The sequence below is a fragment of the Lactimicrobium massiliense genome (genome assembly GCF_900343155.1).
Classification (GTDB): domain Bacteria; phylum Bacillota_I; class Bacilli_A; order Erysipelotrichales; family Erysipelotrichaceae; genus Bulleidia; species Bulleidia massiliensis.
Map to the genome: position 1 here is coordinate 172,882 of NZ_OUNG01000003.1, position 230,686 is coordinate 403,567.

Annotated in this window: 213 protein-coding genes, 2 tRNA genes, 1 pseudogene and 1 riboswitch (2 of these 217 running past the window's edge); of the genes and pseudogenes, 54 read left to right on the forward strand and 162 right to left on the reverse strand. The window is 46.0% G+C overall.

The window, feature by feature from the left end; genetic code table 11:
- Positions 1-452: the 3' portion of an IS1595 family transposase gene (locus tag DHU66_RS06615; protein ID WP_108773885.1), read on the forward strand. Its footprint begins 601 nt before the window's first position; 452 of the gene's 1,053 nt are visible here — the last part of the coding sequence; its start codon lies off the left edge, out of view; the stop codon is at positions 450-452.
- Here the strand turns inward: DHU66_RS06615 and DHU66_RS06620 are convergent.
- From DHU66_RS06620 to DHU66_RS06690, 16 genes are all read right to left on the reverse strand, one after another.
- Positions 447-3,191, reverse strand: a complete 2,745-nt coding sequence (locus tag DHU66_RS06620; RefSeq protein ID WP_108775089.1) for a TOTE conflict system archaeo-eukaryotic primase domain-containing protein — start codon at positions 3,189-3,191, stop codon at positions 447-449. The two genes, DHU66_RS06615 and DHU66_RS06620, sit on opposite strands and share 6 nt — an antisense overlap.
- A gap of 53 nt (positions 3,192-3,244) precedes the next feature.
- Complete coding sequence (locus DHU66_RS06625; RefSeq protein WP_108775090.1) at positions 3,245-3,766, reverse strand: hypothetical protein; 522 nt, start codon at positions 3,764-3,766, stop codon at positions 3,245-3,247.
- Positions 3,767-4,930 (reverse strand): AAA family ATPase, encoded by a 1,164-nt coding sequence (locus DHU66_RS06630; protein ID WP_108775091.1) that lies wholly within the window; start codon positions 4,928-4,930, stop codon positions 3,767-3,769.
- A 172-nt stretch (positions 4,931-5,102) separates the two neighbouring features.
- Positions 5,103-7,130, reverse strand: coding sequence for a glycoside hydrolase family 31 protein (locus DHU66_RS06635; RefSeq protein WP_108775092.1), 2,028 nt, complete (start codon positions 7,128-7,130; stop codon positions 5,103-5,105).
- Positions 7,131-7,179: 49 nt separating this feature from the next.
- On the reverse strand, positions 7,180-9,435 hold the full coding sequence (locus DHU66_RS06640) for a DEAD/DEAH box helicase (RefSeq protein WP_108775093.1): 2,256 nt from the start codon (positions 9,433-9,435) through the stop codon (positions 7,180-7,182).
- Between the two features lie 37 nt (positions 9,436-9,472).
- Positions 9,473-10,804 carry an ATP-binding protein gene (locus tag DHU66_RS06645; RefSeq protein WP_108775094.1) on the reverse strand — a complete coding sequence of 444 codons (1,332 nt, stop codon included), beginning with the start codon at positions 10,802-10,804 and terminating at the stop codon, positions 9,473-9,475.
- A complete protein-coding gene (locus tag DHU66_RS06650; protein ID WP_108775095.1) occupies positions 10,801-12,645 on the reverse strand; it encodes a TerB N-terminal domain-containing protein in 1,845 nt (614 codons plus the stop codon). Before DHU66_RS06650 ends, DHU66_RS06645 begins: the two co-directional genes overlap by 4 nt.
- A gap of 100 nt (positions 12,646-12,745) precedes the next feature.
- Entirely contained in the window at positions 12,746-12,919 is a 174-nt protein-coding gene (locus tag DHU66_RS12185; RefSeq protein WP_167836299.1) for a hypothetical protein, read from the reverse strand.
- 122 nt (positions 12,920-13,041) lie between these two features.
- Positions 13,042-13,620: a DNA-3-methyladenine glycosylase I gene (locus DHU66_RS06655; protein ID WP_108775096.1), complete on the reverse strand. Its 579-nt coding sequence runs from the start codon at positions 13,618-13,620 to the stop codon at positions 13,042-13,044.
- Between the two features lie 26 nt (positions 13,621-13,646).
- Positions 13,647-14,189, reverse strand: a complete 543-nt coding sequence (locus DHU66_RS06660; RefSeq protein WP_108775097.1) for a methylated-DNA--[protein]-cysteine S-methyltransferase — start codon at positions 14,187-14,189, stop codon at positions 13,647-13,649.
- An 86-nt stretch (positions 14,190-14,275) separates the two neighbouring features.
- Positions 14,276-15,718, reverse strand: a complete 1,443-nt coding sequence (purB, locus tag DHU66_RS06665; protein WP_108775098.1) for an adenylosuccinate lyase — start codon at positions 15,716-15,718, stop codon at positions 14,276-14,278.
- A gap of 80 nt (positions 15,719-15,798) precedes the next feature.
- Positions 15,799-16,563, reverse strand: coding sequence for an arginase family protein (locus DHU66_RS06670; protein ID WP_108775099.1), 765 nt, complete (start codon positions 16,561-16,563; stop codon positions 15,799-15,801).
- Between the two features lie 231 nt (positions 16,564-16,794).
- Entirely contained in the window at positions 16,795-17,136 is a 342-nt protein-coding gene (locus tag DHU66_RS06675) for a VOC family protein (protein WP_108775100.1), read from the reverse strand.
- Between the two features lie 46 nt (positions 17,137-17,182).
- Positions 17,183-18,910: a [FeFe] hydrogenase, group A gene (locus tag DHU66_RS06680; RefSeq protein WP_108775101.1), complete on the reverse strand. Its 1,728-nt coding sequence runs from the start codon at positions 18,908-18,910 to the stop codon at positions 17,183-17,185.
- Positions 18,911-19,456: 546 nt separating this feature from the next.
- Entirely contained in the window at positions 19,457-19,870 is a 414-nt protein-coding gene (locus DHU66_RS06685; protein ID WP_108775102.1) for a TAXI family TRAP transporter solute-binding subunit, read from the reverse strand.
- A 188-nt stretch (positions 19,871-20,058) separates the two neighbouring features.
- Positions 20,059-20,607 (reverse strand): TMEM175 family protein, encoded by a 549-nt coding sequence (locus DHU66_RS06690; RefSeq protein ID WP_108775103.1) that lies wholly within the window; start codon positions 20,605-20,607, stop codon positions 20,059-20,061.
- Between the two features lie 129 nt (positions 20,608-20,736).
- Between DHU66_RS06690 and DHU66_RS06695 the strand changes: the two genes are divergently transcribed.
- Complete coding sequence (locus DHU66_RS06695) at positions 20,737-21,033, forward strand: hypothetical protein (protein WP_108775104.1); 297 nt, start codon at positions 20,737-20,739, stop codon at positions 21,031-21,033.
- Between the two features lie 367 nt (positions 21,034-21,400).
- Here DHU66_RS06695 and DHU66_RS12330 read toward each other — a convergent pair whose 3' ends face one another.
- A complete protein-coding gene (locus DHU66_RS12330) occupies positions 21,401-22,159 on the reverse strand; it encodes a type II toxin-antitoxin system Phd/YefM family antitoxin (RefSeq protein WP_209451762.1) in 759 nt (252 codons plus the stop codon).
- A gap of 511 nt (positions 22,160-22,670) precedes the next feature.
- Here DHU66_RS12330 and DHU66_RS06705 point away from each other — a divergent pair.
- Positions 22,671-23,942 (forward strand): ATP-binding protein, encoded by a 1,272-nt coding sequence (locus DHU66_RS06705; RefSeq protein ID WP_108775105.1) that lies wholly within the window; start codon positions 22,671-22,673, stop codon positions 23,940-23,942.
- 551 nt (positions 23,943-24,493) lie between these two features.
- Here DHU66_RS06705 and DHU66_RS06715 read toward each other — a convergent pair.
- The 3 genes from DHU66_RS06715 to DHU66_RS06725 form a co-directional block, all read right to left on the reverse strand.
- Positions 24,494-25,687: an RNA-guided endonuclease TnpB family protein gene (locus DHU66_RS06715; protein WP_167836300.1), complete on the reverse strand. Its 1,194-nt coding sequence runs from the start codon at positions 25,685-25,687 to the stop codon at positions 24,494-24,496.
- A 19-nt stretch (positions 25,688-25,706) separates the two neighbouring features.
- A complete protein-coding gene (gene tnpA / locus DHU66_RS06720) occupies positions 25,707-26,123 on the reverse strand; it encodes an IS200/IS605 family transposase (protein WP_108775108.1) in 417 nt (138 codons plus the stop codon).
- 70 nt (positions 26,124-26,193) lie between these two features.
- Positions 26,194-26,574: a hypothetical protein gene (locus DHU66_RS06725; protein ID WP_135358319.1), complete on the reverse strand. Its 381-nt coding sequence runs from the start codon at positions 26,572-26,574 to the stop codon at positions 26,194-26,196.
- Between the two features lie 204 nt (positions 26,575-26,778).
- Here DHU66_RS06725 and DHU66_RS12190 point away from each other — a divergent pair, with 204 nt between their 5' ends.
- Entirely contained in the window at positions 26,779-27,006 is a 228-nt protein-coding gene (locus DHU66_RS12190; RefSeq protein WP_167836301.1) for a hypothetical protein, read from the forward strand.
- Between the two features lie 764 nt (positions 27,007-27,770).
- Positions 27,771-29,078 (forward strand): group II intron reverse transcriptase/maturase, encoded by a 1,308-nt coding sequence (gene ltrA, locus DHU66_RS06735; RefSeq protein WP_108774013.1) that lies wholly within the window; start codon positions 27,771-27,773, stop codon positions 29,076-29,078.
- Positions 29,079-29,576: 498 nt separating this feature from the next.
- Here the strand turns inward: ltrA and relB are convergent, their stop codons facing one another.
- Positions 29,577-29,798 (reverse strand): type II toxin-antitoxin system RelB family antitoxin, encoded by a 222-nt coding sequence (relB, locus tag DHU66_RS06745; RefSeq protein ID WP_108775110.1) that lies wholly within the window; start codon positions 29,796-29,798, stop codon positions 29,577-29,579.
- 405 nt (positions 29,799-30,203) lie between these two features.
- On the opposite strand from relB, the gene DHU66_RS06760 reads away from it, so the two are divergent.
- Positions 30,204-30,497 carry a hypothetical protein gene (locus tag DHU66_RS06760; RefSeq protein WP_007886029.1) on the forward strand — a complete coding sequence of 98 codons (294 nt, stop codon included), beginning with the start codon at positions 30,204-30,206 and terminating at the stop codon, positions 30,495-30,497.
- Positions 30,498-30,872: 375 nt separating this feature from the next.
- Entirely contained in the window at positions 30,873-32,093 is a 1,221-nt protein-coding gene (locus tag DHU66_RS06765; RefSeq protein ID WP_002575857.1) for an MFS transporter, read from the forward strand.
- Positions 32,094-32,173: 80 nt separating this feature from the next.
- Here the strand turns inward: DHU66_RS06765 and DHU66_RS06770 are convergent, their stop codons facing one another.
- The 23 genes and pseudogenes from DHU66_RS06770 to DHU66_RS06875 all read right to left on the reverse strand — a co-directional run bounded on the left by DHU66_RS06770 (position 32,174) and on the right by DHU66_RS06875 (position 57,945).
- Complete coding sequence (locus DHU66_RS06770; protein WP_108775111.1) at positions 32,174-32,974, reverse strand: helix-turn-helix domain-containing protein; 801 nt, start codon at positions 32,972-32,974, stop codon at positions 32,174-32,176.
- Positions 32,975-33,318: 344 nt separating this feature from the next.
- Positions 33,319-33,543 (reverse strand): annotated as a pseudogene (locus DHU66_RS12655) (hypothetical protein); the annotation flags it as partial.
- 172 nt (positions 33,544-33,715) lie between these two features.
- Positions 33,716-33,841 carry a hypothetical protein gene (locus DHU66_RS12545; RefSeq protein ID WP_280952627.1) on the reverse strand — a complete coding sequence of 42 codons (126 nt, stop codon included), beginning with the start codon at positions 33,839-33,841 and terminating at the stop codon, positions 33,716-33,718.
- 93 nt (positions 33,842-33,934) lie between these two features.
- On the reverse strand, positions 33,935-34,354 hold the full coding sequence (locus DHU66_RS06780) for a helix-turn-helix domain-containing protein (protein ID WP_108775113.1): 420 nt from the start codon (positions 34,352-34,354) through the stop codon (positions 33,935-33,937).
- 164 nt (positions 34,355-34,518) lie between these two features.
- Positions 34,519-35,622 carry an AAA family ATPase gene (locus tag DHU66_RS06785; protein ID WP_108775114.1) on the reverse strand — a complete coding sequence of 368 codons (1,104 nt, stop codon included), beginning with the start codon at positions 35,620-35,622 and terminating at the stop codon, positions 34,519-34,521.
- Positions 35,588-36,400 carry a DUF6414 family protein gene (locus DHU66_RS06790; RefSeq protein ID WP_209451763.1) on the reverse strand — a complete coding sequence of 271 codons (813 nt, stop codon included), beginning with the start codon at positions 36,398-36,400 and terminating at the stop codon, positions 35,588-35,590. Before DHU66_RS06790 ends, DHU66_RS06785 begins: the two co-directional genes overlap by 35 nt.
- Positions 36,401-37,465 carry a BREX system Lon protease-like protein BrxL gene (locus tag DHU66_RS06795; RefSeq protein ID WP_245309433.1) on the reverse strand — a complete coding sequence of 355 codons (1,065 nt, stop codon included), beginning with the start codon at positions 37,463-37,465 and terminating at the stop codon, positions 36,401-36,403.
- 130 nt (positions 37,466-37,595) lie between these two features.
- Positions 37,596-37,751, reverse strand: coding sequence for a protein RepA (locus DHU66_RS06800; RefSeq protein ID WP_002328822.1), 156 nt, complete (start codon positions 37,749-37,751; stop codon positions 37,596-37,598).
- Between the two features lie 433 nt (positions 37,752-38,184).
- Positions 38,185-39,777: an IS66 family transposase gene (gene tnpC, locus DHU66_RS06805; protein ID WP_135358320.1), complete on the reverse strand. Its 1,593-nt coding sequence runs from the start codon at positions 39,775-39,777 to the stop codon at positions 38,185-38,187.
- Positions 39,778-40,017: 240 nt separating this feature from the next.
- The gene (tnpB, locus tag DHU66_RS06810; RefSeq protein ID WP_108774905.1) at positions 40,018-40,371 is read right to left on the reverse strand and encodes an IS66 family insertion sequence element accessory protein TnpB; all 354 of its coding nucleotides are present in this window, start codon (positions 40,369-40,371) and stop codon (positions 40,018-40,020) included.
- The gene (gene tnpA, locus DHU66_RS06815) at positions 40,364-40,723 is read right to left on the reverse strand and encodes an IS66 family insertion sequence element accessory protein TnpA (protein WP_108774904.1); all 360 of its coding nucleotides are present in this window, start codon (positions 40,721-40,723) and stop codon (positions 40,364-40,366) included. Before tnpA (DHU66_RS06815) ends, tnpB begins: the two co-directional genes overlap by 8 nt.
- Before the next feature lie 291 nt (positions 40,724-41,014).
- On the reverse strand, positions 41,015-42,226 hold the full coding sequence (mobV, locus tag DHU66_RS06820; RefSeq protein ID WP_108775116.1) for a MobV family relaxase: 1,212 nt from the start codon (positions 42,224-42,226) through the stop codon (positions 41,015-41,017).
- A gap of 252 nt (positions 42,227-42,478) precedes the next feature.
- Positions 42,479-44,098, reverse strand: a complete 1,620-nt coding sequence (brxL, locus tag DHU66_RS06825; protein ID WP_108775117.1) for a BREX system Lon protease-like protein BrxL — start codon at positions 44,096-44,098, stop codon at positions 42,479-42,481.
- A 26-nt stretch (positions 44,099-44,124) separates the two neighbouring features.
- Complete coding sequence (pglZ, locus tag DHU66_RS06830; protein WP_108775118.1) at positions 44,125-46,647, reverse strand: BREX-1 system phosphatase PglZ type A; 2,523 nt, start codon at positions 46,645-46,647, stop codon at positions 44,125-44,127.
- A gap of 21 nt (positions 46,648-46,668) precedes the next feature.
- Positions 46,669-47,253: a hypothetical protein gene (locus tag DHU66_RS06835; RefSeq protein ID WP_135358321.1), complete on the reverse strand. Its 585-nt coding sequence runs from the start codon at positions 47,251-47,253 to the stop codon at positions 46,669-46,671.
- A gap of 11 nt (positions 47,254-47,264) precedes the next feature.
- On the reverse strand, positions 47,265-50,879 hold the full coding sequence (gene pglX, locus DHU66_RS06840; protein ID WP_108775120.1) for a BREX-1 system adenine-specific DNA-methyltransferase PglX: 3,615 nt from the start codon (positions 50,877-50,879) through the stop codon (positions 47,265-47,267).
- Between the two features lie 24 nt (positions 50,880-50,903).
- The gene (gene brxC, locus DHU66_RS06845) at positions 50,904-54,518 is read right to left on the reverse strand and encodes a BREX system P-loop protein BrxC (protein ID WP_108775121.1); all 3,615 of its coding nucleotides are present in this window, start codon (positions 54,516-54,518) and stop codon (positions 50,904-50,906) included.
- A gap of 14 nt (positions 54,519-54,532) precedes the next feature.
- Positions 54,533-55,162: a DUF1788 domain-containing protein gene (locus DHU66_RS06850; RefSeq protein ID WP_108775122.1), complete on the reverse strand. Its 630-nt coding sequence runs from the start codon at positions 55,160-55,162 to the stop codon at positions 54,533-54,535.
- Position 55,163: 1 nt separating this feature from the next.
- A complete protein-coding gene (locus tag DHU66_RS06855) occupies positions 55,164-55,766 on the reverse strand; it encodes a DUF1819 family protein (protein WP_108775123.1) in 603 nt (200 codons plus the stop codon).
- Between the two features lie 12 nt (positions 55,767-55,778).
- Positions 55,779-55,994 (reverse strand): helix-turn-helix domain-containing protein, encoded by a 216-nt coding sequence (locus DHU66_RS06860; protein ID WP_108775124.1) that lies wholly within the window; start codon positions 55,992-55,994, stop codon positions 55,779-55,781.
- Positions 55,995-56,312: 318 nt separating this feature from the next.
- On the reverse strand, positions 56,313-56,645 hold the full coding sequence (locus DHU66_RS06865) for a plasmid mobilization protein (protein ID WP_108775125.1): 333 nt from the start codon (positions 56,643-56,645) through the stop codon (positions 56,313-56,315).
- A 2-nt stretch (positions 56,646-56,647) separates the two neighbouring features.
- Positions 56,648-57,727, reverse strand: coding sequence for a site-specific integrase (locus DHU66_RS06870; RefSeq protein WP_108775126.1), 1,080 nt, complete (start codon positions 57,725-57,727; stop codon positions 56,648-56,650).
- 2 nt (positions 57,728-57,729) lie between these two features.
- A complete protein-coding gene (locus DHU66_RS06875; RefSeq protein ID WP_245309434.1) occupies positions 57,730-57,945 on the reverse strand; it encodes a DNA-binding protein in 216 nt (71 codons plus the stop codon).
- 142 nt (positions 57,946-58,087) lie between these two features.
- Between DHU66_RS06875 and DHU66_RS06880 the strand changes: the two genes are divergently transcribed.
- Together DHU66_RS06880 and DHU66_RS06885 are read left to right on the forward strand one after the other, a co-directional pair.
- The gene (locus DHU66_RS06880) at positions 58,088-58,318 is read left to right on the forward strand and encodes a helix-turn-helix domain-containing protein (protein WP_167836302.1); all 231 of its coding nucleotides are present in this window, start codon (positions 58,088-58,090) and stop codon (positions 58,316-58,318) included.
- A gap of 21 nt (positions 58,319-58,339) precedes the next feature.
- Positions 58,340-59,281, forward strand: a complete 942-nt coding sequence (locus tag DHU66_RS06885) for a hypothetical protein (protein WP_108775128.1) — start codon at positions 58,340-58,342, stop codon at positions 59,279-59,281.
- Here DHU66_RS06885 and DHU66_RS06890 read toward each other — a convergent pair.
- Together DHU66_RS06890 and DHU66_RS06895 are read right to left on the reverse strand one after the other, a co-directional pair.
- Positions 59,251-60,663: a hypothetical protein gene (locus DHU66_RS06890; RefSeq protein WP_135358322.1), complete on the reverse strand. Its 1,413-nt coding sequence runs from the start codon at positions 60,661-60,663 to the stop codon at positions 59,251-59,253. The genes DHU66_RS06885 and DHU66_RS06890 overlap by 31 nt on opposite strands.
- Positions 60,664-60,677: 14 nt before the next feature.
- Positions 60,678-61,310 carry a hypothetical protein gene (locus tag DHU66_RS06895; protein WP_135358323.1) on the reverse strand — a complete coding sequence of 211 codons (633 nt, stop codon included), beginning with the start codon at positions 61,308-61,310 and terminating at the stop codon, positions 60,678-60,680.
- 221 nt (positions 61,311-61,531) lie between these two features.
- Between DHU66_RS06895 and DHU66_RS06900 the strand changes: the two genes are divergently transcribed.
- On the forward strand, positions 61,532-63,025 hold the full coding sequence (locus DHU66_RS06900) for an ISL3 family transposase (RefSeq protein WP_245309389.1): 1,494 nt from the start codon (positions 61,532-61,534) through the stop codon (positions 63,023-63,025).
- 16 nt (positions 63,026-63,041) lie between these two features.
- Here the strand turns inward: DHU66_RS06900 and DHU66_RS06905 are convergent, their stop codons facing one another.
- The 5 genes from DHU66_RS06905 to DHU66_RS06925 form a co-directional block, all read right to left on the reverse strand.
- On the reverse strand, positions 63,042-65,153 hold the full coding sequence (locus DHU66_RS06905) for a hypothetical protein (protein ID WP_135358324.1): 2,112 nt from the start codon (positions 65,151-65,153) through the stop codon (positions 63,042-63,044).
- 201 nt (positions 65,154-65,354) lie between these two features.
- Positions 65,355-66,893 carry a glutamine-hydrolyzing GMP synthase gene (gene guaA / locus DHU66_RS06910; protein ID WP_108775132.1) on the reverse strand — a complete coding sequence of 513 codons (1,539 nt, stop codon included), beginning with the start codon at positions 66,891-66,893 and terminating at the stop codon, positions 65,355-65,357.
- A gap of 18 nt (positions 66,894-66,911) precedes the next feature.
- Complete coding sequence (locus tag DHU66_RS06915) at positions 66,912-68,528, reverse strand: CTP synthase (protein WP_425349072.1); 1,617 nt, start codon at positions 68,526-68,528, stop codon at positions 66,912-66,914.
- Positions 68,529-68,669: 141 nt separating this feature from the next.
- Positions 68,670-69,524, reverse strand: a complete 855-nt coding sequence (locus DHU66_RS06920) for an undecaprenyl-diphosphate phosphatase (RefSeq protein ID WP_108775133.1) — start codon at positions 69,522-69,524, stop codon at positions 68,670-68,672.
- A gap of 80 nt (positions 69,525-69,604) precedes the next feature.
- Complete coding sequence (locus DHU66_RS06925) at positions 69,605-70,558, reverse strand: 4-alpha-glucanotransferase (RefSeq protein ID WP_108775134.1); 954 nt, start codon at positions 70,556-70,558, stop codon at positions 69,605-69,607.
- Positions 70,559-70,629: 71 nt separating this feature from the next.
- On the opposite strand from DHU66_RS06925, the gene DHU66_RS06930 reads away from it, so the two are divergent.
- Entirely contained in the window at positions 70,630-71,103 is a 474-nt protein-coding gene (locus DHU66_RS06930) for a peptidylprolyl isomerase (RefSeq protein WP_108775135.1), read from the forward strand.
- A gap of 70 nt (positions 71,104-71,173) precedes the next feature.
- Here DHU66_RS06930 and DHU66_RS06935 read toward each other — a convergent pair whose 3' ends face one another.
- Positions 71,174-72,562, reverse strand: coding sequence for a 6-phospho-beta-glucosidase (locus DHU66_RS06935; protein ID WP_108775136.1), 1,389 nt, complete (start codon positions 72,560-72,562; stop codon positions 71,174-71,176).
- 133 nt (positions 72,563-72,695) lie between these two features.
- Here DHU66_RS06935 and DHU66_RS06940 point away from each other — a divergent pair, with 133 nt between their 5' ends.
- Together DHU66_RS06940 and DHU66_RS06945 are read left to right on the forward strand one after the other, a co-directional pair.
- Positions 72,696-73,514, forward strand: coding sequence for a MurR/RpiR family transcriptional regulator (locus DHU66_RS06940; protein WP_135358325.1), 819 nt, complete (start codon positions 72,696-72,698; stop codon positions 73,512-73,514).
- A 21-nt stretch (positions 73,515-73,535) separates the two neighbouring features.
- A complete protein-coding gene (locus DHU66_RS06945) occupies positions 73,536-74,714 on the forward strand; it encodes a D-alanyl-D-alanine carboxypeptidase family protein (RefSeq protein WP_108775138.1) in 1,179 nt (392 codons plus the stop codon).
- Here the strand turns inward: DHU66_RS06945 and DHU66_RS06950 are convergent.
- A complete protein-coding gene (locus DHU66_RS06950; protein ID WP_108775139.1) occupies positions 74,689-75,450 on the reverse strand; it encodes an SDR family NAD(P)-dependent oxidoreductase in 762 nt (253 codons plus the stop codon). The genes DHU66_RS06945 and DHU66_RS06950 overlap by 26 nt on opposite strands.
- A gap of 291 nt (positions 75,451-75,741) precedes the next feature.
- Between DHU66_RS06950 and DHU66_RS06960 the strand changes: the two genes are divergently transcribed.
- Both DHU66_RS06960 and DHU66_RS06965 read left to right on the forward strand, forming a co-directional pair.
- Entirely contained in the window at positions 75,742-76,728 is a 987-nt protein-coding gene (locus DHU66_RS06960; protein ID WP_108775141.1) for an LD-carboxypeptidase, read from the forward strand.
- A 28-nt stretch (positions 76,729-76,756) separates the two neighbouring features.
- Positions 76,757-76,832 (forward strand) — tRNA-Ala (locus DHU66_RS06965).
- Positions 76,833-77,017: 185 nt separating this feature from the next.
- Here DHU66_RS06965 and DHU66_RS06970 read toward each other — a convergent pair.
- The 12 genes from DHU66_RS06970 to DHU66_RS07025 form a co-directional block, all read right to left on the reverse strand.
- Complete coding sequence (locus DHU66_RS06970; protein ID WP_108775142.1) at positions 77,018-77,395, reverse strand: hypothetical protein; 378 nt, start codon at positions 77,393-77,395, stop codon at positions 77,018-77,020.
- Complete coding sequence (locus DHU66_RS12660; protein ID WP_135358326.1) at positions 77,392-77,862, reverse strand: recombinase zinc ribbon domain-containing protein; 471 nt, start codon at positions 77,860-77,862, stop codon at positions 77,392-77,394. The genes DHU66_RS06970 and DHU66_RS12660 overlap by 4 nt, the downstream gene beginning before the upstream one ends.
- Positions 77,760-78,563, reverse strand: coding sequence for a recombinase family protein (locus DHU66_RS06980; protein ID WP_167836303.1), 804 nt, complete (start codon positions 78,561-78,563; stop codon positions 77,760-77,762). Before DHU66_RS06980 ends, DHU66_RS12660 begins: the two co-directional genes overlap by 103 nt.
- A 344-nt stretch (positions 78,564-78,907) precedes the next feature.
- Entirely contained in the window at positions 78,908-79,600 is a 693-nt protein-coding gene (locus tag DHU66_RS06985) for a nuclease-related domain-containing protein (protein WP_108775145.1), read from the reverse strand.
- 415 nt (positions 79,601-80,015) lie between these two features.
- The gene (locus DHU66_RS06990) at positions 80,016-80,315 is read right to left on the reverse strand and encodes a hypothetical protein (protein WP_108775146.1); all 300 of its coding nucleotides are present in this window, start codon (positions 80,313-80,315) and stop codon (positions 80,016-80,018) included.
- A 244-nt stretch (positions 80,316-80,559) separates the two neighbouring features.
- The gene (locus DHU66_RS06995) at positions 80,560-81,771 is read right to left on the reverse strand and encodes a MalY/PatB family protein (protein ID WP_108775147.1); all 1,212 of its coding nucleotides are present in this window, start codon (positions 81,769-81,771) and stop codon (positions 80,560-80,562) included.
- 111 nt (positions 81,772-81,882) lie between these two features.
- Positions 81,883-82,815: a lactonase family protein gene (locus DHU66_RS07000; protein ID WP_108775148.1), complete on the reverse strand. Its 933-nt coding sequence runs from the start codon at positions 82,813-82,815 to the stop codon at positions 81,883-81,885.
- A 16-nt stretch (positions 82,816-82,831) separates the two neighbouring features.
- Entirely contained in the window at positions 82,832-83,530 is a 699-nt protein-coding gene (locus tag DHU66_RS07005; RefSeq protein ID WP_108775149.1) for a CBS domain-containing protein, read from the reverse strand.
- On the reverse strand, positions 83,517-84,371 hold the full coding sequence (locus tag DHU66_RS07010) for a haloacid dehalogenase-like hydrolase (RefSeq protein ID WP_245309436.1): 855 nt from the start codon (positions 84,369-84,371) through the stop codon (positions 83,517-83,519). Before DHU66_RS07010 ends, DHU66_RS07005 begins: the two co-directional genes overlap by 14 nt.
- 72 nt (positions 84,372-84,443) lie before the next feature.
- Positions 84,444-85,805: a Sapep family Mn(2+)-dependent dipeptidase gene (locus DHU66_RS07015; protein ID WP_108775151.1), complete on the reverse strand. Its 1,362-nt coding sequence runs from the start codon at positions 85,803-85,805 to the stop codon at positions 84,444-84,446.
- 45 nt (positions 85,806-85,850) lie between these two features.
- Entirely contained in the window at positions 85,851-86,606 is a 756-nt protein-coding gene (locus DHU66_RS07020) for an exodeoxyribonuclease III (protein WP_209451782.1), read from the reverse strand.
- On the reverse strand, positions 86,603-88,405 hold the full coding sequence (locus DHU66_RS07025) for an aminopeptidase P family protein (protein WP_245309438.1): 1,803 nt from the start codon (positions 88,403-88,405) through the stop codon (positions 86,603-86,605). The genes DHU66_RS07020 and DHU66_RS07025 overlap by 4 nt, the downstream gene beginning before the upstream one ends.
- Positions 88,406-88,517: 112 nt before the next feature.
- Between DHU66_RS07025 and DHU66_RS07030 the strand changes: the two genes are divergently transcribed.
- Both DHU66_RS07030 and DHU66_RS07035 read left to right on the forward strand, forming a co-directional pair.
- Complete coding sequence (locus tag DHU66_RS07030; protein ID WP_167836304.1) at positions 88,518-90,575, forward strand: P-type ATPase actuator domain-containing protein; 2,058 nt, start codon at positions 88,518-88,520, stop codon at positions 90,573-90,575.
- 504 nt (positions 90,576-91,079) lie between these two features.
- Positions 91,080-91,910: an NAD(+) diphosphatase gene (locus tag DHU66_RS07035; RefSeq protein WP_108775153.1), complete on the forward strand. Its 831-nt coding sequence runs from the start codon at positions 91,080-91,082 to the stop codon at positions 91,908-91,910.
- Here DHU66_RS07035 and tnpA (DHU66_RS07040) read toward each other — a convergent pair.
- Positions 91,896-92,372: an IS200/IS605 family transposase gene (gene tnpA, locus DHU66_RS07040; protein WP_108775154.1), complete on the reverse strand. Its 477-nt coding sequence runs from the start codon at positions 92,370-92,372 to the stop codon at positions 91,896-91,898. The genes DHU66_RS07035 and tnpA (DHU66_RS07040) overlap by 15 nt on opposite strands.
- Before the next feature lie 127 nt (positions 92,373-92,499).
- On the opposite strand from tnpA (DHU66_RS07040), the gene DHU66_RS07045 reads away from it, so the two are divergent.
- Together DHU66_RS07045 and DHU66_RS07050 are read left to right on the forward strand one after the other, a co-directional pair.
- Positions 92,500-94,152, forward strand: coding sequence for a hypothetical protein (locus DHU66_RS07045; protein WP_108775155.1), 1,653 nt, complete (start codon positions 92,500-92,502; stop codon positions 94,150-94,152).
- Between the two features lie 274 nt (positions 94,153-94,426).
- Positions 94,427-95,737 carry an alpha-amylase family glycosyl hydrolase gene (locus DHU66_RS07050; protein WP_108775314.1) on the forward strand — a complete coding sequence of 437 codons (1,311 nt, stop codon included), beginning with the start codon at positions 94,427-94,429 and terminating at the stop codon, positions 95,735-95,737.
- A 9-nt stretch (positions 95,738-95,746) separates the two neighbouring features.
- Here the strand turns inward: DHU66_RS07050 and DHU66_RS07055 are convergent, their stop codons facing one another.
- The 16 genes from DHU66_RS07055 to DHU66_RS07125 form a co-directional block, all read right to left on the reverse strand.
- Positions 95,747-96,625 (reverse strand): RluA family pseudouridine synthase, encoded by an 879-nt coding sequence (locus DHU66_RS07055; protein WP_167836305.1) that lies wholly within the window; start codon positions 96,623-96,625, stop codon positions 95,747-95,749.
- A 1-nt stretch (position 96,626) separates the two neighbouring features.
- A protein-coding gene (gene prfB / locus DHU66_RS07060) for a peptide chain release factor 2 (RefSeq protein WP_108775157.1) occupies positions 96,627-97,734 on the reverse strand; the annotation gives its coding sequence in 2 pieces (ribosomal slippage) (positions 96,627-97,667 and positions 97,669-97,734; 1,107 coding nt in all).
- Complete coding sequence (gene secA, locus DHU66_RS07065) at positions 97,734-100,103, reverse strand: preprotein translocase subunit SecA (RefSeq protein ID WP_108775158.1); 2,370 nt, start codon at positions 100,101-100,103, stop codon at positions 97,734-97,736. The genes prfB and secA overlap by 1 nt, the downstream gene beginning before the upstream one ends.
- A 69-nt stretch (positions 100,104-100,172) precedes the next feature.
- Positions 100,173-100,805 carry a ComF family protein gene (locus DHU66_RS07070; protein ID WP_108775159.1) on the reverse strand — a complete coding sequence of 211 codons (633 nt, stop codon included), beginning with the start codon at positions 100,803-100,805 and terminating at the stop codon, positions 100,173-100,175.
- Positions 100,783-101,934: a helicase-related protein gene (locus tag DHU66_RS07075; protein WP_108775160.1), complete on the reverse strand. Its 1,152-nt coding sequence runs from the start codon at positions 101,932-101,934 to the stop codon at positions 100,783-100,785. Before DHU66_RS07075 ends, DHU66_RS07070 begins: the two co-directional genes overlap by 23 nt.
- Positions 101,935-102,014: 80 nt before the next feature.
- Entirely contained in the window at positions 102,015-102,161 is a 147-nt protein-coding gene (locus DHU66_RS12205; RefSeq protein WP_167836306.1) for a hypothetical protein, read from the reverse strand.
- On the reverse strand, positions 102,158-102,799 hold the full coding sequence (gene ispD, locus DHU66_RS07080; RefSeq protein WP_108775161.1) for a 2-C-methyl-D-erythritol 4-phosphate cytidylyltransferase: 642 nt from the start codon (positions 102,797-102,799) through the stop codon (positions 102,158-102,160). The genes DHU66_RS12205 and ispD overlap by 4 nt, the downstream gene beginning before the upstream one ends.
- A 64-nt stretch (positions 102,800-102,863) precedes the next feature.
- Entirely contained in the window at positions 102,864-103,148 is a 285-nt protein-coding gene (locus DHU66_RS07085) for a hypothetical protein (RefSeq protein WP_108775162.1), read from the reverse strand.
- A gap of 3 nt (positions 103,149-103,151) precedes the next feature.
- Positions 103,152-104,159, reverse strand: a complete 1,008-nt coding sequence (locus DHU66_RS07090; protein WP_108775163.1) for an ABC transporter ATP-binding protein — start codon at positions 104,157-104,159, stop codon at positions 103,152-103,154.
- Positions 104,156-105,148 carry an ABC transporter ATP-binding protein gene (locus tag DHU66_RS07095; protein ID WP_108775164.1) on the reverse strand — a complete coding sequence of 331 codons (993 nt, stop codon included), beginning with the start codon at positions 105,146-105,148 and terminating at the stop codon, positions 104,156-104,158. Before DHU66_RS07095 ends, DHU66_RS07090 begins: the two co-directional genes overlap by 4 nt.
- A gap of 15 nt (positions 105,149-105,163) precedes the next feature.
- The gene (gene opp4C / locus DHU66_RS07100; RefSeq protein ID WP_108775165.1) at positions 105,164-106,066 is read right to left on the reverse strand and encodes an oligopeptide ABC transporter permease; all 903 of its coding nucleotides are present in this window, start codon (positions 106,064-106,066) and stop codon (positions 105,164-105,166) included.
- 10 nt (positions 106,067-106,076) lie between these two features.
- On the reverse strand, positions 106,077-106,931 hold the full coding sequence (locus DHU66_RS07105) for an ABC transporter permease (RefSeq protein ID WP_209451764.1): 855 nt from the start codon (positions 106,929-106,931) through the stop codon (positions 106,077-106,079).
- Positions 106,932-107,205: 274 nt separating this feature from the next.
- Positions 107,206-108,855: an ABC transporter substrate-binding protein gene (locus tag DHU66_RS07110; protein ID WP_167836307.1), complete on the reverse strand. Its 1,650-nt coding sequence runs from the start codon at positions 108,853-108,855 to the stop codon at positions 107,206-107,208.
- 296 nt (positions 108,856-109,151) lie between these two features.
- Positions 109,152-110,564, reverse strand: a complete 1,413-nt coding sequence (locus DHU66_RS07115; RefSeq protein ID WP_108775168.1) for a glycoside hydrolase family 1 protein — start codon at positions 110,562-110,564, stop codon at positions 109,152-109,154.
- 12 nt (positions 110,565-110,576) lie between these two features.
- Complete coding sequence (locus DHU66_RS07120) at positions 110,577-111,236, reverse strand: HAD-IA family hydrolase (protein WP_167836308.1); 660 nt, start codon at positions 111,234-111,236, stop codon at positions 110,577-110,579.
- A complete protein-coding gene (locus tag DHU66_RS07125; protein WP_108775170.1) occupies positions 111,229-112,392 on the reverse strand; it encodes an alanyl-tRNA editing protein in 1,164 nt (387 codons plus the stop codon). The genes DHU66_RS07120 and DHU66_RS07125 overlap by 8 nt, the downstream gene beginning before the upstream one ends.
- A 45-nt stretch (positions 112,393-112,437) precedes the next feature.
- On the opposite strand from DHU66_RS07125, the gene DHU66_RS07130 reads away from it, so the two are divergent.
- Positions 112,438-112,746, forward strand: coding sequence for a holo-ACP synthase (locus DHU66_RS07130; protein ID WP_108775171.1), 309 nt, complete (start codon positions 112,438-112,440; stop codon positions 112,744-112,746).
- On the opposite strand, the gene DHU66_RS07135 is transcribed toward DHU66_RS07130, so the two are convergent.
- The 5 genes from DHU66_RS07135 to DHU66_RS07155 form a co-directional block, all read right to left on the reverse strand.
- Positions 112,736-113,845 carry a GGDEF domain-containing protein gene (locus DHU66_RS07135; RefSeq protein ID WP_108775172.1) on the reverse strand — a complete coding sequence of 370 codons (1,110 nt, stop codon included), beginning with the start codon at positions 113,843-113,845 and terminating at the stop codon, positions 112,736-112,738. The genes DHU66_RS07130 and DHU66_RS07135 overlap by 11 nt on opposite strands.
- A 50-nt stretch (positions 113,846-113,895) precedes the next feature.
- Positions 113,896-113,972: riboswitch (cyclic di-GMP riboswitch) on the reverse strand.
- 89 nt (positions 113,973-114,061) lie between these two features.
- The gene (locus DHU66_RS07140; protein ID WP_108775173.1) at positions 114,062-114,472 is read right to left on the reverse strand and encodes a peptide deformylase; all 411 of its coding nucleotides are present in this window, start codon (positions 114,470-114,472) and stop codon (positions 114,062-114,064) included.
- Positions 114,473-114,538: 66 nt separating this feature from the next.
- A complete protein-coding gene (locus tag DHU66_RS07145; RefSeq protein ID WP_108775174.1) occupies positions 114,539-115,255 on the reverse strand; it encodes an acyl-ACP thioesterase domain-containing protein in 717 nt (238 codons plus the stop codon).
- Complete coding sequence (locus DHU66_RS07150; RefSeq protein WP_108775175.1) at positions 115,248-115,502, reverse strand: acyl carrier protein; 255 nt, start codon at positions 115,500-115,502, stop codon at positions 115,248-115,250. The genes DHU66_RS07145 and DHU66_RS07150 overlap by 8 nt, the downstream gene beginning before the upstream one ends.
- A complete protein-coding gene (locus DHU66_RS07155; protein ID WP_167836309.1) occupies positions 115,502-116,794 on the reverse strand; it encodes a class I adenylate-forming enzyme family protein in 1,293 nt (430 codons plus the stop codon). The genes DHU66_RS07150 and DHU66_RS07155 overlap by 1 nt, the downstream gene beginning before the upstream one ends.
- Before the next feature lie 136 nt (positions 116,795-116,930).
- On the opposite strand from DHU66_RS07155, the gene DHU66_RS07160 reads away from it, so the two are divergent.
- A complete protein-coding gene (locus tag DHU66_RS07160) occupies positions 116,931-118,286 on the forward strand; it encodes an FAD-dependent oxidoreductase (protein WP_108775177.1) in 1,356 nt (451 codons plus the stop codon).
- Between the two features lies 1 nt (position 118,287).
- Here the strand turns inward: DHU66_RS07160 and DHU66_RS07165 are convergent, their stop codons facing one another.
- From DHU66_RS07165 to DHU66_RS07175, 3 genes are all read right to left on the reverse strand, one after another.
- On the reverse strand, positions 118,288-118,941 hold the full coding sequence (locus DHU66_RS07165; protein WP_135358327.1) for a phosphatase PAP2 family protein: 654 nt from the start codon (positions 118,939-118,941) through the stop codon (positions 118,288-118,290).
- Positions 118,942-119,158: 217 nt separating this feature from the next.
- The gene (locus DHU66_RS07170) at positions 119,159-120,778 is read right to left on the reverse strand and encodes a transposase (RefSeq protein WP_167836310.1); all 1,620 of its coding nucleotides are present in this window, start codon (positions 120,776-120,778) and stop codon (positions 119,159-119,161) included.
- 172 nt (positions 120,779-120,950) lie between these two features.
- On the reverse strand, positions 120,951-121,961 hold the full coding sequence (locus tag DHU66_RS07175; protein WP_108775180.1) for a sigma-70 family RNA polymerase sigma factor: 1,011 nt from the start codon (positions 121,959-121,961) through the stop codon (positions 120,951-120,953).
- Between the two features lie 231 nt (positions 121,962-122,192).
- Here DHU66_RS07175 and DHU66_RS07180 point away from each other — a divergent pair.
- The 3 genes from DHU66_RS07180 to DHU66_RS07190 all read left to right on the forward strand — a co-directional run bounded on the left by DHU66_RS07180 (position 122,193) and on the right by DHU66_RS07190 (position 123,720).
- Positions 122,193-122,266 (forward strand) — tRNA-Pro (locus tag DHU66_RS07180).
- 76 nt (positions 122,267-122,342) lie between these two features.
- Entirely contained in the window at positions 122,343-122,837 is a 495-nt protein-coding gene (locus tag DHU66_RS07185; protein ID WP_108775181.1) for a VanZ family protein, read from the forward strand.
- A 22-nt stretch (positions 122,838-122,859) separates the two neighbouring features.
- On the forward strand, positions 122,860-123,720 hold the full coding sequence (locus tag DHU66_RS07190; RefSeq protein ID WP_108775182.1) for a PPK2 family polyphosphate kinase: 861 nt from the start codon (positions 122,860-122,862) through the stop codon (positions 123,718-123,720).
- Between the two features lie 31 nt (positions 123,721-123,751).
- Here DHU66_RS07190 and DHU66_RS07195 read toward each other — a convergent pair whose 3' ends face one another.
- The 4 genes from DHU66_RS07195 to DHU66_RS07210 are packed head-to-tail and all read right to left on the reverse strand — an operon-like array spanning position 123,752 to position 127,185.
- Entirely contained in the window at positions 123,752-124,060 is a 309-nt protein-coding gene (locus tag DHU66_RS07195; protein ID WP_108775183.1) for a PTS lactose/cellobiose transporter subunit IIA, read from the reverse strand.
- On the reverse strand, positions 124,041-125,519 hold the full coding sequence (locus tag DHU66_RS07200; RefSeq protein ID WP_108775184.1) for a glycoside hydrolase family 1 protein: 1,479 nt from the start codon (positions 125,517-125,519) through the stop codon (positions 124,041-124,043). Before DHU66_RS07200 ends, DHU66_RS07195 begins: the two co-directional genes overlap by 20 nt.
- Entirely contained in the window at positions 125,519-126,850 is a 1,332-nt protein-coding gene (locus DHU66_RS07205; protein ID WP_245309440.1) for a PTS sugar transporter subunit IIC, read from the reverse strand. The genes DHU66_RS07200 and DHU66_RS07205 overlap by 1 nt, the downstream gene beginning before the upstream one ends.
- Positions 126,847-127,185, reverse strand: coding sequence for a PTS sugar transporter subunit IIB (locus DHU66_RS07210; RefSeq protein ID WP_108775186.1), 339 nt, complete (start codon positions 127,183-127,185; stop codon positions 126,847-126,849). The genes DHU66_RS07205 and DHU66_RS07210 overlap by 4 nt, the downstream gene beginning before the upstream one ends.
- A gap of 228 nt (positions 127,186-127,413) precedes the next feature.
- Between DHU66_RS07210 and DHU66_RS07215 the strand changes: the two genes are divergently transcribed.
- The 3 genes from DHU66_RS07215 (at position 127,414) to DHU66_RS07225 (ending at position 129,119) form a co-directional block, all read left to right on the forward strand.
- Complete coding sequence (locus tag DHU66_RS07215; RefSeq protein ID WP_167836311.1) at positions 127,414-127,689, forward strand: DUF3284 domain-containing protein; 276 nt, start codon at positions 127,414-127,416, stop codon at positions 127,687-127,689.
- A 69-nt stretch (positions 127,690-127,758) separates the two neighbouring features.
- A complete protein-coding gene (locus DHU66_RS07220; RefSeq protein ID WP_108773885.1) occupies positions 127,759-128,811 on the forward strand; it encodes an IS1595 family transposase in 1,053 nt (350 codons plus the stop codon).
- A gap of 83 nt (positions 128,812-128,894) precedes the next feature.
- Entirely contained in the window at positions 128,895-129,119 is a 225-nt protein-coding gene (locus tag DHU66_RS07225) for a hypothetical protein (RefSeq protein WP_108775188.1), read from the forward strand.
- Positions 129,120-129,126: 7 nt separating this feature from the next.
- Here the strand turns inward: DHU66_RS07225 and DHU66_RS07230 are convergent, their stop codons facing one another.
- Genes DHU66_RS07230 through DHU66_RS07245 form a run of 4 tightly spaced genes read right to left on the reverse strand, consistent with a single transcriptional unit; the run spans position 129,127 to position 135,860 of the window.
- Positions 129,127-131,577 carry a PRD domain-containing protein gene (locus DHU66_RS07230; RefSeq protein WP_108775189.1) on the reverse strand — a complete coding sequence of 817 codons (2,451 nt, stop codon included), beginning with the start codon at positions 131,575-131,577 and terminating at the stop codon, positions 129,127-129,129.
- Positions 131,578-131,627: 50 nt separating this feature from the next.
- Positions 131,628-133,286, reverse strand: a complete 1,659-nt coding sequence (locus DHU66_RS07235) for a nucleoside kinase (protein ID WP_108775190.1) — start codon at positions 133,284-133,286, stop codon at positions 131,628-131,630.
- Positions 133,287-133,291: 5 nt separating this feature from the next.
- The gene (ppk1, locus tag DHU66_RS07240; RefSeq protein ID WP_108775191.1) at positions 133,292-135,424 is read right to left on the reverse strand and encodes a polyphosphate kinase 1; all 2,133 of its coding nucleotides are present in this window, start codon (positions 135,422-135,424) and stop codon (positions 133,292-133,294) included.
- 4 nt (positions 135,425-135,428) lie between these two features.
- A complete protein-coding gene (locus DHU66_RS07245; protein WP_108775192.1) occupies positions 135,429-135,860 on the reverse strand; it encodes a GNAT family N-acetyltransferase in 432 nt (143 codons plus the stop codon).
- Between the two features lie 94 nt (positions 135,861-135,954).
- Here DHU66_RS07245 and DHU66_RS07250 point away from each other — a divergent pair, with 94 nt between their 5' ends.
- Together DHU66_RS07250 and DHU66_RS07255 are read left to right on the forward strand one after the other, a co-directional pair.
- On the forward strand, positions 135,955-136,806 hold the full coding sequence (locus tag DHU66_RS07250; RefSeq protein WP_108775193.1) for a pyridoxamine kinase: 852 nt from the start codon (positions 135,955-135,957) through the stop codon (positions 136,804-136,806).
- Positions 136,799-137,209, forward strand: coding sequence for a hypothetical protein (locus DHU66_RS07255; RefSeq protein WP_108775194.1), 411 nt, complete (start codon positions 136,799-136,801; stop codon positions 137,207-137,209). The genes DHU66_RS07250 and DHU66_RS07255 overlap by 8 nt, the downstream gene beginning before the upstream one ends.
- Positions 137,210-137,248: 39 nt before the next feature.
- On the opposite strand, the gene DHU66_RS07260 is transcribed toward DHU66_RS07255, so the two are convergent.
- The 3 genes from DHU66_RS07260 to DHU66_RS07270 form a co-directional block, all read right to left on the reverse strand.
- Complete coding sequence (locus tag DHU66_RS07260) at positions 137,249-137,386, reverse strand: hypothetical protein (RefSeq protein ID WP_209451766.1); 138 nt, start codon at positions 137,384-137,386, stop codon at positions 137,249-137,251.
- A gap of 424 nt (positions 137,387-137,810) precedes the next feature.
- Positions 137,811-138,068 carry a Txe/YoeB family addiction module toxin gene (locus DHU66_RS07265; protein WP_108775195.1) on the reverse strand — a complete coding sequence of 86 codons (258 nt, stop codon included), beginning with the start codon at positions 138,066-138,068 and terminating at the stop codon, positions 137,811-137,813.
- Positions 138,068-138,337: a type II toxin-antitoxin system RelB/DinJ family antitoxin gene (locus DHU66_RS07270; RefSeq protein WP_108775196.1), complete on the reverse strand. Its 270-nt coding sequence runs from the start codon at positions 138,335-138,337 to the stop codon at positions 138,068-138,070. Before DHU66_RS07270 ends, DHU66_RS07265 begins: the two co-directional genes overlap by 1 nt.
- Before the next feature lie 792 nt (positions 138,338-139,129).
- On the opposite strand from DHU66_RS07270, the gene DHU66_RS07285 reads away from it, so the two are divergent.
- Positions 139,130-139,618 carry a hypothetical protein gene (locus DHU66_RS07285; protein WP_108775197.1) on the forward strand — a complete coding sequence of 163 codons (489 nt, stop codon included), beginning with the start codon at positions 139,130-139,132 and terminating at the stop codon, positions 139,616-139,618.
- Between the two features lie 59 nt (positions 139,619-139,677).
- Here DHU66_RS07285 and ilvD read toward each other — a convergent pair whose 3' ends face one another.
- Positions 139,678-141,435, reverse strand: a complete 1,758-nt coding sequence (gene ilvD / locus DHU66_RS07290) for a dihydroxy-acid dehydratase (protein WP_245309442.1) — start codon at positions 141,433-141,435, stop codon at positions 139,678-139,680.
- A 6-nt stretch (positions 141,436-141,441) separates the two neighbouring features.
- The gene (locus DHU66_RS07295) at positions 141,442-141,807 is read right to left on the reverse strand and encodes an FCD domain-containing protein (protein ID WP_108775198.1); all 366 of its coding nucleotides are present in this window, start codon (positions 141,805-141,807) and stop codon (positions 141,442-141,444) included.
- A 279-nt stretch (positions 141,808-142,086) separates the two neighbouring features.
- On the opposite strand from DHU66_RS07295, the gene tnpA (DHU66_RS07305) reads away from it, so the two are divergent.
- From tnpA (DHU66_RS07305) to DHU66_RS07315, 3 genes are all read left to right on the forward strand, one after another.
- Positions 142,087-142,533 carry an IS200/IS605 family transposase gene (gene tnpA, locus DHU66_RS07305; RefSeq protein WP_108775200.1) on the forward strand — a complete coding sequence of 149 codons (447 nt, stop codon included), beginning with the start codon at positions 142,087-142,089 and terminating at the stop codon, positions 142,531-142,533.
- On the forward strand, positions 142,520-143,686 hold the full coding sequence (locus tag DHU66_RS07310) for an RNA-guided endonuclease TnpB family protein (protein WP_167836312.1): 1,167 nt from the start codon (positions 142,520-142,522) through the stop codon (positions 143,684-143,686). Before tnpA (DHU66_RS07305) ends, DHU66_RS07310 begins: the two co-directional genes overlap by 14 nt.
- Positions 143,687-143,842: 156 nt before the next feature.
- A complete protein-coding gene (locus tag DHU66_RS07315; RefSeq protein ID WP_108775202.1) occupies positions 143,843-145,168 on the forward strand; it encodes an MATE family efflux transporter in 1,326 nt (441 codons plus the stop codon).
- A 42-nt stretch (positions 145,169-145,210) separates the two neighbouring features.
- Here DHU66_RS07315 and DHU66_RS07320 read toward each other — a convergent pair whose 3' ends face one another.
- Positions 145,211-145,636 carry an RrF2 family transcriptional regulator gene (locus DHU66_RS07320; RefSeq protein ID WP_108775203.1) on the reverse strand — a complete coding sequence of 142 codons (426 nt, stop codon included), beginning with the start codon at positions 145,634-145,636 and terminating at the stop codon, positions 145,211-145,213.
- A 74-nt stretch (positions 145,637-145,710) separates the two neighbouring features.
- Positions 145,711-148,251 (reverse strand): S1 RNA-binding domain-containing protein, encoded by a 2,541-nt coding sequence (locus tag DHU66_RS07325; protein ID WP_108775204.1) that lies wholly within the window; start codon positions 148,249-148,251, stop codon positions 145,711-145,713.
- A gap of 131 nt (positions 148,252-148,382) precedes the next feature.
- Here DHU66_RS07325 and DHU66_RS07330 point away from each other — a divergent pair, with 131 nt between their 5' ends.
- The 4 genes from DHU66_RS07330 (at position 148,383) to DHU66_RS07345 (ending at position 151,986) form a co-directional block, all read left to right on the forward strand.
- Entirely contained in the window at positions 148,383-149,384 is a 1,002-nt protein-coding gene (locus DHU66_RS07330) for an aldo/keto reductase (protein WP_167836313.1), read from the forward strand.
- Between the two features lie 61 nt (positions 149,385-149,445).
- A complete protein-coding gene (locus DHU66_RS07335) occupies positions 149,446-150,372 on the forward strand; it encodes an SPFH domain-containing protein (protein ID WP_108775206.1) in 927 nt (308 codons plus the stop codon).
- Between the two features lie 3 nt (positions 150,373-150,375).
- The gene (locus tag DHU66_RS07340; protein WP_108775207.1) at positions 150,376-150,669 is read left to right on the forward strand and encodes a hypothetical protein; all 294 of its coding nucleotides are present in this window, start codon (positions 150,376-150,378) and stop codon (positions 150,667-150,669) included.
- 54 nt (positions 150,670-150,723) lie between these two features.
- A complete protein-coding gene (locus tag DHU66_RS07345; RefSeq protein WP_108775208.1) occupies positions 150,724-151,986 on the forward strand; it encodes a hypothetical protein in 1,263 nt (420 codons plus the stop codon).
- Between the two features lie 63 nt (positions 151,987-152,049).
- Here the strand turns inward: DHU66_RS07345 and DHU66_RS07350 are convergent, their stop codons facing one another.
- From DHU66_RS07350 to DHU66_RS07380, 7 genes are all read right to left on the reverse strand, one after another.
- Positions 152,050-152,715: a CBS and ACT domain-containing protein gene (locus tag DHU66_RS07350; RefSeq protein ID WP_108775209.1), complete on the reverse strand. Its 666-nt coding sequence runs from the start codon at positions 152,713-152,715 to the stop codon at positions 152,050-152,052.
- A gap of 5 nt (positions 152,716-152,720) precedes the next feature.
- Complete coding sequence (locus DHU66_RS07355) at positions 152,721-153,425, reverse strand: ABC transporter ATP-binding protein (RefSeq protein ID WP_108775210.1); 705 nt, start codon at positions 153,423-153,425, stop codon at positions 152,721-152,723.
- Positions 153,426-153,434: 9 nt separating this feature from the next.
- Positions 153,435-154,208, reverse strand: coding sequence for an ABC transporter ATP-binding protein (locus DHU66_RS07360; protein WP_108775211.1), 774 nt, complete (start codon positions 154,206-154,208; stop codon positions 153,435-153,437).
- The gene (locus tag DHU66_RS07365) at positions 154,201-155,265 is read right to left on the reverse strand and encodes a branched-chain amino acid ABC transporter permease (RefSeq protein ID WP_209451767.1); all 1,065 of its coding nucleotides are present in this window, start codon (positions 155,263-155,265) and stop codon (positions 154,201-154,203) included. Before DHU66_RS07365 ends, DHU66_RS07360 begins: the two co-directional genes overlap by 8 nt.
- Positions 155,266-155,275: 10 nt before the next feature.
- Complete coding sequence (locus DHU66_RS07370) at positions 155,276-156,151, reverse strand: branched-chain amino acid ABC transporter permease (protein ID WP_209451768.1); 876 nt, start codon at positions 156,149-156,151, stop codon at positions 155,276-155,278.
- 96 nt (positions 156,152-156,247) lie between these two features.
- Complete coding sequence (locus DHU66_RS07375; RefSeq protein WP_245309444.1) at positions 156,248-157,450, reverse strand: ABC transporter substrate-binding protein; 1,203 nt, start codon at positions 157,448-157,450, stop codon at positions 156,248-156,250.
- A 149-nt stretch (positions 157,451-157,599) separates the two neighbouring features.
- Positions 157,600-158,463, reverse strand: a complete 864-nt coding sequence (locus tag DHU66_RS07380) for an AraC family transcriptional regulator (RefSeq protein WP_108775212.1) — start codon at positions 158,461-158,463, stop codon at positions 157,600-157,602.
- A 109-nt stretch (positions 158,464-158,572) separates the two neighbouring features.
- On the opposite strand from DHU66_RS07380, the gene DHU66_RS07385 reads away from it, so the two are divergent.
- From DHU66_RS07385 to ahpC, 3 genes are read left to right on the forward strand one after another with little or no spacing between them, the layout of a single operon-like run.
- The gene (locus DHU66_RS07385) at positions 158,573-159,355 is read left to right on the forward strand and encodes a ferritin-like domain-containing protein (protein ID WP_108775213.1); all 783 of its coding nucleotides are present in this window, start codon (positions 158,573-158,575) and stop codon (positions 159,353-159,355) included.
- 15 nt (positions 159,356-159,370) lie between these two features.
- Positions 159,371-159,796, forward strand: coding sequence for a Dps family protein (locus DHU66_RS07390; RefSeq protein ID WP_167836314.1), 426 nt, complete (start codon positions 159,371-159,373; stop codon positions 159,794-159,796).
- A gap of 27 nt (positions 159,797-159,823) precedes the next feature.
- Positions 159,824-160,387 (forward strand): alkyl hydroperoxide reductase subunit C, encoded by a 564-nt coding sequence (ahpC, locus tag DHU66_RS07395; RefSeq protein ID WP_108775215.1) that lies wholly within the window; start codon positions 159,824-159,826, stop codon positions 160,385-160,387.
- Positions 160,388-160,569: 182 nt separating this feature from the next.
- On the opposite strand, the gene tnpA (DHU66_RS07400) is transcribed toward ahpC, so the two are convergent.
- On the reverse strand, positions 160,570-160,989 hold the full coding sequence (gene tnpA, locus DHU66_RS07400) for an IS200/IS605 family transposase (protein WP_108775216.1): 420 nt from the start codon (positions 160,987-160,989) through the stop codon (positions 160,570-160,572).
- A 99-nt stretch (positions 160,990-161,088) separates the two neighbouring features.
- Here tnpA (DHU66_RS07400) and DHU66_RS07405 point away from each other — a divergent pair, with 99 nt between their 5' ends.
- Positions 161,089-162,471 carry an RNA-guided endonuclease InsQ/TnpB family protein gene (locus DHU66_RS07405; protein WP_108775217.1) on the forward strand — a complete coding sequence of 461 codons (1,383 nt, stop codon included), beginning with the start codon at positions 161,089-161,091 and terminating at the stop codon, positions 162,469-162,471.
- Positions 162,472-162,604: 133 nt separating this feature from the next.
- Here DHU66_RS07405 and DHU66_RS07410 read toward each other — a convergent pair whose 3' ends face one another.
- The 6 genes from DHU66_RS07410 to DHU66_RS07435 all read right to left on the reverse strand — a co-directional run bounded on the left by DHU66_RS07410 (position 162,605) and on the right by DHU66_RS07435 (position 170,225).
- On the reverse strand, positions 162,605-164,095 hold the full coding sequence (locus tag DHU66_RS07410; RefSeq protein ID WP_108775218.1) for a glycoside hydrolase family 1 protein: 1,491 nt from the start codon (positions 164,093-164,095) through the stop codon (positions 162,605-162,607).
- A gap of 19 nt (positions 164,096-164,114) precedes the next feature.
- Positions 164,115-165,398, reverse strand: coding sequence for an FtsX-like permease family protein (locus tag DHU66_RS07415; protein ID WP_108775219.1), 1,284 nt, complete (start codon positions 165,396-165,398; stop codon positions 164,115-164,117).
- A complete protein-coding gene (locus tag DHU66_RS07420; protein ID WP_108775220.1) occupies positions 165,395-166,162 on the reverse strand; it encodes an ABC transporter ATP-binding protein in 768 nt (255 codons plus the stop codon). The genes DHU66_RS07415 and DHU66_RS07420 overlap by 4 nt, the downstream gene beginning before the upstream one ends.
- Positions 166,163-166,252: 90 nt before the next feature.
- Positions 166,253-166,582 carry an HU family DNA-binding protein gene (locus tag DHU66_RS07425; RefSeq protein WP_483423491.1) on the reverse strand — a complete coding sequence of 110 codons (330 nt, stop codon included), beginning with the start codon at positions 166,580-166,582 and terminating at the stop codon, positions 166,253-166,255.
- A 105-nt stretch (positions 166,583-166,687) separates the two neighbouring features.
- On the reverse strand, positions 166,688-169,081 hold the full coding sequence (locus DHU66_RS07430) for a ribonucleoside triphosphate reductase (RefSeq protein ID WP_108775222.1): 2,394 nt from the start codon (positions 169,079-169,081) through the stop codon (positions 166,688-166,690).
- Positions 169,065-170,225, reverse strand: coding sequence for an anaerobic ribonucleoside-triphosphate reductase activating protein (locus tag DHU66_RS07435; RefSeq protein ID WP_108775223.1), 1,161 nt, complete (start codon positions 170,223-170,225; stop codon positions 169,065-169,067). The genes DHU66_RS07430 and DHU66_RS07435 overlap by 17 nt, the downstream gene beginning before the upstream one ends.
- Before the next feature lie 126 nt (positions 170,226-170,351).
- Between DHU66_RS07435 and DHU66_RS07440 the strand changes: the two genes are divergently transcribed.
- Positions 170,352-170,879 (forward strand): restriction endonuclease, encoded by a 528-nt coding sequence (locus DHU66_RS07440; protein WP_167836316.1) that lies wholly within the window; start codon positions 170,352-170,354, stop codon positions 170,877-170,879.
- A gap of 3 nt (positions 170,880-170,882) precedes the next feature.
- On the opposite strand, the gene DHU66_RS07445 is transcribed toward DHU66_RS07440, so the two are convergent.
- The 13 genes from DHU66_RS07445 to DHU66_RS07505 all read right to left on the reverse strand — a co-directional run bounded on the left by DHU66_RS07445 (position 170,883) and on the right by DHU66_RS07505 (position 183,883).
- Complete coding sequence (locus DHU66_RS07445; RefSeq protein WP_108775225.1) at positions 170,883-172,235, reverse strand: sodium-dependent transporter; 1,353 nt, start codon at positions 172,233-172,235, stop codon at positions 170,883-170,885.
- Positions 172,232-173,215 carry a tRNA dihydrouridine synthase DusB gene (gene dusB, locus DHU66_RS07450; RefSeq protein WP_108775226.1) on the reverse strand — a complete coding sequence of 328 codons (984 nt, stop codon included), beginning with the start codon at positions 173,213-173,215 and terminating at the stop codon, positions 172,232-172,234. Before dusB ends, DHU66_RS07445 begins: the two co-directional genes overlap by 4 nt.
- Complete coding sequence (gene hslO, locus DHU66_RS07455; protein ID WP_245309445.1) at positions 173,188-174,087, reverse strand: Hsp33 family molecular chaperone HslO; 900 nt, start codon at positions 174,085-174,087, stop codon at positions 173,188-173,190. Before hslO ends, dusB begins: the two co-directional genes overlap by 28 nt.
- Positions 174,084-175,814, reverse strand: coding sequence for a glycoside hydrolase family 2 protein (locus tag DHU66_RS07460; protein ID WP_167836317.1), 1,731 nt, complete (start codon positions 175,812-175,814; stop codon positions 174,084-174,086). Before DHU66_RS07460 ends, hslO begins: the two co-directional genes overlap by 4 nt.
- A 5-nt stretch (positions 175,815-175,819) precedes the next feature.
- The gene (locus DHU66_RS07465) at positions 175,820-176,194 is read right to left on the reverse strand and encodes a hypothetical protein (RefSeq protein WP_135358328.1); all 375 of its coding nucleotides are present in this window, start codon (positions 176,192-176,194) and stop codon (positions 175,820-175,822) included.
- Between the two features lie 255 nt (positions 176,195-176,449).
- The gene (gene ftsH, locus DHU66_RS07470; RefSeq protein WP_108775229.1) at positions 176,450-178,330 is read right to left on the reverse strand and encodes an ATP-dependent zinc metalloprotease FtsH; all 1,881 of its coding nucleotides are present in this window, start codon (positions 178,328-178,330) and stop codon (positions 176,450-176,452) included.
- A 2-nt stretch (positions 178,331-178,332) separates the two neighbouring features.
- Positions 178,333-178,890: a hypoxanthine phosphoribosyltransferase gene (gene hpt, locus DHU66_RS07475; protein WP_108775230.1), complete on the reverse strand. Its 558-nt coding sequence runs from the start codon at positions 178,888-178,890 to the stop codon at positions 178,333-178,335.
- A 149-nt stretch (positions 178,891-179,039) separates the two neighbouring features.
- On the reverse strand, positions 179,040-180,269 hold the full coding sequence (tilS, locus tag DHU66_RS07480) for a tRNA lysidine(34) synthetase TilS (RefSeq protein WP_108775231.1): 1,230 nt from the start codon (positions 180,267-180,269) through the stop codon (positions 179,040-179,042).
- Positions 180,236-180,796, reverse strand: a complete 561-nt coding sequence (locus DHU66_RS07485) for a hypothetical protein (RefSeq protein ID WP_108775232.1) — start codon at positions 180,794-180,796, stop codon at positions 180,236-180,238. Before DHU66_RS07485 ends, tilS begins: the two co-directional genes overlap by 34 nt.
- Positions 180,797-180,847: 51 nt before the next feature.
- Complete coding sequence (locus DHU66_RS07490) at positions 180,848-181,045, reverse strand: DUF1146 domain-containing protein (protein WP_108775233.1); 198 nt, start codon at positions 181,043-181,045, stop codon at positions 180,848-180,850.
- Positions 181,045-181,665, reverse strand: a complete 621-nt coding sequence (gene upp, locus DHU66_RS07495; protein WP_108775234.1) for a uracil phosphoribosyltransferase — start codon at positions 181,663-181,665, stop codon at positions 181,045-181,047. Before upp ends, DHU66_RS07490 begins: the two co-directional genes overlap by 1 nt.
- 81 nt (positions 181,666-181,746) lie before the next feature.
- Positions 181,747-182,499 carry an alpha/beta hydrolase gene (locus tag DHU66_RS07500; protein WP_108775235.1) on the reverse strand — a complete coding sequence of 251 codons (753 nt, stop codon included), beginning with the start codon at positions 182,497-182,499 and terminating at the stop codon, positions 181,747-181,749.
- The gene (locus DHU66_RS07505; RefSeq protein WP_108775236.1) at positions 182,489-183,883 is read right to left on the reverse strand and encodes a WG repeat-containing protein; all 1,395 of its coding nucleotides are present in this window, start codon (positions 183,881-183,883) and stop codon (positions 182,489-182,491) included. Before DHU66_RS07505 ends, DHU66_RS07500 begins: the two co-directional genes overlap by 11 nt.
- Before the next feature lie 59 nt (positions 183,884-183,942).
- Here DHU66_RS07505 and DHU66_RS07510 point away from each other — a divergent pair, with 59 nt between their 5' ends.
- The gene (locus DHU66_RS07510) at positions 183,943-185,064 is read left to right on the forward strand and encodes a glycosyltransferase (protein ID WP_135358329.1); all 1,122 of its coding nucleotides are present in this window, start codon (positions 183,943-183,945) and stop codon (positions 185,062-185,064) included.
- 13 nt (positions 185,065-185,077) lie between these two features.
- On the opposite strand, the gene DHU66_RS07515 is transcribed toward DHU66_RS07510, so the two are convergent.
- From DHU66_RS07515 to tnpA (DHU66_RS07530), 4 genes are all read right to left on the reverse strand, one after another.
- Entirely contained in the window at positions 185,078-186,676 is a 1,599-nt protein-coding gene (locus DHU66_RS07515) for an LTA synthase family protein (protein WP_108775238.1), read from the reverse strand.
- 68 nt (positions 186,677-186,744) lie between these two features.
- Complete coding sequence (locus DHU66_RS07520) at positions 186,745-187,398, reverse strand: YczE/YyaS/YitT family protein (RefSeq protein ID WP_108775239.1); 654 nt, start codon at positions 187,396-187,398, stop codon at positions 186,745-186,747.
- On the reverse strand, positions 187,395-187,820 hold the full coding sequence (locus DHU66_RS07525) for a MarR family winged helix-turn-helix transcriptional regulator (RefSeq protein ID WP_167836318.1): 426 nt from the start codon (positions 187,818-187,820) through the stop codon (positions 187,395-187,397). The genes DHU66_RS07520 and DHU66_RS07525 overlap by 4 nt, the downstream gene beginning before the upstream one ends.
- 121 nt (positions 187,821-187,941) lie before the next feature.
- Entirely contained in the window at positions 187,942-188,424 is a 483-nt protein-coding gene (gene tnpA / locus DHU66_RS07530) for an IS200/IS605 family transposase (protein ID WP_108775241.1), read from the reverse strand.
- 77 nt (positions 188,425-188,501) lie between these two features.
- On the opposite strand from tnpA (DHU66_RS07530), the gene DHU66_RS07535 reads away from it, so the two are divergent.
- Positions 188,502-189,797, forward strand: coding sequence for an RNA-guided endonuclease InsQ/TnpB family protein (locus tag DHU66_RS07535; protein WP_167836319.1), 1,296 nt, complete (start codon positions 188,502-188,504; stop codon positions 189,795-189,797).
- A gap of 168 nt (positions 189,798-189,965) precedes the next feature.
- Here DHU66_RS07535 and DHU66_RS07540 read toward each other — a convergent pair whose 3' ends face one another.
- From DHU66_RS07540 to DHU66_RS07565, 6 genes are all read right to left on the reverse strand, one after another.
- On the reverse strand, positions 189,966-190,700 hold the full coding sequence (locus tag DHU66_RS07540) for an L-threonylcarbamoyladenylate synthase (RefSeq protein WP_108775243.1): 735 nt from the start codon (positions 190,698-190,700) through the stop codon (positions 189,966-189,968).
- Positions 190,669-191,334, reverse strand: a complete 666-nt coding sequence (locus tag DHU66_RS07545) for an acyltransferase (RefSeq protein WP_108775244.1) — start codon at positions 191,332-191,334, stop codon at positions 190,669-190,671. The genes DHU66_RS07540 and DHU66_RS07545 overlap by 32 nt, the downstream gene beginning before the upstream one ends.
- Positions 191,335-191,386: 52 nt before the next feature.
- A complete protein-coding gene (gene srtB / locus DHU66_RS07550; protein WP_108775245.1) occupies positions 191,387-192,175 on the reverse strand; it encodes a class B sortase in 789 nt (262 codons plus the stop codon).
- A 45-nt stretch (positions 192,176-192,220) separates the two neighbouring features.
- Positions 192,221-193,864, reverse strand: coding sequence for an LCP family protein (locus DHU66_RS07555; protein ID WP_108775246.1), 1,644 nt, complete (start codon positions 193,862-193,864; stop codon positions 192,221-192,223).
- Between the two features lie 23 nt (positions 193,865-193,887).
- Positions 193,888-195,825 carry an LCP family protein gene (locus DHU66_RS07560; RefSeq protein ID WP_108775247.1) on the reverse strand — a complete coding sequence of 646 codons (1,938 nt, stop codon included), beginning with the start codon at positions 195,823-195,825 and terminating at the stop codon, positions 193,888-193,890.
- Between the two features lie 85 nt (positions 195,826-195,910).
- Complete coding sequence (locus DHU66_RS07565) at positions 195,911-197,338, reverse strand: exopolysaccharide biosynthesis polyprenyl glycosylphosphotransferase (RefSeq protein ID WP_209451769.1); 1,428 nt, start codon at positions 197,336-197,338, stop codon at positions 195,911-195,913.
- A gap of 192 nt (positions 197,339-197,530) precedes the next feature.
- Here DHU66_RS07565 and DHU66_RS07570 point away from each other — a divergent pair, with 192 nt between their 5' ends.
- Positions 197,531-198,475: a diacylglycerol/lipid kinase family protein gene (locus DHU66_RS07570; protein WP_108775248.1), complete on the forward strand. Its 945-nt coding sequence runs from the start codon at positions 197,531-197,533 to the stop codon at positions 198,473-198,475.
- 19 nt (positions 198,476-198,494) lie between these two features.
- The gene (locus DHU66_RS07575) at positions 198,495-198,938 is read left to right on the forward strand and encodes an SH3 domain-containing protein (protein WP_135358330.1); all 444 of its coding nucleotides are present in this window, start codon (positions 198,495-198,497) and stop codon (positions 198,936-198,938) included.
- 50 nt (positions 198,939-198,988) lie between these two features.
- Here DHU66_RS07575 and DHU66_RS07580 read toward each other — a convergent pair whose 3' ends face one another.
- Both DHU66_RS07580 and DHU66_RS07585 read right to left on the reverse strand, forming a co-directional pair.
- Complete coding sequence (locus tag DHU66_RS07580; RefSeq protein WP_108775250.1) at positions 198,989-200,521, reverse strand: MBOAT family O-acyltransferase; 1,533 nt, start codon at positions 200,519-200,521, stop codon at positions 198,989-198,991.
- Entirely contained in the window at positions 200,518-201,468 is a 951-nt protein-coding gene (locus DHU66_RS07585) for a hypothetical protein (protein ID WP_135358331.1), read from the reverse strand. Before DHU66_RS07585 ends, DHU66_RS07580 begins: the two co-directional genes overlap by 4 nt.
- A gap of 83 nt (positions 201,469-201,551) precedes the next feature.
- Here DHU66_RS07585 and DHU66_RS07590 point away from each other — a divergent pair, with 83 nt between their 5' ends.
- Both DHU66_RS07590 and DHU66_RS07595 read left to right on the forward strand, forming a co-directional pair.
- Complete coding sequence (locus DHU66_RS07590) at positions 201,552-202,298, forward strand: glycosyltransferase (RefSeq protein WP_108775252.1); 747 nt, start codon at positions 201,552-201,554, stop codon at positions 202,296-202,298.
- Positions 202,279-203,247: a glycosyltransferase family 2 protein gene (locus DHU66_RS07595; protein ID WP_167836320.1), complete on the forward strand. Its 969-nt coding sequence runs from the start codon at positions 202,279-202,281 to the stop codon at positions 203,245-203,247. Before DHU66_RS07590 ends, DHU66_RS07595 begins: the two co-directional genes overlap by 20 nt.
- Position 203,248: 1 nt before the next feature.
- Here the strand turns inward: DHU66_RS07595 and DHU66_RS07600 are convergent, their stop codons facing one another.
- From DHU66_RS07600 to DHU66_RS07660, 13 genes are all read right to left on the reverse strand, one after another.
- A complete protein-coding gene (locus DHU66_RS07600) occupies positions 203,249-204,463 on the reverse strand; it encodes a glycosyltransferase family 4 protein (protein WP_108775254.1) in 1,215 nt (404 codons plus the stop codon).
- A gap of 167 nt (positions 204,464-204,630) precedes the next feature.
- On the reverse strand, positions 204,631-205,884 hold the full coding sequence (locus tag DHU66_RS07605; RefSeq protein ID WP_108775255.1) for a lipopolysaccharide biosynthesis protein: 1,254 nt from the start codon (positions 205,882-205,884) through the stop codon (positions 204,631-204,633).
- 39 nt (positions 205,885-205,923) lie between these two features.
- Positions 205,924-206,751, reverse strand: coding sequence for a glycosyltransferase family 2 protein (locus tag DHU66_RS07610; protein ID WP_108775256.1), 828 nt, complete (start codon positions 206,749-206,751; stop codon positions 205,924-205,926).
- Positions 206,741-207,091: a DUF2304 domain-containing protein gene (locus DHU66_RS07615; RefSeq protein WP_108775257.1), complete on the reverse strand. Its 351-nt coding sequence runs from the start codon at positions 207,089-207,091 to the stop codon at positions 206,741-206,743. The genes DHU66_RS07610 and DHU66_RS07615 overlap by 11 nt, the downstream gene beginning before the upstream one ends.
- Positions 207,092-207,108: 17 nt before the next feature.
- Positions 207,109-207,816 carry a glycosyltransferase family 2 protein gene (locus DHU66_RS07620; RefSeq protein WP_108775258.1) on the reverse strand — a complete coding sequence of 236 codons (708 nt, stop codon included), beginning with the start codon at positions 207,814-207,816 and terminating at the stop codon, positions 207,109-207,111.
- A gap of 127 nt (positions 207,817-207,943) precedes the next feature.
- A complete protein-coding gene (locus tag DHU66_RS07625) occupies positions 207,944-209,680 on the reverse strand; it encodes a DUF2142 domain-containing protein (RefSeq protein WP_167836321.1) in 1,737 nt (578 codons plus the stop codon).
- Positions 209,681-209,706: 26 nt separating this feature from the next.
- Complete coding sequence (locus DHU66_RS07630; RefSeq protein ID WP_108775260.1) at positions 209,707-212,133, reverse strand: glycosyltransferase family 2 protein; 2,427 nt, start codon at positions 212,131-212,133, stop codon at positions 209,707-209,709.
- 13 nt (positions 212,134-212,146) lie between these two features.
- Entirely contained in the window at positions 212,147-214,591 is a 2,445-nt protein-coding gene (locus DHU66_RS07635) for a glycosyltransferase family 2 protein (RefSeq protein WP_108775261.1), read from the reverse strand.
- 11 nt (positions 214,592-214,602) lie between these two features.
- Positions 214,603-215,382: an ABC transporter permease gene (locus tag DHU66_RS07640; RefSeq protein WP_108775262.1), complete on the reverse strand. Its 780-nt coding sequence runs from the start codon at positions 215,380-215,382 to the stop codon at positions 214,603-214,605.
- Positions 215,379-216,545, reverse strand: coding sequence for an ABC transporter ATP-binding protein (locus tag DHU66_RS07645; protein WP_108775263.1), 1,167 nt, complete (start codon positions 216,543-216,545; stop codon positions 215,379-215,381). The genes DHU66_RS07640 and DHU66_RS07645 overlap by 4 nt, the downstream gene beginning before the upstream one ends.
- Before the next feature lie 204 nt (positions 216,546-216,749).
- Positions 216,750-217,901, reverse strand: a complete 1,152-nt coding sequence (locus tag DHU66_RS07650; protein WP_108775264.1) for an acyltransferase family protein — start codon at positions 217,899-217,901, stop codon at positions 216,750-216,752.
- An 815-nt stretch (positions 217,902-218,716) separates the two neighbouring features.
- Positions 218,717-220,933 (reverse strand): C39 family peptidase, encoded by a 2,217-nt coding sequence (locus DHU66_RS07655; protein WP_108775265.1) that lies wholly within the window; start codon positions 220,931-220,933, stop codon positions 218,717-218,719.
- 145 nt (positions 220,934-221,078) lie between these two features.
- Positions 221,079-223,322 carry an NlpC/P60 family protein gene (locus tag DHU66_RS07660; protein ID WP_108775266.1) on the reverse strand — a complete coding sequence of 748 codons (2,244 nt, stop codon included), beginning with the start codon at positions 223,320-223,322 and terminating at the stop codon, positions 221,079-221,081.
- Between the two features lie 497 nt (positions 223,323-223,819).
- On the opposite strand from DHU66_RS07660, the gene DHU66_RS07665 reads away from it, so the two are divergent.
- On the forward strand, positions 223,820-225,124 hold the full coding sequence (locus tag DHU66_RS07665) for an IS4 family transposase (protein WP_108775267.1): 1,305 nt from the start codon (positions 223,820-223,822) through the stop codon (positions 225,122-225,124).
- Between the two features lie 318 nt (positions 225,125-225,442).
- Here the strand turns inward: DHU66_RS07665 and DHU66_RS12335 are convergent, their stop codons facing one another.
- The 5 genes from DHU66_RS12335 to DHU66_RS12355 all read right to left on the reverse strand — a co-directional run bounded on the left by DHU66_RS12335 (position 225,443) and on the right by DHU66_RS12355 (position 226,708).
- Positions 225,443-225,631 (reverse strand): hypothetical protein, encoded by a 189-nt coding sequence (locus tag DHU66_RS12335; protein ID WP_209451771.1) that lies wholly within the window; start codon positions 225,629-225,631, stop codon positions 225,443-225,445.
- Between the two features lie 45 nt (positions 225,632-225,676).
- Positions 225,677-225,922, reverse strand: a complete 246-nt coding sequence (locus DHU66_RS12340) for a transposase (RefSeq protein ID WP_209451772.1) — start codon at positions 225,920-225,922, stop codon at positions 225,677-225,679.
- A 110-nt stretch (positions 225,923-226,032) separates the two neighbouring features.
- On the reverse strand, positions 226,033-226,209 hold the full coding sequence (locus tag DHU66_RS12345; protein ID WP_209451773.1) for a hypothetical protein: 177 nt from the start codon (positions 226,207-226,209) through the stop codon (positions 226,033-226,035).
- Positions 226,203-226,403: a hypothetical protein gene (locus tag DHU66_RS12350; protein WP_209451774.1), complete on the reverse strand. Its 201-nt coding sequence runs from the start codon at positions 226,401-226,403 to the stop codon at positions 226,203-226,205. The genes DHU66_RS12345 and DHU66_RS12350 overlap by 7 nt, the downstream gene beginning before the upstream one ends.
- Positions 226,404-226,522: 119 nt before the next feature.
- Positions 226,523-226,708, reverse strand: coding sequence for a hypothetical protein (locus tag DHU66_RS12355; RefSeq protein WP_209451775.1), 186 nt, complete (start codon positions 226,706-226,708; stop codon positions 226,523-226,525).
- Between the two features lie 45 nt (positions 226,709-226,753).
- Here DHU66_RS12355 and DHU66_RS07675 point away from each other — a divergent pair, with 45 nt between their 5' ends.
- From DHU66_RS07675 to DHU66_RS07695, 5 genes are all read left to right on the forward strand, one after another.
- Positions 226,754-227,296 carry a peroxiredoxin-like family protein gene (locus tag DHU66_RS07675; RefSeq protein ID WP_108775268.1) on the forward strand — a complete coding sequence of 181 codons (543 nt, stop codon included), beginning with the start codon at positions 226,754-226,756 and terminating at the stop codon, positions 227,294-227,296.
- A 193-nt stretch (positions 227,297-227,489) separates the two neighbouring features.
- A complete protein-coding gene (locus DHU66_RS07680; protein WP_108775269.1) occupies positions 227,490-229,439 on the forward strand; it encodes a BglG family transcription antiterminator in 1,950 nt (649 codons plus the stop codon).
- Position 229,440: 1 nt separating this feature from the next.
- Entirely contained in the window at positions 229,441-229,893 is a 453-nt protein-coding gene (locus DHU66_RS07685) for a PTS sugar transporter subunit IIA (protein ID WP_108775270.1), read from the forward strand.
- Between the two features lie 2 nt (positions 229,894-229,895).
- Positions 229,896-230,189, forward strand: coding sequence for a PTS sugar transporter subunit IIB (locus tag DHU66_RS07690; RefSeq protein WP_108775271.1), 294 nt, complete (start codon positions 229,896-229,898; stop codon positions 230,187-230,189).
- A 24-nt stretch (positions 230,190-230,213) separates the two neighbouring features.
- A protein-coding gene (locus DHU66_RS07695; protein WP_108775272.1) for a PTS ascorbate transporter subunit IIC crosses the window boundary here: on the forward strand, positions 230,214-230,686 show its 5' portion. It continues 805 nt past the right edge of the window; only the first 473 of its 1,278 coding nucleotides appear in the window; the start codon lies at positions 230,214-230,216; its stop codon lies beyond the right edge, outside the window.

A 230,686-nucleotide genomic window follows, 5' to 3' on the forward strand; every position in this document is an offset into this window, starting at 1 on the left:
AGCATGACAATATTCTCTTTAAAATTGGAGGATTAGGCAGAGAGAGTGCAGAAATTCTGAATCAATACAGCTCTCACTTCGCAGCGCATTCAACAATTATCAGTGATGACAGCCATAGCATTCAAACTTTCGTGGGCGATAATCACTTCAACAGTGACATTATTCCATCTAACGGTTATTTAACACCAAAGGGCAATACAGTATCTGAAGTAAACGAGCTTCACTCTGAGCTAAAAAACATGATCAGGCAGAAACATGGTATCAGCACAAGACATCTCCAGGGTTATTTGAATTGGATCGTCATGAAGAAATATTTAAAGTACAGGCTGGACATGCGCAAATGGAAATCAGAAGCATACATGGAAACAATGTTTGAACAGATTCCATTTACCTGTGCGGAGATCCCAAAGCTTAAAATGCCAATTAACCTCTATGAGGCATATAGCTCATGATATTTTGGTGTTTACAGCCTCATCAACTAAATCTTTGAAAATAGCGTTCCAAGTAAGAATGATTATAGAAACACCATTTTCTTGAAGCGGCTTCAGAGTTTGAATCAATTTGCTGATTTTTCGTGAAGAAAGTTCTGGACTGCTGATCACGATTTCCTTATTAGCATTTATTAGATCCTGAAAATATGTTTCTTGGTAAGAATCCATATCAAAGATAAAGCCATGATTTGTCTTTCCGAGCTTACTATCATTTTGATAAATATGGTATCCAATATGCTTATAAGCACGCAAGCGTTTTCCGTACATGCGGTCAAATACCGGGATATGACTGTCAATATAATCATAAACCATTACATTCTGCTTCCCAGGACAGTCCCTGTTTAGACGTCCAGCATATTGTTCAACTACAGATTTTCCTGCTACTGGTGTTGCCATTATCAGAGTATCCAATCTTGGGCAGTCAAAGCCTTCTCCTACTAATTTACCTGTAGCTATCAGTAGCATTGTATCATCTGCAGGAACTTCATTAATATTCTGGTAGGCATAGCGTTTCTCTTTAGCTGGCATATCACCAAGCAGAAGAAAAGTATGATCAGCATATCCGTTCAACTGTTGATATAGAAAATGGGCATGTTCTTTATATTTCGTCAAAATTGCCGGGCTTCTATTTTCATCAATACATTTTTTTGTGTCTGAAACGATCTGATTGTTTCTATTTTTTGAATCTCTGATAATCTCGTATGCCTCATTGATCTTTGGATTGCCGATTCTCAGACTTACAGTACGCGTAAATCTTGGAATAACAATATGATCTATCCCTTGCTCTGCAGCTCTCTCTTTTGCAGAAAATATGAAACGTATTGGACCGATTAACATATAGTTTATTTTCGTCAAGCCATCTTCCCGAACCGGAGTGGCTGACGCACCATAAACATATTTTGCCGCAGATTCTCTAAGAATTCTTTGAATTGTTTCTGAAGCAGCATGATGGCATTCATCTACAATAATCATTCCATAATCCTGAAGCCGAGAAAATGTTTGTTTCTTCCTGAAAACAGACCCTGCCATTGCTATATCAATAATTCCGTTTGTAGTATCTTTCTGCCCTTGCAGAATTCCAACTACGCTTTTTCTTTTACGCAATCTTCCACTCTTTGTTTTATACTCCGGGATTTCTTCATCGACTGTTAAAAATCTGTTGATTGCCTTTTCCCATTGCATGATTAACGAAGACGACTCCAAAATGATTAATGTACTTACTCTTTTTTCAGCCATCAGATCACAGCATACTACCGTTTTTCCAAAAGCCGTAGCTGCGCTGAGAATTCCATTATCAAAAGACAGCATCTCGTTTGCAGCATGTTTTTGATTATCCTTCAAAGTGCCATTGAACTTTACATGTATCGGCTTTCCAATTCTTCTTTGATCGTCAATATGATAAGGTATCTTGAATTCTTTTAATTGATCAAGCAATGCATCCATCAACCCTCTTGGAATTGCAATATATCCATTTACATCTTCACCAAGATATATGTATCGCGACTGTCCGAAATTTGAAAGGTTCATAGCTTGGTTTTTATAGAAAACGGGATTACTGAATGCAGACAGTTTTCTGATTTGATTTTGAATTCTTGGCTCAAGATTCACAGAATCAACATAGATCAAATTGCTCAAAGTAATCTGCATTGTTCCATGAACATCTTCGCGATACCATCGATCATAATGAATCCACGGCCTATCCCTTTTTGCAGTAGAAAGTAATCCCGTCTGATCAATATTGAGAACTGAATCAGCTGTCCACTGTTGAATAAGACGATTTATCTGTTCAACAGATAGTTTTGGCTTGCTGAAAAGAATTGCCATTTGATCAGGATATGCATTCCAGTTTTCATCCACGAATGCACTATTTCCTCTTTTCAGAGCTTCCGGCTGTAAAGGCAGGGCAATCAGATTTCCCAGTCCTCCATGATGCAGATGATTTTGTGTTGGCATCATACGGTCATAATAAGAAAAAGACTTCAGATTAACAGATTCTGCTCCTTTCTTTAATAACGAATCGCCAAAATTTCTTGCCAATGAAGCTGGGACAGGCTTTTCAAAGAACACCCAAATATGAGCACCTTTTCCAGATCTTGATCGTTCTACTAAAGGGTCGATGTTATTAATTGTGCAAATGCGCCGCATTGCATCAACTTCCTGTTTCCACTCATCATCATGATTAGCAAAGTCAGTTTGAGCAGAGCCATTGGAATGATTATCAAAGTCAAAAACAAGGAAACGGCAAGTATCATTTGCATACATGGGATAAATTCCAACTGTCATTTTTCCTAGTAAATGCTTCATTATTACATCTGAATTTACCGGTTTCCAAGAACACATATAACAATTCAGACAGACATATCCTGATCGCTTATCATTCTCACGATTTTCCTTCTTTAGACATCCATCTCTCCAGAAATTATTACATTGCGGATAATATCCCACTTTAGCAGTCTTGCTGACAACACGAAGACTATACACATCCATTCTGCCCCAGAAATAGGAAAAGAAATGATTTGCAATATCTGCATTGACGCGAATAGGCAAAATTCGCATACCTTGATTAGGGTCAATAACCCTAGCTTGCTTTTCTTCCGGGATAATATTGTGATCTAGCAATTCCTTCTTCAATGCGGCATTTTCCGACTTCAGAAAGGCAATTTCCTGCAAAAGCTCTTCTATTCTTTTCTCTATATCCATATTATCCTCTCTCGTGCTGATCAGATAACGAATAGCAATATCAATCTGACATTTTATTTCAGCAAATCTGCCAAAGTAATTTCGCCGTTTTGAACGTTTGAAACACGGGCATATTCCTTAATTGCATCCACGAGCTTGTGAGTATCTGAAAAATAATCTTCTACAAATTCTCGTGTCTTCACATTTTTATGCATTTTCAAATTCTGTTTGCAGAATACGCTCGGTTTCAAGCCAGATTTCTTGTACTCTGTATACTGATCCTCGCTGAAAATTATCAGCATCTCAATTTCAGGTGCAGTGACAACATTGATCACCTCCACTTTTGATTGATATGCTCTGCTTAGTCTGAACCTTTCATTTCTGGAATCAAGAATACGAAGAACTGTGATTTTCTGCTGAAATCCCCGCCTCAGATATCGTCTTTCAAATGAGTCTGCCTCTCTTATTCTCAACGGTTTTTCTTCGAGAAGATCATTACGTTGAAATTTGAGTAAATCCGCATCAAGCAAAAGATTCATGATCGTTTCTTCTGTACTTCCTTCACAAAGACAGGCGATATATCGGTGGAATTTCATTCAAGCCTCCTTTTTAACAGCAGCCTGAATTTTCTTCTTCAGTTCCAGATAAGATTCATACATTGGTACCGTTCCTTCCAGATAGCCGCTCTGATATGCTTCACTCTTCTTTATGTCGTTTCGATGGAGAATGTCAGAAAGATTTTCAACGGTTATTCCGTTTTGATTACGTGTGATGTATATACTGTCATTTCTATCAAATTCATCCAGAAGCTCCGGATAATGTGTCGAAAAGATCAGACTTGCACCATGTGGATTTATCTCCGGGTCCATAAAAAAGCGAACCAATGTTGCAACAATCTCATGGTTAAAGTGATCTTCAATCTCATCAACCAAAACATAGCCGCCATATTGAAGTACAGAAATTACATTATTAAATGTTCTGATTCCCTTGATCGTACCAGATGATAAATATCTATTCAGGTCTTCAATATCATTCAAAAGAATCTCTTCTTTTTCTTTGAAATGAAGATGTACCCGATCCCCACCTTCAACATGTTCAATCCTGATAGATTCTATGCTTGGATCCAGATAATGAATAATCTCATCTGATACATTATCAATAGCCCCTAATTCATTGACATCTGTCATTTGTAATAGGCTTGTCATGAAAATATGATCATGATATTTCCTGTTCATTGATATCACAATACTGACATCATCTGACAGAAATTCTTCATTATCTTTCCTGTTGATCACATTTCTGCATCCTGAAAAATCTGCAATATCCTTTTTTCTTTTGACACTTTTGGCCGGTTTAACGTATAACTGTTCGTCCACAATACAATATTGTCTCTGGGATTTCAAAAAAGAATCATCCGGAGAAATGACAGTATTTAACAGACAAATCTGTTCTTGATTATTGATAAACACAATTTTGAAATCAGATTTTTCTGTTCCGTCAAGAATTGTTCTTGATTCCACATGATTCAGAGAATCGTTATTTAGTATATGCAGCACAAAATCTATCACACGCAATACCGTCGTTTTTCCAGATGCGTTAATGCCAATGATTCCAATTGCGTTATTCAAGTATACATTTGGAAGAATCTGGTAAAGATTGGATAAGGCATCTTTCTGTACTCTTTGCGATGCATAAAAGCGAAGATGAAGATCTTCTTTAAACAGTGGAAGCCCCGATGCTTGAATAGAAATCAATTTCATATATGCACGTCCTTTATATTTAAAACACATGTTCTTGTGGATACATGTATTATTACATGCTAATTTTGCAAAAATCAATAATTAAAACGTATATTACGTTTTTAATATAATTTTACAAAAAAGCAGTATGCACTCTGCATACTGCGCAATTAAAGTTTTAAATCCTTAATGCTTACAGCTTCTCGAATACTGGCAGATAGTCAATCGGTGCATCCACAACGGCATACTGTCCGCCATCGAAGATCGTTCCTGTTCTCTGTTCTTTCCACTTTGCATTCTGTGGCAGATAGACAGACCTGCTGTACTGATTCAGATGCAGAATCGGTGACACAAGGAGTTTGTCTCCAAGCATATACTGATCCTGCAGATTCCAGCATTGCGGATCATCCGGAAATTCATAGAACATAGCCCGCATCAGCGGCGAACCATTTTCTGATGCCTCTTTAAACAAGGAAGAAAGATAATCATGCATACCAACGCGGATATCGTAATACTTCTTCATGATCTTGAAAACGTCTTCGCCATAGCTCCACATCTCATTTGACTGGCCGGTATGCAGATATCCGCCGCCATAGTCACGTTCATCCAGAGCCGGGATATTATACGGACCGCGGTCTCCATGCAGGCGGAATACCGGTGTATATACCGCAAATTCATACCAGCGCACAAGCAGCTGGCAGAAATCGGGATCATTGACATCATCGCTCATGAAGCCGCCGATATCTGTGTTCCACCATGGAATGCCAGCCAGTCCCATGTTCAGCCCTGCCTGCACCTGATCATACAGGGATTCAAAGGTGCTTGGCACATCACCTGACCACAGGACATTGCTGTACTTCTGGCTGCCTGCCCAGCCGGAACGCAGCAGATTGGCGAATGGCTTTCTGCTTAGTTTCTTCATGTTGTCATCGAATGTACGACTGTACATCTGCGGATAGAGGTTGCTGCAGGAAAGCGCCGGTCCTTTGCAATAGCGGTAATGATCAAAGTCATACACACCATAGTCCGGTTCAGAATTGTCCAGCCAGAAGGCATCAATGCCAAGATCATAGTAATTCTGCTTGCATACATTCCAGACATATTCTCGTGTTCTGGGATTGAAGGCGTCAATCTCCACACAATCACCCTGATAGTCATATGTCTGCAGGGCGCCTCTTTCTGTACGGATCAAGAGACCCTTTTCCAGCATATCCTGGAAGTGGATGCTGCGGCGGTCAACCGACGGCCATACCGACACGACAACTTTGATGCCATAGGAATGCAGTTCATCCACCATAGCTTTCGGATCCGGCCAGTATTTAGGATCAAACTGCCAGTCACCCTGCATTGTCCAATGGAAAAAGTCAATGACAATCAGGTCAATCTTAATGTGTTCCCTGACATAGCGTCTTGCCACATCCAGGACTTCCTGCTGGGTACGGTAACGCAGCTTGCACTGCCACAGGCCCATTTCATCTTCCGGGAACTGCGGTGCTCTGCCGGTAACAGCCGTATACTGCTGCAGAATCTGCTTCGGTGTATCACCCGCCGTGATCCAGTAGTCCATCTGTTTTGTTGAACGTGCTGTCCATACTGTCTCATTCTTACCGAAAGTGACATCGCCGACGGCAGGATTGTTCCACAGCATGCCATAGCCAAGACTTGAGACAAGGAATGGCACACTTACCTGTGAATTGCGCTGAGCAAGTTCCAGCGTGCAGCCCTTGAGGTCCATATACTTCTGCTGGTACTGGCCCATGCCAAAGATCTTCTCACCATCATTGCTTTCAAAGCGCACGGTCAGCTGATATTCACTGCCGCCAATGACGCCCTTCCACTCTCTGCTGATGAACTTCAGGCAGCGGCTTTCTTTACTCAGCGTGCCATCATAATTACGGAAATACTCCCGCAGAATCATCTTGTCATCACGATAGAATGTAATAACACCGGCAAAGTTGACCACTGCCTTGAGATGGCCGTTGGTAATGGACGCAATGGGCACAGTATCCCATGAGCCATTCCCCACCCAGTGCTTTTCTTCGGTAATTTCGACATCCGCACGAGAGATTTTAATCGGCTCACTCAGCGCCCAGTTTTCATCATACATTTCAGGATCCATCACTGCCCGGACCCGCAGGGAATTCTCTCCCCAGGCTTCAATACGCAGTGTTTCACCATTATGCCTTGCAATCAATGTATTGTTTTTCTTGAGAAACTGCATGACATATTCCTCCTGATGCCATTGTACCGCGGCCGTTACTGTCTCTCACTTACCGCTTTTTTGTACTTTCCTCATGCGGAATCCACGACAGCACCCGCTGTTTCATACCCGCAATATCCAGCACGCCATATGCAAACCCTTTGCGCACAAGCTCATCCGGCACATAGGCATCATACTTTTCAAAGACAGGCACTTCCTTAGGATACAGAAGTTCCATCGGGTCAAATGCTTTCCGGGCTTCCTCATATGTAATTTGAAAGAATTCTTCCGCATCCACCTGCATCGTAAATTCCAGATAATACGGTCTGGCCGGACTCATGCCTTTCAAGCCAAGCCGCTTGCCGCAGCGGATCTTCAGGAAACGTTCCAATGCCAGAAAGGCATATGTCCCAAGCCACGGGAACAATACCCACATATTGCCGCCAAGAGATATCAGCGGATGGTCTTTCATACCTGCCTTTGCAAACGTCTGCCTGGCTGTCATCAGCCTGGCACAGGCATGCGGCATCAGATACGGATACAGCTTGTCTTCATTCAAAACACCATACATTCTTTCCAGAATGCGGGTATGAATATCACCCGGCACATCACCAAAGTAGGCAGGCACCGTACCTTTGACAAGCGTGCAGTACACTTCACGGCGCTTGTGATCCACCTCATCCACTGCCCAGACACGTCCGGCAATGGCAATCTTGTCACCCACTGGCGGCGGTTTGACAATTGTACCAAGCTCCTGGGAACCGGCATGCACGGTATATTCCACATTCTCCTGGAAGACCGCAAAGAACTTGTAGTTATTGACGTTTTTCTCACCATGAATGCCGACAATCAGGCCGCCGTTCTCTGTTTTGGATATCTGGTCTTTCTTGATCAGATGGCGCAGCAGGACACGGTAATCATCTGTTGAGATACGATGAAAAGCTGTCAAAGGAAGCACGCGGGAGGCCAGCTCACCAGGTGTCATTTCACCCAGGGATGCCAGGGTGCTCATGGTCTGATGATACAGCAGCGAAAAGGGAAGCCTCTCGGTTCTGGGCGGTTCCACAAAACGTTCTTCCAGATACAGTTGCACAAGGGCAATGCCCTGCAGCAGATACCACGGAATCTGCTCTGGCAGAAGTGATCTTGCCTCAGGATGATCTTCACGCATGACAAACCACATCTCAGCAGGCTGTCCCCTTCTGCCGGTTCTGCCCATTCTCTGCAGAAAACCGGACACTGTAAACGGTGCATCAATCTGAAAGGCTCTTTCCAGTTTGCCAATATCAATGCCCAGTTCCAGGGTTGCCGTAGCACATACACTCTTCAGCGATTCATCATCCTTCATCTCTTCTTCGGCACTTTCCCGATAGGAAGATGACAGATTGCCATGATGGATCAGAAAGCGGTCTGGTTCATGATTGACCTCACAATACTGCCGCAGGGTCTGACAGACCAGTTCACACTCTTCCCTGGAATTGGTGAAGATCAGACACTTCTTGCCTTTGGTATGTTCAAAGATGTAGGCACAGCCAGGATCGGCGGCCTCCGGTGCTTTGTCGGTTGGCTCCTCATTGACTGGGGCAGGCATGGTGATCTCTTCGCCTGCATCGGCCTGGGGATCACTGTTGAAGAAGTGCTCCATGGACAGCCGCCACACTTCTTTACCGCCGTCAAAATGCGGAATGATGGTATCCCTGCCGCTGCCGGCAGACAGAAAGCGGGCAGCCTCCTCAGGCTGGCCGATCGTAGCAGAAAGCCCGATTCTTCTAGGGGAACAGCCGGCGGTTTTGCACAGACGCTCAATCAGACAGAACGTCTGCATGCCCCGGTCACCGCGCAGCAGAGAATGAATCTCATCAATGACAATAAAACGCAGATCAAAGAACAGGCTGGGAATCTCCATGTGCTTTCTCATCAGCAAAGCTTCCAGGGATTCCGGCGTAATCTGCAGAACACCGCGCGGCTTCTTCAGCAGTTTCCGCTTTTCAGACTGGGAGGCATCCCCATGCCACTTGGTGATGGGAATATCCGTGTCCTGGCAGAGATCTTTTAAACGCAGATACTGATCATTGATCAGTGCTTTTAACGGTGCAATATAGAGGATGCCAACAGAGCGGGAAGGATTTTCCTGCAGCAGTGTAAGCATGGGAAAGAAGGCAGCTTCGGTCTTGCCGGATGCCGTGGATGCACAAAGCAGTACATTCTTGTCCGTATTGAAGATGGCATCACCGGCCGCATTCTGCACTGCTCTGAGATTCTGCCAGCCATAACGGTAAATATAATCCTGGATAAACGGTGCATAGCGGCTGAATACATCTGACATGGCGCCACCTCCTTTCTGCTGCATCCATCATTGATTGCTATATTGTAAACTCGGCGTACTTCTCATCTGTCTGATCACTGACGGCATCGGATTTCGTATACGTAAACTGATCTGACTGCATCAGTTCCTGCAGATTCATATCCGGATTCTGATACAACAGATCCAGCAGTTCAATGAAGTCACGGATCACCTCACGCGGTGTGATATTCTGATCTGCACCAATACGGGCATATTCCATCTGGATAAAGGATGCCAGATCCTGATCGACAAGCTTTCTCGTATAACCATAGAGATCCGCATGCATATCGGCCAGTTTCTCACACAGCACAAGCATTTCATCTGCAGTCAAAGGATCCAGACGAATCACCGGTGCCAGAAGATCCCGTGCACCAGGGCGGGAGAACTTACCCTCAGCAAGACGGGAGCGCAGTGCTTCATAGCTGTAAATACCGCGGTGTCTGTCCTCCAGCGCCTGCGGCGTCGCACCCATCAGGATGCCAAGATACTTTGCCTTTCCCTGTAAGGCATCGTTGTACATCATCAACATTTTCTCATAGTTGTACTGCCGGGTAATGGCATTGGGAATCTTGGCAATATTCACAAGTTCATCAATCATGATCATCATGCCCGTATAGCCAGCCAGACGGAAAAACATGGCAAACAGCTTGAGATAGTCATACCAGTTATCATCTGAAATGATGATATTGACGCCAAGATCATTCTTCGCCTCAGTCTTTGTGGCATATTCTCCACGGAACCACTTGACAACCTTTGCCTTGGCTTCATCGTCCCCGTCAAGATAGGCATGGTAGTACATACTTAACAGATGGGCGAATTCAAAGCCATGGACAAGCTCACTGACGGAAGATGTCACGGCATAGATTTCCTGATCGACAAGCTTGCCTAAAGCAGGATCACCTGCAGACAGGCCGCTCTTTGCCATAGCTGAAGACTGCACCTGAGAAATCCAGCGGTCCAGCACCAGTGTCAATGCACCGCCTTCCGGTTTTGTCTTAGTGGAAAGATTGCCAATCAGCTCGCGGTATGTTGCCAGTCCCTGTCCTTTGGTACCCATCAATCTGCGTTCCGGAGAGAGATCTGCATCCACGACAATGAAGCCTTTGTCCATGACATAGTTGCGGATTGTCTGCATCAGAAAACTCTTGCCGGCACCATATTTACCGACAATAAAGCGGAAGGAAGCTCCACCCTCGGAAATCAGATCCACATCATGCAGCAATGCCGCAATCTCATTCTTTCTGCCAACCGCAATATAGGGAAGCCCGATACGTGGCACAACGCCGCCCTTCAGGGAATTCAGCACCGTCTGGGCAATTCTTCTTGGCACCTTTCTTCTGATCTCACTCATCTGTCACACTCCCCTTTCAGAATCGAAACAATATCATCCCTGTAATCTTCCTGCAAAGCAAGCTTACCGTCAATGCAGGAAACAGCCGCATCCCCAATCTGCTCAAACAGCGCTTCATTGATCTCATCCGCAATCACTTCCGGCATGCCATGCATGGACGCAATCAGATTTTCCACTGGTTTTCCAGCCACCAGCAAAGACAGGATCTTTACCTGCTGTGCATTCAACAGCGGATTTTCCAATTCTGTTTCTGTATCAGATTGTTCTAATTCTATTTCTTTCTTTTCCTGTGTCTCCTGGATCACTGAAGCTGTATCATCCATTCTTTCCTCATCTGTCATCAGGCTTTCCTGCGTAATCAAAGCATCTTTGCGGATCTCATCCAGAGAATCAAAGTTGATCGCAACCGCAGCCCGCTGTACCTTGATTTTCTCCTGCTGGTCCTGGGCAATCACCGCCTCGATATATAGCGCTGCCCAGTCACTTTCCTTTCTTTCCTTCAAAGGAGCCGAAAGATGCAGATAGGATCGAATTTCCCGGTCACAGGCACGCACAAAGCTGGCAAGCAGTTTCCGCTTAAATGATGCCGGCATATATTTTTCCCTGACCCAATTGCCGTTCTGACAGATCAGGCTTTCATACGCATCAAGCGGATAAACCACATCTTCCTTGCTGTCATTGCGGCGATCATAGATGGCACCAGTCATCGGAAACCAGCTGACCCGCTGTTTCTGACCAAAAACAGTTTCCATCAGATTTTTGCCATCTTCACCACGATACATCTTTAAGGCAATCTTCCACATCCTGGCAAGAAGGGCATGTGCTTCTTGCCGTCTGCCCTGATACACAGCCGCATCAAACCCGCGATAGTGCGCATCATACAGCAGTACAGCGGCAATCTGTTCCTCATTGTAATCATCCGGATTCTGCAGAATCGTAAATGCCTGTCCCTGCTGGATCCGGGCAGGATCCAAACAGCTCTGCACAGTTGAAAGCGGCATCCGCTTCACAGCCGCAAAACCCAGCAGCCACTGACTGACAAGCTGTTTCATCCTGGCTTCGCCATAGACATTGACAACGTTTTCCTGGAATGCCTGCAGACAGACAATACTGTCTTCAGGTGAAGAAGTACCGATCTGATTGAGCAGCTCATACACATACAGATAGGCAAAGACGGCATTTGTCTTCCGGTATTCACCTTTGCGTACCTGTGTGCGCCAGGTGAAATACCCCCGCAGCTGCGCTGGTGTCAGATCATGATAAGTCGGATTATATATTTTGATTTCACCATCCCATGGCACATCATCCTCATAGTCTGCCATCATTTTCCCCTGCCTGAGGAAACTGCGGCATTTCCAGGAAAAAGAGCCATCTCCATACTGATAGCTCTGCATCATGGCAAGAATTCTTGCCGGCACTTTTTCATAAGAAACGCCATTGGCAAAAGGAATGACAGATGCCTGATATTCCTTTTGAACGGGATGTTCGTCCAGCACAATCGTATAGCCACGTGTTTTCAGAGATTTCATTGCCTGATCAAACAGTGAGAAAACATATCCGGCATCCGTATCTGCGTCAAAGCGGATACCTGTCCATCCATCCTGTTTCATACGATAGGGAGGTCCCGCATAGGAAACATGCTGACCAGTCAGGAATGATACTGGACAGCGGATATCCCCATACTCCAGGACTTCACCGGTTTCCCGGTCTGTTTCACGCAGCAAAAGACTGACACACTTGCGTTCCCGGGGATCCACCAGAAGAAACGTGGATTTTCCAACGGAATAACAGAGACAATGATATTTCTTCTTGGCATATGCTGTCAGATCCTTTATTTCCATGTCTTAAACCTCACTTCACGATGATAGAAAATCCGGCAGGTAAAATGGCACTGCCGGACAAAAATGCACACGGAAGTGTACCAGATCTCTGGCCGTTATCTCACCCTTTCTGCATGGGTTCCCCGTTTTCTGGCCTCTTTTTACAATCTGTCAAACGCAAAATATCACACAGCACCTCATCCAGATCATCGCCTGTCCAGACATCATGATGGACAAGATACTTCACAAGGCATTCTCTTGCCTTTGCTGTTGACAGAAATTCTGCAATCTCCATCGTATAGTGTCTGGAAAAACCCCTCCAGCATCTTCATTATCAGCCTGTGACGCACCCTTTGTTCTTTGATCTGCTTTTTTCCTGCTTTATTCTGCCTTTCATTTCTTGTATCCCGGAAATCATCACTCTGGCCTGGAAATATCTGAAGAATGATGAAGATAGCATCCTTCTTCATGAGAGAAAATCATGCCAACTGCCTGCAGATAGGCATAAATGATGGTTGTGCCCACAAACTTCATGCCTCGTTTTTTCAGGTCCTTTGCGATGGCATCTGACAGGGCAGAATCTGTACGTCCGGTTTCACAGATCACCCTGTAGTCTGTCCACTTCCAGAGATAGCAGTCAAAGCTCCCGTATTCCCGCTGGATCTGGCTGAAGATCCTGGCATTGACAACAGCAGCACTGATCTTGCGGCGATTGCGGATGATGCCGGCATCCTGCTGCAGCAAAGCAATCTTTTCCGGCCCGTAATCGCAAATTTTATCCAGATCAAAATCATCAAAAGCCTTCCGGAAGGCTTCCCGCCTGTTCAATATGCACTCCCAGGAAAGACCGGCCTGAAAGCACTCCAGTATCAGCATCTCCAGCAGTCTGTGATCGTCATGAACCGGAACACCCCACTCTTCATCATGATAGCGGATGTACAGCTCATTATGCGGATTTGCCCAGTGACATCTCTGTTTGCCATCTGCCCATTCCATGATTCATCCTTTCCGGTATTTTCTTTTCATTGCTGCAATGTCTGCCTGTCTGATGCATGAAAAGCCGGAAGATCCACTCCTTCCAGCTGCAGCAGTGCGATCTTGCGTTCTGTGCCGCCGGCATAGCCCCCTAGACTGCCATCTTTGCAGACAACACGGTGGCAGGGAATGATAATCGAAAGAGGATTATGGCCGACAGCACCACCGATGGCCTGGCTGCTCATACTGCTTATGCCCATCTCTTCTGCCACTTTTTTTCCCAGTTCACCATATGTGACAACCTGGCCATAGGGAATCCTGCTTAGAAGCTTCCAGACTGTATGGCGAAACGGGGTTCCGATGGGAGCCAGAGGAAGTTCAAAAATATCCGGCCGCTGTCCCTGGAAATAACGATCCAGCCAGTCCACTGCCATTTTGAACACAGGCAGATCATCCTTTTCTTCCCATTGTGAACCAATGGCGCCGCCAAAGTATTTCTGTCCTTCAAACCAGGCACCAGACAGATTTCTGCCATCACTGGCAAGCGTAACAATACCAAGTTGTGATACATAATCCGCTGAATAATACACAGTATCTCCTTCTGCCTTCAGGCAACTAGGAGAAAAGCGGACAGCATATCCAGATGCCGTCCGACTTTTCTTTTCTCATAATTTACTCAGACATTGATCTCGGCCACTTCGCCAAGCAGATCCCTGTTCGCATCCAGCATCGGCTGAATCACTGTATCCAGATACTTCTCCACCTGGTGCGGCGCACAGCCGACATACAGCTTCGGATCCAGCTTTGACTGCAGTTCTTCCAGCGTGACATGGAACATCGGATCATTGGCAATCAGTTCCAGCAGATTGTTGTCCAGACCGTCTTCCTTGACACGGCGGCCTGCCTGCATGGACAGCTCACGAATGCGCTCATGGAGCTCCTGACGATTGCCGCCATACTTCTCCACCTCATCCATCATGATATTCTCGGTTGCCATAAATGGCAGCTCATCTTTCAGATGACGCTCAATCATCTTCGGATACACCTTCATGCCATCGGTCACATTCAGGCAGAGATCCAGCACACCATCAATGGCAAGGAAGCCTTCCGGAACAGACAGACGCTTGTTGGCAGAATCGTCCAATGTACGCTCAAACCACTGCACACCGCTTGTAATGGCAGGATTCAAAGCATCCACCATGACATAGCGGGACAAAGAGCAGATCCGCTCAGAACGCATCGGATTGCGCTTGTAAGCCATGGCAGAAGAACCAATCTGTGTCTTTTCAAACGGCTCCTCCACTTCCTTCATATGCTGCAGAAGACGGATATCCGTTGCCATCTTCATGGCCGAGGCCGCAATGCCAGCCAGCACATTGGCAACCTGCGTATCCACTTTGCGGGAATAGGTCTGCCCACTGACCGGAACGCACGCCTCAAAGCCCATCTTTTTTGCAATCATCGGATCCAGAGCATCCACCTTTTCAAGATCTCCCTGGAACAGTTCCAGGAAAGATGCCTGGGTGCCGGTTGTTCCCTTGGAACCAAGCAGCTTGAGATTCTTCAGTTCATGCTCAACTTCTTCCAGATCCAGCATGAATTCATTGATCCAAAGTGTCGCCCGCTTGCCAACTGTTGTTGGCTGGGCGGGCTGATAATGCGTAAAAGCAAGCGTAGGCTGGTCTTTCTGCTCACGGGCAAACTTTGCCAGAGCTGCAATCACATTGATCAGCTTCCTGCGCACCAGTGTCAGTGCTTCCTTCATCAGAATAATATCAGTATTGTCGCCGACATAGCAGCTTGTGGCACCAAGATGAATGATGCCCTTTGCCTTAGGGCACTGTACGCCATAGGCATACACATGACTCATTACATCATGGCGGACAACCTTCTCTCTTGCCCTTGCCACATCATAGTTGATGTCATCCTGATGTGACTTCATCTCTGCGATCATGTCATCCGTGATGCGGTCAATGCCAAGTTCCTTCTCCGTCTGGGCAAGTGCAATCCAGAGTCTTCTCCATGTACGGAATTTGTGGTCCTCAGAGAAGATGAACTGCATTTCCTTGCTTGCATAGCGCTCTGAGAGCGGACTGATATAGCGGTCTGTATTTGTCATGTATCCCTCCTGCATGAAATCGCTGTGATACTGCCTGATGTATTACTAAAACCGAGGCAAGTATAGCATAAAGAAAGAACTTAGAGATATGACGACAGGAAATGATAGAGGATCTCATCTGTATGTTCATCGATTTTCAGATCCTCTGCAAGTTCTCCTGCCGGCTCCTGCAGAGAACATTCACCGCAGATATCAACGCCAATGACACGATGATGATGGAATGTTTCTTTTACAATCCGGCCAAGCATCGCAAGATTCATGCTTCCCTGGTCCCAGTTGGTTCTTGCACAGGAGCGGTCCAGCACATCTTTATCAATCGAGATATACGCAGGAAGATCATTCCGGATCAAGCCAAAAGCCTGTCCGGCCTCCTCGCTCTCCAGTTTCTGCATACTGATGCACAGTACTTTCTTTTTCATTTCCTCTGGCAGATGTGTAATCTGAGCAGAAGACGGTCCAATCAGCACAAGCTGCTTCAGCATGGATCTTCGCCGCAGCATCTCCCCTGCCCAGCTGCCGCAGCTGACAAGATCATGAATCATCGGCCGCTGCATATCTGTATGATGATCAAACAAAAACAGTACATACGGCGTTTTGATCCGTTCTGTAATAATACCCGTTACATAGTGGTAATTCCCATTGTCCAGGAAATGAATGCCATGAATTCCATAAGGGCGGATTCTTTCACGAATCTTTTCAGCAGCCTGCGGGGTCACATAGAGATCCGTCCCCTGAATATCACTGCAGTCAATGCGGTGAAGACGAAGAACCTTCTTTTCAATATCATCTGGATACACATGCGAAAAATCCAAAATATAGTTTTCTCTTTTCTCTGTTTTCTGCATACGGTTAGAGGATACCGCAGTCTGCAGGATCTGCCAGTGCAAACACTATTTGAGAATGCGGTCAGCTCTGGCCGGAAAAAGCCACCAGCCTGTTTTTCTCCATCTGTTCTCTCCACCTTATGCACGAAGCATCCTTCCAACATGGGAATGTCTGCCCTTTGTGCCATTCACTAGATCAAAAGCGGATAACTGCGATCATTCGCATCGTTATCCTTCTTTCAAATCATCCTTTCAGCGCTGTACGACGCAGAACGGATTTCCATCCGGATCATTCAGCACCATATAGTCTGCGCCGTCCTCATAGTTCCATTTCTTTCTCGTCGCTCCAAGAGAAAGCAGACGTTCCACTTCTTCCTTCTGATGATCGGTAAACAGATCCATATGATGTCTCTGTGCCTTATCCGACGTAATCAGTTTCAAAGACAGCTGAATGCCATTGCCAGACTTAGGTATCAGAACTGCCCAATCAACTTCGGCTGGATATTTCAGGTGATAATCCAAAGCCGCAGACCAGAAAGCCACTGCCCGATTGATATCTTTGACACCCCATACAATTGATCCGATTTCAAGCATGCATGCCTCCTGCAGATTTCAATCACCTTGTGAAACAGAAGAATCATCAGTCAATTGGGTCAAAATACGAGCTGTCCTTATGACATACCGGGCATTCTGCCGGTGGATTCACATCTTCACAGACATAGCCGCACACCCTGCACTTCCACGTTCTGATCAGGTCAAAGTATGAGCTGTCCTTGTGGCATACTGGACATTCTGCCGGCGGGTTTTCTCCTTCATAGATGTATCCGCAGATGCGGCATTTCCATTTCCGTGTCTTACTGCCAGGTTCTGTGATTTCTTCATAATCGCTGGCTGTTTCTGTCTCTTTGCTTGCATCTCCAATATAGGCCGCAATCCCTGATTTCGCTTCTTTTCCATTTGTTTCAAACGTCTGCAGTGTCTGATACTTTCCAGCATCTTCACCAAGCAGTGAACTCCTGTCGATATAAGATGTATGCAGCATCTTTTCTGCCAGTGGTGACAGCGGCTTGCCATAGAATTCTGCATAGAGCTGTTTCAGTTCAGGATTTTCATGACTCTTGCGGATCTTCATTGATGCATCTCTTTGATAAAGGCTTGCAATGCGGTTTTCCAGCATCTTTTCACGCTCATCTATGGAAGCCTTGGGCTGACCGCCGCCGCCAATACAGCCGCCCGGGCAGGTCATTACTTCCACAAAGTCATACTGTTTTCCGGTTTCTTTTGCCATCGCCAGAAACCTGCGGACATTGGATGTGCCATAGATGACAGCCAGATTCAGATGAAGATCGCCAACTTGTAACGATGCTTCGCGGATTTCCTGCATGCCGCGCACTGGTTCCAGCGTATACAGCTGATCTGGTGCAGGTTTGTGCGTTACATATTCATATGCTGTACGGACTGCAGCCTCCATCACACCACCTGTATTGCCAAAGATCACTCCGGCCCCGGATGCCTCACCCATCAGCTTGTCAAACTTTGCATCTTCCAGCGAACCAAAATCAATATGGTTCTCTTTAGCCCAGTCAGCAAGTTCTCTTGTTGTAATGACGTGGTCCATGTCGCGCAGATCGGGCATATCAAGATATTTTGCGGACGCATTCATTTCCTCACGGCGGATTTCAAACTTCTTGGCTGTACATGGAGTCAAAGCAACATTGACAATACGTCCTGGATCAAGGCCCATCTTCTTTGCAAAATATGTTTTAACCGTCGGACCCTGCATACCGATCGGGCTCTTGGCGGATGAAATATTCGGCAGCAGTTCCGGATAATAAATCTCGGCAAACTTCACCCAGGCAGGACAGCAGGATGTAAACTGTGGTAAAGGTCCAGTATGTTTTGTCAGACGTTCCACCAGTTCGCTGGCTTCTTCAACAATCGTCATATCTGCAGCAAAGTTGGTATCCAGCACATAGTCAGCACCCATTTTCCGCAGCAGAGCAACCATCTTACCTTCAACAAAGCTTCCTCTTGGCATGCCAAAAGCTTCACCTAAGGAAACACGCACAGAAGGAGATGTACTGACAATCACGATCTTTTCAGGATCCGCAGCAGCCGCAAGCACCGCATCCATTTCCGGTGTTTCTGTAATGGAGCCAACCGGGCATACATTGGCACACTGCCCGCAATGAATGCACACAGCTGTATCATTGGTTTTAGCAAGATCATAATAGCCAAGTACACTTACATAATCACGGCAGATATCCCTGCACTGACCGCATTTGATACACAGATTCTCAATTCTGCGGATGGAAGGGTTGTCACCCTCAATCGGTACACGAATCGCTTCTGAAAGATGTTTACTCATGATCTGTCTCCTTTTGAACGATATTCATTCCGACGCATATACTGGATTCTCTTGTCTGTTAGCCAAAAATGTACTGCAGTTCAATTGCTGATGTCAGTACTATTCAAACATCATTATCATTGAATCATCGGCCGCAATTGTCAATACGTTTTATGATCACGAAGAAAACTCTGTTGCTCTTTCACGCAATGTCTGAAAGATTATCAATCATGTCACATGGCCAGTCAGAATGAAGCATGCTCACAATCTTACATGCAAAGAAAAGAGATCCGTTAATAGCGGATCTCCGAGATCACTTCCTGAATCTCCTCAAGGCTCAGCGGTGTTGTTGAACCATGATCTTCCTGATCCTGATTATCGTCCACCATGATCTCTCCTCCCATATAGTGTTTAATTCACCCAACAGATCACATGATAGTACGAAAGGCGCAAAATCCAATTCTTGCATTTTACATATGAACTGTTCCTGCTATTTGCATGTAATTAATAAAGCACAGAGTATCAATGATTTCGCAAAAGTGAAAATAAAATGATACAAATATCAATTTACTTTTTTATCAGCGCGTTGCCTAATGAGCCGCCCATTGAAGAGCCGGCATGAAATGGAATCATAATACCTTCAGATGCTGATTTTAAAGTGATATCGCTGCGTAATCCAGGCTGTTCCTCAAAAGAATCGATATTTGCGAATAAGGCTTTGCACATTTGATAGACTGCCGCATCAGACACCTCCTGCGAGACAAGCAGCACTGCCTTTACACCAAGCGTCTGCACTTCCGGTATTCCTTCATAAGTACCCGCAGGCACTGTCATCTGTACATAGCCATCAAAAGTATTGCAGATCCGGTCCATTTCGTCCTGTGACAAAGACAGTAGACGGATATTTGCTGCACTGCCACCTGTTTCCTTTACCTGAAGCTCATATCCCTGCTTTTCCTCATGCAGTGCCTCACTCAGCATCGTCCCAAATGCATATAATACAGACCGTCAGAATCTGCCGTTCCAAAGCGGATTGTCTGCTTTGTCATGCATCCAGTGAGCGAGGAAGCAACAAGTACTGGTACAACCTTTCGTTTCATGTTCATTTCTACCCATCTGCTCTGCGCTGCGTTTCGTTTCACGATGAATATATTAGAAATAATAGATTTTTATGCTTTGCCTTTTTCCGGGAAAATCCACCAGCAGGATACAAGAGCGACGACAATATATGCCGCAATCGGGAAATATCCGCCAAACAATGCTGCCAGCGAATAGGTGATGATACTGATAATGTTTCGGGGACTTAATCGAAACTGCTTTGCGGTTCCGTTTTCACATGCAATAAGATACACCATCAGATGAAACAGAAGACAGGCAAAAAGCATATCTGTGAAATACAGACACACAGGCGCAAATGAAGTGGGATGATTGTCAATCCACGCCGTTGTAAACGGAATAAATGACATCACAAACAACCATGCAATATTGCACCACAGGATCGGATAATTGACCCGTTTTGCCTGATTGATGAGAATCTGGTGGTTTACCCAGTAAATGGCGACAAAGAAGAAACTGAGCATATAGGCAAGCAAGACAGGCCAAAGGGCCAGAAAGTCGCCCCAGCTATCACTGACAGGCTGTTTCAGTTCCAATACCATGATGGTGATGATGATCGCCAGAACACCATCACTGAATGCTTCTAATCGATTCTTTTCCATAGCGTTCTGAGATTATTACTGATTTTTACATTTTGCAACCAGATTAAGATCATTTGTGCTTTCTCTATCGCGATTACTGCAATATTCTCAAGCAGCTTTTTACCAAGCAGCAGCGATGATCAGAATCAGATGGGAATCACCAAACAGGGATACGCCTTTTTGAGAAAACTCTTTGTCGAATGTGCACAATCCTTCTCCCGGGCATCATCCGGCAAAAGTGAAGTACTGAAGAAGCGGCAGGAAGGCAACGCTCCCGAAGTCATTGCATATGCGGACAGAGCGAATGAACGCCTCCGGAAGAGATACATGCATCTTGTGCTGCACAATCGAAAGAGCCATAACAAAGCAACAGTAGCCATAGCACGTAAGCTGGCATGCTTTATATGGGGAATGATGACAGGCAATATTCATACTGTTCTTGCGTAAGATGATTTTATCGATTGCAAGGTATCAGCCAGGACTTACGGTGAATAATGCAGAAGAAATCAGTGAATGACAGAAACATAGAAACAGGAGGGATATGAATTAGACTGAAGGCATCTCCATGATGATCCACGATTTCAGACAGCAGAGCTGGCGGCGAAACCATTGGCCTGTGGGGTGGGAGAGCATTTGTCCCTGATACACGAATAACAGAATGGCTAAATACCGCGAACTGTTGAAAATCCGAGACTCTTTCCTCATACCTTCAACAGCAAAGGAAAAAATTGAATCAATCCGAAACTGGCACTTGCCATCGGCTTTTACATAACAGCTTCCTTTTCATATACAAACTGAAATTTCATCAAACGCTTTAAAGATTTCTGTCCGAATATGCAATACGACCTTCTTCAAAACCTAATTCCTTTACCCACGAATCATAATTGTCATTACAGTATCTGTTAAAGTCTTCAACAGATTTTAAATGATCAATAACTTTAGCAGCATCATCCAATTTTCCAATACTCTGAAGACATTCAATAAGCTGATTATTTGGCAAAGTTTCCACATCCCATTCATCATATCCGTTTGTACTGATGTGCAAATCAAAATGATTACTTCCATCAAAACCTGTAATTCTCTGTCCTCTGAAACGTTTTACAATTCGTAATTCAATTTTTTCAATATCCTTATATGGAATAGTAACAAGGCGATCCCGATAGTCTTTGGTTTTCATTTTGTAATAATTGCTTATCACAAGTTCATCTTCTTTGAAATCCAATAAACGCGGGAACGGATAATCACCAAAATTATCACTTTTTTCGATAAAACTTCCATTAACCGCAACAGCCGCAACAATCTTTTTCATAACTTTTTCCTCTTTTTTCAGTCTCACATCAGACAATGCTTCTCGAGCCGATCTGGTTTTTCCGCCTTTAATCTCATTTTCGGATATCTCCAGCTCACGGTAGAGCTGCTCCTTCTGATGCATCTCCTCGAAGACCTCCATACTCATCAGCACCATATCGCCATATCCATTCTTTGTTACAAAAATAGGATCAGAACTCTTATGGCACATTTCGGAAACTTTTGCCGTATCTTTTAAATCTTTAATAGGAATGATCCGCGGCATGTAACCACCTCTTTTTTCTCCCTAACTATGTCTTATTTATACCATAATTATGGGTCTCCGCAGCGCTATCTGCAACACTTCTTAACTACAAATTGACATAAAGTAAAAGGCATCAGACGTAAAAGCCGCTGCCATGTCACCCCTGATTCTTTATCAATTCAGAAAAAATGTTTCAAAATAAACTTTTCCCTTCTGATGTTTATTAAGCATGGGTGCAATAGTCACCATTGTTAGGGCCGGGCGGAATGGGCCATTTTGCGCCGGGAGAAAACGACCAATTTCAGCCGAAAGAGAAGGGCCAATGCGCCAAGCCCATTCATTTCAAATGTCTAATTCTGTAAATTGTTAATCAATTTGCTTCGATCGCAATAGTGTTATATTTGATTACTATCTTATGCCACTTACGTCCCAAGTGCGTAATTTCATGTTGAGCAGCAGGGCTCAACGGGTTATACTTTAATTACGATCTTAAGACGATTACGGACTAAGTGCGCAATATCAGGAGGCGTCAATGATACAACGTGATCTTTATCTTCACCAACTTGTTTCCTATATGTGGGATGGCCAGATCAAAGTTATTACCGGAATCCGGCGGTGCGGAAAGTCCGTTCTTTTATTCGACCTGTTTCGTGACTATCTGCTGTCACAGGGGACGAGCGCCGAGAACATCATTACAATCGAACTTGATAAACGCAAAGATGTAAAATACCGCAGCCCGATTGCTCTCAGCAACATGGTCGAGGCAAAGATACAAAACAGCGCACAACAGTACTATCTCTTTATAGATGAAATTCAACTGTCTGTTTCCGTTCCAGATCCGGATCTGCCCGGCGAAAAGGTAACAATCTATGATATGCTGAATGAACTGCGGGGATACAAAAATCTTGATGTGTATGTCACAGGAAGCAATTCCCGGATGCTGTCAAGCGACATTGTAACAGAATTTCGCGGCCGTTCTTCTCAGATTCATGTATATCCTCTTTCTTTCCGGGAATTCTTTGCCGCTGCAGGAGGAGATAAAAGAGATGCATTTGACCGCTATATGCTTTATGGCGGGATGCCATACCTTCTGAATCTGAAGGAAGACCGACAGCGAAAAGACTATTTAGCACAGCTTTTTAATGAGGTATATATCAAGGATATCATTGAGCGTGAGGGAATTGAACGCCCTGATGTACTTTCTGATATCCTGGACTTTCTTGCTTCATCTGTCGGTTCTCTGACAAACCCTACCAATATTGCAAACACACTGAACAGTACAAAAAGAGCGAATATCAGCCCTAAAACTGTTTCAAGTTACCTGGAATACCTGAAGAATGCCTTTCTGATCAGCGAAGCAAAGCGCTGGGATATCAAGGGAAAACGATATTTTCAGTATCCAAACAAATATTATTACACAGATATCGGGCTCCGTAATGCGCGAGTTAATTTCCGGCAATTTGATCCGGGTCATATCATGGAAAACATCCTGTACAATGAACTGATTATACAGGGATATTCTGTTGATGTTGGTGTCGTCCTCGACAGGCGAAAAGATCAGAAGGTGCAAAAGGAAATTGATTTTGTTGTCAATCAAGGAGACAAAAAGGTATATATCCAATCCGCCTATGAAATGTCTCATACAGAAAAGACAACCAGTGAACTGGACTCTCTGCGACTGACGAATGATTTCTTTGAGAAAATCGTTATGCGTCGGGATATTCCGGCGTCATTTACGGATGAAAACGGCATTCGTCATATCAATGTACTGGATTTCCTGCTTGGCAAAGAAACAATCTTCTGATTCATAAGATAATCGGCACCACATGGTAGGATGAATCTTCTGGATGAGGTCGCGAGCATAGCAGCGGATCTGGATAGATTCAGTGATGCGAGGAGAAATTTATTATGGCAGTAAGAAAAGCAGATAAAATGGCAGACCAATTTCTTGGCCTGCCAAAGGTTCTACACCGCTTTTATCTCAAAGGTCTCCGGAGACTTCGTAGCTTCCTTTACAAATCCTTCCCAGTTCAATAGGAAGTCTTGATAGATAAGGAATGAATCGGGGAGAGCGAGAACCCATTTATTCTCAAATTTATAGTATGAGACATCGGTTAGCGCCACATGGAAGATATTGTCTGTGAACTACTCGGCTACAAGTAACTGAGCTTCAAAGTGGCACAGGCCACTTTTCTTTTTTCCTGTGTTTCCAGACTGTCAGGAATGTGTACGTATCTCACAGTTGCCCATGAGGCGCGATGCATTCTGCTGTAGGTATTCTGTATGGTCTTGCATTCTCCATACAGTGGTTTCAGGCTATCCCCGCCGTCCCAGCGGTTGTTGATGCTCATATTTTCAACAGGTGCAGTAGATCCGCACTGCTTCGTCTCTGATATTCAGTGCTGCGTTTTCATCACGGTCATGATGATGTCCGCAGTCAGGGCATGTCCACTCACGTACAGACAAATCTTTGGTGAGTTTGTGCAATGTCCCGCATGCATGGCACATCTGGCTGCTGGGAAAGAACTTCCCAACTTTGATGACGCGCTTTCCAGCCCTATGTGCTTTATAAGCAAGCATGCTGGTAAACATGCCCCATCCCTTGTCACCGACAGACTTTCCGAAGTGCAAAGACTGTGACATTGCCCTCATATTCAGATCCTCTATTCCGATCATGTCGTAGGTATCCACTAACTGTCGTGACAGCTTGTGTAAGGCATCGCTGCGCTGATGCTTGGCTTTCGCACTCAGCTTTGCGATTTTTACCCGCTGCTTACGATAGTTGGAAGATCCTTTCTCCATATGAGACAGTTTTCTCTGCTCTCTGGCAATTCTGTTCTGCATAGCATGATATGGTTTGCCATAATCGATATGCTTACCGTTGGAATCGACACAAAAGTTATGCATAGACATATCCAGCCCGATTGCATTGTCCGGATCGATGTCATGGCATATCTCTTCATGCGGCACTTCGTACAGGAGTGAAAAATAGTATTTGCCATCAGGCTCATGGGTGACAGTAACAGACTTCAGTACGCCGTGTGCTGGCACCGTACGATGTGCTCTGACCATGATTTCTCCATCAATCTTAGGGAGTTTGAGGAAGCCTGCTTTTCTTTTGCCCATCCGAAAACGCAGATTGGCTGCGCCTTTGGAGGCAATATTTGTTGTGTATGAATCATAATGATCAGCTTTTCTTTTATACTTCGGATAGGCAGATTTGCCATGGAAGAAGTTGCCGAACGCTCTATTAAGGTGCAGCTGCACGTTTGCAAGCGCAAGCGAATCAACCTCCTTCAGCCATTGACAGCATGACAGATGTTTGTACCATGCGGGCGTCAGATTTAATGACTCACCTGTGTGCTTATAACATGCAGACCGATCATACAGCATGCGATTATACAGCCATCTGCAGGCGCCAAGCGTCTGGTTTAACGTCTCCATTTGAGCAGATGTCGGCATGCCGCAAAAGCGCAATGCAATGCGATCAACATTTGCAGAAACACACTGCCCAGGTCTTCTTTTCTTTGCATTTGTGCTATTCGACATACCTGCCGCTCCTTTCCAGTTAGCGTTGAACATTCTGCTGATGAGCGATATAGCGTTTTACATTTTCTTCGCTTGTAGATCCTATCGTTTCAATGAAATAAGAGCCATTCCACAACTGTCCTCTCCATAATTGGTTTCTGAGCTCTGGATACAATTTGAACAGGCGCAGGCCTGATGTTCCTTTCAGGTGCTTGACAATAAATGTAATTGACAGCTTTGGAGGGGCGGTCACAAAGCAATGTACATGGTCTGCTTCATCAACCTCGCACTGGTCAAGTGAGAAGCCATTCTCCGCGGCCACATCGTGTAAGATCTGCTGCAGTGACTTCTCAATATCAGGTGTCAGCACTTTACGCCTGTATTTGACGCACCAGACAATGTGATAGTGGATGTTGTATACGCAGGTACGCGCATGTACATATCTGTCATCTTTCATACATATAGTATAGTATATATCATCCGAATATATGTATTATTATCAAGCAAATATGTATTGTACACATAGTTTAAAAAGGCCGATTCATCTCCCCTACAAGTAAGGGAGAATTCTCGGCATACTTCTTAAAACGAGCGACTTCAAGGTCCTGAATCTCCCCTTGCGATAATTTCTTCTCATTGATATTTTCATCGAAATTCTCATAAATGAAAACAGTGATGTGGGAATACAGCTCAAATCCGATATCATCCTCATCTGGAGTTGGTTCTCCTTCATTGGGATACTGCTTGGGATCGTGATCGTAAGAGAACAGTACCTTTCCCATGGATAGAACCTGAACCGTGTCAACAGGGACCTTCCTGAAGAGCCCTACCTTACGGATCTCTGGTACCACATTCAGTGTGCATTCGAATCCATATTTTTCACAGAAAAATGGATTAAATGTGTTCATAGTATCTAGCATATGTCCGTTAATATTCATATTTATTATCGTGCGCTTACCTTTTTCAAACTTATCCTCCCATTACACGCAGTATAATACTATCCGGTCTTTGACACCCGGTAAAAACAGCGAGTCCCGGAAGTACCAAAAAATCAATACTTCCGGGACTTTTCTTCTGATTTTGTCGTTTACATAACACAAGCACTTGAGGAGATGAAGAAAGAGCTCGGTGACAGGTTTTCTTTGGACAGAGTGAATCTGGCTGAGCTTTCGAGAAGGACACACATTTCTCGTTCGAAACTGCGCAGTGCACGCAAGCACGAATTCGTGATTATGCCGAATGGCAATAAGGGACGGAAGAAAGAAAAGACCGTTCTTACCGGCTATACAGCAATCATTGATACTCATCTTTCTGGAGGTATCACCAACTCAATTCTTTGATCTCATAGACCGACGCTATGGGAAAGAAGGTCCACACACCATTATCTTTACCAGCAATAAGCAGCCGAATGAATGGCATGATAAATTTTATACGCTGATGATGCTTAACTTTTGCGAAATTGTAAGTCCTGAAGCCTCTTACTGTATGTATGATTCAAAAAAAGGTAGTGGATGCACAAAACCGCTACCTTTTCCATAGTGTGTCGGGCATGGCACACATCTAGCCTGCAATAGAGGCAGGCCGCGGGTATTTGTCGCCAAGCGAAGTGAACTACCAGCCGAGGGTGAATAACCCAGAGCGAAAGCAGTAGCTAGCATATTTCTGAGCTTACGTACAGAAACCTGATTGAGGCCATAAGGCGGATAAGGCTGCTATGCAAGCTGAAGTCCAAAAGACAAACGTAAAGCCGACCGGTAAATCAGGAAGCTATGGAAATTACAGATGTGTGTCTTACCCCGAGAGATCCTGCGGACAGATGAACCTAAACACAGGGAAACCGAGACGCTTTTAAACAGCTATCGTTATCATCTGGTCGGATAAAGGTCTATCGCAGGAAGTCAGCTGAGGTCATAGTAGTGATGAAGCTTCTGTAACGGAAGTGGAGCGAAGGACCTAATGTTTGTATAGTGTGCCCCACTATACGCAATGTTCGGATAGTCCGAAAGGGAGGATAAGCCTACAGCAGAGGATCGTAACCTCTGACGGCAAAGGGCCCCGGGATGATTCTGAATAATCTACAGATAGAAAGGAATGGCACAGCGGTATGGAATTAATTGAAGTGATTCTGAGTGACGAAAACTTGGAAGAAGCGATCAGAAGGGTTAAGAGAAACCGTGGCGCGGCCGGCGTGGACGGCATGAAAACCAGTGAGCTGGATGAGTATTTCTCTAAACATAAAGAAATAATCAAACAGCAGATCCGGAACATGCAGTACAGACCGAAACCAGTCCGCAGGGTCTATATACCCAAGCCCAATGGCAAGCAAAGGCCATTAGGTATTCCGTCAGTCGCAGACCGGGTGGTACAGCAGGCAGCAGCCCAGGTACTCAGCGGCATCTACGACAGCACATTCAGTGACCATAGTTATGGATTCAGGCCAAACAGAAGCGCACATGATGCGATGAAGGATGTCCTGAATAATCTGAACAGCGGATACGACTGGGTGATTGATCTCGACATCGAAAAGTATTTCGATACGGTGAATCATGACAAATTAATCTCCATTTTGAGAGAAAAGGTAAACGACAAGAGAACGTTACACCTGATCCGGTCCTTTCTGAAGGCTGGCGTCATGGTGAACGGACTCGTATCACCAACTGAACTAGGCGTTCCGCAAGGCGGACCCCTCAGTCCGATACTTAGCCTTATTTATCTCGATAAATTTGACAAAGAACTGGAGAGCAGAGGACTGCATTTTGTGCGGTACGCAGATGACTGCGACATCTTCGTGAAGAGCGAAATGGCGGCAGACAGAGTGATGAAGTCGGTAGCCTCATGGCTGGAACGAAAGCTGTTTCTGAAGGTCAGTCCAACCAAGACAAAGGTGGTCAGGCCAACACACAGCGAGTTCCTAGGCTTTACGTACTGGAAGGCAAAAGACGGATGGCACTGCAAACCGAGTGATGACAGAAAGAAACGGCTGATGGCGAAAACCAAGGCTGTCCTGCAACGCAAGGAAGCAATATCCAGACCTCTGGCCGTCACATTCACAAAACTGAATCAGATCGTCAGAGGATGGATCAATTATTTCATCATCGGAGATATGAAGGCTTTCCTCGATGAATATGGACAGTGGATGCGGCACAAAGTCAGAGTCATCATCATCAAGCAATGGAAGAAACCGAAGCGTATAGACACAAATCTCCAAAGGCTTAACGCTATGTTCCATTGTAATTTCACCGATGAAGATACATACAAGGTAGCCAACTCACGCCTAGGATGGTATCGGAGGAGTGGAATGGATGTGGTAAATTACGCTCTCAGCCCGAAAGTACTGGCCCTGCCAAGTAGGAAAACAGGTCGACCAGGACTGGTCAACCCGTTGGAATACTACCTCAATAATCGTAAGTAAATACAAACGTAGCGCCGTATACGGAAAACCGTACGTACGGTGCAACGGGAGGGTCGAGCCGCTAACGCGGCTCACTCTACCCTATTATTGCACAAATTGTATATATTTCTATTCCAGCTCGATAGTCCCACCAATTATTACTGGTTTTCCAATGTAATTCGAATCAATTTTTCCCAGTTTTTATCGATATTCTTCATACTTTTTATGGATTCAAAACTCTTTTGGGTCAACTTTGGGTCACGGCCAAAAAGTCATATCGCTATTGATTCTTCACGTAAAAATCACAAGCAGACTATCGTTAATCAGACAGATCAAACGACAATCACCGATCTGGCATAACCATTGCCCACGCCTGTTGTTGGCCAATTCTTTTACATGAATCCTTGGTTCATCACAAATCAGAAGATTCTTGGTAATTCAGGACTGAATCATCATCTGTGTATACTGTCAAATTTTCGAAAGTCATTTTTAAACCGAACAGTTGTTTTAGCTGATAACTCATAGATCCAACTCTTTCCAAAACTCCTCAATCGGTCTGGACTTCGTACCACTGTCCTGATATTCTTTGTAGGCTTTATTGGCAACAGAAACATCATATTCATCTTCAATTTTTTCAAACAGAGCACGCTTAAAGGCATCTTCAAGTGACATCGAGTGAAGTTTGGCATAGCTTTCGGCAAGAGCTTTTTCTTCTGCGGTAAGTCTGATAGAAAATGACATAGTGTTATTTCTCCTGTATATTAGGTCAGTTTACAAGGAACTACACGCAGACCGTGAAACGGGCTGCTGACAACAAACGGCGCTATGCTCCCGGCTGGGTGCATAGCACCTGTTTGTTGCGGGGGTTTCCAAAGGGGGCAGCGCCCCATTTGGCACACGACTTTGCGGAGCAAAGTGTAGTGTGTTATACGCTCTGTCGGCGTTGCCCTGAAAATACCGTTGCCGCCGGGGAGGGCAAGGGCATTTGACGCGGCAGGAAAGCAGGGCTTTGTTTGGGGCTGGTAAGCCGGAAACAAAGGGCTGATTTCAGCAGCAGACAGGGCGTATTATGAAAGCCCCCGTCCCTCGTCCTCCGCCCCCGGCCTATGGGACAAAAAGTCCCAAAGCTCTGGACACCGTGACCAGATGTGTGGCCACACTCCGGGAAAAGTAGCAGGACGGCAGGAAACCGTCAAGGCTGAAATGAATGGGCTGACGCCCGGCCTTGACCGTTCCCCGCCGCCCCGCTGGATGGGTGGACAAGGTGGCCAATCCCTAAAAGTGTTTGGCCGCACTCGTTCATTTTGGGGCCTTTCTTCTCCCAAAATTGAAATGGGCGGGAAAGCCCTAAAATGGCTTTCCCGCCTTGATTACCCATTAGCAAAGACGGGCGAGACTGTCAACGGCGGCGCTGAAAGCGCCGTTCATCTTGACCGTTGACTGGCTCGCCTGGCTTTGCTACTGCCCGTAAGAGATGGAAAAACAAGATGGAAAACAAGGTTAAAAATGGTTGACAAGTCTATCGGATGTGTGTTATACTGTGCGACAGTTTGAGATTGGAAGGAGGCTTACGTGTGTTAATTTGTGTACGCTAATAAGCAATAAAAAGTAGAAGTACCTTTCCACATGATGGTGGGCTTTTTTTGCGTGCGTATGCAAAGGAACACGTAGGTTTGACACGAGCAGTCTTTGAACTGTATCGTGGTGTTTTTTCGTGCTTTGTTGTTATGCAGGCGTCTGCCCTCTCTGTGGGACAACGCCTGCTTTTTATTGCAGAAACAAAGGAACAATGCAATAAAAAAGGAGGTTCGCATTATGACCCAAAACAACAATTCATGGAGAAAAACTTATTTTACACTTCTTGCCGGACAAGCAATATCCTTTATTAGCAGCGGTATTTTGCAAATGGCCATTATCTTTTATTTGGTTGCGAAAACTAATTCTGCAATCATATTGACGGCGGCAACACTGATTGGATTTTTGCCGCAAGCCTGTTTAGGCCCGTTTGCAGGTGCTTTTGTTGACCGGCACAGCCGTAAAAGCGTAATGATTGGTGCGGATTTGATAATTGCCGCCGCTGGCGGTATTCTGGCGCTGGTGGCGTTTTACATGGAATTGCCCGTATGGTCTATTATGGTTGTCCTGTTAATCCGAAGTGCGGGAACTGCTTTTCATTCTCCAGCATTCAGCGCAGCAACACCTATGATTGTGCCAAAAGAGGAACTTACAAAATGCGCTGGTTACACGCAGACCATGCAAGCAGTAAGTGCGATTATCAGTCCAGCTGCCGCAGCGTTTTTATATGCTGTTTGGCCTCTTAATGCAATTATATTGTTAGATATTGTGGGTGCAATCCTTGCCTGTGTGACTGTTGCGATTTCGTCCATACCAACGCCTGAACTATGTCCAGAAACGAAAAGACAACAGTTTTTACAGGATATGAAAGAGGGGTATGTGGTATTAAAGCAAAACAGGGGCCTCTTTGCTCTGCTCTGGATTGGTGTAATTTATATGTTCTTTTATATGCCAATCAGTACGCTTTTTCCTCTCATCTGTATGTCATACTTCAAAGGAACACCGGCCCATGCCTCTGCCGCTGAAATTGCTTTTGCGGTTGGTATGCTGCTTGGCGGAGTCATTCTGAGCATTTGGGGCGGTTTTAAGAAACGGCGGTACACCATCGGTCTTTCCGTTCTCCTGATGGGCGTTAGCAATATGCTCTCCGGGCTTTTGCCGCCAGACGCATTTCTTGTCTTTGTTGTGTGCTGTACTGTTATGGGAATTTCCGCTCCATTTTACGGTGTGCAAGATGCGATTTTTCAAGAAACGGTCAAACCAGAATATCTGGGGAGAGTTTTTTCTCTACTGACAAGCGCCGCTTCCCTCGCCATGCCGTTTGGCCTTGTCATTTCCGGGCCTCTGGCGGAGCGGCTGGGAGTTGAGAAATGGTTTGTCATTTGCGGAATTGGCATTATCATCGTTGCGCTTGCCGTATTTTTACTACCCGGTTTGAGAGAGATTGACAATACGCAATAATCAACTGCACCTTTTTCTATTACTAAACAAAATGCCTGGATGGTGGTTCTGAAAAACCAGAACCGCCGTTCAGGCATTTTTTATCTTCGTCCTCTCTGCGGTTTTGGATTCTTCAGCAAGTCGGATTTTTCCGCAATCTTTTTCAGCCACTTCCGTTCTTCTACTGACAGCTTCCTAAAATTCAGCTTGAGCCGTTTGCAGATAAACGCCAAGTACGCTTGTTCCGTGTCGCTGTCCTGGCTGACGATTTCACCAGCAGTTTCCAGCATTTCTTTTAGCGGGTTATCCTCTGGGACGCTGAAAAAATCGTCCTTGTGTGTTTCCCGCAGAGCAAGGGCAATCCCGTTTATGTCCCGTTGTATCACATAGCGGCAAAACTCGTCCTCATCAATATGGGCGGTGATAAGCTGTCTTAACTGCGTATCACTCATGCCAGGATTATGCTTTTTTATAACAGTTGCGCTCATCGTGTCCACTATGGCGTTTGCACCCTGCGCCTGTTTCAGTGCCGTTCCGTTCACATAGATTTCAAGGTCAGCCATCAGCCGGGGGAAATCCGGGTGCGCCGCCAGCTCACACAGCAGGGTATTGTCTATCCTCCCGCTTTTCAGCAGGTCAATCATTTCATCACTCAAACGCAGGTCTGCAAAATCGGCGTTTGGGTGATTTTTCATTTCAGACAGCCCCAGCAGATAATCAGCGGTCACACCGTAAAACTTCGCCAGCCGGATAAGGGCATAGTGGCTGATGTCCTTGAAGTCTTCCGTTTCGTAACTGCCCAGCGCAGACTTGGAAAGCCCGGTCTGCTCCGCAAGCTGCCCCAGCGTCAAGCCACGCTCCACACGTAGGTCTTTTAATCGCTCTTGTATGGATAAAGACATATTCACCCTCCTTGCTAGCTCAACGAAAGAGAAGCCGTTATGCTATGTACTATGCTCAAATATCATGCTTTTCAATTTTTTTCGTCGTGGTCAGTCCCACAAAAAGCACGGATTTCCGTGTTTTCCATCACGTCCACATCTTTTGTGGGGTCAAAATGGGGTCAGGAGTATGTCTTGTCAATAACGAGTTTTTTCTCATTATTGGTTTGAGCGTCAGAAGTCCTTTCTCCGACCGACACATTTGTTTTTATTTATGATTTTTCCTTCAGCATGTGAATATTGATTGGTATTCACATACTTCAACCGGATATCTCACAGAAGTGATATTAAACCGGCTGTTTTTCTCATACTAACACAGGTATTTCATCAACCGGGCATCTCCGCCGCAGTGTTGACATGACTCCTTCCACTGCATTCCTCTTCTTCGTCAGCACCCTGTATTCTTCGGTACCAAGTTTTTTTATGTATGCAGCACGCTGTACCATTTTGCCTGATATCATGAGCACTGCCTTTGTCTTCAGCAGTTTTACAATGCAGTGATCTTTGCTTTTGCAGTTCTCACATGTGTGCTTATCGTAGCCATTCCTTTCTTCACCTCAGATACTGGCTGCACTTGAAGCCTTTTTCGATCAGCTCCCTTCTGACCTCATCGTATTCTTCATCCTGGAGATGTTCCCTCCCTGTCTTGCATAAAGAACGGATCGTCGCTTCATTGCCGGTCTTTTCAGCTGCAAGGATGGTTCAGTAATAAGCCTCTGCATTTCCTGGTTCATGAACAAGGCTGCCGGAACCATAGTGCAGCACTTCGTGATATTCGTTTTCCTCATACAGCAGTCCAAGAAGATCGTTCGTGATGTCGATGTACATCTGACTGTAATGGACTGTAGGCAGATGTAGCCAGATGTCACTGCCGGCATCGCCTGACTCGAATACGCGTCCTCTGTACAGAGAGTATGCCTGCTACAGAAGCTCAATCCTTGCTTCTTTATCACCGGTCTTCTTCGATTTCTGAAAGATTCTCTCCATCTCCCCGGCGTCTGTCACAATGTGTACGTCATCGGTAAACTTCAGTGTGCCGTTCCGCATATCCAGCGATTCCATGTAAGGCGCGGGCGCTTCCCGTACCATATTCGCATGCTTGATCGAACTCTTATCACGATACGCCAGCCATTCCCCATAGATCAGGAAATCCATAGATGCTCCGGTAATGTCGCAGAATTTCTTTATCAGCGGAAGCGATGGCGATGCCTTCCCATTTTCCAGTCGGCTCAGATATTTCGAATCGCATCCGATATCAGACACGAGCTTCTCCTGTGAATATCCTTTATCTGTCCTGATCTCATGAAGCGGCTGCCGACTGCTGAAGAATCCAACTGACAATCAATCTGCAACAGTTCCACCTCCTTCTCCTTGTTCTACCTTGATTATAGAAAGGTGGATTTGGCGGTGGAACTTGCTGGAAGGTTACGTCCCTGAAATGGTGAACTACATGATCACTTTTATGCCCTATGACTTTGACATTTATAATTATCTCAGATATGTTTTCATTCACTATTGCAGATATGTCGGATGCCTAACAGAGAAAAAGTTTCTTTGACAATGCGCTGAATTGCACGTGCGTTCGACAATGAAGCGCATTTCTTTATCAGATTTTCCTTGGTTTGGTCTGACAAAACGATAGCTTTGAAATCTTTCTCACACTCACGAATTGCTATTTCCGCAATTTTCTTTTTTGCTTCCGTCGTTAATTCATCAAATTCAATTATCGCATCAAATCTATTATAAATTGGAGCACCTAACTTCTCTTCAATTTCACGACGATTAGAATAATTCGATGTGCAGATAATTATCGCATTATTGACATCTGCTTCATAATTCGGATCCGCATATACCCCATCGTCAAACAACTGATAAAAAGCACTATGGAAAATAGGGTTCGCTTTATCGAATTCGTCTAATAAGATAACATTTGATTCTCGCGCCATGAGATCCTGGGCGAAACTTTTTTCGTTATATTTTCCACCAAACAGATAATTTGCAAACTCTCCTCCCTGAAACATTGAAAACTGTTTGCGCAACAAATTACCATTTAAAATTTCCGCTAAATATCTTGCTGTTTCTGTTTTTCCCACTCCTGAAGGCCCATACAGCAATATGACAACGGGCTTTTTCTGTTTCTTATTGATGGCAGGAAACAGTGCTTTCAAAAGTTCCATTTTTACCGATTCTTGCCCTATTATTGTTAAATCGAAAGTCCTATAAATATTTCTGATTATATCTTCTGAAAGTATGGGATACTGATAAATTTGCTCGTTTATACATCCATCAAACGTGCGGAATAATTGCTCCTTAATAGCTTTTGGGGGATTTTGTATAAACATCTCAGTACACGCAAATTGAGCAAGGAAATTATTGAAGTTTGTTATAATATGCTCATTCACGCTACAATATTCATCAGCCGAAACAACAAATGTTTTCACTCTTGGTTTCTTATGGTTGCTGTTGTCCTTACGTGATGGATCTCTCAATTCAAATGTTCTATTTTCTTTATCAAGACGTAAAGCTAGTGTTGTCAAATTTGTATACGTTTTGGGGAGAAGTTTCTTATATTCGCTATTTGGTCCCCAAAAAATCGTTATCTTTTTCATTTGTCAAAACTCCCGCTAATACTATGTCATAGACCTGTAATAGTGTTTGCTTTTTTTCGACATTTCTTCCATCAACTATTTCTTCTGCAGTCACCTGTTCGGATTCTTGCTTAAATAGAAACTCTTTATCAATAGACAATTCGTCTTGAAAGCACTCACCTACTGAAACTCCCCAAAAAGTAAGCTTCATCTTTGTTAAATCAGCAAGGTTATATTGATTTCTGAAAGCATGGATATTAAATCGCAATACAGACTTAGGTGGAACCTCATCTCTCAAGAGCATCAAATAATATCCCCGTTCATCCAACACAGCGTGGTTAAGCCGATCCACATCAATAGGCAATTGATCTTTAGGAACAATTGTAAGATATGAACTTATCATTTTATACATTGTCGCCGAGCCATCTGGAGCATAAACTGAATCAGGTCCCAATTTTACAATGTCGTCATCCTTGTATGCTAATTGAATGTAATCCGTAAGTAATATATTTTTTATGGAAGTAGCTAATAATTTTTCGGCTTCTGCGCTAGCCTTTACAGATGCTTGTCCCTCCGCATCTGCATTAAAAATCCGAAAAAAGCTAAATCCTGCTTTTACTTCTCCACCAGCACCCGCAACTTTTTCAGTATCATCACTCTTCTTTCTTTCACTGCTCCAGTCTGTTCTTCCACCGTAGGCAATATCCAGATAGTCCTGTGCTGTTGATTCATCGAAATATATTACTTTTATAAATCTGGGCATATCGCTATTACTGCCTGATTTATCAATCTTAGCCACTTATTCCACCCCCAATGCTTTATATACCGCGTCTTCCGCACTGCTATAGAAAAAAATGTTAAAACTTCCCATCAGTTCCGGCGGTACGGTTCCGAGGTCTGCTGCGGACAGGATTGGCAACAATACCTTCTTTGCACCGGAATCCAGGCATACCTGTAAAGCATCCGCAAGGTTATCTACCTTTCCCAGTGTCCCACTGATGGTAATCTCACCAAGTACAGCCAATGAGCTGAGTGTTGGTTTCTGTAAGGCAATGGAACAGATGGCAATCAGAGTAGGTAATGCCAGTTTCTGTGTCATTCCAAGTCCCTGAAGATCCTGATAATTGATGATGTAATCCTTACCTGTCGTACTGATACTTCCGCTGATACGACTTCCGTTAGCTTTCAAATAATTGAATGCTGTATCTGCAGCTTCTCTGCAGTTCTTATCGGAGCCAAGTCCGGTACGTTCAAACTTACCGGATCCCGGTAACATCTGTGATTCCAGGCGGAACACCCCAATCATACCGTTCTTGCCTCTGGAAATCGTATAAATCTGGCCTGGATTACAGATTCCTTCCGGGATCAGTTTGCCGCCGCCCTGTTCAGGAACGGAGACATACTTTTCCTCAAAGGTCTCGTTATCAATGTATGAGAAGTTGACGTCATAGAACTCCATGCCACCCAGCTTCTTCAGCTGTTCCTTTACACGGCGGCGCATTTCCAGAGATACCTTCAGAATCTCTTCGATATCTTCCTTCGTATAGTTTCCATCCGGATACAGCAGCTTTACATAGCCATCGACCATTTTGCGGACTGCGATCGTATCACGTTGATTCAGGTTCCGGCCAAGTCGGAAATACTTATCCAGGGAATCACCGTACTGCTCCTTCCGCATCTCCCGCATGACTTCGGACAGATAATCGGAGATGAATCCATAGTCATTGGTGAAATGTTCCGGTCGGAACTTCGGTACTTCCCAACCCGGGTTATAGCAATGAATACGGTCCAGGAATGCTGTATCTGTTCCCATCTCCGGTGGGAACGGATCAAACAGGCAATGTCCAATCTGTTCTATTTTCATTTTCCATATTTTTCTACACCTTCCTAGTTACTCTACTAGGAAAACAAGGGAAAATTTGATAAACTTGAGTTGCGAAATCAAAGAAAACCAAATCTTGCGAGCCCTTGCTATCTTCCTAGCAGGGCTTTTTTTATTTAAAAATAGTCCCCTTATCATCAGCTTGATTAATTAAAAATGTAACCAAACCTGATTTAGTCATTCCATATTTTTGTGCCATTTTTTCTAGTTTGTCATTCGATTCAACAGGTAAAGATAAAGTCACTTTTTTCTTCTCAACTTCAACCACAAAATACACCTCAATTCTCTTCAAAATCTCTTTTACACTGTAATTATATTATACATACGACAGGAATACAAGATTTTACAAAAAACTTTTTTTCACCTCGAAATAGGTGCTTAAAACGTTCATATAAAGGTATTTACAAGACATTTAATCTTTTTATCTATTTGGACAATGGACAATGGACACATGGGGGGTGTCGTAGTGCCCCCATGAGTTGGTCGATTTTTTCAAAATCTCCCCCCAGTTTGCTTCCCAATTCCTAAAAACTAATAAAACCGCGGGCGTTGCCCACACCCACAAACGCAATGCGTTTGATCATGCCTCTGAAAAGTAGCTAAACATTCACACCTGTTGGCTTTCCGGTAAGCGCTCGATAATCCGTACCTATGATAAAAACCATTTCCAGGTACACTTAACGGTGTCAATGGGAATGGTTTTACATACCAAGCTTTTGATGGACTTCTTCTGACCATGGCAGAAGTCTATCAGGTATTGTTGTACAGCCTTCATTGATGATCTTTGGAAGTTCTTCAAGCAGGTAGGTGAAGTATGGATACAGTTTTAATCCATTTGCTTTTGCTGTTTCGACGATGGAATAGATGCCTGCACTGGCTTCTGCTCCTCTTGGTGTGTCGATCAGAACCCAGTTCTTCCTTCCTACTGTGAATGGGCGGATTGCGATTTCTGCCGCATTGTTGTCCAGAGGCACTTGTGCATCCTCCAGAAATATCCGAAGATATTTCTCCTGATTCAGTGCATATTGAAGGCTCTTTCCTGTTTCTGATGACTTATCCGTGCTTTCTGCTGCTGATTTGTCCTTTACCCACGCGAAAAACTCATCTACCAGAGGTTTGATCTTTTCCTGTCTCTTCTGCAGGTGCTCTTCTGGTGGAAGATCCTGGATCAGATGTTCTTCATGGTAGATTCTTTGAATTCTCCGTACCGCCTCTGTGGCAATTGGATTGTTATACTTCCTGCCATTTGCCTTCACGATTGTTGAAAATTTTCGTTTCAAATGTACCCAGCATCCTGCCACTTTGAACTTTGCCGGATCCTCTTTCTCCAGCTTGTGGTAGGCTCCGTATCCATCTGTCACCAGAGTACCTTTAAAATCCTTCAGGTAATTCTTTGGATTCTCATGTCCTCTGGTTGGACAGTACTGATAGAGAATCACTTTATGCCCAGGAATCTTTGCATTGGTCCGGTAGACCCACATGTAGGATTTGGAACCTGCTTCCCGGCCATCCCGGATTACTTCGAATGGTGTTTCATCGGCGTGAAGAATTCTCTGTTTTGTCATTTCCTGCTTCAGGGCTTCACACACATATCTCAGATATTGATCGTAGGCGCGGATGACCCAGTTTGCCATCACTGCTCTGCTGATATGAATGTCATTCTGCGCATAGGCAGCTTCCAGTCTGTACAGAGGAATGGCATTCACGTATTTTGCAGTTATGATGGAAGAAACCAGAGATGGGGTGGCAATACTTTTTGGAAACATTTCTGCCGGCTTAGGTGCTCTGACAATTGTCTGATTGTCATCTTTGGCATAGACAGCGATATGATAGGTGACTGCTTCAAAAGAAGCTGGTCTGTGTTCCAGCTTATAGATCAGTTCTTCAGACAGTCTTTTCCACTTTCCTTTGCCGTACTGCTTGTTAAGTTCGTCTTCCGTAAGCTCAAGATATTCATCTCTGTGATTGGTAATCTTCTGCCAGTCTTCCTGCTTTTTACCTTTAGCCTTTTTCTTCTTTGGTGCAGCTTCATCCAGTACAGGATCAGCTGCCTTTTCATCAGAAATCTCTTCTGCCTCATTCAGGCCGAGATCAAACTGCAGCTGCTGAACAAATTGGGATGACTCTGTCTTTCTTCCAAATGATCTCTGATTCATCAGGCGGATTTGCTCGGTAAGTTCATCAATGTGACGTGTCAGGGTTTCAATAGTTTCCTGCTGATTCATAATCAGCTTTACCAGAATGGAAACTGGCATGGCTTCAAGTTCTTCCTGACTCATCTTCGGTGTGCTCATGCCATAGGTATACACGAATAAAATGCACGTTTCAACCAGCCGAAATTGTGGAAAACTTCCGCAATGTTCAGTGGTTATGAAGACGTGCGCCTGCCTTTTTATCACGTATTATCAGGCAGTTTTCGAGCCGCTGTAAAGCAGCACAGGCAGTAGCTGAATACAAACAGTCCTGCCTGAAAGCGAGCCTTAAATGGCTTCTAATCAGGCCGTTCTCCAGAAAAACTGTGGAAAAGAAAATTTTTATCCTGTGTACTTAGGATGAGAAGGATGAATGGATGATTCGATAGCGAATCCGGTCATCAGGTTGTGATACTGCTCTGGTGTCATCGCTTTCAGCTCGCTGCTTGATCTTGGCCACTGAAACCTGCCATTCGCCAGGCGTTTGTACAAAAGCAGAAAGCCGTCTCCATCCCAGAGCAGGCCCTTCAGCCGGTCGGTTCTCCTTCCACAGAAGAGAAAGAGTGTTCCTTCGTCATATGGATCCAGCTTGAATACTTCCTGGATCGTGCAGGCCAGTCCATCAACTCCATATCTCAGATCCGTATAGCCGCAGGCAATATAGATCTTCTTAAACGAATTCCCGTCTTTAAACATTGGACAGCGCCCTCATGATCCGGACAAGCATAGCATCCGATATGTCTTCATTCAGGTTAACCGTCATGCCATCTTTTTCAATCTGGGCGACAGAATGCGGCTTTACCGGAACCGAGCATTTCAGCTCAGCTATATCCAGAGCAGGTCTGTTCGCTTGAACAGGTTTGTTTACTTCAGAAAGAAGAAGATCTGTGCCTACCTGCATTCTGAGCTTCTGCTGCCATCGGTAGAAAGCTTTTTCACTGATATTGTGCTGGGCAAGCCACACCTTCTTCTTCATTCCGCTTTCGTTGCATTCCTTGATAACGCCAGCCCAATACTGTGCCCGCATAGCATGGGTAACCCGCTCCATAAAGACATCACTCTCCTTTGTCGAGTCCCGAAAATCCCTGGACTTTACGGACTCATCTTGTCAGAGTGTCTCTCTTTTTAACAGGTACGAATTATCGAGCGCTTACGCTTTCCGTCGTCTATGCAAAAGCTAAATGACAACAAAAAAAGCTGCAAGGGTAAATGCACTCACTACGTTCGCCCTTGCTGCTTTTTCTATTGCCATTTTTAACGCTTATGCCGACGAAAAGACCAAACAGGTATAAATATACTCGAATTGATTTAAAACGCCTTAAAACGCAAATATGAGCTTCTAACGACTTAATTCATCTCTATCTCGTGTTCGAGTTTCATTTCTATGAATTTTTTCAAACTCTCCACCTTTTACAAACTCTTTAATTTCGCTCACAAGGTTATTCATGAGCTTTTTAGCTTGTCCAACAGTTGCACCAAGGGTATTTTCCATAAACTGATTAAAACCTCTGTAAATGCCCTTAATTTCGTTTTTAAGCGATTTATTCTCTTTCTCCAACGAATCAATTTTCTCTAGATTATTATTATATCTATCTGCTAAATCGTTGAAATCACGCACTACTTCCTTGTATTTTTCTTTTACATAGTCAATCCGCTTAGGTAAATCAGTTTCCGCATATTTCTTTAGTTTCTCATTCGATTTATATAAATCTTCATAGCCTTGTATTAAGGCATTTAATTTATCTTCAGGGATAATCACATTTCCTGTTTTTCGTTCTTCATTTTTCGTAAATTCATGTCGCAACTTACCAATACCAATGGTTTCGCCACTTGGTACTTTGACCGTTTTCGTTTCGTCTTTTAAATCTAAACTTTCTTTCTTGATTGTTGGTGTTTTATCGTTCGATAACGCTAAAACTTCTGACTTCCGCTGTTCCAGCGTGGTAGTCAGCTCTTTTAATTCATCCTTTGCCTTTTTATATTCAGGCACTGTTAAATTTTTACGCTCTGACCCTTTTTCGCCACGTTCAAGCTCAAAACCACGCTCATTTAAATACTTTGGCAATTCGTCTTGTACCGCTTGTAAGGCTTGACGATTAAAAACAGTCTTTGCTGATAGCTTGTGTTCGTCATTAAACGGCACAATTCCTAAGTGCATATGCGGTGTCGTTTCGTCTAAGTGAACTTGAGCATAGCGGATATTCTCATCACCAAATTTTTCTGAAAAATATGATTTAGCAACTTCAAAATAATCTTTAATTTCTTTACTATCTTTATCTTTAAAAAATTGGTTGTCAGAAGTTATGATCCATTCGTTTATTAATACAGCATCTTTTCTGACAGCACGACTACTTGATTTGTTGTCGTTAATAAATTGCTCAATATCTCGTTTATAATTTTCTGTCCGATTGACCAAATCATAATTTAAATGTGACCGTTCAACATCAATATCTTTGTTGGAATGATTGTCTGTATTTCTCTGATTATGATTACCTACCCCAACTAAATTTCCTGATTTTACCTTCTGCATTCTCGCCACTACAAATGACATATAAACACTCCTAACTTCGGGACAGCTTCCATGTAAAGTATAATCTACTATACTTTACTTCGTAAAGGTGGGCTCGCCGAGGGGTCTTGCAGACGGCTTATTCGGCTCTTTTGAGCCGAGTATCAGCGCACCCTTATGGTGCAATTAGCTGATACAAAAAACAAAGAGTTGGCTCATGTAATCCAACTCTTAAAACACAAAAAAATAACCCCCTTGGCTTTTCAGCAGGGGGCATATTTTTTATTTAATTCCTCACTCTTTATAAACTTGGTTTTCTTTTTGCCAATTCGATTTTATGTACTCTTTTATAAAAAGAGTATTCCTCTCTGTTAGCAATTCGAACCAACCAGCAGGAGCTCGGTCAGACATACAATAATCAGCAAAATCTTTTAAATGCATAATATTGTTATCCGAAATAAAACCAAGCATTTCTTTTAACGCTTGTCTTTTATCACCAGTAGATAACGCTAAACAACTTTCAAGGTCAAATCCACCAAACACTTGTATTTCTGTATTATCGTATTGATACTTTTCAGGATTATCCATATGCGTTAAATATCTAACAGCACCAGTTAAACCACTTATTCTTTCAGGAATCGGTGCCCTTAAAGCTCTTGCCATTTCGTCCATTTGTTCAAATGATTTATTGCCCTTGTAATTAAAAACTATATGATAATGCGGCTTTTTCTTTGTTCCGTCTGCATTAACATCTTTATCATGTAATGGACTAATTGCCACAGGTTCAGTTGAAATAATCTCTTTCCAATTCTCTGGCAAACTTTCAGGATAAACAACAATCCACCAGTTACGACCTCGCTTATAAGGCTGTTTAGTTTTTGGATTTAAATTCTTTCTAGTCTTTAGCAGAACCTCTACGGACTGATTGATGTTTCCGACAAAGACCATGGAGGCAGATGCTGCCTTCTCTTCTTTGCCGCGGGCAAAAGATCCGGACGCCATATAGTCCTTCATAATCTGGATGCCGTCATTGTCCTTGAACTTGATACCAGCGACCTCATCAAAGGCAACAACGTCCCACAGGCCAACCAGTCCCATGGATTTTCTGCCCATGTTATAAAACAGGTTGGCGACGGTTGTCTGACCTCCGGAAACAAGGATACTGTTCGGCGAAATCTCCTTGTAAATATGGGATTTACCGGTGCTACGCGGACCGAGCTCACAGAGATTGAAATTGTTGACGACAAACGGCAGCATTCTGGTAATCAGAAGCCACTTCTGCCGGTAGTTCAGCGCATCCGGTTCCATACCGGTAGAACGGAGAAGCACGTCCATCCATTCTTCTTTGGTGAACGCTTTCCTGCCTTCACGGTATTCATCCATATCCACATGCGGCATCTGGATCGGTGTCAGCTTGCGGATAGAGATGGGAGATCCCTTTTTGTCTTCTTCATTGAAGTCATAATCCAGCTGGACGATGCACCAGATTCCTCCGATCAGCAGACGGTCATATTTCTCCGGATATTCATCTGCGATTGGAACAGCCTTCAGTCCCAGATTGGAGAATTCTGCTTCGTACTGGTTCGTCTTGATATTCAGCCGGACCGTAATCATATCGATAACGGTATGCGATCCGTTATGGCGCAACAAAGACAGAATCTTCTGTGCTTCATCCGGACGGACATAGTTATCCGCCAGGATCTTCTTCACATTCTCCACACCCTGCTGGATGATCTCCTCATCGTCCGAGCTGCAGTACTGTCCGAGAAGGAACTCCAGGACATAGACCGGAACATTCGCACCTTCCTTGATCTTCTTCGTCAAGTCCTTACGGACAATCTTCCCGTCATAGTTCTGCCGGAGCTTGATACGCAGTTCCTGCCGGAGATCATTTTTCTCATCAAATTCATCCATACCTGTATCCTCCTCAAGATCACCGATCAGAGTCCGAAGCCGAAATCATCGGCAAACGCAAGATCCATGATGACCTGGTGGCGGAATGCTTCCATACCGCTCACTGTATCGATCGCAACGAGATAGTACTGTGCGTTGCGGTCATATTTCTGATTCTTGAATGTAAATTTCACACGGAATACGCGTTTCGAAGAATCCGTATCCCGTTTATCGGCAGCGATCATTGCCTCATTGGAAATCGTTTGCCCTTTGTCATCGATGAAGCAGACCCTATAGGTTACTGCCTTCACCACGTCACTGACCGGTTCCGTCTGGATGAAGTCCAATGTCGTAATCAGGTTCGTGATCTTATGTACCAAGCTCACCAGCATAATCCGTGCAGAACTGGTCTCTGCCTTGCCTTTTTCCATCTTCACTTCAACTACAGGCACCAGCATCTCTTGCGGAGAAGATCCGCCATGAACATAGTTCTGTCCACCGCTTCCCTGTACCTTGAACACACTGCTTCCGACCGGGAAGGAGACGATCTTGTCATCATCATTGCCGAGAATATAGCCCAGTGACAGACTGCAGACGCCGTCTGCCTGTACCGGCTGATGGGATACGACATATCTTCTCTTCACAATCGGATTGCCGCTCATACCGCCGATCTTGTCGCTTTCCTGTACCTTGTTCCGCTTATAGATAAATCCATGATCCGAGGTCACGATAAAATGATACGTATTTGCCGTGCTGCTGATCTTGCGGATCAGGCTGTAAATCTCATCTACAGCCTCTTCGCAGGCAACAAACACCTCATCTTCCGTATGTTCTCCGCGGGTATCGATCTGATCATGATAAACATAGACCACTCTCTTACCGGTAAAGATCTTGCGCAGTCCGGTCTGGTTCAGATTTTTAATGCTGTCAAACTGCACACAGCAGCTCTCCGGCTGCCGGGACTGTAGTACTTTTTCCCGGGATGCGAGATCGATGCAATAATTACCGTCAACCAGCTCCTGCCCGTCATCTGTCAGCTCCAGCTTCTGATGCGGCAGTAATGCAGCCATGCCGAGTCTGGTATAAGACGGCACGGTACTCAGCATCGGCTTAATCGAAACCGTGCTCTTCGGATCATCCGATAATCTGGCAAAGATTTCCTGCCCCACCTCATACCGCATGGCATCCGAAATAATGACAACCACGCGGTCATTCTGGCTGCCGACATTATTCAGATAGAAATTCCGCTGCAGAGGGATCACGCGCTGCGCGTCGGTTTCCATCATGCCGGCATTCCACTTCGGAAGCAGTTTTCCGAGAAAGTCGTTGGTATAGATGTTCTCTACCAACACACGGAGATCCTCGAAAGAAGAGCTGCTCTCCAGCTGATCCAGGTGGTAATAGAAGAATCGGTAGTTCTGATCAATCTTGTATCCATCCTTTTGATACTGGGTAATGATGCTCTTGAAACCATCTGCCGTCTGGAAATGAGCAGACTGCACGACAGGATACGCACATGCCAGCATCTCCCAGGCATGGAGATAATGAGATCCAAAATGCATCTTCTTCCGCTTCTCACAGACAGTCGGAATATCCAGATCTCCGAGCTTCGCTCCGATATCTTCATTCTGCAGGCGGTCTCTCACCCACTTCAGCAGGATTTCATCGATGACCGCAAAACTGTCGCAGCTGACCAGCGCTTCCGGCGCATAACTCTTCAGTGTTTCCGATACATGCAGACAATTCGCCACATAGCCGGATAGTTCGTCATATCTCTTACGGTACAGGACACTGTATATCAGGCTGTCCAGGAAGGCAATATCGTTGCCAGGCTTGGATGAAATGAATGGTTTCCAGGCTTCCGGAAGTGTATCCGTGATATACCGCTCTGCATAGGTCACGAAGATCGTAACTACCAGTTTCTGCAACGTCGGTTCCGGATCTGAATAGCCGTATTCCTGCCCGATCAATGTCCAGAAATCTGAGATCAGATCATACTTCTGAAATTCGTTCAGGTATTTGCTCTCACCGAGATCATCTTCCGTCAGCAGAACACGCAGCACTTCATCCAGAGAGCAAGTTCTGGTCCGGCAGATAGCGCTCATCATGCCGATCAGGAAGTTCTCCCGTGTATAATGCTCGATCTCCAGATCATAGAAACGCTTCGTACGGTCCTTATTCGCGAAAAAGGCGATATGCTTCTCAACGTTAGGCTTCAGTTCTTCGCTTATATGGAGATCCACCATGAGAAGGGACGCACGGTCCGCATAGAAACGCTTGGAATAGAGCAGAATATCCTCCAGATGATTCTGCTTCACATCCGGCTTCGGAAACGGCGCATAGATCAGGTAATTGGTCTCTGTATCCTTCCGTTCCAGGAAATACTTGATCTCAAACTGATGATTCTCCTGCAGCTTCAGGATCTTCGCGTTCTCCAGTTCCATGGAATCGATATCTTCCAGAAACTCCGCGCGGTCGTCATACCAGAAGACCAGCTTCCGACGGCCGGTGATAGTGGCAAATTCTTCATATAACCGATCAGTAATTTGTTTTAAATTTAGCTCTGCCATATATTATCCCCTAGGAGGCATCTACTTCAGCAATGTCCAATCATCATCAGCATCTTGAGTAACTTCCGTATTGAAAATAGCTCTTGCATTAAAAACCTTTGCTTTATCCCTCTCATCAAAGTACCTAATCTTAAGGTTATCAAAATGCTTATCCGATAATTCTGTTACCTGAGCTGTATTAAGCACATAAAGACATTTGAACGTGCTTATACTTCTTGGTGGAATGACAAAAGAGTAACTTCTAGCCTCTGTGCCAAAATATTCTTTCTCTACAGAAATTACCTTTCCACCACTTGTACGGTTATGTTCTGTATAGTTAATCTGTGTCATTTTTTTCAAGAAGTGATTGCCATCATATAACAAAATACTAATATCTCTGATTACTCGAGTAGTATTGCTTACATTTTGAATTTGATATAACACCGGGACAGAGAAATATTTACCCTGGTTGCCTTTCATCATTCCCCATCCTGTTTGTTCACTGGAAGTATTGATGATTTTAAAATAAATTTTGAGCTTGCCTACTTTATCAAGCCATCTTCCGACAATGACAGTCAATATGCTTGATAAAAATCCAATAATAGCCCCAATAATCGTATTCAACATATTGTTGCTCATTACTCTTTTTTCATAATATTCTTCGAGTCCGCAAGAACTTCATAGAACTTGCCGTCACTGCCGGTTTGTACCTTGCGATAGTTCACCTTCACACCGTCATCCAGATCGATCGCGATCCGATCCAGTGCCAGATGAGAAATCTTCTCATCATAGTCCTTGCATTCCTTCAGCTGTTTCTGCAGCTTTTCTTTTCGCTTGGAAGCAACCGAGACGTCATGCGCAGACTTGCTGTGATCCATCATGTCCTGCATGCGGTCGATCTCACTCATATAGATCTGCTCCATACGATGCAGGTACTTCACACGGACTACACCGGTCGTATCTTCGTTGTATCGATGCATGTAGATGAGCGCCTTGAATCCATTCTGTTTACCGGAATCATAGAGCCAGTAGATCGGACGCTTTCCGGATCCGGTCACAGAATAAGTCTGACAGTGATCCTTGAAGAAGTCAGTAAGGAAATAATTCCGGATGATCTCCCGGCTGGTATTGCCCTTATTGCCAAGTGCCTTGGCGATGAAGTCCAGATTCTCCTCCAGTGTATCCTCTCCGTATACCTTCTTCAGCCACTGGATCAGCAGACCTACAATATCGTCATCAAAGTAATCCTCATCGGTGATCGGAATCACGTTATCGACATCCGGTATGAACGTGGAATACTTGCTGGCATCCCAATCACCTCCCGCATAAGCAAGACCATCAACATCTAAGGAATAACGTCCAAGCAGGCAGCCGACAGTATAAGAGAGCAATGCTTTAACATCTCTTTGCTTGTCAGCGACAGTCAATGAGATATCGTTTCTAGAAATGTTGGGAGTCAATGAGTCTTGTAAACCATAGGCACTTATGTAATAGGAATTGATTTTTTCTTCTAGTGATTTCTGTTTATCAATACGCTTATCGCATAATGCCTTCCATTGGTCCCATGCATCCTGAACAGATAAAACATGATTAGCAGTCCACCAACCAGTTCTAAAATTCCACGATATTTCACTGGAATCATAATCTGCTTTACTAATTTCTATACACTCTTTTGCTTCATCCCCCATGGAGAGCTTTTCTAACCAAATAGGAAACTTCTGCATCGATCCTGCTGTATAGTGAATCGTAGGCGATAAAATATCCATTAAATATTGGCCAATACGGCTATTTGCCAACGCCAGCAATTCATATCCATATTTTTCAGAGAAGAAGGTTGGTGCGCACGTATCAAAAATACATCCTTTCGGCCAATATCTAACGCTCATGCGTCCAGAGGAGACGTCTGACCAGGAAAATCCACTTTGAAAATAAAAATTTGTATTACGAGCGTATGAACCATGGTAGTCTTTTATTGATTTCCCAGAAGCAGTCCAATTCACAATAAAATATTGATTTCCGAACCACTTTCTGTAATCACCGCCTTTGTTATATGGAATCCATTCAACTTCTTTTCCATCAAGCGAATTAAAAGTGATTTTGTCATAGGGAACTTCAAACCATAGCTTCAAAAATCTTTCATTATCGCCAGTTTGTAAGCCTACTTTTACATCTGCTAGCTTTTCCAAAGGAACTGCAGATGCAAAAGCCTTAAACATGTTTTGGTTCGTCCAATAGGCCAAAGGATATCCTGGAAGCAAGCTGAAATTCTCCTGGTTTTCAATGTATTGCCCTTTCCGTAACAGAAAAGCTTTTTTTCTGTCTTCATTTGACAAAACATCCCCTTGTTTTTCAAACAATCTAAAATAATACGCTCGATAATTATCAATTTTATGATTTGCCAATACAAAAGTAGTCGTACCGAAATCCGACCCAAAAATCCCTCTTCCTGGGTGAATCAAATTAACAATGGTTTCCTGACTTAAAAGCTTTGCCCTGAAATTTTGATAACTTGTGATAAACATCCATACAGGGATATTTATCATTGAGATAAGACCTTTCTCTAAACACATGAAACTAGACAAGCTCATAAATACAGTACTCATATCCGATTTAACGTCTGGATAATTCGTTTTAATATAATTTGACAATGTAGCATTCATATTATTTGCCCCCATATAGGGCGGATTTGTTACTACAGTCAAATATTTATCTTGCATAGTTTTGCAAATACACAAAGTGCTTTGGATTTCACTTATGGTTTCTTGCAACCCTAAAGTTTCCAAGGAAATCTGTTTTTCAGTTTCCGTCGCATGAACATACTTCGTCAACGCATCAAAGTCATATCCTTCCACCTTGATGATCGATCCATAAATCTTTGCATCTCTGAACCGATCCAACAGGCACACTAACTCCTTCTGATTTTTCTTTCTGGTCTGCTCATCCTGAAGATTGCCCAGGAATTTCAGATGTTCCCTGTTGATGTCATTGCTCTCCTCAATGGCATAGACATGCGGCTCGATGCCTCTGGTCAGGATCCGGCGGTCATACTGTCTGCCTTTCATCATGACGGCAAAGTATGCCAGCTGGAAGGCACGCTCATCGATATCGAGTCCATAGAGATTGTTCTTCAGGATGGACTGTGCAGCGTCTCTCTCGGAGTATCCGACAGAGGTATAGATCTGCATGAGGACATCAAATCCGTAAACCAAGATATGGCCAGAACCCATAGAAGGATCCATGAGCGTCAGATCTTCCGGACGGAGCTTCTTGTACTCTTCCCGTTCTTCCTGCAGTTTGGCTTCTACTTCCGGTTTCTGCTTTGCTTCATCGATGTAATAAATCCAGTTCTTCTTCAGTTCATCGTTCGGATGTCCGTTCAGCCAGACTCTGCCTAGAGAGTTTTCTACCATGTAGCGGACGATCCAGTCCGGCGTGAAGAGCTGTGTGGCAGAGGGAATCCGTTCCTTTGTGATCTTCTTGTTCTTCTTCAGAAACGCAAAGGTCTCGTCCTTCAGTTCGGCATTGTAATACTGATACAGCCAGCCGATGATCTCCACCTGACCGGTCGGTCTGCCATCTTCGCCGATATTGTTGATATCGAAATCCTGCTCCTCGATGTCGTGAACAAGGTGATAGACTACTCCCTCTTTGTCCGTGACAGAAACATTGAGCAAAAGCTCTGTATAATCTGCCGTCTTTTCAAACAATCTTGGCAGATACTGATTCAGGGAATTGCATTCCTTAATAAATAGCATCTGGAAGAGTTCATCGACCGAATTGTCATTTTTCAGCTGAATGATCTGCTGCTTTTCTTTCTCTGTGAATTCAAGCTCTGTATCGAACGGTGTGGTCACCATGTCCGGCTCCAGCTTGGAACCGTTCTCGGAAGACAGCACACGGATATGATCCGGCATGTAGTCATTGACTTCCATGAACCGGATGGCGATCAGGCGGTTGAACCATGTATAAGCGACTTCTTCCACGACACTGTTAAAAGCGGTCTGATAGTCAGATCCTTTCGCACGGTCACTGATCAGCCTGGCAAGATGTGCTCTCTGGCGCACAGCATCCCCGGAGATCACATACGGCTCTTTTGTGCCGATGTCGTATGCTTCTTCCCCCAGCATAGACTGCGGAAGAGCGGACTTGATCCCCTGATCCGTGATTCCCATCAGACTTGCTTTATAGGTGATATCCGCAATGAGCTTCTTTCTGGCCCATGTTGCGAAGTTTTTGATCGATGTCTTATTCATAGCCTACCGTCCTTATCATGGTGATCAGAACTCGATGTTCACAATCGTATCTTCTTCCAGCTGCTTCTTGAGACGTACCCTGAGTGTTTCCACAAAGTCGTCGACGTCAGCCTCTGTTTCCACTCTCTGGGAAGCTGACATAGTGATCTGCTTGATCGTCACATTCTTGGTTCTCTTTTGATGTACCGGTGTCACCGGAGTCACAGGAGTATCGTCGCCATTCTCCTTCGCTCTTCTCCGTTCCTCTTCGATCCGCTTTCTTTCCAGTTCCTGATCGATCCTATCCATCTCATTGAGCAGACGCATCTTCTGGGCTTCCGCCTTATCCGCGAAGCCTCTGAGAGAAGATACATTGTTGCACTTCTTAGCTCCTTCCCGGAGATCTGCGAAGAACCGGCGGTACTGCGCTTCCTTTTCCGCTTGATAAGGCTTTGCGGAAAGGACTTCGATGACACGCTTCTCTGCCTCATCGATAGCCGCTACGACCGGTGCCTCCTGAGCATCCAGGATCTGGTTATAGAGATTCATGAAGGTTTCCAGCAGTTCCGGAAGCTTCGGAATGTTGTTGTACGGTTCCTGTTGTCTTAGGATATCTTCGATGGCATGGACATTTTCCTCCAGTTCCTCATTGGCGATATAGGTCTTGCTGTCTTCATAGATATTCATGAGGCGGATCGCACGGTCAAAGATCTGCTTCTGCTCGCCTTTGAAGAAGCTGCGGATCGGCTCGTAGTAATCCGCGAAATCCAGGAAATCATCCTGATAGCGCTGGATATTCTTATAGAATTCTGTAGTAGAATCCGCCTCGCAGATCATGGTCAGCAGGCGCTTGCCATCACTGATGGTCTTCTTGCCCGGATACTTTGCATAGTCATACTGCACCAGCAGACGATCCAGATCATTTGCCATGTTCTGCGCATTGCGAACAAAGGCATGCATCATCTGATCTTCATCATCGAAATCCGTGGAGACATGGAAAAGCTCTTTCATGACATCCCGACAGATCTTCTTCTCCCGGTCGGAGATCCGGGTCCTCTGCTCCATCATGAGCTTTTCCTGGTACTGCTTCTTTGTGATATAGGAGATGATCTCGTCCTTACTCTTATTGATCAGGCTGACCTGGGCACCATTCATGTAGAAAGTGAGATCTCCCCTGCGGAACAGCTTGGCGATCAGCCAGTCCACATCATCTTCGACAAAGCCATACGGAGCCTTCATGAAGTAGTCCTTGACAGTCTTCATGGACGTCTTCATATGCATCTGTGTCTGCCGCTGGATATACTGCAGTGCATCATCCAGAGCATGCACATTTGCCTCTCCCTGATCGCCCAGCTTCAGATTCATCTGATTGCTGGAATCAAAGAGCCTGCGGATATCAGATTCACTGAATGCGGCATCAATATAGGAAAGCTTGTGGTATACGGTGTCTACCAGGCGGCCGACTGCCTCATTGATCCGGCTGGCAACATCTTTTGCCTTGATATTGGCCTTATCGCCATTGACATAGATGGCAGCTTCCTTCAGTGCCTCTGTCAGATATAATTTGGCGTTTGAAGCACGGTCCCGCATCTCCAGACGCTTGGCATCCTTGATGGACTCGTACTTGGTCAGTGCAGAAGTTGTATTCCTGCGGAGGAACTTCTCGATCTTAAGATAGGTCTGAATCTCGTCCATGAAGCTGCGGTCGTTCGGAAGGACGACCAGCACTTCCTTTCCCTGACCGGACATCATACGGAGCGTGATCTCATCCTCGATATCTGCCGCCGGCGTGATGATATGCACACCGATATCATTGTTCTGATTAGCCTTGTACGGACGGTCATCGACAGTCTGATTGAAGCGGAACGCATAACGGCCGTTGAACTTCGGATACTGGTAGCGGTTATCACGAAGGATCTCCTCAAAGATCATTTCCGAGATCTTGTTGATGACCTCAGCGTTATCAACCTGCTCCTCTTCGATCTCGCGGTTGATCTCCTGCTCTTCATCGGTCAGGAAGACATAGACATCGCCGTTCTTCTGCACGAGCATCTGGCGCTGCAGTACGGTCAGTGCATCCTGCACGCGTTCCTTCAGCGTGATACGATCCTCATCGATGCTGGTCATCATGAGGGTTGTGATGTTATCGATATTTGCCTGGATGTCCTCAACATATTTGATCAGGAACAGTGTCTTCAGCACATCGATAGCAAAAACATTGCTGTCCTTTCCTTCCGGATTGATCTTGCCATTGTCATAGGCTTTGATGATGACGCTCCGGTGACTGTGGTCCAGGAAGTTCTCCATCGGCGCATAGAAGGCATAAAACGGCATCAGGGTTCCTTCCGGCATACTGCCCCAAGCAGCTGCGGATTCCTTGAACATAGCCAGCATGGAACGTTCGCCTTCCGACAGATGCTTGCCGGATGCTCCATGCGTACGGATGGCAGTCAGCACGGATGCCAGCAGGTTGAACTGATACGGAATAAACGGATAAACATCCGCAAAATCCTGTGCGGAAGAATACAGTTTCCGCTCAACGGATCCAGAGAACACGATCCGGTTTTCGATGATGGTCTGCTTCTGTCCATAGAGAAGGCGCAGCATCTGTGCGGCTGTATCCTTCTTCTCCAGAATTCTCTTCTTGATGACCGCATCAACGTTCGCAGAAGATAGGGAAAGTCTTGTATCGAAGCGACCTTGAATCTTGGAGAAATCATTGCCGATGACCTTTACGACAGAGTCAATATCCTGCTGGGAAGTCACGATGATCCATGCCTTGCCCATGCATTCTCTGCCGAGGTCTTCTTCCAGTGTCTGCAGATTCAGCATCAGCGCACGGTTGTCACCGATGTACTGGCCGACTTCATCCACGGCAAAGACAACATGATGGTTATTGCCCTTGCTGTCGATATACTTCTTTACCCGTTTTGCAAAATCTTCAATGCTGACCCGATACGTTCCGGATGCCTTCTCGCACCAATTTCTTGCAGCGTCTTCACTCATGAAGCCCATGTCAGAGAGGACATCAACGATATCGTCCTGAATGAAGTCAAAGTCGTTCCGGGAACTCTCCCAGGTATCACCGGTAGCATCTTCAAATTTCTGTTTGAATTCTTCGTATCTTCCTTTATCGGAGAGCTGTTTTTCCAGATCCGCCAGATACGGGATGGACCCGCAGAATCCCTGCATCTCATTGAAGACCTTCAGGAAAACATTGACGATGGCGTCTTTGTTTTCCTTGCCGTTCGATTCGCTCTTGGAATCGATATTGAACAGCACGACGTCCGTCGGCGTCTGCGCCGCCAGCTGCATATCTGCCAGCACGGCAGCATCCGAAATCTTGTTGTCTTCAATGAAGTAATCGATTGCATACTTGCCGGCGATCTCCTTATTTTCCAGAAGGTAGGAAAGGATCTTCAGCAAGTGTGATTTACCGGATCCGAAGAAGCCGGAAATCCAGACACCGGTCTTTGTGGTATTTCCGATGATTCCCTGTTTATAAGCGGAGAAGAAGTCCGCGAAATGCTTCTGCAGTTCCCTGGTAACGACATACTCCTCGAGTTCCTGCTTCACATTGGCATTTTCATCCTGACCTACGATAATGACACCCTGAAGATCACGGTCAATATTCTTCAGAAACATATCTCTGATCTGCATATTCTTCTTCCTCTCTATCTTGCAATCCGGAATGCCCGGTAATAGTTGTCTTCCTTGCGTTCATCGAATACGACGAGTTCCTGCTCCGTATAGGTTCCAGGATAGAACAGAACCATCGGTGTGGAAGCGAATTCCTTCGGCATGTTATAGAAGACCTTGTTAAAGACCTCCGGTGCCTCCAGAAGCGGATAGCATTTACCGATACCGGTGATGAAAACCACGGCATTTTCCGGCGTATGATCCACGATATACTGCACCAGGTAGTTGTCCTTATCGGTAATGCGAAGTGTACGCTGTACGGCCTTTACAACGCGCTCCAGTCCATTCCGCTCTTCCATTTTTTCTGTCTTCTCGATGAAGTTCTTGGATTCCAGATAGTCAATGATGATGTCATAGAGATCGAAGACGATCAGTTCAAATCCTTCGGTCCCTTTTTCATTCCGCTTTTTCATCTGGCTGATCCGGTTGCGGACCTTCAGTTCTTCTTCCGGTTCGTAATCGAAGACCCAGTAATTGACTTCATTTGCCTTGCCATCCGCCCGGCGGAAAGTCGGCCGATGAATCTTCTCGTCCATCTCATCAAGACGCACATTCAGGTTTCTTCTGGATGAACGAAGGCGGCGAATTCTCTCTTCCTCTGCCATGTCAAGCCTCCCCCGTCAGTGCTTTGACGATCACTGCCATCTCATGATCCTGCAGCCAATGTTCTAATGATGGATCCAAAATCGGTTTCAGAATCTTACGTTCTTTCTTACCGTCACCCGACATTCCTGCATTCAGTAAATACTGTTTGTAAGTGGCTCCAAGCCTTCCTAATGTCTGATCCGTCCACTTTGCGACTTCTTCATCCTGTATCTGTTTATTGTGGAAGAAAACTCGGATATCCGCATCGTAAAACGAATTACTTCCTATTAACATCTTTTCTCTGATCACTTCATACATGAAGTCAAAGAACAAGGTATCATTTGCCATGATGCTGGACAGCACGAACAGCTTCTGTGTAGCAATATCTGACTCCAGAAACAGATCATAGAAATCATTGCCAAGTGCTTTGATCCATCTGGTAACCGTACTGTAGATCATCTTTGATCTTGCCGGTGTCTGCGCACCAAACAGATTTCCCTGTGTATTGAGCACTTTGATCTCTTCAAAGGATTTTCCGCTCTGAAGCAGTTCCACTTCCTTCCGGAACTCCATGAACCAGAAGGCAAATTTCACTGCACCTGCACTGTATTTATTTCGCTTCATCCATTGCCTCCGTTATTCTTCCTTGCAGTGAATCACCTCGGCAACATCACCGAGATCACAGTCCAGCACATCGCATATTTTGACCAGTACCTCAAGAGATACGATCTCATTCCTGCCCATTCTGGCAACCGTATTGGAACTGATTCCCGTTGCCTCACGAAGATCCTTCTTCTTCATACCCTTGTCAATCAGAAGCTTCCAGAGTCTGTTGTAACTGATAGTAGCCATAGCCGATTCCTCTATATGATCATTCTTCCAGATAAAGTATTTCTGGGGTAATCATAACATCAGTCATACTGATCAACAATGACAGAAGCTTGCAGAAAATACATTTTTCATTCTCAATAAAGGAGTAATTAATGATAACCTGCATAATTTCTTTCAATGGCGAAACTCCGAAATGTCAAGGATGGCATCACCCCTAAGAGCAACAAAAAGCTTCGCAATAAGTATGGATGAACATGAACAAGCTTCATTCACCGGCATACATCATTACGAAGCATTTCTCAGAATATTATTATTGAGACATAACTATTCACGACTATTTCATTTATCTTCTGACAGTTCTGCCAGTTCTGAATACAGTTTAAGCACCGTGTTCATCAGTTCAATTTGCTCATCACTCAACTGATCTAGAGTCTGCAGTCTTTTCACTTCATCGAGAAGCTCTTTGACCTGTGCATTCATCTGGTAAAACACACGTGGATTGCCCTGAACCACGACCCCATGGTTAAGAACGCACTGCATAATGTAGTCCTGCTTGCTCAGACCGGAGAGTTTCACAAGCTTATCCAATTGCTCATTTTCTTCTTCGGACATGCGGATACCGATGAATTTGGTACGCCATCTGCCTTTCTGATCAACATTTTTTGCTGACATTGTCACTCACCTCCTTTCTTCAGCTCATCCAGTGAATCAGCAAGCTTTTGCTGATCATCTGGGAACATATGTGCATAGTGATATGTGATGTAAACACTGCTGTGACCGACTCGCTGACCGATCGTAAGTGGAGACCACCCCATATGAATCAGTAAACTGACATGAGAATGTCTCAGATCATGAATGCGGATCCTGGGCAGCCCGGCACTTGCAGATCCCCTGTCCATTGCCCTTGAAAGCATAGATTTTGTCAGTGGAAACATGCGCTCATTTTGTTCAGGTTTATAGAGCATTTTCAGATAATCCTGCAGATCATCCACAAGGAAATCAGGCATTGAAACCTGCCGGATACTGTTTAAGGTCTTGGGTTTTGTAATGTATTCCTTACCCTTCAGTACGTAGTATGTCTTTGTGACATTGATGATTTTCTTGTCAAAATCAATGTCATCCGGTGTCAGAGCCAGCATTTCACCTTCACGCAAACCACACCAATAAAGGATCTGAAAGGCATAGTAATAGATGGGTTCAGCTTTCATTTCTTCAGAAAATGCAAGGTATTGTTCCTTGGTCCAGAAGCTGTTTTTCACTTCTTTGTCCGTCCCCATATTTCCCGCCAAGGCTGCAGGATTGGACTTTAGTTCGTAATATTTCATGCCGTGATTGAACATTGCCGATAACTGGTTATGGATTGTCTTCAGATAGCTCTTAGACAGCCCTTTTCCATTGGAATTCTCATAAGAAATCAGTCTGTTCTGCCACTGCATGACATCCCTTGTCGTGATCTCATTCATCGGCAATTTTCCGAGATACGGAACAATCCAGGTATCAATAAGGGATTGCTTCATCACGCATGTATCAGGCTTCAGACGGCCCTTCATGTCCTCCATGTACTTCTCGGAAAACATCTTCAGTGTCATGCCGGAGCTACCACTGTTCTTCATCTTGAACGCCTGTTCCCATTCAACTGCTTCTCTCTTGGTTGAAAAACCACGTTTGGTCTTGTAAATGGTCTTTCCGTCAAAATCCTTGTAGCGGAACTTACAGAACCACGGATTCTTACCCTTTCCCTTATAAGCCGGCATAATCAGTCCGCCTCCCTTTCTGATGACTTTCCTGTGTAGGTCTTCTCCTCAAAATAGATACGGCTTACCTTCCCCGGAACCGTCAGGTAACCCTGCGCTTCCAGCTGATCATTCAATTCTTTGATGATCTTGTATGCCATTGACCGAGATACTTCCATATACATGCAGACATCTTTTGCGGTCAGAAATCTTTTGTTACTCATAGGTACATTTTCCATGTGTTACCTCCTAACACGGTTTTCCGTGCTTCTATTATTAGTATAGCACGGTTTTCCGTGTTGCCGACACGATTTCCCGTGCTGTCTAAAAATGTTTTGTGGCTTTCATCAAAACGTGCTAACTTATTGGAAGAGGTTACTCATGATTGAATATAAGATTGATGTTATTGAAGCATTGAAAGATGCTGGCTATCCGGTACAGCGGATCCGTAATGAAAAGCTTTTGTCACAAAGCACTCTTAGTTCATTACGCAAAAATGCCTATATTTCTATGGACGCTTTGAACACAATCTGTATCCTTATTCATTGCCAGCCTGGTGATGTTATCCAAATGAATCTGTCTGAAGAAGAAAAAGAACAGTTTGCAAAGTAAACCGTTCATTCTGAGGTGATTATGAGTAGAAAAGCAGATATTGTTACACAGCCCGAAGAAAGTAAGCTTGAATCTCTGGATGCGGAGGAAATACGATCAGAAAAAGGATATCAGTATTACAGAGATCATTTTACTTTTAAGTGCCATGAATGCGGATGCCCGATGATTCTTACCAAAAGCTCAAAGAAATATACAACATATTACTTTCGACACAATGAATCAGATCCGGAAAAACGTTTTTCAAATTGCAAAGATTACAAACAAGGTATCAAGAAACTTAGCCGAAGTTCCGTAGCAGTCGGCGATAAGGTGTTTGATCCTTTCAAGAAAACGAATCCTACAGCAACTACCACAAGCGCTACGCATGCTTCCAGAGTCAGCAATTTATCAGACTCTGATGAAGATGAAAACGAAGAAAATACTTATGACCAGAGAAAGAACAGTAAGTATTACAAACTGGAAGCTCTATATTATGGTCTGAAGGATTCCCCTTCCTATGCCGAATGCAAGATCAATGATATTCACGGAAAAATACGCAGTTATCGTGTGGGTGATACTTTGATTGACGGAGAGACATACGAGAGACTCTCTGACATCAACATGTCGGATCCTCATGTCTTTACCTGCCGAGTTATTTCGCAGCCGGAAAGGAACGCAATAGCTCAACAGCTGAAAAATATGGGTGATAGGTATTTCAACAACCATATTTTTCTCAAAGCCAGCTACTCTGTAGAAAACAGTAATACTAAGCCGGTTTATATTGTGTTTAATTTGTATCCAAAGGAAAGAAGCGAGTATTTTGACGAATATAATGCGAAGAAAGAAAAATTTGGCGGGACTGTCGATATCGTTGTGTTTTCTACACGAAGTAAACTTATTTATGATGAAAATGACAAAGCAATTGTCGACATCACTGTCTACGACACTCCTCGCTATTGTTTTGTACCAGCTTCTGAAATTTGATAAGCTTTCCGGATTTCATCTGTCACATTCACTTCAGACTGTTCCGTTCTGGATGAATGCTTCTCAAGGACATCCAAGTTTGTTTGATCATCAGAGATATTCTCAATGCGAAGGGTATCTCTTTTTTCTCTGTTTCTCGCATCAATGTACAGGTCTGCAGAACCCGATATTTCCAGATTTACAAACGGTTCATTATCAATGTGCAGACTTGAATTCAGCTTATAAGTATGATCCTCAGCTTGATTCAACGGATGCTTATTCATGATTTTCAAAAGTCTGTACAGGTACTCTTCATCAGCAAAGTCCACACGTTTTAAGGGCGTATTCTCAATGCAATGCCCCATAATGTACTGGGAATCCAGCATACTCATACCGAGTGTATAAAGATGTGTCGCCATGTTTCTGCGCAGAAGATAGGTAGTCACATCCTTCTCAACAAGTCCGTCTTCCGCATCATTTTCCTGTCTCAGTAAATATGAAAGACCCGCATACTCCTTTTCAGACATCTTAACTTTTTCTCTCAGAAGATTTTTACCGGCATCACTTAGGTTTCTGCTTGTGCACCGGATTCCATATGATGATCCGTGACAGGCAACCGGCATTTCATCAATACTCCTGTAAACAGTTCCGTCTTCCGCCGTGTACGGAAATGATATGTTCTCTGTCAGAAATGATTTTCTTTTCTGCAGAAGATCAAGAAGACAGTCAATCACCGGAATCTGCCTGGGTGCGTTATAAGTTTTTCCACCCAGTTTCAATGCATTGCTTGCGATCTTTGTTGTCTGATAAATCTGCATGTAATAGCATCCGGGATGATCCTGCATTTCACGGATACCGCCCCAATTTAAGCCGCAGGCTTCGTTATTACGGACAGCCGAGCAAAACATCAAGGTAAGTCCGATCAGCTCTCCTTGGCTTGTTTCCGGGTCTTTCAGAGCGTCACAGACAAGCAGTTCTTCCTTCACAGACAATGATCTGCGGATCAGCATTGCCGCAGCATTGACATCCTCCTTGGCATCCTTTCTCTTTTCAAAATCGTATCCGTTTCCCCACATTCTGTAATGATCAATATCCAGGTTCTGCGGATCTTTGAAGAACGCTTCACATGGATCATATACAAGATGACGGATATCGGTATTGATACTGAGACGGCTGTAGTTTGTTTCCTCTCCGATAACGGAAAGCAGTTCTTCCAGGTTTTCTTCCGAATATTCACTCATTGGGAAAGCCGTGTTGACATACGGAAAGATCATGGTTTCATACCGGTTGATATACGTGTCACGGGTTGTCTGATTGATTCCCTGTGTATAAGAATCAAAGTATTTATGCACCGCACCAATGAAATTCATCTTGCCTTTTGGTGTCAGTGTTTCTCTTTTCATATCAAAAAACAGCATTACTTTTCTCTCTTTCCACCGGTTACTTCCAGTTCAAAACCATACTTTGAACTGATTCTGATCTTTGCGTTTTCCCCCTTGATCCGTGCATGTATGCTCAGATCCGTGAGGTGGCAGTCATCTTCTTCTGTTTCACAGAAAACGTGACTTCCATCCAGTTGTCTAAAGACCACATACGTGTCCGTTTGTTTCTGCACCAGTCTGGCAATTCTTTCCTGCTTTAGTTTCAGGATCATCTGTGAGGCAGGATTACCAAAATCACAGTAATTTCTGGCAAAGGTCATATCCGGAACATTGCCCAAAAGATAATCCGTTTCACACTCTTCAAAAGCACATTCTTCAAGTGCCCAGTGTCTGTAATTTGATTTGAAATTGTCACCACTATAACCATTAAGATCAATGATTCTCTCTTCCTGGTCACTGGAAGACAGATCAATTTCATTTTTCTTCAGATATTTCCGAAGGACTTTACGGCACAGTTCATTCAGATTTGACGGTGTCACCACCCTTGTAAATCCGTTCAAGACAACCGTGCCATTACCAACAACCGACTGTTCAGCCAATTCACTGGCATCACTCATATTGTATGCGGTCAGTTGTTTCTGCTGTTCTTCCTTCAGAAGATCCGCCAACAAATCCGGTATCGGAACCAGTCTGTAAGACTCTTTTTTTGAAAACGGTTGGTAAGTCTTTCCGTTGAAAGAAACCTTTCTCCGTATCACAAACTGATAAAATTTTGGCTCAATCCCAAAACCTGTTGATATGACGCCATGTGGGACGGAGATATAGTACGAATATAAAAATGGATCTCGTATAATTGTGTGTACCCAAACATACAAGATAGGAGATCCATATGAATGTTAACACACAGCCGCTTATTCAGGAAGAATTACTTGATACCAGATCAGACGATCTGCGCTCCGATGCACATGATCTGATTGATTCAATTTCTGATGTGCAACTCCAGAGTGGCATTTTAACATTCTCATCAGGTCTGCCATCCTTTACCCAGGTTGGTATGCCGGAAACGGCCGTTAAAGAGATCTCTATAGGCACATCATCCAGACCTGCCAGGCGCAGTGTCACTGAATATTTCTTTAAGGGAAAGCTGAATCGTCTGAACGGACAGCCGATTTACTGCAACTGCTGTGGCCAGGAAATGGTGTATAACGGCACAACTGAGGTTGACTTGAAACACATTCCTATGGGAGGTATCTATACTCATATCGTTGTATCCAAGCAGAGAGCACTCTGCCAGAATAAGAACTGTCCGGTCAGTACTTATACAGAACCACTAGATTTCAAGGCTCAGGGACATCTGATTACAGCTGCTCTTGAGAACTATACACGCGATCTGCTTCGCTTTGGACTGACAATGAAGGAAATATCCATCATTACCGGTTTAAGCAAGAATACAGTCAAGGAGATCGATAAGAAGCGCCTTCAGGAGCTGTATACCGTTAATGGTGAAGGCAAGGAACTGAAGAAGCCTGCAGAATGCCTGGAGTATCTTGGCATTGATGAATTTCTTCTTCATAAAGGCCATAAATACGCTACGTTGATCATGGACCTGAAGAGCGGACATGTGCTGTACCTTGCCTATGGCAAGAAGAAACAGACTGTATATGACTTTATTGACTGGGTCGGCATCGACTGGATGAAGAACGTGAAGGCTGTGGCCTGTGATATGAACAGTGACTTTGAAGAAGCCTTTAAAGATCGCTGTGAATGGCTGGATATTGTCTATGACCATTTCCATCTGGTCAAAAACTTCAATGACAAGGTGGTATCAGAAGTCCGTAAAGAGGAACAGAAGCGCCTGATAGAAGAAGGCAATACAGAAGCTGCCAAAGCTCTCAAAGGCTCTAAGTATGTTCTGATGACAAGTGCTGAAACAAGAAAGCAGAAAGAAAAAGATGCCAAAGCGGGCAAAACCATTGCCCGTGGAAGCGATCTGTTCAAGAAGCCGGAGGTGAAGCAGAAAGCAGGCGTTGAAGAAGAATACAAGAAGCTATTGGATGAAAACAAGCTGTTCTTCACCATGGATCTGGTAAAGGAACAGCTTGATAAAGCATACAAAGCAAATAGCGAAAGAGGCATGAAGATTCATATTAAACGGATCATACGCACCTGCAAAGCAACAGAGAACAAGCATTTCATATGGTTTGCCAAGCTGCTGGAGGAACACATGAAAGGAATTATCTCTCATGCAAGAGTCCATATCTCATCCGGCAAAGTTGAAGGAACCAACCAGATGATAAAAACATTGAGACGCAAAGGATACGGCTATCCAGATGATGAATATTTCTTCCTGAAGATCATTGATGCCAGCAGGAAATTCTCATGACCTCTGGGTACATCTATCAACAGGAATTAGGACTGAACCAAAATTTTTCTTCCGGAAATGACGGTACACGAACAATGTCCTTCCACTTCAATGCACAGACAGCACTTGTATCAATACCGGTCAGCAGCTTGATCAGAATGCCAAGATAACGTGAATCATCTTTGTAATTACGCAATGCTGTTTTGTAAATGCCGGTCATTTCTTTTAAAGAAAAGTGCCGTTTCACAAGGCTGTTACGGACTTCATAGTAACGACGGTCAAAGTTGCTGATCTGTCTCGCCGCCTTCTTCAAAGGATTCTCTTCCATCAGTTTCTGTTCCACCGCACGGTCAAAAACACCGGAAAGAGAATAAACAATGAATGACTTTACTTTCAGACTTTCAAAGCCTTCGAACAATTCTTCAACTGCATTGTTGATGATTTCATCCGTCACATACAAAGGTGGCAGGTCTCCGATCTTATTCAAAGCCTTCCTCATCCACTCCGGATGCTCCGCATACAACACATCGTATTCCGAATGAATATACAGGAATGTTTTTAACGAAATCTGTGAATTATTGTTTTCAAAAAGTTCTGTTGCTTTGTCACGAATCGAAAATATTTCTTCTTTTGTTTCTATGGTTGAGTACGGGTAAACAGAATCAAGCCAGTTAATAATTCCGTCTTCCGAAACACTGCGGACACTCTTTTCCGTTCCGGGAACAATTGATTTTCCGTCTGACGGATTAACGATGTAGGCATCAATTCGGAACAGGTCTTTGTTCTTTCTCAGCTTATAAGCAATCGTAATTTCATTTGAAAATGAATATAGCTGTGGCTTACGGCGCTGCCTTCCGGTTTTCAACAATGTGTCATATTCAGCACCGTGATAGAAAGATCTGTACGAAGAAATAACAGAACGATCTGCTGTAATGACAAACGGTTTCCTTTCAAGATACTGATCCTGATATTGTGTGACAGTCTTATACTGAATGATCTTTGTTTCTGTTGCGACACGATCATTACCGGAGAACCAGACAAACATTTTCCGCTTCGGATTTGTGTTGTAATTCATGTCTGGCGGAAGTAACTGCACCTGACATTGTGAGAATTGATTTTCCGAAGCGATGACTTTGGTCACGTCATTTATCTGTGTATCGCTTCCGAAGATCATAAGATTTTTGATTGGCAAATACATCTGCCGGTACGTTTCCGCAATCAGTTTCACATCACTTTCCGCAGAAAATTTTCTGTCAAAGTAAAGAATGTTTGTATGATTTCTTCCGTATCTTTGAATGAAGTCCGTCAGCTTTTTCGATGAAATCCAGGAAACATTTTCCGGATAAACACCGGATTGATACAGAGAGAGTTCATTCATTTCCGATACCGCAAACGTAACTTTCTGTCTGGAAATTGAGCGATCATCCAACCACTTTCTCACAAAAAACGGTGATGGATTTATTACAAGTGCACCATCATTGTCACCGAATTTTGATGTGAAATCATAAAACAATTTATTGTTCTCGAGCACATAAGTGTTTTCACTTTCATCACTTTTCAGGCACGAAACGATCTCCGGAAATGAATATTTGATTGCCGGAATTTTATTTCTGATCGCAGCTAAATTTTTAATGTCTGTGTTAGTAACATCCGGATTTTTGCTTTTGATCAGCCCTATGAATCTGTTAAAGTCGTTCACAAAAAATCTGATCAGATTGATTTTTGCTTCATCATCCGGAGAGAAATCCGTGATCAGACCAACAGCACTTTTCAGATTTTTTCCGACGGAAAATTCATTCCCGTGTGTAAGTTTTACACAACAAACCGCCTTATAAAATTCTTCAAATTGTTCAGCTGACACTTTCGAAAGTTTGGGACTTTTCGCATAGGAAGTTTTGAAATTCTGTAATGCTGTCTTTCTTCCGTCCACATTATGCGGACGATTCATTTCAACTTTCAGCCGAATAGAATACGCCGCCACGATCAAATTGGCCTGTGTCTCAATCGGTAGTTTATACCGAAGCAAACAGGATTCTGCCTCTTGGTAATCTTCAATGATTCCGTAACCTTCAAAGCGCAAAAACTTCCGCAGATCCTCACCAGGGTGTTCCTGCATAAAAGTACGGATTTTCATTACCAGTTCTTTCAAAAGATCATCTTGATTTTCCATACCAGTAATATACCATATCTGTTGAAATGGCGTTAGCGTGCTTTGAATTAAATATTATTTATTTGATATTAAACGCCACTTTGAAAGAATATTTGTGGTCAAAATGGGGTCAAAGAAAAAACAGGTATCCGGAAAACGCCTTGTTTAAGTCGTTTCCGGATACCTGTAAGCCACACGGTATTATTCCAGCTCGATGGTTCCGGGAGGCTTTGAGGTAAGATCATACATGACACGGTTGACACCTTTCACCTCATTGATAATTCTGTTCATGCATGTCTGCAGCAGCTTCCAGTCAAGATTGGCTGCTTCGGCGGTCATGAAATCAGATGTCAGTACACCTCTTAGTACAACGGCATAGTCATAGGTTCTGTGATCACCCATGACACCGACGGAGCGCATATTGGACAGAGCTGCAAAAAACTGTCCTTTGCCGGTATCCACACCTGCTTTTTCAAGTTCCTGGCGGAAGATGGCATCTGCCTCCTGGACAATTCTGACCTTTTCTGCCGTCACCTCACCAACAATGCGGATGCCAAGTCCTGGTCCCGGGAATGGCTGTCTGAAGACCAGCTTTCTGGGAATGCCAAGTTCCAGGCCGACCTGTCTGACTTCATCCTTGAACAGCGTTCTTAATGGCTCCACGATTTCCTTGAAATCAACATGATCCGGCAGGCCGCCGACATTGTGATGGGACTTGATGACGGCACCCTTGCCAATGCCGGATTCTACAACATCCGGATAAATGGTTCCCTGGGCAAGGAAATCCACCTTGCCGATCTTCTTTGCTTCTTTTTCAAAAACATTGATGAACTCAGCACCGATGATCTTTCTCTTCTGCTCAGGATCGGATACGCCCTTGAGCTTTTCATAGAAGTAATCCTGGGCATTGACTCTGACAAAGTTGAGCTCATAGGGACCATTGGGGCCAAAGACTGCTTCGACTTCATCGCCTTCATCTTTGCGCAGCAGGCCGTGGTCCACAAAGACACAGGTCAGCTGCTTGCCTACTGCCTTTGACAGCAGGACCGCACATACAGAAGAATCTACGCCGCCGGACAGAGCACACAGCACTTTGCCATTGCCGATCTTCTTACGCAGTTCCTGTACAGATGTTTCCACAAAGGAATCCATCTTCCAGTCACCTGCACAGTGGCAGATATCATACACAAATGTATGGAACAGCTTCTGTCCTTCTTCGGTATGGACAACTTCCGGATGGAACTGCACAGCATACAGTTTCTTTTCCGGATTCTCCATGGCGGCGACCGGGCATACCTGGGTATGGGCAGTTACCGTAAAGCCTTCCGGTGCCTTGGCAATGTAATCTGTATGAGACATCCAGACGGTAGAAGTTTCCTTCCAATCATGCAGCAATACCGACTTTTCTGTATCCGCATGGACTTCTGTATGGCCATATTCCGAGACCGGCGCTGTTTTGACTTCACCTTTGAGAAGATATGCCATCAGCTGGGCGCCATAGCAGATGCCAAGCACCGGAACGCCAAGTTCAAACAGCTTTGGATCATAGGACAAAGAATCTTCCAGGTAGACACTGTCTGGTCCGCCGGTCAGAATGATGCCCTTCGGATTCATTTCCTTCAGCTTTTCCAGCGGTGTTGTATAGGGATGAATCTCACAGTATACGTGATTTTCACGGACCCGGCGGGCAATCAGCTGCTTATACTGTCCGCCAAAGTCCAGTACGATAATTTTTTCCATTGATGCATCTCCTGTCAATTAAGCGGCATCTTTTGCCTTTGCATGCTTGGTATCCAGTACTGCCGATACAAAGCCTCGGAACAGCGGATGTGCCTTGTTAGGACGGGACTTGAACTCCGGGTGATACTGCACGCCGACATAGAAGCGGTCAGACGGGCATTCAATTGCCTCAACCAGCTTTCCATCCGGGGATGTACCGACGATGTTCATGCCATTCTTCTCAAAGTCTTCACGATAGTCGTTATTGAACTCATATCTGTGACGATGGCGCTCTGAAATCTGGTCAACGCCATAGCACTTCTCCAGCAGAGAACCCTTGCGGATCACACAAGGATAGGCACCAAGACGCATTGTGCCGCCCTTATCAATGTCATCACTCTGGCCATGCATGAAGTCAATGACCTTATGCCTGGAAGATGGATCAAACTCATTGGAGTTGGCATCCTTGTAGCCAAGAACATCACGGGCAAACTCAATTGTTGCAATCTGCATACCCAGACACAGGCCCAGATACGGTACATTGTGCTCTCTGGCATATTTCGCCGAGGCAATCATGCCTTCAATGCCTCTGTCACCAAAGCCGCCCGGGACAATGATGCCCTGCACATCACGGAAGATTGCCGGTGCACTTTCATCCGTCACATCTTCACTTTCCACCCACTTGATATGGACATGGGCGCCATTCTCATAACCGCCGTGCTTAAGGGATTCCACGACAGAAAGATACGCATCATGCAGAGCCACATACTTGCCAACCAGGGCAACTGTGACATCCTCATCTGCCTTGTGGATTCTTTCAAGCATTTCATACCACTCGCTCAGATCGATGGAACCCGGATCAATATGGAGCTCACGGCAGACAATAGAAGACAGGTTCTGCTGTTCCAGCATAACCGGTGCCTCATACAGATCGCCGACGGTTGTATTTTCAATGACGCAGTCCGACTTGACGTTGCAGAACAGGGAAATCTTCTGCTTGACGTTCTGCGGCAGACGGCCGTCGCAGCGGGCAATAATGATGTTCGGACGTACGCCAAGGTTCTGCAGTTCCTTGACGGAGTGCTGGGTCGGCTTGGACTTGTACTCGTTGGAGCCGCTGATATACGGAACCAGAGTGACATGAATGAAGCAGACATCCTGCGGTCTTTCAATCGAGATCTGACGAATCGCTTCAATGAACGGCTGTGACTCGATGTCACCAACCGTGCCGCCGATCTCGGTGATGACGATATCCGCATCGGCACGCTTGCCGACACTGTAGATGAAACGCTTGATCTCATTGGTAATATGCGGAATGATCTGGACTGTCTCACCCAGATATTCACCACGGCGCTCCTTCTGCAGTACATTCCAGTACACCTTGCCGGTAGTCAGATTGGAATACTGGTTCAGATTCTCATCGATGAAACGCTCATAGTGGCCCAGATCAAGGTCTGTCTCGGCACCATCTTCTGTGACAAAGACTTCGCCATGCTGATAAGGAGACATCGTACCCGGATCTACATTAATATATGGATCCAGTTTCTGCGAAATAACCTTGAAGCCTCTCTGCTTCAGCAGTCTGCCAAGAGACGCTGCTGTAATGCCTTTGCCAAGTCCTGATACAACACCGCCTGTAACGAAAATATACTTCATGATGTTCAACTCCCATCCTTTCCAACCCGATAAACAAAGAAAAAGGGCACTAAATCCACGCGGCTTCAAAAGCCGTTTTTTTTAATGCCCTTTACGACGCAAAGAATGATAACACTGTGCCCGCCTGAGGGCAACTGTTTTTTAGAGAACTTTGAAGATTGCCAGGATCAATACCAGAATACCAAGTGCAATGCGGTACTTGCCGAATACAGTGAAGTCATGCTTGCGGATATAGGCCATCAGATACTTGATGACAGCCACAGATACCACAAATGAAACAAGCATGCCGACCAGCAGGACAAGCCATGCTGCACCGGACATCACAACACCCTTGGCAAGCATCTTGACAATCTTGAGCAAAGAAGCACCGAACATGACCGGAATAGCCATGTAGAAGGAGAACTCAGCGGCCGTCGGACGGTCAAACTTCAGCAGGGTTGCACCAAGAATCGTAGAACCGGAACGGGAAGTACCCGGAATCAGAGCCAGACACTGGAAGGCACCAACCTCCAGTGCTTTCTTATAGGAAATCTGTCTGATCTCCGTGACTTCATACTGATGCTCTCTCTTCTCCAGGAAGATAAAGGCAACACCATAAGTGATCAAGGCAACAGCAATGACAATCGGCGTGCTCATTTTGGCATCGATCCAGTCATCCAGCAGGAAGCCGACAATGGCGGCCGGAACCGTTGCCACAATGATCTTGATCCAAAGACGCAGAATACTGCGCTTTCTCTTCTCGGAATAACCCTTTTCAAACGGCCACAGCTTATGCCAGTACAGCAGCATCACGGCAATGATGGAGCCAAACTGAATGACAACTTTATACATATCCCAGAAAGCTGTGTTCGCCGCTGCATCTGCCCCGAACACATTCAGCGGCATGAACTTTTCCAGCAGGATCAAGTGACCGGTTGAACTGATCGGCAGCCATTCGGTCACGCCCTGCACGATGCCAAACACAATGGACTTCAAAATATTCAGTATTACTGACATACGTGTTTCCACCTTTCAAAAACAGACTGGATTATATCACACATCACCATGCATATCCTTAAGATTTATAAACAATGCATTCAATCCTGACCAAGATCCATGATGATCATCTTTCCGCCACCATCATCTATGTCCTTCCAGTCTTTCCTGCCGCGCACATCAATGACATCCCCGCCTGGCCAATGATCTTCCAGTACTGCCCCGCGCAGATACCCCTGCAGATCATCATACCCTTCTGTATCCCAGAGGATCATCTCCAGCTCCGGATTCTTCTCTTTCAGCTGCTTCAAAAGACTGGCACCAATCACGCTTTCTTTCTGATGCAGAGAAACCACATTCATGATCCGGCCGGAATAGTTCATATGATCCAGCCAGAGTGCATCTTCATCACTTTCCTCACGATGTGCCCATCTTTCCGCACTGAATCCACTGATCGTTTCCGGCATTTCGCCAATGATCTCGATCCCTGCATCAGCCGCTTCCTGACGTATGGCATTCCACTGCAGAAACAGTTCATACTGCAGGAATGTCTCATACAGAATGTCATCGGTGAATTCATGCAGATCAATGCTGCCCGTCAGCGGTTCATCCCGATACGCCTGAGGCCATGTCTGCCATGCAGAGCCATTGAATTTCTTTTGAAAGCACGCATAGACCGCTTCATCCCGCAGCCAGTTTTGATAAGCAAAGTTGGCAAAGTTATAATCCGGTTTGAAATTGTGCCACGCCTGAAAAAACCATGGTCCTTTCATGATCCGGATCTGATCTTTTGACAGTCCTTCTTTCATTCTGGCAAAAGGTTCTTCGACCAGTTTCTGCTGGTACAGTGTTTCAATATCAAGATATACCGGATCCAGCGCATAGTACGATGTGCAGCTGTCATTCATGGATGCCTGCAGGCAGGATACATACCATGCATCCATCCCTTTTTCGGCAAGCATATGGACAAACTGCTTCGTCTCTTTGCCAAAAGTGCCGCAGCCTTCCCGCGCCGATATCTTTTCCACTGACATTGCAATCCCTGTTTTTCTCATGTCATTTTCCTTCTTTTTCTTTCCTTTGTAGTGTATCGTTATCACTGTTAAAAGAAAAGCGAGGAGATTTCATGGTAATTATTGAAATGGAAGACGGCAGTCAGATCAAGATTGAGCTCGATGATCAGGCAGCCCCGATTACAGCGGCTAATTTCCGCAAACTGGTCAAGGAAGGCTTCTATGACGGCCTGACCTTCCACCGTATTATCAAAGGATTCATGATCCAGGGCGGCGATCCCTTAGGAAACGGCACTGGCGGTGCCAAAGAGAACATCAAGGGTGAATTTGCCGCCAATGGCGTGAACAATCCTATTCATCATGTCCGCGGTGTGATTTCCATGGCCAGAGCCCAGGATTACAACTCTGCCAGCAGCCAGTTCTTCATCATGCATGATGATGCCCCATATCTGGATGGTCAGTACGCTGCCTTCGGCCATGTTGTAGAAGGCATGGATGTTGTTGATCATATTGCCAACACGCCAACCAACTTCATGGACCGTCCGAATCAGCCGGTCATCATGAAGAAAGTCTGGATTGAAGAATAAACAGAACGCAAAAAAGGAACGGTGGGAGCCTGCAGAAATCTGCAGTTCTCATCGTTCTTTTGATAACTGCTTAAAGTCCCTTCTCACACAGCTGGCGTGCTGTTTCATCCTGCACTGTCACACCAGCCTGCTTCAGTTCCTCGATCTTATCATGAAAGTTCGGCAGATACTTCTCATTGGCTACCAGCATCTCATTGAGCAGATCCTGGGCACACTGGCCATGATCCACCAGCGGATTGATCTGGAAAGCCTCCAGTGCCTTGCCATAGTCGCCATGCAGTGCTGCATCGATGATGGTTTCTTCCATGGCCTTCATCAGCTGCACCATACCTCTGACCGCCGGTTCCATCCTGCCAAAGGCAATCGGCTCAGCACCATGACGGGTAATTCTGGCACTGACTTCCACAATGGCCTGTGGATCCAGATCCACAAGTGCACCCTTGTTTTCTGTAGAAACAACCATGACCCTGCCCGTATCATTATAGATGGCATTGATCGTCTCACAGGCCGCATCGCTGTAATACTTGCCGCCGCGCTTGCCAAGCAGTTCAGGCATTTCATGAAGAGCAGGATCCTTGTACAGCTCAAACAGCTGATGCTCTACTTCCTTGACCATCTCCGCACGTGTCTTATGTTCGGCATAATCCTCCAGCTCCTTCTTTCTCATCTGACTGGTCAGGTAATAATAGCGATGATAGCCGCACGGCAGGCAGTCCATGCTTAACAGCTGATCCAGCAGGAACTTTTCATTCTGGATATTTGCCATGTTGGACTTGTCATCCTTCATCATGGCACGGGCAATCTCATGGGTTACCTCCTGGCCTGTCTTTTTGTCATAGGCACGGTGGAAGTGGAAATGGTTCAGACCGCCGAACACAAAGTCCAGATCACCTTCCTTTTTGCCAATCATGACCGGCTCATTCTTCATGATATTCACCGGCACATTGCAAAGACCGATGCACTTCTTCCAGCCGCACTGTCTGATGACAGTCTCTGTGATCATGCCGCTGGGATTGGTAAAGTTGATCAGCCATGCATTCGGGCACAGTTCCTTCATATCCTGGATAATCTGGGCAATCACCGGTGCTGTGCGCAGCAGCTTGAACATACCGCCGGCACCATTGGTCTCCTGACCGATCATGCCATGGCTTAACGGAATACGCTCATCCTTGATACGTGCATTGAGCAGGCCGACGCGGAACTGTGTTGTCACAAAGTCCGCATCCTTCAAAGCCTCTCTTCTGTCCAGAGTCAGATGCACCTTGACATCATAGCCAGACGCATCCCACATTCTCTGAGCAAGTGCACCAACAATCTCCAGCTTCTTCTTACCATCAGGAATATCCACCAGCCAGATCTCTCTGATGGGCAGTGTGTTATACCGCTTGATAAATCCCTGCATCAATTCCGGCGTATAGCTGGAACCACCGCCAATTGTTACAATCTTAACACCTTTCATTTGATTTCTTCCTCCTGGCTTTGATGATAGGCACACATGAAAAAATGAGAAGAGAGGAAAGAACGGTTGGCATTTTGTGCCGGCATATCTTACTTTTTTGATATTTATTCCGGCATCATGTTACAATACGGTCATGAATCTCAATACAGCGCTCAAAGAAAAAGACGGCTTCAGTGAGAATGAAGCCAGAATCGCAGACTACATTCTTTCCCACAAGGATGCCGTGCTGCAGATGCCGATTCAAAAGCTGGCCAGGGAGACCTACACTTCCACCAGTGCCATCATGCGGCTTTGTGCCAAACTGCAAACAAGCGGCTATCGTCAGTTCAAGATTCTCTATGCCCAGCAGCTGGCTGAAAACACCAACGATGCCGTAGATCCCAACTTTCCGTTTTCCCGCTATGATTCCACATCTGAAATTGCAACAAGCCTTGCCAATCTGAGCACGGAAACCCTGCGCGCAGCCAGGAATACACTGTCTCTGGAAGATATGCACAAAGCCTGTCTTGCCATTCACAATGCCAGACAGACAGCGATCTTTGGTGTTGGCGATGCCTACCTTGCCGGTCTGATGTTTCAGGCCCGCATGATCCGGGCAGGCACGGTATGTCTGGCCACGCCGGTATATGGTGAGCAGCACCATCTGGCCCAGACCATGCACAAAGAAGACTGTGCCCTGTTTCTGTCCTATTCCGGTACAACAAGAGAAACAGTAAGCTGTGCCCAGGCTGCCCGAGCCAACCATGCCAGACTTGTCTGCATCACGGCCAATGCCAGTTCTCCCCTGGCAAAACTGTGCCATGTGGTGCTGGTGCTGCCGGCAAAAGAAAATAAATTTCACCGCATTGCCTCGTTCTTTTCTGAAGAAGCGATGACCTATTATCTGAATATCATGTATGCCTGTCTGTATGTCATGGACTATGATGCCCACATCCGTAAGTCCATTGACTGATCTTTCTGCTACAATAGCCCCATGAACATCACAAAACTGATAGCTGCGGCAGTTCTGTCTGCCAATACAGTGAGTACTCCTGTATCAACTGTCATCCAGAAACAAGATGACAGTGCTTCTTACCTCCAGCTGGATGTCATCCTGCAGAGTGATGATGCCTATGTCATCGATGCAGAGAACGGACAGGTCCTGCTGGATCAAAACAGTGAGGCAAAGATTTATCCTGCTTCCATGACCAAGATCATGACGGCAGTTGTTGTGCTGGAATCCGGTCTGTCTCTGGATCAGACCGTGACAATCACGGATGAGATGCTGGACGGGCTGTATGAAGCTGAGGCCGCTGTGGTTGGCTACAGTGCGGGTGATACACCAACTGTGCGTGATCTGCTGTATGGTGCATTGCTGCCATCAGGTGCAGATGCTGTCAATGCACTTGCCTATGCCGCCAGCGGCTCCATTGACAAGTTTGTGGAAGCCATGAACCAGAAGGCAGAAGAGCTGGGCATGGACAATACCCACTTTGTCAATCCAACCGGCCTGCATGATGAAAATCACTACTCCACGTGTAAAGATATCGCCACGCTGACAAACTATGCCGTCCAAAACGAGACGTTCCGGGAAATTTTCTCTTCCTCTTCCTATACGGATACCCTGGGCAATCTGATGTATTCGACGGTGGCAGGTGCCATTGAACGCGATCATATCTCATTGCCAGGCTTTGTCGGAGATAAAACCGGCTATACGGATGATGCGGGCCATTGCATGGCCTCCTACAGTGAGCTTAATGGCATGAAAATCATCATCGTCACTGCCCATGCCATGACCGATATCTATGCCACATCCCATCTGCAGGATGCCTCCACAATACTGAATGCTCTGAACAGCTGGTCAAGAAAGACCGTTGTCAGTACGGGGGATACACTGGGCAGCTATATCGCAGAGAAAGTCATTGGCAGGATGGAAGAAACCATCACAAGCAGTGAAGATATTACTGCCGATGTGCCGGATGATGCCAAGATTGCTGTCACGACAGATCTTGCCAACAGTTACACAGCCACAAATCAAAACCAGACAAAGCAGCTCAACATTACAGTGACAGCCGATGGAAAGACTGTTGCAGAAACAGCACAGACATTCACCATTCCAAAAGCCAATGATTTCTTCAACCGTATTCTTATCTTCTTCCGTGATCTGTTTTAGGCTTCTTCATGAAGGAAAGATATTTCATCTTCACGCCGGAAGGCACCGCACAAAGCAGTTTGTTCAAAGAACCGATGACGACAACGGTTCTTTTTTGATATGTGCGCAGAATGACATCTGCCACATGCTGGGCACTTGTATGATATACAGACATGCGGCCGCCGCTTTTTGCATAGAAAGCAGTATCGACAGGGCCCGGGCAGACACAGCATACATGAACGCCATATGGCTTCATTTCCACTTCCAGAGCACGGCTGTAGGAAAGCACAAATGACTTGGAGGCATAGTAGGACGCAATATAAGGACCAGGCTGAAAAGCACCCGTGGAAGACAGATTGATGATTGTACCATGTCCGCGCTCACACATATCTTTTCCAAACAGCTTGCACAGATCCATGACAGCTTTGATGTTGAGATCCACCAGGATATCCTCCTTTTCAATATCCTGATCAATGGCTTTTCCTGCAAAGCCAATGCCGGCATTATTCACCAGAATCTCAACACGCTTGTCCTTCACAGTTTCATACAGCCGCATGAGCTGCTCATGGCTGGAAAGATCACAGGCATACACATCCACACAGATGCCATATCTTTCTTCCAGCCTGCGCTTCACTTCTGTCAGGGCATCATGATGGCGGGCACAAAGCACCAGATCACTGCCCTCTTTGGCAAACCGTTCCGCAAGCGCACAGCCGATGCCCATCGTAGCCCCGGTTATCAGTACAGTCTTCTTCATCACCGTTATCCTACCAGAATGATGTGATCCATTCACAAAATTGTTCACGTTCTTTTCACTCTGCTTTCAATGTTTCAGCACAGACCGGAAGTATTATAAGATCATCAAAAGAAAGGAGGAACCAATCAATCAGCCGCAGCCATGCTGGCAATCGCATCAAAGTAAACAAAAAACATATAACTTTCCCTCTCAAGAAATACGAAAACGGCCAGAACAATCCCCTTTCAGCGGCCGTTTTCATTTTGTCTGCACAAAACAAACCTATGCTAAAATCAGGAAAAGGAGATTGCTATGATTTATCCGTCTTTTCTAAAACCAGGTGATACGATCGGCATCTGTGCTCCCAGCGCAGGTGTTGGTGACAAGCTTGAAAGCTATGATGCTTCCCTTGCCGTATTAAAGCAGCAGGGATACAGAATCAAAGAAACAGCATCGGTCAGGAATGCAGATCAGCGCAGTGCCGATGCAAAAACACGCGGACAGGAGTTCAGCCAACTGCTGAAAGATCCTGATGTAAACATGGTTCTTTCGGCTGCCGGCGGTGACTTTCTCAATGAAATGATTCCGTATGCAGACTTTTCTGTGCTGAAGAAACATCCCAAGTGGATCATGGGTGCCTCTGACCCGACTGGCCTTCTGTATCCTGCCACAACCATCTGTGATGTGGCATCGCTGTATGGCATGAATGCCGGCAGCTTTGATCTTGGTACAAAATGGGACTACATTGCCAATGCTCTGGAAGTCATGAAAGGAAAAAGGATGGAAGAGCACAGCTTTCCACGCCATATGGCCAAAGCCAAATTTCTGGTAGATAAACCTGCCTATGACAGCGATACGCAATGGCAGAGTGAACAGGATCACTTTGTGGCAAAAGGCCGCTGCATCGGCGGCTGTATTGATGGTCTCAAGGATCTGATCGGCACACCTTATGAAGATACAAAAGGCTTTGTGGAAAGATACAAAGAAGATGGCCAGATTTTCTACTTTGACAACTTTGCACTGTCGGCAGAAAATTTCTACCGCACATTGAAACAGTTCCGCTATGCCGGCTGGTTTGAACATACAAATGCTGTATTGATCGGCAGAGTGCTGTTTCCGTCTTCTGAAACCGGCATGACCTATGAAGAAGCAGCCAGAATGGCGCTGGAAGGCATTCCGTATGTTCTGGAAGCAGATATCGGCCATACGATCCCATGCATGATCATGATCAATGGCGCCATGCTTGAAGTGCAGTATGACCACGGCCATGCCACGCTGAAATTTGCATGTAAAGAATAAGTGCAGTGTGGTAGAATATCTCATGTATGGGGCCATAGCTCAGCTGGGAGAGCGCATGGTTCGCAATCATGAGGTCGCGAGTTCGATCCTCGTTGGCTCCACCAAAAATTTGTTACTCGAAATTTTATCCTTAAAAAAATTTGAGTAACTTCGCATAAATGTGGAATTATCCGCAAAAAGGCCGCATCCGTGAGAGTTCTGGATGCGGCCTTTTGCAATGTCTTGTGTTTGTTCTGTATTTTCCGACGCCTCCTGTTTTGCCGGAGCGAGGATTGAATCAAACGGAGGTCTATATTTCCCCCTCAATACCGAGGGGGATATCCTCGTTGCTGATAACGTAGATTTTGTCGAATATCGCATGATTCATCAGACGCTTGATTTTATCACTGGCGGAGCGGTATGCCTTACCACATTCATCGAGCATTTCGAGCGCGTAGGACAGATTTTCAGATATTTCAGCAAAGGTCAGACCGTGCTGTTTAATCTCATGTTCGACTACAGTCAACTCTTTTGCGATTTTCTGCTGTTCGGATTTCATGAAATCCAGAGGAATTGCATCCATGTAATGTGCCTCCATTAGCTTAGCACGCTTATGCTCCAGTTCATTCTTCCTGCCCTGCAAGCCCTCGATTTCTTTATCATATTTCTGCTTTTCAGAAGCTATCACGCCCTGCAGGTGTTCTTCCTCTGAGCTTTTACTTCAGCAGGGATTTGGATTCTATCATAGAGCTTTTCAATCTCACGCTCTACAGCTGGGATTAGGATGTATTTCATCTTACAGTCACGGCGGCATTTGCTGTGCCGACCGGCGCACACGAAATACGGATACACCGTACCGTCTTTCTTTTTCTCGTTGCTGATAATTAGGCGTTCGCCACAATAGGCGCAGTAGACGGCACTTTTGAGATAGTGCGGATGCTTATTCGTGCGCTCGCCATTGACGCGAGAACTCATGATGAGCTGGACTTTATCCCATGTCTCCTCATCGATGATAGGTTCGTGTGAACCGGGATATTCGACGCCTTTGTATTTTACGCCCCCTTGTAATACGGGTTGGAAAGCATTTTGTGGAGCGTCTGGAATGGGATAGGCTTCGACGGAATCTTCGGCGTAGCGCGCATTGTACGGCCACACGCGCCGAGATAATCCGCCAGGCCATTAACTGTCCACTGCTCCGATGCGTAGGCCTCAAAAGCCATTTTTACCAGCGGTGCGCGCTCCGGATCGAGGATGACTGTTCGTTCTTCACGGCCTTTATCATCAACGTAGCGAACATTTTTGTATCCGAGCGGCGCACGGCCAATTGTGCCACCGCCCTTAATTTTATCGCTCATACCTTTCTTAACTTCCGTGGCAAGATTCTGCGAGTAAAATTCTGCGATAGAACTCATAATGCCGTGAAATAACATACCGGCAGGTGTTTCATCGATACTCTCTGATGCTGATACGAGCTGAGCGCCGCATTCGCGCAATGTCCGCATAATATCGCTATCATCGTCACGATTACAGGCGAGGCGGTCAACTTTATGGACTATCACATAATCCACGCGGTCAGCATTTTCTTTGACATATTCCAGCATCGCCTGAAGCTGTGGGCGGTCAGCGGATTTTGCCGATGCACCACGATCAACAAATTCCTTGCCAACCATTGCACCTAAACATGCTGCCTTTTTCTTATTGGCCTCACGCTGGGCAGGAATCGAGAAACCCTCATCATGCCCACCACCGCGCTCGGCCTGTCCGCGGGTAGATACGCGGAGATAGGATACGGCAAACTTTGGCGTCATAGATTCCATCAATGCCTTCGCCGTATTTGCCATGGTTGCGGTACTCATAGAGCGTACCTCCTTTCTTTGGTAGTCATCGCATGATAGCTCTCTTTCGAGGAGAAAGCCTGTCATTCTGCGAAGAATTTACAATTTATTATCTTATTTGTTTTGCCGCCTAAAACAGTAGGACAACCGTAAGCCACTCACACTTGACAGACATACGGATTTGTTGTCCTATTCGCACCATAACACAGTTTTTGACAAGAAAAAACAGCTCCGGATTACAACTTTCGGGGCGATGAGGCAGGCGATGTATTAGCGCCGACCTCTGTTAAAGTGATACATTTGAGAAATTAGTGGTATCGATAACTTGGTGTTGTGATATTTACAACGATATGCGATTTTTTGTTTTACTTCTTTCGAATCTTCTCAATGTGTTCTTTTTTGACGGATTCATCCGGGCGAGAAAGTGGCTGTAGTTTTGCAAGGATTGCCTTGAAATGCTGAGCCATGAGTTCAGAGTCAGGCGTCCTGGCGAGGACATCTTTTAGATGACAATTATACCCGAGCAGATAATCTTCTGGACCGTAGTTTTTAACCTTCCACGTGCCGCGAGTGATTGTTGTAACCATTGGAATCGCAGGAATATCTCCATATTGCTCAAGATATTTTTTGAGATGTTTTACATGCGTGCGGTTTTGCATGAAGGGGTTATAAAAGAAGCTTTTCTTTTTCCCGAGGTACTGAATCCATTTTTTACGGCTGGCGTCACCATAGATATTTCCAGCATAGTTCTTACATTCAAAAACCAACAGACCTTTCTTTGATACGACCAAAAGATCGATCTCAGATGTCTTACCATCAACGGTTGGAACATACACGTTGCGCAGAATTTGGCTCTCCGGCACATGAATTTGATCGACCAAGGTTCGATATATAATGCGTTCGCCGGAGCTGCCTTGGTCTTTCCATTCTTCCGGATGTCGGATCTTATCTATCCCATGATTAAAGAACAGCCAGATGAACCCAGCCAACACAAACATGCCAATGGCTACCAAAAGAAACGGTAAGCATAACTGAAGAATTGCTTTGTACATATCCATATTTTAGGTTCTTATTGTTTTTTCGGCAATAATCTTGCCTATCAGCCGAGGTCCGGTCGATGGGGTGTTCACGTGAGCCAACATAGGCGGGTTTACCGCGTTGTTCCGGTGTTCTTTTCTTTTTTGGAAAACGAGGATTACTACTTTTCGCGTAATCTTTTATGTGATAAACCACTGAGCGAGCGGCGTGGTTTCAATAAAACCGAGCTAATCTCTTCCGGAGAATAATTCTTGTTTAACATCCACCATCGAACGAATTCCATAAAATCGCACACCATATGATTAAGCACATGACGTAGAGCAGGACGGTCAGCAAGTCCTTGAAACCTTGCCAAAAATCTGTTCAGTCAAAGAGAAATAACAAAAAGCCTCCGAGCCGATGTGGTTCAGAGGCGTTCGTTTTATGAATGGTAACTTACTTAATATTTGACTGCTGATTCTGATATAGCTCGTTATGCAACAGCTCGGCAGAATTGCCAACGAACGCTTTTGCGGCTTCCGCATCATCTTGCAGCTGCCACATAAACCATGCGGTCATATACCCATCGGCAAAACTGAGCATATCCCCGTGTTCAGCATCGATTCTGCGTGCCATGATTTTCGGAATCGAATCAGGTATCGAATCATAAATCTGTTTCAGCTCTGCGCCAGAAACAACAAGATTCTCATCACTGTCACCCGTGCTGGATACAAGCAGCGTTGGAACAGAGATCAAGCTCGGATCATAGTCCCATTGAAGATTTTTGCGAGCTGCATATTTGCTGGACTTGCCGCAAATATCATTTTGACCATATTTCCGTGTTTGTTGTCAGTAGCGGCATTGATGACGCCAACACCGCCTGAGCCTACGCCACTTTGTGCAAACATTGAGGGTTTGGCTGTAGACAGGTTATGCACGGCGCATCAATCAATGATCACAGATAAAAAGAGCCGCACATGCGGCTTCGTTCATAAATTGCTTACTTGGTAAACACGTACTTCTGCAGACGTCCAAAGGCTTCCTGAACGCGGGACAGCGGCAGTGCCAGATTCATACGGATGCCATATTCTCCATGGAATGGTCTGCCATCCTGCCATTCTACGCCAACATCCCATCCTCTGTGCAGAACTTCACCGACATCAATGCCATGGGCTTTGCAGTACTCTGTGCAGTCCAGGAAAAGCATGTAGGTGCCTTCCGGTCTGGCAACAGAAACGCCCGGGAAGTTTTTCTCAATGAAGTCAACGGCGTAGCTGACATTGCCAGTGAGTACCTGACGCAGCTCATCCAGCCATTCCTGTCCTTCTGGCTTATACGCACCAATCAAAGCATGCATGGATAGTACATTCATACTGTTGTAATGGCACAGTGATGCCTCTTTGGCTTCACGCTCACGCAGCCAGTCATTGTAAATGATGTGATAGGAGCCGATCAGGCCGGCAAGATTGAATGTCTTGCTCGGCGCATAGAACGCTGCCACATGCTGGCGGGCCCATTCATTGACAGACTGCGTCGGTGTATGATGATAGCCTTCCAGGATCAGATCGGACCAGATCTCATCTGAGATAACCCACACATCATGATCAGCATATACCTGCATGGCCTTTTCAATCTCTTCTTTTGTCCAGACACGGCCGCACGGATTGTGAGGAGAGCAGAAGACAGCCGCATGAATATGATTTTCTTCAATCTTTTTTGCCATGTCTTCATAGTCCATCCGCCAGATGCCATCCTTGTCACGATACAAAGGACTGTGAACAATATGGTAGCCGGCATTGGTCAAACAACCAGTAAAGCCAATATAAGTCGGTGAGTGCAGCAGCACATTGTCGCCTCTTGAACAAATGACATTCAGCACTGAAATCACACCGCCGAGCACACCGTTTTCATAGCCAATGTGCTTCTTCTCGAGGTCTTGAACACCATTGCGCTCTTTCTGCCAGTTGATGATGCTGTTAAAGTATTCATCCGTAGGCATGAAATAGCCATATGCCGGGTGCTGGATACGTTTTTCAAGCTCGGCAGTAATGGATGGTGCTGTCGGGAAGTTCATATCTGCAACCCACATCGGAATGGCATCAAAGCCGTCTTTCGGCGCAGCTGGTGCACCTTTGCCATCTTTGGAAAGACCATCTACCGCAATGGCATCCTTGCCATGGCGGTCCATAATTGAAGTGAAATCGTATTTCATCGCATTCTCCTCCATATAATGCCTAGTATAGAAACCAAAATCTGGATGTAAAACAAAAAAAGGCAGAACTTCATCAATTTTTCAGAAAAAATTCTGTCTTTGCAAAGCTTTTCAGAAAAGCAGAGAAACTGCCTCCGGCACATGCAGACGGCTGGTTTCTTTTCCAAGCGTGCCATCTTCCTGAATCGGGAAGCTGACAAGCTCATTGGAATAGCGGTTGGCAGAGATCAGATATCCGTCACACAGATTGATATCGCGCGGATGTTTGCCACCGCAGGAAACAACCTGCTTCAATACCGGCACATGATCCTTCAGCGCAATCACAGAAATCACATCTTTCGTGCGGGTGGAAACATACAGATACTTCTCATCATCCGACATCCGGATGGCTGCAGTATCGCGCACATGCATTTCACCATTTGCCAACACTGGAATCCGGTAGAGCACTTTCCAGCTGTCACAGGAAATCACAAACAGCTCATTGGAGAGTTCTGAGACAAGATAGAGATATTTTCCATCTTTGGTGAAAACACCATGTCTTGGCCCGGTGCCCTGATCAAAACGGATCGAGCCCTTTGGATCCAGAGTCATCTTGTCATACATCATGACACGGTCCAGAAACAGACATGGCACCAGAATCGTATCATCATGCACCAGTACCTGATGACAGCCGGCGCCATCCCGGATCAATACGGTATCCACCAGCTTCAGGCGGTTATTGATGATCTGCAGCACCGAAAAAGTACCGGCATGATAGTTGGCCGTGTACAGACGGTCCCCATCACACGTAATAAAGCACGATGTCCTGTCTTCATAGCTGATGGCATCCAGCAGGTTCCCTGCTTCATCAAACAGAGCCACACCGGAACCATTGGGGAAATCTCCCACACTGGCAATGCCATCCGCCCATCTTGTTACATATTTTGGATTTTCAATCTTCGCAAACAACTCTGCATCCCGCAGAATTCCATCTTCCAGCACAAAGGAATAGATTCCCTGTGCACCGGCACTTGTATACGTGCCCGCATAGCCTTTTCTTTTCATGCCTCTATTATAGCGCTTACACAAGCTCTCTGAGCATTTTCGGCAGATCCTGCACTGTCACAATACCCAGCGGCTGCTGATCCCGTTCTGCATTTTCTGTAATGATGATCGCCATCGCCGCAGCACCAAGACGCAGTGCTTTCTCAAAAGATGCCATAGCATCCATCACCTTTGCCCCGCGGTTTAAAAACACCACGCGCTCCTTGCGGCTGCTGGAAAGAACATCCTTCACCTGCAGCGAAGCATCACGTCCATCCATCGCCCAGGCACAGATATCCTCCATCTGCAACAAACCGCGATAGATCCCATTTTCATAGACCGGCACCTTGGAAGAGCCAAGCTTTTTCATCAGCGTATAGGCAGATGGGATCGTATCCTGCAGGGAAACCGTTTTGACCGGTTTGCTGGCATATTGCAGCAATGTATCATCGCCTGTTAACAGTTTTGCAAGCCGTTCAATATCCTGCACAGCCTGATCCGTCGGCTGGGCAATGATCTCATTGCGGCTGTCACGCAGGTGCACAATGGCATTGCGCAGCTCGTTGAACTCCCGCAGCTCCTCCTGATGATGCGAAACAACCCAACTGTGCTTTGCACACATCGACAGCAGCTGTGAAAACGGAATATATCTGGTCTCTCTGGCCATTGTACTCAGCTCATGTTCAATAGACGCATAGGCATCCAGAAAGCGTCTGGCATTGTCATTCTGGCTCATGAATACCCTCTCTTTCCTTGAGCAGATCATCTGCCTTCATGTGATCAATGATCATCTTCATCAGTGTTTCCATTTCACCGCCCTCACGATAATCCGCATGAGCCATAAAATTCACACGGCCGTCCCGGATCAGCTTCTCGGCAACTGTTTTACTCTTGTCATAGACTGCAATGGACTTTCCCCCATACAGCTTCACCAGCCGCATACACGGCACATCGGTAAACCCATCCGCCACATAGACCATTCTTTCAAACGGCACCGGCCTCACACGGGGATCCAGATAGTCATTCAGATCCGCATCATTGCTTTCATCCAGCACCTGCTTGTTAATACGGAAGATATACTGCGTCTTGGTCGTGTAATTCACAATCCGGGCCGGCCACTTGGCATCGCCATGTTCATCATAGTAATAGCGGCAGGCATAGATGCGGGTAAACTGATCCGCAATCGGCAATGCTTCAATAATCTCACTCATGCCGGAACTGATGATGTAGTGCTCGATCGTAAAACCAGCCGCTCTGCCATATGCATTGATGCGGGAAAACCATGTCTCAACACCTGGAAACAGCACCACATCCTTGCCAAGGGACAGAAAGTTCTCCTTCCGCAATGGCATGCCCTCTTCCTCATACTTTCGTTTCAGAAGATACAGGTAAGCAGAAATCGCATCCATGCGGTTGGTGATGGCAAGGCGCGTCACCTCAGCCCAGAAATCCCGGGGATGATCATAGCCAAGCCGCGGAATGAGGGAATACTCCTCCATATCCCGCGGTGACAGTGTTTTATCAAAATCGTATAAAATTGCGGCTTTTTTCATATTCTCTTCCTTTCCCTTCATCATACAAAAGGAAGCAGAGAAAGAAAAGCCAGAAAAAAGAAGACCACATGACGCGGTCTTCTGAGATGATCCATCTTACAGAGCTAGCAGCTTGATGATCGCAGTGGCATAAATCTCTGCCTGTTTCAGCAGTTCATCAATGCGCACCCATTCATTTGTATTGTGAATGCGGTAATCCTCATGAGGGAATGCACAGCCAAACGCAATGGTATTGTCAATGCCCTTGGCATATGTACCGCCGCCAATGACCAGCGGCTGGCTCTCCGTATCGCCAGTGACTTCACGATAGGCATCCAGCAATGTTGTGACAAGTGGCGAATCTACCGGGAAGAACAGCGGCTCAACTGTATGCTTGATCTCAATCAGGCCATTTTCATCTTCCAGATGCTCACTCCACTGCTTGACAACCTGCTTGGCATTGAAGGTAACCGGGAAGCGGATATCAATCGTTCCCTCAATCACGCCATCCTTCATGCCAATAACACCATTGTTCAGTGTCAATGCACCATATTCATCCTTGCAGGCAACACCGGCAGAAGTACCATCGGTCTCCAGTCCGAAGTGGTCACAATAGAATTCCACAAACGGATCCTGGCAGCCGGCTGCGTGCAGACCGCACATCAGATAGGAAATGGCATTGCGGCCAAGTTCCGGCGTGCTGGCATGAGCAGCCACACCCGTCACACTGATGCGGACATTTTCGCCCTCTTCGTTCATCTCATAGGCAATCGAGTTATTGTTGAAATAATCTTCCAGTGCCTTCTTGGAGAACGTGCACTTCTTCAGAAGAATCATGCAATTCTTGCACACAATGTTGGAAACTGTACCGCCCTTGATGTCCAGAATCTCTGTCTTCTTGGAACGGTAAACGGCGCCAACCATACCCTTTTCACCATAGACAAGCGGAAATTCACCATCTGGTGTAAAGCCATAGTCAACACTGCCTTCCTTCTTGACATAGTAGGCAAGACCCTTGGAGCCGGACTCTTCATTGGTTCCCATGATCAGACGCACACGTTTGTTCATCGGGATGCCAAGGTCACGCACAGCCTTCATGGCAATCATACTTGCCACCACAGCACCCTTATCATCGGAAACGCCGCGGCCATACAGAATGCCATCCTTCTCCGTCATCTCAAACGGCTCGGTGTCCCAGCCATCGCTCTTTGCGGCCGGTACAACATCCAGATGACCGACAATGCCGATCAGCTTCTCGCCTTCACCCATTTCAGCATATCCAATGTAATTATCCAGATTGACTGTTTTGAAGCCATCCTCTTGCAGAAAGGACAGAGCGGTTTCCAATGCTTTCTTCGGTCCCGGTCCAAACGGTGCGCCATCCTCCGGTGTACCCATGGCAGAATTCACTGCCACAAGACTTCCCAGACGGCTGACCAGTTCATCGCGGTAACCCTCTATGACTGACTTTACGTCCATAACTTTTCCTCCAGAAAATACCCGTATATTATACGCACGAAGCTGTTAAAACTCAATTTGCAGACCGATCGGACAGTGGTCAGAACCAGTCACCGTATCATAGATCAAAGAATCTTTGACATTTCCTGCAATCCGATTGGATACCAGGAAGTAATCGATCCGCCAGCCGGCATTCCTTTCCCTTGCCTTGAACCGATAGCTCCACCAGGAATACTTCACTGCATCCGGATACAGATGCCGGAACGTATCGGTAAAGCCGGCAGCCAGCAGTTCCGTCATCTTCGCACGCTCTTCATCAGAGAAACCGGCATTATGATGATTGGATGCCGGATTTTTGATATCGATCTCTTCATGGGCAACATTGAGATCACCGGTATAAATCACTGGTTTTGTCTGATCCAGCTTCAAAAGATGTGCTTTCAGATATCCTTCCCATTCCATACGGTAATCCAGCCGGGCAAGCTGTTCCTTGGAATTGGGCACATAGGCACATACAAACCAGAAATCCGGATATTCCAGTGTAATCACACGCCCTTCTTTGGTTGTATCGCCGTCAATATCATAAATGACCTGCAGCGGCTCTTTCTTTGCATAAACCATTGTGCCGGAATACCCTTTTCTTTCTGCACTGTTCATATAGCGGAAATAGCCGTCAAAGGACATCGAATCATCAAGCTGATCCGGCTGCATCTTGGTCTCCTGAATCGCAAACAGATCTGCATCCGCCTGTGCAAAGAAGTCAGAAAACCCCTTCTTCATGCATGAGCGCAGGCCATTCACATTCCAGGAAACAAGTTTCACAGCTCTCTTGTCTGTTTCCATAGCCATTGTTTTTCCTCCTCATTTAAATATGGAGAAAGCGTATCATACACATGCTGGTGATAGACATTGATTTGCTCAATCTCTTTCTTTTCCAGCAGGCTGACATCAATCGCATCCCGATCATACGGACACAGTGTCAGGTCCTCAAAGTACAGCCACTGGCCATAGAAGTTATGCGTGCCTTTGCGCACCAGCAGTTCATTCTCGATACGGATGCCAACCTTATACGGCAGATACACGCCAGGCTCATCCGTCACAACCATGCCGTCTTCCAGCACTGAGGAAGGACGGGCAGCACTTGGCACACCCCAGCGCACAGCCTGGGGACCTTCATGGACGCCAAGCACATGGCCAACCCCATGGCCGGTGCCGCACTGATAGTCAATATCCTCATCCCATAACGGTCCTCTGGCCAGAATATCCAGATTGTTGCCGCAGGTGCCATACAGGAAACGGGCACGTGCCAATGCCAGATGTCCCTTTAATACAAGCGTATACAGCTTCTTCTCTTCCGCAGTCAATTTGCCAAGTGAGATCGTACGGGTAATATCGGTCGAACCATCACGGTATGTACCGCCGCTGTCCACCAGCAGAAAGCCCTGCGGCTTACACATGGCATACTGCTTTTCAGTTGCCACATAGTGCATCATGGCACCATTGGCCTGATATGCGGAAATCGTCGGAAAACTTGGTTCCAGATAGTCCGGCTGTGCAGCCCGCAGCGCATACAGATGATTCTGGGCAGACAGTTCACTCATCGTACCAGATGCCGCATGATCCTTGATCCACTTGACAAACTTCACCATGGCAATGCCGTCTTTCAGATGGGCATGGCGGATATTTGCAATTTCCGTTTCATTCTTCATGGCACGGAACAGCTCCACTGGAGAATGGGCATTGAGAATACGGTTATGGCCGGCACGCAAAGCATCATATAATTCCGCATTCAGACCGGAAAGATCTGCCCAGACAACCTGATTGGACAAGGAAGAAAGATCTGCCTGCAGACTGCCATATGGCTTTACAGACACATGCCAGCTAGCAAGATAGGCAGCCACTTCTGATGAGACAGCCTTTTCGGCCACATAGTAAGATGCCTGATCCTTTTCAATCAAGGCAAAGGCATATGGCACCGGCGTACACGGAATATCATCCCCGCGCACATTCAATACCCAGCACGGATCTTCCAATGCCGTCAGCACCAGCACATCCGCACCTTTTTCAGCCATTGCCTTTCTGACTCTGGCCAGACGCTCACCGGCACTTTCACCGGTATACTTTTCGTCCATCAAAAACAATGGCTTTTCAGGCATGGCCGGACGGTCCTTCCAGATCATGCCAACCAGATCCTCACGCATATGCAGGGACGCATGGCGCATAGAAAGGGCACGGCTCAGAGTAAGGGCAGCCTGCGCAGATACCACATGGCCGTCAAAGCCAAGAATACCGTTATCCGGTGTGTTCTGAATCAGAAAATCCAATGGATTGGGCACACCCTCCTGGCGCAGCCGCATCAGTGTCACACCGGTGCCAGCCAGCTCCATCTCTGCCTGGGTAAAGTAGCGTCCATCCGTCCAGAGGCCGGCAAAGTCTCTGGTGACAATGGCACAGCCGGCATCACCGGTAAAACCGGTCAGCCATGACTTGCACTTGAAATGATCAGCCGTATACTCCTGAGACAGATGGTCATCCTCATTGGGAACATAATACACATCAATGTTTCTGGCCTGCATCAATGCCCGCAGAGCCGCAATTCTCTCCTGTATTTCCATTTTCATTTAACCTCGTAACGTACTCCATTATATGCAAAACAAAGCAGAAGGAACAACAACACACCCATTGTCACGCCATTCAAAACAGCATATGATAAGGAACGCAAAGGAGAACATTGTGCCATCCCGTACTGAAACATTCGCTGTTCATGCACTGTCCGTTGCGGCAAGTGCAGATACGATACAAAACCATCTTTCATCCATGCCGGGCATCCAGCAGGTCACCGTCAACACTGCGATCCGCACCATGGATGTCACTTTTGATGATGCTAAAATCACCAAAGAAAATATCCTCAAAGCCATCCAGGCATGCGGCTATGATGCATGCCTGCGCCATGAAGCACTTCCCTGCATGCCAGAAGCAGGAAACAGCAGAAATCTGAAAACAAGACTTTCTTTCAGCATCTCTCTGCTGACACCACTGGCTCTCATCCTGCCATGCAGCACTCTTTTTTTCATTGGCTTACTGGCAGCCATTCTCTGCCTGCAGAAAGAACAGGCCATCACATGCCTGCATCATCTGAAACACAAGCAGTGGGATGATCAGGCCGTCACTGCATGTCTCTTCATTGCATTTCTGCCAGTGATCTGTCTGCTTTTCATCACAAAGAGCCAGATTCATGCCACAGCAGCTGCCTGGACTGCTGTCACAGGCATCCGCCTTTCTCTTCTGGCATCTGCAGAAAGAAAAGAAAACCAGGAAAAGCAGAGATTTGTCCCGGCAGAAGTCAGGGAAAAAGCACACTTGCTGAAAGGCAGCCAGGAAATGACCATCAGCCCGGATGAATTGCAGCCAGGTGATCTTCTCGTCCTGCGGAAAGGAGATACCATCCCGGCAGATGGCAAAATCAGGGAAGGCGCGGTCCGGATTGAAAACAGTCAGGGTGAAAAGCATGTCAGGGATGATCTGTTTGCCGGTGAAAAAGTCTGCCATGGTTACTGCACATGCCGTGTTGAAAAGGCTGGCAGTAAGACTGCCATCGCAAACCTCTGGCACAAGGCATTGCAGAATACGGACACTGTTCCTGACGGTATCCTTGCAAAAAAGAAAAAGGATATCAAGATCAGCGCCGGCATCATGGCAGCAGTCTTTGTCATTGTCCTTTTGATTACCAGACAGCTGAGCGCTGCACTTGTCAGTGCCCTTGCCATTCCAGCATCCATCTATCCCTGCGCAATGGCAGCATTCACAGCAAAGACCCAAAGATCCTTCAGTCTGGACCTTGCCAGACAGAATCTCTTTTTACAGACGCGCCGCAGTCTGGAAGATCAGAAGATTGAGACCATCTTTCTCGAGCAGGATGATATTGTCACAAGCCGCGAACTGACAGTCTGTGACTTTTTACCTGGCAAAGACATTGATATCCATATCATGGAGATGAATGCCGGTGATGCCATTACCCATCACAAAGATCACTTTGCCAAAGCATTGCAGCGCTATCTGCGCAGTCAGAAGCTGACCAGTGAAAGTGCCGGTGCCTTCTGTGCCATCAGGAATGACAGCTGCGGGAAAACGATGAAGCTGGAAACACCTGCAGATGTCAAAAAAGCAGGACTCGACACAGCATCCTGGGATGAAACGATCAAGGCAATGGAAACAGAAGGCAAAGAGATACGCCTATTGCATGATGGTTCCCATATCATCGGTCTGGTTTCTGCCCGCAAGGAAATTCTGCCGCATGCAAAAGATGCCATAGTATCATTGAAACAGCAGGACATGCATGTTGTACTGCTCGTCCATGGCACCAAAAGTCCTGCCGGATATCTGCAGAAAGAAACCGGTGTGGATGAGGTGAAATGGAATGCGTCCTGGAATCAGAAGGAAGAACTTCTGAAAAAGGAAACAGGAAATGGAAAGGCATGTGCTTTTGTCTGCAGCGCAGACATGGCCAGCCACAGTGCCTCTTTACAAATCCGCATGCACAGCATGCAGGATGATGCAAGCGACATCATCACCCCAGGCAATGAGACTGCCTCTTTGCCTGTCATCTTCAAATACCAGAGACAGATGTCTGATACCCTGCTTGCAAAGCAGAATCGCATACAGCTTTATCATACGGCTGTCATGATGATCTGCCTTGTGTCTGCCATCTTTGTGCACAGCCTGTTTGTGCCATATCTTCTCAGCATTGCCAGTGTCATTTTTCAGCTTTTAAATTACAATGCAAGCAGATGAAAAGACCCGCATCACACAATGCAGGTCTTTTTAATCTGGAATGATGTAGAAGACGGATTTCTGTATCCGCAGAAGAATCTTCTTCTGTTTTTTCCAACTGTGCAGCTGCTCTTGATCTCAGCCTTGATCTGCCTGCTGTCACACTGATTGTTTGCTAATCTCAGTCACTCATGACACTTGCGTGCCACTCTAACAAATGCATCAATTGTCAGACGAACCTGTCCATCGGTCTGTCCTCATGCAGACTTTCACTTTCTTTCATCCGGCTTTTCCGGTCCATGATACCCGTATTCCGAAACCTTTCTGCACTGTTTCGAAATACTCGGACTAATATTCGAGGAGCACCTTCTTCATAAGCATTACCTCCGTTTCAATTGGGAATCCTGCTTGATTTCTCTTGGTACTTTTATAATAGCTTCTGCCCCCTTCTTTACCAGTCTTGTTTTGCATTTTTTATTCGTCTATTATATATATGTTGGCAGTACGCAAGAGATGGAGGCATGAATGATACAGGATATCGCTCCGCATGTCATGCATAATGAATACAAGCCCAGAGACCCCCGGGCAGATGACTATGTCTTTTCCTTTGATGGCAATAATGTCCATCTCAACCATGACAATCTTTTTTTCCAGGTAAAAGACCTGCCGGATCAGCGGCATCTGGACTATCTGTTCCGGATTGATGATACGGCCTTTTTTCTGAGTGATCTCAAAGATCTTGCCGTATCTTCCATCAATACGTACAACCTGCGTACCTTGGAACCAAAGTGGCTGTCCTTTGCGGCCATCACTGGCTGGCAGATTGATGCCTGGATGCAGATCAATAAAAGATGTGGAAGATGCGGCCACCTGATGGTCAAGGATACCAGGGAGCGGGCAATGCGCTGTCCCAGCTGCGGCAATCTTGTCTATCCCCGCATCATGCCCGCTGTCATTGTCGCTGTGATCAATGACAACGGCGAACTGCTGGTGACCAAATATGCGCATGGACGCTATCAGAAATATGCCCTTGTGGCAGGATACAATGAGATCGGTGAAAGCATTGAACAGACCGCGATCCGTGAAGTCAAGGAAGAGACCGGTCTCGATGTTGGCTCTTTGACGTATTACAAATCACAGCCATGGGGCTTTACTTCCACATTGCTGTTTGGCTTTTATGCCCATGTGATCGGCAGTGATGCCATCACCATGGACTCAAATGAGCTGCGGGTGGCCCGCTGGGTCAAGCCAACCGATGAAATTGATACCGGCGGCAATGCCTCCCTCACCAGTGAAATGATTCATAACTTTATCGAAGATAGCGCAAGAAGACCCCTTACTTCAGGCAGGGGATGAATTGCGCCTCTTTTTATGATATTTGCCGTACTTCCCGGATTTCACGTACTTTCGTTTGTGCTCTTCTGTAGGCTGAGACTGCACATACGCTTTCAGCTTTTCGATGGTAACGCCGCCTGTGGTTGAAATATAGTAGCTGTCGCTCCATAAAGAGTCTCCATGCAGAAGACGGCTGATCTCAGGGAGATGATCCCTCCTCAGAATGCGGGAGGTGACTCCCTTCAGAGAATTAATGATTTCAACCACCGAATAGCAGGGTGACAGATCTGCAAGGATATGCACATGGTCTTCGTCTGTCTCGATCTCCTGTACGTGTCCCTTCTTGTCTTCGATCAGACGAATGCATTCTGACTTGAGCTGGTCTGCCACATCGCCAGTCAGCACTTTCCGGCGGTACTTGGTCACCAGTACAATATGGTAAGACAGGCTGTATACGGCATGGGCGCTGTGATATTCGTTCATGGATTGTCTCCTTTCAAATATAACCAATATTGAATATTACAGTCTAAGTATACGGAAAAAGTGCATAATATGCGGTATAATAAGACTGTAAAATATAAATTTAAACCAAATAGAAAGGGGCGCTGTTATGGCAGTCAGAACACTGTTTTCCAGACACATCAGTAAAGGCAGTCTCGATCCGGAAGAGCTGAATGCGCTGCTGTGCGATATCGCTCTTTTCAATCAGATCAAGCACACTGCGACCGCTATGCAGGAAATACAGAATACTTCTGCCCGCGAAGCGACGGGTGTCCCTGACCGCCGGAAGAAAGAAAACCGCACAAAGGAGCACCCTGTTTCTGCGCATGTGCAGCTGAAGCAGAAATACCATGCGGACGATCATTTTGTGAACAGCGCCATCACTGAGGCAAAAGGTGCTCTTCAGTCCGCAAAGGAACTGAAGAAACAGAATATTTCGGAATGGCAGGAACAACTGAAAGATAATAAAAACAAGATTAGGAGCACAAAGCAGCAGCTCACGCGAATGCAAAACCTGCGGAAGAAACTGAAAAGCTGGTCAAAGAAGAAAGATCCTGCATATGAGCTGTCCGGTGTTAAAGAGCGCTATGATAAGGAGACCGAGTGCTTTGAAGTCATGAACCTGCGCACCTATAAAGCAATGCAGAGCTATGAGAATGCGTACCTCTTCGAGGTACAGTACATCATTCCACGCATCCATGAGCTGAAGAACAGACTGGCCCACCTGGAACAGAGGAAGGAACTTCTGAAAGACCGTATTGCCAGAGAAAATGAGCCCGCGTCTGTCTGCTATGGGGGCAAAAAGCTCTTCCGCCAGCAGAACAATGGCAAATATCCGAACCATGCGACATGGAAACGGGCTTGGCAGAAGAAGCGTTCTCATGCATTGATGATTACAGGCAGAAAGGACGCTTCCCAGGGAAACTTCCGCTTCTCCTATAGCACAGAAACCAGAGGGCTGATATACCGCTCACAGCAGATGAAAAACGGGGAACCCGTTCTCGTGCATCTGAAAAACGTGGTGTTCCCCTATAAACAGGAATTCGTGAACCAGGCTGTCGGACTGCCGGCACATGAAAGGCACGCTGTCTCGTGGCGCATCATTGAGACGAGCGGATCCTTCCTGATCCAATGCATCGTCACCGTTCCCGAGAAGAGAATGGTCGAATTCATAGGCGATGGCTGTATTGGCATGGATGCCAACTATGACAATCTGTCGATCAGCGAGACCGACGGAAGCGGCAACATTCTGCGTCACAAAGTCATCCGATTCGATCTGGAAGGTGCTTCTTCCGGTCATGCAGAACAGATCATCTCGTCTGCATTGGATGAGGCATACTGCTGGTGTCGTAAATCTGCAAAACCGCTTGTGATGGAGTGCCTGAAGCTGAAGCATACTGCAAACCGTTATGGCAGTAAAAAGAAAAACTTTGTCACTTCACGGTTTGCGTATTCGACCGTCACTGCACTTGCGGAATCCAAAAGCTATAAGTACGGCATCGCCCTGAAGAAGGTGCATCCTGCATATACATCCCAGGTAGGAAAGCTCATCTTCATGAAGCGGTATGGCATGTCTGTCCATGAAGGCGCTTCTGCCGCCATTGCAAGACGCGGCATGGGCATCCAGGAAAAAGTGCCTCTTCTCATCAAAGTCATTGATCCCAGCATCAATTGGAATCAGCCACGCAGACAGCAATGGTCTGCTGCATATAAGATCACAAAACAGCTCCGTGCATCAGAAATGTATGCACTTGCGATATAGACAGCATCACCGCAGCAGGATAACCGCTTCGGCAGCCGTGGAACCAGAGGAAGAAACGGAACCGGGCGGATGAAATATCCTGCTGCGGATAAAGCTCTGAAGGTATCAGAAACGCGTGCTTCTGAGAAGCTGCGCTCCGCAGAAGCCTCAGCTTCAAAATACCCTGGAGCCAGGAAGCCCCATAGTGAATCGGGGGAGTTCCGCTGCCGTAAGGCAGTCAGAGGCCCTATCCTTCAGGGTAGGGAGAATTCACCAATGGAAAGGTCGGATGAACATGGATTTCAATCAGATTTTCTATCAGATCTACCCGCTTGGACTCTGCGATTGTCCTCATGAAAATGATGGTGTTGTTTCTCACAGAGTTTTGCATGTGCTGGACTTTGTGCCGCATCTGCAGAAACTTGGCGTAACAGCTGTATGGTTTGCACCGGTCTTTGATTCTGACCGGCATGGCTATGATACCCGTGACTACCATAAGATTGATGTGCGCCTTGGCACCAATGAAGATTTCAGGCAAGTCTGTGATGCTCTGCATCAAGCAGGCATCAAAGTCGTGCTGGATGGTGTATTCAACCATGTCGGCAGAGGTTTCTGGGCATTCCGTGATGTCCAGGAGAAAAAGTGGGACAGCCCCTATTCCGACTGGTTCTATATCAACTACAACGATACGTGGGCAAAGGACGGCTTTACGTATCAGAACTGGGAAGGCCATGATGAACTCGTCAAGCTCAACCTGCAGAACCCGGAAGTATGTAAATACCTGCTGGACAGTATCGATCTGTGGGAACAGGAGTTCCACATTGACGGTCTGCGGCTGGACGTCGCCTACATGGTAGATCGAAACTTCCTGCGGCAGCTTCATGACCATGTGCAGAACTACGGCAAAGATTTCCTGCTGTTAGGAGAAATGATCGGCGGCGACTACAATGTCCTGCTCAATGACTGCCACCTCGATTCGGTGACCAACTATGAATGCCGCAAGGGCATTTATTCCTCTTTGAACAGCCACAATCTGTTTGAGATTGCCTATTCCTATAACCGCCAGTTCGGTAATGATCCCTGGACGCTGTACCGCGGCAGGCATCTTCTGTCCTTTGTGGATAACCACGATGTTGACCGTATCGCCTCCGTTCTGCAGGATCCACGTGATCTGCCCCTGGCTTATGCCCTTGTCTATGCAATGCCTGGCATGCCATGCATCTACTATGGCTCGGAGTGGGGTGCACAGGGAAAGAAGACGAATGACAGTGACGATCCCCTGCGGCCATATTTTGACAAGCCAGAGTGGAATGCACTGACAGATACCATCGCTGCCATGTCAAAGATGCGGCTGTCACACCGTGTCTTTGCGGATGGCGACTACCAGCAGATCATGGTTAAAAATGAACAGCTGATCTTTGCAAGACACAGTGAAGAAGGACAGCTCACCTTTGCCATCAATATTTCTGATGCACCCATTCACCTGGATGCAGACTTCAAAGTGCAGGAAGGTACGGAACTTCTGACAAACAAAAAGATCAACTTCCAGAATGGGGTTGATCTTGATGGCAAAGCTGCATATTTCTGGTTTACGCCAAATCACTGAGAACGCTGATCAGCGTTCTTTTTCTTTTAGCAAAGCTTCCATATCCTCACGCAATGGCGCTTCGGCATGAATCTTCTGATGGGTAAAGGGCTGTTCCAGCTGGATACTGGCACAGTGCAGAGCAGGAAAAGACAGCAGGTCCAATCCCCCATACAGACGGTCTCCCACCAAAGGATGACCGCTCCAGGCAAAGCCAGCACGGATCTGATGTGTTCTGCCCGTTAAAAGATGTACTTTCACCAGGCTGAAATCATCTGTTTCGCGGATCACTTCATAACATGTCTGACAAAGCTGGCCATCGGCACTGACCACACGGTCCTTGCGGCCTTCCACTTTCTTCAGACGATATTCCAGCATGCCGCTCTTCTGATCCATATGTCCCTGGATGATCGCCAGATATTCCTTGTACAGAATATCCTGTTCCCGCTGCTTTGAAAGACGGGCAGCAGCAGGCTGGCTGCGGGCATACACCATGACCCCGGAAACATCTTTATCCAGTCTGCCGATGGCCCGGATCGTAAATCTGCCATGGTACCAGCTTTGCAACAGCGTACCCATATCATCATCCAGATGTTCATGGGAAGGATGAGCCGGCATGCCAGCAGGCTTGTTTACAATGACAAGATCTTCATCTTCATACAGAATATCCGGTTTACCCAGAATTCTCTGTGCATGGGCCGTATCCTTTTCCGCAAAGATCAGATGCACAATATCACCTGTTTTGACCGGCTGGGTTACACGGCAGGAAACATCATTGAGAAAGAGTCCATTGGTGAATTTGAGACGGGAGATTTCTCTTCTGGAAAGATGAAGAGACTTAGATAAAACGGTCTTGACTGCAAGACCGTTTTCTTTGTCTGTAATGGTATATGTCAGTTGTTTTGCCATATCAGTCACTGGTGATCTGCGAACGCAGATAGCTGTCAATGAAACCATCCAGATCGCCATCCATGACACTCTGGATATTGCCGGTTTCATAGCCGGTACGCAGATCCTTGACCATTGTATATGGTGCAAAGACATAGGAGCGGATCTGAGAGCCCCACTCATTGGCCTTTACCTCACCCCGCACAGCCGCTGCTCTTTCTGCATTCTCCTTGATGCGCAGCTGCAGCAGCTTGGATTTCAGCATATTCAGGCAGGCCTCACGGTTCTGCAGCTGAGATCTCTGTGTCTGGCAGAAAACTGTGATGCCAGTAGGCTTATGCGTCATACGCACAGCAGAGTCAGTCTTGTTGATGTGCTGGCCGCCGGCACCGGAAGAACGCATGGTAATGACTTCCAGATCATTGGGATCAATCTCAATTTCAAGATCATCCTCAAATCCCGGCATGATATCCACACTGGCAAAACTTGTATGCCGTCTGGCATTGGCATCAAACGGGGAAATACGGACCAGTCTGTGGACACCGGCTTCGCCCTTGAGATAGCCATAGGCCATATGGCCCTCGATCTTGAGAGTCACGGACTTGACACCCGCTTCTTCACCCTCTTCATAGTCAAGAAGTGTCAGCTTGTAGCCCTTCTTTTCTGCATAGCGGGTATACATGCGGTACAGCATGCCGGCCCAGTCCATCGCCTCTGTGCCGCCGGCACCAGGATGAATTTCCAGAATGACATTATGGTCATCATAGGGACCGGAAAGAAGCACCTGAATCTCAAAATCAGAAAACTTCTTCATGACATCCTGATACTCTTCCTGAATGAGGTCGTTCATATCCGGGTCAAAGGAAGAGGAAAGCTCATCCACTCCTTCTGCCAGATCCGCAAGTTCATTGGAGATCGCCGTATGCGTATCTACCAATGATTTCATATTGTTTGTTTCACGAATCAGCTTCTGTGCCTTCTTCTGGTCATTCCAGAAATCAGGTGCCTCCATCAGCTGATTATTCTCTTTGATTTTCTCCTGCTTAGACGCGAGGTCAAAGAGAGGAGCCGAGCTGCTCCATTTTTGCTCGGCTTTGGGCAATGCCCTGCTTCATCTCAAATAATTCCATCAGGCTTTTTTCTCCTCTTCTTTCTTCGGACGATTGTCAATGACTCTTACATTCATGCAGAAAGCCACAATTTCCTGGGCAATTGTCTGCATCATATCCTGGAACAAGGTATAACCTTCTTCGATATATGCCTGCAGCGGATTGGCAGACGCATACCCTCGCAGGCCGATACCTGTACGCAGCTTCTCCATCGTATCAATATGATTGGACCATGCACGGTCAATCGTACGCAGCGATACTTCCTTCTCCACCGGCTTGATCTGTTCCTTCACTGGTGCAATCTTGTCTTCATAATACGTCCAGGCCTTATCTACCACAAAGCCGGTCATCTCTTCCTGGTCCATCTCACCAAGATCTTCTTCCCTGACCATGTTCTTGAAGCCAATGTTATTCAAAGCCTCAACCACTGCCTTCTTATCCACAGCACCCTTGTTGTCAGAATCCTGATGAGCACCGATGATATCGGAAATGACACGCTTGAACATATCCTGAATGACCTCATGCACATCTTCATTCTCCAGAATGAAGTTGCGCTGCTGGTACATCACTTCACGCTGCTGCCGCATCACATCATCGTACTGCAACAATTGCTTACGTGCGTCAAAGTTCACACCCTCAACTCTGCGCTGGGCACTGGAGATTGCCTTGGATACGGCCTTGGACTCCACCGCCTGATCACCCAGAGAAGCAAACAGACCTTCCATACGCTCAGATCCGAATCTGACCATCAGATCATCCTGCACGGATACATAGAAGCGGGACATACCCGGATCACCCTGACGGCCGGCACGGCCGCGCAGCTGGTTATCAATACGTCTGGATTCATGGCGCTCAGAACCAAGCACACACAGACCGCCCAGTTCACGCACACCCTCGCCAAGCTTGATATCGGTACCACGTCCAGCCATGTTAGTTGCAATGGTCACAGCACCCTTCTGACCTGCCTTGGCAATGATCTGTGCTTCACGCGCATGGTTCTTCGCATTCAGCACTTCATGCGGGATATGACGTTCCTTCAGATACTTGGAAATCAGTTCCGAAGTTTCAACGGCAATGGTGCCAACCAGCACCGGCTGTCCCTTGGCATGACGCTCGGCCACTTCATCCACCAGCGCAGAGAACTTGGCCTTCTTGGTGCCAAAGACCGCATCCGGATAATCCACACGGATGACCGGCTTATTGGTCGGAATCTCAAACACATACATGTTGTAGATTTCCAGGAACTCTTCTTCTTCGGTCTTGGCAGTACCGGTCATACCAGACAGGCGGTTGTACAGACGGAAGAAGTTCTGATAGGTAATTGTTGCCAGTGTGGCTGTTTCCTGCTTGATGGAGATGCCTTCCTTGGCTTCTACTGCCTGATGCAGACCATCAGACCACTGTCTGCCCTTCATCAGACGGCCGGTATTGGGATCGACGATGACGATCTCATCATCCTGCTCATCCACGACATAGTCCACATCGCGGGCCATGACATAGTTGGCTTTCAAAGCCGTATTGATATGATGCAGCAATGCCGTGTGCTGCAGATTATACAGATTCTCAACACGGAAAACCTTCTCAGCCTTGGCAATACCCTGCTCTGTCAGCTGGACCGTACGGGTCTTGAGATCCACTTCATAGTCCTCATCCGCCTTCAGTCTCTTGACAAAGCGGTCTGCCTGCAGATACAGGTTTGCCGTCTGTTTCTGACCGCCGGAAATGATCAATGGTGTGCGGGATTCATCAATCAGGATGGAGTCGACCTCATCGATCAGGGCATAGTTCAATCCCCGCATGACACGGTCTTCCACACGTGTGACCATGTTGTCACGCAGATAGTCAAAGCCAAGCTCACTGTTGGTCGTATAGGTAATGTCGCAGGCATAGGCAGCCTTCTTCTGTGCCCTTGTCAACTGGCGCAGGTTCAGACCAACTGTCAGGCCGAGCCACTTGTGAATCTGTCCCATCCACTGGGCATCACGCTGAGAGAGGTATTCGTTGACTGTGACGACATGCACGCCCTTGCCGCTTAATGCATTCAGGTAAACAGCCATGACAGAAGTCAGGGTCTTACCTTCACCAGTCTTCATTTCAGCGATATCACCGCCGCACATCACGGCAGCACCCATCAGCTGAACCTTGTATGGGAACTCACCGATCACACGCCGGCAGGCTTCGCGCGCCGTCGCAAATGCCTCCGCAAAGATATCATCCTCACTGGCACCATCCGCCAGACGCTGCCTGAGCTTGGGCGTCTCTGCCTTGAGCTCCTCATCACTCATATTTCTGTATTTTTCTTCCAGATCCAGCACCGGCTGAATCTTCTTCTCAATCTGTCTCAGCTTTCTGGCATCCTCATTAAAGAGCTTGGAAATAAAATTTGCCATGGAAACCTCTCTTTCTGTCGTTTTTACAGCCAGTACATTATATTATTCCAACTGTCAAAAGTCCACGCATCATGGCGCTGCAGGCCGTTTTCCCATCCTCTTCCCACGATCTTTGACAAAGCGGTGATTCGCCGATGCACACAATATTTCCACATAACGGCCAGATCCCAGTGCACATCGTGCACCACGCAGCGTTGCGCCGGTTGTGACCGTATCGTCCACCAGCAGAATCTTCTCTGCATCAACAGGTTCCTGCAGAAAAAGATTGGAAGCCATCCGCTCTCTCTCAATCCCTTTTGCTTTCTGATCCAGCTGCTCCCTCAGGCCAAATGGCTCATGCACCTCACCAAGCCAGTCATACATCAGGGCAAGATGGCTGAAACCACGCAGTTTTCTCTTTCTTTCCGTGCTTGGCATCGCACAGACATACCAGTTCCGGTATTTTCGCTTCAGTTTCTTTTGATCCAATTGGAAAAATACAGGTGCCAGGGCTTCATCCCCTGCCTCTTTATACTGAATCAAAGCATGTGAAAAATGTTCTTCGTACAGCCATGGGGCATAGGCAGGCACACCGGCAATCTGAAAATGCAGATCAATGCGCTTCCAGCTGCCCCGGCAGGCAGAACACAGGACATCATTGGATATCAGCAGATCATACAGGCTGTCAGAGCCGATCTCTTTATGACACAGCAGACATTGCATTGGCATTCTCCAGTGTTTTCCGGCAGGCAATCGCAGCAGCACTTTTCTGCATGCAAAGAAACAGAATATCTCCATACGGATTGAAGAAGTTTCTGCCTGCTCTGCCTGCCATCTGAATCAGACTGCTTTCATCAAAGACACCATGATCTGCGTGAAAGACGCACACATCCACATCCGGAAAGGTCACACCGCGCTCCAGAACTGTTGTTGCAACGATCAATCCTGCATTGCTTTGGCGGAACTTTTCGATCACAGCATCTCTGTTCTCTGTTTTGCTTGTTAAAACAAAGCATTCTTCCCGAACAGAAAGCAGACGGCCAAGCCATCCTGCCATTGAAATGGTTGGCACAAACACCATGCGGCCATGGCTGCCATGATCCTTCAGCCATACCAGCAGAATGCATACAGCCGCCAGCATAGGGGCAACGATGATTTTTGGTACGGGAATGGGTTTGCCATGGGGACGCACATTCAGTTTCAGATGGACAAGGGTTCCTTCTTTCACGCGCCGCATCAATTCCTCATCCGGGGTGGCACTGAGATAGATCACATGGCCGGTACAGCTGTTAGCCGCAATGCTGTGCAGCACAGGATCCACGCGATAGGGAAAGGCATCCGGCTCATCCAGGATTAATAGATCAAATGTATGACCATAGCGGAACAGCTGATGGGTTGTACACACAATCAGATCCCCATCCAGATCATCGGTATGGCCGCCGCACACTGCCACAACCTTTGCCTTATTAAAGTACTGTGACAGTCTTTCGGCCACTTCCAGTACAACCTGCCTTCTGGCAATGGCAAAGCACACCCTCTTTTCTTCCCTTAATGCATCTGAGATTGCGCCCACGACCAGCTCGGTCTTGCCAGCACCGCACACACAGTCCAGCAGCACATCATGATGTTTCACGCTGTGTCTGCATTCCTGTGACAGTTTCTGCTGCCACGGAGTCAGATCATACTTCAGACTGTATTCCTGTGCTCCAATACTGCTTTCATGACGTATGGAGCCTTCCTGTTCATCTTCTGCCATCATTCTTCCAAAACCGATGCAACGACGGCAGTACCACCCTTTATGGCCATGATAAAACCAGGCAGGATCTTCATTTCCGCATCTTCTGCACTTCATCCTGTTCTCCTCCTGCCTCTATATGTCCGCCTATCCTGCCGTCTCCCCATCAAAAAAGCAGAAAGGCAACTCCTTTCTGCTCAATGCAGGTTTGCATAACTGACCAGCCTGATATTCTGCTGATGCAGCCACTGACCGGTGGCAGGATCACACAGCATCTTCACTTCTTTCTCGCGATTATAGGTCAAAGAGGAAGATGTCAGCAGATCGGTATTCTGGGCGCTCACTTCAGATCCTCCGGCGTAGTGACTTTGAAATTGGCATAATCCCCCTGTACAGCCCTGATGCGGATATCACTGTATTTTTCCACCAGAGAACAGTCATCGGTGCCAGTATAGCCATCCGTCATGGCTTTGTGCATGCAGGCAAGAATATCCTTTGTATGGAATACCTGCGGTGTCTGGGCTGCCATCAATGATTTCCTTGGCAGAGTCTCTTCGATATAGCCGTCTTTGACAACTTTGATCGTATCCTTGCATGGCACCATCAGGCAGGCTGCCTGTTCTGTTTCCATTGCCTGTTTTAAAGCTGAAAGAGATGATGCAGAAAGGAATGGCCTGGCCCCGTCATGAATCATGACAATATCACACAGCATTGCTTCAAGACCATTGCATACACTTTCCTGACGGGTACTGCCGCCGCAGGCAAGCGTAATCCGGCCACATTCCGGCAGTTTCAACTGTTTGCAATACTGACCAGGATCGGTAACCACAACAATCTGGGCACAATCCGGATCCAAGAGGAAAACTTGCACGGAATGTTCAAGAATCGAATGCCCATCATGAAGCTCTGCAAATACCTTGTTAAAGCCCAGATGCATGCGGCTTCCCTTTCCTGCCGCTACAATGACTGCCCCGTATTTCATGTATTTCCTCCGTTTATTTCTTTGATTATAAGCCTGATACAACAAAAGGAGACGATTTGTCTCCTCAATGCATTCCCATGTACCAGAAGTAAAAGACTACAAGGGCAGCCACAGCAAACATGATCAGAAAGATCGGCAGCAGGATCTGGAACACAGCAATGGACATTGCCACAACATCCTTTGCCGTAAAATCCTTGACAGCCTCATCATGCTGGCGGCGGTCAGCTTCCTTCGCCTCTTGTTCTGCCTGAATCTCCTGGGCAAGCTTCTCAGGATCAGCCTCAGCCAGTGTATACTGGCGGATCTTTTCTACATCCTCATCAACCTGTTTGCGATGGATAAAGAACATGAATCAGAAACCCTTCTTGGCGTAATCCATGGCAAAGTGGCAGCGGACCTTATGACCCGGTTCCACCTCATAAACCTGCGGCACTTCCTTTGCACAGCGTTCCGTTGCATACGGGCAGCGCGTATGGAAGCGGCATCCACTCGGAGGATTAGCCGGAGAAGGCAGATCACCCTGCAGAATAATGCGCTTGTCGTTATTGCGCTTGCGCGGATCAAACGACGGTGCAGCAGACAGCAACGCCTGCGTATACGGATGACAGAAGTGATCAAAGATCTGTTCCTTGGAACCAATCTCAACCAGTTCTCCCAGGTACATGACACCAACCTCATCTGAAATGAACTTCACAACCGAAAGATCATGTGAAATGAACAGATACGTCAGCTTGTATTCATCCTGCAGATCCTTCAGCAGGTTGATGATCTGCGACTGGATGGAAACATCCAGCGCCGATACTGCTTCATCACAAATGACAAACTCAGGATTGACTGCCAGCGCTCTGGCAATGCAGATACGCTGTCTCTGGCCGCCAGAGAACTGATGCGGATAACGCCCAGCCTGTTCCGGGAACAGACCGCACTTATCCATCAGCTCAAATACCTTGGACATCATTTCCTGCTTGTTGGCAACAATATGATGTTCCAGCATAGCCTCACCAATGATGTCATAGACCGGCAGACGCGGATTCAGAGAAGAATACGGATCCTGGAATACAATCTGCATCTTGGTCCTGTACTTGCGCATTTCAGCCGGCTTGAGCTTGTAAATATCCACACCGCGGTAAAGCAGTTCACCAGAAGTAGGCTTGATCAGATTCAGCATCGTCCTGCCTGTTGTACTCTTGCCGCAGCCGGATTCACCGACAAGACCCATGACCTTTCCTTCCGGAATCGTAAAGGATACGTCATCCACAGCCTTGACAGAACCTACCTGGCGTGAGAACACGCCGCCCTTGATCGGGAAGTATTTCTTCAAATGGCGGACTTCAATCAAAGTCTTGTTTTCTTCAGTCATTTCTTACCTCCCGGGAAATAGCAGCGCACCCAGTGCTTCGGCTCAACCTCAACCAGCTCAGGCATTGCCTCCTGGCACTTATGCTCACAGAATGCACAGCGCGGTCCGAAGGAGCAGCCCTCCGGCAGTTCGGAAAGATCCGGTACATTGCCCGGAATCACCGTCAGACGCTTGGAATTGGTATGCAGATCAGGACGGGAGCCAATCAGACCCTGCGTATACGGATGCAGCGGACGTTCAAAGATCGTATTGACATCCGCAATCTCAACTACCTTGCCGGCATACATAACCATGACCCGGTCTGCCATTTCTGCAATAACACTCAGATCATGCGTAATAAAGATAATCGAAGTATGAAGCTCCTTCTTCAGCTGGTTCATCAGATCCAGAACCTGGGCCTGAATCGTAACGTCCAGAGCCGTCGTCGGCTCATCGGCAACAAGCAGCTGCGGCGTGCAGGCCAGAGCCATGGCAATCATGACACGCTGGCGCATACCACCGGAAAGCTCAAATGGATACTCATTGACAATACGCTCCGGATTCGGAATTCTCACCTTGTCCAAAGCTTCAATCGAAGCCTGCCATGCCTGCTTCTTATCCATACCGCGGTGCAGACGGAGCACCTCGGAAATCTGATAGCCAATCTTAAAGACCGGATTCAGCGAAGTCATCGGCTCCTGGAAGATATAGGAGATCTTATTGCCGCGCATATGGCGCAGCTCCTCATCCGAAATCTTGAGCATATCCTTGCCATCCAGCAGAATTTCACCGCCCTCGTACTTTCCCGGAGGGCACTCTACCAGACGGGCGAGAGACATACATGTCATCGATTTGCCGCATCCCGACTCACCGACGATACCAAGCGTCTCACCCTGATACACCTCAAACGATACATCATTCACCGCTTTGACTGTCGTTCCATTGGAATGGAAGTAAGTCTTCAGATGCTTCACCTGCAGAAGCGGCTCATTCTTGTTTACTTCAGTCATCAGTCAGCCACCTCCTTATTTCTGCATCTTCGGATCGATGGCATCACGCAGACCATCGCCAAGCATATTAAAGAACAAAATCGAAAGGAAAATCATCACTCCAGGCGGTACCCAGTACCACCACTTCTGCTGAAGAATATACAGGTTGCGCGCCTCCTGGATCAGATTGCCCCAGGTCGGAGTCGGCGGATTGACGCCAAGTCCAAGGAACGACAGGGATGTCTCAGTCAGAATAACATTGGCCATGGACATTGTGACATAGACAATGACATAGGCCAGGACGTTCGGGAACAGATGAATAAAGATCTGTCTTGTATTGGAAATGCCCAGTGCCCGGCAGGCTTCCATGTAGTCCATTTCACGCAGAGAGAGGATCTGACCGCGAACGATACGACAGATGGAAGGCCAGGAAAGAACGGCCAGGATCACGATGAGTGTCCGGATCGAATTTCCAAATACGGCCTGCAGCGTGATGCAGATCATCAGGAACGGGAAGCACATGAAGATTTCCGAAATACGCATGATCACTGTATCAACAAAGCCGCCAAAGAATCCGGAGATTGAACCAAGCACAACGCCGATCACGCACTCAAGAGCAGTTACCGACAGAGCAACACCCAGTGATACACGGCCGCCGGCAAACAGTCTGACCCACAGGTCACGGCCAATCTTGTCCGTGCCGAGCCAGTGAGCTGCACTCGGAGGCATATTTGCCTCTGCACTGTTGGTCTGTGAAATCGTATATTTGGAGAACATCGGCACAAAGATGCAAAGCAGAACAATGATGATCAGACCCACCAGAGAGATCATTGCCATCTTGTTCTTTCTCAGCCGGCTCCACACACCGCCCCAGTAGGAGTACTTCTTGGCGGCCCGCTTGATTTCTTCTTCACGGGAAAGCTGTTTTTCTTCCGTCATTTTTTCCTCCTTACTCATACTTGATACGCGGATCCACAGCCGCATACAGCAGATCAGCAACAAGCGTTGACAGCAGGGTTACAATACTCAGAATCGCATTGATGCCCAGCAGCAGCGGATAGTCACGGTTGGTAACACAGTCAACTGAAATCTTGCCGACACCAGGCAGAGAGAAGATTGTCTCTGTCATGACAGCACCAGAAATCAGGCCTGGAATCTGGAAGCCCAGCAGCGTCACAATCGGAATCATGGCATTGCGGAATGCATGCTTATAGATAACGACCTTCTCGGACAGACCCTTGGCACGGGCTGTACGGATATAATCAGAACGGATTACCTCAAGCATACTGGAACGCGTATAACGCATGAAGCTTGCCGTCTGGGCAAGACCAAGCACAATCGCCGGCAGAACCAGATGATATGCTTCATTCATTACCTTGGCAAAGCCGCTGCTGAAATGGCGGGTAGAATCTACCAGGCCAAATACAGGGAACCAGCCAAGATCTACAGCAAATACCTTCAGAAGCAGAAGACCAAAGAAGAAAGTTGGCAGCGCAAGTCCAATCAGGCAGAATACGGTCAGAAAGTTATCAAGAGCAGAATACTGCTTGGTTGCACTGATGATGCCGCACGGAATGCCAATCAGCATCGAAATAATCAGAGCACTCAGTGAAAGAGCAAACGTACAGCCAATGTTCTCCCCGATCACCTGAATTACCGGTTTGTACTGCTTGTAGGAATAGCCAAGATTGCCTTTCAGCGCTTCCCCGATCCAGTTGAAGAACTTCACATAGATCGGCAGATCCGGATCAAGCTTCTCCTGCAGAGCCGCCTTCATTTCCGCAGTCATTTTCGGGTTTACCATTGTACTGGTAATACTGCCAGGCGCGTGGTCAATAATGACGAACAAAATCAGCAGTATGCCCAGAAAGACTGGGATAATCTGAAGGAGTCTCCGGATGATATAGTTTTTCATAATACTCCTTTCATACACATTCTCCCGCCAGCCTGCGCACTTCAGAATAACGGAAGGGAAAAAAGCAAATATCGGCAGTGCACTTTGTATCTGCAGGTGCACTGCCGATATGCTAGTCAATTTTAGTACGTAATCGTACTGAAGTCTAATGGAACCTTGACAATCAAGCCTGATCGAGTGATACGTCGAAGATCAGCTTTGTAAAATCCATGTAAGCGGACAGATCATCGAGACCCTTGACTCTGTTGGCAACGCCCCAGATTTCATTTCTGTAAGCAACCACAGCAGTCGCCAGCAGATCATTCTGACGAACAGCCCACTCTTTGTAAATATCAGCTCTCTTTGTCTGATCGAACTCCGTTACACCTTCATGCAGCAGTTCCTGAGAACGCTCATCATACAGTCCGGAAGAGTCATATCCACCGGCTCCGCCTGCATCAGCATCGAAGATGCCGCCCGTAGGATCCGGATCAATATCAACCTGCCAGCCCATCGTATAGATATCGAAGTCCTTTGCACCCGGTTCAGGATCCTGAACAGTGGACGCAACAGTTGCGAAATCCATCTGAACAACATTCAGCTTAACGCCAATCTGTCCCCAGGAATCAATTGCCATGGAGGCCAGTGTTCCAGGCCATGTGGAATCCGTATAAACGAGCCAGTTGAGTTCAAGCTTGTCGCCATCCTTGTCACGGATGCCATCACCGTCTGTATCAGTCCAGCCAGCCTCATCAAGCAGAGACTTTGCCTTGTCAAGATCATAATCATACGCATTCAGCTCAGAGCTGTCCGGGAAAGCCCAGGAGATCGGAGAGAACGGTGCCATACCAACAGAAGCAAGTTCATCAGAACCATATTCATTCTTGATGAATGTCTTTCTGTCCAGCGCATACATCAGAGCCTGACGTACCTTCTGATCCTGCAGAGCACCTGTATGATGATACTGCGTATCCGGATTAGCCGGTGTGCAGTTGAACTGCATATATGTATAGCCATTGCCGATATAGGAAATCAGATGTGCATTGTCCATTCCGTTGATGCCATCAACGTTTTCCTTCTTGGCAGCAGGCTGGCAGAGATCAATCTCACCAGACTGCAGTGCAGACAGAATTGTATCCTCAGTGACGTTCGTCATAGAGACACCATCGATCTGCAGCTTCTTGCTGGAATCCCAGTAATTCTCATTCTTCTTCAGATTTGTATACTGGTTTGCAGCATAGCTGTCCAGAACAAGCGGTCCGGAACCAATCGGATCCGTATTCAGTGCTGTCAGAGCATCCCAGCTGTCATGCTCATAATGGCTCTTCTCCAGAATGCCATAGCCGGCAATTTTGGAAATGTTGACAGGAGAAGCTTCCGTAAATGTGAAAGCAACAGTCTTGTCATCGATGACATCAATCTTGTCAATCGCAGCAGCCAGATCGCCACGAGGACCAGCATAGTCATCTTCCTTTGTCAGATTGAAGGAATACGCAACATCATCTGCAGTCATGGCATTGCCATCAGAGAACTTGATGCCATCCTTCAGTGTGAAGGTATAGGTCTTCTCATCATCAGATACCGTCCAGTCTGCCAGATAAGGAACGAAGTTGCCATCCTTGTCATTTGTTACCAGCGGTTCGAAAATCAGGCTGCATACCCAGTTGTCATAAACCGTGCTGAAAATGAACGGGTTGTAAGTGCCAGTGAGTCCAGACAGGCCGAATCTCAGAATATTCTTGTTTTCTGAAGTGCCTGCTGAGGAAGATCCGCCGCATCCCACGAGGGAAAGCGCCAGAACTGCCGTCATAGCTGTTGAAGCAAGCTTTTTCATTTTCTTTCTCCTCTCTAGAAAGTATGTGCTCATTATAACTGCAAATTTCATGAAATGGGGTCTTTAATTTCACAATTTCTTCACTTTTTTCATTTTTATATACATTATTTTTGAAAACTTTTACATTCTGCTTTCCACATGTTTTCCTGTTTGATCTTTACAAAAGGGACTTCAACTTATATGCATGCATAGATTTGTACAACCTAACTAACTTTTCTTCCACAAAGTATCTATTCTTCCCTGTACCCTGCAGACAAAAAGATGGAGCATCACACTCCATCCCTTTCAGCCATCACTCAGTCGAGATCCTCACCATTGGAGGCAATGACCTTCTTATACCAGTAGAACGAATCCTTGCGGTAACGCTTCATGGTCTTCAAATCAAACTCATCACGGTCAACATACACAAAGCCATAGCGCTTGCGCATGCCCTCATGCGTCGAAATCAGATCAATGGCAGACCACGGGCAGTAGCCCATCATCTCAACACCATCGGTAATCGCAAGACGCATCTGCTCAATATGCGCACGCAGATAGTTGATACGGTACGTATCATGAATCTTTCCATCTTCGCCAAGCGTATCATACGCACCAAGGCCATTCTCGGTAATGATGATCGGCAGATGATAGCGGGAATACACTTCTCTCAATGTATTGCGGAACCCAATTGGATCAATCTCCCAGTTAAACTCCGTTCTTGGCAGATTCGGATTCTTCACCGTCTTATAGACACCTGGAATACCGCCGGCACTCTGCTGGTCGCCATCTTTCAGTGCCTCAGAACCATCACTGCAGGCAACCGTAGCTGTGGAATAATAGTTGAAGCCAATGAAGTCCGGATGGCCATTGGCCAGTGCTTCTTCATCACCCGGCGCAAATTCCGGTGTGGCATCATTTTCTTCCAGATAGCTCCAGACCAGATTGTTGTAGCGGCCATACACAGCCATATCCAGATACAGCCAGTTGCGGATCGCATTGAAGTTCTGGGATGCCAGCACATCCTCAGGCTTGCAGGATGCTGCATAGACCAGAGAAATGTTCGGTGCCGGACCGATCTTGGCATCCGGAATCATCTTGTGGCACAGAGCCATCGCCTTTGCCTGGGCAACCAGCATATGATGATTCTGCTGATATGTTTCCTTCAGCACATTGGTTGTGCCGGCAGGAATATGCAGCGTCCCGATCACCGGTCCCACCAGTGTCAGCATGTTCTGCTCATTGATCGTCAGCCAGTACTTCACTCTGTCACCAAAGTTTTCAAACATGACTTTGGCAAAGTTGACAAACCAGTCAACCGAATCCGGATTGGACCAGCTGCCACGCGCATCCAGTGCTGCCGGCATATCAAAGTGGAACATTGTTACCAGCGGCACAATATTGTACTTCAGGCACTCATTGATCAGATTGTTGTAATAGGCAATACCCTTTGGATTGACCTCACCGGTGCCCTGCGGAATCATACGGGACCAGCTGATGGAGAAGCGGTACACCTTGAAGCCCATTTCCGCAAACAGCGCAATGTCTTCCTTATAATGATGGTACTCATCGGCACACACCTTCAGATCAGAAGTACCAGCCGGCACTTCCTTGACGTCCTGGCAGGAAGGTCCCTTGCCATCTTCCAGACTGGCACCTTCTACCTGATACGCACTTGTGGATGCACCCCAGAGAAAATTCTCAGGAAAAGCTTTCAATTTCTTATGCAGCATATTCTCGCTCCCTTATTGTCTGTTTTCAGTGTAACTGTCCAGCAAAATCTTTTCAAGCTGGGCCGGCGTATTCACAATGATGCGCATTCCCGCTTCTTTCATCTGCTTCAGATCGCCAAATCCCCAGCTGACACCAACCGCATCAATGCCAAGCTCCTTTGCCCCGCAGGCATCATATACCGTATCTCCCACCAGCACGCAATGCTGATACTTCATCTGCTGCAGAGCATAGCGCAGCACATCTCCCTTTGTATCTCTGCTGCCATCCAGGCTGGCACCGGCAATCAGAACAAAATACCTGGCCAGATCAAAACGATTCAGGATCTCCACGGCAAGATGTTCCGGCTTGCTGGTGGCAACACCAAGCTGAATCCCGGCAGAAGACAAATGAGACAGCAGCGCCTCAATGCCATCATACGGTGCATTTTCGTACTTTCCCCAGTCCTCATAATTCTGCCGGAACACTGTAACCGCCTCTTCCACATCCGCCTGACTGACGCCAAAACGCGGAAACATCTTTCTCAGCGGCGGTCCCACGAACACCGTCAGATCCTTCTGCTCATAATGCAGGCCAAAATGATCCAGAGCCTTCTGCGCACAGGCAGTAATGCCAGGGGCAGAATCCGTCAGCGTCCCATCCAGATCAAATAAGACTGTATCGTACTTACCCATGCAGCACCTCACGCAATACAGACGCAATCTCATCCTTTTCTTTCCGGAAGGTACCCTGAATCAGCTCATCAGATCCCCCGCCTCTGCCATCCAGCAGCTGATTTAACTGTCTGCATAATGCGCGAAGCGGCAGACACTTACTCATGATCAGATAGCTGTAACTGCCATCTGCTTCCAGAGAACAGACCGCAATCGTCTGCACTTCATCCCTTAATAATGACTGCTTTGCACAAAACCGCAGATCATTGCGATTCCCGCCTTCCCCAAACACAGTCACAAGTCCCTCTCTGATATCTGCCTGTTCCGTTTTCTGCAGCAGATCATTTCTGATCAACTGCTGCAGTTTTCCCTGGGCTGCCGCACCCTCTGCCTGCAGCTTTTCAACAGAAGATGCCAGCTGCTCCATCGGTACTGATAAAAGATGGGAAATCTTCTGTCCCTGTTCAAACAGCATCGACATATATGCATATGCCTTTGCGCCGGCCAGCATTGTCAGTCTGACACCATCCTTGTGCTTTTCACATGTCAGCACTTTGAGCAGACCGATCTCGCCGGTAAACCTGACATGGGTCCCACAGCAGGCACACACATCTTCATTTCCAACTGTCACAATCCGGATCTTTCCCTGCAGTTCTTTCTTGGAACGATAGTCCATCACTGCCAATGCCTGTGCATCCGGATACTGGATCTGAACCGGTTCATTCCTCCAGACTGCCTGATTCGCCAGCCGTTCCACACGCCTGGCATCATTCCAGCTTAAGGGTCCGTTGAAATCCACCTGAATGACTTCACCCATATGAAAGCCGACATTGTCATAGCCATACAGATGATGCACGATGCCCGAGAACAGATGTTCACCAGTATGAGCCTGCATGTTGGCAAAACGCTTGTTCCAGTCCAGCACGCCATGCACCGATGTTCCCGCCGCAATCGGTTCTTTTGTCATATGGACAACCCGATCATCTATGCGTTTTGTATCAAACACAGCGATCTCATTCAGATAACCAGTATCACCCGGCTGGCCGCCGCCTTCCGGATAAAACGCTGTATCATCCAGCACAATGCCATATCCATCCTTGTATTTTTCACAGGAAACTGCCATGCCTTCAAATTCCTTTACATAGGCATCCCTGTAAAACAGCTCATTCATTTCCATACTTTTTCCCCGCTTTTTTACTTTGGCATTGTATCATGGAACCATATGACCGGTATTGATATTGTCCAGCTTTCACGCATCCGTTTAGATCAGCCTTTGATCCACAGAATACTGACTGAAAAAGAACAGATGGAATATGCAGAGCTTAAAACAGACAGACGGCGCATGGAATACCTGGGCGGACACTTTGCGGCCAAAGAAGCTATCTTCAAAGCTGCCCAGGATCAAAGCTGGCTTTCCTATTCGATTCTGCACGAAAAAAATGGCCGTCCGTATATTGACAGCCATCCTGACTGGCAGATCTCCATTGCCCATGATGGAGACTATGCCATTGCCATTGTGATCATTCCTTGATGCTGTAAGCGCCGGATAAGACCGTACCCTTGCCTGATTCCTTGGCTTGGTACAGTTTGCGGTCTGCCTGGCGGATAAAGTCCGGCAGATCCACATCAGACCGGCAGCGTCCATACACAAATCCCATCGAAGTACCGATCGGCCCGGTTTTACCGCAGTTCTGTCCTTCTTTCAGCGCTTTCTGCACGTTCTTTGCTTTCTCCATAAACAGCAGCGGGGCAGTATCTGAAACAACCAGGAACTCATCGCCGCCATAGCGGTAACAGGCATTATCTCCGAATGCCTCTTTCAGTGCCCCCGAAAAGTACTGCAGCACAAGATCACCCGCATCATGTCCATATGTATCGTTATAATGCTTGAAATTGTCCACATCACACATCATGACGCAGATGGTGCGTCCCCGCCACAGCACGGTGTTTCTGTTTAATCCATAGCGGTTGAAAAGCCCGGTCAGAGAATCACGCACACTGGCATTGCGCCATGTCTCATTATCCTGCAGCAGCAGTGTATTGACATCGGCCATGTTGCCTTCCTGTACAAAATTGGAAAAGGATGTATGCCAGCCGACCAGCGACACCAGCTCGGTGAGCACCAGAAAGACAATGTAGGAAAAGTGGGAATGGGTGATCCAGAATTGATAGTGTGAAGTGACATACATCATCATCAGATGAATGCCCGTTACCGTGCCAAGTGAAACAATCGGCCGGATCCGGAACAGGCAGAGACTGCCGACAACCGTCGACAGCATGATCAGGAAATGATCTCCCTGATTGATCCTGGCAATGCTTGTTACCATACCGAAAACGATTGTTTCGCCAAGACAGATCTGGCCATACACCTGCATTGCCTGCGGATGGCGAAATGTACCACGCACTGTTTTGACGCACAGAAAGCATGCGGCTGCCATACTGATCAGATACAGAATACAGAACAGGATCTTCAGCACATTTGTTCTGTCCACAAACAGTTCACCTGTTCCATACAGCATCATGGCAATTGAACAGCCGATGCCGCACATAGCATTATGCAGTGTAATCTTTTTATATACAGCGGGGCTGATATGTTCCAGTCCCAGCAGATGACGGATCTCTCTTTCCATCGTACCTCCAATGTTTTCACCGCCCCTTCAGCGCACAAAAAAAGATTTGATCTTGCAGCTGGCTGCCATTTTCAGGCCCTGTTAGCTTTGCGCCGCCGGGTTTCCCTCGGTTATGCTCATCAAATTTTGAGTTGCCTGAATACCCTACATCGCAAATACGATCTCGTCAAGTCCTATACATCACCCGGAGAGAAAAGATTCTCCCCGGGCCGCCATTCAGATCAGAATTCCCTGCAGATGATCGCATTCATGCTGGATCACTTCTGCGGTAAAGCCATTGTAAGTCATCGTATGCCACTGCATATACATATCCTGAAAGCGCAGCGTAATCTTCTGATACCGCTTTGCTTTGCGCAGGCCGTCCAGGCTCAGGCATCCCTCCATGGCATCATACGGTTCCTTCTTCTCAATGATCTCCGGATTGAAGAACAATGTACATACAGAGCCAATCATCACACAGATGATGGCCACATTCTCCCCAACCATGTTTGCCGCAATGCCGGCACAATTCTCCCGATTGGCATCCAGCGTATCCGCCATATCACAAGCCAAAGCGATATCATTGGATGATGCCTTGCGTGCCTTCATCTGCAGCAGCAGCGGATCGCGGACAATTGTTCTGATCATAAACAGATCCTCCTTTCTCTATCCTGATATTCCTCTATTAATAATAGAAGAATCTGTCTGCCGTTACTACCGGGAAATGTGTGCATAGTCCAGAGAAATCCGGCAGATACACCGTTCATGATTCAGCTGCACATAGGCATGGCTCTCACTCTCATTCCATGCCGCTTCAATCTGCTGATGCAGCCGTGCCTCCGTCCGGTACTCACATTCAATCCGCATCGGAACAATCCCTTTCTCAGCATGTACAAGCAGATCATCACACAGATCCAGATAGCGCGCATTATTCATATGGCCATTCATATCACACCACGAAAAAGGTACAGAAAAAACACGCTTCTGCAAAGTATCCTGGGCCTTTACCTGATCAGGAAGCGGTGCCTGCCCGCTTCTTTCCTCTCCCGGCACAGCAATATTCCTTCGCTCCGGAAAGATCACCTTCCGGGTGCCCGCATCCATGAGTGCCCACAGCGCACTGCCTCTGACAAGAACACTGCCATGATCATCCCTTAGTTCATAATAGCGGGGAAACAGTACATGTACACACGTACCCGGCCATGAGGAAATACAGACATGTTCCCCATACTTCGGCAGCCTTGCAATCTCTGTACGCTGCTGCACAACAACCCAGAGAATTCCTCTGTCCCGGGTAGCCTTTTCACCAGCCCCAAGCTGTTCTGCATCCAGTATCGATACCTCCTGCAGATATTCATACAGACGGGAAAGACGCATTACGGAAAACATGTTGACGTCTTTGTTCTGTAACGTGATTTCTCTTTCAATCATGTAACTCCATATGTCTCAGAATGGCATCCGCAGCATCACCAACAGACACAATCCTGTCCCATTCCGCATCCGGAATCTTCACCCCATACATGCCTTCCAGCTTTGTCATCACCAGGATAAAGCCCATCGAATCCATATTTGTCTCAGTATTCAGCCGTGTACCTGCATCCATAGTCCCCTGTGCAAGCTCCGGAACATTCTGCTGTACAACCTGAATCACACTTTCCACAATTTCTTCCCTTGTCATCACAATTCCTCCATGATCAGATAACGCCTGACTTTGCCATTGGCCGTGCGGGGCAGCGTATGTCCCAGCATCACCACATCCTGAATGCGGTGTGAATACGGCACATCCCGCATCACCCTGTCAAGAATCTCATCTACTTCCATCTTAGTCCTGCTGCCCCCATAGACAAGCACAAGCCGGTTATTCTTCATCACCAGAGCCACTTCCTGATCCCCCAGGGCATCGCCAAGCATCTTTTCATACTCCGGCAGAAAGATCTTGGTGCCATCTTCCAGCACGATCATTTCCTTCCTGCGGCCAAGGATATGCAGTCTGCCCCTGCCATCAAAACTGCCAAGGTCTCCTGTATGCAGCACACCGTCCCGCAATACCTCTGCCGTATGCACAGGATCCCTGTAATAGCCCTGCATCATGCAGGCTTCGCTGCGTATGAGGATCTCCCCGTCATCTGCCAGCATGATCTCATCCGCAATGCATACCGACATCGCCGCAGGATCCTCGTTCACGCTGATTGCCGCACCGGAGCTTGTCTCACTCAGACCATAGCCAAAGGCAACATTCAGTCCGATTTCCCGCGCTCTTGCAATCAGAGCAGGATCACAGGCAGCACCTCCGATCAGAATCTGCCGCAGGCTGTCAGGAAACAGCCTGCGCCTGAGCCAGAAGGAAAACAGGGCCGGCACAAGCGACACGACGGTCGGCTGAAAAAACATGCCGTCATCCCCAAGATGCCGCCGGCCTCTGCCAAGGGCAACCGTGCATCCGCAGTTAAGTCCCCACAGGATGCCGCAGACAAAGCCAAAGACATGATCCAGAGGCAGCAGGCACAGCAGGATATCATCCCGCCGCAGAGGAAGACTCCAGGAGCCATTCCAGGCAGCTTTGACAAGCGAAGTCCCGGTCAGCACAACCGCCCGTGAAGAAGACGTTGTACCGGAAGTAAAGAACAGAATCCGGTCAGAGCCATCGTGCACGCCACTGGCAAAATCAAAGTGTCCCTGGCGGCCATAAAGGCAGTCAATATCCATTCGCATGATCAGATTCTGTATCTGATCACCGGACAGAGCAGGAGAAAGCATCACCACCTGCAGACCGGCAAGATTTGCCGCGAAAATCTCAACAATTGTTTCATAGCCCAGCCTGCAGACAATGCCAATGCATGTATGTCCCTGCTCTTTCAGCACTGCGGCACGATTCTTCACATCGCTGGCAAAACAGCGGTACGTATGCACTGTCCGCTCACCGTTCTCCTCACACACAAAGGCAGGATAATCACTATTTTTTCCTGACATTTTGCTGATCATGTCAGACATATTCGCATTTTCAATGATCATGTCCTTGTTTCCATCCTGAAAGTACTATAACATATCTTTGTGGATTTTTTAGCAAGCATTGCTTGTAAACCCCGAAAGGGTAAGGAGAACAACAATGGATCATAACATTCGCATCGCTATTATTGGCGGCGGACCTGCCGGACTTTCAGCAGGTATGTACCTCGAACAGAAGGGATATGAAAACTATTCCATTCTGGAAAGAAGCGATCATGTCGGCGGCAAGTGCAGCTCCCCTCACTATGGTGAAAGGCGCTACGAAATGGGCGCCATCATGGGCGTTCCTACCTACTATGCCGTGCATGATGTCGAGGAATTCTGCGGCATCACCCATGACGGACCAAACCTCATCCGCGAATACCGGAACAAACAGGGCAGAACAATAGAGCCTTTCAACCCGAAAAAGAACCCTCTGAAGCTTCCCCACCTGCTGGCCATGAAGAAGGCCGTCAAGACACTGGGAGAACTTCTTGAGACAAAGTACAAGGGCTATGATGTCAACGGACACCGCGGTGTCTCCCAGGGCAGATACGACGGCTTTGAAGTCACCAGTGAGCGCAAGCCTGTTTCCGGCACCAACGAAAACCTGAAGGATCTCTGCCTGCCGTTTTCACAGTTCTGTGCTCTCAACCACATTGAACCGGTCATGGATATCTGGATCGGCCCGTTCACATCTTTCGGCTACGGCTACTTCGATGAAATACCCGCTGCCTATGTGCTGAAATACCTTGATTTCCGTACGACCATGGATTTCGTCAAACTGAATCTGTGGACATGGAAAGACGGTACACAGTCTATCTGGGAACATCTTAATGACAAGCTGAAGCACAGCGCCAGACTGAATTCTTCCATCACCAAGGTGGAAAGAAGAGGCGGCAAAGTTTATCTTACTGTCAATGGCCAGGAAGAGGAGTATGACAAGCTGATTGTCACTTCCCCGCTGGATCAGTTTGTTCAGTATGCGGATGCCAGAGATGATGAAACAGCACACTTCCGGAAGATCATCCATGAAGAATATGATGTGATGGCGATCAAAACAAAGCCCCAGCATCAGCCGGTCATGTCCTATTACATCTTTGAAAACATGGTGAAAGAGCGCCTCGGCCACCTGATGGTCCTGTACAGAAGATGGCGCGATGATGATACCCAGCCGCTGACAACCTATGCCCTGCGCAATCATCAGGATATGCGTGAGGTCCCCTATGATGTATGCAAGAAGACCGTGCTTGCCGACCTGGAAACCATGGCCACCCCTGCCACAGAAGTCATCAGGGAAGAAGACTGGTATTATTTCCCGCACGTTTCCAGCCAGGATTACAGCAATGGCTGGTATGAGGAAGTTGAAGCCATGCAGGATAAGTACAATACGTTCTATGCCGGCGAAGTGATGTCTTTCGGCGATATGGACGAAACAGCGGAATATTCCCGCGAACTGGTCGACAGATTCTTCTGATTCACATCAGGGAAGGGCACTGCCCTTCCTTTTCTTTATGGGCAAGATGACGGTCAACACACAGAACAATGCGTGCCACCGCAATGCCGCCCAGCACATCCAGCACACTATGCTGTTTGACAAACACCGTTGCCGCGCAGATCATCAGCGCAATGATATGAGAGATCCACTTGATGCAGGGATGTCTTTGCGCAGCCTGAGATGACTGCCAGTAACCATCAATCATCAGCGAGATAAAGACATGGATGCTGGGAAATACATTGTTGGGTGTATCCGCTGCCCAGATGCTTCTCATCATGGCAAGAGACAGCGAATTTCCAGAGACAGCAGAAGGCCGGATGTCGGTGCCATTTGGCACCAGGCAATAGAACAGTAAGGTAAGCATCATTGCAATGACACAGGACACAGAAAGACGCCAGAAGGAGGAACGTTTCTCCTTCTTCAAAAACCAGAACAAAGTCAAAGCAATATAGGGAAACCACAGCACATAGAACCAGATCATCTGCGGTACAAACGGAATCAGATCATCCAGCCGGCAGTGCATGATGAGCTTTGGTACGGTGACATATTTCTCGACTCTGGTGAAGCAGAAGTAATAGAAGCCCCAGAGAGCCAGATTGACCAGGATCGGATGTTTTGCCAGCTTTTCGCGCATGACAGGATTGTAGCACAGCACCAAAAGAAAAAGGGCCTGTAACAGTTGCTAATGAATTAGCTCTGTTATGGGCCTTTTTTGTTTTCTTTTGTATTATCTTTACCAAGACTTATTCAACAGAGTCATTTCTATGCATGAATGGTTTATATCAAAGCATTATTAAAACAGTTCTTTGCCTTTTCTTATATTTCAGATCATTTTTTGCTCTATTTTCTGATCAGCTCATCATATTCTGAGGAACTGCAGCCATTCGTCGGAGTCTCCAGCTATGGTATTTACGCAGATTATATCCCAGACATACCATAAGAAATTCCATTTTCACGGTTTTCAATCCTCTTCTGTGGAAACGGTCAAATCCCATATCTTCTTTGATTGCTGCAAAAGCTCCTTCTGCCTGTTCGCTGCGCATTACCTTCAGCTTTATACCATGTTCTGTATCCAGTTGTTTTCTGGCTTCTGCTTTCAGCTCTTCTCCAACGACATTAAGTCCTACTTCCTTGTAGCCTTTCTTGTTTGTTTTCATAAGGCATTTTTCTTTCAGCGGACAACCTTCGCAATGTTTTGGCTCTGTATATTTCTGCGTTATGGATAGATTGCCTGCCCGGGTAGAGGCATAGATGTCCCCTTCATATTGGTCAAATGTTCTCCCATTCGGGCAGATCCGGTACCCATGTTCGTTCTTTTTCCAATTAACAAGATTGTACGGATTTCTCTTTTGAAAAACTTTATCGTGCTCTTTTCCATACATGTTAAATTTCTGGACGAGATCGATACCGTGGCTGATGTTATACAGGTAGTTGTCATATCCTCCATATCCGGCATCAGCGACTGGTTTCTTCGGGTAGAATCCATACAGCGTATGGAATCTCTCCATGAACGGGATCCAGGTGACGGTATCACCCGGTGTCTGATAAATATCACTGTTAATGATCAATCCACCAGATACAGCAATCTGGCAGTTATAGCATGGTCTTGTTATACCGGAGCGATTGTAGTAATCCCACTTGGTAGCCATAAATGTCGCATCATGGTCAGTCTTTGAGCAACTGTTCCTGCTGCCCATGACAGACAGCCAGTACTCATATGTGGTAAGACGAATCGCATAGTCCAGAAGCACATCATACCGCTTTTGAATATCGGATTTGCGATGACCCTTTCCATACTGGAGTTCAATGTTATCGGCAACCATCACATCCATCAGCTTCTGAACAATATTCCAGATTTCTAATGCGTTATAACGGTCTTTTATCTCATATTGGTATTTGTAAGACAGATTCAAAGAGCTGATCGCCTTGGAAAGGTCTCTGTACAGATTGTTGCGTGCATTCAGAATTCTCCGCTTGTACACAAAAGAATTTTTATGAGCATTTGCCTCAATCTTTGTTCCATCCACAAACTGCGTGTTTGGATCAATACCTGTCTGATCAATCAGCTTCAGATTCAACTCTTTCATAATATCATCAATAGATACCGTCAGCTGATTCATAACACGTGAGAACGCCATTTTGCTTGGTGCTTCCCAATTGGACAGATAGATAAATCTGATATCCGTACGGCAGTGCTGGACAATATCAGTCAGGGAAAAAATACGGTTCATGTAAGCAAACAGAAGAACTTTGACGAGCATTCCTCGGGAGTGACTATGCGTGTTATTTGAACGGATCGGTTTAACAAAGCGATTGAAATTAACTTCCTTCACCGCATCCAGAAAAGAGAACAGCATATCAGAATGAGGTACACGAATCATTGTGCTAAGTGGCAGGGCCAGCTGAACAGCGTTATAATAAGAGCGCTGATCGTGTCCTGCAAAAACGAGATCAGCATTTTTCATACTCATATTATACATGCACGCATATAATATATCAATGATAATATATGGATATTTTTCATATTTTTCACATGAATAAATCGGCTTCTGGTTTGCACTGATAGATATACAGCGAAAATATGTGCAAGCGCAAAAAAATGAGCTGTAACAGCTTACTCAACTGTTACAGCCCCTCTGTCTTTTAAGCGTCCGCAGAATCCATGAACGGCTGCAGATGACGGGATCTGGTCGCATGCTTGAGCTTGGTCAGGCCCTTCTTCTCAATCTGACGGATGCGCTCTCTTGTCACATCCATCTCACGTCCAACCTCTTCCAGCGTCATCGGCTCATTGCCATCCAGGCCAAACCGCTTGATCAGCACCGTCTTTTCACGGTCTGTCAATGTATCCAGCAACATGAAAATCTGATCATGCAGGGCATTGGCCTCCGCATACTGAGACGGTGTCATCGTATGTTCATCCCGGATCAGATCACCAAGAGAAGTATCATTCTCCTCACCAATCGGGGTTTCCAGAGATACAGTATCACTTGCCATCTTCTCAATCTCAGCAATCTTCTCTGCGGTCATATCATCCATCTTGGCGGCAATCTCTTCCAGAGAAGGCTCACGTCCCAGTTCCTGGGACAGCTGTCTTCTCGTCTTATGAATCTTATGCAGTGTCTCATTGACATGCACCGGAATACGGATATTGCGGGAATGGTCCGCAATGGCACGGGTAATGGCCTGGCGGATCCACCATGTCGCATACGTAGAAAGCTTGAAACCCTTCGTATAATCAAACTTGGAGACAGCCTTCATCAGGCCGATATTGCCCTCCTGGATCAGATCCATGAACGACATATTAAAACCACTGTAACGCTTGGCAACCGAAACCACCAGACGCAGATTCGATGTCACCAGCATATCACGGGCAGCCTCATCCCCATTAGCCGCCTTAATCGCAAGATCCTGCTCCTGCTCCGGCGTCAACAGAGGAATCGTACCAATCCGCTTCAGATAATTGTGCACCGCATCCGTACTGTTCAGTGTGATATCCGCACTTGAACTCTCCAGATCCAGCTGCTGCCCATCATCCTCACTGACATCTTCACCATCGTTCAGATCTTCATCTTCCTGAGCATCATCCTCATCAAAATTCAGATCCTCGTCTTCAACTTCCGCTTCTTCGTTTTCGTTCTTTTCTTCATCCATCACAGCATCGTCCTCGTTTCAAAAAGGGAGGCAGCGCTTCCCTTGGTTAATCCTATTGCGATCCATTTTTATCGCATCCTGTAGTAGTATAATGATTTTCCAAACGTTGTAAATGCATAAAACCCTGAATTTTACACATATTTGGCTGTAACCGCATTCATCGCGCCAAAAGCAAATTTCAAATTCATAGTAGCTTTTTATAAATTCCCTTGGTATAATGAATGGCGCGATCGGGATTTAGCGCAGTTTGGTAGCGCGCTTCGTTCGGGACGAAGAGGTCATGGGTTCGAATCCCGTAATCCCGACCTGAAGGAAAGTTCAAACAGAACTTTCCTTTTTCTTTTGCAAGTACACTGCAAACGGAATAGAATCGAGGCTGCTATGTACACTGCTGTCAAATACATCGACTGCCTGATCCTGCTGGGTCTCTACCTTTTTTTCTTTCTGCCCCGACTGAAAGGGCAGCCGAAAAAGAATATTCTTCTCAAATCCATCTATTACCTTTATCTCTGCATCGTCTTCTACGGCACCCTTGCCCCGATCATTCCAACCTTCGATGCCCCCAGCATCAACCTCATCCCCTTCCGTGACTATTTCTTTGCCTATGGAGACTATCACCGCCAGATCATCCTCAATATTCTCCTGTTTATGCCCATGGGCTTCTTCATGGCATGGCACCGCAGAAAATCCATTCTTTCCACAACATTGACCTGTGCCGCAATCTCCTTTGCCATTGAAGTCCTGCAGCCATGGATCACCATTAACAGAGTATGCGACATCACCGATCTGATCACCAATACCTTTGGCGCCCTGCTTGGCTGTCTGCTCTATCGTGCTTTTCACCGCTTTCTCGATGCACATAACGTGCTATCATGAGCAGTGAAAGGATGTGAACCAAATGCTATCGCAATATTGCTTTGACGGCAGTAAGACATTCAGGATCAATGAGGCTTCCACCAGTGAAACCCACATGTGCAAAGACAAGGAAGAAGCCGCACAGAAACTGGATCAAAACAACAAGAAAATCGATGAACTCCAACAGAAACTGTATGCCGAAAAGAAAGAAGGCGTCATCTTCCTGTTTCAGGCCATGGACGCCGCCGGCAAGGATGGCACGATCCGTGCAGTCCTGCAGTGTCTGTCACCCCATGGTGTCTTTGAGGCAGCCTTCAAGCAGCCTTCTTCCAATGAACTCGCCCATGACTTCCTGTGGCGTGTAGAGCAGCAGGTGCCTGCCAAAGGTGAAATTGCCATCTTCAACCGTTCTCAGTATGAGGATGTCCTGATTGGCAAAGTCAAGAAACTGTATGAAACCCAGGCCCATGCCGACAGAATCAAGAATGACGACGTCATCAAAGACCGGTATGAAGACATCTGCCACTTTGAGAAATACCTGTACCGCAACAGTGTACGCACCGTCAAATTCTTCCTGCATATCTCCAAAGAAGAGCAGGCAAAACGCTTCCTGGCACGGCTGGATGAACCGGAGAAGAACTGGAAGTTCTCCGCAGGTGACTACAGTGAACGTCAGTACTGGGACGCCTACCAGAAAGCCTTCGAGGATGCCATCAATGCCACAGCCACAAAGGAATGCCCATGGTATGTCATCCCAGCAGACCACAAATGGTATATGCGATACCTCGTCTCTGAGATCATTCTGAAAACACTCAGGGATATGGATCCGCAGTATCCAAAGGTCACCAAAGAACGGGAAGCAGAATTTGCCCGTTACCGCAAAGAGCTCGAACAGGAAATCTGAATCACGTCAAAAAAGCCTCGGTGTGAAGTGATCACATCGAGACTTTTCCTTTTTCAGCAGCTTTGATAAAACGGGCAGCCATCACTGTAAACAGTTCTGCACTCATGAGCAGATCTTCCGCATGCACAACGGAAAGATCCACATCCTGATCCTCACTTGCCAGCATCGCCGCATGGATACGGTGTGCCTGTACAAACTGCCGCATGCCATCATCCAGCAGCTTTTGTGCATGTTCATACTTACCGGCCAGGCTGGCATCGATCGAAGCCAGACATAACTGCCTGGCTTCATGCAGAAGCGCAGTCAGCTCTGAAATCGAGTCAGTCGAGATCTTCGCCATCGCTGGCAATCACTTTCTGATACCAGCCAAACGAATCTTTCTTACTTCTGGCCAGAGTGCCCTGTCCCTTGTCATCACGATCGACATAGACAAAGCCGTAGCGCTTTCTCATTTCGCCAGTTCCTGCCGAAACAAGATCAATGCATCCCCACATGGTATAACCCATCAGCGGAATGCCATCCAGGCATACCGCATCACGCATGGATGCGATATTCTTGCGCAGATAATCAATCCGGTAGCTGTCATGCACGGAACCATCTGCCTCTTTGACATCATTCCAGCCAATGCCGTTCTCCACAACCCACAAAGGCTTGTGATAGCGGTCATACAGCGTATTCAGGGCAATTCGCAGGCAGTCAGGATCCGTTTCCCATCCCCAGGCATTGCTTTCCAGATACGGATTTTTCACTGCACCAGGCATCATATTGCCAGAGCCTGCCGCTTCCTTGTGGGTAGATACTGTTGAAGAGCCGTAGCAGGAGAAGCTCAGGAAGTCTGCACTGTAATCCTTCAGAAGCTGCAGATCACCAGGTTCCATCTGTACTTTGACGCCTTCACGCTCATACTGCTTCAAACGCCATGCCGGATATGCACCGCCGGTCTGTACATCCGCATAGAACAGCGTATTATGCTGCATTTCCATCACTTTCAGCTGATCCGCAGGATCACACGTGTAAGCATAGGTTGGCTGATAAGCCAGCATCTGTCCGACCTTAATCTCCGGATCAATTTCATGGGCAGCCTTTACCGTCAGGGCGCTTGCCACAAACTGATTGTGGGCACCCTGGGCACGGGACTGCGCATCCCCCGTCATGATGCCGCCTGCCATGAAGGGCATCATATCCATGCAGTTGATCTCATTGAAAGTCAGATAGTACTTCACCTTGCCCTTATAACGCTTCATGACTGTCGTTGCATAGCGGACATAGAAATCCACCAGACGGCGATCCGTCCAGCCGTTGTACGCAATGGCAAGATGCAGCGGCGTCTCATAATGGCTCAGCGTAACAAGCGGCTCAATACCGTACTTTTTGCACTCATCAAACACATCATCATAGAAGCGCAGACCAGCTTCATTGGGCTGTTCATCATCCCCATTGGGATAGATGCGTGCCCAGTTCATGGACAGGCGGAAACACTTGAAGCCCATTTCCCCCATCAGGGCAATATCTTCCTTGTAATGATGATAGAAGTCCGTAGCTGTATGACTCGGATAATATTCGCCATCAACAACTGCCGGCTCTGCCCCCTGCGGGAACTCCATACTGCCGCCAAAAGCCATCGGAATACTGCCGGTTTCACCATCCGGCTTACGCCAGGTAATGCGCCGCGGCGTCGTATGGGAGCCATTGGTAATCACATCTGATGTATTGGGGCCTTTGCCATCCTCATTCCAGGCACCCTCATACTGATTGGCAGCAGTAGCACCGCCCCAAAGAAAATCCTTCGGAAACTTCATCACGCAGCCACCTTCTCTTCCTCGGCAGCCTTCTGCTCCTGCTCATACAGCTGTTTGTCATACACCTTCATAAACGGAATCCAGATCAGCGCATCCGGGATCAGCATAATGTAATCCCAGACAAAGTTATGCCAGCTCAGTGATCCCAGGAAGCCGCCAAAGCCCATCGGCAGCAGCGACATGATGGCAATGTGGCTTGGAACAAGGAAGCCTGTACGCCAGCCAAGGAAGTATGTAATCAGCATATTGACCGGAATGGTCAGTACATACGGAATGCCAAGCACCGGGTTATACATAACCGGGAAGCCGAAGGTAACCGGCTCATTGATGCCAAACCAGCCCGGCACAAGAGCGATCTTTGAAACAGCCTGAATCTGCTTTGACTTTGCCCGGCGCGTGCCCCAGATGACAGCCGGCCATGTATTGCCGGTACCGCCGCAGACAGCCATGCACCCAAACAGGAAGGACGCATTGAAGCCATTGGCAAACGTCAGCTTTGTGCCTGCCGCAAACAGTGCTTCATTGGCAGCGATTGCCTGAATCATCGGTGCCATCAGTACTGAGACAAGAATCATTGTGCCATGGATGCCAAACAGCCACATCAGACCGGCAAGAATGCCGAGAACAATCATGCCAGGCACAGAAATCAGCGCATTCAGCGGGTAAGACAGAATAAACATGAATCCTGCGCACAGACCAAGTGATCCACCCGATACAGCGCGGATGATGATATCAACAAGGTAACACGGAACAACGGCAAACAGCAGCGGGAGAATGGCAGAGAAGCCATTGACCAGGGCAGGCGGACATACATCCGGCATCTTGATGCGGACATTGTGATCCACGCAGAACTTTTCCACCCGGATCGTAACCCAGCAGATCAGGAAGCCGATAAACATGCCCTGCGCGCCAAGATAGGTCATATCCATCACGGATACGCCGGCTTCTGTTACAGAAACAGAAGAAGCGACGATCAGGAAAACAACCGCACTGTCAATACCGGACATGACCGGTGACTTGAGGCCGCAGTTTTTGGCATAGTTGTAGCCAAGCAGGAAGACAAGCCAGATGGAAATCGTATTCATGGTAAATTCATAAGGCTTGTAGATAGTCAGATAGATCGTGGAGTCTGCTGTCCACAGATGGAAAAGATTGCAGCATACAGCATCAATGATTGTGAAGATTGCGCCAACCATAATTGGAGCCATCATTGACATCATTGCTGACTGCAGTGCAGAAACAAACGGATTGGTTGCCAGCTTCTGGCCGCCATTCTGCAGTCCCTGCATGAATTTGGAATTAAAGAAACCGTCCATAGTTACCCCTTTCATTGATCCGTCATCTGACGGACCAGATCTGCAATATGAGAACAATTTCCTGTCGCATAATCAAAGGCATCCAGCACCGCACAAGGAACACCAGACTGACGCCTGACATCCTGCAGCTTATAGCCAACCTGCGGCGCAATCAGCACAGCATCCACACGCTGCCGGCTGTCATACACAAACACTGTTTCCGCCTGAATCGTCCAGTTTAATCCATGGCTCTCACTGTACTGATTCATCTTTTTCACCAGCAGTCCGGATGACATTCCAGCCGCGCACAGAATCATGATCTTCACAGGCACATTGCCCCCATTCACAGTGTGTATTGTATTCGCTTCCATTTCTGTATCAACCTCCCTGCGTATGTCTGAAAATATTTATTTATACACTTAGTCTGTGTATTTCATCCGTTTTTTGCCTGATTTCCGCCTCATTTGCGGAAAGTGTATAAAAATTGTAACGTTTTACCACATTTGTGTATATTCATCTGCGATTCCGTATCGCTGCAAATGCTTTTGTGCAATTGTACAGGTCTGGCAAATCTTTGGCAGGCACATTACAATAGCCCTATGAAACTGATCAGAACATGGGATATCAGCAGTGATGCTTTCTATGATTATCTGGAAAAGAAGATCGCAGAAGAAATCCGGCAGAATACCGGCAGAACGGTTAAAGCACAGGACTTCAGCGGCTTCCGGTACCGTCGCAAAGGTGCTGACGGCGGCGCAGACACTGTCATTGTTATTGATGATTATCAGCGCGGAAAAATCTATCAGGTGACTGCCCGCAGTCTGCAGGAAACCATGACGAATACATTTTCCACAACGCTATTTTCAAATAAATAGTTGATGTACCCGAACAAGTACATCAAGTTAATATCTATAACTTATCATGACTTCAGTTGAGGTGATGATATGCTCGTTAATCAGAATTTCCTGAATTCTTTATCTCCTGTCGAAATTGAATTCATTCGTGTTGGTTTAGAAAAGCTATTCAGAGAGAAAGTAAACTGTACGACAACAAATTACGAGAATCTCTCTTTGCATGTTGAGAAATGTCCTCATTGTGGTTCAACTCACTTTGTTAAGAATGGCTTTAACCCACATAATCGTCAGAAATACAGATGTAAAAAATGCAAATCTGTTTTTATGGCAACAACAGGTACGATGTTTACTCATTCCAGAACAAGCTTTGATATCTGGACTACTTTTATCTCTGGCGAGCTTAACGGAATGACTCTGACTCAGCAGAGTGTAGCTACAGGCTTATCAGTTACTACCTGCTTCAACATGCGTCACAAGTTATATCAGGCTGCAGCAAAGATTCAGAATAATGTGGTCTTAAGTGGAAATGTTGAATTGGATCCTACTTATACCAAAATCAACCTGAAAGGGACCAGGAAGGATAAAATGCCAAGATTCAGCAAACAGCGTGGAAAGCATCGCCGTCATTCAACCAAGCGTGCTTTACCTGGCACCAGCCATCACAAGATCTGCCTGGTAACAGCTATTGATGAGCATGACAATATTCTCTTTAAAATTGGAGGATTAGGCAGAGAGAGTGCAGAAATTCTGAATCAATACAGCTCTCACTTCGCAGCGCATTCAACAATTATCAGTGATGACAGCCATAGCATTCAAACTTTCGTGGGCGATAATCACTTCAACAGTGACATTATTCCATCTAACGGTTATTTAACACCAAAGGGCAATACAGTATCTGAAGTAAACGAGCTTCACTCTGAGCTAAAAAACATGATCAGGCAGAAACATGGTATCAGCACAAGACATCTCCAGGGTTATTTGAATTGGATCGTCATGAAGAAATATTTAAAGTACAGGCTGGACATGCGCAAATGGAAATCAGAAGCATACATGGAAACAATGTTTGAACAGATTCCATTTACCTGTGCGGAGATCCCAAAGCTTAAAATGCCAATTAACCTCTATGAGGCATATAGCTCATGATATTTTGGTGTTTACAGCCTCATCAACTAAATCTTTGAAAATAGCGTTCCACAAAAGAAAAAGACGGCCGCCTGGAAGTCACGATGACAGCCGCCATCAGCGCCTATGACCAGAAAAAGGAAGGCATGTCAGCTCTGAAACGCAGCTTCTATTCCTTTGCCTGGCATTCCCGCATGGCCAGGGTCCTTGGCAGCATGTATGAGGATCTGCTGCGGGAAAAGAACCATCTTCCCGAACCAAAGCCGATGCCCGGCACCAGAACAATGAAGCATCTTTCAGAAAAGCTGTCAGGGAAAAATAATTCCTGACAGCTTTTTACAAATGCTTGAGCATGATAACCAGAGTCACCAGATCATCATCCGCAAACACAAGATGGAAGCCCTTCTCCAGACGGCGCATAATCCTTGCCACATTATTCAGATCATCCCGGCAGGCACGCCATACCTTATCCTTCTGTTCCTTTTCCACCGAAGGTGCCGGCTTTCCGGCAAGAATACGCTCAACCGCACAGGCAATATGAATAAAGATTCCGTCTTCCTGCTGATCATTCAGGCCATAGTCATCCCGCAGCGTATCAACCACTCCCGGCAGCAGTTCCTTCAGCCGGGGAATGGACGCATAACGGAACTCTCCCTGCAGGAATTCATATACCTGATCATAGTTTTTCCCACTAGTGCGCACCGGCGCAAAGGTCAGCACCTGATCCAGCACTTCCTTCGGATTGGCAAAAATACGTGATACCGGAATAAACGGTATGCCAAACATATGCGGATTGAATGTGCCGACAAAAGCATGAACCCAGCATGTCCGCCTCAGTATTTCGATCCTTCTGGCAAGCTGTTCCCTGTTGTCAATCGACATGGCAATCGCCGGCATGCCAAGATGTGAATACTGGTCAATATAGCGTTTGAGCTCCATTGCCCCGCCTTCTCCCGTCTGGCACAGGGTTACAATAACCTGCTGCTTCTTCTCCGGATCCGACCGAAGTTCCCTGTTCTCCAGCATGAAGCCATGATACACATCATCCGCATTGTCTGTCCGCGCACACATTCTGGCAAGATCCAGTCCCCACAGTGTCACCGGCATATAGATGCACCGGATGACTGTTTTTACAGCAGCAGAAATACTCTCCAGCATGGCCCTGAAGGAACCCATATCATAGATCGCCACGATCCCGGCACCACGGTCAATGCGGCGTACAAGCTGTTCCAGCTGCTGCCTTGCCAGGGAGGGATCTTTGTCCAGATCCATATCAAATCCATAGGCATTATGCAGATGCGTCAGGGCATTGGTCGCATCGGCAAGAGCAGCGGCTGCCCCAGAGCCATGAAAGGCATACAGCAGCACGGGATGATTCTCCTGGTGGGAATGAACAAGCAGATATTCTGCCAGATCTGCAATCTCTTTTGTGTTCAGTTCAAGGCCAATGGCATCATACAGCGTCCTGGCAAGAGAAAAGGCACACTGGTATTCCTCCGCATGATTTTCCACCACATCCTGCAGTTTGTCATCAGGCAGCACCGAAGGCTGAAAAGATCTGTGCGAATAGGCATTCAGATGCAGGCAGATGCCATAAAAGACCTGTGGTGCAAAACTGCGGTGCAGCGTCTCCTTTGTCTTTTCCAGCCAGATCGACACCATCTGAATCAGGCGGGGATCCACCACCTTAGCCAGCTCCCCTGTTTCAGACATTTCTGCATTTTCGGAAGGCAGACGCCTTTCATCCTCCTGCCTGACGATCTGATAAATCTCCTTCCGCATGGCATCAAAACTGAGAAATCCAAGTTTATGATCAAACTGCAGCACATCCCCGGAAACCAGCTCTTTCAACGAGCGCATCTGCCGCCCTGCCGCCACACTGTAATCCTTCACTGCAGCAGACAGATCATTCACAACAACATGCATCACAGGTCTTTCCTGCCCAGCACAGCGCCGATAGGCAAGCGCACAGGCAGAGCGTATCTCATGCTGCAGAACCTGCAGCTTTTCCTTCTGCTCATACAGCACAAAATCCAGAAATGCTTCCCGGGAAATATCCAGATCACATCCAGTATTCTTTGCCTCCTGAGCAAGAATCATCTCCACAATGCGCATCTGTTCCTTCATGCCAAAAGCAGAAAGCGGAGGCAGCACAATCACCGGGGCGCCACTGTCTTCATTTTTTACATGCGGCACAGAGAAAACCCAGATGCGTTCCTTCTGATGGCAGGCAGCATCAACCAGGCGTGCCATCTCCTGAGGCGCAGGTACCTCTGTGTGCGTCACCAGCACCATGCCCGCATCACTTTTGACTTCCTTCTGCAGGCTGGCCGCATCCGGCTGAACCAGGGCACAATTGAGCAGCTGCCATCCAGTCCCATCCGAAAGCACCCTGTTCTGGCAGGCAAAGGCATACATCAGACGGGCAAAAGCAAAACCCAGCGTCTCATCCTGGCCAGCCAGCATCAGGGCGCCGGGCCGGCTGGGATACAGCAGATACGCCTGGGCGGCCTCAATCGCACCGGCAAGAACCGTATCCGCACCAATCAGCTTGTCAAAGACAGAAGCAGTGCTGTCCTGGCTGTCAGCCGGCAGTCCATAGGCAACCGGACGGTGTCCCGTCTTGGTCAGTCTGCCCTCCTTCACCAGAGCATTCAGCGCACTGGACACATTGGAACGCTGCAGGCCAAGAGCCAGAGCAACCTGTTCCGTCGTGATGCCATCCATCCTGCCAGTCAGCACACTCTGCTGCACATAGACAAATATTTCTTCTTTCTTGCGTTTCACGTCCTATATTGTACCAGAACAGGAGCACAGAAAAACCCGGGCACCCCGGGTCAGTCAACCAGAATGGAACCTCCGATAAATTCGCGCAGAATCGAATTATTGGCAATGCAGGCATCATCCGGCATCACCGCAAAGAATTTCAGGAATTCAATCATTCTCTGTGCCTCCGGATACTGATCACTGCTGGGATCAATCTGTCTCAGCAGCGGATCAGCATATTTCTTCAGCGCCGCAATCTCATAGACAAGCGAAGAATTAAAGAAGGCATCCGCCGTATCATTATACGGAAAGATCCACTTCTCCTCGCCCCTGCGCACACTTGCCCAGTCATGCAGTGTCAGCGCAGCGGAACGATTGCGCGTTCTGGCATCCCGCACAATCCTTCTCAGCATGCGGGCGTCCGTCGTCGGCACCCGGTGGTGAGGATCAATCGAGATGGATGTCAGCGGCGAAATATAGATGCGGAACTTTTCATCATCCGCAATTCCCCCTGTCAGAGCCGGATTCAGGCCATGAATGCCCTCCATCACAATCGGCTGGCTGCTTTCAATCGAAGTGATGCGGCGTCCATAGACCTTCTTTCCCGTAATAAAGTCAAAAGTCGGCAGATCCACTTTCTTTCCCGCCAGCAGATCATTCATCTGCGCTGTAAACAGATCCGTATCCACAGCATCCAGCGATTCAAAATCCAGATTGCCATTTTCATCCGGAATCAGCTCGTCCCTGTTTTTAAAATAATCATCGGTGCCAAGATACAAAGGATGCAGACCGCACACCCGCAGCTGAATGCACAGACGGCGGGCAAAGGAAGTCTTGCCAGAGGAAGAAGGACCGGCAATCAGCACCATCCTCTTTTTCTGCTGCGCTATGCGCTGGGCAATTTCACCAATCTTCTTTTCATGCAGGGCTTCTGAAAGCATGACAACTTCCTGATAGTCCCCCTTCATGCATGCATTGAGATCCCCGGCATAATCAATCGACAGCAGATGTTCCCAATGCGTTTCCTCAGCAAAGGCATCATACAGCAGCTTCTGCTCCACAAATGGTGCAATGTGGTCCGGATCAGACTGCAATGGAAACTGCAGCAGAATGCCATTGCGGTACCTCTTCAGCGAAAATGGCTCGCAATAGCGGCTTGAGGGAAGCAGATGCACATAGAACAGATCTTCACAGCCGGCAAACCGGCACAGGCTGGCACTCTCCAGAGAGTCACTTGTCTGCATCAGACGCAGCCGCCTTCCCTGTGAATGCGGCAATTGCTTCAGATGATCCATCATCTCCTGCCTTGTCAGCTTCTCTTCCTGAAACGGCAGATCCTGCCGCACAAGATCATGCATCACCTGTTCAATTCTGGCAGTATCATCACTGTTCAGCGTTGCCCTGACCGTTGTATACAAACCTTTGCTCAAAGAATTCAGCACCGTAATATGGGCTTCTCTGCCAAGCACTCTGTGCACTGCCTCCATATACAGGAAAATCAGAGAAGACTGGAAGGACATGTTGGCATAGTTATCCCGCAGATCCAGCAGGTCCAGATGACAGCTCTTTGTCAGCACAGTATCCAGACGCATATTGACATTATTGATCCGGCAGGAAAGGATGGCATGGGGATAGTTTCCCATGGCAATCACCTCAGGCACACTGGTACCTTCCTTTACCTGCAGGTAATGCTCCTGACCATCCGGATCCTTCAAAAACAAATCAATCATTCTATCTATTTACTCTTTTTCTTTCCAAACCGGGTATCAAATACAACTGCCTGTCTTGTTCCCTTATGACGATGCGGCTGATCCGGTGCACCCTTGGTCAGCTTCATGCACTCATCCTGGCAGGACAGCGGCTCCGCAGCCGAATGCACCTTGCGGTAGCGGCCTGTGGTACCCATGACACGTGCCTTGACATTATCCTTCAGGCACAGATCCACATAAGCCAGAATCCGCTTGCGGATCTCTGCATCCTTGATCGGGCAGGCAATCTCCACACGTCTCTCCGTGTTTCTGGTCATAAAGTCAGCCGAAGAGATATACATACGCTGGTTTCTGCCTGTGCCAAAAATATATATGCGGGAATGTTCCAGATAGCGTCCTACAATCGAACGGATATGAATGTTTTCAGTCTTTCCTTTGATACCCGGCAGAAGACAGGAAATACCGCGGATGACCATATCAATCCTGACACCAGCCTGAGAGGCCTCAATCAAAGTGCCAATGAGATCCTCATCCGTCAATCCATTGATCTTGACAAAGATGTACCCTTTTGGCCCCTTCTTTGTTTCACGTTCAATCAATTCCAGCAGCGTCGGCTTCAAAGACACCGGTGCCACCAGCAGAGACTTATAGGTGCCATCCAGCTTGCCAATCATCATGTTCTGGAAGAAGTTGACTGCATCCGCAATGATTGCTTTGTCTGCAGTTAAGAAGGCAAGATCGGTATACTGCTTGGCTGTATTCTCGTTGAAATTGCCAGTTGCCACCAGTGCGACATGCTGAGGCTTGCCGCTGTCATCCTTGCGGGTGATCAGGCAGATCTTGGAATGCACCTTGTAGTGTTCAAAACCATAGAAGACATTGCAGCCGGAATCCTCCAGCTTCTGGGAATAGTCGATATTATTCTGCTCGTCAAAACGTGCTTTCAGCTCAATCAGCACATCGACTTCCTTGCCATTCTCTGCAGCCTGGCACAGGTACTCCACCAGACGGGCATGGGAGGCAAGACGGTAGATCGTGATCTTGATCGCGACAACATTATCATCATCTGCACTCTGCTTCACCAGATTCAAAAATGGTGCCATGGATTCATATGGATAAGACAGCAGAACATCTTTCTTCAGAATCTGATCAAACAGCGGCTGATGATAGTCGAAGGCAGGAGAGAGCTTTGGCTCATAGGGCGGATACAGATACTTCTTCTGCTGTTCTTCATTCAGGCAGCGGCCCAGTGAGAACGCATACTTCAAAGAGAATGGAACGGTGCAGACAAACTGCATCTGCGCATTGACATCCAGATGGCGGAACAGATACTTGCCAAGGGCACGGGAAGGATGGTCAGACAGCACAATACGGGTGACATGCATCTTACGGCGCTCCTTGAGCACCTTGAGCATCTTCTTCCGATAGTCATGAATATCATCAAACGCTTCATCTTCCGGATCAATATAAGCAGAACGCGCAATCTTGAATTTCAGTGTCTCCTGAATCTGTGCATCTGGGAACAGCGATCCGGCATAATAGCGCACCAGATCTTCGGTATGCACAAAGCGCAGCTGCTGTTCATTAGGCAGAATGACGATATCACTCAGACTCGGCGGAATCGCCACAAAGCCAAACACACCATGCTTTTTCAAACGGATCACAGCGGCAATATAGATATGATCATTCAGCAGGTTCGGGAATGGATGGTGGGTATCCACAATCTGGGCTGTCAATACCGGTTCGACCATGGTCTTGTAATACTTCTTGAGGTACTTCTGCTCGTCCTTGGTCACCTCATCCATGTCCAGATCACAGATGCCTTCTTTTGCCATCTCCTGGCGCAGCTGGGCATAGACCTTGTCACGTTTGCGGCACCCACGTCTTGCGGCTGGATAAATCGCATCCAACTGCCCCTTCGCCGTCAGGCCGGACTTATTATCCACGGCATCAAACTTGACTTTCTCCATATCATAGAGAGAGCCGACTCTGACCCGGAAGAACTCGGTCAGGTTGGAAGTGTAGATCGAGACAAACTTCAGTCTCTCCAGCAGCGGCACGCTTTCGTCTTTTGCCTCATTCAGCACGCGGTCATCAAAGCGCAGCCAGGAAATTTCACGGTTCTGCGTGCAGCCCATTTCATATAAGTCTTTGATCATATTGTCACCACCCCACTTTAGCTATCTTATCAGCCGATTGTAAATGCCTTGTAAAATACAGCAAATGATCTGCAGCACTATCGATCTGAAAGCCATTTGCTTTCAGAACAGCAATGCTTTCCACATTATCCCTCTCCACTCTTGCCCACAGATCCATCGGATGCCTCTGGCAGAACAGGCACACGGCCATACTGGCAAAGCCATGATGACGCCATGGTTTCCGGATCCGGTAGCTGATCTCACCATGATCCGCAGAAACCATGCCAATGCATGCAGAGCCAAGACAGACCAGCTCATGCACCGCACCATCCTGCAGGCATGCAGTCACAAACAGACAGCACGCTTCATCGGGCATCGCAAAGTCAAACAAATTCCGCACAACGTTTTCATCCTGTTTCTGTATCCTGCGCAAAGTGACGGATTCTGTCTGTTTCATTGTCAACACTTCCCCATTTTACACCCAAACACCGCCGCCAATGCGTCACACATGCAAATCCTGCTATAATGTCAGACGTATCCGGAGGATGTCAATGAAAAAGATTCTTACCATGCAGGATCTCTCCTGTGTCGGCAAATGTTCCCTGACCGCAGCACTGCCAGTGATCAGTGCCATGGGCATTGAATGCGCAGTCCTGCCAACAGCAGTCTTATCTACTCATACCGCCTTTTCCCATTTTACCTTTCTTGATCTGACCGGCGACCTGGAAAAGATCATCCATGTATGGAAACAGGAACATTTTGCCTTTGATGCCATCTATACAGGCTATCTTGGCTCCCTTGACCAGATTGCCATTGCGGCCGGACTGTTTGCACAGTTCGGAAAAGACCGCCTGCGGCTGGTAGATCCCTGCATGGGAGATGAAGGAAAACTGTATCCGGGCTTTGGCACAGGCTTTGTTCAGGCAATGAAATCCCTGTGTGCAAAAGCAGATGTCATCGTACCAAATGTCTGTGAAGCGTGCTTCCTGCTGGACATGCCATACAACCCCTCCCCCGATGAGGCACAGCTGAAATATATGTGCAGTGCATTATGTGCCAATGGTGCCCAGACAGCCGTCATCACCGGCGTATCCAGAGAGGCAGGAAAGCTTGGTGCCTTTGCTTACAGCAGGAAAGAAGACAGGTTCTTCTGGGCCATGGCAAAGGAACAGCCCGTTCATTTTCACGGCACAGGAGATCTGTTTGCCTCGGTGCTGACAGCAGGACTTACAAAGGGCATGGCAATGGAAGATGCACTCCAGCTGGCCTGTGAATTCATCTCCCGGAGCATTGAAGCAACCCTGCAGGAGAAAGATCACAATGACTACGGCGTCAACTTTGAGCAGGTACTGCCTTGGCTTTGCCGGCAGTGTGCAGAGATAAAGGAACAGAACAATGGATAAAAAACACGAAAAGATGCTGGCCAAGGCACAGCAGTATGCGGCCAATGCTGTGATTACGTATGAAGGCATTGCCCAGATGTTTGACAAAGATCCTTCCTTCTCAGAACCATTGCTTAAAGCAGCACGCAGCCGCCAGAAAACCATCACTGCTCTGGCCGTGATCACAAAGAAGGAAGTGACCGGCACAGATTCCGACCTGAAGTTTCTCAAGCGCTGGTCCATACTCGGAAAGCGCAGGCTGTTTCTTGATATGGCAGGCAGTGAGAAAGAACAGGGAGATGTTCTGCGCGAGCTTGCCAAAGAATATCCAGCTTTGAAAACACATGCACAGGACTATTACCTGCAGGCATCCGCATTGACCAGAATGGCAGACCGCCTGAAACACAAGAAAAAGAAGAAATGACAGGAATATCGGAAGGCAGCATCGCTTTCCGGTATTTCTTTATGCATCCAGACCTGGATCCAGCAGCCAATCAACTGCATTGACCACTTGAATACCATTGTAATTTCCCAGAGAAAAGCGATCCAGCGTCAGTATTGTCTTGGGATAATTATCCTTTATTTGTTCAAACGGCTTCATTTCACGCTCAAATGTTTTCTGATCCGTAAGACTCGCCGTGACCTGATAATAACGGTAAAGGGGCTGTAACGAATAAGATCATTTGACATAGTTAAGTCAATGAATCTTGGCGTTGCAGCACCTTTATTTTGCCTATTTTCCGATCCAATCTTTGTATCGAGTAACCTGTTTTACTTCTTCTTTGACTTATAAATATGTTTCCGATCGGGCTGAAGACTGGGAAGCTGGAAGGCGGAGCTGATTATTTCAGCAACAACATTTGAACCCGCTGAAAATAATTAAGAGGCATATCGCTGGAACGGAATTCACTTCTTTTTTCAGTGAGTCCAGAGAATGCGACTGAAAAGCTATCTGACTCTGCCTGCGGGGATAATCATAAAAAGAGAAGCCAGATTGGTGACTTCTCTTTACTTATCTTCTTTCGCTACTCGTAATGCCCTTTGCAAGAGATTATTCTGATTCGTCCTTCAGAGTAATCATAAACCAGACGGTCTTCTTCGTTAATTCTCCTACTCCAGAATCCACTGAGATTTCCTTTCAACGGCTCCGGCTTGCCAATCCCTTCATAGGGATTTCGCTGCGCATCTTTGATGAGCGTGTTAATCCGTTTTACAGTTTTCTTGTCTACTGTCTGCCAGAACAGATAATCCGCCCAGCCTCTATCTTCCCACAAGACTCCCATCAATCATTATTCTCCAACAGCTCATGCTCAGAAAAGTGTGCTTTTCCAGTTTTAATATCATCAGCAATGCCATTAAGATAACGCATGTTACTGTCAGAGTAAAATGGATCTGCCGATACATCAAACGGTATTCTATGTTCCCTAGTCATCTTCTTCGCATAGATTGTAAATGCTGTGGTCATCGACATTCCAAGTTCATCACATACTTCTTCCATACTCTTCTTCAAGTCAGAGTCCATTCTGAAATTCACGTTAGAAACATTTGTCATAGTGTAGACCTCCTTTTCTTCTCTTATTTCACTCTAATTATAGCGTATGTGTTGCTATATGCAAGCAATATCATTACAATGCAATGAAAATGCTTTATATTAAATAAGAGATATTATAGTAAGGTAATTTATTTTGCGGGTTCAAATCAATTAACTGGAAAAAGAGTATGCGGGAGCAGCGGATCGGAGTGAATGATATTGTCAATGCAGACTTGAAGCGGCGAGAAGCACATGGGCATCTGCGAATTGGCAGCATTTACAATCGCATCGAGCTGTAACGTTGTGATATCTCTCTGCCAGAGAACAAGACGCTGATCCGACCTTGCCGGCGACAGAGCCGTTGCATCTGTGATCAGCTTTTCCTCTGCATGGCATATCCTGCATACTCCGGCATTTCTGCTTCCAGATACTTACCGAACGCCTCGAGAACCTCGCCGATGTCTGCCCTCATCCTTCACAAAACTGTCATCGCAGCGACGCCTCGTGGTCATTTCTTATCGAATCCGCTTCCCTGGAAGCACTGATCAACATTGAGCTGATGGGATCGCCGCGTACCGGTTGATCCAGAAATTTCGGCACCAGTATCCCCAGAATTCTTCCATCGTCTGATACGGATAGAAGCCTCCGGAATACATATCCCGAATGCTATTTTGATCAAAGATCATTTTTGGACCATTTGTCATGATCGTATCTGGATTATTTATCCCGATACCGGAATATTCTTTGAATATATTAATGTTATATCCCGATTTCGGGATGCTGTTTGCTGCTGCTATTTTATCCTGTCATGACATGAATATCCTGTTTATGATCGTGATGCCCATTGCCGTACTGCTGCTGATTGTCTCCCTGATCCTGAATATGACCATGATTTTCATGCCAGCAGCCGTCTCTGGCTATGCCTATTACTTCAGCTGGCTTTTACTGACATCCTCTTTGTTTGTCATCTTTCTGCTTCTGATCATCCGCTGTCTGCACAAAGACCCGATGACCCTGCATCTTCCGGACGGAAAAGGAACATCTGGGGAATCGTATTCTTTCTGGCTCTGGATCTGCTTGCCTTCTATTTCATGCGGCCGCTTGCCATGGATATCCCATCTCTTTTTCATCCATCCACTGTCGAAATCACAGAGCCTGACTTTGATGTTTCCCCAGGCAACGAAGATAATTATGACTGCCTTTCCGGAAAAGATGAATATGGCAGTTCTTATACATTCCACCTGCCTTCACAGCAGTATCATGCCTGCCAGAACGCCTGTGAATCAAAAGAAAATGCTGTGATAGAAGTTACGTATCTTCCTCACAGCAAATATCTTCTTCAGGCAGAAGTGAAATCAATATCACTTTTTCTGAATGTGATCATAGTCCAGCCAGGCACCCTGCATCGGTGACGCTGCCAGCATGCCAAACAGACGCAGCACCCCTTTTTGATACTTATGCGGATGCGGAGCGAGATTTTCCTTTCTTTCCTGCAATACAGCATGGATTTTGTCTGCGCTCATCTTTTCTCCATGAATGCCGACAATCTCCAGCTTTCTTTCCGGAATATCAATCTGGATCAGATCGCCTTCTTCCACCAACGCCAGCGGCCCGCCAGCCTGTGCTTCTGGTGATACATGGCCAATAACCGGACCAGTGGAAGCACCGGAAAAGCGCCCATCTGTAATCAAGGCAATACTGCGGCCAAGTTCTGGATCTGAAGAAATGGCCTCGGTTGTATAGAACATCTCCGGCATGCCGGATCCCTGCGGCCCTTCATACCGGATGATCACGGCATCACCCGGCTGAATGCGATGATGCAGCACGGCATCCAGTGCATCTTCTTCACAGTCAAACGGTCTTGCCTTCAATACCGCATGAAACATCTCTTTCGGACATGCTGTATGCTTGATCACGGCACCTAATGGAGACAGATTGCCATGCAGTACCGCAATCGAACCATCACTGTCAATCGGATCACTGCCATCACGGATGATATCCTGCCTTCTCAAATGCAAATGATATCGCTGGTTGGCTTTCTCCAGTTCTGCCTGGCAGCGTGCATAATAGCCATTCTGTTTCAGCTCTTCCAGATTCTCACCAAGTGTTTTCCCGGTGACTGTCATCACATCCAGATGCAGTTCCCCTTTGATCTGTTCCATAACCATCGGCACACCGCCGGCATAATAGAAGAATTCCGCCGGATACTTTCCAGTTGGGCGGATATTAACCAGATACTTTGCCTTGCGGTGCAGGCGGTCAAAGTCATCACCAGTGATCGTGATGCCAAGCTCATGGGCAATCGCCGGCAGATGCAATAAGGCATTGGTGCTGCCGGAGATGGCCGCATGCACAAGAATCGCATTCTCAAATGATTTCATGGTCACAATGTCTGATGGACGCAAACCTTCCTTTGCTAATGCAACCGCGCGCTTGCCAGCAGAAACAGCAGCCTGTTTGAGCATTTTACTGCCATATGGCAGCAGTGCCGTTCCGGGCATTGCCAGTCCCAGAGCCTCTGCCATGATCTGCATCGTGCAGGCTGTGCCAAGGAAAGAACAGGCACCGCAGCTCGGACAGGCATTCTGTTTTGCCCAGGCTAGTCTGTCAGCACCAATCTCACCACGCTCATACTTTGCACTGTAATAGCCAAGCTCATTCAGGGTCAGAAGATCCGGTCCGGCTTTCATTACACCGCCGCATACCACAAGAGAAGGAATATTCACACGGCACATGCCCATCAGACTGCCAGGAAGACCCTTATCACAGGAAGAAATATACACACCGGCATCAAACGGCGTTGCATTCTCCTGAATCTCAATCATGTTGGCAATCATCTCTCTTGAGACAAGGGAATAGTTGATGCCATCATTGCCCTGGCTTTCCCCATCACACATGTCCGTGACAAAGTATCTTGCCCCAAAACCGCCGGCATCATTCACACCCGTGCGCACATCTTCCACAATTTGATCCAGTCCGGCAGAACCTGGGTGAGAATCCCCAAACGTACTTTCAATATAGATCTGTGGTTTGCCAAGATCTTCCTTTTTCCATCCACTGCCAAGCCGCAGCGGATCCATCTCCGGAGACACTTCTCTCATCTTCTGACTTTTCAGCATCTTTCCTTACCTCTTTTCCACAAAAAATTTCCGGACCAATTCCTGGTTATGCAGCATATGTGCTCTCATTGCCTTTTCAGCCGCATCCGGATTTTTTGTCTCAACTGCCTGACACACGGCCTCATGTGACTGCAGCGTCATTCCGATCTGATCATGGTTCTGATAATCAATGAACACACCTACACCATCATGGATCATTGGCGTGATGCGCACAAGCACTTCATTGTGCGCTGCTTCGACAATCGCACTGTGAAAGGCAATATCTGCCTGCAGATGCGGGCTGCCATTGTGGATATCATCTGCACAGGCATTACAGCACTGGCGTATTTTCGCAATTTCCGCTTCATCGGCCCGCTCTGCCGCAAGGGCTATGGGCCATGCCTCAGGGAATCATGGCCTTCGTTGCCTCCGGCGGCGATGTCGGTGCCGTTATTACCCAACTGCTCTGCATCGTGATTTCCTTTGCGATCTATACACCATTCGTGCTGATTTCAATCACACAAAGCCCGAATCACAGGAAGCGTAACACATACTGCAGGTCAACAAGACCTGCTTTTTTGTAGATCGGACAAGGAAAACGGTTTTTTTAACCCGTGATGAATTGTGATTCGCATCCACATATGGTAGCTTGAAATATGCTATAATATAAGCATGGAAAGAAATGATGACATGATTACATATGGTAGGACATGTGTCTATCATCTGAACTACCATATCGTATGGGGAATCAAACACAGAAACAAAGTTCTCAATGGCAGTGCCGAAGCAGATCTGATTAAGCTTCTGTATGACATTGCGGATGAGAAAGGCTTTATCATCAAGCGTGTCGAGATTAGGCTCGACGATCATGTGCACATGATCGTTTCTGCGCCTCCGAAGATTTCCGTTTCTACCATTGTCAAGTGTTTGAAAGGGACTTCGGCTTTTCGCCTGTTTCGCATGCATCCTGAATTGAAACAATTCTACTGGAAGAAAGAAGCCCAGCATTTGTGGTCGCCGTCCTACTTTGTCGAAAGCATCGGTGTTTCAAATGAACAGGCTGTCGCAAAATACATCAATGACCAGTGGAAAAAGGAGAATGCAAATGCCGAAGATTAAGAAGGGATTTGTCATTCGGCTTTATCCGACCGCTGAGCAAATGCAGCAGATCCGCAGAACAGCAGGATGTGCACGATGGCTGTATAACGAAATCGTTGCTGTAAATCAGAAACGCAGAGACTTGGACCCGAAAGCGTCTTTGCTCTATGGAAGAAATCTGAACTATCTTCTCCCGCGTCTGAAAGAAGAACATCCATGGCTGAAAGAAGCGGACTCTACGTCTCTCACGGGAGCGGTGGACAACATTTCCAATGCATATGCACGCTGGCTTTCCGGGCTTGGCAGAAAGCCGAAGTTCAAAAAGCGCAGCACGCATACAGACAGCTTCATTTCCAAGTGCGTCAATGGAAATATTGCAGTGATTGATGCTCATCATATCCGCATTCCGAAGATCGGCGTAATTTATTACAAATCCGGGAGAATGCCGCATGGAAGAATCTGCTCTGTCACCGTGAGAATTCTTCCCAGCGGGAACATCAATGCGTCTGTACTCTGCGATTACGAGGAAGAAGAGCTTTTGAAAACAGGAAAGGCAATTGGCATTGATCTGGGACTGAAAGATCTTGCAATTCTTTCGGATGGCACAAAATACGGGCTGCCGCGATGGGATAAAGAATCTGCTGACCGACTGCACTACTGGCAGCGTACTGCTTCAAGACGGCTTCTGAGAGCCAAAGAAGCTATGAAGAAGGACAGTGCGCTAACACTTGAAGATTTCAGGAATTATCAGAAAGCGCGTCGGATGGTCGCCAGAATACATGAACACATTGCGAATCAGCGTCAAGACTATCTTGATCGACTGACTACTTCGTTAGTCAGAGATTTTGACGTGATCGTCATTGAAAACCTGAAGCCGAGCCGCATGGTGCATAACCATAATCTGTCTGGTGCCATTCATAATGCGGGCTGGGGCATGTTTGCTCAGATGCTGGCGTACAAGTGTGCATTCTACGGTAAAAGGCTTGTAACAATCAATCCTGCATATACGAGTCAGGTATGCTCAGACTGCGGTGTCATCAACGAACGCCTTGGGTATAACGCTTACGGCTGGCTGAAAGTGCGTGAGTGGACCTGCCCTGTCTGCGGAGCACACCACGACCGTGATGTGAATGCTGCAGTGAACATCCTGCATACTGGATTATTTGCCGCTTAGAGCGGCTATAGCGGGGCTGGAACAGTCCCTGGTAAACAGCATGATCCTCCGGAAGCCGTATCAAAAGGCTGCGCGATCAGCGTTCCCAGAAGCTCGGCTCTTTAGAGACGAGTAGTTCACAGTATCATAGAACTCGTTTCAGAAAGAAGGCTTGCTATGGTAAAGGATATGACAAACGGGCCGCTGCTCAAGGAGATCATCTTCTTTACAATTCCACTTGTATTGGGCACCCTGTTACAGCTGACCTATAACGCTGCCGATGCCATGATCGTCGGCCGGTTTGTCGGCAAGGAAGCACTTGCTGCCATCGGCACAACCAACCCGGTTATCACGCTTGTATTGCTCTTTGTCAACGGTATCTGTCTGGGAGCAGGAATCCTGGTCAGTATGCTGTATGGCGCAAAAAATATCCCTGCCCTGAAAAAGCAGGTATCCACCGGCATGATTGCCGGCGGCATCTTCTCCCTTGCCACCGCAGCGATACTCTTTCTGCTGGCAAAGCCGGTATTGACCATCCTGCAGGTTGAGACTGATATCCTGCCCTTGGCAGTACAGTATATGCGCATCATCCTGTTCGGCCTGTTTTTCTCCTTTATCTATAACTATCTTGCCTCCATCTTACGGGCAATGGGTGACAGTGCTTCCCCGCTGATCTTTCTTGCTGTCTCAGCAGGTCTCAACATTGCCGGCGACCTGTTCTTTGTCATCATCCTGCACGCCGGTATTGCCGGTGCTGCCATCAGCACAACCCTGTGCGAGATGCTCAGTGCCATCATGTGCCTGCTGTATATCAGAAAACACATTTCCGTGCTGCGCTTAGGAAAAGAATGGTTCGTCTTTGACCGCCGCATGTTTGTCAAAACCGTATCGTTTGGCTTTGTGTCGGCCATGCAGCAGTCATCCGTGCAGATCGGCAAACTGTGCACCCAGTCCTTTGTTAATACCATGGGTGTCAATGCCACTGCGGCCTTTAATGCCGTCAACCGCTTTGATGACTTTGCGACCATCCCCCAGCAGAACATTGCCCACGCCATGACTTCGGTAATGGCACAAAATGAAGGCGCCCATCTGGATGACAGAGTCAGGAAATCCTATTTCCTTGGCATGCGGATCGAAATCATCTACGGTATTGCCATCGGCCTTGTCACATGGCTGTTCTCCCGTTTCCTGATGACACTGTTTACAAGTGATGAAGCCGTCATCCAGGAAGGTGTCCATTACCTGTCCATCATGGCATGGTTCTATATTTTGCCCGGTATCACCAACGGCATCCAGGGCTATTTCAGAGGCATCGGCGATCTGCGCATCACGCTGTATTCGAGTCTTGTCAACATCGGTGTCCGCGTACTGTGTGAAATCCCGATGGTATTCTGGTTCCACATGGGCTTTGCGGCCATCCCGTGGTCCTATTTCATCGGCTGGATCGCAATGCTCGCCTTTGAAGCACCACTCCAGCACCGTTATTTCCGAACCAGAACTTAAAAAGGACTGTAACAGTTGAATACCCTGTTGCAGCCCGTTTTTCTATTCACTGATATCCCGGTACTTTCCGGCCGCCAGATCCGCAATCGAAATCTTGGCAAAATAGTCATGCAGCACAGCTGTAACACCACGCCACAGACCGATCGTTGTACAGGACTCCCGGCTGTCACACTGGGAATAATCCCCATTGGAGACACACTCCACCGGTTCCAGTCCATCCGTCACTTCCAGCACATCGGCAACATTGATCTCATTGGCCGGTTTTGCCAGCTGATAGCCGCCGTTTTTTCCTCTGGTTGTAATCAGCCAGCCCTTTTTGACAAGCGGTGCCGCCAGCAATTCCAGATACTTCAATGACAGTTCCTGCCGCTTGGCAGTGTCATTCAAAGATACCGGTCCTTCATCCTGGTGGCTGGCAATATCAGCCAAAAGCCGCAGTGAATACCTTCCTCTTGTTGAAACTTTCATATTCACACCTTCGTCCCTATCCTAGCACATTAAAAAAGACATCGGGCTATTGATGCCCAATGTCTGAAAATGTCTTACTTGCCAAAGCGCTCCATCAGCCTTGCCATAGCATCATCCATCGTCACAGGCTTATGTGGCGCAGGACGGGATGTTCTTCTGGCAGCACCAGGATTCTTCTTTGCCAGCTCTTCAGGAGACAGCAGTGACAGAGACAAACGGTTGTTTTCTGTATCTACATCAGAGACATACACATCAATCTGATCACCCGGCTTGACGATCGTGGAAGGATCTTCCACCTTATCCATCGACATCCTGGATACGTGCAGCAAGCCCGCCTTCCTGGCACCGATATCCACAAAGGCACCATAGGAAGTCAGATTCTCAACTGTACCATGGTACTTCTCGCCAACCTTCAGCTGTGACAGAGCCTTGCGCGGTGCTTTGCGCGTATGGTGTTCCTTCATCTGTGTTTCTTTCTGCTTCAAAGAATCCAGCGGAATCATCGACAGTGCCACACGATTGCGGTCCACATCAATCTCCGCTACCCACACATCGACGATATCTCCGACACTGACCACAGTTGTTGGATCTGTGACGTGCTGCATGCTCATGCGGCTCGGCAGCACCAGGCCGTCCTCATGCAGACCGACATCTACGAAAGCACCAAAGTCAACGACATTTCTGACCGTACCGGACAGCTTGTCACCAACATGCAGATCCTTGATATCCAGGATATCACTGCGCAGCAGCGCGCCTTCAAACTGATCACGGTAATCACGCAGCGGCTGGCGGATGGCATCCTCAATATCCTTCAGTGTATAGTCGCCAATGCCAAGATCCTTGGTCTTATCAGCCGGGAACTGGGCATCTGCTTCACCAAGCTTTGTGATGCCGCATGCCTTCATCAAAGCTCTGGCTGCATCATAGCTCTCTGGATGAATGCTTGTTTCATCCAGCGGCTCATCACCGCCGACAATACGCAGGAAACCTGCACACTGGGTAAAGGCCTTAGGGCCAAGCTTCTTGACCTGCTTCAGCTGTTCACGGTTCGTAAAACGGCCATGCGTATTGCGGTAATTGATGATCTCCCTGGCAATGCCTGCATTCAGACCGGAAATATGGGTTAACAGCTCCTGGGATGCCGTATTGACATCAGCACCTGTGCGGTTGACACACTTGGAGACCACTTCATCCAGTCTTTCTGACAGTGCCTTCTGCGGCAAATCATGCTGGTACTGGCCGACACCAATGGACTTTGGATCAATCTTGATCAGTTCCGCTAACGGATCCAGCAGTCTTCTGCCAATGGAGACAGCACTGCGCTCTTCAATGGCCATATCCGGGAACTCTTCACGAGCAGCTTCCTGGGCAGACCATACCGAAGCACCAGCCTCAGAAACAATGGCATATTCCAGATCCAGATGATTGTCACGGATCAGATCCGCAATCAGCTTCTCACTCTCACGGGATGCCGTGCCATTGCCAATCGCAACGATCTTGACGTTATACTTGCGGATCATATCCAGCAGCTTCTTCTTGGAGCCTTCCAGATCCGGATGTTTCTTGCCAAACGGAATGATCTTGTCCACCGTTAACATTTTGCCGGTTTCATCAATTACCGCAAGCTTGCAGCCATTGACATAACCTGGGTCAAAGCCCAGCACGACTCTGCCCTTCAGCGGTGCCTGCAGCAGCAGCTTCTCGAGGTTCTCGGAGAATACCTCGATAGACTTTGTATGGGCACGCTCACTCAGATCAGAGCGGATTTCACGCTCAATCGAAGGGAACAGCAGTCTTGTGCAGCCATCTGCCACTGCCTCTTTGATCTCATTGACGCACACAGGCTCCTCACCCTTGAGAATGTTATTCTCTGCTTCGTGAATCAGATGTTCTTCATCAAACACAAAGGAAACCGTGATGACCTTCTCCTTTTCAGCACGGTCAATGGCCATGATGCGGTGATCCGCAATGGTAGAAATCTTCTCAGAGCGGTCATAGTACATTTCATAGACCTTGCCTTCATCCTTGGCATCCTTCTTCAGTGCAGTCTTCAGAACACCGCTCTTCATGATTGTATCCTTGAACGCCCAGCGCTGCTGTGGATTGTCACTGACAGCCTCAGCAATGATGTCCTTGGCACCCTGTACGGCATCCTGCCATGTCTTGACTTCCTCCGTCACATACTTGGAAGCTTCTTCCTCAACACTGCCTTCCTTCGGTAAAGACAGCATCCAGTCAGCCAGCGGCTGCAAGCCAAGCTTAATGGCAGCAGCAGCTCTGGTCTTTTTCTTCTGTGCATACGGACGGTAAATATCCTCCACCACGGACAGCTTGTCAGCGGCATTGACAGATGCACGGATCTCATCGGTCAGCTTGCCCTGTTCTTCAATCAGCCGCAGCACATCCTCTTTACGCTCTTTCAGCTTATTCTGATAATCAAACTGTTTCTCAATATACAGAATCTGTTCTTCATCCAGGCCTTTGGTCACATCCTTGCGGTATCTTGCAATCATCGGCACTGTATTGCCATCTGAAAGCAGCTTCAGTGCAGCCTCAACCTGGTCTGCACTCACTTTCAGATCTTCCGCAATCTTCTGAATAATTTTTTCATCCATGGGATCGTATTCCTCCAAACAGACATATTCTATCACTGCCGGGAATGTTTCTCACCTCTTGACATCCGGCAAATATGGCAGTGCACCGGATGTATAATGGAGCCATCATTTCCAAAAAGGAGGCATACATCATGAAATATCAGACAATCCCACATACAGACCTGAAGGCTTCTGCCATTGTCCTTGGCACCTGGGGACTGGGCGGAGGCTCAGTATGGTCAGACGAACAGCCCGATGAAAAAACAGCCAGTGCCCTGCTTGATACAGCCGAACAGTGCGGCATCAACTATATCGATACAGCTCCGGTCTATGGCAAGGGTACCAGTGAAACACTGCTTGGCAAAGCATTGAAAGGCAGGCGCGACAAATTCATTCTGCAGTCCAAGGTATCACTCAACTGGCGCAATGAAAAAGGCGGTACATTCAAATATGAACGTGACGGCTATACCGTAAACAATGACACCAGTGCCGCTGCCATCAGGAAGGATCTCGAAGGTTCTTTGCTGCGTCTTGGCACAGATCACCTCGATATAGCTGTTGTCCACTATGTCAATGACAGCATCACACCTGTCCAGGAAACGATGGAAACACTGAATGAACTGATCAAGGAAGGCAAGATCAAAGCCGCTGCTCTGTCCAATTCAAAACCACAGGACTATGAAAACTACGAAAAGTACGGCCATATTTCACTGGTGCAGGAACAGTTCAGCCTGCTGGCACCATACCATGGCTATGATTATTTCCCGCATCTGCAGAAAGGCCATACAATCTTCCAGGTCTATGGTGCTCTGGAGGAAGGCATCCTGACATCACGCAGCTATGTACAGAGAACCTTTGCCCAGGGTGATATCCGGGCCAGACTGCCCTGGAGCCAGGAAGCAGAGAAGACAGAATATGATCAGTTCTTTGATCTGCTGGAAGAGATGGCTGCTGCCCACAACTGCAGTATTGCCAACCTGATTGAGGCATGGACATTGACACAGTATCCGGATATCAGCCTGCTCATCGGCATGCGCCATCCTTCCACCATGCTGGACACGTGCCATTGTCTCAGCCTGCATCTCACCAAAGAAGAAACAGATGCGATGGAAGCCGCTGCCAGATCACTGCAGCGCAAAGACCTCGACAAGTAATATTGTTACGCTTCTATTACCACCCCTGTATATATTAAAATAAGGGCAGGAGGAAAATCTTATGGAAGGTCTTATCATCACCCTCGTTATCGTTGTCATCCTCATTGCACTCATCACATCCTGCATCAAGATTGTCCCCCAGGCCAATGCCTATGTCATTGAGCGTCTGGGCAAATACCAGTCCACGTGGAATCCCGGTGTCCATTTCAAGGCACCATTCATTGACCGGGTTGCCAGAAAAGTACTGCTGAAAGAACAGGTCGCAGACTTTGCACCGCAGCCTGTCATCACCAAGGATAACGTCACGATGCAGATAGATTCGGTCGTGTACTTCAAGATCGCCGATCCCAAGCTGTATGCCTATGGCGTCGAGAATCCGATCATGGCGATGGAGAATCTGACCGCTACAACATTGCGCAATATCATCGGTGACATGGAACTGGACGCAACACTGACAAGCCGGGAGAGCATCAATGGACAGATGTTATCCACAATTGACAGTGCTACCGATCCCTGGGGCATCAAAGTAACACGTGTTGAGCTCAAGAACATTCAGCCGCCGGCTGCCATCCGTGAAGCAATGGAAAAGCAGATGAAGGCAGAGCGTGAAAAGCGTGCTGCGATCCTGAATGCCGAAGGTGAAAAGCAGTCCATGATCCTGCAGGCAGAAGGCACCAAGGAATCTGCGGTGCTCAAGGCCGAAGCCGAGAAGCAGGCGACCATTCTGAAAGCAGAAGCGGAGAAGCAGAATCAGATTCTGTTAGCAGAAGGTAAGGCCGAAGCCATCCGCAAGGTGCAGGAAGCCACAGCCCAGGGTATTGAGATGATCAAGAATGCCGGTGCAGATGATGCCGTGATCAAGCTGAAGGCGCTCGATTCCTTTGCCAAGGTGGCAGACGGACAGGCAACCAAGATCATCATTCCTAATGAAATTGCCTCATTAGCCGGCCTTGCCAAGGGGCTCTCAGAAACCGTCAGGGAGAAGTAAACCATGTTCAGCATCATTGTCTGGGCAGTTCTCATCCTCTGTTTCATCACAGTCGTGGCCAGTGCTGCTTCAAAGCCGAAAAAGAAAGGCAGGAAGCCGAACTACCTGGTTGGCAGAACCATCTCCAGTGACGGCCATACGATTCCTTACAAGGATGACATCACATGTGAGACAAAAAACGGCCATCACCATCCCACTTCCAATCAGCCGCGCTACATTGTCCATGAAGAGCCCGAAGAAGGATATGTCATCCTCAATGGCAAAAAGATCCGCCTAAAAGACTGTAAATATCTCTGAAGCCATGGCCTGTGTCACTGACACAGACCATGTTTTTTCTGTTATCATGACCGCATGCGTACATCATCCTTCATCTTCTCCTGCCTGCTGTCATGCACAGCCATCCTTCTGGGCATCCTGTTCTTCAATGCCTCCAGGATATCCTGGATTGCCCTGTATCTCCTCCTCATCCTGATCAATCTGATCCTTCCCATCGGCACCCATCATGCCATCACGCATCATCACAAGCCAAAAGATCCCATTGATGCATGGATCAGCTTCATCAGCTTTCTCTATGCAATCTTCCTGATCCTGTTTCCCCGTCTGTTTGAACCCTTTCTGTTTCTCCTATGCGGCCTGTGGATGGCATTCGAAGCCTTCATTTCCTTCATCGATTTCCTTGTCATCACCCATGACGGCACAGCCGGTGCAGGGAGCAGACTGACAGCCGCACTCTTTTCCCTCATTCTTTCATTCCTGATGATCTTTGGAAAAACGATTCATCTGAAAACAGGCGTTCTTTCACTGGCTGCAGGCATCTTCTTCCTCATATGGGGCATCCGCAGCCTGATCCTGACCATCACCCGACGTAATCCCTATGGTTTCCTTGCTGCACACACGCACTGGTCGCTCTCCGTTCCCCTGCTGGCAGGTGCGCTGATGCCCATATCCGCCTACATCTCCATCCATTCCCTGCAGCACAGCAGCACTGCTGACCTTCCCATCCCCTCAGATGATGACAGCCTGCACGTCTATATCTACCTGCACGGAACCGGATTTGAAATGTTTGGTCACATCGACATCGCTTACAAAGGCATGATCTATTCCTATGGCTGTCACGATCCCAGGCACCGCACGCTGATGGGAACTTTGGGTGACGGCGTCCTCATCCGGGCAGACGAAAAAAGCTTTATCCGTCATGCCATCAATAATGATGACAGCACGATCATATCCTATGGCATCGCACTCTCTGACTTCCAGAAAACCGTATTGCAGGAAAGAATCCACACAATGATGGCACGTACAGTTTCCTGGCACTGCGCATATGAAACGGATCACAGCGCCGCTGACTATGTATCAAGAGTATATAAAAGCACCGGATGCGAATTATATAAATTCACATCCGGCAAATTCAGAACCTATTTTGTTGCCAGTACCAACTGTGTGCTGCTGGCCGATGAGCTCATCCGTTCAAAGCAACTGCACCTTGTCACACCGGGCGGCTTTATCACCCCGGGTGCCTATCTTGCTTTTCTCAATGATGCCTGGCAGAGAAAGGAAGGCAATGTCAAAGAGCGGAAGATCTACGCAACGGCAAATCGATCATATCATGACTGATCAGGCAAAAAAAAGCAGATCGAATCACAGAAATTTCTGTATCCGACACTGCTTTGAAATGCATTATTTAACGGCGTCTTCCGCCTTTGTCTGCCAGACATTGACAACCTCAAAGCCGGCATCCTTCAGCACTTCTGTCATCTTTTCGACAGATACTTCACCTGTTGCACGCACGACTGTTTCAACACCGCGCACCTTGGAATGATATACGCCGATGTTTTCCAGGTTGGCATCATTATCCGCAAACAGCTTGCAGATCTTGGCAAACTCGCCGGGCTTGTCTTCGACCTTGATCACAAACCGCGTGCCCTGCTTGCGGTAACCTGTCAGCTTGAGGAATGCCTTAAACAGGTCCTTCTCGGTGATGATGCCGACAACCTTCTTGTCACCATCCACAACCGGCAGCACATTGATCTCATTCTGCAGCATGATCTCAGCCGCATCCTCAATCCAGGCATCCGGAGATACTGTCCTGACATCTGTGATCATGATGTCCTTTGCATATGTGCGGGACAGCAGATAGTTCAGTTCATAGATGGAAAGAGACGTATTCTCCTTTCCCGAGTTCTCATTGACCAGGCCTTCGGTAATCAGACCGACCAGTCTGCCATCCTTGACAACAGGAAGCCGGTGGAAATGATTCTTGCCCATGATCTCCAGAGCCTTCAGCAGAGTGACATCCGGATCGATCGTAATGGGGTCTAACGTCATATGATCCTTTACGTACATTGAATTTATCCTCCCAGGTAAGCCTTTCTGACACGCTCATCTGCGGCCAGTTCTTTACCTGTACCTTCCAGTGTTATTTTACCAGTTTCCAATACATATGCACGGTCTGCAATCGCAAGTGCCATCTTTGCATTCTGCTCAACCAGCAGTACGGTTGTACCCTGCTTGTTGATGTCCTGAATGATACGGAAGATTTCCTTAACCAGCAGCGGCGAAAGACCCATGGACGGCTCATCCATCAGCATAATCCGCGGCTTGGACATCAGTGCTCTTGCCATGGCAAGCATCTGCTGCTCACCACCGGACAATGTACCAGCCAGCTGATGGCGTCTTTCCATCAGACGCGGGAACAATTCAAACGCCTTGTTCATATCCGCATTGATGCCATCCTTGTCCTTGCGGAAGTAAGCGCCAAGCAAAAGATTCTCCTCAACTGTCTGCTGGGCAAACACACGTCTGCCTTCCGGCACCTGGGCAAGGCCCATCGTCACAATCTTGTGTGCCGGTGTCTTGGTCAGCTCCACACCATCCAGCATGATGGAACCAGAGGCAGGCTTCAAAAGGCCGGAAATGGCATGCATGGTTGTTGTCTTACCAGCACCATTGGATCCGATCAGTGTCACAATCTCACCGTCATTGACCTCAAAGGAAATACCCTTGATCGCCTCAATCATGCCATAACGGACATGTAAATCAGTAATTTTCAGCATCTGGGTCCCTCACTCTCCAATGTATGCCTTGATGACATCAGGGTTGCTCTGAATCTCGGCAGGCACGCCCTGGGCCAGCATCTGGCCGAAGTTCAATACGGTAATGCGGTCGCAGATCCCCATGACCAGCTTCATATCATGCTCAATCAGAAGGATTGAGATATGGAAATGATCACGCACCAAACGGATCATCTTCATCAGTTCTTCCGTCTCCTGCGGATTCATGCCGGCGGCCGGCTCATCCAGAAGCAGCAGCTTCGGTTTTGTAGCAAGAGCACGCGCAATCTCCAGACGGCGCTGGGCACCATACGGCAGATTGCCTGCCGCCAGAGAAGCAAACTGATCAAGCTCAAAGATCTTCAGAAGCTCTATAGCTTCATCCGTGGCTGCCTTTTCCTGCTTTCGATAGGAAGGCAGCTTGAGAATCGATGCAAACAAGCCATAGCTCAAAGAATTATGCATACCCGTTTTGACATTATCCAGGACACTCAGATTCGAAAACAGACGGATATTCTGGAAGGTACGGGCAACCCCGGCCTTGTTCGCCTGGACCGGATTCAGTCTGGCAAAATCCTGCCCATCCACCTTGATGGTGCCGCGGGTAGGCTGATAGACCTTTGTCAGCATGTTGAACACAGTTGTCTTGCCGGCGCCGTTAGGACCGATCAAGCCATATATCTCATCCTGATAGACATCCATGTCCAGATCATTGACAGCCGTCAGTCCACCGAAATCAATGCCAAGGCCACGGATTTCAAGAACCCTCTTTCTTTCTTCAGCCATTGGATTTCACTCCTTTCCCGGCGCCATTTCTGCGCTTCATCCTCGCCATGAACACGCGCACCTTCTCATTGTTTGTCACAATCATGATAATGATCAGCACAACCGCATAGATGAGCATACGATAACTGGAAAGGAAGCGCAGCACTTCCGGCAGAAGAACAAGTACAGATGTAGCAATCACCGTACCGGTCATATTGCCCAGACCGCCGAGCACCACATAAACCAGAATCAGAATGGATGTATTGAAGTCAAACTTGGTTGCTGTCACCGAAGAGTAGTTCAGCATATACAGAGCGCCAGCCGCCCCGCCCAGAGCACTGGAAAGCACAAAGGCAAGCGTCTTTGTATGCGCCACATTGATGCCGATCGTCTCCGCCGCAATGCGGTTGTCACGGCATGCCTCAATGGCACGGCCGCGCTTGGAATCAATGATGTTATAGACAATGAGCAATGCAATCAGCACCATGATGACACCGCCCGCAAACGTAGACAGCGTTTTGACGCCGGTAGTTCCCATCGGTCCTGAAACAATCATCTTGCCGCCATCGCCAAGAGAAATATTGTTGTTCACAAAAGAGAAGTGCAGGCCGCTGCCATCCAGACCGACATACAGATTGTTCAGAATGGACATGATGATCTGGCCAAAAGCAAGGGTAACAATCGCCAGATAATCGCCTTCCAGCTTCAGAACCGGAATGGAGATCAGCCAGCCAAGGAAGCCGGCCATCAAAGCACCGCAGAGAACAGCAAGGATAAAGACAACAGCCGGACTGGAAATCCGGGCAGAAAAGACAGAGGCTGCAATCACTGCCGTAAATCCGCCAAGAGACATAAAGCCAGCCTGGCCAAGGTTCAGCTCACCCGATATGCCGACATTCATATTCAAACCAATGGCCGCAAGAATATAGGCAGTTACCGGTACAAGCAGAGAACGCATCTGCCGGTTCAAGGTTCCCGTAGCAATCATCACCTGCACAATTGCAAACAAAACAATCACAACCAGAATCGAAGTCAGCTTCTGGCGGCTGCTCTTTTTCATTTCTTTCCACTTCTTCATGCCAGCCACCTCATACTTTCTCCGAAATCTTCTTGCCGAGCAGGCCGGTTGGTTTGATCAGCAGCACGACAATCAAAACGCCAAAGACAATGGCATCAGAAAGCTGTGCCGAGATATATGCCTTGGACAGATTCTCAATGACACCCAGCAGCAGACCGCCAAGGAAGGCACCCGGAATGGATCCGATACCGCCAAGAACGGCAGCGGTAAATGCCTTGATGCCGGGCATCGAGCCCATGGTCGGATAAACACTTGGATAAGCACTGCATAATAGAATGGCAGCGATAGCAGCCAGACCGGAGCCAATGGCAAATGTAATCGAGATGATCTTATTGACATTGACGCCCATCAGAGCAGCAGCACCACGGTCTTCGGAAGTAGCCCGCATGGCCCGGCCGGTTCTGGTCTTGTTGATGAACCAGCTCAATACCAGCATGATCACAATGCATACCGCAATTGTAATGATGGTGCTCCAGGCAATGGACACTCCGCCCAGGCTCAGTGAACCAGAGATGATCGTCGGGAAAATCTTGGTATCCGTGCCCCATGCAAGCATGGCACCATTTTCAAGGAAATACGAAACACCAATAGCCGTGATCAATACTGCCAGAGAGCCTGCCTGCCGCAATGGCTTGTAGGCCAGACGCTCAATGACAACGCCAAGCACTGTGCATACGACAATCGAAAGCAGTACTGCCGCAATGACCGGCATATGCCAGCTATATAATGCAAAATACGCAACAAAGGCCCCCACCATGATGATGTCGCCATGGGCAAAGTTCAGCATCTTGGCAATTCCATACACCATGGAATAGCCAAGGGCGATTATGGCATACACACTGCCAAGACTGAGGCCGCTGATCAGATAGGACAAAAATGCCAACATAAGCTTCTACCCCTCCTGTTTCTAATTTATTGACAATCAAAGAAGGCTGCCATGATTTTACAACTGGCAGCCCTTCTTTACAAACGCGGATCAATCTTACTCAGCACTGACGTATGCACCATTCTTGATGACAACAGCCTTCGGAGCCTTGGTAACTTCACCATTCTTGTTCCAGGTAACATCTGTGCCGGTGATGCCGTCAAATGTCATGGAAGTGAACTGGGACTCAAGCGCAGCTGTAATATCATCTGTCTTGGAATCCGGTGTTACATCAGAAGCATCCAGAGCCTGTGCAATTGCATAAACAGCATCATATGCATCAGCAGCGAACTGGTTCGGTGTATCACCATAAGCATCCTTGTACTTCTTGACGAAGCTCTGTGTCTTCTCATCGGATGCATCAGCAGCAAACGGTGTCAGCATATACAGACCTTCAGCCATGGATGTATCAAAGCCTTCCATCGTCAGAATACCATCCATACCGTCACAGCCGAAGAATGTCGGTGCATAGCCGGCAGCCTTGGCAGCTGTCAGAATCTGAGAAGCCGGCTGATAATAAATCGGGAGGAATACGATATCAGCGCCGGCAGCCTGTGCCTTCTGAACATAGACAGAGAAGTCGGTTGTACCCTTCTGGAACGCCTCTTCATCAACAATGTTCAGGCCCTTGGCAGCAGCCTCGGCCTTGAACTTTGTATACAGGCCATTGGAATAGTTATCATCGTTACGATAGATGACAGCAATCTTGGAGCCAAGATCAGCATGCTCAGCCAGGTAGTCAGCGGAAGCTTTGCCCTGGTTAGGATCCGTGAAGCACATCTGGAAGACATTGTCATAAGGACCGCTCTCATTGTCGGCATCCTGATAAATGATCGCCGGAGAAGAACCGGAAGGTGTAATAGCAAAGATATTTTCCTGCTGATACAACGGTGCAACTGTCTGACCGGCACCGGATGTTGTTGTCAGCAGAGATACCTGCATGCCCTTATCCATCAAAGTATTGAAAGCAGATGTAGCCTTTTCACCATCGGCCTCATCATCTTCAAATACCAGATCGAACTGTGTCTTGCCGCCCTTGGCATTAATCTCATCAACCGCAATCTGCGCGCCGTGTTCGACTGCCAGGCCGTACACAGCCGCATCACCCGTCAGCGGTCCGGAACCGCCAAGAACATACTTCTTGCCGCCGTCAGCAGAGCCGGAAGCGGATGCAGATCCTGTCGAACTATTGCCGCAGGCAGCCAGTGAAGCAGCCATTACCACGGCAAGTCCGCCCTTAACGAACTTACTCATTTTCATATCTTTGTCCCTCACTTCTATATCTTCTCTTTGTGAAGATGAACCTATTATAATTCTCTAATTCTGGCTTGCAAGGGCATTTTCACAGTTCTTACAAATTTATTTGTAAGAAAACGCTTTTATTTACATATTCTTTCACAATTGTTTCACTAGCGCATACAACTGTCACCCGTACACGAACGCCTGTAGGCAAGCGGTGTCATCCCGTATTCTTTCTGAAACATCCTGCCAAAATAACTCTGCTGTGAAAAACCGCACGACAGTGCAATCTCTGCCACCGGGGTCTGCTCATTTAAAAGACGGCGGGCAGCCTCTTCAAGACGATAACTGTTGAGATAATCAACCGGTGTAGTTTCTGTATATTCTTTAAATAAGGAAGTACATTTCGTGCGGCTGATGCCGGCACTATCGGCAATATCCTCCAGCGAAATCTTATCCATGTAATGTTCCTGGATATAGCGCACCATCTTTCGCTGCAGACCAAGATCATACTCATCCGAAGGCTGCTGCACCAGATGCTCATGAATCATATAAATAGAACGGAACACCAGATGCACATCCGCTGCCACCTCCAGCTCATACCCCTCTGGCCGCTTCAGTGCCGTTTCCCTGATCTCATCCAGCAAAGCAATAATCCGTGCGGCATAACTGCTGCGCCCATCCATCTGAATATGGGCAAAATCGCCATCCGACACAACCGGAACAACCAGCTTTTCATACATACCCTGATTCCAGGCAAGCATCTGCGGATTGACAATCAGCTTTTCCAGCATGCTTTCTTCCTTCTTCGCCCCGTAAATCCGGTGAACCTGATCCTGATTGATAAAGCACATCTCATCCGGTCCCAGCAGAAAGTCAGAATTGTTGACATGGCAGTGCAGATGGCCCTTGCGCACCCGGATGAGCTCCACCCCGTCATGCCAGTGCGCTCTCTCCTTATGTACTTCGCCCGGTTCCATTGTCTCTTCCAGAAAGGAAACGGGTAATGATCCAATCTTGTATTCTTTTTCCATAAAATCCTCTGATTTGTAAATATTACTATTTTTTAAGACTATTTTACTATATTCAGATTTTATCACAGGATATTATACAAGTGCAAAAGAAAGGAAAACAAAACAGAATATGAAATTAGTCTATACATCCAGAACCGGCAACGTTGAAAAGCTGGTCAATGAAATCAATACATCCAACACACTGAAGATTGAAACAGGCAAAGAAGTTCTTGATGAAGCAGCTGTTCTTGTGACATACACAGATGGTGCCGGCATCCTGCCGGAAACAGTCCGCAGCTTCCTTGATGCCAACAAGGGCAAGGTCAGACTGGCGGCTGTCTCTGGCAACCATGTCAAGCATCCGACAACTTTCACCGGTGCTGCTGACATCCTGGAAAAGGAATATGGCATCCCGGTCATCGCCAGATTCGATCTGTCCGGCAGTGAGGCTGTTGTCAAAGCTGTAAAAGCAGCACTGTCAGAGGACAAAGATGATGTGGCAAAGCTCAACAGACTGCTCGCATCTCAGGAAGTCTTCACAGCCAACCTGCAGCTGTACCACTGGTACATCACCGGCAAGCAGTTCTTCACCCTGCATCCGCAGCTGGAGGATCTCTATGATGCCATGCGGGATGACTTTGACAAGACAGCCGAGCTCATCCTCACACTGAATGGTGCACCGGCATCCACTCTGAGCAGCTTCACAAACAACAGCGTCATCGCCGAGGCAAATCCGGCATGGATCAGTGCTGATGATACGCTCAAGGCACTCAAGGATGGCTATCTTTCCCTGATCACACTGGTCAGCAACATCAAATCTGAAACAGAAAATGAGCTTGTCAGCATCTCTCTTGATGACATGCTGAAAGCATATGAAAAGAACGTCTGGATGATCTCTCAGGCCCAGGCGTAAATGGAGGAAAAACACATGAATACAATCGAAAAACTGAATACATTGCTCGCTTCGCAGGAAGTCTTCGCATCCAATCTGCAGACATATCACTGGTACATCAAGGGAAAGCAGTTCTTCACTCTCCACCCGCAGCTGGAGGATCTCTATGATGCCATGAGAGATGATTTCGACGAAACAGCCGAACTCATCCTCATGCTGGAAGGCACACCGGCTGCTACCCTGTCCGACTTTGTCAGACTTTCATCCATCAAGGAAGCACCTTCCGTATATATGAGTGATGATGAGGTACTGGCTGAGGTCAAGAAAGGCTATGAAGAGCTGATCAACCAGGTACTGTCCCTGAAGAAGGAATCTGACAGCGAGCTGGTTTCCATCAAGCTCGATGATATGCTGACAAGCTATGCCAAGAACGTCTGGATGATTTCCCAGGCATCAAGATAACAAAAGACAAGAAAGGAAATAAACAACATGTCTCTGATTAACAAGGAACTTAACGATTTCAAACTGAATGTGTATCAGGATGATACCTTCAAGACCCTCACCAAGAAGGATCTGCTCGGCAAGTGGAGCGTACTGTTCTTCTATCCGGCTGACTTCACATTTGTCTGCCCGACCGAGCTGGAAGACCTCGCCGCTTCCTATGATGAATTCAAGAAGATCGGCTGCGAGATCTATTCTGTCTCCTGTGACACCCACTTTGTCCACAAGGCATGGCACGATCACTCCGAAGCCATCAAGAAGGTCACATACCCGATGGTTGGCGACCCGACCGGTGCTCTGGCACGTGACTGTGATGTGTACATCGAAGATGAAGGCACAGCAGAGCGCGGCACCTTCATCATTTCTCCGGAAGGAAAGATCGCAGCATATGAAGTATCCTCCGGCAGTGTCGGCAGAAATGCTGATGAACTGCTGCGCAAGGTAGAAGCCTGCCAGTTCGTCCATGAAAACGGTGATCAGGTGTGCCCGGCAAGATGGAAGCCAGGCATGAAGACACTCAAACCTGGTATCGACCTGGTCGGCAAGATCTGACACATCACTCCTCTCCTCCTGTTGTCACCAACAGTAAAAAAGGGCGGATTCCCATATGGGTTTCCGCCTTGTTTTTGTTTATCAATGAAATTTTCTATCAAAAATAGGCGAGAGCACTACGCCTGAAAAGCCGCAGCCGCCTGTGTCGGCATATCGGCGTTCAGACGTAGATGAATCGCCGACTATTTGATTTTCTGATTGTTAATATAGTTTTTAACCACAGCTGCCGTTTTATCGCTTACGCTTCCAATAAAGTAGGAAAGACTCCAGAAATAAGGCTTCCAATAATATTGAGCCAGCTCAGGACTGAAGGCTTTCCTGATCTGCCGTGATGAAGCAGATTTAAATGCGTTAATAAACTCCGCAAGATTGAGCTGCGGATATGCGTCAAACAATATATGCATATGATCCGGCATTGTTTCAATCGTCTGCACACGAAGTTCATGATCTTTAAAGTATCTGCACGTATAATCTTTCAGAAAATCCTCGAGCTTTCCCGTTATTGCCGGTTTTCTGTATTTTGTAATCAGTACAAGATGATACTGCAGCAGAAAGCAACTGTGCTGATTATAGTAGTATTCTTCATGCTGTTTTTTGTGCATGCATCGGCCTCCACATGGTGTATAACTGACATCTTTTAGGATATAATATATTTAGCATAAATAAAAGATTTTATGCTTAGAAAGGATGATTATTAACTGATGTATAGTGCAAAGACGATATTTGTACAAAGATCGGATCCATTATTTGCATGGTGTGACGATATTGCTCACAAGGCGAACAACCTTTACAATGCCGCACTTTTTCGTGAACGGCAGATGATGTTTGCTGCAAAAAGAACAAACATTTTCGAACTGAGCGATAACGAACTGGAAGTGATGAGCGAGTTTGAGTGGATGAACTATTATCTCCCGAAAGACAAGCAGAAAATACTTCCGCCTTCCGGATCCATCAGCTATGCAACTCTGGACTGTATGATGAAGCTATGCAAAAATCCAGATTACTGCTGTACTGGATTGCCAAGACAAACCGCACAGCAGATATTGAAAATGACTTTGCGGGATATTTGCTCATTCTTTGCGGCATTGAAGAGCTACAAGCGTGATCCGGGCAAATTTACAGGGCGGCCGAAAATGCCTGGATACAAGCACAAGAAAGGTGCGTGCGCTTTTATTGTTACAAATCAGGACTGCGTTATTCGCAAAAACAAGAAACACCGGTATACCGCAAAACTGCCTTTTACGAAACAAGTTGTGCGCCTTGGCAGAGAAGTACACGGCAAATTTGTTCAGCTTAACGTAACGCCCAGAAACGGCACGTACAAACTGTCATTTGTGTTCGATGATGGGACAAATGCACCGGCAACTGCTGATACAGCAGAGCGTATTGCTGCAATTGATCTCGGTGTAGACAACCTGATGGCTGTGACTAACAACGTTGGTGCTGAATGTCTGCTGTTCAAAGGCGGGGCTGCAAAATCTGCAAATCATTATTTCAATCAGATGTCTGCCCGCATCCAGTCAGAGCAGACAAGTGGAAGCACTGACAAGTTTGTCCCGACAAAACGGTATTATCGCATCCTCCAGAAAAGAAATAATCGCATAAATGACTGCATGCTTAAAGATTGCAAACGTCTTATCACATGGTGCGTTGAAAAACGTATCGACACCATTGTGATAGGTGAAAACAAATTCTGGAAGCAGGAATGCAGTATGGGAGGTACGAGCAATCAGAACTTTTTGCAGATTCCATTTGAAAGGCTGAAAAGAATTATTGCCTATTCAGCAGAGCGCCTGGGAATCCGTATCATTTATCAGGAAGAATCATACACATCAAAAGCATCTTTCCTGGACAGAGATAAAATTCCGGTGTACAGCCGAGATTCAGAAGAGCATCATAAATTTTCAGGTGCCAGAGAAAAACGTGGGCTGTACAGATCTGCAGATGGCACAAAGATCAATGCGGATCTGAATGGCTCGGCAAACATTCTGAGAAAAGCCATACCGGACGCTTTTGAAAGAGGGATAGAACCTGATTTCAGAAATATAAGGGCATATTATCATCCTGATCTGAAACTGGCATAAAAGCAGTGCGGGCAGAACCGCATATGGGACCGTGAATGCCCCGCTGTACGGAACGGTAAACTGTTCCGCCTGCAGAAAATGAAGCCATGCGTGACTTTCCGCATCAGCGGATAAGTCAGACATGGTAATTCACTTATTTCAAGTCTTCCCCATTGCTGGCAATCACCTTCTGATACCAGTAATAAGAATCTTTGACAGAACGCTTGAAGCTTCCCTGACCATGGTTATCGGCATCCACATAGATCTGACCATATCTCTTGGCCATCTCACCTTCACCATTGGATACCATATCCACACAGCCCCAGTACAGATAGCCCATCAAATCAATACCGTCAAGTTCCACCGCATCCTTCATCGACTGAATATTGACGCGCATGTAGTCAATCCGATAGTCATCATGCACTGTGCCATCTTCAAACTTGTCATTCCAGCCAATACCGTTCTCTACGCAGAACAGCGGGCAGTGATAGCGGTTGTGGAAGATGTTCAGGGCAATGCGCAGACACTGCGGATCTGTTCCCCAGCCCCAGGCATTGGTCTTCAGATACGGGTTAGCTACCTTGCCGTCACCTGATCCGCCATTGCCTTCACCAGCCAGTGCATCTTTATGTGTTGTATACGTATTGGATCCATAGCAGGAGAACGACAGGAAATCACAGACACCCTTCTTCAGAATCTCCTGATCACCAGGCTGCTCCGGCAGGACAATGCCCGCTCTCTTATAGGCAAGCAGCTTATAGGCAGGATATTCACCAGTCATCTGTACATCAGAGAATGACAGTGTATTGTTCTGTCTTTCGGCTGCCAGCAGCTGATCATACGGATCAGCAGTCAGGCCATAAGAAGGCCCGAACGCAAGCATCATGCCAACCTTGATGTCCGGATGTTTTTCATGGGCTGCAATCACTGTCTTGGCCGAAGCCAGAAACTGATGATACGCCGCATTGGCAATATTCTGAGGATCCGCATGGATCAGACCGGCTGCCACATAGGGTGCTTCCTCTACCAGATTAATCTCATTGAAAGTCAGATAATACTTCACTTTTCCGGCAAAACGGTCAAACAGTGCAGTTGCGTATTTAACAAACAGATCCACCAGTTTCCGGTCATTCCAGCCATTGCACTGCTGGGCAAAGATCAGCGGTGTCTCATAGTGATGCAGTGTAATCAGCGGCTCAATGCCATACTTTCTGCACTCATCCACCACATTCTCATAGAAGCGCAGTCCTTCTTCATTCACTTCCCCTTCCGGATCCGGGAACACTCTGCTCCACTTCACTGAGAAGCGCAGGCACTTGAAACCCTCTTTTGCCATCAGGGCAATATCCTCTTTGTAATGATGATAGAAATCTGAGGCAATGTGGCTTGGATAGTAATACTTCGGATCATCCAGCTCACATGGCACAGCACCTTCCGGCAGATGGCGCTCCGGTGACCCAAAGCAAAGCGGCGTAGAACCAGTTGTACCATCCGGCTTGCGCCATGTCACCTGACGTCTGACCGTGTGAGAACCATTGGTCATCACATCACCTGTGCAAAGAGCCGCATTGCCCTCATGCACACCACCCTCATACTGATTGGCAGCTGTTGCGCCGCCCCAAAGAAAATCCTTGCGAAAAGACATATAATCTCCCTTTCTATGTTCAAGCGCGTTTCGCACTCATGTTACTTCTATAATACAGCCAGGTTGCGATCATGCACACTAATAATGGCAATAACAGCGACATCAGCAAAGAACCAGGCAGTGACCCTGTCAGCACGCCATTGCCGGCAAGTGCCTTGAGAATCACACACACATACATTGCTGCGCTGACTGCCACAAAGCAATAGAAACTGACCGTCTCTCTGGCAATGATATGATGCAGATCTTTCTCCAGATAGCCAAGATGCCGCATCGTCTGGAAGTATTTTTTCCGGTTCAGAGCTTCCGTGCCAAAGCGGAACAAAATGGCCAGTGACAGCAGCACATTCATCATCTGATAGGCCAGAATCATCAGGACTTTCTCCATGCTGGTAATGGATGGCGTACTCATCAAAGAAATCAATACAACCGAGCAGATCACAATCAGGACAACATTTACCTTCATGATGGAAAGATCGGTGCGGAAAAAGCCAAGTACGGCAATCTGGTTTGGCTTGTCAATTGCCTTCCTGTCCAGCCATGCACTCAATAACGGCTCAAACACATGCCTGCAGCAAAGATAAAAGCCAATCATGCCGAACAGGGCAAACACAAAGGCATCTGCTGGGGCATTGAGAATACCAAGCATCGGAGCCAGCCACAGAATCAAAGCAAACACACCCGCTGCGTCATTGGAAATCTTCGCAGCCTTTTTTGTATGAGCAATATTGAACACACTGCCCGTGGAACGGATGGACTGGCTGTTGAGCAGCGTATAGGCATTGTTGCGGTAGGCGTAGGACAGATTCAGATAGGTTGTCCAGAATACCAGTGTAAGCAGCACAAACAGCGTTGCCGATACAGCACTGCCTGAGATTGGAATGGCGCACTGTGTCTGCAGCCAGGATGTCATCAGTACTTCCAGCAATGGCCGCAATACAAATGCCAGCATAACGCCAACCGGAATGGCTAGAGTCAGCAGTAAGAACGTCTGAATCAGAAGGTAGCCAGCCAGCTGTGAAAAGCCGGCGCCGCAGATCAGCTGTACGGCAAGATCCTTTGCCTTTGTGCGGACAAAGAAGTCATTGGCGAAGAAGACATCCACCATGCATACAAAGACAGCAAAGAATGTCACATTGACGGCAAGGCCGCCCTGTGAATTGCGGAAGGTCATGCCTACTGCTGGTGAAACGGCAATGCAGAAAAACAGAAAGACAAAGGCTGTTGTGAGCATAAATGTCAGCCAGTAGAAGAAGGAGCGGTAGAAATCCCGCTTCAGTGATTTTAAAGCACTGGCGAAGATCATTTCGTCAGCAGCTCCCTTGATTCTGCACTGTTGATCTCGACAATCTTTGAGAAGAACGTATCCTGATCCATGTCATTTCTCTCCAAGACAGTATCGATACTGCCATCACGGATATACAGAAGACGCTTGGCATAGGATGTAATCAGCGGATCATGGGTAACCATGATGATTGTGACACCCTGTTTATTCAGATCAGAGAAGATTTTCATCAATTCTGCACTGTTGGCACTGTCCAGATTGCCGGTAGGCTCATCCGCGGCAATGATATTGGGATGATTGACCAGCGCACGGCAGATGGCAGCACGCTGCCTCTGGCCGCCAGAACACTCATAAGGATAATGATCCAGCAGGTCCAGAATGTTCATGGACTTTGCAAGCTCTTTGACACGCTTGTCGATGGCATCCTTCTTCACATGGGCCAGTGCCAGCGGCATGGCAATATTCTCATACAATGTGTGGGTATCCAGCAGATTGAAATCCTGAAAGATAAAACCAAGATTGGAGAAACGAAATCTGCCGATCTCATTGGCACCCATGGTGCGCACTTCCTGTCCATTGATCAGAACTTTGCCGCCGGTAGGAATATCAATGGTGGAAATATTGTTAATGAAGGTGGATTTGCCAGAGCCGGACGGCCCCATGACGGCAACGAAGTCACCTTCGTGTACCTGTACATTAATATCATGCAGTGCTTCAAAAGCATGAGAGGTGCCTGCATTGTACACCTTCTTCATGTGAACGGCTTCCAGAACTGTTTTACTCATAGTGAAATTCTCCTGCTGCAGGCTATTATACCACCCGCTTTTCCACCAAAAAAAGCAGACATGCACACATGTCTGCTTTCAATCGAATGCTTACTTAACGATGTCCTTGAGTGCCTTGGCAGCCTTGAACTTCGGGGCCTTGCTTGCCGCAATCTCAATCTTTTCGCCAGTTGCCGGATTAACACCCTGACGGGCAGCTCTCTCTGCAACTTCGAACTTGCCGAAGCCGGAGATGGAAACCTCACCGCCGTCCTTCAGTGTTTCTGCAATTGCATCAAATGCTGCTGTGACAGCATCAGCAGCCTGCTTCTTTGTCAAACCCGCAGCTTCAGCAACCTTGTCTGCTACATCCTTCTTTGTTGCGGTAAAAATACCCTTTGCCATATGATAAAACTTCCTCCTTTTATGGTCTTCTCCTATTCTATACAGGACATTTCCCTCTTGCAATCACTAAATTTAACACTTGGACTGTCAATGTGCCACAGTGATTCAGTACTGGACAGGATTGAATTTGGCATACAGCCATCACGCCGCAGTGCCTTTGCTCTGATTAATGAAGGACATAATACTGCCGGTATTGACATACAGCTGCGCTCCTTCAGCACTCTCCACCACCATCGTCGGTGCCTGCAGAATGCCATACTTCCGTGTCAGATCCTTGTTCTCCAAAGCATCCTTGATCTCATAGTCCACATGATGCTCATCCAGGAACTTCTCAATGATCCTGCAGTTCGGGCAGGTCGGCGTAGTAAACAGCAGATACTTCCGGGCAGAGCTGCTGTTTACAGGTTTCGTTTCTTCCACCCTGACAGCCGGCTGCTGATCTTCCTTGAAAGATGTGCAGGAAGTGATGCCATCCACTGCATATGTCTTTCTGTCCTTGAACTCCTGTGCCTTGCCGGCATTCCAGTTCTTCACCGGACGGTAGTATCCGGTAATACGCGAATACACTTCCGTCGGCTTACCGCAGACCGGGCACTTCCAGACTTCACCCGAGATGTAGCCATGCTGGGCACACACGCTGTAGGTAGGTGAAATCGTATAGTATGGCAGCCGGTAATTCTGGGCGATCTTTCTGACCAGAACAGCCGCCGCATGCCAGTCGCTCAGCCGCTCGCCAAGGAAGGCATGGAACACCGTGCCGCTTGTATACAGCACCTGCATGTCATCCTCAATATCCAGCGCCGCAAAGATATCATCCGTGCAGCCAACCGGCAGATGGGTACTGTTGGTGTAGTATGGCGTACCCGCATCATTGGCTGTCATGATATCCGGATACTTTTCCTTGTCATGACGGGCAAGACGGTAAGCTGTACTCTCTGCCGGGGTTGCCTCCAGGTTGAACAAAGCACCATACTGTTCCTGATAATCAGACAGACGGTCACGCATATGATTCAGCACATCAATGGCAAAGGCTTTTGTCTCCGGATGGGTCAGATCCTTGTGCAGCCACTTTGCATTGAGGCCGGCCTCATTCATACCAACCAGGCCAATGGTCGAGAAGTGGTTGTTAAAGGTGCCAAGATACCGTTTGGTGTATGGATAGAGACCTGCATCCAGCAGCTTGGTAATGACTTTCCGCTTAGTATCCAGACTGCGTGCACTCAGATCCATGATGTGATCCAGACGGGCATAGAAATCATTCTCATCTTTGGCAAGATAAGCAATTCTGGGCAGATTGACCGTGACGACGCCAATCGAGCCCGTGCTTTCACCAGAGCCAAAGTAGCCGCCGCTCTTTTTACGCAGTTCACGCAGATCCAGACGCAGCCGGCAGCACATCGAACGCACATCCGAAGGCTTCATATCACTGTTGATATAGTTGGAGAAATACGGTGTGCCATACTTGGCAGTCATCTCAAACAGCAGACGGTTGTTCTCGGTATCACTCCAGTCAAAATCCTTGGTAATGGAATAGGTTGGAATCGGATACTGGAAGCCTCTGCCATTGGCATCGCCCTCAATCATGGTCTCAATGAAGGCCTTGTTCACCATATCCATTTCCTTCTTGCAGTCCTTATAGCAAAAGTCCATCGGCTTGCCGCCGACAATGGCAGGCTGATCCGCCAGATCCTCCGGCACGGTCCAGTCCAGCGTAATATTGGTGAATGGAGCCTGGGTCCCCCAGCGGGATGGCGTATTGACACCATAGATGAACGACTGAATATCCTGCTTGACTTCCTTATAGGACAGATGGTCCACTTTTACAAACGGTGCCAGGTACGTATCAAAGCTCGAGAACGCCTGCGCACCAGCCCACTCATTCTGCATGATGCCCAGAAAGTTTACCATCTGGTTACACAATGTACTGAGATGCTTGGCCGGCGCAGAGGTAATCTTGCCTTCGACACCGCCAAGGCCTTCCTGAATCAGCTGCTTCAAAGACCACCCGGCACAATATCCCGTTAACATGCTCAGATCATGAATATGAATATCGCCAGACCGATGGGCATTGGCAATCTCATCATCATAGACCTCAGACAGCCAGTAGTTTGCCGTGATCGCACCGGAGTTGGACAGAATCAGGCCGCCCACAGAATACGTGACAGTACTGTTCTCCTTGACACGCCAGTCCAGTGCCTTCAGATAATTGTCCACCAGCTTCTTGTAGTCCAGGGTTGTATTCTGGATATTGCGCAGATTCTCATGCTGGCGGCGGTACAGGATGTAGGCCTTAGCCACATCCGCATAGCCGGCATCTGACAGCACTCTCTCCACACTGTCCTGAATGTCTTCCACACCAATCAGATGATCATGCACCTTGGAGGCAAAATTGCTTGTCACCCGCAATGCAATCAGATCGATCACATCATCCGCATACGGCTTATTGCAGCCATCAAAAGCCTTCTTCACCGCATTCCTGATCTTGTCCAGATCAAAATCGGCAATCTTGCCATCACGTTTAACGACTCTGTACATCTGTTTCTCCTTTCACCCCACGAAGCTCTGTCTGGGGAATCATTGTTCTCACTGCTTCACACAGTTCTTCCATCTGCCGGGCATCATAGCCGTGGTACCCTTCCTGAATCAAAGCCCCGCTGTCATGAAACTGCTGCAGATAATAATGCTTTGCACCACGGATCCATGACGCCGCGGCCAGCAGATCCTCTTTGTCATGCAGCTCCCTGACAACCGTTGTGCGAAACTCATAGTCCACATGTCCTGCCAGCAGATAGGAAACACTTTCCTCGATGCGATCCATCTGGAACACCGCCTTCTGCATGCCGCAGGTCATGGCATACTTTTCTTTGCAATTCTTCAGATCCATGGCGACATAATCCACCAGTCCCGACTGCACTGCTTCTTTCAGCTTCTCTGGCTCATAGCCATTGGTATCCAGCTTGACCAGGAAGCCCATGTTCTTGATCTTCTCCATAAAGGGAAGAAGGTCAGGCTGCACCAATGGTTCCCCGCCCGAGATACATACACCATCCAGAATGCCTTTGCGCCTGCCAAGGTAAGTAAAAATCTCATCCGGATTCACAAAGGAATAATCCTCCGGCACAAACACAAGATCCCGGTTGTGGCAGAACGGACACTTGAAACTGCAGCCAGCGGTAAATACCGTTGCGGCAAGCCTGCCCGGATAATCCAGCAGCGTCACTTTCTGCAGACCGCCGATCTTCAGATCATCAAACGAAGGCATCACAATGTTGTGGCTGTTCTCACATGTCTTCGCCATCATCTTTTCAAAGGCATCCCCATCAATACCGTCAAACACGGAATTGCGGTAAGCAGAGCGGAACTCATAGAGCTTGTTCATGATCTTCCCGCTCTTTTCAGTTGTGTAAAGGCGCTTGACACGCTTGTCCTTCTCATCTGCCTTACTGACAACATACCCCTGATCCAACAGTTTCTGCATCGACTTGGTCGTTGTTCCCTTGTCCACCTCAGAAATCCGGGTCACTTCCAGCATCGTGATCCCCTCATTCTCATAGATCACAAACAGAAACATCAACTGTCCCCAGCCGATTCCATATGGTTCCAGTGCATGGTCAAAGTATTTCTGCGTATTCCGGTACAGCACTGAAAGATGAATCATGAAGTTGCCCTGGTCTGCCATCACTGCCTCCCCACCCAATTAGTTGCATTTCCAACTATTACTATCATGATAATCGAATTCACCAAAAATAGAAGAGAAATGTCTGCCACTTCTTTCCCAATTCACTCACAAGGTATAATGATTCCCATGAAGCATACCTTTTCCTTCACACTGATCAGAATCTGCGCATCTGCCTGCATTTTCATCCTGCTTCTGACCGCCATTGCCTCACCCATGCCGATTTCCTTATCCCTGGCAATTGTGGCACTCATCATTGCCATCCTGCTGTTTCTGACAAGAAATCTGCAGATACGGCCGGGATATGTCGATCATATGAGCGGTGAGAAGTTTGAAAGATACTGCCGGGCATGGTTTCACCACCACGGCTACTTTGCCATCCGCACCACCCAGAAGACAAAAGACTACGGTGCGGATCTGATCATGCGGAAAGGCCTGCACAAAATCGTTGTACAGGCCAAACGCTATGACCGCAATATCGGTGTCTATGCCATCCAGCAGGCCATGGCAGCCAAGGCATACTACAACGCCGATAAAGCCATCGTCATCACCAACCAGTATTTCACATACAGTGCCAGAAAGCTCGCTGAAGTTAATGATGTTCAGTTAGTAGACAGAAGTGATCTGTTTCATATTCCAGAATCAAAAAAAGACTGATGCTTACATCAGCCCTTTGATCAGAATCACCAGCACAAGGATTGGTAATCCAAAGCGGAAATAATACTTCAGGAAAGAAGGAATCCTGACACCTTTGCCGGTATTGGCTTCCTTCTGGTAGTTGTCAAAGCCCCATCCAAACCGATATGAGCAGAACAGCACCATCACCAGTGAACCAAGCGGCAGAAACAGGTTGGAGACCAGGAAGTCTTCGATATCCAGCACTCCTTTGCCGGCGATGGTGAAGTTTGACCACACATTGAAGCCAAGCACACATGGCAGTGATGCCAGCAGGACAACAATCAGGTTGATGAAAGATGCCTTTTTGCGGGTAATGCCGAAGTTGTCAGTCAATGTCGCATTGAGGTTTTCAAAGACGGCAATGACCGTTGAGAATGACGCAAAGGACATGAACAGGAAGAACAGGGCACCCCAGAGTCTGCCAAATGCCATGTTGACAAAGACATTTGGCAAAGTGATGAAGATCAGGGATGGACCGGCATCTGCCTGTACGCCAAAGGCAGAACATGCCGGGAAGATGATCAGGCCTGAGACAATGGCCACAAAGGTATCCAGCACACAGATCCAGCCTGCTTCAGATGCCAGGGTGCGGTCTTTGCTCATGTAGGAGCCAAAGATTTCCATGGCACCAATGCCAAGAGACAGTGTAAAGAATGACTGGTTCATGGCCGCATTGATCACATTGCCAAGGCCTGCTTCCTCAGCCCTTGTCAGTGATGGCAGAAGGTAGAACTGCAATCCGGCCATGCCGCCTTTTAATGTCAGAGAATGAATGGCAAGGACAACAATCAGACAGAGCAGTGATACCATCATCAACCGGGAAATTCTTTCCAGGCCATTCTGCAGACCCTGCGCCACAATCAGGAAACCCGCAATGACTGTAATTGCCATCCACAGCGCCATCTCTGCAGAATTGGCAAGCATGGCACTGAAAACACCCGATACCGCATCCTTGCTCATGCCGGAAGTAAAAGTACCGGTCAGAAACTTGAAGAAGTAGCCAAGCATCCATCCTGAGACAGTCGTGTAATACATCATCAGAAGATAGCAGCCGATGGCACAGAACCAGCCATGGATATGAAACTTTGATCCTGGCTTTTCCAGTGTCTTGTAGCCTTTGACGGCTGACTGGCGGGAAGCACGGCCGATGGCCAGCTCCATAGTCAATACCGGAATGCCCATGATGATCAGAAACAGCAGGTAGAACAGCACAAAGATCCCGCCGCCGTTCTGTCCTGTTACAAACGGAAATTTCCAGACATTGCCGATGCCAATGGCACAGCCTGCCGAAACAAGCAGAAATCCAAGGCGGGACTGAAACTGATCTCTCTTCACAATTCTTCCCCCTCTTCCAGTTTCTTGCGATAGTCAGATAATATCACTTCAAGATCATGCAGGTTTTCCAACGAAGACATCTTTGCCTTAAACGATGCCGCATAGGGCATGCCGGTTAAAAACCATGGCGCCATGCCCCGCATCATATGCATGCCATCATGCTCCCCTTCCAGATCACACAGATTTTCTGCATATGTCCGGCAAAGAGACAGCCGCTCCTGATAGGATGGCTCTGTATATGGCCGTCCTTCTTCATGCGCAAGCAGCTCCTGCAGGAAATACGGCCTGCCAAGCAGACCTCGGCCGATCATGACCGCATCACAGCCCGTTTCTCTGCGCATCCTGTCCGCATCTGACACACTCTTGATATCGCCATTGCCAATGACCGGAATAGATACTGCTTCTTTCACCATGCGGATCCATTCCAGGTTTACGTTGCCCTGGTACATCTGGCTGCGGGTGCGCCCATGCACCGCCACCGCATCTAAGCCCGCTTCTTCCAGCCGTCTGGCAAAAGAAGCACAGTTGATGTGGCTGGCATCATAGCCTGCCCGGATCTTAGCTGTGACAGGTCGATCTGTATTGTTTTTCACAGCTTTGACAATCGCAGCCGCAAGATCCTCATCCTGCATCAGCCAGGATCCGGCATGCGACTTGAGCACCTTATGCACCGGACAGCCCATATTGATGTCGATGATGTCGCAGTCCGTATGATCACTGAGATATCTGGCAGCCTCCCCCATCGTATCCGGATCCGAGCCAAACAGCTGCAGTGATACCGGATGTTCATGAGAAGATGTGCGGCACATGTCAAAGGTCTTTGCATTGTGGTAGTGCAGTGCCTTGTCTGAGATCATCTCCGATACAACAAGACCTGCCCCAAAGTCATGACTCAGCTGCCGATAGACCGGATTGGAAATACCAGCCAGCGGTGCTGCCACAAACGGATTGCTTATTCTAACACTGCCGATGTTCCACATACTTTCTCATCCACAATCTTCTGCAGCTCCTCTGGTGAATATTCATATTTTTTCCCACAGTACTGACATACAATCTCCGCCGGCTTGTTCTCTGCCACAAGTTCCTTGAGATCCTTCACTGGCAAAGTGGCAAGAGCCTCACGGTAATGATCCCGCGAGCAGCCGCAGTAATACTGAATCGGCAGATGTTCCAGGATCTTCGCATCCGGGAACACAGAGAGAATCATCTGTTCCACGCTCATGTCACTGTCTGCCATCTCCGTCATCGGCTTCATCGTTTTCGCGGCATGTTCACAATATTCAATCGCATCCTCCGTGGCTTCCGGCATCAGCTGATAGATCATCCCGCCGCCTGCCTTCACTGTATTATCCGGAGAAACAAGCACGCCGACTGCCACAACACTTCTGACCTGTTCACTTAAAGCAAAATAGTACGCATAGTCATCGCCAATCTCACCAGTCTGCAGATTCACCACACCGGAAAACGGCTCTTTCAGGCCAAGATCCTTGATGACAGTCAATGTGCCATTGGTACCAACGGCCTTGCCGACATCCAGGTGGCCGTCTTTTCTGACCATGTACAGATTTGGATCACTGATAAAGCCGCGCACATGGCCGGCACCGTCACCCTGTGCCAATACCGTACCAGCCGGACCATGGCCATTGAACACACTGGTGATCTTTGCCTCAGGATCCTTCAGATCACTGGCCATCAGCCCAGTGACAGTCAACACACGCCCCAGGGCAGCCGCACTTGTCGGCATGCAATGGTGCGTGACGCGTGCTTCCTCACACATCGCGGTTGTTCTGGCCGCATGAATGCGCACCTGCCCATCCAGGGCCTCTGCAATAACAATTTCATCCTGCATCATATTAATTTCCTCTGCATTCTTTCATTCATCTTCTTCATTTTCTTCATGTCAATCTTGACCACCCTGCGGTCAGCTGTCAGAAGACCATTGCATTCGGTCTCCACATCACTCAGCTGGGTATAGATACATCCCGCAAGTCCATGATCAATGTTGGCAAGAATGTCATGTTCATACAGTGCATTGACGGCAAGATCCAGATCCCGCTTATCACGGAACTTCCTGTAGCCAAACAGCTTGTCGGCATTGCTGTGTCCATATTCCAGATACGCATAGCCGCCAAACTCAGATAACAGCAGAATCCTCTGGTCCAGACGGGGTACATGGAAGGCATGAAAGTACACATGGCGGCTGTTAAAGTCACCGCATCCCTGATCATGCCAGCCCGAAGCACTGTCAATCAGTCTGGTTGTATCATAGTCAGCAATATGGTCTGTGACCTGCGAGCTGTCAAACTGGCCCCAGCCTTCATTGAACGGCACCCAGGCAAAGATGGAAACACAGTTATAGAGTGTATCCAGCATTTCATCCAGTTCATGCATGTACATCTGCCGGCTGTCTTCACTTTCTCTGCCAAAGCGGCGGTAATTGCCATCGTTCATTGTGCGGATGCCAATCATCGGCAGCGCCTGGTGTGTCCAGAACGAGAATGTATTTCCGCCATTAGGCATATCCTGCATGACCAGGATGCCCATCGTATCACAAAGATAATACCAGCGTCTGTTTTCCTGCTTGACATGTTTCCGCAGCATATTGAAGCCCATTGCCTTCACTGCAGACAGTTCGCACCTCATTGCCTCTTCACTTGGATACGTATACATGCCATCACAGGAATAGCCCTGATCCAGCAGGCCGCTCAAAAACAATGGCTGATGATTCAAAGCAAAGCGTATATGGCCGGAGCCATCGTGGCAGCTTGTAAAGGAGCGCATGCCAAAATAGCTCTGCACGTCATCATCCTCGGTCAGGATCTCCACATCATACAAAAATGGATCATTCACAGACCATGCATGGAAGTCATCCATCGGCACAACGTAATGGCCGTCTTCTGTCAGTCCTTCATGATGAAAGGAGCCATCCCGGGCGCTGACAATAATGCGGGCCTGATGAAATGGACCGGCCAGTTCCAGGAATACCTGATGATGGTCAAAGTCCGGTGTGATCTTGAGATCTTCAACGGCATGCACAGGCAGCTGTTCCAGCCAGACCGTTCCCCAGATGCCAGCCGTCGGTGTATACCAGATGCCCCTGGGATTGATGCGCTGCTTGCCAAAGGCACAGACACCCTGGTCCGATGCGTCCTTGACCCTGACCATTAATGTATTCTGATATTTGATCAGGTGGGTGATATCGATGGAAAATGGCGCATAGCCGCCAAAGTGGCGGCCTGCTTCGACACCATTGACATAGACAATGCATGTCTGGTCCACGGCTTCAAAGTTGAGCATCACTCTGCCTTCATCCGGTTTCCAGGCAAAATAACGCCGGTACCACAGTGTTTCACCAGGAGAAAGATTCTCATTTGCCTGACTCAGGGCACTGCCTAAAGCAAACGGCACACAGATCGGCTTCCAGCCATCCGGAACGGTATCCTGATTTCCTTTCACAATCTGATATTCCCACATGCCATTGAGATTCAGCCACTGTTTGCGGCGAAACTGCGGGCGAGGATATTCCGGCAGCGGATGATTCACATCCAGTGCTTCTCCCCATTTACTCAATACCGTCATCCCCATCACTTCCTTTTGTTCACAAGCAGAATGCGCAGGGCAGCACAGCCATGCACGATCAAAGCATACAGCACAATCTTTGTCTGCATATTGCTTGCGGCAACAGAGCGTGTCACGGCAAAGCTGTAACCAACACAGATCGCAAATGAAACCGCGCACATCACGATCTCAGCAAGCCACGGAATCATCCCTTTTTTATCAATCGCATCCAGCACCCCCGGCAGCATCATCCCGATGACAACCGTCAGAAAGAACAGCATTGTCCAGAATGCATACTCAGAACGGATCATGCCAAAAAGCACCACCACAGCCATGCCCATGCCAGTGCCGATGCCTAACAGAACACTGAAAATCTTCGCTTTTTTTGTTTGATTATCCATGCCACCCATTATAGCAAATCATGACAAAAGGACAGAAGGACCAGCACATAATGCGGAAAGATTCCCTCTTTCTGTCCGTTTTTGCATCAGTATTCTGACATTGCTGTTATGCATTCAATTGCTTTTTTCTCATATAAGCTTATCCCTCCTGTCACACAGACATGCGGTGACAGCCTCCCTGCGGCAGCACAACTGCGGCCGACCAGAAAAAATCCGAAGGACAGGATCATCCTTCGGATTCATGCATTACATCAATTACGCTGCTGTTTCAGCCGGCTGATCAGCAGGTTTGTCTGCAGGTGTATCCTCAATCGGCTCACCCTTGACAACCTTCTGGATCTGCTCAGCAGTCAGCGTCTCATACTCCATCAGGGCATTGGCAATGCGGATCAGCTCTTCCTTGTGATCAGAGATGACTTCTTTGGCCTTGTCATGGCATTCATTGACGATCTTGCGTACTTCCTCATCAATCTCAAATGCCACCTGGCCGGACACATTGTTCGGAGAGTTGTAATCACGGCCCAGGAACACATTCTCAGAACCGGAATTGTACTTGATCGGGCCAAGATCACTCATACCATACAGTGTGACCATATCCTTGGCAATGTTGGTTGCCCGCTCGATATCGTTGGAAGCACCGGTGGTGACATCATCGAAGAACAGCTCTTCGGCAACACGGCCGCCCATATAGGACGTGATCGTTGCCAGAAGATCATTCTTTGTATTCATCATCTTTTCTTCCTTTGGTGTCATCAGGTTGTACCCGCCTGCCTGACCACGCGGAATGATGGTGACTTTCTGAACGACCTGCGCATCGTCTAGGTACAGACCAACAATGGCATGGCCGGATTCATGATAGGCAACCAGCTTCTTGGTTTTCTCATCATAGGTGCGGGATACCTTGGCAGGTCCCATCATGACACGGTCAATGGCCTCATCAATCTGCTTCATGCCGATTTCATTGAGATTTTCACGCACAGCCAGAATCGCAGATTCATTCAGCACGTTCTCCAGATCAGCACCCGAGAAACCCGGTGTACGCTTGGCCAGTGCATCCAGATCGATGTCATTGGCAAAGTGCTTGTTTCTGGCATGAACCTTGAGAATGGCAGTTCTGCCCTTGCGGTCCGGCAGAGAGACCGTAATCTGACGGTCGAAACGGCCGGCTCTCAACAATGCCGGGTCCAGTACATCCGGACGGTTTGTGGCAGCGATGACCACAACACCGGTATTGTCTTCCATACCATCCATCTCAACCAGCAGCTGGTTCAGTGTCTGTTCACGCTCATCGTGGCCGCCGCCAAAACCAGCGCCGCGCTGTCTGCCAACGGCATCAATCTCATCGATGAAGATAATGCACGGTGCCGTTTCCTTGGCCTTCTTAAACATATCACGCACACGGCTGGCACCAACACCAACAAACATCTCGACAAAGTCAGAACCAGAGATGGAATAGAACGGTACATTTGCCTCACCGGCAACGGCCTTGGCAAGCAGTGTCTTACCAGTACCAGGATGGCCGGAGAGCAGGATGCCCTTTGGAATTCTGGCACCCATCCGCTCAAACTTCTTTGGATATTTCAGATAGTCGATAATCTCGGCCATCTCTGCTTTTTCTTCGTCACAGCCAGCCACATCTGAGAAGCGCACTTTAACTTTGCCTTCCAGACGGGCACGGGACTTGGAAAAATCAAAGGCCTGCTTGTTGGCAGATCCTGCTCCGGCCATGCGGTTGACCATCCAGATGGTCACGCCAAACATCAGCACAACCGGCAGGAAGGACAGCAGCGTATCCAGGAAAGCATTGGACGCATCCGCATCCACAACCGAAACCCTGGCACCGCTGAGATCTGTCATGACCTTGGCAATCTCATCCGAAGTGCTCGGCACTTTGGAACTGAAAGTCACCTTCTGGCCATTGTTCTCATAAACACCCTTGATCGTTGTCACATTAGAGCCTACAGACAGAGATGCCTGGGTCACATCCTGGTTTACCAGCACATCCTGCAGGGTATTGTAATCCAGCTCCTGTGAGGAACTGCCGGGGTTCATCGAGAACAATGAAATGACCGCGGCGATCAGAATGACATACGGCAGAAACCGCAGCCACTTGTTTGCATCATTTTTCTGTTGCATTCTTACTGCTCCTTACCTGCATAGCATTCATCCTTCAGCACCCCGATATACGGCAGACAGCGGTACTTCTGGTTGTAGTCCATGCCAAAGCCGACCACAAACTCATCTGCCACCTCAAAGCCAACATAGTCAGCTTTCATATCGTTGATGCGGCGGGAAGGCTTGTCCAGCAGTGTTGCGACCTTCACGCTGGCAGCCCCTTTATGTTTCAGCATTTTCACAACGGTATCAATCGTTCTGCCTGTATCGACGATGTCCTCTACCAGCAGAATGTCCACACCCTTGATGGAAGTATCCAGATCCTTGATGATCTTGATATCACCGATGGATTCCGTTCCTTCATAAGATGATACATCCATGAAGTCATACTGAATATCAAGGTCAATATGGCGGATCAGCTCAGCCAGAAACGGCACAGATCCACGTAACAGCGCTACCAGCAGGGGAGCACGGCCAACTGCCTTATAATCCTCGGTAATCTGCTTACCAAGCTCAGCGGCCCGCTTTTCAATCTGTTCCTCACTGACAAGCACTTTTCCAATATCATTGTTTTCCCACATAGAAAATGCCTCCATGTCAGATATGATACCACAGCATGGAAGCCTTTCAGCAATCGTTTGCCTATGTTGCCCGACACCTTAAGACCAATCTGCAGATTTTCTTTCCTCAGACAAGACAAATCACAGGGTTTCGCCCCCTGCTGTCTTTTTCAATGATGTTTCTCTGCAAGCTCACCAAGACTCCGGGCATGCACATACATAGAAGGAGACGTGCTGTAATGATGGATATCACAGCCAAGTCCCGGCACCAGGATCAGATCTCCTCTGGCATTGACCACAACCGGCCAGCCAGAACGCAGTGCTCTGGGAATATGCCGGTCCACAAAGAATCTGTGCACAGACTTATGTCCAAACCGCATCTGAATTGCATCACCCGGTAGTACACTGCGAATCAGCAAAGGAAAATCGTCTTCCTTCACACTCACAGCTTCGACTGTGCTGCCAGAAGAGGAAATCACATACCGATCAAAACTGCCCTCGCAAATCGATTCATACACGTCTTGATACATTCCAATCGCAGGCACCTGAAACACATGCTGGTTTTCTCTGCCGATCAGGCTGCCATGAAAATCCAGGCAGAAATCATCATGATGGCACAGATCATCAATTTCCTTCATCTGTTTGTTTGTACAGGAAAAATGATTATCCGGATCCAGATACTGCCGCAGGGCACTCAGCCGGACTTCTTCACGCTTTGCAAGATATACCTGCAGATCAATGCCGCCTGCCTCAAGGCAGGATGCCGCTTCCTCTCTGATCAAAGCAAGATCCGCGTTGGCAGTCTCAATCTCTTTGAGAATCTCTTCTCTTTCCTGCTTTGAAAGATTGCCTTCCTGTCTGAGCTGGCTGCGGCGGTTTTCCCCATGCAGATTTGTTTCATCCACAAAATAGACAATCTGATTCTTTGTGCAGTACGCTTCCAGCTCCTGTTTACGATAGGAAAGAAGCGGCCGGTATACCGGAATATCATGCCAGTAAGATACAGCATTCAAGCCATAATACTTTGGCACAATACCCCGTTCCTTCTGCATCATCCATGTTTCAATCAGATCATCCTGATGATGGGCCACCAGGATGCCATCGTACTTATTCTCTTTGACAAGCTTTTCAAAAAAGTCATAGCGCCAGGTTCTGGCAGCCGCTTCAAAGTTGCCGCTCCATGTAAAAGGATCATCCAGAATAGCCAATGGGACATGATGTGCATGGCACCAGGAGGTCACATATGCCTGCTCTGCATCTGCCTGTTTTCTCTGATGGTAATTGACAAAAGCAGCCAGTACAGAAATGTGTTCCTGTACACACATGGCTAACAGTGCCATGGAATCACTGCCCCCTGACACGCCGATTACATATCGTTTTCCCTGATACGCTTCAAGCATGTCGTTATTCTACCATCACTCATGATCAGCCGCAGAATTCTTGTCTGGATCTCAATAAACAGATCACTGCCCGGATCAATGCGTCCCATGATGTCAATGACTCTGGCAGTATTGACATACTTCAGGTCATTCAAAAACAAGACAGAGTGTTTCCGCATCCCCGGTATCAGGCCGATCCGCATCAGGTGTTTCCGGCCGCTTGGATTGTCATTGGGATCATAGGCATTGCGGTACTGCAGCGTGTTGCTGGTCATGGGCACCAGCAGTGCCTTTGAGCCATAGATGGAAAGCACCAGGCCGAAATGCTGGAAGGCACACTCATAGAGATATCCCTGGCCAAAGTCGGTATAGCAGATATCACCCTGCTTCACCTGGATGCCAAGGTTCTCACTGGAAGACAACTGGCAGCGCTGCAGGTGGTTGCGCTCTGATATCATCGCCATCTCCACATGCCCCGGCATCAGATCCTGATACACACGGCTGCGGTAATACATATAGTTCTGCATGTTTTCGTTGTTCTCACTCATAGAAAAAAATCCCTTTCTGCCTCTTTATGGCCTTGGAAAGGGATAATTCCTTTATTTTAGATAAACAAATGCAAGCAGAAAACTTCCTGCCAGGTATGCCAGTGCGCACACACAGAACAAATACAGCATCCATGCCTGCCCGACATGCCCTGGTTTGAGAAACTTCTCAAAGTTGACACCGGACATGGCATACCATGCCATAACAAAGCAGACCAGATATACTGCCGTGCGCAGCAGAAACTGTGTCATTACTTGGTGCCGAAGATTCTGTCACCGGCATCACCAAGACCCGGTACGATGTAGCCCTTCTCATTGAGATGGTCATCCAGGGCAGCCAAGTAAATGTCCACATCCGGATGGGCGTGCTGGACAGCCTGCACGCCTTCGGGTACACCAACCAGACTGACAAGCTTGATTGTCTTGGCACCGCGCTTCTTGATCGCATTGATGGCATCCACGGCACTGCCGCCGGTTGCCAGCATCGGATCCACAACCATCACAATGGCCTCATCCAGATTGGAAGGGAACTTGGCAAAATACTCATGCGGTTTCAGTGTTTCCTCATCGCGGTACATGCCAATAAAGCCAACCTTGGCTGTCGGCACCAGTCTGCGGATGCCATCCAGCAGGCCGATGCCTGCACGCAGAATCGGCACAATCACAACCTCACGGCTCAGTTCAAAGCCTGTTGTCGGTCCAATCGGCGTCTCAATGCTCACCGGCCTTGTCGGCAGATCACGACACACCTCATAGGCCATCAGCTCGGCAATCTCATCCAGATTCTCACGGAAATCCTTTGTACCGGTTTCCTTTTTGCGCATCTGGGTCAGCTTATGTGTAATCAGCGGATGATTCAATACTTCCAGCATATTCTTGCCTCCTGTTTTTTCCAGAACAATGATATTTGAGAATGATGCGCATTTCAACGCACAATTTAATAAACCATGCAATCACGAAATCACTGCCAGCGTATCATCCACCGTTTCCTGCCACTGTTCCTTTGCAGAAATGGATGCCTGTCCATCCCCCTTCTGCACGCCATAGCTGCCAAACTGGGCATGATTGCCCCCGGTAATCGTAAATACATACGTATTTTCAGGATAGTGATCCTGATTCTTAAGCACCTGCTTCTGATTGATCACACCATCCTGATCCCCATCAATCCATACCACCGTCAGATCCGTATCCGATAAATCCTTTGTACTGTAGGCCCCCAGTAAGATCAGCCCCTGATATTCTGACACATGCCTGGCAATATAAGCTGCTGCCATTGCACCGCCCAACGAATGTCCGGCCAGATACCACTTTGTAATCTTGGGATACTGTTTCTGGATGCCATCTGCCCCGTTCATATTGAACACGGCAAGATGGAACGGCATCTTGACCAGAATGCAGGTAATGCCGTTTTCTGCATACTTCTTTAATAGTGGCAGATAGGCACGCTCATCTACTTTGCCGCCAGGATAAAAGATGATCCCGGTATCACCTGCCTTCTGCGGCAGGACGGTATAGTTACCCTGATCATCCTGCAGAATTGACACATCACCAGGATTTTCCAGCAGGGACAGGGCCGTTTCATCCGCGTGATAATAGTCACTGACATAGATGCCAAAAGACACACCCGCAACAGCCATGATCACCAGCACAATGGCAAGGATGATCTTCAGCAGTGAATGCTTTCTTTTCTGTTTATTATCCTTCATTCTTTTCCACCTGCAGATATTCACCATCTTTGTCCGCAATCCACTCATTCTCACCAATCCGGTACCATGTATAGCCGCCGTTTTCCATCATGGCATCAAAAGGATAACTTTCATCCTTATATACAAGATCCACGGCATTGGCTGCAGATGACGGCTTTTCGCGCACATTCAGATTATCCGCCAGCACTGTTACCGTACCGCTCACCGTTTCCTGCACCTTTGTGGGGAAAAGGTCCTCCAGACTGACAAAAGCATTGACTTTCACAGCATCCAGATTCAAAATACCCCACTGGCCGTCATGGCACACATAGGCATGGCCATTGACTACATAAGAAACATCATCAAACTCACACGGAATGACTTCCTTGCCTGTTTCATCAATAAAGCCCCACTTGTCATCCCGTTTGACAGGGCAGTAGCCATTCTCAAAGTACAGCACATCCTGATAAATGTACGAGGTAATGGCTTCACCGGTATCTGCCTTGACAATGGCCATCAGTCCATCCTTGTCTGTCAAAAGTGAAGAACCGTCCTGACTCTTTTCCTCCACAGCATAATACCCATTGACAAACGTATCTTTCACCACCATGCCGGAAGGCCCATCCGCCAATGCATTTCCGCTTTCATCCAGAACCTTATATCCTGTCATTGCAAAAGAAGAATCCACCACTGGCATAATCGCACGATGGCCTGAGGCATCATACGTTTTGTCAGAAACAATCGAGGCCGTTTTGCCATCCTTGCCGTGTTCCACATAGACAAGTTTGTCATCGAGCATTACAAAGCCAATGTCCTTCAATGCCTTGGAAGAGGATGGTGTAAATTCTGACAATGTGGAGAAATCACGGGAAATCCGATACACCGCATCGCCATCACTGTAGATAAAGCAGTGATCCACAGCATCATAGCTGATCTTGTCCTGATCAAATGTCACATTGGCCTGAAATGCCTCATTGCCATCAAAGTCCTGTACGGCCAGTGCGCCATACCTGGAAATGCCCACAAATGGTGTTGCATAGGCATCTTTCATACCATCATCCCAGTTCACCGGCATGCCGGTTTTCTCCCAGGTGCTTGTATCACTGGAATCAGAATAGGTGGAAGTGGTCAGGATCATCAGATCATCCATCGCCATGCCCGGTTCCACAATCCAATACGGATTGGCAGAAGCAGTGGGTGAAGCACTGGCAGTGGATACAGCAGATACTGTTGGTGCAGGTGATGCATCATTCTTCTTTTTAAAGATGTACCCGCTGACACCAGCAATGGCCACGACAATCACCAGCACTGCAATGGCCGGTCCATATCCATGCTTTTTCTTTGGTTCTTCTTTGATCACCGGGATCTCTTCCGTATCCCGTTCATCCTTATTTCTGTTCTTCATAGGCACACAGCACGCATCATCAGCGCGTCCCCTTTATAAAAATGGTATCATTATTTTCGATGAAAATACTGATTGTTCCCTTCATTGTACATCCCAAAGCAGACGCAGCGTACTTCCTGTCCCGCAGTATGTCCGATGTTTTCACTGCTGCCGGCATGGAATGCGCCATCTGCTGTGATCCAGACAACACCTTCCGGCAGGTGCGTGTCTACCCCAGCCATCTGCCATCCCATCCCCTGTTCAACTGGGGTGCCGACAACCGTTCCTATGAAGAATGGATGTACTCCCAGGGCCTGCTGACAAAAAATGCCGTGCTTTCCGATACCCAGGACATTCAGGATGCCATCGCTGACTTCCACCCCGATCTGATCATTGCCATCAACCGCCCGTCTGCCAATATTGCCGCCAAACTCGATACGATTCCCTGCTGGACTGTTGTCCATCCTGCCATGTACCGCAATGCGTGGTTTCCCAGCCGCTGCATGCATGGCATCAACCAGGCATTGACACAATTGCAGACAGAACAGGAACTGGATCTCAAGACTCTATATGCCCACAGTGTGCGCCGGCTTGCCTTTGGCTGCCTGCAGAGTGCTCCGTTTCCATCTGATGCCAATATCACAAGAATCGGCTCCATGAACATTGAGGAACACCGCAAGACCAGAACAAACCGGGTATGCATCTACCTTGGCAGTCTGCACAGCCGGCCAAAGACAATCGCAAAGATCATTGAAGAAGCCTTTGCCGGTGCACCTTACTATGTTTACATCTGGATCAAAGGCATCCCCGCCCACGCATACAAGAACCTGCACTACATCAGGGAACCGGACAGCAGCCTGATCAACGGCTGCTCTGCGGTCATTCATGATGGCAATACCTATTTCTATAACCAGGCAATGGTCAATGGCATTCCACAGATGTTAATCGCAGATCACACCTGTATGCGCAACTACAATGCCATGGCAGCCGCAAGAGGACATTTCGGAGTATATCTGTATGAAGAAGACCTCGAAATGGCCGCATTATACGAAACATACAGAAAACTCATGAGCGATGATCTCTACTATGAATCCGCCCAGAAATACAGAGAGATGACACTGCACCATGGTGATCTGACCCAGATTCATGACTTCACGTATATTGACATGATCAACAATAAAGCAAAACAGCCGCAGGAATAATCCTGGGGCTGTCTTAGTTCGTATCGTAAACGGTTGTACCATGGTCCTCCGTTCGTGACCATGACTGCCGTTCCTTCAACGATTCACTCGAGAAGTCAATATCAGCCAGCTTCTCCATGAAGGTACTCTTCATCTCAATCTGTTCGGTCACATCCTTGAGTCCATATTCCTCCAGCAGGGTTGGGGTATCACTGAACAGGTTGGTGCCTAAACCAAGCCTGTCTCCCTCAATGGCGGCACCAAGGGCAGCCAGCGTCGTTGGAAACGCATCCAGCGTACTGTACGTACGGTATTCGGTATTATCGGTTGATACAGCACTGTTGATATAGGCCACATAGGCACGCCGCTGATAAGACGATGCCACATCATCACAGAAGTCAGAATCCATCGTCGGATGATCACCGCAGATAATCACGGTTGTATTGTCATACCATGGCTGCTCCTGCATCCAGGCAAGAAACTGAGATACCTGATACGAGGAATAAGCCATGACATTGGCATACTGGTTGTCGCCAAACGGTGTCGGAATGCCAGGCTCTGCGTAGCCATTTTCAAAATGCGTATCTACGGTCAGCAGGGTCAGGGCAAACGGCTCATCCACCTGCGATAATGCAGTAAGTTCATCCTGGGCAAAAGAGAACAGCTTGCTGTCTTCAAAGCCCCACCAGACCTTGTAGCCCTTGGGAATCATGCCCATATTCAATGCATAGTTGTAGTCGATGATGTCATAATTGCCATGTTCTTCAAAGTACAGCCGTCGGCCGCCAAAGGACGCATTGGAGCCAAGCATGAACACATTGTGGTAGCCCTCATTCTCCAGAATATCGCCAAGACATGTCGTATTGGCAAAGAACTTGGACTGGGTGATCATGTCATTGTTTTCCAGATTGTTCTTCAAAGGAAGACCGGATGTCATGCCAAACATCGCCCCCATCGTAAAGGTCGTATACGGCAGGGCATAGGCACCATTCAGAATCGACTGGGATCCAGAGAAATCTTCATTGCTCTCGGCAATCTGTGTCAGCTCCGGAATCACATCATCCTCAAATCCGCCCCCATCAGCCAGATCCGAATATGTCACTTCCATCGATTCCAGATAGATGAAGACAAGATTGCGCTTCTTCTGTGGGAACGTAATCGAAACCGAATCCGGATCAACGTAATTGTCTTCAATGAATGTAGAAGGATGCGTCTGATAGTTCAGATAATCACCAATGGCAAGGATGTTCCAGACATACACATCCGTAATGGACAGCACTGCCACCGAGGATACCAGGCAGATGATCAGCAGTTTCTTATAGAAACCCTTTCGTCTTGTATGGCGGAAAAGCTGCCAGAAAAAAATAATGATGGCAGCAGAGGGAATACCAGCCTGAATGATCGCACTTTCGATGATGCCGCCGCCCGTGCCCTCGGTTGGTGCAGACAGCTGGTACATCAGCTCATCCATGGTCAGATTCTGCCATGTCCGCAGCACCCAGGAAGACAACAATGCTGCAATAGCCGCAAAAGAAACCAGCAGCAGGCAGATCACATGAATCACCTTCCACTTGCGCGGCATTTTCTTCGCATCTTTTCCGGTATCAATCTGCTTTTCTTTTTTCTTTTTCATTGCAAATCCTTTACAATGCGAAATGATACCTGTGTTCACATAGAATTGCAAAACGACAAATGACCAGATCAGTCAGAAAGCTTCTGAATCTTTTGAATCAGAGATATATGTCCTTTGATCCAGGATACACATGGACCAGTCAGAAAGGCAGTGATCACGGTGCCGATGCCAACGCCATGCAAACCATGAAAGAACACCAGAGAAAGCACAGAGGCAATAGCAATCATGGAAAGATCAAAACAGATTTTCACACTGCCAAACTCCTTCTTTGACGCAATTGCAATGGCTTTGACAATCCCTTCACCCGGTACCGTGATGACATCCGGTGCCACTTCCACACAGATGCCAAACGCCAGAATCATACTGCCGGCAATGACAAGCAGGATCTGCAATACCAGACTGGCAGGTGAAAGGAACGACAGTACTGCCATAAAGAGATCCAGAAAGGCACTGAACAGAAAGTTCGCTGCAATCTGCAGAAACTGAATCGGATGGAAATCCTTTTTCAGCAGGATCATCTCAACCAGAATGAAGAGCATATTGATGATGAACGTCATCATGCCAAAAGACATGGAAGGAAACCGCAGAGACAGTACATATGGCACACTGGAAATCACCGAAGTGCCAAGAGCACCTTTGGTAATACACACAATGCCAAAGGAATTAATGCACAGGCCGCACACAAACCAAAGCCATCTTTTCATCACATTCGTCTGTTTCATCTGTCTGCCTCCCTGTACTGTGCTGCCAGTTTTTCTAACAGCTTCATCAGCTGCACACGTTCATGAAAGCTCAGACAGGACAGCACCTCCTCATCTACCTGGGCAAAAGCCGCATCGACCTTTCCAGCCATCTTTTTTCCTTTTTCTGTCATCTTGATCAATACAGAACGGCCATCATCCGGATTGGCAAAGCGCTCAACAAGGCCATCCTTTACCATCTTATCCAGCAGAATTGTGGCAGTCGCCTTATCAATCATGCACACAGCACCAATCTGCCGCGGTGATGCAGGCCCGCAGAAAGAAAGGCATTCCAGAATCTTGGGCTGACCAGCTGAAAGGCCAAGCCGCCTGACCTCTTTCTGCAGTGCCTGATGATGCCCGTTCTGCAATTGCATTAACACAAAATGAAACGAATCAATCATGTCTGCCTCCATATAGTTTGAATGCAAACTAATTGTAAACGGATGGATTCCCCTGTCAAGCCAGAAAAAAAGCGGTTTCCCGCTCATTTCAATGAAGAATAAAGCAAGGAATCCCGGCAATTCATTGCTGGGAGGAATTGCTTTTCTTTTCTCTTGCGGGTGAGTGATCTCCACCTTTGCCGTCATACTGATTTTGGATATACCGTTTTACTGTTTCTTTGCTCATGTTGCCAACACTGCCAACATAATAGCTTGGCGCCCATAGCTTATCACCCCAGAACATCGCTTTTCTAATTTCTGGATGTGCTTTCAGAAACAGTCTGGCAGATGCTCCTTTCAGGTTTTTTACCACATCAGTAATGCTGTACTTTGGCTTGAAACTGCACAGCAAATGGATATATTCTGGCATCACTTCCATTTCCTGAATGTCTACATCTGCCTGCTTTGCAAGACTTTGCAGAATATCTTTCATCTCATTCACAAGCTCAGGCGTTGTAAACCATGGATTACGGTACTTCGTACACCAGATAATATGAAAGTGCAGATTATACACATATCCACGTTCATAAATGGCATCTTCGATTCGATCTATATGTCTCTTCATATGTATCCTCTTTTTTGTTTTATATATCATATGTATACCATATATAATAAGCAATATATATGTGTTATAATTATAACATGAAGAAGATGTCTGATTACATGTTCCATATTGGACTGCAGATGCGTGTATATCCGTCTGATCGACAAAAGGCAATGATTCGCATGAACGGCGGCGCCTCACGCTTTGTATACAATCGTCTGGTGGCTGTGCACAATGAGATGTTCCGTCTGAGAAAAAGTGCATCACTGTCTCCAACAGACACAGAAAGGCTTGCATATCTGGCATCTGCATATGGTGATGCAAAATCTATCAAGAACGCAATTCCTTTCTTGTGGGACTGCGATTCAGACATGGTACTTCATGCCATTATGAACTATAAGCGGGCGTGGAGTCAGTTCAGAAAAGTGAAAGGGACCAGTATTCCGACATTCCACAAGTTTGACAACACGTATTGCTATCAGACCAGCAATCACTATGCCGGAAAGAAGTTGAATACCATTCCACACGTTGTCGGCCTGTACGAAGGAAGCGTACGCTTTACAGACAGGAATCATCTTGTGCTGCCGATGCTTGGCACGATCCGCATGAAAGGTTCCCGCAAGCTGATTGATGCGCTGCTGAATCGTGTTGCAGAAACACGCATTGGCACTGTTGCCATCAGGATGGATGCGTGCGGAGACTGCTATATTTCGCTTGCTCTGGCATCAGACGAACCATTTCATACTGCTTATGCCAGCACTGGCAGAGCGGCAGGCATGGATCTGAACCTTTCCAACTTTCTGATGGACAGTGATGGCTGTGTGATCGAATCACCGCGTTATCTGAAACGGGCAGAAAAGAAGTTGCGCAAAGCGCAGCGCGCCCTTTCGCGAAAGTACGAAGCTGCCAGACGAGATGGCCGAGACTATCGTACGTGCAGAAATTATCAGGAAGCACGTCTCAAACTGGCCAAATGCCATCGTCATGTGGCAAATCAGAGATTGGACTTTATCAGATGTACAGCAGACAAAGAAGTCAAAAGCCACGACTATTTGTTTGCCGAGGATCTCAAAGTTCGAAATTTGAAAAAGAGCCACAAATTGGCAAAGGCAATCTCAGACAGTGGATGGAGAACTTTTCTGACTGAGCTGCAAAACACAGCTTCCAAACGCGGAAAGATATGTCTGCTAGTCAATCCCAGAAACACGACACAGACCTGCTCGTCATGCGGCTATGTCATGTCAGACGACAACAGAATCGTACTGGGGCAGGAAGAATGGGCGTGCCCAATATGCGGCACACACCATGTACGTGATTATAACGCTGCCATCAATATCAAAAATGCTGGTCTTGCCTTACTGCAGGAATCCGGCATTGCGATAGATATCCGCTGATCAGCGGTATGGGCAGTACGTTTCTGCCCTCATAGTTTGGCAACTCACTATGATAACCGCCCTCTCACTGGCAGACCTCCACTTACCTGCTGCGGCAGATAAGCGAGTCAGCTGTATCAGGGTAAGTTGGAGTGCATGACTGCACAATCTATGTGCAGTCGTGTTCCTTCAAGCCTGCGGCTTCAGCCGCGGGTAGTTGACCACATTGAGAATCTTTTCTTTGGTCAGCGGCCCCTGCCGCAGGATCGGAAGATCTGCCTTTGTGCCATCCACGATCGTACTTGCCTGGCCAAAAGAAACGGCCCCTTCCATCATGCCATCCAGTAAAGGACACTGCTTTTCAATCTCATCCAGGCTTGTGCATACCGGCTGACCAGACTGATTGGCACTGGTCATATACAGCGGCTCTCCCACAGCCTGAATCAGATCATGCAATTTCTTAGATGTGGCAAGACGAATGGCCAGTGTATCCAGGCCGCCATTGACAAAAGATGGCACTTCAGCCTTCTTTTTCAATATGATGGTCAATGGGCCTGGCATGAATGCCTGGATGATCTTTCTGCTTGTCTCATCCACTTCACAGATGGTTTCCACCTGGGCAAGATCGGCACACATGATGGGAAAAGCCTTGGTCAACGGCCTGTTTTTCACATGGCGCAGGTTGTCCTGTGCCTTTTGAGATAACATACGCGCACAGACTCCATATACCGTGTCCGTCGGCACCGACAAAACACCATCCGCTTTTAGCACTGCTGCCATTTCATCAATTTCATCACCAGAATATCTTCTCATCACATCAACATCGTCATGATCATGCTTGCTGTAAGCAATACCACCAGCACAATCATGATGCCTTTCATTGCCTTTTTCTTCATCTGTCTTCTTTTGTCGCAATCGTGCCATTATTCTTATAGATCGAATTGGCCGGCACTACACCGCGCACACACGATGTAGGGTAAACATTGCTGTTGGGGCCGATGACCGTGCCCGGATTCAACACAGCATTGCAGCCGACTTCCACATGGTTGCCAACCATGGCCCCAAACTTCTTCAGACCGGTTTCGATCTGGTTTTTGCCATCATGCACCACCACAAGCTTCTTGTCCGAGCGCACATTGCTGGTGATCGAACCAGCACCCATATGTGCATAGTAGCCCAGAATCGAATCACCGACATAGTTGTAATGCGGTGTCTGCACATGATCAAACAGGATCACATTCTTCAGCTCTACACTGTTGCCAACCACACAGTCTGCCCCAACCAGAGCAGAGCCACGGATGAAGGCACAGTGGCGCACTTCTGTACGCGGGCCAATGATGCATGGTGCTCCCAGATACGCACTGTCAAACACTTTAGCACTCTTTGCCACCCAGACATTGGGACTGACTTCTGTATATTCATCCTTATCCAGCATCGGTCCAAGCTTGAGAATCAATTCCTTGATGCCAGCCAGCGCTTCCCATGGATAGGTGAACTGCTGCAGATATTCCTTTGCGATCGTATGATCCAGATCATACATTTCCTGAATTGTATACATGATGGTTATCCTCCCCACAACTATGAGTTTATATACCGCAGTCCAGGTGATGTCAATCAGCCTTTACCAGCTTGCAAAGCAGCGCATACCTGCCATCCTGCACAAGATCAGAGCACGAGCTGATCAGTACCGTCTGATCAGAAGGAGAAAATGTCTCATTGGACTTGAATGTACTGTTATCCAGGAAATTCTGCACATATGCCGCATAGTCATTGTCATCCGCAAACGATGTCCGGATATAGGCATCCGTTCCCTGTTTGACAACACCCGCAATCGGATACAGCAGATAATCCTGATCCGGTGTCAGAAACTCCAGATACGGATGGGCATCATAGTACGACTGATCATTGTAATAATCCAATGTCGTCAGCATCGTATCATCATAGTGCGAAAAATGATGGCCATAGATTACAGTATTCTTATCGACAAAGCCACGGTTGTTCTGATAGTCCACAAAGATCGTGCCAAAGATACTGTATTCACCATCAAGGGTATGACGCAGGTAATAGCTGTTGTCTGATCCATATACAACCGGATAGTCAATCGGCGTATCCGGCTGACGGATCCAGCCTGCTACGTCAGAGTTCATTGCCTGCAATGCACTCCAGTCGATATTGTCATTCACCAAAGATGTATCAGCAGAAGCAGACGCAGAAGGTGTCGGCGTAGAAACTGTTACAGCCTGACGCAGATCTTCATACTTCTGATCATTGGCTTTGTACTGATGCAGCTCAGAATAAATTTTCCAGCCAGAAAATGCGGCCACACAAAGTGATACCACCAGCACAACATCCAGAATAATCCGTCCGGATTTCGTCAACTTCTTTTTCTTCTTTGCCATGATGTCATTCTACCACATGAAAAGACAGACCCGTTACGGTCTGCCTCACTGTCCTGTCCAGTCATTCTGTTCCATACCAGCATAATTATAATTGAAATCATAGGAAGAATTGCTGTCAGAGCCATAGTAACCATCTGCACCGGAAGAATCAGAATCGGAACTGTCATACGAACCATCCGGCAGATCCTGCTGTTCCACCGCAGAGCCATTGATCACATTCTGAATTACCTGTGCCACAAACTCCACCTGATTGTCATATGGATACACAACTGACAGATACTCGCCGCCAGCCGATGCACATGGACTGGTTCCTGTCTCACCAAGCACATGGTAATTCACAATATCCCAGCTGATATTCTCACTCAGCTGCATCTTGGCAAAGGCATAGATGGAATCACCAGAAAGATCTGTCAGAAACTGCCCATCAAGCGATTTCAAAAGACTTTCCAGATGTACAACAACCGAAGCACTTGTCAGTTTCTCAATAATGGCCTTCATAACCAGCTGCTGGTGCATCGTTCTGCCGAAGTCACCATCCGGTAACGTATGACGTTCACGCACATAGTAAAGAGCATTATCACCATCCAGATGAATATTGCCTTCTTCAAACCAGATTGATGAATCATCAAAGAAGCCAAATGCATATGGATTATCAACATCAACACCGCCAATCGCATCAATGATCGTTCGGAATGTTGTAAAGTTTACTAATACATAATGACTGATTGTATCGCCAAGACCCAGGTAAGAATTCAGCCCATCCATTGTATTCTGAATGCCGCTGACACCAAGATGAGTCAACTTGTCATAGGCATTGGTACCATAAGCAGGGTTAGGGATATAAGAATCGCGAGGGAACGACACAATCGCAATCTGATGTGTGGAAGGATTGACCGTAACAATCATATTTACATCGGTGCGTCCTTCTGTATACAGCTGACCTTCCTCATCATTGCCGCCAATGAAGATCGCAAATGGCTGAGAAGTCAAAGCATCAGAATCTGTAGAACTGCTGGAAGTAGACGCAATCGTATAAGAGCCAATCACCGTTGTTTCATTCTTGAAATTGGTATAGGCATCCTGATCCGTAATCATCGATACGTACGAATCTGATAAAACCATGACATCAGCCTGTGCTGTATACAGGTATTCTGCTTCCTGCGTAACACTGGAACAATCAACTGTATTTACAGTGCCAAGCTGGCTTTCCACCTGCTGTAATGCATAGCTCTGATTTGTCTTATCCGAAGACAGACATGTTGCAAAGGAGGCATTACCATAATCGCTGAGACTGGTTGAAATAGAGCTATTCGAGAAATATTCCGGGTGTTCAGCACGATACGATTCATTCATCACGTACAGACGGACTGTTGTCTTATTGCCCGTAACATTGTCGAACAGATTGCTCACCAACGATTCATAGTGAGGCACAAATACATCCGCCGCTGTCAACGCAATAATTAAAATCGCATCGACTATCTTGATGAACCGGCTCTTTTGGAAGGCAAAAGAAAGCAGTCCTGTGATAAACACGATTGCCGCAATCACGATCAGTGCCATCAGTTTCCAATCATCCGGCAGGAACGCAAGTCCAAAGACAATGAATGCAAAGGCTGCAGCTGTAATCAATACAAACAGCCACACAAATCTGGCACTCAGAACCCGTTTTTTCTTTTTGCGTTTAGACATTCATTCTCCTAATCACTTTTCTATCAGCCAGCATCGCTGCTCGTACTGTCTGTCCCTGAACTGTCACTGGAATTATTATCCTGACTCTGGCCTCCATCCTGCGAACCGCTGTTATCCGGCTGTGTTGGTGTCTCTGGCTGCACAGGCGTTGTATCAGACGTAGGAGCACTTTCCGAGCCAGATGAATTCTGACTTGAAGATGACTGATTATTACCAGAATAATTGTTAGGCTGCTGCGATCCCTGCTGCTCCTGATACTGATTCTGGTTTGTAGTTTCATTCTGCTGAGAATACTCATTTTCATAGTTCTCAGAGCTGGAGCTGCCGACAGGTTCCACAAGCGTGCCATAACCATCCGGCAGATCCTGCTGAGTAATTGTTTCACCAGCTTCCACCTTATCGATCTCACTGCTCACAAAAGAGATCTGATTAGAATACGGCATTACAACTGAAAGAGGTGTCGATCCAGAAGATGCGCAGACTGAAGTACCAGTCGTTCCCAGAATATGATAATTCACGACATTCCAGCTGATATTCTGATCCAACTGCATTTGACAAAGGGAGTATATAGCGGAATCCGAAATATTGGTGAGGAACGTGCCTTTCAACGCCGTCAGCAGAGAATCAAACTTCGTAATGACGGCTGAGCTTGTCAGCTTGGCAATAATTGCCTTCATCACAATCTGCTGGTGCATCGTTCTGCCAAAATCTCCATCCGGCAGCGTATAACGCTCACGCACATAGTAAAGAGCATTATCACCATCCAAGTGAATATTTCCCTGTTCAAACCAGATTGATGAATCTTCAAAGAAACCAAATGCATATGGATTATCGACATCCACACCGCCCAATGCGTCAATAATGACACGGAACGTTGTGAAGTTAATTAATACATAGTTATTGATTGGTGTCCCAAGCAATGAAGACAGCTCGGTCATCGTATTCTGTAATCCCTGTAAACCAAGATGGGTCAGCTTGTCCGGACTGTTATTCAATGCAGGATTCGGTACCAGGGAATCACGCGGGAAGGAAGAAATCAGAATCTGATGGCTTGTCGGATTTACGGTCACCACCATATCCACATCGGTTCTTCCTGTCAAAGACAGTTCACCTTCCTGGTCATTGCCTCCAAAGAAGATGGAGAACGGCTGGGTAGTCAACTCGGAATCAGATGAAGATATACTGACATCATTGGTTAATTTAATCGTATACAAAACTCTTGTATCACTTGCAAAGGAGGCATATTGTTCAGTATCTGTAATCATACTGACATAATCCTGATTCAGGATCAGCACCTGTGCTTCATTGTTATACAAAGCAGAAACCGCATCAGTCATGGAATCTTTGTCAGTCACGTTGAGATCCTGTTTTCCCAACAAGTTTTTGACCTCATTTAAAGCATTTCGCTGATTCGTTTGGTCAATTGACATCGTTGTGATAAATGTAGAATCAGAATACTGCTTCAGATCGTCAAGTTCATCACTCTTCTTGGAAAAACTGTTCGTATCTGTAAATAGATCTGTATGTGCTTCTTTATACGAATCTGACATCACATACAGATTCATCAGAATATAATTCTCGCTTGTTTCATCACCAGAGCTGATTACATTTGACACCTTGGCCTTATATACGGGCATAAGGCATGACAAAATAGCCAGTGCACATGCCAAGGCCAGATTGATTACCCGCATCAGAATACGCGGTGACTTCTTCCACTTTGTCAACAGATACAAAGCAACAAGAACAACGGTTAATACAGCGAGAGCATACCATGTCCATTTGCGAGGGAACATCGGCATGTTATAGAAGATCGACACAAAAATAATCGCTGCAATGTAGGCAATAAACCAGAACAGGATGGGATTGAGATACTTTTTCTTCTTTGTCTTGCGGCTCTTTGGTGTGATTTCAGACACATCAATCTTTTCCGTATTCTCCATGGAGCTGTCGTTATTTCTCATGCTTCCCTCCTGCTTAAGCGCCAAAATATTTTTATCAGTATACAACAATAAGATGAACAAATTGTAAACATCGTGTCAGACGAACTTATTTATCGTCATGAAACTGATGCTTATGTTCTTCTTCCATTTCTTCCATATGTTCCTGCTGTGCTTCTGAAAAGCCTTCTGTACTTTCCTTCTGAAAGATCACACGCACTGTTTCAAACAGAATCTGTACATCAAGCAATAATGAATAATTCTCAATATAGATCAGATCCATCTTCAGCTTATCCAATGCACTCGTATTGTATTTGCCATATACCTGCGCATATCCGGTCAGGCCGCCCTTCACCTTGGAACGAAATGAAAATTCTGGAATAGATTCTGTATACAGCTGGACATGTTCAATTCTCTCCGGACGAGGCCCAACAATAGACATATCACCCTTTAAAATATTGATCAGCTGCGGCAGCTCATCAATACGCGTTTTACGGATGAACTTACCAACATGTGTAATGCGGTCATCTTCCTCTCCAGCAGGATGAGGCCGTCCATCCTTCTCAGCATCCACAATCATGCTGCGGAACTTGAGAATCATGAATGTCTTATTATTCAGCGTACAGCGTTCCTGCTTGAAGAACACAGGACCGCCGTCCTCCTTCTTGATCGCAATTGCCACAATCAACAATACAGGTGACAGGATAATCAAAGCAATCAAAGACAGCAGGATATCAAAGAAACGCTTGATAATACGCTGTGATGCTTTCATACCCATATTACGGTTAAGATATAAAGGAGTATCAAACAGATTCAGGTTTTCAGATGACTTAATGATGATATCAGACAGTTTTGGTGTGAAATACACCCGCTTATTCATCTCAAAGCACAGTTTGATCAGCATATTCCGCTTCTGAGACGGCATATCGTCTACCAGCACAGCATCATACTGATTCATTTTCTCACGCAGAGCTGATACATCCTGATCAACAGAAATACTCGAAGCAACCTGGTACTTGTCAGGTCTGCCATGGGTGATCTTTCCACCAAGATCCGTAGGTTTGGCATCGTACACTTCCAATACCTGCAGAGGCGGGAACAGATGACGATACAAATCAATCAGCTTTCCTGTCAGGCAGCAGATTAAAAATGCCTGTACCAGGAACATCGCAAAATAACGGGTCAGGAATTCATCAAAGAAGCGGAAGTTTCCGGTGATTGCCATGGACACAAAAACTTCCAGAAAATCAGAAACAAAAAGAGCAGATACCTGAGCTGCCAACGTGTTCATCTTGCGATGAACGCCAATCTTATATCCCCCGAAGAAATGGTTGAACTCCAGCAGCATCAGCAGATAAATTCCCAATGCCATGAACAGGTTGCCATAACCAGTCAAATGCCCCGTCTGGTTATGATCCACAACAAAGTTTGTCCATACCCAGAAGAAAAGCACCGTCATCAAAAGCGTCTCGCCAGCACCAACCACCTTACGATATGCATATTTTTCCTGAATCTTATGTTTTCTATATTGCCTCAAGAGATGGTCCTCCTGTCGAATGCGCACACTCTATGGTATTTTAGCACACGCCCTCATTGTCACAAAACAGACGATGGTTTCTTAAACAATTTCCCACAATTCTGCGGCAATTGAAAATACAGTCAAAACACAGGAACTGTTGTAACGTTTATGTAAAAAGCCATTTATAATAGTGGCGTATACGAGGTTTTTATGCCAGATAAGAAAAAAATATTATTGCTTGCCAATGGGACATCCGGCACGAATTCTGCCGTGAATGATCTTTTTGAAATGATCAGACTGCTCTCAAAAGAAAACTGTATTGTCACAGTCTACCCGATCATCCCTCATGACCACCTGGTCTGTGAGGATGTTCTGACCAATCTGAAGGACCATTATGATGTCATTGCCTGCTGCGGAGGCGATGGCACATTAAATCATGTCGTAAGCCAGATGATCATAAACAAAATAGACACACCAATTGGCTATATCCCTACCGGCAGCACAAACGACTTCTCCCGCAGCATCAACAATGGCAGATCACTTTCCCTGCAGGAACAATGCCAGGCAATTGCCAATGGCATTCCGTTTGCCTATGATGTCGGCAGAATTAATGAGGAATATTTTAATTACATTGCGGCATTTGGCGCCTTTACCAGAGTCAGCTATGATACTTCCCAGAAATGGAAAAATACGCTGGGATATGCAGCTTATGCCTTAAATGCAATTGCCAGTATTCCGGAAGGTCTTGCCTATCATACCCATGTAAGACTTGCACATGATGGCATTACAGATGAAGGTGACTATATTTTTGGGGCAGTTGCCAATACAAACTCCATTGCCGGCGTACAGTCACCACTTGTCCAGAATGCACAATTAGATGACGGCCAGTTTGAAGTTATCCTGATCAAGCAGCCTAATAACATCATTGATATCAACCGTATCCTGTCAAAACTCACCTCCGGCAATACGGACGATAATTACGTGACTGTATTCAAGACAGACCACATCAAATTCTGTTTTGACGGCGAAACAGCCTGGACCCTGGATGGAGAAAAAGGGACACCAAATACCTGTGCAGACATTCAGTGTCTCAACAAAGCTGTATCAATTCTGACTGCAAAGGATTCAAATCAGAGCGCACAGAGTGTACAATGATGGCAATCCCGAGGTGACTATGAAGAAAGAAAACAAGAAAACAGGATCTGCTGCTCTGAATGTGACCAAAACGATCCTGATGTATGCTGTGCTGACTGCCGTATTGTTATTTGCCGGCATCAGGGTCTTTGGCGTGCTGATGAATGGCAATACAAAAGCAAAAGCAACTGCTTCCGCATCTGCCACACCAACAGCGGCTCCTACCGCAACACCAACAGTGACGCCTGCTCCTACACCGACTGTATCCGCAAATACGGTCATTGGAACCATTACGATTGGTTCTTCTGAGATCAATGTACGCAGTACACCATCTACAACAGGTGACCTTGTCACAACAGTACAGGCATATTCATCCTACAAAGTGTATGAGACAATAACCAGCGGTGGTTATACCTGGTACCGCATTTCAGAAAATGAATGGGTACCGGATGGCGGCAACTGGCTGACATATCAAGCAAACTGATTAATCCGCATCTGCGCAGGCAGATGCTTTTTTCTGTATGAAGCCTGTATCTAAAAGTTTGCATACATCATGGCAATTGCATCATATCCTGGTCCATATGCCCCAAACAAAGCAATGTAAATCATGATTGTATACAATATGCCCCAACGCACGATTGTGGTTTGGCTTTGAAATTTCTTCCGAATTGGGAATTTCTTTTCTTTTAGAACTGAGATGGAAATCAAGAAGATACTTGCCATGATAGCTGCAATCCAGTCAATGGAATCCAGTCCATTGGAAAGCAGAAACGAAACAGCTTCACTCAGATGCCAAGGCTTAAACCATGTGCAGAACATTGCCCATCCAGCCGTAAAAGTAGATGCACGGAAAAACATTTCACCAATAATGACGATAAAGAACAGCTTGATGAACCGGAATACGGTAAGCGGCATACCCGAAAGGTGATGCCTTGCGCACCACTTTTCAAATGGCTTTGTCAGCTGCATTTCAATAAACATCAGCGCAAAATAATACAACCCATATCCTACATACGTCAAATGTGGACCATGCCAGAAACCATTGGCAAGCCATACCAAAAGCAATGCCAGCGTAGGGCCGGCATACCGCGAACCCCATTTCATGTCATGTGCACGAAGGAATTTTGTTATTTTCATCACCGGCTTGCTTAACGATACAGGATAAAAGATATAATCTCGGAAAAATGTGCCGAGTGTTATATGCCATCTGTGCCAGAAATCACCGGCATTCTTTGCAAAGAACGGCTGTCTGAAGTTTTCCGGCAATGTAATGCCAAGCATTTTTGCTGAGCCAATAGCAATATCAATGGTACCGGAAAAATCCATATATAACTGCCATGTGCAAAACACAGCTCCGAGAAAAGCAAGAGCACCATTCTGGCCATATCCTGCAAAAAGTGCATTTACTGTGCCAGCAAGATGGTCGGCAATCACTGTTTTTTTCAGCAAACCAATGATAATTCTTTCAAACCCAACACTAATGTTTTCTGCTTTTAGTGATTCCCCCGCAGCAAGGAAATCACCCACTTCTTCATATCTTGTGATAGGGCCTTCGACTATGGTAGGAAAAAAGCTCATATATAGAGCCAATTTTCTTAAAGAGACTTCCTGAATTTTCCCGGTCTGAACATCTGCTATAAAAGAAATCGACTGTAATGTGTAATAACTGATGCCAATAGGAACAGCAATGTTTAGTGTATTCCAAACATTACCTGTAAGTGAAGATACTGAGCTGCCAATAAAATTAGTGTATTTCAGGGAAATCAATATGGCCAGTTCGAATAGTATTGCCCAAAATTTAATCCTGTTTTTCTTCTTTTTCTCTTTTTTTCTCTTCTCACGATCCTTGCTTGATCCTATGTTAATCATTACTTTCCCGGCAATAAATGCAATGAATATTGAAATCAGCATCCAGACAAGAAGCCTGCCCGACCACATCCAAAAAAAGAGTACATTAAACAACAACAAAAGAATCCACCTGAATTTTCGAGGAGTAACCTGATAGCTTAATAGCAGGACTGGTAAAAACCCAAGCAAATACCTAACTGAATTATAGCTCATGCTCATGATTGTATCTCCTGCATCTGATAGCCTGATTCTATCGCAAGCTGATTCCAATCCGAATAGTGACTATCATCCCTGTGATCTGGCAGACTGTACTTTTGTTTTAGCATTTTTCCAATAAGGCGGACTACTTTTAGACTGCCATTATTGTTCAGATGTTCACCACCATCTCTAGTATCTGTCTGCCAGTCAATTCCCAAATCTTTTGCAGCATTACCAGTATTATAATCAATATATGTTAGTTGATATTTTTGACAAAACGCCTGGACACCATTATTCTTTTCTGAGTTCCAAGTCACATTCGGAAGTCCAAGAAGAATCATCTGGATTCCTTCTGATTCACATAGATTTACAATTTTTTCCAGATAATATGTATTAGCGATTCCCAACCATTTTCCCTTTTTGGAAGTTCTCATATAATCCAAGCTTCCAGTATATGGCACAATATTATCAGTACCTGTATATCCCTTTGCATAGTTTGGCAGAGGAGAACTATCATGAAATTTATATGCATAATGATATTGGAAAATTGGCCACAAATAATTAACTGCATACTTTGCATCGATCATATGACTATAAAAAATATTTTCTTCAATAACAACAAGCCTTGGCCTTTGGCGCTGTAACATATGTTCAAGTATCAGATAACCTTCCTGAGGCAATTGTCCTGATGTGCAGCAGTTATAAGAAGTGTATCCAAAGTTTGCATACAGATTAAGCGGTGAGAAGCCTGCCCATCCAATACTGTCACCAATAAAAGCAACATCAATTGAATTCTCTTGCTCAGCATCAATATTTCTCTCTTTCAGCATAATATCCGGATATTGGCTTCCATATTTCCTGTATTTCATAAAAGGAAGAGAAAAAATCATCATTACCAGAGAAAGCACGATAATGAATTTTAATAACCGAAAGATTGACCGATACTTTTTCGACTTTTTCTTATTCACATTCATATTTCACTTTTTATTGTACACAAAAATATCTTTTCCGAATATTAAGGTATACTGGTATCATAAGTTACGACATAAATATGAGTGAGAAAACAAAAGTTAGTGTTGCTATTGCTACCTACAATGGCGAAAAATTCATAGAACAGCAATTGCGATCCATTCTTTCGCAAATTCAGGCAGAAGATGAAGTGATTGTTTCAGACGACCATTCTACAGATCATACTGTTGAGATTATCCAAAGAATAAACGATCCCCGTATCCAATTGATCTTTAATGAATGTCGGAAAGGAACATGTGGAAACTTTGAAAATGCATTAAGACATGTACGCGGAGATATTATTTTCCTTGCTGATCAGGATGATGTCTGGCTCCCCGGTAAATACAATATCATGACCAACGCTTTAAAAGATTATGATCTTGTTCATTCGGATTCAATTGTTACAGACGAATCTCTGCATCAAACTCATGATTCTTTGTATGCTTTTTATCATAATGGCCCAGGTGTATTAAAAAATATAATCCATCATACCTACTTCGGATCTCATATGGCTTTTAATCGCACCGTGCTGACTGCATGCTTTCCATTCCCACAAACAGATGAAGTTGGGCATGATACTTGGATTGGCATCATTGCCGAAACAATTGGAAATGTCTGCTTTATCAATGATAAACTCCTTCTCTATCGCCGGCATGCGGATGCCCATAACGGATATTTTGAGCGCAGCCACAGAAAGCTCTTCACAAAGATATTTAGCCGCATTCAATTCATGTACTATTATCTCGAATTCAGAAAAAGATATAAACACAATGGAAAACATAAACAATAACAAAATTAGCGTTATCATATCTACATATAATGGTGAAAGATTTATTACACAACAACTAAATAGTATTTTTGCACAATCGACGCTTCCTGATGAAATTATTATCTGCGATGATTGTTCGATTGACAAGACTGTTAGCAAAGCAGAATCCTGTTTGCTCTCGACATCTATTAGCTTCAAAATCATTCAGCACAAAAAAAATACAGGCGTTCGAAATTCTTTTTCAGAATTAATGAAGCAAGCTAATGGCGACTATATTTTTCTATGTGACCAGGATGATGTTTGGATGCCAGACAAAATCGAGAGATTTTTGCAACTATTTAAAAGTGAGAATAGTGATCTGGTCTATTCAGATGCTTTCATTACTGATAGCAAGCTTAACAAAAAAGCCACAACTATGTGGCAGGAAAATCACTTTTTCCTGCCCAATGCTGCTTTTGGAAAAAAGGAAATCATTAATGAAATGCTGAAACGTAATTTGTTTACGGGAATGTCAATGGCGGTTAGCAGGGACTTGATTAATAAATCAAATTTTAATATGAATCATATGCTGCACGATGAAATACTTGGCTGGACAGCTCTTAGATATGGAAAGATTAGTTTTCTGGACGAATGTACAGCATATTACCGCCAGCATGGCAACAATACTGTTGGAGTTAGGAAATATACGAAATACACAAACATGAAACAAGCCGTTGCTAAAGTACAGGAAAGCACGACATACAATTGCAAGCGCATAAAAGAAGCATCTTCTTTGTTTTCTGGGACCGAATATGAATCGCAGTTAGAAAAAGCTATCCAATATTACGAAAAACGGATAACTCTCTATTCCGAAAACAGGTTTAAAGCACTTTCAGATTATTTATTTTTATTACCATATTATTCGACTTATTCACTCCCAACTGCTCACGAAAAACCTAAAGACCTTGCCTGTATATTATTTCATCAATAAATTAATGTTTTATTAACTCTTCCGCCATGGAAACAATACGCTTATATGATTTGGATCGGTCAAATTGTTCTTCACATAATCGTCTCGCATTTAACCCATATTGACGGCTTAACGTACTGTTGTTGTATAAAGTCAATATTGCTTTTTTTAACTTTTCACTATCACCCGGTTCAATGTTTAATCCAATCTGTTTTTCTTGTACCAGTCTACAGAAAATTGGATTTTCCAAAGTATTGATCATTGGCTTGCCACTGGCAAGATAGTCTCCTACCTTATTGACAATGCTCTGTGGAGCTCCTTTCACAAAACTATTTACCACTATATCCGATTTGCTTAGAGCTGCTGCCATATGATGATATTCTGTGAATCCCCAGAAATGGATATTTTTCATATTCCTGCTGTATTCTTCTAATTCATCTTTCAATGAACCTGTTCCCAGGATCTGAAGCTGTATATTCTCACTCTTCAGTCCATTTACAGCGTCAATCAAAGTCTTAATATCATAACTTGTACTGATGCTTCCGGCATATGTTACCCAATACTCATTGGCACCTTTAATGATCTGATTTTGAAATTGTTTTACTCCATTGTCAAATTCTTCAAGATGACACCCAACATAAACAGTTTCTGCCGGAATAGTCCTTGCTCTATGTTTGAATGCTCTATCTGTATAATCTTCAGAAGTGCCAATTATGCCAGACGCATTCCTATATGCAGTCTCAGCATCCCTGGTAAATGAATGAAGCAATACATTTCTGATCATACCATTCTTTATTACCATAGCCATTGCTTCTGGCCAGAGATCTTCCACATCAACAACACAGGGAATGTCATGCTGCCTGGCAGCCTCAGTTACTATAGCCGCAATATTATTTGCAGGAATAGATACATAGATCAAATCATACTGCTCAATATTACCCTCAAGATACGCTTTCAAATTCCTTGCAGCTCTTGAATTACTGTATACTCTCTTCAAACTCACATTCTTGTCATAAGCAGGTGCTTCAATAAAAGTAATCTTAAAAGGATAGTTCTGAGCAAGAATCTTCTTCTGATCACGCGGTTCTTTCTTAAAATGCTGAAAAGAGGTGGTTATACATTCTACTTGCCATCCGCTTCTTACAAACTGCATGGCAATATCAAAGAATCTGGAGGTTCCAGATTCACAAGGAAACCATAAATACCCTAATGAGATAATTGCTATTTTATAATTCATATTTCTTGCTCACTTTTGATATTTTTCTACACTGGAAATTCAACAATCGGATATTTCAATTTAATAATAATAAAATGCTTCAATTTCACAAAATATAACCATGTATAACAGAGGGATGAATTTCATCGACTATCAGTGCTGTAACACGCAGAAATATTTAGTTGTTATCATTTCTTTTTATCGATTTGTTCTACTTTTTTCTGGCCTTTGTTAGTATTTATCTCAACAATAGCAACAAGAATTATTATTTCAAGTAGAAAACTAATGATTTGAATATAACTTGCACCATTTGCACCAAACAATTCAATCAATCTCCTATTTAGACAAAGATCAACAATAAAACCGCAAAAACTGACAACCATTGTTGACATTATCTTTCGAATCGAAGTAACTATTGAATTCAGAATCCAAATAAAGGCAGTAAGGGTAGTGCACCATACTAGTGGGATAAACAAATTATATGATTTTAATATAGATTTTCCGTAAAGAAGTGATAATCCAAGTTTTCCTAGAACTAGTGCGCCAATAGTCACACATACGGAAAAGAACAAAAGCAATAAAAGAATCTTATGAAAAATTTGTCTAAATTTTTTATATTCACCACTCTGATATATGCGAGCTAATTCCGGCAAAACTGGTGCAAATACATAATTTGCAAACACTTGAACAATTAATGTTGGTGAAGCAATTGAAGAATAAATACCAAGCACATCATTACCAAGATTGTTTTGAATAGTTGTGCGTGGCAAGAGTGGAATGGTGCTTAATAAAAAGCTCGTAACAACAAGTGGAGCGCATTCTTTTAGCAAGTCAAAAACTTTTTTATCTTTAACAATCGGCTTAAATTTACTTAGCATTCTTGTTTTGCGTAAATCATACAAAACTACAAATAATAAATTTCCAATGCCAGTTATCAATAAAGTTATATATAAGTCTAGGGAAAAGAAAATCCCAACAGAAAATAAAGCAACTGTTAAAATTCCTCTACATAGGAAAGATTTTCCAATGATGTCATAGCGGTTTATACGCTGATCAATGCCATGTATTACATCAACTGCGCTCTCAGCAATGCGTATTATCATATAAGCATCAATACACAACATCTGATAAACTGATGAACTATTAAGTGAAAAGATACAGCATAAAATAAAACCGATCAAGCATGTAATCAATCGGCTTCCCGCATAAATATCATCTGCGTATTCTCTTTTAACATCAGAAACTTGAAAATTTCTCATATTAAATAAACACACAGTTGAAAATGTACTACTCGTACTCATTGCTAATGATAAATAACCAGCAGCATCATAAGAATCTAGTCTGACAATTAATACCGTAGTAACCCATTGGCAGAAGAAATAAATGATATTACCAACCGTATTCCATGCCATATTCTTCATTAAACTATTCTTAGAGTCCATATTTATACTATCGTTTCTTAAAACATAACAACAAAGTTCTCATTTCAGAAACAGCTTTAAATATATTCCTGATCCAATGCTGAGTATTTTTCTAGCCAAAACACTTAGCTCAAAATCGAGCCAAGAAATATGCAAGTTATCTCTATGCTTTTTTAATAGTAGCTTATGCTCCGATAAATATGCCTGACCTTCCGAACTTAGAACTTTTCCTGTATTAGAATCATTCCTCAGTCGAAAATAATTCAATGGTTCATGGATAATATAGATCTTTCCTAGACAGGCAATTCTAATAAAAAAGTCATAATCAAGAATGTATTTAAAGCTGGGATCAAAACCCTTAACACTTTTCAGCACTGATCTTCTAAATGTGTTATTTAATGGAGCTCCAAACCAGTTTTTAGAAAAAAGGCAGGCTCTAGCTACTTGCTTTCCTTCTATTAGGCCACTTTTTTTATACCGATGATACTCCCCTTTTGTATTTCCGCATAGATCTCGAAATTGTGTGTCACTTTCAGACATAACCGCACTCGGATTATCAATCAATGCTCTTACTTCTTTTTCTAAAGCATTTGTTTCTAACATATCGTCAGCACAAATCAGCTTAATATATTCTCCCCTGCATCTGTTCAGGCAATTGTTCCAATTTCCAGCCATCCCCAAATTATTTTCATTCAAAAATAATTTGATTCTTGGATCATGAAACTTTTTAACCACTGCCACAGTATCATCTGTAGATTTATCATCACAAATCACTAATTCTATATTCTGATATGTTTGATTCAGTATGCAGCTAATTGTTTCACCGATATAAGCGGCATTATTGTATGCTGGGATGCAAACACTAACAAGCGGATCATTATTTATCATTGTTCTCTCTCATTTCCTTATCCATTATTGCTATTTTTTGTGCTAGCTCTTTTATTTCGACCGACTGCAAAGAAACTGCTTCCGTCAGCCTATATATTATTAATATCATAAATAAGAATCCTAAAAAGAAAACCATATTTATGGGTAATTGGACCCCCATTTTTCTAGTAATCCATCCCAGTAGCCCAGGGAAAAGCAATACAATAGTTAATCCAAGCAGCAAAAAAATCCAAGATAATGAATATTTCAACATCAATTTCCCATTTTTTATTTGTTTAATGAAAATTACGAACGCAATTAATAAAAGGATTAATAAGAGAACTCTAAGTTTTGCACTCATATGCCAACCACCACCTGTTAATATTTCCGCATATTTTCTATTAATATTGCTATTGTAACCTTGATCATGTAATAAACCGAGTTATTTAACCGTATTGATGACTGTCCGCCCTGCCTCTCTTTCATAACCACAGGGATTTCTATAACTTTGAACCCTCTTTTCAATAAAGAGACAATACTCTCTGGCTCTGGATAATCTCGGGGGTAGTCTGACGCAAATAATTCAATTACTTTTTTATTTACCAATCTAAATCCCGATGTAGGATCTGTAATTGTAGTACCAGTTAGTCTCTTAATAAGATGTGTAAAGTAATTAATACCTACTCTTCTCGCAAACGTAGACTGAAAGCCCTCTTTGCTGATAAAACGCGAGCCAATTACCATATCAGCATCTTCCTTTTGCATTGTTTCTACAAGCAACTTCAAATATGAGGGATCATGCTGACCATCTCCATCAACCTGAACAGCCATATCATATCCATTTTCATATGCGTATTTATAACCTGTTTGGACTGCACCCCCAATACCTAAGTTAGTTGGTAAATTTAGATACTTAAAATTATTATCTTTTAATATTTTCAACGTATCATCTTTAGAATGATCATTTACGACAATATAATCAAATTCTGTGGCTTTTTGCTGTAAAATGCTTACAGTATTTTTTATATTATCGCTTTCGTTATATGCTGGTATAATTACCAATACTTTTGCTTTCTGACTTTTCATATCCATAATCTCTTCATAATAAACTCTCAAAACTTCTATACTGATGTAATACTATACGCCCAGAATACTATGAGCAACTTTTTTCCACTATTACACCTCTTTCAATAAAGGTAAAACTCATAGGACATCAAAGCCTAATCAAAAGATACTGAAGTGAAAACGTTGAAACAATTGTTAAAGCGAGAATAAAACCATCACTATTTATCGATGTAATCCTAATTGGCATCTTCTTCTCAAGTATTAGCGGAATTAGCAGAATAGGTGAGAAATATCTTCCTTGAACTCCTTGTACTATTGAAGAGGATATCGGTGTCCACGCAATTGCCATTCCACATATTATATTAGCAATAGTAAGAGCAAATATGATTAAAAATATACCAGAAAATCTAAGACAAGATACATTTTCAGATGGTCTTCTGATTCCAGATAATAGCAAAATAATAATGAAAATAATAATTAATTGTTCCGGCATCATTAAATTCAACCATCCAAGCTGCTTGCCAATCATTGTTTCAATGTACCACTGTGAAGAAATTATCAGTGTTCTAAACAACATTTTAAAGCTATTGACCGGGAAAGCCAGCATATAAGAAACAGAATAACTCTCCTCAGGCGTAATTGTACCAAATTGGTCAATAATAGTAGGATGATACATTCTTACTGCGAATCCTAACAAGTAGAAAACAATATAGCCACTACATAATATCAATAACCCGCACAGAATTAACTTTTTAATCATTGTAGATTTTTTTACTATTATGTTTTCATACCTTATCAAAACCGTTACTAGCAACGGGAGAATTCCAATCAACATATATGCATGACTTTTTATTCCAAAAATAAATATAAAAACAAATAGCGATTTAAGGACATTTTTGAAAAATTCATGCTTATTCAAGTCTGTCCTATTGTCATATATTGTTTTTATTGAAAAACAAATACAATATGCAGACAGTGCAAACAAGATCGAGTCATACGATATAGATATTGCTTGATGCAATGTCATTGGCAATAAACAATATGTAAATAATGCTTCTTTCCCTACTGGAATGAGTTTAATGCTTTTATTTATTATTAGACAAAAAACGATAAAATTCGCTATTCTACCCAAAAGTAAAGTTAATCCTGTTCCCAAGCCAAAAAGTCTGCCTACAGAAAAGCCTAATGCCGGCACAATATACACATAGCCAAAAAAAGATGGCTTCGGAAAACTTACCTGTATTTCATTTTTTGTACTTAATGGTGCAACAAGATCATGCAAGTATATTTCATATTTTCCTATATCTTGATAAGAACCAGTCCAATAATCGTGTTGATTGACCAGATAATCATCCTCTCTGATTGTGTTTTTGTTCATAATGATGTTTGAAACAGAATATGTCCAGCGCATATGCTGCGGTTCATCTGGAATTGCTCCTATTGGCATGCATATCATCATTACGCTTCCCAATGTAACCAGACAAATCATAAATATTCTTCGTAAATCTGATTTCCATATGCTCATTGCATAAAAGACAAAGAAAACAAGAGAATTTAATATACACTCTATCACAGAAAATAAGCGTGTAAATCTTTCAGCCTGAAGATGCCCATTAAACACAAAATATATACAAATAATATTAAATAGTACTATTATCAAACTAATGACTATCGTCTTTGTTATCTTTTCTTTTTTGATCTTGCCATGTTTAAGCTCATTGACATACAAAAGGCTGGAATAAATGCATAAGTTTATCAGAATTATTATGCTAAAAATAGAGGAGCCTAAAACAGTCCTAATGGAATAAGATTGAATCAATACGTATAAAATAGAACAAAGCAGGAATATCACTTTATCATTGAGTTTAGTATTTAATAATTTCATAGTTTTCTCTCCCAAGCAAAGTGTTCTCATTTCAGTAAAAATGGTCCATCTTCAATCTTAAAGTTTTTATTATAGTATGGATCCTCTGCACATATAATTGACTTCCATTTTTTTTGGAATACATGTATTTCATGATCAAATCTCTGCACATGTTCAAAATCATCTTCATACCCCCGTGACTTTGATTCATAGTGATGCCAGAGAGCAAAAGCATTATAGACAACAAGCTTATTGATACTGCGTACTTTCAGGCAGTAATCAATATCATTTCCTGCGACTCTGAGATCCTCATCAAGGCCGCCAACAGCCTGATATATATCTTTCTTAGTCATCAGGCACGCACCTGTCACCGCGCAATAATCACCATTCAGCATTGCCCGCATCATAAAGCCTAAATCTTTTTTACCAATACCAGTAAATACATGACCAGCGAAACCAGAAAATCCTGCAACAACCCCTGCATGCTGAACAGTATCGTCTTTGTATAATAGCTTTGCTCCGACACATCCAACATCCTCACGCATGCAAACGCCAAGCATTTCAGTAAGTGCATCCGGAGAAACCATCTCAGTGTCATTATTTAACAGAAGCAGGTATTCTCCCTTTGCTTTCTCTACACCAAAGTTATTAATCGAACTGTAGTTGAACCCTGCATCTGATTTCCAAGTATAGACATGAATATTGCTGTGTTCCTTCTGGACAGCATCATAATATGCAAAGGTATCCTGATTCTTAGAATTATTTTCGATAATCAGAATTTCAAAGTTTCTATATGTGCTCACATTTATGATTGACTGAATGCAGTTTTTCAAGAGATCCACATGATCACAGCTTGGAATAATAATGGAAATAAGCGGATTATTCCCAGTACTGTAATGAATATGATACATTCCCCAATAAGGTTTAGGCATGATCTCTGCTTTTGCATTGATTCCCGTTCTTTCAAAATGTTCATCCAATGCATTTTTGCCAGCAACATAGCAGTACATTTTGCTTTCTGGATCCAGTGCCGTAGAACCCTCATGCATGCGCCAATGATAAAGAATCTTTGGAATATGATACACATCATGTGATTTTTCAATGCATCTCAGCATAACATCATAATCCTGAGAGCCGTCAAACTTAGGGCGGAAGCCGCCTACGGCATCAATAATTTCTTTCTTTACAGCAAAAAAGTGAGTTATGTAGTTATGTGACAGAAACAGATCCGGATCAAAATCAGGTTTCAAGTTTGGATCTTCATATCTACCAGAATCATCATTATACTTGTCTTCATCTGTATATAAAACATCATAATGCGTATTCTGAACTGTCTTTACAATCTGGTACAAACAGTCAGGCTCAAGCAGATCATCATGATCAAACAGCGCTGTATACTCACCCGCTGCCAGTGTTAATGCTTCGTTGGTATTTCCAGAAATGCCCTTATTTTCGCTCAGGAACGTAACTTTAATACGAGGGTCACTGTCCTGGTATTGCTTTAACTTCAACCTGATATCATTATCCTTATCGCTGGCATCAGCGATACATAGTTCCCAATTAGAATATGACTGATTTAATACTGAATGAATCATCTCTTCAAACAAATCTATGGGGGTGTTATATGTTGGAACTAAAATACTGATCTTAGGGGCATACGAAAAAACATGGGCCCTCTCTTTTTCAAGTTCGATCTGCTGCGCACGATTGCGATAAAACCATGCATCGTAATCAAATTTTTCTAACCTCGCATGCAGCACCTTGTGTCCAAATCCCTTGAAACCATACTCATGCAGATATTTAACACCTTTATCAATGTTTTCTTTGGTCATTGCCTTCATCAATCTTACGAAGGAAAAACCTGGCTCACTGATCATGTTTTTTTTCACAGGAATAGAAAGCTTTGATGCACCATCTTCAATATTCAGAAAATATTTAGCTTCCTTCATAGGTGTAAATGTAATCAGGAAGCCAACGCTTAATGCATTATCTGTATCTGTAATACCAGATTCAATTGTCCTCTGGAAGACTGTATTTCTGACAGAAATTCTCTGTTCGTTTCCACTTTCATCCGTGATCGAATACTTCTTCCCGCCCAGATAGGAAAAGCTCCATCCTGAAATCTGTGTATAGTTCTTGAACTCACTGACACCATAGATATCACCAATTATTGATCTGACTGGAATATCAGTGGTTTCCAATTGATCTCTTTTGACACTGCCATTCCTACAATGACTGATAAGAGCAATCTCATTCAGATCCTGCTGATCAGAAAGGCGAATATAAAACCAGGCAGAATAAATTTCGTCCGCGAATTCAAACAGCTCTGTCGGTTCATACTTTTCTCCATCAATTTCAGCATGCATGACAAAATACTTTTCATCACTCTCAACTTCCAACTGAAGGAACAGGTATCTGCTGTTACCAGCTTGATATATATTACTGTTTTTTACATGTACGTTAAATTTCATCATAACCGCCCATCATTTATAAAGTGATCACACTGTCCTGCATTGCAAGATTTGGATTATAGAATGGATCACCTGCATCCAGAAGATCCTTCCATCTTTCTCTGAATAATGCTTCTGATCTTATCTTTTCATCCGCATCGAATTCTTTCTTCAAATACAGAGAGGTCTTGCCAACATGATTAAACCATTTTGAGAAAGGATCATATACAATGTATTGACCAAGTCTTCTTGCTCTCAGGCACAGATCGACATCAGACAAGCGCTCCCCCATTTCTACGTCAAAGCCATGCAGCTCATGGAAAAGGTCTTTGCTGATCAGCATGCATTTTGAGGTTACAGCACTGTAATTGCATCTGACAATAGCCCGCATCTGATAGCCAAAATCCTTATCTGCCTGACCCGTCAGCACATAACTGGTAAGATTGTTACGTTCGATAATAATTCCTGCATGCTCAACAGTACGATCGTCAAACAGGAGCTTTGCACCTGCGATTCCCCTATGATTGCATTCAAGGTCACCAACAAGCTCACTGATAGATTCCGGATTGATCATTTCAATTGTTTCATTCAAGAACAGCAGATATTTTCCTGCAGCAAGCTCTGCACCAGCATTGTATGCAGCAGGACTGCTGTATTTTCCCTCATATGCTGCATACTTGTAACCTGCAGACTGATGATGAAGAATATCATTGTCTTTGCTGCAGCTGATAATAATCTCAATATTATGATACAGATTAATGCTGTTAAGAGATGCTATGCATTTTTCTAATAATTTTTGATTATTCTGAGCAGCAATAATAACAGATACCAGCGGATTTTCTTTCAGATCAAACCTAGTGCGGTACAATCCCCAGAGTCCATTCGGCATCATTTCAACATGTGCATCGATGCCAAAACGTTGATAATGTGCCTGAATTGCATTTTTTCCCGCTTCATAGCAATACATCTTGGCAGATGGATCAGAAGCCGTTGATCCTTCATGAATCCGCCAGTGATAAAGCACCTTGGGAATATGATATACAGACTCAGCATTCTCTACACACCTGAAAATCAGATCATAATCCTGTGATCCATCAAAGGAACTTCTGAAACCTCCAACCTTTCTTACAATCTCTGTTCTGGCGACAAAGAAATGCGTGATGTAATTATTGGAGCAAAGCTGATCCGGTGAAAAATCAGGCTTCATATTTGGATCATCAAAAATGCCGGTTTCATTATTCAACTTATCTTCATCTGTATATATGACGGAATATTTTTTATTCTGAAGCGCTCTTACAATCTCATACAGCGCATTTTCTTCCAGCAAATCATCATGATCAAACAGAGCTGTATATTCACCTTCTGCTAGTTCCAACGCCTTATTTGTGTTGCCAGAAATACCATAATTATCATTAAGATATTTCACTTTGATACGCGGGTCTTTCTTTTGATAATCAGAAATTATTTGCTTGGCAGGATTGCCAGCATCACTGCCATCCGCAATGCACAGTTCCCAATTTGAATAGCTTTGGTTTCTCACCGATTCAATCATTTCAACAAGCAGCTTTTCAGGCGTATTAAAAGTAGGAACAAGAATAGAAATCAAGGGATTATATGTAAAAACATGCTTTCTTTGTTCCTTCAATTCTTTCTTAGACACACGGTGCAGCAAGAACCATTTGTTATAAGTATTGATCTTCTTGGAATCAAAATAAATTTTCTTATATCCGGAGAAACCACTGTTATGAATATGACGAAGGATATCGATAAGAGATATTCCAATAATTCTTTCACTGATATCTTTGAAAGAATGAACACCATGTGCTTTCTGGTAACGGTGAAGGACATTAACCGTCACACTGTCCAAGCCATCACTGATTGTCAATACTGTCTTCTGATCTAAATTGCCAGGATATTTGATTTCAAAGCCACATTTTCGATCCTCATATGGCACAATTGAAAAATCGTAGAGATCGTTACGCAATATTTTTTTCTCTGTATACTCTATTAAATCTCCGGATTCACTGTCATGAACGGAAAGCACAAGCGGCTTTCTGCTTGCGGAATGGCACCATCCGCTGACTACCCAGAGATTTTTCTTATCATCATGTAAAATTCCATCAATTGAAAATAATATATCATTTGAAAAGGAATACTGTTTCAATCTTGGCCCGGACAGCTTAAATAATGTATGATTCTTCTCTCCATCATAGGCTTCAATGACCAGCGATCTAATTGGCTCAACATCATTATTCTGTATCTTAAAACCACAGAACATTAATTCATCAGAAAGACTGTACTTCCTCATGATGTCATATCGTAAGATATCTTTATATTCAAATTGAATGTATTTCCCATTCACTTTGATACTGATGGCTGGCAGCTTATGATTCTCCCCAAAGCACCAGCCGCTGATCATCAGCGTATCATGTCCCCCAAGCTTCTGTATTCTCAAATCCTCAAAATGATAATATATCTTCATTGAAGTACACCTCAGAACTGCTCAGCGAATCCTTTTTCAAGCTTGCTGAAAACAAACCAGCCAATCGCAAGAGTCACGGCCGCAATAATTGCCAATACACCCATGATTCTCATATCGGGGATCTGATGGTTGAGAAATACATCACGATAGGAATTGATAATATGTGTAACCGGGTTTAAATTAATCAGCTTAACCAGTTTTGATGTAGAAGAGAATGTTTCAATTCGATAAATAATCGGAGCGCCATACATTGCAAGCGTCAGCAGGAAATTCACGATATATTCAAGATCCTGGATGTAAGCATCCATTGCACCTAACAACATACCAATTCCCAAAGCGAAAACACCTTCGATCAATGCAATCAATGGTACAAAGATGATATGCCAGCTTACACCGACACCAAAGATCATACAGAAAACAATGATGATAATACATGAAATAAAGAAGTTGATAATTCCGCTGATTGCAGTCGCAAGAGGCAGAATTTCACGCGGAAAATATACCTTCTTGATAATGCCAGAATTGCTCTTGATGGATACGACACACTGGGTGATTACCGTCGAGAAAAAAGTCCAGGGAATAATACCTGTTACCAGATAAATCAGGTAATTATCACCAGTGTTATTCAACAGGTACGGAAAAACAATTGCATATACGAGTACCTGCAGCAGCGGATTGATAAATGACCAAAGTACCCCGAGGATTGATGCCTTATACTTTCCTCTGAGCTCCTTTTTCACGCTGGTCTTTAACAATTCCCTGTATTTATATAGTTCTCTGAATTCATTCATGCTGCTTCTTTTTCTCCATCATAAACTACATATACATCTTTATATGCGATCACATTACCCTGATCATCTTTTAAGGTTGCAGAAACCGTGATTCTGTTTTTATCATCACGCTGATCAAGGTAATCTTTCATATCAATGCCTTTTGTCCAGCCAACAGTATCCGGATCCATAAAGCCGCCGTATTCTTCCGAATAAATCTGAACAACATCATCGCGTCTCATCGGCTCCAGATCAGTAACTATTTTATTACCAATTTTCACCTCAAAAACAGCATTCTCACAGTCGCTGACTTTCCAGCCGCCAATCGGCATCTTACTTGTCTGATCACTGAAATGTGTATAATTCCGTGGGCCATCAATATATACCAAACCTGAATACGACGCACCGCTTTCCTGAATCTTCTTTTTCTTTTCAGCTACATTATCCAGAGCAACCTGTTTTAAGTATTCATCAATGACAATACCAGGCGCTCCATCCATGCGGAAACTGCCATGATACAGCCATACAACGCGTGTACACAATTCACGAACCATATCCAGGCTGTGAGAAACAATCACAATTGTCTTCCCGCCATCATCACGAAGCTGCCGCAGCTTCTCAAAGCACTTTTCCTGAAAATGCTGGTCACCAACTGCCAGAATTTCATCAATCAGGAGAATATCTGCATCCACGTTAATAGCAACGGAAAAGGCCAGGCGCATATACATACCAGAAGAATATGTTCTGATCGGCTCATCAATAAACTTACCCAGCTCAGAAAATTCAATGATTTTATCAATTCTCTGGTCAATCTCTTTCTCTGTCAACCCAAAAATAGCAGCATTAAAATAAATATTCTCTCTGCCTGTAAAATCAGGATGAAAACCAGCACCTAGTTCAAGCAGTGATGTTACTTTACCATCTGTCTTGATTGTGCCTGAATCAGGATAAATGATTTTTGTGATCAGCTTCAAAAGGGTTGATTTGCCGCTTCCGTTTGTGCCAATCAATCCAACAGTATCACCCTTTTTAATATCCAGATTAATATCGTTAAGCACCTGAATCCGATGCTTTTTACCTCTGTGTCTCTTTGTCAGGAATTCCTTTAAAGTCTTCGCACCATCATGCTGCACTTTAAAGCTTTTTGACATATTCCTGATTTCTATTGCATTTGAAGGATCCATTTCTCATTGCCTCCTGAACAAGCTGCTAAGTTGATGTTGGATGCGGCCCTCTGTCTCACTTTGCAAGGCAGTGCATTATCCAATAGTGATCGATTTTATCATACTATAGGAATGAGTCAAATTAACATCTTTGTTGTAGTAATGTTAGAGTCGGGCGGAATTGACCATTTGGGGGTGGTTACTTTCCCCCGACTCTAACAGCGCTTACTTTATTTCAATGAGCCGAGACTTATTTATTAACCAAATACAAAACGTATACAAGGCGAACGCTGTTACTCCTATGAAAAATGTATACAAAGTCCATTTCAGTAAATTAAGCATAAAAAATAATGGACTATTTGCAAGGAGCGTTACCCAGTCACGCAAATTCCAAAGTTCATAAAAAAACTGATTATCATGTATTAGGTACACCATAAATGTTGATTTACCTAGTAGCGAAATAACGCGATTCTGTTTAAGAGAGATTCTTCTAAATACTTCAAACATACATATAGCCAAAACAATAATAACTATATCATCAAGATTATAGCTTGGCATTGGTTGAATAAATACATCTTGCGAAGCATTGCGCAAATAAGTTTCTATACTAGTCTGCGTGACATTATAGCTAGAAATCAAAACAATACCGTAAGATAATACTGAAATAGCAATCGCAATGTAGGTTTTGACCATTTTAAATGGCTCAAAACGATGAATGTATCCACCAAGGGAATATAAAAAGATTCCGGTCAATAACGTGCGTAAGCCTGAAGCTAGATTATCAACAAGACCACCAGTCCAAGAAAAAGATACAAATGCCAGAATGGTCAACAAAAATGCCACATATTTTTTCTGATCAAAATTAGCTAGCAACTTATTAATAAAAAGTTTTCCACATATAATGATTGCAAAATAATATCCGACAAACCACGACATTGAATTGAAACTGCTAATGGTTTGTAAACTAACAAATTGTTGGAATTTGAACTTATATAACATTGTTGGCACACAAACCAGCCATAAGCAAGCAAATCCTTGCTCCAACAATAATTTCTTTGAAATACGCCCAAGATGTATTTCCGAGCTATTTCTATTGGCCATATAATATCCAGATATTAAGATGAAGATATCATTGCTAATCATTCCGAAAGTCATTATTATGTCAATAATTAGCAGTCTTTTATAAAAGATAGGGTGGTTAAATATTCCAATATTATTTCTTCCAAGCGCCCCAGGATCTGTAAGCTGAACTATAACACAATGCACTATTATGTGATATATAACAATCATTAACATTGCAATAATTCGAAGTAGTTCAATATTTGAATCACGTTTTTTCCTGAATTGATTTTGTTTATTTTTATCATTGATTATCATAATACTCTCTCACAAAATTTGTTTTTTAGAAGTGTACTGATATAGCTGATGTACATGTGTAAGCATTAATATACTGATTTCTTCACTGAAGGACAAGATCTTTGGTTTACACATCATATTCAGCGATATAGTAAGCCTGTAAAAATACCGGAGTAATGTTCTGGCGTTTTTAGTACTGTTTGTCATTCTTTGCCATCTTCAATTCATTAATGCAGCCAGAAACGCAAGAATATTTGCTTTCTGTAAATTAGCACTCTAAATGACAGTTAGTATGGATGTAAGATACAATGTAGTGTCAATTCCATAACATAATCGTAATATCTTCTTATATATCTTTACAGTTCGGCACTGTCTTGCTGCAACTATGTTTATATACGATGCATCAACGTTCCTCTTGAACAAAATATGCTCCTCTAAATATTCCTTCATTCATTTTTACATCTTGATCCTAATAAGTGAATATTTTGCTGGAATTCCTTCTCGCACTTATTCATACTGATCAATTTCTTATTCGGTAATTGCATGATGTACTGTTTTGTTAGTTCTACCTGCGACTTTCTGGCCTTTCCTTGGTTTGCATGCCCTCAGCACCTGTGTCTTACGCACTTCGTATTCCCCAGACCAGATACTTGCCTGCTCCTTATTTCGGATTCCGCCTCACGACAGCCCTCCTTGGCATTTGCAAACGGTTATCAATCACAAAGCACCCGCAGTAGATTTTCACCACCTAGATATTTGCAATGCCAAGCACACTAAATAGTGTATGTTAATACACCAATGAGTATTTGCTGTGTTACTGTTATGTCAAAGTTGGATCACTTCACCACAACTGCATATTTTCGGAAGTTATAGATCCATGCAAACTTTCCAACAGGCATCCAATAGCTTCCGTCAATTGGATCAGACACATGAACCTGGTTGTGAATTGGATCATATCCATCCAAACAAACAGCATGATTATTTGACATGGCAGAGCCAAAGTTTGTAGATATCCAAACCGGGGGATAGAAATGAATTGTAACAAACGCAATCACAGGATTTCCATATTGTATCTCACGCATCAATGCATCTACAGAGGAGCCCGTATAGTCTTGTGTCGGTTCATATCTGCTGCCCCATGCCGCAAGAGGTGAAGGAAAAATGGATGTATAAAGTCTTGAATTTGAAACAAATGGACTGCCCACAAATCCCGTAAATGGAGTCCCATCCGTAGAATGAGGTATTGTCCTCAAGAAATCTCTGACATTCATATCTCTCAGTTTTCCTTTTGCCTGTAAAGCTTCAAATAATGAAACACCTTCACAGCCCACAGGTGCCCCAATTCTGTACTGATTATAGTTCGGAGCACCAAGATAAGTACGTACACTAAATGGATATGAAACATTAGAGCCAAATGATCCTGGATAGGATCCCTTAGGCAATATGTAGAACTGTAATGCCTCAACACGCAAACCATAACCTGTTGTGCCTGCCATGCCACCATTCATAGTCCAATTCATCCAGCCAACATTTTCCACATGCACTCTGTACCAAATATTCATGGCAGAGGATATATCTCCCTGAAGCCGCACCTGAAGTGCTTCAACTTGCAGAGCCATTCCAGTTGTACCAGCAGTACCTCCAGAAGTTACCCAATCCTGCCAGCCAATATTCTGAACATGAGTTCTATATTGAATAGAGCCTGAAATTCCTTCTACTCCCAAATACATTTGTAATGCTTCAACACGCAGGCCTTGTCCAGTTGTTCCAGTAACACCTCCGTTGCCGCAACCAACCTGCCATCCGATATTCTGAACATGTGTACGATAAGAAACTGATACGCTAAAAAATGGTCTATCTGTTTTTCCTGGTGCTGGAGCATTTTTAGGTAACAATCTTATTTCAATTGCCTCAACACGCAAACCAAGGCTAGTTGTACCAGCACTGTTGCCATTACAAGTCCAATCAAGCCAGCCAAAACTTTGAATGTGAACACGATAGTAAAGATTGAAATGATTACTCATTTCACCAGTCAGTTGCATTTGAATGGCTTCAATCCGCAACCCTCTGCCGACAGTTCCTGTCAAGGCATTATTTTCTGACCAATTCTGCCATCCAATGTTTTGAACATGGGCACGGTATTGAACGCCACCAGAAAAATCTTGATGATCAAGATTGATCCGTAATGCTTCCATTTGCTTTGCCTGCCCTGTAGTTCCAGCTAAATGCCCATTTTCTACATATGACTGCCAACCAATATCTTGTACATGAGCCCGATACGAAAGTCTGGTGTGATAGAAGGAACCTCCGGTTGTTTCAGGAGCCTCCTCACCTTTCCTTACAAATTTAAATTGAACTGCAGATAGGGGCAAATCGAAATCATTCGTTCCTGCAGAATCTCCATTTCTCGCCCATGATAGCCAGCCACTTCCTAAAACACAAACTCGATAATATAAATCAAAATCATCACTGATATTTTTACCGGGTTTTGCTTCAATTGCTTCTATCTGATATCCTTTTCCTATTGTTCCTGCTGTCTCTCCATTATGTTTCCATTCTTGCCATCCACTGTGCTGAACATAAGCACGATAAGAAACAATATCGTTCACTGATTCCAGATTCTCAGTTGAAACATTCAATTGAAATGCTTCCACCCTGTCACTATTCTCCAATCCTGCAGTCTCTCCATTACCAACTGCATCTTCCCATCCAATATTGGAGCAGTAAACTCGAAAAGATGCAGATACGCTTACTTCTGGAAGATCCGGTATTGCGGAAGGTAATTCAGTTGGTTCTGAAACCGGTGGCATAGTTGCAGGCGCAACTGATGCTTGCGCTCCGTCTGTTTGGTTATTAACTTCATCCTGAGATAGCTCAGCTGGTGGTGCTGATTCTAACAATGGAGTTGATGAAGGCTCAGGAGAGGGTTCAGATGTCATTTCTGATTCAGAAGATGGTAAAGCAGGAGCTTTATCATCTTCCGCATATGCGACAGATGGAATAAAGAACAGTGCACTCAGCACAACTGCAGTGAGTTTTGTAATAACCCTCATTGAAATTCCCCCAATTTATTTTGAAATATATTATAGATTTGGTTGTGATTAATGTCACATTAATTTATCTTACAGTTCATTCATTTATACAAAATAGAAGCAGTATTTTCATAGGCAATCTGTTTCTAATCTATTTTCCGATTATTCAACAAAATGGTCTGCCAACAGCAAATATACTTCCATGTGCAGGATAATATACCGGATAGCAATCATTTACACTGGGCGGCCAGGCATCAATCACTCTGCCATTGCCAAGTGCAATTGCAACGTGAATGATTGTTCCTCTGCTTGCATACCACACAAGATCCCCTCGGCGGATATCAGAAGAAGAAACCTTTCTAATCCCTGGTGTAGAGTAGTATAACGTTCTGGAATCCCATTCATTTTCACGGCGTGCATGATGCTCTGGCGTAGCCGGAGAAGGATCAAATCCTGCCGCATACAAGCACTGCATTACCAGACCGCTGCAATCTACAGCACCTCCAGGAGCCGTAGAATGACAGATAAGGTACCGCGTTCCCATATACTCATATGCGCACTGAATCATAGCTTCTATTCGTTCATTAGAGGAATTCAAATTTCCCGTTATCATAGGATGGACGTAATAACCCGGCAAAGAATACAGTGTCGGTGCAAAAGGTTGAACCGCATCCTGATAGCCATCCCCATTATAGTGATACCAGAGTCCACCCGACTTCAGCCATCCATTCACATGAGAAGCATCTTTTTTCTGAAAACTATTTGCTGTTGTTCCTGGGCCCGATTTTCCCTTAGGCGAAATAATTACCTGGATTGCTTCAACCCGGTAACACATGCCTTCTGTACCAGCGCTGCTTCCATTACATGCCCAGCCCATCCAGCCACCATTCTCAACATGTACCCGGTACCAAACATCCATGAAGTTAGAAGCATCTCCGGTCAGTTTAATCTGGATTGCTTCTATTTGTAAAGCTCTGCCTGTTGTTCCGGCTATATCTCCATCAGTCTTCCAATCCTGCCAACCTACATTTTGTACATGTACGCGATATGCGATACTTCCATCTGTACCATGCGAAGTGAATTTCATTTGCAGTGCTTCGACCCGTAATGCTCTGCCTGTTGTTCCGGCAACAGAATCATTTCCGACAAATCCCTGCCAGCCTATATTTTGAACATGAGCACGATAAGAAACAGAAAATGAAAGACATGGTTTTGATGTATTTCCTGGAGCTGGAGTTCCCTTTTCAACTAATCTTACTTCAAATGCTTCAAGCCTCAGGCTCATTCCAGTCGTTCCGGCATCCGCACCATTCGAAGCCCAATCCAGCCAACCTATATTTTGAACATGAACACGATAGTAGATATCATAGTGACTTGCCATTTCTCCTGTTAAACGGATTGACAATGCTTCTGCTTGCAAAGCTCTTCCTGTTGTCCCGGAAACATTTCTTGTCCATCCTTGCCAGCCTATATTCTGCACATGAGCGCGATATTCAACGGAACCTGCATAAGGCTGCTTAATCAGTCTCAGTTTAAATGCTTCAAGTCTCAATCCTTCTCCAACAGTTCCTACAGTTTCCTGCTCGTTAACATCGGCAAGCCAGCCATAATTCTGAACATGAGCACTGCATGAAAGGTATCCTTCCAAAAATGGGTGAGTTGTGCTTCCTGGTGCCGCTGTCCCATGCGGCTGAATTACTACTTGCAAAGCCTGCAATGATCTAGACAAATCGATCATGCCAGAAATCTGCCCATTACACGCCCAGTCAAGCCAGCCCAAAGTACTGCTATAACTGCGATAGTAAATATCATATTGGCTTGCTTCTGCACCAGTTAATTGAATTTTAAATGCCTCCATGCGCAGATTCTGTCCTGGGATTCCCGCATTTTGACCATTAGAAACCGGATCCATCCAGCCAACATTCTGAATATAAGCAGCATATTGAAAATGAACCATGTCACTGTCAAGGTGATAAGCTTCCAAATACGCAGAATTTCCCTTTTCAGAACCTGCTGTCAAGCCGCTCGTTTTGGTTTCCTGCCAGCCTGTATCATTGAGATAAACGTCATAAGAAATAGATGGAAGATCATTTGATATATGCTCAGCAGAGTCTGATGCAATCGGCGCTGATGGCTCAGCCTGCTCTGGAGTGGAAGCAGTATCTATCCCAGTTTCATCAGTATCTTCAACAGATTCTGGTACTTCTGTATCAATCGGCTCCTTCCCACCATCATCACTTTTCTCATTTTCCTCTGGTAACGATGTTGGCTCTGGCGATGAAATAGCATTTGTATCTTGCGAAGCTGATGATGGTAATGGCACTTCTTCAGCCTGAGCAGGCAGAGAAACTCCCGATACTATTGTAATTGCACAAACAAATGACAGAATTATCTTTCCCATTTTCATCATTTCTTACTTTCCTCTCAATACTTACACCTAATGTATCACCAAGTTCGAATGGGCTCAAATCCTGCTCCACCAGAATTGGATAAGTCTCAATTGCCTTCGTTACGCTGTCCATAACCTGGGCGTCGGCTAAGCTTTACAACGGGATTAAATCCCAAGGACAATATATCTGCCGACTGCTGGCTTGTACTTTGTCTTTCTAAATCTGCTGACTTGCCCTGACAGCACTGCTTGCGCAGCGGGCGGTAGCCTGTCAGGGCTTACCGGTAATGCTGAACTGTCTAATAATCCGTCGATCACAAGGCAGATCTCAATGTCAATGTCATTAAGTTAGGGCTTGATGATTGAAACGCTTTGTATTTTGTAAGAATACAAGGCGTTTTTTTTGATGGCCAAAAGGGTCCGTATTTCTTTGGATGATTTTCTAAAAAAATACTTGACAGCCAAAAATCAGCCTTTTTTACACAATCCGAAGGAAATTGTAGGAGGAAAAATTCACTATGATTTCCATTGACTCTGTTAAGTGCGTAGATGACATTTTAGCTAAGGCCATTGATATGGTCGAGCAAAATATAAGCTGCTATTGTACGCAGCCAGGTGTTGACTTCACTCGGATACGTGCACTGCCCGCTGGTACTCTGATTCGCTTCCTTATCCAGAAACAGGCCAAGGCATTAAACCAGGAACTCTCTGATTTCTTTGTTTCCAAAGTCCCGCCGTCTGCTTCGGCTTTCTGCCAGCAGCGTTCAAAGCTCGATCCCGAAGCTCTTGAAAGAGTAATGCACTTAATGACTGAAAACATTCCTGGAACCAGATTCTTCAAAGGCTATCGTGTATTCGCTTGTGATGGATCAGATGTACGTATCCCTTATAACCCTGATGATCCAGAGACATTTCTGAAGAATGATGAGAACAGCCAGGGCTACAATCAGCTTCATCTCAATGCTCTGTATGACGTTCTGAATCGCATATATACAGACGCTATGATAGATACGAAACAGAAGTCTCATGAGAAAGGCGCTCTGCTTGATATGCTTAAAGCCCATGATCTGCCAGCCAAAACGATTATTACTGCTGACCGCGGCTACGAAAGCTATGAGCTGCTTGCCTATATGCTTGAAAACAGCATTCACTTCGCTATTCGTATAAAGGATATATTCAGCAGCGGGATCTTATCTGCCATTGATCTGCCAGATGAAGAATTCGATCGAGATATCACTCGTATATTGACAAGAAGCCAGACGAAAGAGATCAAGCAAAACAAGCAGAAATACGTATTCCTGCCATCAAACGTAAATTTCAGTTATCTGGATTTTGATCATCCGTTCTACAATATGACTTTCCGTGTCGCCCGTTTCAAAATCACGGATGGTACTTATGAGTGCCTGGTTACGAATCTGCCCAAAGATGAATTTTCCATCACTGAGCTTAAGGAACTTTACCATATGCGCTGGGAGATCGAAGGTGCATTCCGCCACTTGAAATACGATACAAACATGGTTTACTTCAATTCAGTCAAGCAGAAAAACGCAAGACAGGAAATCTATGCCGCTCTCATCATGTACAACTACACCCAGCTTCTGATCAATGCTGTGCCGGTAGAAAAGCATGGCAGAAAATGGGCGTATCAGATTGCTTTTAAGCCTGCCGTTACGAATGCGCGATTATTCCTGAAGAAGCTTATTACGACAAAAGCATTCATAGACAGAATAAAAAACTTCCTGAGTCCCGTACGACCAGGAAGAAAGTTCAAGCGCAATATAAAGTCACAACCAGCAAGACTGTCACTCTATAGAGCTGCCTAAGCAACTTCATTATACGAGGTAAGCCTTTGGACGCAATGATAAAGTGACAGATTGCTCAAAAGATGTTTTCGTCATGCCTTCTTTTTGAGAACCTCTGGATTGTCCTCTAAGAGCTGAGTAAAAAAGAAGCTGAGTCCTGAAGAATAACATTATTATTCTTCATCCAGCTTCTTAACTTAACAGGTCAAAATCTCAATATCACTTTCATGAGCTTATCTTAATGACATTGATCTCAATGTCTGAGCTTCAGGCACTCAGATCTGCCTGTGATATATTTCTTTGATTCTTACGCTGCAACTGGACGAATAATGTCTGCCGTCATCTTCTGGCCATCATATGGAATTCCCCTGTTGTCAGAATCTTATAGAAAACCCTCAATGCTTTACAGCCAACCGCAATCACCGACTGCATCTTCTTTAACGGATTCTCTTTACGAGTCGTGTAGTATGCGTGGATTGCCGCAAATTCACTGTTGTTGTTAATCAGTGAAATTGCCAGCTGATACACACACAATCTCAGTCTCTTGCGTCCTCGATAGCTGATTCCGCTCTCTCAGTTATGTTTGCCGGAGCTGTCTGCTACAATCGCAAGTCCAGCCAGCTTCTGAAGAGCCTTGGCATCCTTGATTCTGCTGATGTCTCCGACCTCAGCTACAAACGTCAGTACCGAGATCGATCCAACACCAGAGATCCTGAGCAACTCTCTGGTGTTCAGAATCTGCCACAGCAGATCATTTGCTTCTTCCATGACCCGATCCACTCTTGAGCGGTACGTCTCCAGATCATTCAGAAAATCCATCAGCTCCATCCTTGCGGCTTTTGGTGCTTCTTTCCTGCCGATGCTTTTCTTCGCTGCTGTGTACAATTCTCAGCGCTTCTTCTCCCTGCTCCTTTCGCCTTGTTATCGCGTCACACCTTCAGAATTTCATCAATCCCTGCTGCCACAATATCTTGCGGGAGCGAGTATTTCTTCAGAATCATCGTTCCTGTCACATTGCCAATATTTCCATATACCTCAAGGTATTCTGGGAAGTAGAAGGAAAACCCTCTGGCTACTCTGTTCTTGATCCTTGTCAGTTCTACCACTGCACGTGTTCTCTGATTCGGCAGCTCTCTGATTTCCGCATAAATGCCTTCAGAGATATAGGGAAGGCAATAACGTCTTCACATTCCAGTCCTGCTATTACCTTCGGATCTTTGCGGTCATTCTTGGAAGGATCGTTATCATCGAGTTCCTTTGACTTCTTGACCACAGCAGAATTGACCTGTGCAAGAATCATTCCGCTGTCCTTGATGTACGCCCCAGATTCATCCAGTAATGACCTGTAGGTTCCAATGCAGCAAGGATGAATTTCATGCCATTCTTTTTTGCCAGATCAGCTGCCCAGGCTCTGAACGCCTAAAAGCCCTCCTTTCTGTTGGTAAACTTGAACGGTTTACGGGAAAGTTCAATCTTCCGATTGGTGAACGCTCTTGCATAATGATTCTCGCTGCCTACGTCTGCACCGATCACCATCATGTCATCCGTGCCTGTGATTGGCAGCTCCCTGTCACACTTATATGCTACAGGAAGCTTTTTATACATCTGACATAGGAAACATATATACTTTTGATCAAGGAGGCAGACATAATGGCAAAACTACAGGCAGGCATGAAGATGCCGGATTTTCACTTCGATACAGCTGAAAAGCAGAATATTGACTTTAGAAACGAACTTCAGAAAGCACCTAAGACAGCACTTGTCTTTCTGCGTTACTACGGCTGCACATTCTGCCAGATGGATATGCATGACTATGAAATACACTACGAAGAAATCACGGCTAGCAAAGGCCAGTTCTTTGTTGTACTGCAGTCCAATCCAGATCACATCAGGCAGCAGCTTGCCCAGCACCCACTCCCCTATCAGATCATCTGTGATCCCGAAGCAAAACTGTACAAACAATTTGAGATCACTGCCAGTGCAGATATGAAAGACATTGTAGGTCCACACACCATGCTCAAAGCAGCCAGAGCAAAGAAAGAAGGCTACACGCATGGCCAGTATGAAGGGATTGAAACCCAGCTACCAGCCACCTTCATCATTGCGCAGGACGGCACCATTCTAAGTGCATACTATGCCAAGCACGTGGACGAATCAGCCACTGCAGAATACCTGAAAAACGCACTTCAATAGCATTTCTTCGCTTACATTTCCATTAGCAAGCACTCTGCGGCAGATTTTTCCTGTCACAGAGAATTTTTTCAGCTTTTCCAATGATATTTTCAAAGATTTTCCAACAAGTCTAATTTTTGCCGCATTTGCGGAAGTGCTTTGGCATTGTACGCAAAGGTGAAGCCACCTAACATGAAATCAGAGAGAGGGTACGATGACAACACTGAATCAGAGACAGACAGATCTGCTCCGGCATTTGATGAGGCAGGATCATGATGTGACTGTAAGCTCACTGGCATCATTGTTTTCAGTCAGTTCCAGAACAATCCGGAATGATCTTAATGATATCCGGTATTACCTGAAAGACTATGATGCCGAGCTCAGAAGCGAACCCCACAAAGGAATCCGGCTGATCTGTGTGGAAGCAGAAAAAGCAGATATTCTTCAGCACGCAATTGCAAGCCGGTCTCCTTCACCAGAAGAGCGCATCGCCCGCATGAGCCTGGAACTGCTTTGCAATGATGTCTGTACCTATGAATCTCTTGCCCACGCTTGTCAGATCAGCAGACAGACCGTCATCTCCTGCTTTCCTAACGTCGAAAAGCAATTCGAAAACAACCATCTTTCCATAAGCAAAGAAAAAGGAAACGGCATCTTTGTCAGTGGCAAAGAGATTGATTTCCGTGAATTGTTTGTGGAAACGATCGCCAGCATGCAGGATGATGCAGAAACTATCCAGGCAATGCAATGGGCAAAGGAAGGCGGACAGAAGACCGCCTGGCAGCTTCTGCGCTATGCCAGAGACACACTGCATGTCACCTGCTATGATCCTGAAAAAACTGCGCTGATTGTGCAGTATGGATTGTACCGCAGCGCACATAATCACAATCTTGCCCCAGCCGACCTGCCAAGGATCATTTCCCCCGAAAAACTGCAGGCCTGCTCCAAGAAACTGCAGGACCAGTTTCCAGCAAAGCTGCCGGAAACAGAACGACTCTGGACTGTCTCCATTCTTTTACAGAACATTGCCGGCAATGACGGCAAGCCCGGCATTTCCCAGGACGCTTCCAGACTGGCCAGATATCTCATGAACCGTCTGCAGGTATTACACCCGTTAAACGGTGATGAGAAGCAGACCTTCGTCAGTGGACTTGGCCGCCACCTTGAAACAGCTTTATTCCGTCTGAGAAATCACATTCCTGTCCAGAATGTCATGACCGAGCAGATCCAGATCAGTATTCCGCTGATTTACGAATATACCAAGCTGCAGCTTGTCAACTGTGAAAAGAAGTACGGTGTCACTTTTGACGACAATGAAACAGCCTATATCGCCATGTACATTGCCAGTGCCTATGAATCTTCCAGCAAGATGGATATCAGTGCAAAGGTACTGATTGTCTGCTCATTTGGCACTACTACAAGTGCCATCCTGGCTGCCCGCATGCGGCAGACCATGCCGGAATGCCAGATTATCGGTCCAACTTCCCGTCAGGAAGCAGAAGCCTATCTCAAGGACAATCCCGTTGATCTGGTTGTCTGCACCGATGGTGCCCACCAGATAGCCGGATATCCTGTTGTTCAGGTCAATCCATTGCTGAGCCATGATAACATTGAACTATTACGTTCCCAGCTTGATCAGATCACCTACGAAAAGATGTGCGGCAATTTCCTGACCAGCTACAAAACAATTCACAACAATGAAACCAACCGGAAATCATTCATCCATGATTTCATGAGCAGCAATGAGATCCAGGTCCTGGACAGAGTTGACTCCTGGCAGAGTGCCATCGAAATTGCTGCAGCACCATTATTAAGAGAAGGAAAGCTGGAACAGCACTACATAGACCGCATGATTGAAGCTGTCAACAGACTTGGTACCTATATGGTCATTGTCCCGGGAACAGCCTTCGTGCATGCCGGCACAAGCGATGGCATTCACGCTGACTGCAGTTCACTGCTCGTATTAAAGAAGCCCATCATCTTCGGTGATCACGATGCCAAATGCGTCTCCAACATCGTTGTGACCGGCGTATTGAACCGCGAAAAAACAGCCCTGCTGGATCTTGTCTACATCTTTGCCAAAGAAGCCAACCAGCGTCTTCTGCAGGAAGACGATATTACCAAAGAAATCATTCTGAATCTGAACAACGGAAAGGAAATCTGAAATGGATTTGATCAAGAAGGAAAATCTGAAGGTACATGAAAAGGCAGACACCTGGGAACAGGCAATCCAGTGTGCCGGCCAGCTGCTCGTCACAAATGGAGACATTGAGCCAGCATATATCGATCATATGATCAACAGCGTCAAAACACTGGGACCATACATCGTACTGACACCGCGCTTTGCCTTAGCACATTCTGCCCCCTGCAAAGAGGTCAAACATACATCTGTTTCCTTAATCACACTGCAGAAACCAGTCGACTTCGGCTCTGACAAGGGACCGGTAGATGTCGTTATGGCACTTGCGTGTACAGATACCACATCCCATATGGAATGGATCCAGAAAATAGCCCAGCTGCTGATGAGAAAAGATATTCTCGCACAGATCGAGAAATGCACAGATACAGAACAACTCTATCAACTGATCAATGGCACCAGTACGAAAGGAGATGATTAAATATGGTACCTAAAATTCAGTGTGTTTGCGGATTTGGATGCGGATCGTCACTTATGCTGCGAATGGCGATCGATGACATCCTGAAAAAGAACAATCTGGAAGCAGATACGTTCACAGGAGATGTCGCAACCTGTCTGACAAACGATTGTGATGTCATCTTCATTTCCAAGGAACTCTCAGACCAGATCATTGACCGTGCAACAATGCCAGTTATCACGATTGATGACTTCCTGAATCCAAAGGAAATTGAAGAAAAAACACTTGCCTTCATGAAACAGTATTCAGAAAAACACTAAAGAAAAACAAGAAAGGGGATTATTATGGTAGTTCTGAACTTTATCATTAACGAGATTTTCGGACAAGGCGCAATTTTCCTCGCCCTTGTCGCTATGATCGGCCTGATTCTCCAGAAGAAATCAGCATCTGAAGTCATCCGCGGAACCATTATGACCGCCATTGGCTTCTTCGTCCTCAACGCCGGCACCGGCTTAATCACCGGCAGTTCCATTGACGGCATCTCCGCAGCCTTCAACGCATTGCTGCCAAAGGCCGCAACAGACACAGCAACCGTTGATATCGGCGGCACCTACGGCACCCAGATCGGCATCGTCATGCTGCTGGCATTTGCCTTCAACCTCCTGTTTGCAAGATTCACCAAATGGAAGTCCATCTTCCTCACGGGCCACATGCTCTACTGGTTCCCATATGTATTCATCGCCGCAGGCGTTGATGCAGGCCTGACCGGAGGCAAACTCATTGGCTTAGCAGCAGTCTTTACAGGTCTCTACATGGT

Excerpts from the sequence above, each read along its gene's own strand:
- hslO (WP_245309445.1), bottom strand. The coding sequence starts at position 174,087 with ATGATGCAGGATGAAATTGTTATTGCAGAGGCCCTGGATGGGCAGGTG.
- DHU66_RS07345 (WP_108775208.1), top strand. The coding sequence starts at position 150,724 with ATGCGTACATCATCCTTCATCTTCTCCTGCCTGCTGTCATGCACAGCC.
- tilS (WP_108775231.1), bottom strand. The coding sequence starts at position 180,269 with ATGCTTGAAGCGTATCAGGGAAAACGATATGTAATCGGCGTGTCAGGG.
- tnpA (WP_108775241.1), bottom strand. The coding sequence starts at position 188,424 with ATGAAGAGACATATAGATCGAATCGAAGATGCCATTTATGAACGTGGA.
- DHU66_RS07270 (WP_108775196.1), bottom strand. The coding sequence starts at position 138,337 with ATGACAAATGTTTCTAACGTGAATTTCAGAATGGACTCTGACTTGAAG.
- ftsH (WP_108775229.1), bottom strand. The coding sequence starts at position 178,330 with ATGCAACAGAAAAATGATGCAAACAAGTGGCTGCGGTTTCTGCCGTAT.
- hpt (WP_108775230.1), bottom strand. The coding sequence starts at position 178,890 with ATGTGGGAAAACAATGATATTGGAAAAGTGCTTGTCAGTGAGGAACAG.
- DHU66_RS07390 (WP_167836314.1), top strand. The coding sequence starts at position 159,371 with ATGAATACAATCGAAAAACTGAATACATTGCTCGCTTCGCAGGAAGTC.
- DHU66_RS07285 (WP_108775197.1), top strand. The coding sequence starts at position 139,130 with ATGAATATCCTGTTTATGATCGTGATGCCCATTGCCGTACTGCTGCTG.
- DHU66_RS07380 (WP_108775212.1), bottom strand. The coding sequence starts at position 158,463 with ATGGAAAAAGAATACAAGATTGGATCATTACCCGTTTCCTTTCTGGAA.
- DHU66_RS06860 (WP_108775124.1), bottom strand. The coding sequence starts at position 55,994 with ATGGCTACTATCAGTTACAACAGACTCTGGAAGCTTCTGATTGACAAG.
- DHU66_RS07365 (WP_209451767.1), bottom strand. The coding sequence starts at position 155,265 with ATGAAGAAGTGGAAAGAAATGAAAAAGAGCAGCCGCCAGAAGCTGACT.
- DHU66_RS06620 (WP_108775089.1), bottom strand. The coding sequence starts at position 3,191 with ATGGATATAGAGAAAAGAATAGAAGAGCTTTTGCAGGAAATTGCCTTT.
- DHU66_RS07655 (WP_108775265.1), bottom strand. The coding sequence starts at position 220,933 with ATGAGGGTTATTACAAAACTCACTGCAGTTGTGCTGAGTGCACTGTTC.
- DHU66_RS06685 (WP_108775102.1), bottom strand. The coding sequence starts at position 19,870 with ATGCTGAGTGAGGCACTGCATGAGGAAAAGCAGGGATATGAGCTTCAG.
- brxL (WP_108775117.1), bottom strand. The coding sequence starts at position 44,098 with ATGGATGAATTTGATGAGAAAAATGATCTCCGGCAGGAACTGCGTATC.
- DHU66_RS07185 (WP_108775181.1), top strand. The coding sequence starts at position 122,343 with ATGTACACTGCTGTCAAATACATCGACTGCCTGATCCTGCTGGGTCTC.
- tnpB (WP_108774905.1), bottom strand. The coding sequence starts at position 40,371 with ATGTTTAAAGACGGGAATTCGTTTAAGAAGATCTATATTGCCTGCGGC.
- DHU66_RS07405 (WP_108775217.1), top strand. The coding sequence starts at position 161,089 with ATGTATAGTGCAAAGACGATATTTGTACAAAGATCGGATCCATTATTT.
- DHU66_RS07580 (WP_108775250.1), bottom strand. The coding sequence starts at position 200,521 with ATGAGCATGAGCTATAATTCAGTTAGGTATTTGCTTGGGTTTTTACCA.
- DHU66_RS07245 (WP_108775192.1), bottom strand. The coding sequence starts at position 135,860 with ATGAAACAGACAGAATCCGTCACTTTGCGCAGGATACAGAAACAGGAT.
- DHU66_RS07115 (WP_108775168.1), bottom strand. The coding sequence starts at position 110,564 with ATGCTGCATAAGAAATTGAAAGCTTTTCCTGAGAATTTTCTCTGGGGT.
- DHU66_RS06890 (WP_135358322.1), bottom strand. The coding sequence starts at position 60,663 with ATGAAAAGAGAAACACTGACACCAAAAGGCAAGATGAATTTCATTGGT.
- DHU66_RS07410 (WP_108775218.1), bottom strand. The coding sequence starts at position 164,095 with ATGTCTTTTCGCAAGGATTTTCTTTGGGGCGGCGCAACAGCTGCCAAT.
- srtB (WP_108775245.1), bottom strand. The coding sequence starts at position 192,175 with ATGGCAAAGAAGAAAAAGAAGTTGACGAAATCCGGACGGATTATTCTG.
- DHU66_RS07440 (WP_167836316.1), top strand. The coding sequence starts at position 170,352 with ATGAAGCATACCTTTTCCTTCACACTGATCAGAATCTGCGCATCTGCC.
- DHU66_RS06875 (WP_245309434.1), bottom strand. The coding sequence starts at position 57,945 with ATGGAAAATGTACCTATGAGTAACAAAAGATTTCTGACCGCAAAAGAT.
- DHU66_RS06995 (WP_108775147.1), bottom strand. The coding sequence starts at position 81,771 with ATGAAATACGATTTCACTTCAATTATGGACCGCCATGGCAAGGATGCC.
- pglZ (WP_108775118.1), bottom strand. The coding sequence starts at position 46,647 with ATGGCAGAGCTAAATTTAAAACAAATTACTGATCGGTTATATGAAGAA.
- DHU66_RS07600 (WP_108775254.1), bottom strand. The coding sequence starts at position 204,463 with ATGAATTATAAAATAGCAATTATCTCATTAGGGTATTTATGGTTTCCT.
- DHU66_RS07145 (WP_108775174.1), bottom strand. The coding sequence starts at position 115,255 with ATGATTGAAAGAGAAATCACGTTACAGAACAAAGACGTCAACATGTTT.
- DHU66_RS07540 (WP_108775243.1), bottom strand. The coding sequence starts at position 190,700 with ATGGCACGATTGCGACAAAAGAAGACAGATGAAGAAAAAGGCAATGAA.
- DHU66_RS07110 (WP_167836307.1), bottom strand. The coding sequence starts at position 108,855 with ATGAAAAAGCTTGCTTCAACAGCTATGACGGCAGTTCTGGCGCTTTCC.
- DHU66_RS06680 (WP_108775101.1), bottom strand. The coding sequence starts at position 18,910 with ATGAGTAAACATCTTTCAGAAGCGATTCGTGTACCGATTGAGGGTGAC.
- DHU66_RS07615 (WP_108775257.1), bottom strand. The coding sequence starts at position 207,091 with ATGAGTGCAAAACTTAGAGTTCTCTTATTAATCCTTTTATTAATTGCG.
- DHU66_RS07050 (WP_108775314.1), top strand. The coding sequence starts at position 94,427 with ATGGATTTCAATCAGATTTTCTATCAGATCTACCCGCTTGGACTCTGC.
- ispD (WP_108775161.1), bottom strand. The coding sequence starts at position 102,799 with ATGAAATACGGGGCAGTCATTGTAGCGGCAGGAAAGGGAAGCCGCATG.
- ppk1 (WP_108775191.1), bottom strand. The coding sequence starts at position 135,424 with ATGATCAAAGACTTATATGAAATGGGCTGCACGCAGAACCGTGAAATT.
- DHU66_RS06785 (WP_108775114.1), bottom strand. The coding sequence starts at position 35,622 with ATGAAAAAGATAACGATTTTTTGGGGACCAAATAGCGAATATAAGAAA.
- DHU66_RS07645 (WP_108775263.1), bottom strand. The coding sequence starts at position 216,545 with ATGGATCCTTCAAATGCAATAGAAATCAGGAATATGTCAAAAAGCTTT.
- DHU66_RS07170 (WP_167836310.1), bottom strand. The coding sequence starts at position 120,778 with ATGAGTATGAAAAATGCTGATCTCGTTTTTGCAGGACACGATCAGCGC.
- tnpA (WP_108775216.1), bottom strand. The coding sequence starts at position 160,989 with ATGCACAAAAAACAGCATGAAGAATACTACTATAATCAGCACAGTTGC.
- DHU66_RS07260 (WP_209451766.1), bottom strand. The coding sequence starts at position 137,386 with ATGAAGCCGTTTGAACAAATAAAGGATAATTATCCCAAGACAATACTG.
- DHU66_RS07010 (WP_245309436.1), bottom strand. The coding sequence starts at position 84,371 with ATGATGAAGGGAAAGGAAGAGAATATGAAAAAAGCCGCAATTTTATAC.
- DHU66_RS07375 (WP_245309444.1), bottom strand. The coding sequence starts at position 157,450 with ATGAAAATGAGTAAGTTCGTTAAGGGCGGACTTGCCGTGGTAATGGCT.
- DHU66_RS06835 (WP_135358321.1), bottom strand. The coding sequence starts at position 47,253 with ATGTTGAATACGATTATTGGGGCTATTATTGGATTTTTATCAAGCATA.
- DHU66_RS07090 (WP_108775163.1), bottom strand. The coding sequence starts at position 104,159 with ATGACTGAAGAAAACAAGACTTTGATTGAAGTCCGCCATTTGAAGAAA.
- DHU66_RS07570 (WP_108775248.1), top strand. The coding sequence starts at position 197,531 with ATGCCAGATAAGAAAAAAATATTATTGCTTGCCAATGGGACATCCGGC.
- DHU66_RS07120 (WP_167836308.1), bottom strand. The coding sequence starts at position 111,236 with ATGGGTAAGTACGATACAGTCTTATTTGATCTGGATGGGACGCTGACG.
- DHU66_RS07310 (WP_167836312.1), top strand. The coding sequence starts at position 142,520 with ATGCCGAAGATTAAGAAGGGATTTGTCATTCGGCTTTATCCGACCGCT.
- DHU66_RS07140 (WP_108775173.1), bottom strand. The coding sequence starts at position 114,472 with ATGATCAGAACAATTGTCCGCGATCCGCTGCTGCTGCAGATGAAGGCA.
- DHU66_RS07035 (WP_108775153.1), top strand. The coding sequence starts at position 91,080 with ATGATACAGGATATCGCTCCGCATGTCATGCATAATGAATACAAGCCC.
- DHU66_RS07515 (WP_108775238.1), bottom strand. The coding sequence starts at position 186,676 with ATGAAAAAGAAAAAAGAAAAGCAGATTGATACCGGAAAAGATGCGAAG.
- DHU66_RS07465 (WP_135358328.1), bottom strand. The coding sequence starts at position 176,194 with ATGGATAATCAAACAAAAAAAGCGAAGATTTTCAGTGTTCTGTTAGGC.
- DHU66_RS07175 (WP_108775180.1), bottom strand. The coding sequence starts at position 121,961 with ATGGATGAAGAAAAGAACGAAAACGAAGAAGCGGAAGTTGAAGACGAG.
- DHU66_RS07000 (WP_108775148.1), bottom strand. The coding sequence starts at position 82,815 with ATGAAAAGAAAAGGCTATGCGGGCACGTATACAAGTGCCGGTGCACAG.
- tnpC (WP_135358320.1), bottom strand. The coding sequence starts at position 39,777 with ATGAGCACACCGAAGATGAGTCAGGAAGAACTTGAAGCCATGCCAGTT.
- DHU66_RS06950 (WP_108775139.1), bottom strand. The coding sequence starts at position 75,450 with ATGAAGAAGACTGTACTGATAACCGGGGCTACGATGGGCATCGGCTGT.
- DHU66_RS07235 (WP_108775190.1), bottom strand. The coding sequence starts at position 133,286 with ATGATTGATTTGTTTTTGAAGGATCCGGATGGTCAGGAGCATTACCTG.
- DHU66_RS07135 (WP_108775172.1), bottom strand. The coding sequence starts at position 113,845 with ATGGAAAGAGAGATCCGTCATCTGCTGGGACTGGAACATATCAGCCCC.
- DHU66_RS06715 (WP_167836300.1), bottom strand. The coding sequence starts at position 25,687 with ATGTCGAATAGCACAAATGCAAAGAAAAGAAGACCTGGGCAGTGTGTT.
- DHU66_RS07660 (WP_108775266.1), bottom strand. The coding sequence starts at position 223,322 with ATGATGAAAATGGGAAAGATAATTCTGTCATTTGTTTGTGCAATTACA.
- DHU66_RS06945 (WP_108775138.1), top strand. The coding sequence starts at position 73,536 with ATGAACATCACAAAACTGATAGCTGCGGCAGTTCTGTCTGCCAATACA.
- DHU66_RS06880 (WP_167836302.1), top strand. The coding sequence starts at position 58,088 with ATGATTGAATATAAGATTGATGTTATTGAAGCATTGAAAGATGCTGGC.
- DHU66_RS07510 (WP_135358329.1), top strand. The coding sequence starts at position 183,943 with ATGAAAATACTGATTGTTCCCTTCATTGTACATCCCAAAGCAGACGCA.
- DHU66_RS06985 (WP_108775145.1), bottom strand. The coding sequence starts at position 79,600 with ATGGATATGTACAAAGCAATTCTTCAGTTATGCTTACCGTTTCTTTTG.
- DHU66_RS07625 (WP_167836321.1), bottom strand. The coding sequence starts at position 209,680 with ATGAAATTATTAAATACTAAACTCAATGATAAAGTGATATTCCTGCTT.
- DHU66_RS07220 (WP_108773885.1), top strand. The coding sequence starts at position 127,759 with ATGCTCGTTAATCAGAATTTCCTGAATTCTTTATCTCCTGTCGAAATT.
- DHU66_RS12330 (WP_209451762.1), bottom strand. The coding sequence starts at position 22,159 with ATGCCGCGGATCATTCCTATTAAAGATTTAAAAGATACGGCAAAAGTT.
- DHU66_RS06980 (WP_167836303.1), bottom strand. The coding sequence starts at position 78,563 with ATGAGTACCGCAACCATGGCAAATACGGCGAAGGCATTGATGGAATCT.
- DHU66_RS06885 (WP_108775128.1), top strand. The coding sequence starts at position 58,340 with ATGAGTAGAAAAGCAGATATTGTTACACAGCCCGAAGAAAGTAAGCTT.
- DHU66_RS06640 (WP_108775093.1), bottom strand. The coding sequence starts at position 9,435 with ATGTCAGATGTATTCAGCCGCTATGCACCGTTTATCCAGGATTATATT.
- DHU66_RS07485 (WP_108775232.1), bottom strand. The coding sequence starts at position 180,796 with ATGAGTGAGAACAACGAAAACATGCAGAACTATATGTATTACCGCAGC.
- DHU66_RS06765 (WP_002575857.1), top strand. The coding sequence starts at position 30,873 with ATGACCCAAAACAACAATTCATGGAGAAAAACTTATTTTACACTTCTT.
- purB (WP_108775098.1), bottom strand. The coding sequence starts at position 15,718 with ATGACAAATACAGACCGCTATATCAGTCCGCTCTCAGAGCGCTATGCA.
- DHU66_RS07545 (WP_108775244.1), bottom strand. The coding sequence starts at position 191,334 with ATGTATACAATTCAGGAAATGTATGATCTGGATCATACGATCGCAAAG.
- DHU66_RS06855 (WP_108775123.1), bottom strand. The coding sequence starts at position 55,766 with ATGAAGCGAAATAAATACAGTGCAGGTGCAGTGAAATTTGCCTTCTGG.
- DHU66_RS07075 (WP_108775160.1), bottom strand. The coding sequence starts at position 101,934 with ATGAAGTGCAGAAGATGCGGAAATGAAGATCCTGCCTGGTTTTATCAT.
- DHU66_RS12190 (WP_167836301.1), top strand. The coding sequence starts at position 26,779 with ATGAAGAAAGAGCTCGGTGACAGGTTTTCTTTGGACAGAGTGAATCTG.
- DHU66_RS06760 (WP_007886029.1), top strand. The coding sequence starts at position 30,204 with ATGTGTGGCCACACTCCGGGAAAAGTAGCAGGACGGCAGGAAACCGTC.
- DHU66_RS07085 (WP_108775162.1), bottom strand. The coding sequence starts at position 103,148 with ATGTTCTTTATCCATCGCAAACAGGTTGATGAGGATGTAGAAAAGATC.
- DHU66_RS07435 (WP_108775223.1), bottom strand. The coding sequence starts at position 170,225 with ATGGCAGACCAGGGCAACTTCATGATTCATCTTTCAGTGCTGTACCGG.
- DHU66_RS06725 (WP_135358319.1), bottom strand. The coding sequence starts at position 26,574 with ATGAACACATTTAATCCATTTTTCTGTGAAAAATATGGATTCGAATGC.
- DHU66_RS12545 (WP_280952627.1), bottom strand. The coding sequence starts at position 33,841 with ATGTACATCGACATCACGAACGATCTTCTTGGACTGCTGTATGAGGAA.
- DHU66_RS06865 (WP_108775125.1), bottom strand. The coding sequence starts at position 56,645 with ATGTCAGCAAAAAATGTTGATCAGAAAGGCAGATGGCGTACCAAATTC.
- DHU66_RS07630 (WP_108775260.1), bottom strand. The coding sequence starts at position 212,133 with ATGATGAAATTTAACGTACATGTAAAAAACAGTAATATATATCAAGCT.
- DHU66_RS06900 (WP_245309389.1), top strand. The coding sequence starts at position 61,532 with ATGAATGTTAACACACAGCCGCTTATTCAGGAAGAATTACTTGATACC.
- DHU66_RS06920 (WP_108775133.1), bottom strand. The coding sequence starts at position 69,524 with ATGTCAGTAATACTGAATATTTTGAAGTCCATTGTGTTTGGCATCGTG.
- secA (WP_108775158.1), bottom strand. The coding sequence starts at position 100,103 with ATGGCAAATTTTATTTCCAAGCTCTTTAATGAGGATGCCAGAAAGCTG.
- DHU66_RS07360 (WP_108775211.1), bottom strand. The coding sequence starts at position 154,208 with ATGGCTGAAGAAAGAAAGAGGGTTCTTGAAATCCGTGGCCTTGGCATT.
- DHU66_RS07150 (WP_108775175.1), bottom strand. The coding sequence starts at position 115,502 with ATGACAAGGGAAGAAATTGTGGAAAGTGTGATTCAGGTTGTACAGCAG.
- DHU66_RS07045 (WP_108775155.1), top strand. The coding sequence starts at position 92,500 with ATGGCAGTCAGAACACTGTTTTCCAGACACATCAGTAAAGGCAGTCTC.
- DHU66_RS06925 (WP_108775134.1), bottom strand. The coding sequence starts at position 70,558 with ATGAGAAAAACAGGGATTGCAATGTCAGTGGAAAAGATATCGGCGCGG.
- DHU66_RS07055 (WP_167836305.1), bottom strand. The coding sequence starts at position 96,625 with ATGGCAAAACAACTGACATATACCATTACAGACAAAGAAAACGGTCTT.
- DHU66_RS07595 (WP_167836320.1), top strand. The coding sequence starts at position 202,279 with ATGGAAAACATAAACAATAACAAAATTAGCGTTATCATATCTACATAT.
- guaA (WP_108775132.1), bottom strand. The coding sequence starts at position 66,893 with ATGGAAAAAATTATCGTACTGGACTTTGGCGGACAGTATAAGCAGCTG.
- DHU66_RS07350 (WP_108775209.1), bottom strand. The coding sequence starts at position 152,715 with ATGTACGTAAAGGATCATATGACGTTAGACCCCATTACGATCGATCCG.
- DHU66_RS07160 (WP_108775177.1), top strand. The coding sequence starts at position 116,931 with ATGGATCATAACATTCGCATCGCTATTATTGGCGGCGGACCTGCCGGA.
- mobV (WP_108775116.1), bottom strand. The coding sequence starts at position 42,226 with ATGTCATTTGTAGTGGCGAGAATGCAGAAGGTAAAATCAGGAAATTTA.
- DHU66_RS07525 (WP_167836318.1), bottom strand. The coding sequence starts at position 187,820 with ATGATTGATTCGTTTCATTTTGTGTTAATGCAATTGCAGAACGGGCAT.
- DHU66_RS07640 (WP_108775262.1), bottom strand. The coding sequence starts at position 215,382 with ATGAATGAATTCAGAGAACTATATAAATACAGGGAATTGTTAAAGACC.
- tnpA (WP_108775108.1), bottom strand. The coding sequence starts at position 26,123 with ATGAAAGATGACAGATATGTACATGCGCGTACCTGCGTATACAACATC.
- dusB (WP_108775226.1), bottom strand. The coding sequence starts at position 173,215 with ATGTGGAACATCGGCAGTGTTAGAATAAGCAATCCGTTTGTGGCAGCA.
- DHU66_RS07555 (WP_108775246.1), bottom strand. The coding sequence starts at position 193,864 with ATGTCTAAACGCAAAAAGAAAAAACGGGTTCTGAGTGCCAGATTTGTG.
- DHU66_RS07130 (WP_108775171.1), top strand. The coding sequence starts at position 112,438 with ATGACCGGTATTGATATTGTCCAGCTTTCACGCATCCGTTTAGATCAG.
- DHU66_RS06630 (WP_108775091.1), bottom strand. The coding sequence starts at position 4,930 with ATGAAATTGATTTCTATTCAAGCATCGGGGCTTCCACTGTTTAAAGAA.
- DHU66_RS07685 (WP_108775270.1), top strand. The coding sequence starts at position 229,441 with ATGGATTTGATCAAGAAGGAAAATCTGAAGGTACATGAAAAGGCAGAC.
- opp4C (WP_108775165.1), bottom strand. The coding sequence starts at position 106,066 with ATGACGGAAGAAAAACAGCTTTCCCGTGAAGAAGAAATCAAGCGGGCC.
- DHU66_RS06635 (WP_108775092.1), bottom strand. The coding sequence starts at position 7,130 with ATGCAGTTTCTCAAGAAAAACAATACATTGATTGCAAGGCATAATGGT.
- DHU66_RS07025 (WP_245309438.1), bottom strand. The coding sequence starts at position 88,405 with ATGAAAATGGAAATACAGGAGAGAATTGCGGCTCTGCGGGCATTGATG.
- DHU66_RS07500 (WP_108775235.1), bottom strand. The coding sequence starts at position 182,499 with ATGAAGGATAATAAACAGAAAAGAAAGCATTCACTGCTGAAGATCATC.
- tnpA (WP_108775200.1), top strand. The coding sequence starts at position 142,087 with ATGGAAAGAAATGATGACATGATTACATATGGTAGGACATGTGTCTAT.
- DHU66_RS12355 (WP_209451775.1), bottom strand. The coding sequence starts at position 226,708 with ATGTATAAAAAGCTTCCTGTAGCATATAAGTGTGACAGGGAGCTGCCA.
- tnpA (WP_108775154.1), bottom strand. The coding sequence starts at position 92,372 with ATGAACGAATATCACAGCGCCCATGCCGTATACAGCCTGTCTTACCAT.
- DHU66_RS06695 (WP_108775104.1), top strand. The coding sequence starts at position 20,737 with ATGGGAATCACCAAACAGGGATACGCCTTTTTGAGAAAACTCTTTGTC.
- DHU66_RS07490 (WP_108775233.1), bottom strand. The coding sequence starts at position 181,045 with ATGACACAGTTTCTGCTGCGCACGGCAGTATATCTGGTCTGCTTTGTT.
- DHU66_RS07675 (WP_108775268.1), top strand. The coding sequence starts at position 226,754 with ATGGCAAAACTACAGGCAGGCATGAAGATGCCGGATTTTCACTTCGAT.
- DHU66_RS07340 (WP_108775207.1), top strand. The coding sequence starts at position 150,376 with ATGTTCAGCATCATTGTCTGGGCAGTTCTCATCCTCTGTTTCATCACA.
- DHU66_RS07505 (WP_108775236.1), bottom strand. The coding sequence starts at position 183,883 with ATGAAGAACAGAAATAAGGATGAACGGGATACGGAAGAGATCCCGGTG.
- DHU66_RS06915 (WP_425349072.1), bottom strand. The coding sequence starts at position 68,528 with ATGAAGTATATTTTCGTTACAGGCGGTGTTGTATCAGGACTTGGCAAA.
- DHU66_RS07265 (WP_108775195.1), bottom strand. The coding sequence starts at position 138,068 with ATGGGAGTCTTGTGGGAAGATAGAGGCTGGGCGGATTATCTGTTCTGG.
- ahpC (WP_108775215.1), top strand. The coding sequence starts at position 159,824 with ATGTCTCTGATTAACAAGGAACTTAACGATTTCAAACTGAATGTGTAT.
- DHU66_RS07105 (WP_209451764.1), bottom strand. The coding sequence starts at position 106,931 with ATGGTAAACCCGAAAATGACTGCGGAAATGAAGGCGGCTCTGCAGGAG.
- DHU66_RS07650 (WP_108775264.1), bottom strand. The coding sequence starts at position 217,901 with ATGATAATCAATGATAAAAATAAACAAAATCAATTCAGGAAAAAACGT.
- DHU66_RS07680 (WP_108775269.1), top strand. The coding sequence starts at position 227,490 with ATGACAACACTGAATCAGAGACAGACAGATCTGCTCCGGCATTTGATG.
- DHU66_RS07315 (WP_108775202.1), top strand. The coding sequence starts at position 143,843 with ATGGTAAAGGATATGACAAACGGGCCGCTGCTCAAGGAGATCATCTTC.
- brxC (WP_108775121.1), bottom strand. The coding sequence starts at position 54,518 with ATGCAGATCAGAGATATGTTTCTGAAGAATATTGACCGTGATCTTCAG.
- DHU66_RS07385 (WP_108775213.1), top strand. The coding sequence starts at position 158,573 with ATGAAATTAGTCTATACATCCAGAACCGGCAACGTTGAAAAGCTGGTC.
- DHU66_RS07635 (WP_108775261.1), bottom strand. The coding sequence starts at position 214,591 with ATGAAGATATATTATCATTTTGAGGATTTGAGAATACAGAAGCTTGGG.
- DHU66_RS07665 (WP_108775267.1), top strand. The coding sequence starts at position 223,820 with ATGATTTCCATTGACTCTGTTAAGTGCGTAGATGACATTTTAGCTAAG.
- DHU66_RS06655 (WP_108775096.1), bottom strand. The coding sequence starts at position 13,620 with ATGGAATGGGCAGATGGCAAACAGAGATGTCACTGGGCAAATCCGCAT.
- DHU66_RS06690 (WP_108775103.1), bottom strand. The coding sequence starts at position 20,607 with ATGGAAAAGAATCGATTAGAAGCATTCAGTGATGGTGTTCTGGCGATC.
- DHU66_RS07205 (WP_245309440.1), bottom strand. The coding sequence starts at position 126,850 with ATGAAAGGGGTAACTATGGACGGTTTCTTTAATTCCAAATTCATGCAG.
- pglX (WP_108775120.1), bottom strand. The coding sequence starts at position 50,879 with ATGAATAAGACATCGATCAAAAACTTCGCAACATGGGCCAGAAAGAAG.
- DHU66_RS07520 (WP_108775239.1), bottom strand. The coding sequence starts at position 187,398 with ATGAAACAGACGAATGTGATGAAAAGATGGCTTTGGTTTGTGTGCGGC.
- DHU66_RS07460 (WP_167836317.1), bottom strand. The coding sequence starts at position 175,814 with ATGACGGTATTGAGTAAATGGGGAGAAGCACTGGATGTGAATCATCCG.
- DHU66_RS06935 (WP_108775136.1), bottom strand. The coding sequence starts at position 72,562 with ATGAAAGGTGTTAAGATTGTAACAATTGGCGGTGGTTCCAGCTATACG.
- DHU66_RS07330 (WP_167836313.1), top strand. The coding sequence starts at position 148,383 with ATGAAATATCAGACAATCCCACATACAGACCTGAAGGCTTCTGCCATT.
- DHU66_RS07320 (WP_108775203.1), bottom strand. The coding sequence starts at position 145,636 with ATGAAAGTTTCAACAAGAGGAAGGTATTCACTGCGGCTTTTGGCTGAT.
- DHU66_RS07690 (WP_108775271.1), top strand. The coding sequence starts at position 229,896 with ATGGTACCTAAAATTCAGTGTGTTTGCGGATTTGGATGCGGATCGTCA.
- DHU66_RS06795 (WP_245309433.1), bottom strand. The coding sequence starts at position 37,465 with ATGAAAATAGAACAGATTGGACATTGCCTGTTTGATCCGTTCCCACCG.
- DHU66_RS07415 (WP_108775219.1), bottom strand. The coding sequence starts at position 165,398 with ATGATCTTCGCCAGTGCTTTAAAATCACTGAAGCGGGATTTCTACCGC.
- DHU66_RS07125 (WP_108775170.1), bottom strand. The coding sequence starts at position 112,392 with ATGGAAATGAATGAGCTGTTTTACAGGGATGCCTATGTAAAGGAATTT.
- DHU66_RS07015 (WP_108775151.1), bottom strand. The coding sequence starts at position 85,805 with ATGGACGTAAAGTCAGTCATAGAGGGTTACCGCGATGAACTGGTCAGC.
- DHU66_RS06770 (WP_108775111.1), bottom strand. The coding sequence starts at position 32,974 with ATGTCTTTATCCATACAAGAGCGATTAAAAGACCTACGTGTGGAGCGT.
- DHU66_RS07200 (WP_108775184.1), bottom strand. The coding sequence starts at position 125,519 with ATGAAGTTTCCGAAGGATTTTCTTTGGGGCGGTGCTACTGCTGCCAAT.
- DHU66_RS07420 (WP_108775220.1), bottom strand. The coding sequence starts at position 166,162 with ATGAGTAAAACAGTTCTGGAAGCCGTTCACATGAAGAAGGTGTACAAT.
- DHU66_RS07155 (WP_167836309.1), bottom strand. The coding sequence starts at position 116,794 with ATGTCAGGAAAAAATAGTGATTATCCTGCCTTTGTGTGTGAGGAGAAC.
- DHU66_RS07325 (WP_108775204.1), bottom strand. The coding sequence starts at position 148,251 with ATGGATGAAAAAATTATTCAGAAGATTGCGGAAGATCTGAAAGTGAGT.
- DHU66_RS12340 (WP_209451772.1), bottom strand. The coding sequence starts at position 225,922 with ATGGATTTTCTGAATGATCTGGAGACGTACCGCTCAAGAGTGGATCGG.
- DHU66_RS07430 (WP_108775222.1), bottom strand. The coding sequence starts at position 169,081 with ATGTACAGAGTCGTTAAACGTGATGGCAAGATTGCCGATTTTGATCTG.
- DHU66_RS06705 (WP_108775105.1), top strand. The coding sequence starts at position 22,671 with ATGATACAACGTGATCTTTATCTTCACCAACTTGTTTCCTATATGTGG.
- DHU66_RS07605 (WP_108775255.1), bottom strand. The coding sequence starts at position 205,884 with ATGGACTCTAAGAATAGTTTAATGAAGAATATGGCATGGAATACGGTT.
- ltrA (WP_108774013.1), top strand. The coding sequence starts at position 27,771 with ATGGAATTAATTGAAGTGATTCTGAGTGACGAAAACTTGGAAGAAGCG.
- DHU66_RS12350 (WP_209451774.1), bottom strand. The coding sequence starts at position 226,403 with ATGATTCTTGCACAGGTCAATTCTGCTGTGGTCAAGAAGTCAAAGGAA.
- DHU66_RS06940 (WP_135358325.1), top strand. The coding sequence starts at position 72,696 with ATGAATCTCAATACAGCGCTCAAAGAAAAAGACGGCTTCAGTGAGAAT.
- DHU66_RS06645 (WP_108775094.1), bottom strand. The coding sequence starts at position 10,804 with ATGAGTGAGATCAGAAGAAAGGTGCCAAGAAGAATTGCCCAGACGGTG.
- upp (WP_108775234.1), bottom strand. The coding sequence starts at position 181,665 with ATGCTGGAAGTATTGAATCATCCGCTGATTACACATAAGCTGACCCAG.
- DHU66_RS07620 (WP_108775258.1), bottom strand. The coding sequence starts at position 207,816 with ATGAAAAGTCAGAAAGCAAAAGTATTGGTAATTATACCAGCATATAAC.
- DHU66_RS07190 (WP_108775182.1), top strand. The coding sequence starts at position 122,860 with ATGCTATCGCAATATTGCTTTGACGGCAGTAAGACATTCAGGATCAAT.
- DHU66_RS07590 (WP_108775252.1), top strand. The coding sequence starts at position 201,552 with ATGAGTGAGAAAACAAAAGTTAGTGTTGCTATTGCTACCTACAATGGC.
- DHU66_RS07165 (WP_135358327.1), bottom strand. The coding sequence starts at position 118,941 with ATGCGCGAAAAGCTGGCAAAACATCCGATCCTGGTCAATCTGGCTCTC.
- DHU66_RS06850 (WP_108775122.1), bottom strand. The coding sequence starts at position 55,162 with ATGGCAGAGGAAGAGAGAATTCGCCGCCTTCGTTCATCCAGAAGAAAC.
- DHU66_RS07370 (WP_209451768.1), bottom strand. The coding sequence starts at position 156,151 with ATGTTGGCATTTTTGTCCTATCTGATCAGCGGCCTCAGTCTTGGCAGT.
- DHU66_RS07560 (WP_108775247.1), bottom strand. The coding sequence starts at position 195,825 with ATGAGAAATAACGACAGCTCCATGGAGAATACGGAAAAGATTGATGTG.
- DHU66_RS07610 (WP_108775256.1), bottom strand. The coding sequence starts at position 206,751 with ATGATAAATAATGATCCGCTTGTTAGTGTTTGCATCCCAGCATACAAT.
- DHU66_RS06870 (WP_108775126.1), bottom strand. The coding sequence starts at position 57,727 with ATGCCGGCTTATAAGGGAAAGGGTAAGAATCCGTGGTTCTGTAAGTTC.
- DHU66_RS06675 (WP_108775100.1), bottom strand. The coding sequence starts at position 17,136 with ATGCTTGAAATCGGATCAATTGTATGGGGTGTCAAAGATATCAATCGG.
- DHU66_RS07355 (WP_108775210.1), bottom strand. The coding sequence starts at position 153,425 with ATGCTGAAAATTACTGATTTACATGTCCGTTATGGCATGATTGAGGCG.
- DHU66_RS06625 (WP_108775090.1), bottom strand. The coding sequence starts at position 3,766 with ATGAAATTCCACCGATATATCGCCTGTCTTTGTGAAGGAAGTACAGAA.
- DHU66_RS06930 (WP_108775135.1), top strand. The coding sequence starts at position 70,630 with ATGGTAATTATTGAAATGGAAGACGGCAGTCAGATCAAGATTGAGCTC.
- DHU66_RS07255 (WP_108775194.1), top strand. The coding sequence starts at position 136,799 with ATGGATAAAAAACACGAAAAGATGCTGGCCAAGGCACAGCAGTATGCG.
- DHU66_RS12185 (WP_167836299.1), bottom strand. The coding sequence starts at position 12,919 with ATGGAGATTGCAGAATTTCTGTCAACAGCAAAGGCAAGAGAATGCCTT.
- ilvD (WP_245309442.1), bottom strand. The coding sequence starts at position 141,435 with ATGCTGAAAAGTCAGAAGATGAGAGAAGTGTCTCCGGAGATGGATCCG.
- tnpA (WP_108774904.1), bottom strand. The coding sequence starts at position 40,723 with ATGGAGCGGGTTACCCATGCTATGCGGGCACAGTATTGGGCTGGCGTT.
- DHU66_RS07210 (WP_108775186.1), bottom strand. The coding sequence starts at position 127,185 with ATGGAAGCGAATACAATACACACTGTGAATGGGGGCAATGTGCCTGTG.
- DHU66_RS07070 (WP_108775159.1), bottom strand. The coding sequence starts at position 100,805 with ATGCAATGTCTGCTGTGTCATAAAGAGATCGGCTCTGACAGCCTGTAT.
- DHU66_RS07335 (WP_108775206.1), top strand. The coding sequence starts at position 149,446 with ATGGAAGGTCTTATCATCACCCTCGTTATCGTTGTCATCCTCATTGCA.
- DHU66_RS07005 (WP_108775149.1), bottom strand. The coding sequence starts at position 83,530 with ATGAGCCAGAATGACAATGCCAGACGCTTTCTGGATGCCTATGCGTCT.
- DHU66_RS07095 (WP_108775164.1), bottom strand. The coding sequence starts at position 105,148 with ATGACTGAAGTAAACAAGAATGAGCCGCTTCTGCAGGTGAAGCATCTG.
- DHU66_RS07575 (WP_135358330.1), top strand. The coding sequence starts at position 198,495 with ATGAAGAAAGAAAACAAGAAAACAGGATCTGCTGCTCTGAATGTGACC.
- relB (WP_108775110.1), bottom strand. The coding sequence starts at position 29,798 with ATGTCATTTTCTATCAGACTTACCGCAGAAGAAAAAGCTCTTGCCGAA.
- DHU66_RS07225 (WP_108775188.1), top strand. The coding sequence starts at position 128,895 with ATGACAGCCGCCATCAGCGCCTATGACCAGAAAAAGGAAGGCATGTCA.
- DHU66_RS06960 (WP_108775141.1), top strand. The coding sequence starts at position 75,742 with ATGATTTATCCGTCTTTTCTAAAACCAGGTGATACGATCGGCATCTGT.
- DHU66_RS07250 (WP_108775193.1), top strand. The coding sequence starts at position 135,955 with ATGAAAAAGATTCTTACCATGCAGGATCTCTCCTGTGTCGGCAAATGT.
- DHU66_RS06670 (WP_108775099.1), bottom strand. The coding sequence starts at position 16,563 with ATGCAGAAAACAGAGAAAAGAGAAAACTATATTTTGGATTTTTCGCAT.
- DHU66_RS07535 (WP_167836319.1), top strand. The coding sequence starts at position 188,502 with ATGAAGAAGATGTCTGATTACATGTTCCATATTGGACTGCAGATGCGT.
- DHU66_RS06650 (WP_108775095.1), bottom strand. The coding sequence starts at position 12,645 with ATGGAAATAAAGGATCTGACAGCATATGCCAAGAAGAAATATCATTGT.
- DHU66_RS07195 (WP_108775183.1), bottom strand. The coding sequence starts at position 124,060 with ATGGCGAAGATCTCGACTGACTCGATTTCAGAGCTGACTGCGCTTCTG.
- DHU66_RS07215 (WP_167836311.1), top strand. The coding sequence starts at position 127,414 with ATGAAACTGATCAGAACATGGGATATCAGCAGTGATGCTTTCTATGAT.